The organism is Citrobacter sp. Igbk 16 (assembly GCF_028069755.1).
In the GTDB taxonomy this organism is placed as follows: domain Bacteria; phylum Pseudomonadota; class Gammaproteobacteria; order Enterobacterales; family Enterobacteriaceae; genus Citrobacter.
Genome location: NZ_JANEWJ010000004.1, coordinates 1 through 193,861, shown reverse-complemented (window position 1 = coordinate 193,861; position 193,861 = coordinate 1). Strand labels below are relative to the sequence as shown.

Genomic DNA, 193,861 nt, shown 5'->3' with positions numbered 1-193,861 from the left:
AAATAATTCAATTAATATCGGATTGATCGGTGTTTTGATATTTTTCTGTGTGAGTGGTTATGTCATACCATGGTCGATGAATACGCGAGATGGCTTAACCTCGATATTTGGTTTTTGGATTCGAAGAGTTTTTCGTCTTTACCCTATTTATATCGTAATGACAATTCTTGGGTGGTTTTTTTTATCAGATAGTTGGTATGTATCAAAAATTTATTCGGAAATGATGTCAGACCCCATTATTTATTGGGGGGGGACACTGAGCATGATGAGTCATTTCTTGGGGCAAAATACCGTATTTCAGGGGCTAGAGTGGACTTTAGCCTATGAGATGTTGTTTTATTTGGCATGTACGGTTTTTTTGTTACTTCGACGCTGGCTAGCAAATATTATTTCTTTGTTTGTTTTGGTTTTAACTGTTTCATTGATAAGCATTGGGTTTGATCTTTATGATGTGAATGGCAATATCCAGAAAATATTATATTTTTACTTATTCTTTCTTTCTGGTTTAATTTGCTTTTTATTTAAAAGGAATGTATTGTCTCACAGGTTTTTTGCGCTATTAAGCTTTGTTCTTATAGCGACAATGTTCTGTAGAGTTCTTATTTGGTACAAATACTGGGGGGTTAGTTATCTTACTTTTTCATTCATACCTGCCATCTTTATTTTCTATTCCTTTATTTTAGAGCGGATTATAGTTAGCTCAAAGCTAATGCCGTTAATTGGGGTTGTAAGTTATTCTATATATTTGATGCATATTTTTGTTCCGCACAGCATCCCATTAACTGACTTCCCGCCAGTTATAAGGTTTTTAGTATGGACCATTATAACTGTTGCTATTGCATCTATTTCATATAAATTGATAGAGCTCCCTGCTATCAAAATGAGCCGTAGGATAGTTTACAAAAAATATTGAACATAACTAATGTACATTATTTTCGCATAGTTCTTCAGTATGGTTACAAATTGTTGTTCGATCATCACCTGACAGGAGTACATAATGTCTAAGCAACAAATCGGCGTCGTTGGTATGGCTGTGATGGGGCGCAACCTGGCGCTCAACATCGAAAGCCGTGGTTACACCGTGTCCGTTTTCAACCGCTCACGTGAAAAAACGGAAGAGGTTATCGCCGAGAATCCGGGGAAAAAACTGGTTCCTTACTATACGGTAAAAGAGTTTGTTGAATCCCTTGAAACACCTCGTCGTATCCTGTTAATGGTGAAAGCGGGTGCTGGCACGGATGCTGCTATTGATTCCCTGAAACCTTACCTGGATAAAGGTGACATCATCATTGATGGTGGTAATACGTTCTTCCAGGACACTATCCGTCGTAACCGTGAACTCTCCGCTGAAGGTTTTAACTTTATCGGAACCGGCGTCTCCGGTGGTGAAGAAGGTGCGTTGAAAGGCCCATCAATCATGCCGGGCGGTCAGAAAGAAGCTTATGAGCTGGTCGCGCCAATCCTGGCCAAAATCGCAGCGGTTGCTGAAGATGGTGAGCCGTGTGTGACGTATATTGGTGCTGACGGTGCAGGTCATTACGTGAAGATGGTGCACAACGGCATTGAATACGGTGATATGCAGCTGATTGCTGAAGCCTATTCATTGTTGAAAGGGGGGCTGAACCTGAGCAACGAAGAACTGGCCAGCACCTTTACCGAGTGGAATAACGGTGAGCTGAGCAGCTACCTGATCGACATCACCAAAGATATCTTCACCAAAAAAGATGAAGATGGTAAATATTTGGTGGATTTCATTCTGGATGAAGCGGCAAACAAAGGTACCGGTAAATGGACTAGCCAAAGCTCTCTGGATCTTGGTGAACCGCTGTCTCTGATCACTGAATCTGTGTTTGCACGTTACATCTCTTCGCTGAAAGATCAGCGTGTCGCTGCCTCTAAAGTCCTGTCTGGGCCTAAAGCTCAGCTTGCGGGTGATAAGGCAGAATTTATTGAGAAAGTACGTCGTGCACTGTACCTCGGTAAGATCGTTTCTTATGCTCAGGGCTTCTCACAACTGCGTGCCGCGTCCGACGAGCATAACTGGGATCTGAATTACGGCGAGATTGCAAAAATCTTCCGTGCGGGCTGTATTATTCGCGCGCAGTTCCTGCAGAAAATCACCGATGCCTACGCTAAAAATCCTGGCATCGCGAACCTGCTGCTCGACCCGTACTTCAAGAACATTGCCGATGAATACCAACAGGCACTGCGTGATGTCGTAGCGTATGCCGTGCAGAATGGTATCCCGGTTCCGACATTCTCTGCTGCTGTCGCTTATTACGACAGCTATCGTGCAGAGGTACTGCCCGCTAACCTGATTCAGGCACAGCGTGATTACTTCGGTGCGCATACCTACAAACGTACTGACAAAGAAGGTGTTTTCCATACCGAATGGATGGAATAAGTCTTCTGATAGTCACTGGCCCGGTTCTCTAACCGGGCTTTTTTTATCTTTAATCTGATTGATTTACGTTGATTGCTTAATCTTTACTTAATATTTCTGGCGTACCCTGATCAAGAAAATCTGAATTGTTTTAACCTTCGTTGACACAATATTCGACAAAACGTTAAAACATTATTCTCTTATCAGGATGTACGACATCATGATTAAATATTAAGTTAATACTGAGAGCATGAAATGAAAATTACCATTTCTGGTACCGGATATGTTGGCCTGTCAAATGGTCTTCTTATCGCCCAACATCATCAGGTCATTGCTCTGGACATTGTCCCTTCACGTGTCGAGATGCTAAATAATCGGATATCTCCGATAGTCGATAAAGAAATTGAACAGTATCTACAATCAAACGATATAAATTTCAAAGCCACGCTGGACAAGTACGACGCCTACCAGAATGCAGATTTTGTTATTATTGCAACGCCTACAGATTACGACCCGAAAACAAACTATTTTGATACCTCCAGCGTTGAATCAGTTATCAGGGATGTGATTGCAATAAATCCTGATGCGCTCATGGTGATTAAATCAACAGTGCCTGTTGGTTTTACTCAGACTATGCGACAGAAGTTTAACTCGGATAATATTATCTTTTCTCCTGAGTTCCTGCGCGAAGGGAAGGCACTGTATGATAACTTATACCCATCACGAATTGTTATCGGCGAACGGTCTGCTCGTGCTGAACGTTTTGCTGCCTTGTTACAGGAAGGAGCAATAAAGCAGGATATCTCGGTGCTGTTCACCGATTCTACTGAAGCTGAAGCCATTAAGCTTTTTGCAAATACCTATCTGGCAATGCGTGTTGCCTATTTTAATGAACTTGATAGCTATGCAGAAAGCCTGGGGCTTAATGCACGACAGATCATCGAAGGGGTTTGTCTGGATCCGCGCATTGGGAACCATTACAACAACCCTTCATTCGGTTATGGTGGATACTGTCTGCCAAAAGACACGAAGCAATTACTCGCCAACTATCAATCTGTACCTAATAATATTATTTCAGCCATCGTTGATGCTAACCGTACACGAAAAGATTTTATTGCTGATGCTATTCTTTCGCGTAAACCCAAAGTTGTCGGTATCTATCGCCTGATTATGAAAAGCGGCTCGGATAATTTTAGAGCCTCGTCTATTCAGGGCATCATGAAACGCATTAAAGCGAAAGGTATCCCGGTCATAATTTATGAGCCGGTAATGGCAGAAGAGAGTTTTTTCCATTCACGGGTTGAACGTGATTTGGCTAAATTCAAAAGTGAGGCCGATGTTATTATCTCAAATCGGATGGCTGAAGAACTGTTGGATGTCGCTGATAAAGTGTATACCCGCGATTTATTCGGTAACGATTAAAGGTCCTGCAAAATAAAGATACCGGCATGATGCCGGTATCAGTCTATTATTGATGGCGTTTGCGTAAATTCTCAATCACCGTCGTTAGATCGAGATCCTGGTCCTGCAGCAGAACCAGCAGGTGATACATCAGGTCCGATGCCTCATTGGTCAACTCGAAACGATCATGCACGGTCGCGGCCAGTGCTGTCTCAACACCTTCTTCTCCAACTTTCTGGGCAATTCGCTTCGTACCGCTGGCGTACAATTTTGCGGTATAGGAGCTGGCGGGATCTGCCGTTTTGCGCTCAGCCAGGAGTTGCTCCAGTTGATACAGGAACAACCATTGGTGGCTGGACTCACCAAAACAGCTGCTGGTGCCTTTGTGACAGGTTGGGCCAATCGGGTTAACCAGCGCCAGCAGGGTGTCGTTGTCGCAATCAGCGGAAATGCTGACGACATTAAGAAAATTGCCAGAGGTTTCACCTTTGGTCCACAGGCGCTGTTTAGTACGCGAGAAAAAGGTTACTTTCCCGCTTTCGATCGTTTTATCCAGCGCTTCCGGGTTCATATACCCGAGCATCAACACTTCACCGGAAACCGCATGCTGTACGACGACCGGCATCATCCCATCGGTTTTTTCCCAGTCCAGCTCGCGGCATTGTTGCTTCGTTAACATATCCTGATCTCCACGCCCTGTGTTGCCAGGTACGCTTTTAATTCGCCAATATTGATAATTTGCTTATGGAAAACGGAGGCGGCAAGCGCACCATCGACATCTGCATCCCTGAAGGCATCAAGGAAGTGCTCCATCGTTCCTGCGCCGCCAGAAGCGATCAGTGGAACATGGCAAACTTCGCGCACTTTTTTCAATTGCTCAAGATCGTAGCCGTTACGCACGCCGTCCTGGTTCATCATATTAAGAACGATTTCACCGGCGCCCAGTTTTTGCACTTCTGTTACCCAGTCGATCGTTTCCCACTGTGTAACGCGCGTACGGTTTTCATCTCCGGTGTACTGATTGACGTGATACTTCCCGGTTTGTGCATCATGCCAGGTGTCGATACCTACCACGATGCACTGCACACCAAAGCGATCCGCCAGGCGGGTGATCAACGTTGGGTCAGCCAGAGCAGGGGAGTTGATAGAAATTTTATCTGCGCCGAAAGACAGTATCTTTGCGGCATCCTCGGGTGATTTAATTCCACCGGCGACACAGAACGGAATGTCGATCACTTCTGCCACGCGTGATACCCAGCTTTTGTCCACCACGCGACCATCGCTCGATGCGGTGATATCGTAAAAAACCAGCTCATCTGCGCCTTCATCGGCATAGCGTTTTGCCAGTGGAACGATATCGCCAATAATCTCGTGATTGCGGAACTGAACACCTTTGACAACCTGCCCGTCACGAACATCAAGGCAAGGGATTATGCGTTTTGCCAGCATTGGATGGCCTCCTCAACGGTGAATTTACCTTCCAGCAAAGCACGTCCCACAATGACGCCGCCAACGCCGGTTCCGCGCAGGGCGGCGACATCTTCAATCCCACCAATCCCGCCGGATGACTGAAATGCCACCTGGGGGTATTTCGCACACACTTCTTCGTACAGTGCAACGTTTGAGCCAGCCAGCGTGCCGTCACGGGAGATATCGGTGCACAGCACGTGCTTCAGACCGACGGGTAAATAGGCCTCAACCAGTTCTTCCAGTGAAACGCCGGAGTCTTCCTGCCAGCCGCTGACCGCAACCTGTTTATTCCCGTGCTCGTCAATCCGCACATCCAGCGCCAGCACCAGCGCGTCAGCGCCGAAACGCGTGAACCAGGTTTTAACACGTTCGGGCGATTTTACCGCCGTCGAGCCGACAACCACACGTGCAACGCCCGCATCCAGCAGCGCGGCGACGTCTTCTTCAGTACGTACGCCGCCCCCTACCTGCATCGGTACGTTTACGCCAGCCACCAATGTTTTAATCAGCGGTATTTGCCGTTTCTGCGGATCTTTTGCACCGGTCAGGTCCACCAGGTGCAGCACCTTTGCGCCTTGTGCGGCATAGCTTTGTAAACGGGGCAGGGGATCGTTACCGTAATCACGCTGCGTTGCGTAATCGCCCTGATGAAGACGCACAACCGTGCCGTCGATTAAATCTAATGCCGGAATTATCATTACATCTCCAGAAAGTTTTTCAGCAACTTCGCGCCAGCGGCACCTGAACGCTCCGGGTGGAACTGCACGCCAAAGAAATTATCCTTTTGTACCGCTGCGGTGAAGGGCTCACCGTAGTTGCATTGCGCAATAGTCCATGGGTTCACCGGCATGGCGTAGCTGTGTACAAAATAGAAATACGCCCCATCCTCAATGCCCTGGAAAAGGCGGTTTCCGGCCTGTGGATAGACACGGTTCCAGCCCATATGCGGCAACGGCAGCCCAAAATCGGTCATTTTGGGTACGTCTTGATCAATAATCCCCAGCAGGGAGACACCGTTGCTTTCTTCACTGCGCCGACCAAGCAGCTGCATACCTAAGCAAATCCCCAGTACAGGTTGTGTGCAGGCTTTAATCAGTTCAATCAGCTCACGCTCGTGTAGCTGATCCATTGCCGCCTGTGCGGTACCCACACCAGGCAGAAACAGTTTATCGGCACGCAGCACAACATCCGCATCGCGGCTAACCACCGGATCATAGCCGTGGCGTGCGACGGCAGATTTCACCGAGTTCAGGTTGGCGCAGCCGGTGTCGAGGATCACCACGTTCATCACAGCACCCCTTTTGAAGAAGGAAGCGTGTCGCCTTCTACGCGAATAGCCTGGCGCAGCGTGCGGCCAAAGGCTTTGAACAGACTTTCCACGCGGTGGTGGTCATTTTTACCTTTGGTTTTAAGGTGTAACGTGACCCCCATGGTGTAAGAGAGCGAACGGAAGAAGTGTTCGATCATCTCCGTACTCAGATCGCCGACGCGCTGATAGGTAAACTCAGCCCGGTACTCCAGGTGTGGACGCCCGGAGATATCCAGGGCGCAGCGTGCGAGGCACTCGTCCATCGGCAGCACAAAACCAAAACGGTTGATGCCTCGTTTATCGCCCAACGCCAGTTTTAAGGCTTCGCCCAGAGCCAGCCCGGTATCCTCAACGGTGTGGTGATCGTCAATATACAGATCGCCTTTGACGGCTATCTCCATGCGAAAACCACCGTGGGTCGAGATTTGATCCAGCATGTGGTCAAAGAAGCCGACGCCGGTATTAATTTTGCTGCGGCCTTCGCGGTCCAGCCAGACTTTAACGTCAATCTGCGTTTCTTTTGTATTACGCTCAACGTGGGCGTAACGATCCCGTTTGGTTAGCTGCTCACCGATCATTGCCCAGTTCAGCGTGTCGCGGTGATAGCGTAACCCGGTGATGCCCATGTTTTCCGCAAGTTGAATGTCGGTTGCGCGATCGCCGATCACGTAGCTGTTCGCGGTATCCAGCACCTGTTCAATCAGGTATTGCTCGACCAGCTTCACTTTGGGTTTACGACAATCACACGCGTCTGCCGGCAGGTGCGGGCAGATCAGTACTTCATCAAATATAACGCCCTGTGAGGTGAAAATTTGCATCATCAGGTTGTGCGGACCGTCAAAATCCGCCTGTGGGAAGCTCTGTGTTCCCAGTCCATCCTGGTTGGTGATCATCACCAGCTTAAAACCTGCTTTTTGCAGTTTTAGCAAGACCGGGACAACCTCCGGCTCAAAGGCAAGCTTGTCGAAGCGATCAACCTGAAAGTCACTGGGCGGCTCGGAAATCAGGGTTCCATCACGGTCAATAAAAAGGTACTTCTGGCTCATACTTGCTCCGCACGTAAGGCGTCAATGACGCGCTGGCTCTCTTCACGGGTTCCGACAGTAATACGCAGGCAGCCGCTCAATGAAGGTTGTTTGTTCTGGTCTCGTAAGATAATGCCCTGATCCCACAAAGATTTAAATACGTTGCTTGATGCTGTGAAGCGCGCCAGAACATAGTTGGTTTCAGAGTCGAAAACCTGTTCTACACAGCGGAGGGTTTTCAGGCTATCAACCAGGTACTGACGCTCTTGCAGAATCTGCGCCACGCGCTCGCGCATGGCGGAAATGCCTTGCGGCGTTAGCGCCTGAGCGGCGATATCTGCCACCGGTGTAGAGAGCGGGTAAGGCGCGATCACTTTCAACAACAGGTTGATAACGTCTTCATTAGCTAGCGTAAATCCGCAGCGCAAACCGGCAAGGGCAAACGCCTTAGACAGGGTGCGCAGTACCACCAGGTTTGGGTATTCCGATAGCCAGCCTGCCAGTGTGGCCTGCGGGCAAAACTCGATATACGCTTCATCGGCGACCACGATGGCTTTGCCCTGCGTCATGTCGAGCAGTGAACGCAGATCCTGCGGGTTAATTAACTGGCCCGTCGGGTTATTGGGACTGCAAACGTAAACCACTTTCACGCCATCAAGCTTGTCAGCGATACCCTGTAAATCCAGTTGCCAGTCGGCAAGAGTCGGGACGGTGCGACATTCAACGCCAATGGTTTCAGCACTGACGCTATACATGCCATAGGTCGGCGGGCAGTAGAGAATCGCATCTTTACCCGGCTCGCAAAAAGCACGGACCAGCAACTCGATACCTTCATCAGCACCACGGCTGACCAATACCTGCTCTGGCTTAACGCCCGCATACTGCGCGTAGTTCTCGATCACTGCCTTCGGCTGACACTCCGGATAACGGTTCAGTGTTTGCTGAGTCAGCTGGAACTCAACGGCGGTGGGGAACTCATTGGCATTGAGCCAGACGTCGCCATTTCCGCCCAGACGGCGGGCAGATTGATACGGTGTTAGCTCACGGACATTTTTACGGGCTAAATCAGTAACGCTGAGAATGTTGTCAGTGCTCATGCTTGCTCCTTCAGGGCGTTAACGCGCAGGGTAACGGCATTTTTGTGGGCAGTCAGTCGTTCAGCGGCGGCCAGCGTTTCGATGGTTGCGGCCAGGGCAGAGAAACCTTGCGGCGATAATTCCTGTACGGTCATCCGCTTCTGGAAATCGGCCAGTCCAAGACTTGAGCAGGTTGCGGTATAGCCGTAGGTAGGCAGCACGTGGTTAGTCCCGGAGGCATAGTCACCGGCAGATTCCGGTGACCAGTCACCGAGAAAGACAGAGCCCGCACTGGTGATGTCATCGACCAGTTCGCGAGCATTGCGGGTCTGAATGATCAAGTGCTCCGGGCCGTACGCATTAGAAATCGCTACGCATTGCGCGAGAGAGCGGGTGACAATCAGACGACTGGCACTTAACGCCTGCCGCGCGGTTTCAGCGCGTGGCAGCGCGGCAAGCTGGCGTTCTACTGCTTCAGCAACCTGGCTGGCCATACCGGCATCCGGCGTCAGCAGGATCACTTGAGAATCGGGGCCGTGCTCGGCCTGAGAGAGTAAGTCAGAGGCAACGAAATCCGGCGTGGCGCCGCTGTCGGCAATCACCAGTACTTCAGACGGACCTGCTGGCATGTCGATGGCAGCACCGTCCAGACGCTGACTAACCTGACGTTTGGCTTCGGTCACAAACGCATTACCGGGGCCGAAAATTTTGTCCACTTTCGGCACGGATTCGCTGCCAAATGCCAGCGCGGCTATCGCTTGTGCGCCCCCAACGTTAAACACGTCCTGTACGCCGCAGAGCTGCGCGGCATACAGAATTTCATCGGCGATAGGTGGCGGAGAGCACAACACCACTTTTTTACAGCCGGCAATGCGGGCCGGGGTGGCGAGCATTAACACTGTTGAGAAGAGTGGCGCGGAGCCCCCGGGAATGTACAGTCCAACAGAATTTACCGGGCGGGTAACCTGCTGGCAGCGTACACCAGGCTGCGTTTCAATATCGACGACCGGTAGTTGTTGCGCGTTATGAAACGTCTCGATGTTTTTCACGGCGACAGCCATGGCCTGTTTAAGGTCATTGCCAAGACGTGCGCCGGCGGCGGCGATCTCTTCGGCACTGACTTTCAGCGCATTCACGTTAGTTTTATCAAACTTTGCGCTGTATTCACGTAGTGCTGCGTCACCGCGCGACTTTACGTTATACAGAATTTCGCTCACGGTACGGGTGATGCTATCTGACGCCGAGATTGCCGGGCGCATCAGTAATTCACTTTGCTGCTCTTCAGTACAGCTATTCCAGTCGATGATGGTATTAAAGCTCATAATCGTCTTCCTTTTTTTGCCGGATGGCACGTTGTTTATCCGGCCTACGGGTCTTGTAGGCCCGGCAAGCGAAGCGCCACCGGGCAGCATAAGTGGAATTACTCCATCATCTTCTCAATAGGCAGCACCAGGATGGAGCTGGCGCCAAGCGCTTTCAGTTTTTCCATCGTTTCCCAGAACAGGGTTTCGCTGCTAACCATGTGCATTGCCACGCGCTGCTGATCGCCGGCCAGTGGCAAAATCGTTGGGCGTTCAGCGCCTGGCAGCAAGGCGATAACGTCGTCCAGACGTTCACTTGGCGCGTGCATCATGATGTATTTAGATTCGCGAGCCTGAATAACCCCTTGAATACGGGTCAGCAGCTTATCAATCAGTTGTTGTTTAGCTTCCGCCATTTCTCCGTCACGCTGAATCAGACAGGCTTTGGAGCGGTAAATGACTTCCACTTCACGCAGGCCGTTGGCTTCAAGCGTTGCACCGGTGGAGACCAGATCGCAGATTGCATCTGCAAGCCCAGCACGGGGAGCAACTTCGACAGACCCGTTTAACAAGCAGGATTTGAACGAAACACCTTTCTGATCGAGATAGCGTTTGAGCAGGTGTGGATAAGAGGTGGCGATACGTTTGCCGTTCAGTGCAGACGGACCGTCCCAGGCTTCGTCAACCGGAGTCGCCAGCGAAAGACGACAGCCGCCGAAGTCCAGACGACGTAACGTAAAGTAACGAGGATCTTCACCCTGTGCCCGGCGGTTGAGCAGTTCTTCTTCCAGCACGTTTTCACCGATGATGCCGAGATCAACGACGCCATCCATGACCAGACCCGGGATATCGTCATCACGCACGCGGAGAATATCGATAGGCATATTCTCTGCCATCGCAATCAGGCGCTGGGTGTGAAGATTAATTTTAATGCCACAGCGGGCCAGCAATTCGCGTGAGTCATCGCTTAAACGGCCTGATTTCTGCATAGCTATGCGTAAGCGGGTGTTGTCTAACATTCTTTATTCCTCGTTATCCTGTCTGAATCGGTTTGGGTCACGCACAAAAAAAAGCCCCCGGAAGAAATCTTCCGGGGGCTTTCTCATACGCTCATGCACCGCTGGAAGATTTAAATGTCTCCCAGCACACATCGCCTGAAAGACTAGTCAGGATGATGGTGATGATGGTGATTAAATTGAGCGCGTGTCATAAATTTTCTCGATGAATGCTTATTCATTTGATGTCTTTTAACCTAAACCACTTTAGCCACGGAAAGCAAGGGCTTTTTTTGATCATTAATTCATTTCATATTGATACTATGAATTGTCAGCCACCGTGGGCTGGCGTAGCCTTGGGTTATAGGCCAAAAGTCAGGAGAAAAGGCATGAAAAAGGTCGCAATTGTCGGATTAGGTTGGTTAGGCATGCCGTTAGCCATGTCTCTGGCAGCCAGGGGCTGGCAGGTTACCGGCAGCAAAACCACATTGGATGGGGTGGAAGCGGCCCGAATGAGCGGTATTGAAAGCTACTCGCTGCGCCTGGAGCCTGAACTGGTCTGTGAACCTGACGATCTCGATGCGCTAATGGATGCGGATGCGCTGGTCATCACCCTACCTGCACGCCGTAGTGGCCCGGGTGAGACGTTTTATTTACAGGCAATGCAGGAACTGGTCGACAGTGCGCTGGCGTATCGCATTCCACGGATTATTTTTACCAGCTCTACCTCGGTTTATGGTGATGTGCAGGGGACAGTGAAAGAGGGCACACCACGCAATCCGGTCACGGCAAGTGGTCGAGTCCTGAAAGAACTCGAAGACTGGCTGCACAATCTGCCGGGAACGTCGGTGGATATTCTGCGCCTGGCAGGCCTGGTGGGACCGGGCAGACATCCCGGTCGCTTTTTTGCGGGTAAAACTGCACCTGATGGGCAGCATGGCGTCAATCTGGTGCATCTGGATGACGTGGTTTCTGCTATCACGTTGCTGCTACAAGCGCCTAAAGGGGGACACATCTATAATATATGTGCGCCTATGCATCCGGCGCGCAATGTGTTCTACCCTCAGATGGCTCGTCTGTTGGGGATGGAACCACCGGATTTCCGGGACGGAGCGGATAACGGTAAAGGTAAAGTCATTGATGGCAACCGAATTTGTAATGAGCTTGGGTTTGAGTACCAGTATCCCGATCCGCTGGTGATGCCGATGGAGTGACAGATCAGCAGAGTGTCGCTGTATACCGCCAGGGGGCGAGTATGAAACCACTGCTGGATGTTCTGATTATTCTTGATGCGTTAGAGAAAGAGGGGAGTTTCGCTGCGGCGTCAGCAAAATTGTTTAAGACGCCGTCAGCGCTGAGTTATACCGTCCACAAACTGGAAAGCGATCTTAATATTCAGTTGTTGGATCGCAGTGGGCACCGGGCCAAATTTACTCGTACCGGACAAATGCTGCTGGAAAAGGGACGCGAGGTCTTACATACCGTGCGCGAACTTGAAAAGCAGGCCATCAAACTGCATGAAGGCTGGGAGAATGAACTGGTTATCGGCGTAGACGATACCTTTCCCTTTTCGCTTCTTGCCCCGCTCATCGAATCTTTCTATCAACACCACAGCGTAACGCGCCTTAAATTTATCAATGGCGTACTGGGCGGCTCCTGGGATGCCCTGATTCAGGGCCGGGCCGATATCATTGTGGGTGCCATGCGTGACCCACCCACAGCGAGTGACTTTGGTTTTGCGCGCCTGGGTGTGCTTGAACAGGCTTTTGTTGTTGCCCCCCATCATCCATTGGCGCAGGAGCCGGAACCGTTGAGTCGCCGGACGATCAAACGTTTTCGCGCCATTGTGGTCGGCGATAATGCGCATCCCGCGAACGTATCGGCTTCTCAGCTTCTCGACGATCAGGAAGCCATCACCGTTTTTGACTTCAAAACCAAACTGGAACTGCAGATAAGTGGTCTGGGATGTGGTTATATTCCGCGCTATCTGGCACAACGATTTCTGGACAGCGGGGCACTGATTGAGAAGAAAGTTGTCGCGCAAATTCTGTTTGAACCCGTGTGGATTGGCTGGAACGAGCAGACCGCGGGATTAGCCAGTGCATGGTGGCGGGATGAAATTTTAGCAAATAGTGCTATCGCGGGGGTCTATGTAAAAACGGTTGTCGATAAATCAATCGGTTAGGAAAAAATATTTTTTGACAAGGCTCTCATTCTCTTGTCATTTCGCCCTAATTTAGTGCACAATGCGCCGCTTGCAAAAAATGAGATTAACCGACGTTTTAATACGCGTCGGTTATTTTTTTGCATCAAACCAATCATTCATAAAAGAGGCCGGGCTTCGTACCGGATAGATACTTACTTAAAAATCGACAGTTGTTGTCGCTGAGGATTAACAAAAAATGGGGCAATTTTTTGCTTACGCGACGGTTTCCGCCGTAATGGAGGATAACCATGTCGCATAACGCTACTCCAAACACCTCTCGCGTGGAATTACGTAAAACGCTTACGCTGGTTCCGGTTGTCATGATGGGCCTTGCCTATATGCAGCCGATGACGCTGTTCGATACATTCGGTATCGTATCAGGAATGACCGATGGTCACGTCCCGACAGCTTACGCCTTTGCACTGATCGCCATCCTTTTTACCGCACTGAGCTACGGTAAACTGGTGCGTCGCTATCCGTCTGCAGGCTCTGCCTACACTTACGCCCAGAAATCCATTAGCCCGACCGTTGGCTTTATGGTGGGTTGGTCATCACTGCTGGACTACCTGTTCGCACCGATGATCAACATTCTGTTGGCGAAAATCTATTTTGAAGCCCTGGTGCCGTCGATACCGTCATGGATGTTCGTGGTAGCACTGGTGGCCTTTATGACTGCTTTTAACCTGCGCAGCCTCAAATCTGTCGCGAACTTCAACACCGTGATCGTGCTGTTGCAGGTCGTGTTGATTGCGGTGATCCTCGGCATGGTCGTTTATGGCGTGTTCGAAGGGGAAGGTGCGGGTACGCTGGTGAGCAGCCGTCCGTTCTGGTCAGGTGACGCGCACGTGATTCCAATGATCACGGGTGCTACTATCCTGTGCTTCTCGTTCACCGGTTTCGACGGTATCAGCAACCTCTCTGAAGAGACCAAGGATGCTGAGCGTGTGATCCCGCGTGCAATTTTCCTGACCGCACTGATTGGTGGCCTGATCTTTATTGTCTCCACCTATCTGTTGCAGCTGTACTTCCCGGATATCTCTCGCTTCAAGGACCCGGATGCTTCACAGCCTGAAATCATGCTGTACGTAGCCGGTAAGTTCTTCCAGGTCGGTGCGCTGATTTTCTCCACCATTACCGTATTGGCATCCGGGATGGCGGCGCATGCAGGCGTAGCGCGTCTGATGTACGTGATGGGGCGCGATGGTGTATTCCCGAAAAGTTTCTTCGGTTATGTGCACCCGAAATGGCGTACTCCGTCCATGAACATCATCCTGGTTGGCGCGATTGCCCTGCTGGCAATCAACTTCGACCTGGTAATGGCGACGGCGCTGATTAACTTTGGTGCGCTGGTGGCGTTTACCTTCGTTAACCTGTCGGTAATCTCCCAGTTCTGGATCCGTGAGAAGCGTAACAAGACGCTGAAAGACCACTTCCAGTATCTGTTCCTGCCGATGTGCGGTGCGCTGACCGTGGGTGCGCTGTGGGTGAACCTGGAAGAGAGCTCTATGGTTCTGGGACTGATCTGGGCTGGTATTGGCCTGATCTACCTGGCTTGTGTGACCAAGAGTTTCCGTAACCCGGTACCGCAGTACGATGAAGATATCGCGTAATCACCTAATCTGATATCGAAAAAACCGGAGACATGTTCTCCGGTTTTTTTATTCCTGTGCTTTATTTCCAGCCAGTATTAATAACCGTTAGTTCTAAAATAGAGAATTTGGTTATTGGTTCTGAACCAGTTAGTCATGAATAATTTCCTGACTAATATACTTCTGGCTAATTAATTTATGTTTTCAATGATGTTAAGCGGGCTCATCTGTGGCGCGCTGCTTGGCTTTGTCATGCAACGTGGGCGATTCTGTCTGACGGGCGGCTTTCGCGATATGTATATTGCGAAAAACAATCGTATGTTCTATGCGCTACTGATAGCCATTTCTGTGCAAAGCGTGGGTGTCTTTGCGCTGATCCAGGCGGGTGTACTCAGCTATGATGCCGGCACCTTCCCATGGCTGGGAACCGTTGTTGGTGGCTATGTCTTTGGTATCGGAATTGTTTATGCGGGCGGGTGTGCTACTGGAACCTGGTATCGTGCAGGAGAAGGGCTTATCGGTAGCTGGATTGCGCTGTTTACCTATATGGTGATGAGTGCGGTGATGCGCTCTACGCATGCGAGTGGGCTGAATCAGGCGCTGAAAACCTACAGTACTGAGCATAACTCCATTGCCGATACGTTGAACCTGTCCGTATGGCCACTGATCGCTATTCTGCTGGCGGTTACATTGTGGGTGGTGGCGAAAGAGCTGAGAAAACCAAAATTGAAAGTCGCTACGCTACCGCCTCGTCGTACCGGCCTTGCGCATATTTTGTTTGAGAAGCGCTGGCATCCATTTGTTACTGCGGTTCTGATCGGGCTGATTGCGCTGTTGGCATGGCCGTTGAGCGAAGCAACCGGACGAATGTTTGGCCTGGGTATCACGTCACCAACCGCCAATATTTTGCAATTCCTTGTCGCAGGCGACAGTAAGTTTATTAACTGGGGAGTGTTCCTGGTGCTGGGCATTTTTCTCGGCTCATTTATTGCAGCGAAAGCCAGTCGCGAATTTCGCGTTCGTGCAGCCGACGCACCCACCACGCTACGTAGCGGTTTTGGCGGTCTGTTAATGGGCTTTGGTGCCAGCATCGCGGGGGGCTGTTCGATTGGCAACGGTCTGGTTATGACGGCGATGATGACCTGGCAGGGATGGGTTGGCCTGGTCTTTATGATTCTCGGCGTCTGGACTGCGTCATGGATTGTGTATATCAGACCGCAGCGTAAGGCAAAACTAACCGCTGCTGCGGCAAATTAAGCGTAAGGATTTGATGATGGCAATTAAAAAACTGGATGTGGTCACGCAGGTTTGTCCGTTTCCACTGATTGAAGCAAAAGCAGCACTGGCTGAAATGGCAAGTGGTGATGAACTGGTGATTGAGTTTGACTGTACCCAGGCAACTGAGGCAATCCCGCAATGGGCCGCCGAAGAGGGGCTCGTGATTACTGATTATCAACAGGTGGGTGACGCCGCCTGGAGCATTACGGTGCAGAAAGCGTAAACACGATCCCTCCGCCGTCTGGCGGAGGGCATTTCATCTTCAGACTATCTCTTGCGCATACTGCCAGAGCGATTTCAGTAGCATCAGCTTCTCTTTGTTGTCAGCATATTGCTGGCTCAACATCTGCAATTCATTCGCGTAATTTTGCAAAAACTCCGGTGTGAATACCTGACGACGATGATCCAGCCAGCGTTGCTGCTCCCCCTCATCCAGTGTTCCGGGGAAATTGCGTGCGCGATAATTAAACAGCAGTTTTTCAATGCGCTTATCGACGAAAGTGATGTCCAGCGCGGGTAAATTGCGAGGTTCGGTTTCCAGAACGATCTTCATTGCGGCACGGTCAGCATCGCTGAAAAAACCGTTGTATAACTGCGCATCTACGTTGTCCGATGGCGCAAAGGGTTCTGCTTCGGCAAAAATAGCCACCACTTTATCGCGCACCTGCGGGTTTTCACGCAGGACTTTGAGATTATCCAGGCAATGCTGGCGGTTAATTCCGAGACGATTGGCATCTTCCGGACGTAATGTATTAGCCTGTGCCAGAACCGGACATTTGTTGATATGCACCAGTTTAACCGGCACCGCTGCGTTATCTCCCAGATCGGCTTTGGCAGTGTAAAGACGCTCGCGCAGGGTGTCGCTATCCAGTTCAAGCAAGGGAGAGATATCACCGGCTAAGTCGACCATAATAACTGCATTACGATTATCCGGATGCCAGGCGAGCGGGGCAACCCAACTGGTGTTACCTCGCCATGCACCGAACATACCAGATACATGCACTAAGGGCTTCATTTGTGGGACATCAATCAATGCTGCCAGCTTGTGTTTATTGCGGTGGCTGTAGAGATAGTCGAACAGACGAGGTTGACGTGACTTTACGAGTTGCGCCATGGCAATCGTGGCATACACGTCTGCCATCGCATCGTGGGCATTAGCATGCTCAATTCCGTTGGCGCGGGTCAGATGCTCAAGGCGAAAACTGGGTAGCCCGTCGTCGTTTTCTGGCCAGTTGATCCCTTCCGGTCGTAGCGCATAGCAGGCGCGCATTACATCCAGCAAATCCCAGCGAGAATTGTCGTTCTGCCAGCTCCAGGCGTAGGGATCATAAAAATTGCGATACAGGATATTACGTGTCACTTCATCATCGAAGCGCACATTGTTATAGCCGAGGATACACGTTTTCGGCACGGTAAACAGCGCATGGATGCGGGCAGCAAAAGCGGCTTCGTTCTCACCCTTATCACGTGCTTCTTGCGGCGTAATACCGGTTATCAGCACCGCTTCAGGTTGTGGCAGATAGTCGTCGGCGGGCTTGCAGTAAAAGACTTCGGGATCGCCAATGATATTGAAATCGCTATCTGTGCGGATGGCCGCAAACTGCGCGGGTCTGTCCAGTGCCGGATGGGTACCAAAGGTCTCGTAATCGTGGAAGAGAAAACCAGGTTGCTGCTTGCCGTCATTCATTGTTCAGTTATGTCCGGGATCAATTTAGCGCTCATCTAAGAATACCAAAAAATAGCGCGGTAATCAGCAATGGGATTATCAATGCTCGGCGATGGCCGCAATAAAATTGAGATAAACGTGATTAAAATAAAACGAATTAATAGGTTTGGGATTTTAAGGATATTTCATGAAATAAGGTTACGTTATCGTGTGAGTTTATAAATAAGCTAACTGATAACTATTGTTATTATTTTTGCGTTTGTTAGTGTGTTCTGGAAACTTTAAAACTCTTTTATAAACAATGGGTTTTATTCTTGCTGGTTAACGGGGTTATATTGTAATGAAATGTGAGTGAGGTTAAAAATTAATAATTTAAAGGCCATATAATCATTGGATATATCTAATAACAGGAGGTTATATGAGCATTAGTCGGCGTAATTTTTTGCGAGGCGTGGGTATTGGCTGCTCGGCCTGTGCAATAGGAAGTTTCCCACCTGGCGCACTGGCGCGAAATTCGCCAGAGAGTATTAAAGGGAAAACATCCCTGACGCCAAGTCTGTGTGAAATGTGTTCCTTTCGCTGTCCAATTCAGGCTCAGGTGATTAATAATAAAACAGTTTTTATCCAGGGAAACCCTAATGCCCCTCAGCAAGGCACGCGCGTTTGTGCTCGCGGGGGCAGCGGCGTTAGCCTGGTAAACGACCCGCACCGGATTGTGAAACCGATGAAACGCACCGGGCCGCGTGGCAGTGGCGAATGGCAGGTCATTAGCTGGCAACAGGCGTATCAAGAAATTGCCGTAAAGATGACGGCAATAAAAAATCAATACGGACCGCAGGGCGTTGTCTTCTCCTCTAAATCCGGTTCGCTTTCCGGCCATTTATTTCATTTGGCGACGGCTTTTGGCTCACCAAATACCTTCACGCACGCTTCAACTTGTCCGGCAGGTAAAGCCATTGCCGCCAAAGTAATGATGGGTGGGGATTTAGCAATGGATATCGCCAACACCCGCTATATGGTCTCTTTTGGACATAACCTCTATGAAGGAATTGAGGTTGCCGATACTCATGAACTGATGACCGCACAAGAGAAGGGCGCGAAGATGGTCAGCTTCGACCCCCGGCTATCGGTATTTTCCAGTAAGGCGGATGAATGGCATGCGATTAAACCGGGGGGAGACTTACCGGTGCTGATGGCAATGTGCCACGTCATGATTACTGAAAAATTGTATGACGCGGGATTCGTTGAACGCTATACAACAGGTTTTGACCAACTGGCAGAGGCGGTACAAGAGGCCACGCCGGAATGGGCACAAAAGTTGGCCGACGTGCCTGCAGATGTCATTACCCGGGTGACTCGTGAAATGGCGGCCTGCGCACCCCATGCTATTGTCAGCCCTGGTCACCGTGCGACTTTTTCGCAGGAAGAGATTGACATGCGGCGCATGATTTTCACCCTCAACGTGCTGCTGGGAAATATTGAGCGCGAAGGCGGCATGTACCAGAAAAAAGCCGCTGCAACCTACAATAAGCTGGCGGGAGAGAAGGTGGCTCCGGTGCTGGCGAAACCGGATGCCAAACTCCCTAAGCCAACGGCGCAGCGTATTGACCTGGTCGCGCCACAATTCAAATACATCGCTGCGGGTGGTGGGGTGGTGCAGAGCATTATCGATGCTGTGTTAAACCAGACGCCTTATCCGGTGAAAGGATGGATTATGTCCCGGCATAACCCTTTTCAAACTGTGACCTGTCGGCCGGATCTGGTCAAAACCGTTGAGCAGTTGGATCTGGTGGTCAGCTGCGATGTCTATTTAAGCGAAAGCGCGGCCTATGCCGATTACTTGCTGCCTGAATGCACCTACCTCGAACGCGATGAAGAAGTCTCTGATATGTCGGGGCTGAATCCGGCCTATGCGCTGCGCCAGCAGGTTGTCGAGCCTATTGGTGATGCGCGCCCAAGCTGGCAAATCTGGAAAGAGCTGGGCGAGCAATTGGGTCTTGGGCAGTACTATCCGTGGCAAGATATGCAAGTACGCCAGCTGTATCAGCTCAATGGTGACCATGCGTTATCTGCTGAACTGCGCCAGAAGGGGTATCGGGAGTGGGGCGTTCCACTGTTGCTGCGTGAACCTGAATCGGTACGCCAGTTTACTGCGCACTATCCGGGAGCAGTGGCCGTTGACAATGACGGTACGTATGGCGAACAACTGCGCTTCAAATCCCCATCCGGAAAAATCGAACTTTATTCTGAAGAACTGGAAACACTCCTGCCGGGCTATGGTATTCCGCGTGCACGCAATTTTGCGCTCAAGGCCGACAATGAACTCTATTTCATTCAAGGCAAAGTCGCGGTTCACACCAATGGCGCGACGCAATATGTTCCATTACTCAGCGAGCTGATGTGGGATAACGCGGTGTGGATCCACCCGAAAACGGCTGGAGAAAAAGGGATTAAAAGCGGCGATGACATCTGGCTTGAAAATGCGACGGGTAAGGAGAAAGGCAAAGCGCTGGTCACTGCCGGTATTCGACCTGATACGCTGTTCGTCTATATGGGATTCGGCGCCAAGGCTGGCGCGAAAACCGCAGCGACAACGCATGGGATCCACTGTGGCAACTTGCTTCCACATGTGACCAGTCCGGTATCCGGCACGGTGGTCCACACCGCTGGCGTTACGCTTCGTCGGGCATGAGAAAGGAGAACATCATGAATCAGTCAACAAATCCGTATGTCATGCTGCATGACGAGAAACGCTGTATTGGTTGTCAGGCGTGCACGGTTGCCTGCAAAGTCCTGAATGACGTGCCAGAAGGTTTTAGCCGGCTGCAGGTGCAGATCCGCTCAGCGGAAAATGAACCTGAGGTGCTGTCTCACTTCCAGTTTGTCCGCGTCTCCTGCCAGCACTGTGAAGATGCGCCTTGTGTCAGCGTCTGTCCGACTGGCGCTTCGCTTCGGGACGAAAACGGCATTGTGCAGGTGGACAAGTCCCGCTGTATTGGCTGTGATTATTGCGTTGCCGCCTGTCCGTTCCATGTGCGCTATCTGAACCCACAAACAGGAATTGCAGATAAATGTAACTTTTGCGCAGACACCCGTCTGGACGCTGGACAATCGCCTGCCTGTGTTTCCGTATGCCCTACGGATGCGCTGAAGTTTGGTCGCCGTGATGACCCTGAAATTCAGCACTGGATTCATCAAAAAGAGGTTTACCGTCAGCAGGATACGCGTAGCGGTGCGGTGAGTATTTTCCGGCGTAAAGAGATTCATCAGGAGGGAAAAGTATGAATTCTATCTGGGGAGCAGAGCTTAACTATGCGCCAGACTACTGGCCTCTGTGGCTCATTTATGCAGGTGTAGTCATTCTGTTGATGATTGCCGGTTTGGTGATACATGCACTGCTGCGTCGAATGCTGGCACCTAAAACGGCTGCTGGAGAAGAGCACCGTGACTATCTTTACTCATTGGCTGTCCGCCGTTGGCACTGGGGAAATGCGCTGCTTTTTATCCTGCTTCTGCTCAGCGGTTTGTTCGGCCATTTTTCTATCGGACCGGTAGCGCTGATGGTGCAGGTGCACACCTGGTGTGGATTCGCATTACTGGCTTTCTGGATTGGCTTCGTCATGATCAATGCCACCAGCGGCAACGGTTGCCACTATCGTGTGCAATTCAGCGGGCTGATAAAGCGTTGTCTGCTGCAAACGCGTTTTTATCTGTATGGGATAATGAAAGGTGAGGCACATCCGTTTGCGGCAACAGCGGAGAATAAATTTAACCCCCTGCAACAGTTAGCCTATCTGGCCATCATGTATGCGTTGGTTCCGCTGTTAATCATTACCGGGTTGCTCTGTCTTTACCCGCAGATTATCGGCGCCGGGCCGGTGGTACTGGTGCTGCATATGGTGTTGGCGATTGTTGGCATTCTGTTCATTTGTGCACATATTTACCTGTGTACATTGGGTGATACGCCGGGGCAAATCTTTCGCAGCATGATTGACGGCTATCACCGTCATCGCAGCCATCATGCAGAAACAGCATCACATAAAGGCTAATTCTGCGCGTATTTTGCAGGGGAAGCCCGTCTGATATTCTTTCTTTAACAGCAAGAAAATGTGCCTTATGTCACATTTTCTTGCAATTTATCCATGTTTGTTCGGCAGAACTTCCGTAAAAAGAACGGCTATTTCTCCTGGTTATGAGGACATGCTGTTGAAACGCCGTTTGTTTATTGCCGCTTCGCTATTCGCGATTAGTTTTTCGTCCGCTTATGCGACTGATGTCGCCAGTTTTGCACCCCGGCCTCCTGCCATCAATGCTGGCGCGTGGGTGCTTATGGACTACACCACGGGCCAAATCCTGACCGCCGGTAATGAACACCAGCAACGCAACCCCGCCAGCCTGACCAAGTTAATGACCGGCTATGTTGTCGATCGTGCGATTGATAGCCATCGCATTAGCCCAACGGATATCGTCACTGTCGGGCGTGACGCATGGGCGAAAGATAATCCGGTGTTTGTCGGCTCATCATTAATGTTCCTGAAAGAAGGCGATCGCGTTTCGGTACGTGATTTAAGTCGCGGCTTGATTGTTGATTCCGGCAATGACGCATGCGTCGCGCTGGCTGATTACATCGCGGGTGGACAGCCACAGTTTGTCGCGATGATGAACAGTTATGTTGAGAAGCTGAAGCTTAAAGATACACATTTCGAAACGGTGCATGGGCTGGACGCGCCAGGCCAGCATAGCTCGGCCTACGATCTGGCCGTGTTGTCCCGGGCGATTATTCACGGGGAACCTGAGTTCTATCACATGTACAGTGAGAAGAGTCTTACCTGGAACGGTATCACGCAGCAAAACCGTAACGGACTGCTGTGGGATAAAACGATGAACATCGATGGCCTGAAGACCGGGCACACATCCGGGGCAGGATTTAACCTGATTGCCTCCGCAGTTGATGGACAGCGTCGCTTGATTGCCGTGGTCATGGGCGCCGAGAGCGCGAAAGGACGCGAGGATCAGGCACGCAAACTGCTGCAGTGGGGGCAACAAAATTTTGATACGGTGCAGGTGTTGCGTAGCGGTAAGCAAGTCGGCGTCGAACGAATCTGGTATGGCGATAAAGAAAACATTAGCCTCGGCACCGAGCAGGATTTCTGGATGGCGCTACCTAAGGCTGAAGTCCAGAATATCAAAGCAAAATATGTTCTTGATAAGAAAGAACTGGTAGCGCCTATTGCCGCGCATCAACGCGTGGGGGAAATTGAACTCTATGACAGGGATAAGCTGGTAGCGCATTGGCCACTGGTTACCCTGGAATCGGTCAGTAAAGGCGGCGTATTTTCGCGTCTGAGCGATTACTTCCACCATAAGGTGTAATTTTTCACCCATGCTACTGACTGGCAAGAGTGCGAAACTGCTCACATAATAATCACTATTTCCTTGTGGCCGTAATACACAAAAATTACACTGTATATAAATACAGTGTAATGACGGAGGTTATATGGAGTACGAGATAAAGCAGGTCGATAAACGCAGGATTGCCGGTTTTCACATGGTTGGACCGTGGGAGCAAACGGTAAAGCAGGGTTTTGAGCAGTTAGTCATGTGGGTGGATGACAAGCAGATAGTGCCGCTGGAATGGATCGCCGTTTATTACGACAACCCGGATGTTGTGCCTGCTGACAAACTGCGCTGCGATACTGTGGTTTCCGTCGCAGAGAATTTCGAGATCCCAGAGAACAGCGAAGGAGTGATACTGACTGAACTGGCCGGTGGTGAGTATGCTATTGCTGTTGCTCGTGTTGAAAATCATGACTTTGCGACGCCATGGTATCAATTTTTTAATCTTCTGCTGCAGGACGCAACATACCAGATAGCAGCCAAACCCTGTTTTGAGATTTATATGAATAATGGCATGGAAGACGGTTACTGGGACATCGAAATGTATGTGCCAGTACAGCCGAAGTAGCTGTTTTTTGCGTAAATCAGGGTGAAAGTCCTGCTGATAACGGTGATGTTTTCACTAAAAAAGCAGGTACAATTCTGTTCTTTGCTATTCCCTGACGGAGTGGATGAGTGCGTGCCGATAAGTCGCTGAGTCCTTTTGAAATTCGTTTGTATCGTCATTATCGCGTGGTGCACGGTATTCGCATTGCGCTGGCGTTTCTTCTTACTTTTCTGTTGGTTCGCCTGCTGGATATTCCTGAAGGTACATGGCCTCTGATCACGCTGGTGGTGATTATGGGGCCCATTTCATTCTGGGGTAACGTCGTCCCCAGAGCGCTTGAACGCATTGGCGGGACGATTCTGGGCTCAGTACTTGGGCTGGTTGCTCTGCGTCTCGAACTCCTGTCACTTCCGCTTATGCTGATATGGTGCGCAGTGGCGATGTTTCTCTGCGGCTGGCTGGCATTAGGTAAAAAACCCTATCAGGCATTGCTGATTGGCATAACGCTTGCCGTCGTCGTCGGGGCTCCCGCGGGTGACATGAATACAGCGTTGTGGCGCGGTGGCGACGTGATTTTGGGATCGTTACTGGCGATGCTGTTTACCGGTATCTGGCCGCAGCGGGCATTTATTCACTGGCGTATTCAACTGGCGCATTGTGTCACGGGGTATAACCGGGTGTATCAGGCTGCGTTGTCACCTAACTTGCTCGAACAGCCCCGACTGGAGAAGCATTTACAACAACTACTGAGTGACGTTGTCAAAATGCGTGGACTAATTGTTCCTGCCAGTAAAGAGACCCACATCCAAAAATCAATCTTTGAAGCTATTCAGACGGTTAACCGCAATCTGGTGTGCATGCTTGAGCTGCAGATCAACGCGCTGTGGGCGACGCGTACCAGCCACTTTGTGATGCTGAACGCGCATACCCTGCGTGAAACTCAGCTCAGAACGCAACAGGCGCTACTGACGATCACTCATGCACTATATGAAGGTAATCCACAGCCGATACTCGCCAATACGGAAAAACTCAATGACACCGTGGAGGAGTTGCGCCAACTCATCGCTGAGCATAAGGGCGATAATGTTGCTGAAACACCTATTCACGGCTATGTCTGGTTGAATATGGAGATGGCGCGGCAGCTGGAATTGCTCTCACATTTAATTTGTCGCGCGCTGCGCAAATAAAGAGCAGATGAGGGGATTGGTTCTACTGCTGCTTCGATTCAGCAAAGATTAAGGGTATGATATTGAAAAAGGCTAAAACCATTGGTAACTGCAATGGCTTTACCCTCGATAATTCAGGTTTCAGCCATGCATTATCAATGCAGATGCAACTTGAAGTATGGCGGGCATGAAAGTAATGTTGACCCACTTTAGCCGTTGTTTTAACGAATCCGAATCTCACATTATCAGGGGTGTAAAAATGGAAACTACCAAGCCTTCTTTCCAGGACGTGCTGGAATTTGTTCGTCTGTTCCGTCGTAAAAACAAACTGCAACGTGAAATCCAGGACGTTGAGAAAAAGATCCGTGACAACCAGAAACGCGTCCTGCTGCTGGACAACCTGAGCGACTACATCAAGCCGGGCATGAGCGTTGATGCTATCCAGGGCATCATCGCCAGCATGAAAAGCGACTATGAAGATCGTGTAGATGATTACATCATCAAAAATGCAGAGATCTCTAAAGAGCGTCGTGATATCTCTAAAAAGCTGAAAGCCATGGGTGAAGTGAAAAACGGCGAAGCGAAAGCAGAGTAACGTTTTATGGCAGTAGGGGGCACTGCTAAGCAGTGGCCCCTACTGTAGTTTTACCCCACCTGTTACCATCCGCAGTAAATGCTGCTCAGGCCAGTGAGTTGTCAGTTTTTTCTGTGCCAGCATCCATTTGATGTAATCAACATCATGACGTTTTCTGTCCAGCATCAGACCCACCACGCTGCCGCTGTGCGCAACATTCACCCCGTATAAATCACATTCTTCTACCAGCGCCAATAGCGAATCGAAATCTGGTTTTGGCAACAACATTTGGCTGGCGATTGCGCTAAGCGTGGCCGCCTCTCCCATTCGATAGGGATTTTGACTAATACAGGCTTCCTGTACTTTTTCCCATGCGCGTTTAAGCGCGGGAGCACCTGCCTGTAGCCCGGGTTGGCGGGGAATGCGGTGATAATCCGCGGTACGTAGTGTTTCCGGGCTTTCCAGAACCAGCAGGTCAAGCTGGGGCTGTGCTTCACAGGGAATTTGCGTAGAGGCGTCGTTATGATCGAAAAGGGTTAACTGACGGAAAACGGTGCTGTCGGTAGGTTCAAGAGAAACGCAAAGCTGCGCCAGTGTAGGTTCATCTAGCTGATGACCCAGAAAATGAGCGGTGGCGAGCGCGGTGGCGGCAATATCCGCGGTGCTACTGGCCATTCCTTTCGCAATGGGAATCGTTGACTGGATATCTATTCGAATATCCTGACTGATATGCGCCGGGTAGTGCCAATGCTGCAATAACCGGTCAACCATCGCTCGCGACAGTGGGCGTTCATCCACTTGTGGTGAACCAGAGCTGACCTCGACGGTGCTATACCATTCAACCGGGCAGGAGACCAGTTTCTCACTGCCCAGAATCCAGCCCTGGATAAGTTCTCCGCACGATGCGGGACATTGCGCAACAGCCACGTCTTCACCTTTGTGATCAGCAATCCTCGGCGCATAGTGTCATGGCGATCGCGCTATTACCATGATTTGCCGCAATTTGCGGTGCGGCAGGATTAAGCAGGAATGCCCAATGTCACAGTTTCTGATATCGCTATACGCATAACATCCTGCGCGATCATCAACTCTTCATTGGTATTTATAACGGCCACTTTGACCAGCGCAGTTTCAGTTTGAATAAAGGTTGCGTTGCGCTGATTTTTTTCATCATCAACGGCCAGACCTAAGAAATTCAGATTGTGACAAATCGCAGCGCGTGCTCGGGCTGAGTTTTCACCAATTCCACCCGTAAATACCAAAGCATCCAGACCGCCCATCTGCATAATATAACTGCCTATGGTGGCACGAATTCGTTCTGCAAACAGCGTAAGCGCGAGTGCAGCCTGTGAGTTGCCTTCGTCTGCGGCGCGTTCAACATCACGGTAGTCTGATGAGATACCGGAAACGCCAAGTAATCCCGATTCATTGTTGAGGAGTTGGCTAAGTTGCTGCGGTGTTTTGCCTTCACGCAGGGCAATCCACGGCAAAATAGACGGGTCAATATCTCCGCTGCGCGTACCCATCATCACGCCTGATTGTGGTGTAAAGCCCATCGAGGTATTCACCGATTTGCCACCTTTGATGGCACAGATGCTGCTGCCATTACCAAGATGACAGCATACGACGCGCAGTGCGCTGAGCGGGACGCCCAGCTTTTCAGCCAACGCGGTACTGACGTATTTGTGGCTGGTACCATGAAAACCGTAACGCCGAATTCCCAGCTCTGAGTAATAGCGCCAGGGCAGAGGATAAACAAAAGACGGCTCAGTCAGCGTTTGATGAAAAGCAGTGTCAAAAACTGCGACGGCGGGTGCTTCGGGTAATAGCTGACGAAAAACGGCAATCCCCAGTGCATTAACCGGGTTATGCAGTGGTGCCAGTTCTGCAAGACGCTCGATTTCGGCCAGTGTTTCATCGTTGACGAGGGCGGAGTCTTTAAAAGACTCACCACCATGTGCGACGCGATGACCGACGCCATCGATCTCTTCCAGACTCTTGATGATGTTCAGGCTAAGCAGTTTTTCCAGTAACAGCGTTACTGCTTCACGGTGATCGGCAACGGGTAACGTCTCCTGCCATTTCTGTACGGGTGTTTTAAGCGTGACCTGCGCGTCAGACATCCCGATACGTTCAATCAGTCCCTGGCAGATCATTTCACCCTGCGGCATCGCCAGTAACTGAAACTTAAGTGAAGAGCTACCCGCGTTTATGGCCATTATTTTGTGAGACATGACGGTTCCTTTGCATTCAGAAAAATGAACATCTCATCGACCCCGGTATTCTCCAGCGCGCTGGTGATAAACACGTTCTGCGCTCCTGCCTGAACCAACCAGCTTTCTACGAGTGAAATCCTCTGAGGGTTAGCTAAATCGGCTTTGGTAACGAGGCCGATAACAGGTCTGTTCATTGGGCCAGTAAAGCCGGGAGAAAAAGGTGACCATGGGGCGTCGGCATTCAGTACCAGAGCGATAATGTCGGCTTCGCAGGCGCTGGCCAGTAACGCACTGTACAGGCAGCGGTTCTCAAGATATTCACCCGGCGTGTCTATTGTCGTTGGCGACCAGACAATCGCCTGAGTTTTCTGGTAATGAAGTGCTTCTCCACGCAGACATTGTGTGAGTGAGGTTTTACCGCACTGGCTGGGGCCAATTAGCATGATGCGTTTCATGTGGTTACGTCCGGGTAATAGGGCACGCAGTAAAACGCATCATTTCGCCAAGCGTTCTGGTTACCTGTTTCAACGCGTACTCAACGGCTGAAACATCACCCGTCAGTACGACTGCACCGGTAAAACGATCGAGAAAACCAATCTCTACCGCACCAGATTTCGTGGCGATATCACAGGCGATAATCGAGGCTTCACTGGGCGTAATGGTTAAAATACCAATGGCCGAGACTGAATCCTGCAACCCCAGTTTTTTGAATAAATCTTTACCTGGATTAGCAATAAGATGCGCCAGCGTGACCTGCTTGCCGGGTACGTATTCCTGGATCATGCGATCCGTCGGCGGTTGTCTGTCCATTATCCCTCCACTATTTGCCGCCACATGCTTTCATGCGGGCGTGGTATGACGGAGCGATAAACCAGCAGACCTTTTTCCCCGGCGCTTTCGCTGGCGACTGTCACGGCGTTATTGACATCGGAAACATCGCCCGCGACAACCATGTAGCATTTACCACCAATACCGAATGCCATATGTACCCGTACCAGCGTGACATTGGACGCTTTAACTGCACGATCGGCGGCACAGATACAAGCCGCTACGCTCCAGGTTTCAACAATCCCGACGGCCTGATGCTTATCCACACTGTTAAGACCGCTAATTGCCGGGAGAACGCTGGCATGAATGTTTGGGAGCACCAGACTGTCGACGAGCATATCGCCTGCAAGGGACGTCCCCGTTGCAATGGCCTGCTGCACTGCGCCTACGTCACCCCCGAGCATCAGTAAAAACTTTCCAGGGCAGATGGTTTTGCTGACCAGCAAATTCACATTCGCGCTTTTTAGCATCGCATCACCGGCTTCCATCCCTTTGGCGATGCTGGTGAGTTCTAAAATCCCTATAGCCTGAGACATGATTAACCTCTTATTACCTTGATGGATTGCCCGGTTATCTCGCTGACAAGACCGTCAATACTGGCGTGGACAGGTGCGCCTAACGCGCCTTCGGGTACATCAGCAACACATTGGCCACGAACAACACGCTCACCTTTTTGCACGCAGGGGATAGCGCTGGCGCCAATATGCTGGCGTAACAGCAGTGTTGTTTCGTCTGTGGTGTAATCTGCCTCAGACAAGGGCGCGTCGTGGTACCAGTCGCTGAGGCCAAGTTTGGTGATGAGTCGTTTAACCGGAATCAAACGGTACTTCGCCATTTCGTCTTCAGGATTTAGTGGTCCCTCATAACGATGATTAAGCGCCCGTAGTTCACGTTTGAGCATACGGTTGATGCGCATCGGCGAAATGCCTACCGGACAAGCCACACTTTCACAGACATTGCATTCTGAACAGGTCAGGGCAGTGAGCAGCAGCTGCGGGGTGGCTGCCTGTTGGTAGTTCACTGCGCGAACCAGCAGATGCGGTGATAGTTCATGACCGATTAAGTGTCTTGGGCATAAATCAGTGCACAGACGACATTGCTCGCAAACGGTTTTTGCAACCGCAAGCACGGTGCGTTCGTCCTGCATTCGTCGTTGGATCAGCGCATGGGATTTAGGCAATACCAGTAGCCCCCCGGTGGTCTTGCTCACGGGAGTATCCAGCGAAGTAATCAGGCCACCCATCATCGGACCGCCGTTGATAAAACCTGGATCGTCAACGGTGGTGCCACCCGCCAGTGCCAGGACTTCGCGTAAAGACATACCGATGGGAACAGTCAGTGTTAACGGTCTGGCGACCGCACCGTTGACGGTCAGCGTGCGACGGGTAACGGGGTACTGCTGTTCAACCGCTCTGGCGATATTGAGCACGGTCTGGACGTTATTGACCACCACGCCTACGCTAACGGGCAGCGCGGCTGGAGGAACCCGTCGTCCCGTTGCCATCCAGATGGTCAGCACCTCGTCACCGGCCGGATACACATCGGGTAAAATATGTAACCTGATGTTGGTCGGTAAAAGTGGTGTTAACGCATTGATAGCCTTTTGATATTTTTCTTTGAGGGCAATAATGCCTGTATTGGCCCCTGTTGCTGTCATGGCATACTGAACGCCACGTATCAGCCTCGCCGCTTGCACCGCCATTAATTGTTGATCGACTTTCAGCATTGGCTCGCATTCTGCGGCGTTCACCAGAAACGTATCAACCTGCGCCTGGAGTTTAACGTGTGCAGGAAACCCTGCACCACCGGCCCCAACCACGCCTGCTGCACGCACGCGATCGCGTATCGTTTGTGCGTCATAAAGAACATGTTCTGCCGTCATGGCTGTATTCATAATAATTCCTCAAGCAGTTCCTGAATGGCACTGGCATCGGCTACGCGGGGATTGGTTTGCAACGTGACATCAGCCAGCGCGGCCTGAACCATCGCCGGTATACGTTGCGACCAGGTATGCTTCTCGTCTTTCAGTGCATCAATAAATGCCGGTAATGCGCACTGTTTTTTGAGTTGTTCAATATGATGAATAAGTGCATTGAGTGCCGCCGTATCATTCGCACTATCCGGGCATAAATGGCAGGCTTTCGCAAAACGGGCGTAGCGCTTTGCCGCCCGTGGGTCGCGTGCATTAAACTGAATGACACAAGTGAGTAACAGTGCGTTAGCCAGCCCATGGGGTAAGTGAAACTGACCACCGAGCTGATGGGCAATGGCGTGATTGATACCCAGCCCCGCCTGGCTAAATGCCATCCCTGCCAATGTAGATGCATTGTGCATTTTCCCCCGAGTTGCCAGGCAATCGCCTTTGCTAACCGCAACAGGCAGGTACTGGAAGACAATTTGCGCGGCTTTTTCCGCCAGCGCATCCGTGAAGTCACTGGCTTTTATCGATACATAGGCTTCCAGCGCATGTGTCAGGACATCCATACCGGTATTCGCAGTAATGGCAGGAGGGACGCTGACAACCAGCGTAGGATCAAGAATGGCCATGTCAGGGTAAAGGGCGTTATTAAATAGTGGATATTTAATACCTTTCTCCGGATCGCTGATCACGCAGGCGCTGGTTACTTCCGAGCCTGTACCGCTGGTGGTGGGAATGGCCACACAGGTTTCAATTTCAATACCAAACTGACGGCTGAACCAGACGATAGCTTTGGCGGCGTCAAGTGCGGAGCCACCACCAAAGCCAATCACCACATCCGGTTGCAGGGACTGCATTTGTGCAATCCCCTGGACTACCGTACCAATGGTTGGGTCGGGGGTGATATCACTGAAAATGCTGATGCGATTATCCGCGGGCAGCGTATTTTGCAGCTTTTCAATCAGGGGAGAACGTGCGAGAAAACCGTCGCAGATAATCCAGATATGTTTATTGGAGAAACGCTTAAGCACATCCAGACTTCCCTGGCCGCTGAACAATCGTGTTTGCAGTGAAAAGCTATTCATAACGGCCTCATTAGCGAATAGAAAAACCGTTGGTGAGCACGCAACGACGAGAGCGTGCGAAAGTTCGCGCTGACGTCGTGCCTTCACCAGTAGGGGTAGCGATAGTAAAGGTGGTAAAACCTTCACCACCGACACCAATACCGGCGTAAGAGGGGCCATTTTTCACAAAGATAGAGGTCTGAAGGGTGCGGGCAGCAAGATTCAGACGTGACACGTTTTGTGAATGCATGATGGCAGTGTGATGCAGTCCCTCTTCAACTTTCAGTGCCAACGCCAGTGCACTGTCAAAATCCTTTACGCTCACGATGGGCAGCATTGGCATCAACTGTTCGCTGGTGACCCATGGATCGTCAGCATTGACGATGCCAATCAACAGGCGAGGTGTTTTTGCCGGAACCGGTATGTCCGCAGCTTCAAGCAGGGCTGCTGGACTCTTTCCAACCAGTTTTTTATTGGCTATGCCTTCAGGCAGACAGGCGGCGCGCAGTTTGTTGATGTCTTCGTTGTGCAGAAGTAACGCGCCAAAAGACTGCATTTGTTGGACCAGTCGTTCAGCAACAGCATCGACAACAATCAGGCTTTTCTCAGCAATACAGGGCAGGTTGTAATCAAACGATGCACCGTTGATGATATCTTCAGCTGCTTTAACCAGGTCAGCAGTTTCATCAACAATACAGGGCGGGTTTCCTGCGCCAGCCCCAATAACTTTCTTCCCGCTTTTCATACCCATAGCAACAATGCCAGGGCCGCCGGTAATCGCCAGAACTGCGATTTTAGGGTGAGCCATCATCTGCTGGGTAGCTTCAAAAGTAGGTTCTGTGACCGTGACGACAAGATTCCTAATCCCGCAGCAGCGGAAGGCAATATCTTCAATCATGGCAATCAGTTTCAGTGATACCGCTTTTGCACCAGGGTGCGGGCTGAAGTAAACACTGTTTCCCGCGGCCAGCATACTGATGCTGTTATTGATGATGGTTTCCGTGGGGTTCGTACTTGGCGCAACGGAGCCAATCACCCCAAATGGAGAATACTCAAACAACACCATGCCACCGTCACCGGTAAGTGCAGTGGTGGTAAGGTCTTCGATGCCAGGGGTGTTATCCAGCGCAGCTTTATTTTTAAGAAACTTATCCTCTTTGTTACCCATACCCGTTTCTGTTGCGCTTTCAGCGGCCAAAGAAGCCAGATGAGGCGTCAGCTCTTCCCGAAGGGCGCTAATGATGGCGCTGCGGGTTTTTAGCGGACATTGCTGATAGCGCAGAAAAGCCTGATGAGCAGCATCGATGGCTTCACCGACGGACGGAAAGATACCCTTGCCTTTAACGTCTGTTTTTGCCGGGGCGAGTTGCTCAGTCAAAATGTTGCGGATAAGGGTTTCAAGTTCTGAAGTATTCATTGATGTGTTCTCACGTTAATCGCCGCAATGGCCGTTTCTGCAATGTCCATATCCTGCTCAACGCTTCCTCCGCTGATGCCAAGACCCCCAAGGAGTAAACCTTCGCGCCATAATGCGTAGCCGCCTCCAAAGGTGACGATTTTTCCCTGCATATGGCTTTCCAGACCGTAAAGTGCGGCGCCCGGCTGAACCGCGGACGTCAGTTCGTGCGTGGCAGTTTTCATTGCGACGGCGGTCCAGGCTTTTTTCGGTGCCAGCTCACTACTGACGAGCAAGGCATCTGGCATGCGCCAGGTCACTGTAGGCGTACCATTGGTATCCACTATGCTGACAACAACAGGGACCTGGAGCTCTTCAGCGCGCGTTACTGCCGCGCGTGTCAGTTGATGGAGTTCGTGAAAAGACAAAGACATAGTCGACTCCCTGGTGACTGCTGTGCGAGTGGCCGCAAGATAGCGCTCCGCCACTTTCTGGATAATGTCGTTTTGATGGGCGTCATGATCTTCTGCGCGTGCAAGCGCATATAAACAGTCAGACAGGCGGTTGATATAACGCATCAGTACGTGTCTGACGGAGATTTCGGTGGAGAGCTCGACCAGTCGCCTCTCTGCGCGGCGAGCCAGCGTGCGGGCAAAGTGCAGACGACTGGCGGCTTCGCAGCGGCCAGGTAAAATAAAGCTGCGCAGGGGCGGCATTCTTCCCATTGCGGTATCGATGGCGGCTTCCAGAGCCGCAATTTCTTCCGAGCTGATGTATCGCTGATCGGGTGTGGGCTGTTCGCTTTCGCTGGCCAGTTCGGCACTGAACCAAAACAACTGCAGCTGAATATTTTCAAGTAACAGGCGGTGTTGTGGGTTTTTCACCGCACAAACGCACAGGCTCAGCGTCGCATTCAGTTCGTCCAGCGTACCGTAAGCCTCGACGCGTGGGTGCGTTTTGCTCACGCGTTGCCCGGTAAAGAGGGCAGTTGTGCCGGCATCGCCAGTGCGGGTATAAATCGCCATAGTTCCTCCTAACGAGAAAGCGTGTCGACGATGCCGACGATCGCCAAATCGATGGCCTCATTGGGACCGGAAAAAACGTGTCTGGCACTGGAACCACTGCTGAGTAATACCAGTTCGCCCGTTCCTGCACCGACTGAGTCAACCGCGACTTCATCTCCGGTAGCGGGGGAGGCGGGGAGCTCTCCGTCAGTGCTTACCCGGCGTACCAGCAACAGTTTTTTCCCCACCAGCGATGGTGATTTTTGCGTAGAAACCACAACACCTGTAACCCTTGCCAGATACATGGTTCACTCCTGCTTAATTAATTGAACATTTCGCGTACTAACCGCTTCCCGAGCCAGTGCCGTCACGACACAGCGACGACGCAACACCAGGATGCCACCGTTAAGTTGGGCAACATCGGCATAACTTAAGAGCGTTTCAGGATGCAGCATGACGATGTGCCCCAGTTCATTACTGAACTCCAGCGGCAGTCGCGTGAGCTTTTTCACGGGGAGTGCCGGTAGCAGCCGATGCTGTAGAGTGATTTTTACGCGAAGCCCGCATGCCAGCGCCTCGTGGATTGTTACCGCCGCGACACTGGACGGAATGCAATCTGCAATTTTCTCCAGTAAAGGCAGGTCTGCCTGCAGGAGGTGTAGTGACGAGTACTGACAACATAATGTCCGGGAATCGATTTCCCGTAACTGTGCGACGCTCAGCGTGATGGTACTTTCCGCGCGTTTTTTGAGCCGGGAAACAACTTCCTCAATGATGCGTTGCAGCAGTTCGTTGTTCATCGTGGGGTCACCAATGTGGCAAATGCCTGCGGATTATCAGCGCCTGCTGCATTGGCTTCGTCTGTATCGATATGCATCTCAAGGCGCATATCCGGTGAAACGCGTACGGCGACATTATCGAAAATCAGTCGGCGTTCATCGCCATTGATAGCCACGGAGACTTTATCTCCATGAGATACGCGCAGTATCAGCGCATCCAGCGGCGACATATGGATATGTCGCTGAGCAACTATAACCCCGGAGGGTAAGTCCAGTTCAGCAAAGGGGCTGATAAGACGAATGCCAGGCGTTCCCTGAATATTACCGGACATGCGTAGCGGTGCTGCGATGCCTAATGTGCGGGCGTCGGTACGCGATATCTCCACCTGGCTAGTACTCCGCAGTGGACCAAGCAGACGCACATTCTTTAACTGACCTTTCGGTCCGACCAGTGTGACGGTCTGGTCTGCGGCATATTGTCCGGGCTGCAACAGGCCCTTTTTCTCGCTAATCGGCTGATTAGGGAACAGCCGAGTGTAGTCCTCGGCGCAAAGATGGATGTGGCGGTTCGAAATCCCGAGAGGAATAGGGCGTTCACGCATTTCATCCAGTACTTTACTGACCGTTGTTTCCAGTTGCTGTTTATCCATTACGCTTCACCTCGTTTGCCTGAATGCAGGCAGAGAGCGCGTGGCTCGCCTTTCTGGCGAGGGCAGGCAGGGTCAAGACACAGATTGCAGCTAATCAACTCTGCCTGTTGCGCTGCTCCAGGTAATGCAATTTCTGTAGCCATCTCTTCTTGCTCTTGCGATACATCAGGTATCGCTGCTGGCGTTGGCGTTGGCTGCACGGGGACACAGTGGGAAAGAATGCCTTCTCCGGGTCTTGAAATGACCCTGTGCGCGACCAGTCCATTTTGCCGTTCTGCTAAACTGGCACCGGTGGATATAGCCGCCTGAACGGAGGCCACATCCCCGATGATTTTGATCACCGTCCAGCCTGAGCCGTTGGTTTTTTCGAGGCCCACCAGCGTGATGGAAGCGGCTTTCGCCATGACGTCCGCGCAACTGATGGCTAATGCCAGACCACTAACTTCAAGTAATCCCAGTGATTGCTTCACGCTGTGCTCCTTGTTTACGGCGATTTATGCGGATTTAGGTAAAATGGCTTCAACGTCGCTGTGTGGACGTGGGATAACGTGACAGGATTTCACCTCTCCAACAGCGCTCGCTGCTGCGCTTCCTGCATCTACTGCCGCTTTTACGGCACCGACATCCCCGCGGACCATCACGGTGATAAGTCCTGAGCCGATTTTTTCGTAGCCAACCAACTGCACATTTGCGGATTTCACCATGGCATCAGCGGCTTCAATAGCGCCGACGAGCCCTTTTGTTTCAACCAGTCCCAGTGCGTTATTCATACTGCTTTTCTCCTGTGGATTATGAGTGGCAGTCCCGGAAGGGGATGCCTTTTACCAGTCGCGCAGCGTTATTACCGATGCTCCGGCGAGCGTGGCTATTTTGTTGATACGTCAGCGTAAAAAGTGGCGCTGAGGTGGGTAGATTCTTATAGTGCACAACCAGCTTTTCCCGGCTGCATCCAATGCCGACCAGCAACGGTGACTGACAAGCGGCCAGCCATGCGTTGTGGGTAATGTCAGTCGAGTGGGTCTGTTGAATCACGAAGGGGATACCTTCTTCTTCAATGCCCAGCAGAACGTCATTCCAGATGTTTGCGCAGTCACCCATGGCGAAGATCACAATAGCGGGTACAGTGAGGTTACTTTCCATGAGCGAATGCCTTGTACCAGGAGAGAATTAACCCCGTCGCAACTGCGTTGCGCGGACCTTCCGAGCCCCGAATATTGCCGCGACCCGCGACCAGGCGATAATGAGCCAGCGCATCAGTAACCAGTTGCGGAACTTCGAAGTCCAGCGAGGAACCTCCAACCAAAACGACAAAGGGGATGTCCCGAATATTCCCGGTCGGGCTAACCTGTCGCAGCGCCCTCAGCGCGTTGGTAACAAAAACACGCTCTTTAGCGCTGCGACGAATAGCACGCACTTTTTCCAACGCCAGATCGCCGGGCAGTGGCACCAGTTCATCAGGTTTTACAACGCATACGCGAGCGAAAACGGCAGGAGGGAGAGGCGTAGGGAAGAACTGAACGCTGCCATCTTCGTGACGCAGGTGGAACAAGCTCTCTACTTTCGCCAGCGGGTACTTCTTGATCTCTTCCGCCAAATAGCGGTCATCCAGACCCAGTTCACGGGCAATAATCATCGTGACCATATCGCCTGCGCCCGCCAGGTGTGTGGCAATAATGTCGCCCTTAGGATTAATGATAGAGGCGTCAGTAGACCCGGCCCCAAGATCCAGAATAGCCAGTGGACGTGTGGTACCCGGTGTGGTTAAGGCACCCAGAATAGCGGCTTCGGCTTCAGCACCACCAACCTGCACATCAATGTTGAGTTTTTGCGTGATTTCCTGGGCAATCATCGCCATTTGCAGACGATCTGATTTCACCATAGAAGCAATACCAACGGCCTGTTCCAGTGAAAACTCGCCGGCAAGTCCCCCGGTCACGCTGACTGGAACTGAAGTATCAACTGCCAACAGATCCTGAATAAAGATTTCATGGCTGGGTTTGTTGGTTAATTCAGCCATTGTCTGGCGAACGTGCTCCAGCATGCCGCCAATATTGGTTCCCGCCTCTCCGGTGACGTTATCCAGCTTCGGGCATTCACCAACCGCTTTCATAATCGCGTCGGCACCTGCCGCGACGTCGACGCGTACGGTTCGTCCTTGCGATTGCAGTTCCAGGTTCCCGGCAGGGATTGCACGAGCCTTCACATCACCTGATGGCGTTTTCACCACTACCGCAGAGCGGTTGCCAATCAGCGCGCGGGCCATGGGGACAATGTTTTTGGTCTCTTCTGCGCTAAGGCCAAAGACAGTCGCGATTCCGTACGGGTTAGAAAGGGTTTCGATAACCTTGCCTGGAACAGCGACCTCAATAGCGGCCAGCATGCCCAGCGGGATACGATCGATATGGCGGACCTCATCAACGATGGGCAGAGGCGTATTCAGCCGGTTGCTAACCAGCACACCGTCATCCTGTTGCAAAATAACGCCAGTCAACTGGTATCCGGCGCGTGCGGAAGCGTTAATCATCGTGGCGACATCGGCAAAATCGAAAGCCGATGAAACGACCAGGATATAAGGCGTATCCGCCGGACGGCTCAGGAGCTCTTCCGGCGTAATGGTTACACCAACGCCTAACCCGACACCGCCAGGCGTTTTGGGGTTGTGACCGATCATGGTGGATTCTGTGATGATGGTTTCGGTGATGGTTTCCATCGCCACGTCACCGATAACCGGTGTGGCTTCGTTAATACGGATGAGCGAAATATCGCTGACATTAATGCCGGCATTTTTTGCCGCCTGTGCAAGTGCCTCCTGAATACCAAACACATTACGCAATGTGCCTTTAATTCCGGTGGTTTCCGCCAGTGCGCTGCCGGAAATACTTAGTACGCCAGTCTCATCCAGGGTTGCCAGTGCAACTTCCGTTGATGAGTTGCCTATATCAATGCCAGCTATATATCGCATCGTTTCACCCTGATGTTAGTCGTCGCCTTTAAGTTTCTTGCGCTCTACATACAGCGCTGCTGCTTCACGAACGAACGCGGCACAGATCTTCGCCTGATAGCGACTCTCCAGATCGTCGGCGATGGCCATCAACTCGTCTTTCGTTGAGCGATAAGGCCGTAACGCGTTGTAGATCTCAAGAATGCGGTCGTCAGGTACAGCAGTCAGTTCGGCTGCACGTTCGAAGTTCATCGCCAGTCTGTCACGGCCGGCGTCTTTGGCGATGTCCGCCTGAATACGCAGCGTTTCAGGTGTGATACGCATATCCTGCGCGGTCACTTTATTGCTCAGAACATTTTCGAGCGTGAAGTCATCCAACGTTTTGTTGGTTGCGGTTTTGACCCACTCAGGATGTTTATTCGCCAGCGGGTAATCCGTGACTTTTGCGGTATGTGCTGAAGCTGCTGCCGTAACGGGAGAGGTTGTTTCTCCTTGCAGGCTGTTCATCCGGCTCAACACATCCCGAACCATCGATTCAATTGCGTCGGTATTCATGGAGTTATCCTTTATCAAAGCGCCACGCGCAGTTCCTGCGGGTTTTTGCCCGTTACGACGTATTTGGTCTCTTTAATGTGCAAAATGGCTGATTTCGCCTGATACTTCGGACGCGCCATTTGGTCATTTAGCGTCGGGACTGGTTGCGGAGACTCACGCTTGGCGTAACGCGCGGCGTTCTTACCAATCTGGCGGTAGGTTTCCAGCGTCAGCAGCGGTGCCTGTGGGAACAACTCCAGGTTAGAAAGCGGCGGTAACCCTTGCTGGTGGATAACCGTGGTGCCTTTGGACTGGATGCCAATTGAGATCCCGGAACCACTCAGGCGGTTACCTTCCACAGCCACAAACGCAACATCGGAAGATTTAAAGCAACGGATTACGCGTGCTTTAATTCCCTCTTCTTCAATACCGGCTATCACTTCGCGCAAAATATTTTTGTGCGGAATACCGACGATATTGACGGTTTGTGAGAGACCAAACGCCGGACCTACGGCAATAATGACTTCGTCCTGCTGCTGACCTTGTTTGGCTTCGCCAATTTCGGTCAGAAAGCCGTCGCCCTGTACCGTTGCAGCCTGTGGCGCACTGGTCGCGGCCGATGCGCGAAAAGAGACGGGTTTATCGCTGGTCTGCATTTCAGCCAGCACATCCTCAATTATCTGACGCAGCAGTTTTTCATTGATTTCCATTGTTCACCCCTTAGCCAAGCTCGTTGGGATCAAGTGCGCCAGGGATGTTTTTAATTTCTTCCCAGCGTTCGCCTTGCAGGCGATAACCTGTTGCCGGACCGGCATAATCGTTGACGTCATTCACTGCGGAAAGCACTTGTCCGTCGCCGACGATAATGGCGGAGGTATGCAGATAGTCTCCGGTTAACTTGGCTTTTTGGATGTTGAGCATGTCTTGAGCAACATCGGTAAACCCACCCTGAGCAAGGGCTTTCACCACTTCCAGGCCGTTACGGTTTTTATTGATGATCTCTTGCGCAAATTTGATGTCTTCAACGATGTTACGCTCGGGCATATCTTTTGAACCGTGGGCGTAGGTTGCGGCCTCGACTTCTTCGTCGGTGATTGGCGGTAATCCCATCCCGGCGAATACGGCCTGCAGTGCGCGAGCCGCTTTATTGCGAATGGCGATAACGTCTTCTTCACGCACCGGACGCAAACCACCGTCGACTTTCAGATCGCGCTGGATGACGTTGTAATCGTCAAAATCTTCGGCATCCTCGTTGGAACCGGCGAACATGTTGTCGTAGTTCGGAACAGCGGAATAACCAGATGAAATGAAATCTGTACCCGGCAAGAATTGCATCAGCAGACGAGCAGTACGACGCATATCGGAGTGGGTGAAGGTCTGGTCGTTACTGGAGGCGCATTCCAGATCCAGTGACGAGCAGATCAGGTTTTCCGCCAGTACCGCGCGAATGCCTGATGGCACGGCAGACGGTACGCCGATGCAGCTTACGGAACCGTTTTGCAAACCCTGAACGCCAGCCGCCTTGGTGATGTAAATGCAGCGTGCTTCCAGATAAAGCATCGATTTGCCTTCGGCGTAGCCCATCTGAACTTCTGAACCGGAGCCAGAAGTGAAGCGCATTTTCAGGCCACGTGAGGCGTAAGAAGAGGCTAAGAAACCTTTCGACCATGGCGTATCGTCACCATCGGTGAAGACCGGTTCGGTGCCGTAAACGGAAATGGTTTCGGCGTAGCAAGTGTGGCCCAACATACCGAGCTTCAGCTCGGTGGCTTCTTCCAGGGAGCACTGCGTCAGTACGCCCGGACGACCAACCTGAGAGCCGACCAATAGCGCGATGGCGTTGAACGGCGCGTAGCGTGCTACCGCAACCGTGGTTTCTTGTTCGTCAAACCCACGCCATGCGCCTTCGGCGGCATCGGCAGCAATCTGTACCGGGTTGTCTTTAACGTTAGTCACGTGCGCTTGTTGAGAAGGGGTTCGGCGGGCACGCATTTTCTGCATTGCCATCATCATCTCAACGACGTTCATGTGCGAAACCACTTCCACAATTTTCGCTGGCGTCATTGCAGTGGTCAGAGGAACAATGTCCATACGCTTGACGTTAGGGTCGCAAAGCATATTGGCGAGTTTAACCGAGTCCATCGCCATCACCTCTTCAGCGCGGGCCAGGTTAATGCCGTAGCGCGCGATGAAGTGGTCAATCAGATCAAATTCACTGACGGATTTGCCGTCCAGTTCAGTGACGATACCGTTGACGATTTTAATCGACGGCTTAGGGTCGTTCGGGCTTTCCATCGCAATGAAGCCTTCTTCGATCCACTCCTTAACGAAGCCGTCCTGATTCACAGGGCGTTTCGCCAGTGCTTCAAATCTTTTCGATCTCATGAATCAGCCTCACTGATATCAGATATAGGACGGACGGTCGTTTTTGGGTTCTGAGCCCAGGGTCGCCAGCACGGTTTTACCGATCTCACGGGCTGAGATAACGGCCTGACGCACAGCCCCAGAGTCACCGGAAATGACCAGAATGGCTTCGTTGCTGAAACTGGTGCCATGAGCGGGAGAACTGTAGGCCACCACTTCAACATTGGCGGATTTCAGCGCCGTATCGGCCATCAGTACACCAACGGAGGCAGGGGCACCGACGATAACGCCACAGGCACGACCAATTGGTGCTCCGAAGGCTTTTTCCAGCGCGTAACTGGCGCGCGCCGTGTATTGCATTTCGATATGTCCGGCTTCGTTGGCATATACATCGCCAAAGGTGCGATCCAGTTCTTTCAGCGCAACTTCAATCCCGCGTTTCACGTCAGAAACGTCGTTACCGCCTAAGATAATCAGCGAGCCATGACCTGCGCCGCCTTTGGTATCACGAGGAAGTTCAATGCTGACGACTTCAGTATTTGTGGCTTTTACCGCTTCATCGGCGGCCATGATGTGTGGGCCTGCGCCTGTGCGCGCGCCGAGGATACCGATGGAGCGATAGCGCTTTTCAAGTTTCATCGCGTCCAGTAAGGCACTGTCTACGTTGGCGATCACCAGACCGACGGTGTCGCCAATCGCAGTACCGACAAACTCCGTTAAACTGCAGCTCTTCTCTGCCATAGCCGTTTCTCGTGTTGGGTGAGTATTTTCAGGGATAGCCTGTTGTTCTGGCGTTGCCACACGAGCAATCACCTGCGCCATGATCTGTTCAACCAGCTCATTGCTGCTCATTAGCTAATTCCCTTCGGTAAGATTTTTTCGACATCGGTGTGAGGGCGTGGGATCACATGTACGGCTTTCACTTCTCCCACGTTGCGTGCGGCGGCGGCACCGGCATCTGTTGCTGCTTTAACCGCGCCGACATCACCGCGAACAATGACTGTTACCAGCCCTGAACCAATTTTTTCGTAGCCGACCAGCATCACATTGGCTGATTTCACCATTGCGTCTGCGGCCTCTATGGCTGCAGTTAAGCCTTTGGTTTCTACCATTCCTAACGCTTCTTGTTGCATAAAGACCTCGCCTGGGTTGTCCCGATTTTCATGACTATAAAAAGAAGCGAGGAAAAAGAATGGCTGACTTGAAAGTGTGAGTGAAAAAATAGTGAGGATATGGTGATATAAAATTGCTATTATTTATCGTAATATGTTGTTTTTAAAAGCTTTATTTAATGTTGCCAATATGACAAATTAGTTATGTTAATTCCATATTTACACTTTTTGAGGTGACAAGATAAATATCATTTGCTATGCGATGAAAATGAAATTGTGATGATTGTTTGAAAATTAAAATCTGCCATAAGCAATATTTTATTATTTTATAAATATGCATTTAATAAGAATTCGGCCCATTCGGCGGCGTGTTTTTATAAAGATGATGACAAGAATTTGCTATCACAACACGATTTTGACGCACATACAGCCTTCAGGTTGCCAACAATTTGCCGACACCGCTTTTTATAGTAAGTCTCGAAGTATTCTACGAGCCAGCAAGGAGACCGCTGGTAAAGACACGAACTCTGCTTAGAAGGTGTCACAATGAACGATTCACTAAAAGCGCAATGCATTGCCGAGTTTTTGGGTACCGGGCTATTTTTGTTTTTTGGCATTGGATGCCTGAGCGCCCTGAAAGTAGCCGGTGCCAGTTTAGGGTTGTGGGAAATCTGCATTATATGGGGGCTGGGGATCTCACTGGCAGTTTATCTGACTGCAGGGATCTCGGGTGCACATCTCAATCCCGCTATCACCATCGCACTATGGCTGTTTGCCTGTTTTCCTGGCCGTAAAGTGTTGCCATACTCCATTGCTCAGGTGGCTGGTGCCTTTGGTGGCGCTCTGCTCGCCTATTTGTTGTATGGCAGTTTGTTTATCGAGTACGAAACCGCCCACCACATGGTGCGGGGCAGCCTCGAAAGTTTGCAGCTTGCCAGCATATTTAGTACTTATCCTGCCGCTGCACTCAGCGTCTGGCAGGCTGCACTGGTGGAAGTTGTGATTACCTCCATTCTGATGGGAATGATCATGGCGCTCACCGATGATGGCAATGGGATTCCCCGGGGGCCGTTAGCACCACTACTGATCGGTATTCTGGTTGCTGTTCTTGGGGCTTCTACCGGGCCGCTTACCGGATTTGCCATGAATCCGGCTCGTGATTTTGGGCCTAAATTGTTCGCATGGATGGCGGGCTGGGGGGATGTCGCGATGACTGGGGGGCGTGATATTCCTTACTTTATTGTCCCGATCGTGGCACCTATCATTGGTGCTTGTGCGGGGGCAGCAATTTATCGTTACTTTATTGGCAAAAACTTACCGTGTAATAGCTGTAAGCTGGAGGAAAATGAGCGTTAGCTTCACGGAAAATGTTTATTTTTGAAATGTAATAACTGTTTTCGTGATCAGGTTTCCTGAACCGCTTAAAAAGTCTCCCAAGAATGGGAGACTTTTGTTATGTTCGAATACGCCTTTTATCATTGCTTTGGATAGTGAGATGAAAAGCGGATGTAAATAACATGTTTTATTTATAACAATAAATTAACTGAGAGGTTTTATCATGATTTCTGCGAGTGCCCTGAACTCAGAACTCATTAATAAAATCGCACAGGATTTTGCGCAGGCCACCAGTCTGGCTGTTGTGGTTGTCAATATTCACGGTGATGAAATTTCTGAGCTTTTTAATTTCACCCCTTTTTGCCAGTTGATGCGCCAGCATCCTCAACATAGTACGCGATGTCGTATGAGCGATCGCTGTGGGGGACTGGAAGCTTCAAAATCCGATCAACCTTGCATTTATCGCTGCCATGCCGGACTTACCGACTTCTCCATTCCGCTGGTCATTGCGGGACATCTGGTAGGGTTTGTCTTATGTGGTCAGGTGCGCTTAAGTAATGACGTGGGGCTGGTGGATATTCTGAACGTGGACGACCGTTGGCAAGCCGATCCTGAACTGGTGAGTGAATTTCGTAATGTACCGGAAATGGACTATTCGCGGGTTATTGCCTCTGCTGATTTGCTAAAGCTCATTGTAGAAAATTGTCTTAAAAAACAACTGAATTTCGTCGTAATTAAAGACAATCCGCAACAGTCAGAGCCGGTGCGGGCTAATCGTAGTCCGAACCCTCATGACAGTAAAATGAAGAAAGCCTTGCGTTATATTGATGCGCATTTATCGGACGAGCTTCGCCTGGAAGATGTTGCCTCTCATGTTTATCTCAGCCCTTACTATTTCAGCAAATTGTTCAAAAAATATCAGGGGATAGGATTTAACGCATGGGTAAATCAACAGCGAATGGCGAGTGCCAAAGAGTTACTTTGTCATAGCGACTGGAGCATTGCCAGTATCGCGCGAAATTTAGGCTTCTCACAAACCAGTTATTTTTGCAAAGTTTTCCGTCAAACGTACCAGGTTACGCCGCAGGCTTTCCGTCAGCAAATAAATGTCATCTCATCTGAAGAGACAGCTTAAATAGCAATAATTTGCTATTGCCGATTTTTGATATCGTATGCTATGTCAGTCATTATAAAATGAAAAATAACTACAGCAGTCAATAAATTGTCATAGCGCAACAAAATAATAGTATTTGAGGGATAAACTGCACCAGTTTTTATTTTTGTGATGAGATACAGTGTCTGTGTGAAAGACTTTCTTTATTCTTTAATGACGCTTTCATTCAAAAAATGAACATATGAATAAACGGGTTGAGGCCATAACATTGGTTGAATGTACCCGGCAAGATATTAAATTGAATTATTGTCATGAGGTCGTGAATTTGCCTCAAGACACAGAGCCAAATTAAATCGGCTCTTGAACTGACAGGTTTGCCACATTTGTGGTAGGGAAGGGGGTGAGAATCCCCCGCAGCCCCCGCTGCTGTGATGCTGACGACCCCGTATAGACCACTGATCGCAAGATTGGGAAGGACGGGCGAGGACGACGCTAAGCCAGAAGACCTGCCTGTCGGTGACTACCAACAACTTCGGTGGGAAGTGGGTTGCGCAGATGCATACAGTCGAGAGACTGGGTATCTATACACCCCTACCACCCTGAACAGGATCAGGGTATGGCGGCCAGTTTTCACGCATTTGTTCTTGCAGGTACCGGTAGCGGCTGTGGCAAAACCACGGTGACGCTGGGCTTGTTGAGCCTGATGAAAAAGCGCGGTTTACGCGTCCAGCCATGCAAAGTCGGTCCTGATTACCTTGATACTGGCTGGCACACCGCGGTATGCGGCACGGCTTCCCGCAATCTTGATAGCTTCATGCTACCCACCTCTACACTGAATGCCTTATTTTGCGAGCAGATGCAGCACGCGGATATTGCCGTTATCGAAGGCGTTATGGGGTTATATGACGGCTATGGCACAGACCCTGATTACTGCAGTACTGCGGCGATGGCGAAACAGTTGGGCTGCCCGGTCATCTTGCTGGTTGACGGTAAGGCGGTTTCCACTTCGATAGCCGCCACGGTGATGGGATTCCAGCATTTTGATCCCAGTCTGAACATTGCAGGCGTGATTGTTAATCGGGTCAACAGCGAAACACATTACCAGCTACTCAAAGTTGCGGTTGAGCGTTATTGCTCCGTGCCTGTATTGGGCTATGTTCCTCGCATGGAGGGCGTCGCGCTCCCTGAGCGTCATCTGGGTCTGGTTACCGCTCGTGAGTCAGTTATCAACCAGCAACCGTGGCAGGATTTTGCCGCGATGCTGGAACAGACGCTGGATATCGACGCGCTGCTGGCCTTAAGTGCGTCAGACAACCTTCCTGTTGGTGAATGGCCCGCCCTGCCTGCTGCAGACGCAGGCGCAGGGTTAACGCTGGCCATTGCTGATGACGAGGCGTTCAACTTTTATTATCCGGATAACATTACGTTACTGGCGCGTACGGGCCTCAACATTGTTCGTTTTAGCCCGCTGCACGATACCTGTTTACCGGACTGCCAGATGATCTGGTTAGGCGGTGGGTATCCGGAACTGCATGCTGCGGCCCTGGCCCGTAATGTCACCATGCTGGAGCAATTGCGAGCGGCACATCAGCGTGGCGTCGCTATTTATGCTGAGTGCGGAGGGTTGATGTATCTCGGTAGCTCGCTGGAGGACAGCAACGGCGATCGCTGGCTAATGGCGGATATCATTCCTGGGCACAGCAAAATGGGCAAACGACTGACCCGGTTTGGCTACTGCGAGGCACAAGCCACACAGCAAACATTGCTGGCAACGACCGGTGAAGTTCTGCGCGGGCATGAATTCCACTATTCCGATTTTACCCCTGAAACTCCGGCGGTGATGAGTTGCCGCAAGGTGCGTGATGGCAAAACGCTGCAGGCCTGGTCAGGCGGATGGCAGGTCGGAAATACCTTCGCCAGCTACCTGCACGTTCATTTTGCCCAGCGCCCCGAAATGCTCAATCACTGGCTGGCCGCTGCGAGGAACGCGCTATGACGATACTTGCATGGTGCGTTGCCTGGCTGCTGGATTTTATCATTGGCGATCCGCAGAACTGGCCTCACCCGGTGCGCTGGATTGGCAACCTTATCTCCGCAGTCCAGCGAGTCATTCGGCGTTATTGCCATCGTGATAGCACGCTGAGAATCGGCGGTGCCGTGATGTGGATCGTGGTGGTCGGTGTGACATGGGGCGTTTCCTGGGGAGTGCTGAGGCTGGCGAATTCCATTCATCCGTGGCTGGGATGGGGCGTAGAGGTGTGGATGATCTTTACCGTGCTGGCGGGGCGTTGTCTGGCGAATGCTGCGCTGGATGTTGAGCGTCCATTGCGTGCCAATAATCTCGCCGAAAGTCGGGAAAAACTTTCCTGGATTGTGGGACGTGATACCTCACAGCTGCAACCAAAACAGATCAACCGCGCCGTGGTGGAAACCGTGGCGGAAAACACCGTTGACGGCATCATCGCGCCGCTGTTCTTTCTCTTACTGGGCGGTGCGCCGCTGGCGATGGCCTACAAAGCGGTGAATACCCTCGATTCAATGGTGGGGTACAAACATGAAAAGTACCGTGCTATCGGCATGGTCAGCGCCCGTCTGGACGATGTCGCTAACTTTATTCCGGCAAGACTGAGCTGGTTGTTGCTGGGTGTGGCGGCGTTTTTATGCCGCCAGGACGGCGCACGGGCTTTGCAGATTGGCTGGCGTGATCGCTACAACCATAGCAGCCCAAACTGCGCGTGGTCGGAAGCTGCTGTGGCCGGCGCATTAGGTATTCGCCTCGGGGGACCCAATGACTACTTTGGCGAACGCGTTGAGAAACCGTGGATTGGCGATCAACAACGAGACATTTCTGTAGACGACATTTCCCAAACGATTCGATTGATGTGGGTAGCATCGACCCTGGCACTGGCGCTTTTTATTGCGCTGCGCTGGCTGTGGGTCGGTGTCGCCTGAGGACAACAAAATGCACTATATCCAGCAACCTCAAGCGATTGAGGCCAAAAGTTTCGACATCATTGGTGAGATTATCAGTGAAACCCGCCCGGATTATCAGTTTGCCAGTCCGTTGCATGAAGCCATCATCAAGCGGGTGATCCACACAACCGCGGATTTCGACTGGCTGGACATTCTGTGGTTTTCCAGCGGTGTACTGGAACAGTTTTGCGCAGCATTGAGTCGCCCGAGCGTGATTTATACCGATACCACGATGGCGCTTTCCGGGATCAACAAAACCCTGCTGGCAAAATTCGGTGGCGAATGCCGCTGTTACATCAGCGACCCACGTGTGGTGCGGGCAGCAAAAGAACAGGGGATCACGCGTTCAATGGCTGCAGTCGACATTGCCGTGAAGGAAGAAGGCGAAAAACTGTTTGTCTTTGGCAACGCGCCAACCGCGTTGTTCCGACTGCTGGAACATGATGCACCTGTCAGCGGTGTGGTTGGCGTACCGGTAGGATTTGTTGGCGCGGCGGAGTCGAAGGACGCACTGACACAAAGTCATCTGCCCGCCATTGCCGCATTAGGTCGCAAAGGTGGCAGTAACGTCGCTGCCGCTATCGTCAACGCCATGCTTTATCACATGCAGGGGGCGCGATGAGCGACCAGTCCTTCGATACGCCAGTGTGGCACAACGGTAAAGCGCTGCGTAAAGGGTACACCACGGGATCGTGTGCGACGGCGGCGGCAAAAGTCGCTGCGTTGATGGTGCTGCGCCAGCATCTGATCCATCAGGTTTCCATTGTGACGCCTTCCGGGGTGACGTTATGCCTGAACGTGGAATCACCGCATATCGAAGGGCAACAGGCGATTGCCGCCATCCGCAAAGATGGTGGTGATGATGTGGACGCCACGCATGGGATGCTGATCTTTGCCCGCGTGACGTTAGACGATAGCAAAGAAATTGTCTTACAGGGCGGTGAAGGTGTCGGGACGGTGACCCGTAAAGGGATTGGTTTGCCGGTAGGCAGTTCGGCGATTAACCGGACACCACGTCAGACCATTGAGTCCGCAGTACGTGAAGCGATTGGACCAAATCGCGGGGCAAACATTGAGATTTTTGCGCCTGAAGGTGAAGAACGGGCGCAAAAAACCTACAACTCACGCCTGGGGATTCTGGGCGGTATTTCGATCATTGGAACCACGGGCATTGTTACGCCGATGTCGGAAGAGAGCTGGAAACGTTCGCTATCGCTGGAGCTGGAGATCAAACGCGCGGCAGGACTGGATCGCGTCGTACTGGTACCGGGTAACCACGGTGAACGTTTTGTGCGTGAACAAATGGGGATCGACACACAGGTTGTAGTCACTATGAGCAACTTTGTCGGTTACATGATTGAAGAAGCGGTGCGCCTGGGATTCCGCCAGATCGTGCTGGTTGGCCACCCTGGCAAACTTATCAAAATCGCGGCAGGGATCTTCCATACCCACAGTCATATCGCTGATGCCCGCATGGAAACGCTGGTGGCTCACCTCGCATTACTTGGCGCGCCGTTGGAACTGCTGACGCTGGTCAGCGACTGTGACACGACCGAAGCTGCGATGGAACATATCGAAGCATACGGTTTTCAACACATTTACAACCATTTGGCGAAGCGTATTTGTATGCGCGTCTTGCAAACCCTGCGTTTTACGAAAAATCCCCCGACCTGCGACGCCATCATGTTCTCTTTTGATAATCAGGTCCTCGGCAGCAATCGTCCGGTCGCGGAGATCGCAGAGGAGATGGAATGTTAACTGTTGTTGGGATGGGACCCGCTGGGTTGCATTTGATGACGCCGGTGGCGCGCGACGCGGTTGCAAAGGCCGATGTGCTGGTCGGTGGTAAGCGGCATCTGCAGCAGTTCCCGGATTTTGCCGGTGAACGGTTTGCTCTTGGCGCCAATATTCCGGATCTATTGAACTGGATAAGCGAACATCAGGCGCGAAACGTGGTGGTACTGGCCTCAGGCGACCCGCTGTTCTACGGCATTGGCACGCGGATGGTGGCGCATTTTGGTATTGAAAATGTGCGCATTATTCCCGGTATTAGCGCCGTTCAGTATCTGTGCGCACAAGCTGGTATTGATATGAACGACATGTGGCTCACCAGTAGTCACGGTCGCAGTGTCTGTTTTGATGAACTGGCGCGACACAACAAGGTTGCGATGGTGACTGATGCGCTGTGTGGCCCGCGTGAAATTGCACAGCAGTTGGTGGCCAGAGGCAAAGGACATCGCTGGATGGTGATTGGTGAAAACCTGGCGATGGACAATGAGCGTATCCACTGCCTGCCTGTGAGCAAAATTACAGCCGACTATGACATGAATGCAGTGGTGATCCTCGATGAAAGATGAGCTTTTTCTACGTGGAGAGAAAGTGCCGATGACCAAAGAAGCGGTACGTGCACTCGCCCTCTCAAAACTTGAATTACACCGCGCCAGCCATCTGATTGATATCGGCGCGGGAACCGGCAGCGTGTCGATTGAGGCGGCGTTGCAATATCCGGGGCTGCGTATCACGGCGATCGAGCGTAATCCGGATGCACTCAGGCTGCTGGACGAAAACCGTCAGCATTTTGCCTGTGCAAACATCGATATTTTTCCCGGTATCGCGCCGATGACGATTGCGGAAAAAGCCGATGCCATTTTCATGGGCGGTAGCGGCGGCCATCTGACCGATCTGATCGACTGGTCAATGCGTCAGTTACATCCCGCAGGGCGACTGGTGATGACATTTATCCTTCAGGAAAACCTGAACACCGCTCTGGCTCATCTGGACCACCTTGGCATTCAGGGTGTGGATTGCCTGCAACTGCAGGTTTCCTCACTTGCCACGCTGGGTAGTGGTCACTATTTCAAACCGAATAACCCCGTATTTGTTATCGCCTGTCAGAAGGAAGGAACCCATGTCTGAGATTTTTGATCCCCGTAGTGTGTGGTTTGTTGGCGCAGGTCCTGGCGATCGCGAGCTGATTACCCTCAAAGGTTACCGGTTGCTCCAGCAGGCACAGGTGGTTATCTATGCCGGATCGCTGATTAACACTGAATTACTGGAATATTGCCCGGCCGGAGCGGAATGTCATGACAGCGCCGAACTGCATCTGGAGCAGATCCTTGATCTGATGGAAGCGGGTGTGAAAGCCGGTAAAACCGTCGTGCGTCTGCAAACCGGTGATGTTTCCTTGTATGGCTCTGTGCGTGAGCAAGGCGAAGAGCTGACCAAACGCGGGATCGACTGGCAGGTGGTGCCTGGCGTTAGCGCATTCCTGGGTGCGGCTGCGGAGTTGGGCGTCGAGTATACCGTACCGGAAGTGTCGCAGAGTCTCATCATTACCCGTCTGGAAGGTCGCACGCCGGTACCGGAACGTGAACAACTGGAGTCGTTTGCCAGCCACCAGACATCGATGGCGATTTATCTTTCCGTCCAACGTATCCACCGGGTTGCTGAGCGTCTGATTGAAGGCGGTTACCCGGCGGCCACGCCAGTGGCGGTGATCTACAAGGCAACCTGGCCGGAAAGTCAGACCGTGCGCGGTACCCTGGCAGATATTGGCGACAAAGTTCGCGACGCAGGGATCCGTAAAACGGCGCTCATTCTGGTCGGTAACTTCCTGGGCTCGGAGTATCACTACTCCAAACTCTATGCGGCGGATTTTAGCCATGAATACCGTAAAGCCTGAATCACTCGCGCTATTTTGCCTGACCCCCGGCGGCGTTGTGCTTGCTAAACGTCTGGCGGCGATGCTGCCGGTAACCTGTTTCACCAGTGAAAAACTGCTGGAGGAGGGATTTATTCCTTTCGACAACGGTTTTGCTAACACCGCGCGCGATGCGTTTGCGAATTACTCAGCGCTGATTTTTATCGGTGCAACCGGCATTGCCGTGCGTGTGCTGGCCCCGCTGGTCAACGACAAATTTTGCGATCCGGCGGTGGTGGTCATTGATGAACGTGCCCAGCATGTCATTAGCCTGCTCTCCGGCCATGCGGGGGGCGCTAATGCACTGGCGCGTTATCTGGCGGGAATGCTGGGGGCCGACCCGGTCATTACCACCGCGACGGATGTTAACGATATGGCGGCGCTGGACACACTGGCGTTCCAGTTAAATGCCCGCATGAATGATTTCCGCTCGGCGGTCAAAATCGTTAACCAGATGCTGGTCAGCAACAAACGGGTTGGTCTGTGGTGGGACGACGAACTGGCACAGGACGTCAGCCATTGCGACCGCCGTGGATTTATCACGGTGACCGATCTCAATCAGCTGCCTGAACTGGATGCGCTGATTTGTATTACCTTGCGCAACAATCTGCCTGAACTGCCCGTTGTGCACTGGAAGCTGGTACCGCAGCGAGTGGTTGCCGGAATTGGCTGTCGTCGGGATACGCCGTTCCCACTGTTAGCTGCGCTGCTGGCACGCCAACTCGAAGCCCAACGCTTCGACCCACTGGCGTTAAAAGCAATTGGCAGCATCACGCTGAAAAAAGACGAACAGGGGCTTATCCAACTGGCCTCCTGTTGCCGCGTGCCTTTCGAAACCTTTACCGCTGACGCGCTGCGTGAGCATGAACACCGTTTTCCGGCCTCATCGTTTGTTCGCAAAACGGTGGGGACAGGAAGCGTTTCCGGTCCTGCAGCCTGGCTGCTGAGCCACGGACAACTGTTAGGCGAAACCCTGCGCGAACAGGGCGTCACGATCACTTTGGGAGTTTCACACTGATGTTAAGCGTAATTGGAATTGGACCAGGCTCGCAGGCAATGATGACCATGGAAGCCGTTGAAGCTCTCCAGGCGGCGGAAATCATTGTTGGCTATAAAACCTACACCCATCTGGTAAAGGCGTTCACCGGCGATAAGCAGGTGATCAAAACCGGGATGTGCAAAGAGATTGAACGTTGCCAGGCCGCAATCGAACTGGCACAGGCTGGCCACAACGTGGCGCTGATTAGCAGCGGCGACGCCGGGATTTACGGTATGGCCGGGTTGGTGCTTGAGCTGGTCAGCAAGCAAAAACTGGATGTTGAGGTTCGGCTGATCCCTGGGATGACGGCAAGTATTGCCGCCGCCTCATTGCTTGGCGCACCGCTGATGCACGATTTTTGCCATATCAGCCTGAGTGACCTGTTAACGCCGTGGCCGGTAATTGAAAAACGTATTATTGCTGCCGGTGAAGCTGACTTCGTTATCTGTTTCTACAACCCGCGCAGTCGCGGTCGTGAAGGTCATTTGGCGCGTGCATTTGAACTGCTTTCCGCCAGCAAGAGCGCACAAACACCCGTAGGTATCGTGAAGTCGGCCGGTCGTAAAAAACAGGAAAAATGGCTGACTACGCTCGGTGATATGGATTTTGAACCGGTGGATATGACCAGTCTGGTGATTGTCGGCAACAAAACCACCTATGTACAGGATGGGCTGATGATTACACCACGGGGTTATGTGCTGTGAATTACGGTGATGTGCTGGTTATGGGCGGCACCAGCGATGCGCGCATGCTATGCCAGCAACTGGATGCGGCAAATGTCGCTTACACCCTGTCGGTGGCGACGCCGACAGGTAAGCAACTGGCAGGTGACATCAAAGGTCAGGTTCGCTGCGGGCGTCTGGAACGCGAACAAATGATTGCCTGGTTGCAGGAAAACCGGACGCGCTGGGTGATTGATGCGTCACATCCTTATGCCGAGGTGGTGAGCCGCAACATCATGAACGCCTGTGAAGCGGCCGGCGTGTTGTTGAGCCGCTATCAGCGACCTGAACAGTTGAGTGATTTAACTCACCCGCATCTGCACATCGTACAGAGCATCCAGCAAGCATGTGAAACAGCACGTCGTTTTGGCGAACGCGTGTTGCTGACAACCGGCAGTAAAGATTTGGCTATCTGGCGTGCAGGCTTGCCTGAAAAAACGCTGCTGGCACGCGTACTGCCTGTGCCAGAGGTGATTCAACAGTGCGCGGATCTGGGGTTTGGTGTGGGCGAAATCTTCGCACTGTGTGGGCCGTTTAGCGCCGAGTTCAATGCCGCGTTTTATCGCCAGTGTCGGGCGGATGTGATGATCACCAAAGCGTCAGGCGCGGAAGGGGGTTATCAGGAAAAAGTTCAGCCCTGTCTGGATGCAGGTATTCCCTGCATCGTGATTACACGCCCGGCACCGTTGGTGACGGGAGAAGAATTACTGGAAAGTCAGGCCGCATTTGGGGCGCGTTTAACGCGCTGGCTGGCCGCTGCTTAAGGAGTAAGAGATGAAAAAGGCGCTTCTGGTGGTCAGCTTTGGCACCAGCTATCACGACACCTGCGAGAAGAATATTGTGGCCTGCGAGCGCGATCTTGCGGCCAGTTGTCCCGACCGTGATCTGTTCAGGGCATTTACCTCCGGGATGATCATCCGCAAGCTCAAACAGCGGGACGGCATTGAGATCGACACGCCACTGCAGGCGCTGCAAAAGCTGGCGGAGCAGGGATATCAGGATGTGGCTATTCAGTCGCTGCACATCATTAATGGTGACGAATACGAGAAAATTGTTCGTGAAGTCCAAAGTATGCGCCCGCTGTTTTCACGTCTGACTCTAGGGGTGCCATTGTTGAGCAGTCACGATGATTACGCACAACTGATGCTGGCGCTGCAACAGCAGATGCCGAAGTTAAGTGAGCGCGAAAAAGTCGTGTTTATGGGCCACGGTGCCAGTCATCACGCCTTTGCTGCTTATGCCTGTCTCGATCACATGATGACAGCGCAGCGCTTCCCGGCTCGCGTAGGTGCAGTAGAAAGCTACCCGGAAGTTGAGGTGCTGATCGAAAGCTTAGGTCAGGAAGGCGTGACGGCGGTTCATCTTATGCCGCTAATGCTGGTTGCAGGCGACCACGCTATCAATGATATGGCCTCTGATGAAGAGGACTCGTGGAAAACGTTGTTTAACGCAGCAGGCATTCCGGCTACGCCATGGCTCAGCGGTCTGGGTGAGAATCCGGCGGTTCGTGCCATGTTTGTCGCGCATTTACAGCAAGCGCTGAGCGTAGCGCTGGAGGAAGCAGCATGAGTGGCAAATTGTATGCACTGAGCACCGGGCCCGGTGCTGCCGATCTGGTCACCGTGCGTGCAGCACGCACCCTTGGGACGCTGGATATTCTCTATGCGCCGGCCGGGCGTAAAGGTGGCGATAGTCTGGCGTTGTCGATCGTACGTGAGTATATCGGTCAGCAAACTGAAGTTCGCTGCTGCCATTTCCCGATGAGTGCCGATAGTGCTGAAAAAGAGGCTGTCTGGGATGAAGTCGCCGCTGCGTTGGTACAGGAAGTGGAAGCGGGCAAGCAGGTTGGTTTTATTACCCTCGGCGATGCCATGTTATTCAGTACCTGGATCTTTTTACTCCAGCGTATTGGTCATCCAGACTGGTTAGAAATTGTCCCCGGCGTCACCTCGTTTGCCGCGATTGCAGCACGTTCAAAAACGCCGCTTGCCATGGAGCAACAGTCCCTGGCGGTGGTCTCCTGTACCGCGCCGGAAAGTGAAATCCAGCACGCATTAACACAGCATGACAGCCTGGTGTTGATGAAGGTGTACGGTCGTTTTGCTCGCATCAAAGCGCTGTTGCAACAAGAAGGTTTGCTGGACTGCGCATTGATGATGTCTGAAGCCACGCTGCCAGGTGAGCAGTGCTGGCGCCATCTGAATGAAGTGAGCGACGATCAGCCGCTACCTTATTTCTCAACCATTCTGGTTAATAAACAGTGGGAGTATGCACAATGAAGCTTGAACAACAGCTCAAACAGCTGTCTTTCAGCGGGTTAGCTGCGGCACTATTACTGATGATTGTTCCTGAGCAGGCGTTTGCGATGCACATTATGGAAGGCTTTTTGCCACCGATGTGGGCGCTGGCCTGGTGGCTGCTGTTTCTGCCTTGTCTGTGGTACGGGTTAGTGCGTCTGCGCCAGATCGTGCAGGAAGATAACCACCAGAAAGTCCTGTTGGCCCTGTGCGGCGCCTTCATTTTTGTCCTGTCGGCGCTAAAAATACCTTCCGTTACCGGGAGCTGCTCACATCCGACAGGGGTGGGGCTGGCGGTTATCCTGTTCGGACCGGGTGTGGTGGCGATTCTGGGGGCAATCGTCTTGCTGTTCCAGGCGCTGTTACTGGCCCACGGCGGTTTGACAACGCTTGGCGCGAACGGGATGTCGATGGCGGTAATCGGCCCGGTTGTTGGATATATGGTGTGGAAGTTGGCCTGTCGCGCGGGGTTGCGTCGTGATGTTTGCGTCTTCCTGTGCGCCATGCTGGCAGACCTCGTGACCTATTTCGTCACCTCTGTGCAGTTGGGTGTCGCCTTCCCGGATCCCTCTGCGGGGGCGATGGGATCAATTATCAAATTCATGGGTATTTTCTGTCTGACGCAGGTTCCAATTGCGATCGCAGAGGGGCTGCTAACCGTGATGATTTATGACCAGTTAACCAAACGCCAGTTGATTACCGCACAAGGACATTAACGATGAAAAAGACGCTGATTTTATTAGGGATGGTCGTTGCGCTGGTGGTCCTGCCGTTTTTCATCAACCATGGTGGAGAATACGGTGGTTCGGACGGTGAAGCGGAAAGCCAGATTCAGGCTATCGCGCCACATTATGAGCCGTGGTTCCAGCCATTGTATGAACCTGCAAGTGGCGAAATTGAAAGCCTGCTGTTTACGCTACAGGGTTCGCTGGGGGCTGCCGTGATTTTCTATATCCTGGGTTATACCAAGGGCAGGCAGCGCCGTGATGACCGGGCTTGACAGACTCAGCTACCAGAGCCGCTGGTTTCATGTTTCACCGCAGCGAAAATTCTTGCTCTGGCTGGTGATGATGGTTCTGGCCTTTACTCTGCCCCCATTGGGGCAGGGTATCGAGATGTTGCTGATAGCGGCGCTCAGTTGCTGGCTGCTGCGGGTTTCTTTCTGGCGCTGGTGTCGTTGGATGGCGTTACCGTTTGGCTTTTTGCTGGTGGGCGTCGTGACGATTTTGTTTAGCGTCAGCCGCGACCCGCATACCTTACTGGCCAGCATGCCCGTGGGCAGTTTCTGGCTGGGGATCACCGCATCGGGCATACACACGGCCAATGAGACGTTCTGGCGAAGCCTTGCGGCGCTGGCTGCAACGTTCTGGCTGGTGCTGAATTTACCGTTTCCGCAGTTAATTATCCTGCTCAAACGTGCACATGTCCCACGGCTGATGACCGAGCTTATTCTGCTGACCTGGCGATTTATTTTTATCCTGTTAGACGAGGCACTCGCCATTCATCGCGCACAAACGCTGCGTTTTGGTTATCGTAGCTTGCCGTTGGGCTATCGCTCTTTGGCGATGCTGGTGGGATTATTGTTTACCCGCGTGTTGATCCGTTATCAGCAAATGACCACCACACTGGATATCAAACTGTATCAGGGTGATTTTCACCTGTAAGGAAAAGTATGCTTGCCACCTCAGCGCTTTGGTTTCGCTACCAGGATGACCCGATTCTCAAAGGGCTAACGCTGGACTTTTCTCAACATGCCGTCACCGGACTGGTGGGGGCCAATGGCTGCGGGAAGTCCACGCTGTTTATGAACCTGAGCGGTTTACTGCGCCCACAACAGGGGGCGGTGATGTGGCAAGGAAAACCACTGGATTACAGCAAGCGCGGCCTGCTGGCGCTACGTCAGCAGGTGGCAACGGTATTTCAGGACCCCGATCAGCAAATCTTTTATACCGATATCGACAGTGACATCGCGTTTAGCCTGCGTAATCTGGGCGTGGACGAGGCTGAAATTACCCGTCGGGTGGACGATGCCTTAACGCTGGTCGATGCTCAACATTTTCGCCATCAGCCCATTCAGTGTCTCAGCCACGGACAAAAAAAGCGCGTGGCGATTGCGGGGGCGCTGGTGCTGCAAGCGCAGTATTTGTTACTGGATGAACCCACCGCCGGTCTCGACCCATCAGGGCGTACGCAGATGATCGAGATTATCAAACGCATCGTGGCGCAAGGAAATCATGTGGTTATTTCCAGCCATGATATCGATCTCATCTATGAAGTCAGCGATGCGGTGTACGTTTTACGTCGCGGAGAAGTGCTGACGCACGGTACGCCGGGTGACGTGTTCGCCCGTACCGATCTTATTGAACAAGCTGGGTTAACTCCGCCATGGTTGGTGAAATTGCACACCGAGCTGGGTTTCCCGCTGTGTAAAACAGAGGCTGAATTTTTTAGCTGTATGCGAAAGAACGCGCTGAAGGAGGCGTCATGACGCAGGCAATAATGTTGCAGGGAACGGCATCTGATGTTGGCAAAAGCGTACTCGTCGCCGGGCTGTGTCGTATTTTTTATCAGGATGGACTGCGTACCGCGCCGTTCAAATCGCAGAACATGGCGTTGAACTCTGGCATTACGCCGGAGGGAAAGGAGATGGGGCGTGCGCAAATATTTCAGGCGGAGGCGGCAGGGATAACGCCGGATGTGCGTATGAACCCTGTGCTACTTAAACCGACCAGCGATCGTAAAGCACAGGTCGTGTTGATGGGCAAAGTGGCAACCGATATGGATGCGGTCAGTTACCACGAGTACAAACCGCGGCTGCGTGAACAGATTATTTCAGTTTATAACAGTCTGGCGCAGGAGTTTGACGTTGTCGTGCTGGAAGGGGCGGGCAGCCCGGCAGAAATCAACCTGCGCGATCGCGATATCGTCAATATGGGGATGGCGGAGATGGCGCGCTGCCCGGTCGTTCTGGTGGCGGATATCGATCGCGGAGGGGTATTTGCCTCCATTTACGGCACACTGGCGCTGCTGCACGACCATGAACGCGCCAGAGTCAAAGGGGTCATCATCAACAAGTTTCGCGGTGATGTGGCGTTGTTGCACTCCGGCATTGAACAAATTGAGGCGCTGACCGGCGTTCCGGTGTTGGGCGTGATGCCATGGCTGGATGTAGACCTCGAAGACGAGGATGGCGTCGCACTGCAAAAAGGGAAGTACGTACGCACAGATAAGCGAGATATTGAGATAGCCGTAGTCCAACTGCCACATATCTCAAACTTTACTGACTTCAACGCGCTTGCCGCTCAACCGGATGTTCGTGTGCGCTATGTGCGCCACCCGGAGGAGTTGGCGGGAGCCGATCTGGTGATTCTGCCGGGCAGTAAAAATACGCTGGGCGATCTGGTCTGGTTACGTGAGAGCGGTATAGCCCACGGCGTGTTGCAATTACACCGTCAGCGTGTACCGGTAATCGGAATTTGCGGTGGCTATCAGATGCTCGGGGACACCATCATTGATGATGTTGAGTCAGGGCTCGGCACGCTGCCGGGGCTCGGGCTGCTGAATATCGTGACCCATTTTGCCCAGCATAAAACGACGACCCAGGTGGCAGGGGTGATGTCTTCCACGCTGCCGGACTGGCTGGCGGGTGTTGCGGAGCTATCCGTACGCGGCTATGAAATTCATATGGGTGAAACGCAATTAACAGATGACTGCCAGCCCGTCATGACGCTGCATAAAAACGGTGGTGCTATGGCTGACGGTGCGGTGAGCTCAGATGGACTGGTATTGGGTACCTATCTGCACGGTCTGTTTGACAGTGATGAATTCACCCGTGCGCTGGTCAACGGCCTGCGTGAACGCAAAGGGCTAACCGCGCTGGATTCCACTTTCCAATACGCGCAATATAAATCGCAGCAGTTTGATCTGCTGGCGGATGCGATGCGACAACACATCGATATTGAGAAAATTTATACCATCATGCAGCAGCACCGGGAGCCCGTATGATGATTCTGGTGACGGGCGGTGCCCGCAGCGGAAAAAGTCGACATGCGGAAGCGTTAATTGCCGATTCCCCGCAGGTGCTGTATATCGCCACATCGCAGATTTTTGATGAGGAGATGGCAGCACGTATTCAGCACCATCGCGATGGGCGTCCCGCACACTGGCGTACTGCTGAGCGTTGGCAACATCTTGATGAGCTGATCACGGCGGCGAACGATCCGCAGGAAGCCATTCTGCTGGAGTGCATCACCACGATGGTGACCAACCAGTTGTTTGCGCTGGGCGGTGACAGCGATCCTGACGGCTGGGATTACGCAGCGATGGAACGCGCCATTGAGACGGAGATCCGTACGCTGATTGAGGCCTGTCAACGCTGTCCGGCTACAGTTGTTTTGGTGACAAACGAAGTGGGGATGGGGATCGTTCCGGAGAACCGTCTGGCGCGGCATTTCCGCGATATTGCCGGACGTGTTAACCAACGCCTGGCGGCGGCAGCGGATGAGGTCTGGCTGGTGGTATCAGGAATTGGAGTCAAAATTAAATGAGTAAGTTGTTCTGGGCAATGCTCTCTTTTATCAGTCGGTTGCCCGTTCCAACGCGCTGGTCGCAAGGGCTGGATTTTGAGCATTATTCACGCGGTATCGTCATGTTCCCCCTTATAGGTGTTGTGCTGGGGGGACTGACGGGGCTGGTCTTTATGGTGCTGCAACCCTGGTGTGGTATTCCTCTGGCCGCCCTGTTTGCCGTGCTGGCGCTGGCGCTGCTGACCGGCGGTTTTCACCTTGATGGACTGGCGGATACCTGTGACGGCATTTTTTCTGCACGTCGACGCGAGCGGATGCTGGAAATCATGCGCGACAGTCGGCTCGGGACTCATGGCGGACTGGCACTGATCTTCGTGCTACTGGCCAAAGTGCTGGTGGTGAGCGAACTGGCGCTGCGCGGGACGCCGATGCTGGCGGCGCTGGCTGCAGCCTGCGTCGCTGGGCGGGGTAGCGCTGTTTTGCTGATGTATCGACACCGTTATGCCCGCGAAGAGGGGCTGGGAAATGTCTTTATTGGCAAAGTGAGTGGGCGACAAACCTGTGTCACGTTGGGGTTCACGGCGATCCTTGCGGCTGTCCTGCTTCCTGGCATGCGCGGTGTGGCAGCACTGGTCGTTACGTTGGTGGCGATCTTCATTCTTGGGCAGTTATTAAAACGCACGTTAGGTGGGCAAACCGGCGATACGCTGGGTGCGGCCATTGAACTTGGCGAGTTGGTTTTCCTGCTGGCTCTGCTTTGAGTCAGTCAACATACTGGAACCCTTATGCAGACTTTATCCTCTTTACTTCACGCGATCCCTTCACCCGATAGCGCTGCAATGTTGCGCGCGCAGCAACATATTGATGGCCTGCTTAAGCCGCCGGGAAGCCTTGGGCGACTCGAATCTCTCGCTGTGCAACTGGCCGGTATGCCAGGCCTGAAAGGCGTGCCGCATGTCGGGGGGAAAGCGATGCTGGTGATGTGCGCCGACCACGGCGTGTGGGATGAAGGTGTTGCTGTTTCGCCTAAGATCGTGACGGCGATTCAGGCGGCTAATATGACGCATGGAACGACCGGCGTCTGCGTGCTGGCCGCTCAGGCTGGTGCAAAGGTGCATGTGATTGATGTGGGAATTGACGCTGAACTCATTCCTGGCGTAGTGAACATGCGCGTAGCGCGCGGTTGCGGCAATATTGCACAAGGGCCGGCAATGCGCCGCTCACAGGCAGAAGAGTTGCTGCTGGAAGTGATTCGGTATACCCGAGAGCTGGCGGATGATGGTGTGACGTTGTTTGGCGTCGGTGAGCTTGGCATGGCAAACACCACGCCTGCGGCTGCGATTGTCAGTGTGTTAACCGGTAGCGATGCAGAGGATGTGGTGGGTATTGGTGCTAACCTTCCGCTCTCAAGGGTAGGAAATAAGGTCGATGTTGTTCGCCGGGCCATTGCCGTCAACCAGCCGGACAGCCGTGATGGTATTGATGTGCTGGCAAAAGTAGGTGGTTTTGATCTTGTCGGTATGGCGGGGGTGATGTTAGGTGCGGCGTCTTGCGGTCTGCCGGTCATCCTGGATGGTTTCCTGTCTTATTCGGCGGCACTGGCTGCTTGTCAGATAGCGCCGGAGATTAAACCTTATCTGATCCCGTCGCATTTCTCCGCCGAAAAGGGCGCTCGTACTGCACTGGCGCACCTGGAACTGGAGCCGTATCTCAACATGGGAATGCGTTTAGGCGAAGGCAGTGGTGCCGCGCTGGCGATGCCCATTGTTGAAGCTGCCTGCGCGATGTATAGCAATATGGGGCAGTTAGCTGCCAGTAATATTGTATTACCGGATGGCAAAGAAGCGTAGCCGCTCACGACCCCCGCTTTATGGCGGGGCTTTTTATGTGCATTCTCGTCGTAACCCCCTAAAACAGACAAAAAAGCTATACTTAACGGATATATGTTGCGACGAAGGAAAGGAAAAAGATGCGTCGTGTAAAACTGCTGTGTGCTTTTGTTATGCTGCTCGCGAGTCAGGGATCGCAGGCGGTGAGCTACCCATTGCCTCCTGAGGGCAGCCGTCTGGTGGGAAGCCCTCTGACGATAACAATTCCCGCTGGTAACACTCAGCCCCTGGAGGCTTTTGCCGCACAGTATGGACAGGGATTGAGCAACATGCTCGAAGCCAATCCTGGTGTGGATGTATTTCTGCCGAAGCCGGGTTCCACACTGGTGGTGCCACAACAATTAATATTGCCTGATACCGTACGTGAAGGCATCGTCATCAACGTCGCAGAAATGCGGCTCTACTATTACCCTGAGGGTGCTAATACGGTAGAGGTGTTACCTATTGGTATTGGGCAGGCCGGAAGAGAAACTCCGCGCAACTGGGTCACGGCGGTCGAACGTAAACAGGAAGCACCAAGCTGGACGCCCACGGCAAATACCCGGCGGGAGTATGCTGCTCGTGGGGAAAGCTTACCGGCGTTTGTGCCTGCCGGGCCAGACAATCCGATGGGATTGTACGCTATCTATATCGGCAGGTTGTACGCCATTCATGGTACTAATGCCAACTTCGGTATTGGGCTACGCGTGAGCCAGGGCTGTATCCGTCTGCGTAATGACGACATCAAATACCTGTTTGATACTGTGCCGGTTGGCACGCGTGTTCAGATTATTGACCGACCGATAAAATTCAGCACCGAGCCAGACGGTAGCCATTGGGTTGAAGTTCATGAACCGCTGTCCCGCAATCGCTCCGAATATGAATCTGACAGAAAGGTTCCGCTGCCCGTCACCCCCGTTTTGCGTACTTTTATCAGCGGGAATGACGTGGATGTAAATCGTGGGAATCAGGCACTGGAACGCCGTTCCGGGATGCCGGTGAATATCAGTCTGATGCAGACACATTAGCGATGTCACCACGCGGCTCTTTCTTAGCCCTGGCTATGGTGGGCCGCCTTTTTAAGCTGATACTGACCCATTTTCACAAAACCGATATGGTCCGCCATCAACTGAGCTTCATGCTCGCTGTGGGTAACCAGCAGTGCGGTCTGGCCGGCAGCCCGTAAAATATCCCGAACCTCATTACCAAGGCGTTCGCGTGTGCGCTTATCCAGGCTGGAGAAGGGCTCATCCAGCAGTAAAATTTCTGGGTGTGGCGCCAGCGCGCGGGCTAACGCGATGCGCTGCTGCTGCCCACCAGAAAGCTCATGAGGGTAATGGTTAGCATGACTGTGCAATTCCACCATTTTCAACAGCTCCGTCACTCTGGCCTGTTGCACTTCACGTGGCATACGCCGTAAACCGAAGGCCACGTTTTGTTGTGCGGTCAGATGGGGAAATAAGGCGTATTCCTGAAAGACCATGCCGACATGACGTTTTTCCGGCGGCAAATGAACGCCGGGGCCAGCGATACGGCGCTCTGAGACATAGATCTCTCCACACTGCAGTCGTTCAAAACCGGCAACTGCACGCAATACCGTTGTTTTCCCACAGCCTGAAGCGCCAAGCAGACAAGCAATTTCCCCTTTGCGTACCGACATTGAGAATCCGGTCAGGACCGGTTGCTGGCTGTTGCCGTAGGCAACGTGCACGTCCTGGAGTCGTAATGCGATTTCTGACATTGTTGCTCTCTTAACCACGGCGAGTCATCTGGTGACGCACCAACAATATAACGGGCAGTGTACCTGCTAAAACAATCAGCAGCGCGGCAATCGCGCCTTCTTCATAGGTTCCGCGGGCGGCTTCTGCATACAGCAGAGTGGCCAGTGTTTCGAAATTTACCGGGCGCAACAGCAGCGTTGTTGGCAGTTCTTTCATCGCATCGGCAAAAACCAGCAATGCACTGCTCACTAATGCCGGACGCAGTAACGGAAAATGAACGCGGGCAAATGTTCCGGCACCGTTTTCGCCGAGCAAGCGTGAAGCCTGTTCGAGTGACGGCGGAATGCGGCCCAGACCGGAGTCCAGTGCACCGATGGCAATTGCCTGGAAGCGCATCGCGCAGCAAATGACCAACAAAATACCGGCAGACATCAGCGGTAACCCGCGAATATCCAGTAAGTCGGCCAGCCAACGATCGACAGCCATCGCTGGGGGCAAAAAACCAATCGCCAGAATCGTTCCGGGCACCGCATAACCGAGGGAGGCCAGACGCATCACGCCACGACGAAAGCCTGGCATCGCGTTGTCTGCCGCGCTATGGCGTGCGCTCCAGGCTACCAGCAAGCTGACGCAAATCACCACCAGCGTGGTGCCTGCTGCCAGCAAGAGCGTATTTTGTAATGCTGAAAGCAACGAGGCGGACAGTGGGCTCGTGTCCCCTAAGCGTTTGGCACTTTCCCACATCAAAAAGAGAACCGGGGCCACAAAGCCCAATATAACGGGTAGCGAAATGACAGCGCCAAGTAGCCAGCCACGCCAGCCGTGCACGCGAGTAGGTTGGATTTCCCGCAGGCTGCGGCTGCTGAATCCTTGCTTTCTGCGTCCGTAAAATTCCAGCGTCAGAATGAAGAAGATAAACATCAGCATCATGCAGGCGATTTGTGCAGCGGCGGATAAATCAGAGCGAGAGATCCACGTAGTGTAGACGGTAACGGTTAGCGTTTGTACGCCGAGGAACTCCGATGCACCAATATCGTTGAGCGTTTCCAGAAGTGCCAGGCTGATGCCGACAGCCAGTGCCGGGCGCGCCATTGGCAGGGCGACACGGAAGAACGTCCCGGTAGCGCTACATCCCAGCGTGCGGGCAGCCTCCAGTAAATGGGCCGGCTGACTGATAAAGGTGGCGCGGGTCGTCAGATAGACGTAAGGGTAGAGCACTAAACCGAGCAAAATAATCGCGCCGGCAAGCGAGCGCAAATCCGGTAGCCGGAACTGTCGTGGACTGTCAAAGCCCAGCAGGAAGCGGATAAAGGTTTGCAGAGGGCCGATCGGATGCAGCAGATCGAGCCAGGCAAAGGCGACGATGTAGGTTGGCATCGCCAGCGGCAGCAGCAACGCCCAACTGAGGATCTTACGTCCAGGAAAGTCCCATGCTGTGACGGCCCAGGCGCTGCCTACGCCAATCACGCCAACCAACACGGCAACACCGGCTAACAGCAGCACGGTATTTTTTAATGCTGCAGGTAGCACAAACGTAATGAGATTGTCCCAGTGCGATAAATCCGACTGGGTAGCTTGCCAGATAAGCGCAATGATGGGAGTCAGGACGCCAAGCGCAATGCAAAGCGCCCCAAGGTGCAACGGCGTTAATAATGACTGCGGCCCGGAAACCAGGCCGCGTAACGTCGGAAACTGCAGAAGTTTATTGATCGAATCCAACTTTATCTACCAGCAGACTTGCTTGTTTACGGTATTTCACGATTTCGGTTAGCGGAATTTTATCGACGTCGATCTCACCAATTGTCGCGTTGATCACTGGGTCGAGAGTGACACCTTTCAGTACCGGGTATTCGAAGTTCGCTTTCGCGTACTGTTGCTGGGCAGGTGCGGAAACCAGATATTCCATCAGCTTAACGGCATCGGCTTTATTGGGGGCATAGCGTGCTACTGCAGCGCCGCTGATATTGACGTGCGTGCCACCATTTTCAAAGGTTGGTTTAACGACTTTAATTGCATCGCCCCACTGACGTGCATCGCTGCCTTCTTTGGCATTTTTCATATGGCCGACGTAATAGGAGTTCGCCAGGCCAATATCGCAAATACCCCCGAGGATATCGCGGGCAACGTCACGGTCGCCGCCAGTCGCTTTACGTGCCAGATTCGCTTTCACGCCACGCAGCCATTCTTCCGTTTTTGCTTCACCGTGATGCGCGATCATGGCGGCAATCAATGCAGTGTTATACGGGTGTTGTCCGGAACGGATACAGACTTTACCTTTGTACTCAGGGTTGGCGAGTTGCTCGTAATGCCAGTTATCGATTGGCATTGACTTCTCGGCGTACAACACACGCGCACGCATTGACAGCGCAAACCACTGGTTATCTGCACCGCGGAGATTGGCCGGAATCGCCGCTTTCAGTGCTTCTGACTCCACGGGTTGTGTCACACCCGCCTCGACTAAATCGATAAGGTTCCCGGCGTCAACGGTCATCAGCAGATCGGCAGGGGAGTTTTTACCTTCCGCTTTAACACGCTCAAGCATGCCATCCTTGATATAGACCGTACTGACTTTTATACCGCTGGTTTTCGTCCAGCTATCAAGCAGGGGCTGAATCAGGCCCGGTTCACGGGTGGTATACAGCGTTAACGCATCCTGGGCGAAAGCCGGCAGGCTGACAGAGAGGATCAGAGCAGAAGCAAGCGTGATACGGCGCAGTCCAGTGCGAGGCAGAGCATTCATCGTTTATATCCCAGCGTAATTGGAACGTACAGTGACCCGAGCAGGGGCTCATTTTTTTGCCTGCGTACAATAAATGATAATCACTAGCAATTACAATCATTGCAAAGTGTAAATAATTTACATTTACATAACTTTAATCAACGGTGTGAAGTGCCTGTCCCTGTTATGGATAAGATATTTAGCATCCATGAATACACAGGTTTGCCGTCTGCCTGGCGTTACCAGATGCAATCACTTAAGCCTGTGTAATAAACGAGACAAAGCGATTAAGTACCCGGCTGACTTCGCGGCTTTTTAGCCATATCATCATGGTGTTCACTTTACCTATCTGTGGCGTAATCGTATGGCTGCGGATAGGGAAGTTATTCTCATACTGTCTGACAACACTCTCCGGCAACAGCGCAATCCCCATCCCGGCACTCACACAGCCAAGGATCGCCTGAAAAGAGCCAAATTCCAGAGGATCGGCGTAATCGACCCCCTGTAGGTGCAGCCATTCTCCCAGGCGGGAGCGATAGTTACATCCTTTAACAAAGACCAGCGGTCTTGTCACCTGGAGGTCAGCACCAGTAATGACATTCTGGTGCTCTGCCGCCGTTACCAGTACCAGCGTTTCCTGACATAACACGTGTGATTGCAGGGGCGAATTTTCCATATGCAGCCCCTGATGATCGGCAACGAATGCGATTTCCAGTTCATTGTTCAGAATGTGTTGCACCAACGCCTCAGTAGGGGAGGTTTTCAGGTTTAACTCAATGGAAGGGATTTCGCGGTGGAAATTCGCCAGGATCGAAGGGAGACGTACTGCTGCGGTCGTTTCCATTGCACCAATACGCAATGGCCCTGCCACTTTTGTTCCCAGCATCGACAATTCCGCTTCCTCTAGCAACGCCAGAATTTTGTTGGCGTAGCGCAGAAGCAGCTCGCCCTCAGGGGTAATGTAGAGTCGATTTTTCTCGCGCACAAACAGAGAGACATCAAGGCTGGCTTCCAGCTGTTTAAGGCGGGTTGTAACATTCGAAGAAACGCAGTGCAGACTGCGTGCAGCAGCGGATATGGAGCCCGTTTCCGCCACCGTTTTAAACAAATTCAGAGAGGTACTGTTCATAGAAGCATCACTCAAAGTGAATGTTTTCGTCATTTTTATTAACTTTTTATTATCATTTCCTTGTGTAAGATAACAATCAAACTTAATTCGTCTTTTGAGGCCAAAATATGGATCTCGATCACAGTGCTATTGGCCTCCGTCAGTTGCGTACTGCTGTATTTGGTATGATCGTCTTGACCTTAGGCATGGGCATTGGGCGCTTTTTATATACGCCTATGCTCCCGGTTATGCTTCATGAAGGACTGCTCACTTTTTCACAATTATCGATAATTGCCAGCGCCAACTACGCAGGTTACCTTGTTGGCAGCCTCCTTTTTTCTTTTGGTATTTTTAGCGCGGTCAATAAATTAAGAGTGTCGTTACTGGCCTCAGCACTACTTACCGTCATGCTGATTTTTTTGATGGCAAAAGTGACCCAGCCAGAAATTGTTTTGTTAATCAGGTTCCTCGCCGGTGTGGCAAGCGCGGGAATGATGATATTTGGTTCAATGCTGGTCCTGCAGCATACCCATAACCCTTTTGTTATCGCCTCTTTGTTTTCGGGCGTAGGAATGGGCATATTTATCGGCAATGAATATGTCATTGCTGGCGTATCCTACGCCTTAAATTCACATGTGTTGTGGATTGGCGCAGCCATCGTTTCAGCGATACTTTTCGTCATACTGACGATGCTTTTGCCGAAAGATAAACATATGATCCCCCCAGTAAAAGCTGCCGCAGGCGCGGAGTCGGATATCCAGTGGTGGAATTTAGCCTTACTGTATGGCCTGGCGGGGTTCGGTTATATCATTGTCGCCACGTATTTGCCGTTAATGGCCCGGAGTGTTGGCAACACTTTTTTAGCCGACCATATCTGGTCTATTGTCGGTCTTGCCGTTATTCCTGGCTGCTATGGCTGGCTATGGGCTGCTCGCAAATGGAATATATTATCCTGCCTGAGCGTTAACTTAAGTGTGCAAGCGATCTGCGTAGTCATGGCCATATTTATTAACTCGCCACTGCTGTTAACCATTAGCTGTATTGGATTTGGTGGCACATTTATGGGTACAAGCTCGTTAGTCATGCCGATGGCTAGAAAAATAAGCGCACCCCAAAAGATTAATCTCCTCGGTCTTGTTACGCTGACATATGGGGTGGGGCAGATCCTTGGCCCATTAGTCGTCAGTGTCTTTCAGAATAATAAAAATGGAATGACTTACTCCATATTGCTGGGGGCCGCCTCGTTATTTATCGCCGCAGCGATGAGTTATTTACAATACAACAAAGTTAAATATTCTGGTTATTTTAGAAAATAATGACAATAGTTATACTTCAGCTAGTGTCCTTAATAGTTCTTCCGGCAGAACTCGTTTTCAAAAGCATTATGACTCTGTTCTGCCGTTTAACGTGTGTGCTGTTCTATCTGTGCGCATTTCCCATAATTATCTGGTTTACAGGAGTTTCTATGCCCTACGTAAATATTAAGATCACCAAAGAAGGTGCTACCGATAAACAAAAGAAACAGCTGATGGAAGGTGTAACTCAGTTACTGGTGGATGTGCTTAACAAAAATCCCAATACAACTATTGTGGTTATTGACGAAGTCGAAACCGATAACTGGGGGATTGGAGGCGTACCGGTGACTGAATTGCGTAAAAAAGCCAGTAAAGGGTGAATCTGATGGCGGGGAACGTGGGTTCCACGCCCGATATCAGTTTGTGATTGAGCAATCGGCCTGGAGAGGGCGTCGATGAGAGTATTGGCAGGTATTATCCTCTGTTTTCTTGTCGGGCAGGGATTCACGTTCTGTAATGTTCCACTGGGTATGATGTTTGGTGCCCTCTTTACCGTAATTACACTTAAGCGGGTTGGGATCTCCGTAGCCTCAATGCCGGGGAGTATAACGGTTATCCAGCTTTCTCTCGGTATCTCAATCGGGATGATGTTTAGGGATTTTTCATATGGTGAACATCATCAGCTCCGTCTTTTTTTTGCTCTGTTATTACTCTGCTTATCTTTACAATTTACCTTGAGCTACTTCTGGTGTGTGCGGCGGTTGGGTTGGAGTAAAGAAGAGGCGCTTTTGGGTGCGGTGCCCGGAGCGATGGCGGCGGTACTGGCGCTGGCCTCCCATATTAAGACTCCGCCACAAAAGATTGTTATCTCGCATTCTCTGCGTCTCATTACCCTGACGTTTCTGGCCGGCTATTTCACCCGTGGCGCATCCACAGATGTTCTGGCATCGACTCCAGCCGTTTTTTTCTCCGGCCACAATCTGCTGTGGTTAGCGGGAATGGTAGTAGCAGGATATATAACGGGGAAATTCCTGGCGCGCTTACATTTTCCGGCGCCCTATATGATCACCTCGCTGATCTGCGCGGCGGCGTTGCACACGTTATCCTCGCAACCGCTCACTTTTCCCGATCTTTTTAACCAGCTTAGCATGGTGTTAATGGGGATCGTGCTGGGGCACCATTTTACGACGTTTTCGATGGCTGAATTTGGTCGTCATCTCTGGTCATCGGTTCAGCTTGTCTTGATAGGGGTAGGGGTGACGGTATTCATGGCATCTATCACCGCGCGTTTGCTGGACTATCCTTTCCCGGTGTTAATGCTCTCCTGGGTGCCTGGCAGCGTGGAATCGATGTCATTTGCAGCGCTGGCGTTAAAAGCAGACGCGAGTTTTGTTATGGCTAACCATATTATTCGTATGCTGCTGATTCATACCGTACCTGCAATGGTTCTATTTCGAAAAAGACAGATGAGAGTAGATTAACAATCTGCAGACGAAAGCCAGCCTGGCCTGATGCTTTAATATGCGTAAACCTAATCCATGCTTAATTCTTGACGTGTTGAGTTCAAGTGATAATTTCTCAAAAATAGCTTTGAGAGCAAACGCTTTCTCGCTGCGAATCAATAGTGGCATCAGAGATTCAAGCGAAATCATGCCCGCTTTATCGCACAGTGCCAGACGCCAGGGTTTGTGCCCTTTGAGTTCATCAAGTTTACGATAACCCGCCACTTCCCATGCGGAGATCAGTTTGGTTGCCATTACCGGATACACCAGTGACAGTGCGCGATAGAATTCATCCAGCTTATCCAGCCATCGATAGTAGTCCGCACTGCGGCGATGACTCATCAGAGCCCGCCAGTGAGTCAGTACCTCTTCCGTCTCAATTTTTCGCTTCAGTTGTTCCTGCCAGAGATAGCCGATAGCAGGTTCAAACATTTCCCGATGTTTCCTGATGAAGCGTTTACGCAAAATGTCACATCAGTTACCTTCGGGGTAATGTTGTTGATACTGCGTTGTAACCTGTTGTGCCCGGATGACCCGTTGCCATTGTTTCCGGAGTGTTGCGATATCAGCTCAAAGGTTAATCAGGTTCTCTTCCTGCTGCACATCGGGTTCGTCATGCATGTGCAGTTCCAGCTGGGCCAGATTGTCTGGCTGATGTGACAGCATTTCTCCTGCATCAGCCAGAGCGGCTAACTGGCGATGGGGCAGGGAAGAAAGACTGAAATGCTGAAAGTCCTCCGGTGCAGCAGGATTCATTTGTTTCAGCCATGCCGGGTATTTTCCCTCGAACAGGCGGGCCAGATGACGCTTTATCCCTCAGTACATCCGGGATGTGAGGTAACAGCAGTTCGACGGCTGACTCCATTTTACTGATACCCCACTGCGTAACCGGAAAACCATCGTCACGTAATCGCTATACCAGTTGGGTTTGTGACAGCACAACAGCAGAAGTGCGCTGATAGAACTCTCTGGCGCGACAGACTCCAGGCGTACGTTCGATGAATGTCAGTGAACCACGCATTTCATTTTCAAGCCATGCCACCCTGGCAGGGTCTATCTTAATTGACTGCGGAAAATGGCCTTCGTTCATCCATGCGTAGATTTGTGAGCGGTGGAGTCCGGTTCTGGCCTCAACCTGTTTTATGCGCAGTAAATGTTACGGTGCCATCAGTCTCTCCGGTTCAGTCGGATGGGGAGAGCTTTATTACTCGGCAGTCAGCGCTGAAAAAAAGAATTAAATGAATTTCCAGTATGGGAATTAAAGTAAGGTGTTGCATATTTGATTTTGTATTCGCTGGGTGAATGTTTTTTTGCTGCTGAAAAGCAGTAACGAGAGACATGGCAATGTAAGGTGTGATTTGCATACATCATGTAAATGTAAAAGGCATTTTTATCGTGATTCCAGAATTATTTATTTTTCAGGAAAGAGTTTTGTTGCTGAAGAAAAAGTGTATGCAAATAATTAATTACTATTGTGAATATTTCAGGGTCTTATTCTTAAAAATTAATTGGTCTTATTTTGGACTGTGCTGCTTTTATTCAGATATGGCGCGGCTTTGCGTCACATTTGTTCAGGTATGAACACTCTTTTTATTTTTTTCAACATTGAAATATTTCCTGTGAGGAATATTCTTTTCCGGAAGTTCAGCTTCCATTCTGTGCACAGGCAGCCTTTTTAGCTGAAATCGCATGTTGTTTGCCTCCCTGGTCTCGTTCTGTTTGTTGTGCCTGCCATCGTCCTTTTCTTTGGGGTAAAATTCTGAATAATTGCTTAGTTTAAGGTTATTGATCTTAATCATCAGTATTTTGCAGTGACTTAATCCATAATGCGATTTATAAAAGCGTGTCAGTGATGACAGCTGAACATCTGATAGGAAGAAGGTGGATATGGCAAGTTCGTTTCAGAATGAGATACCGAAAGCACGCGTTAACATCAAACTGGACCTGCATGCAGATAATGGGCAGAAGAAGGTGGAACTGCCGCTGAAATTACTGGTTACGGGGGATTTCAGTAATGGTCTGGAGCAGCGTCCGTTGTCTGAACGGGAAGAAGTGGATATTAATAAGAATAATTTCAACAGTGTGTTAGCGAAATTTAATCCGTCGGTAAATATTGCTGTCAAGAATACTCTGGCCGGAGATAAAAGCGAAGAAAATATCCGGCTTACTTTTAAAAATATAAAAGATTTTGAACCGGAGCAGGTAGCCAGACAGATCCCACAAATGAAGGCACTTCTCGCCATGCGCAGCCTGTTGCGCGATCTCAAATCTAACCTTTTCGATAACTTCACGTTCCGCAAAGAGCTGCAGACGATTCTACGTGACCCGGCGTTGAGTAATGAACTGCGTGGCGAAATCGCCGCGCTTGCGCCAAAAGGCTGACGGATAAAATAAGGAAGATGCTGATGTCTGTACAGAATGAAAATGCCTCGTCTGCAGGCGAAACCGTTGTGCTGGAACGTCCGGAAGCAGGGGGCGTTTACGCTTCTTTATTTGAAAAAATCAACCTGAAACCGGCTTCACACCTGAGTGATATCAAGACCTGGCTGGATGAGGCAGCGATGGCGGAAGCAGATGCGAACGAGCGTATCACCGCTGGGGTGCAGGTCTTTATGGACTGCATCCGCAAATCGAGCCCGCAGGCCGGTGGTGCCGTGAAGGATCTGCCGATCCATCTTTACGATTTGGACACCGGCAACCAGGTGAAAATTCCCTCTGAGGTGATGATCCCGGAAACCCGCGAGTTTGAATTCGCTAATCTTGGCTTTATTCCGCTCTCTTACTACAAAAACCGCGATTACGCGTGCTTCTTCTCGGCGAACTCCACCCAGAAACCGGTGCTCTATGACACTGCGGATGCGACCGCCAACAGTCGTATTAACGCGCGTCTGCCGTATATCTTCCTGCTGTCGCGTATCGCCCATTACCTGAAACTTATTCAGCGCGAAAACATCGGCACCATCAAGGACCGTCGTCTGCTGGAACTGGAACTCAACACTTGGGTGCGCAGTCTGGTGACCGAGATGACCGATCCGGGCGACGAACTGCAGGCATCTCATCCGCTGCGCGATGCGAAAGTGGTGGTTGAGGATATCGAGGACAACCCGGGTTTCTTCCGCGTGAAACTGTACGCAGTGCCGCACTTCCAGGTGGAAGGGATGGACGTGAATCTGTCACTGGTGTCGCAGATGCCGAAGGCGAAAGCGTAAGGCGGAGGCGCGATGAAGACAGTACGACCACTGTGGGGGCGGGGCCAGATGGTCTCGCCGCAGCATTTTCAGCAACAGGCGGCGCTTGCCACCTTGTCTGCAGAGAGCATTGCGCGGATGGGGGCGATGAATCCCTGGGGAATACAGAATGCGGAATTTGATACTGCGCTGCTGAAACAGGGGAAACTGAAGGCCAGTCATCTGTGCGTGCGTTTTGCCGATGGCACGCTTATCGATACCGACAATTCCGATCCTCTGCCATCCGTCCTTACGTTGACCGATCGCAGCGAACTGACGGTGGTGTTGGCATTGCCCCATGAACATGAAAATGGCGGCAACTGCCTGCAACCGGAGGAAAAAGCGGAACGTCCGGTGCGCTGGCGTCTCGGTTGGCGGGAGGTGCGTAACCGTTATGGTGACGACAGCCGCCAGATGGCGGTGATGCAGCCGGAACTGACTCTGCGCCCGGCGGATGAGAATAACGGTAATTACCAGACCGTCCCGGTAGCCCGCCTGTTTCGTGACAGCCAGGGGAACTGGTCGCAGGACAGTGCCTTTATCCCGCCACTGCTTGGCGTGCAGGCGAGCCCCTGGCTGACGGAACAACTGGAACAACTGACAGAGCAGCTACGCAACCGGCTGAAACGCCTGATGGCGATGCGTCGCGAGAGTAACGAGCGGATGGCCGACTTTGCGGTGGCGGATGTGTCACTGTTCTGGCTGCTGAATGCGCTCAACAGCGCGGAGCCGGTGCTGGGCCATTTCATGCTTCATCCACAGGTGCATCCCGAACGTCTGTACCAGGCGCTGGCGGGACTGGCGGGCAGTCTGCTGACCTTTTCCCTTGAGCATACCACTGCCGATATACCGGTATACCGCCATGAGCATCTGACGGAGGTCTTTCCGCCGCTGTTTGCCCTGCTGGAGGTGCTGCTGGAAGCCAGCCTGCCGTCCAGGGTGGTGGCGATTGCGCTTGAGCGTGACGACCGGCGCAAGCGCTGGCACGCCCGACTGCACGACCCGAGATTACGGGAAGAGGCCGATTTTTATCTCTCGGTACGTTCTGCATTGCCGGTGGCACAACTGCTGGAGCAGTTTCCGGCGCAGTGCCGGACCGGCAGCCCGGACGAGGTTGACCGTATCGTCAACAGCTCTGAGCGGGGCGTACCGCTGAAGGCCATGACGCATGTTCCGGCGGCCATTCCGCTGCGGCTGGAGAATCAGTATTTTACCCTGGATATGACCCACCCGGCGGCGCAGGCGATGCTGGCGGAAGGGCATTGCGTGTTTTATGTGCCCGGTCTGCTGGGCGAGCCGGAGCTTGAGCTGTGGGCGGTGCTGCGTTCATGAAAACGGATATTGATACTGACACCCTGCTGGCAGATGCCTGGCTGACGGTCACCGAGCTGAGTTATGGGGCAAAGCTCGCTGAAGGCGAAGGGGACGTGCTGTGGCAACGCTGCGTGGACGACATTGAACGGGTGATGAAACAGCTCGAACAGGCGGATGTCAGCGAGGCCAGCCGTCAGCACATTCTCTATGCCTGGTGTGCGCTGCTGGATGAAACCGCCAAGGGGCGTGAAGGTGAGGATGATGCCTGTATCGTCTGGTATGACCGCCCGCTACAGGTGAAATACTTTGGCTCTATGGATGCGGGCGACGAACTGTACGAGCGGATGCGTCAGGTTTTGCGCGAGCCCACGCCGGATATGGCGGTACTCACCTGTTTTCACCGGGTGCTGATGCTGGGTTTTAAAGGCAGTTGTTCGCTGAAAGACCCGACTCGCGAGCAGCTTGTCCGGGCGCTTGCAGAACGCGTGCCGCCGTTTGATTTTGTGCAGGACAGGCCGTTGCTGGCTCCAGTTTCAGGAAGTCACGGGCTGCGTGAATGGCTACGCCACTGGCCGGTGTGCATCGGGCTGTCCGCCATTTTGGTGGCGGTGCTGTGGCTGGGGTTGAATCACTGGCTTGACGGGCTGGTGACCTCGTTGCTGCTGGGAGCCGGAAAATGAGTCTGCGCGGGTCGCGTCTGTTATGGCTGTGGGGCGGGCTGCTCGCCGCCCTGCTGTGTCTGCTTTTCCTGCCGCTGACTGCCGGTGAACGCGGTTTTGCCATTCTGCTGATAATGACAGTTGTGATTGCCGGTCTGGTTTCTGCCGGGCGTCGTCCGGGTGGATTACCGGAGGGTGAGCTCGGGCTGAACGACCTGCCGGAAGCGCCGTACCGTCTGCCTGTGGTGCTGGTCTGTGGCGACACGCCTGACTGGCCGGGGGAGGGTGCGGTTTACCGTACCGCGCAGGGCTGCTGGCTGAGAGTTTCCACTGCGCAGCTGCAACAGACGGTACGCCATCTGCTCCAGGAGCGTCCGGAACTGGCTGCGCAACTGGCTGTGATGGTCTGTGTCTGCCCGCAGCAGCATGACGACGAGGCGGTGCTGACGGCACGGCTGCACGAGCTGCGCTGGCAGCTTGCGCAGGTACGACGCGATACCGGGATAAATATCCCTCTGCTGCTGACCGCGTTGGTCGCTGGTGCGTCGGTTACGGAGACGCTGTGGCAGTTGCTGCGGGCGGAGGAAGCGCCACAGGTCTGGCAGGCAGATGAGGCTCCGTGCAGCGTCAGTCGCTGGATATCGCAGGATGATACCGCCTCCCGCACAAGTGCTCAGGTACGGATAAACGCTCAAGCCCGTTTTATCGCGGAGGTGGTATTACCGGCGCTGACTGCAGAATCGCCGGATATGCCGTCAGCTGTGCCTGCGATGGTGCTGTACCACCAGACACCGTCAGTTGCCGTACCAGTAATGCCGGACTCTCTGTGGTCGCGCTGGCTGGCCCGCCATACCACCCTGACGTCGCTTCCGGGGTGGCTGCCCGGTTCATCATCACCGGACGATACGCCATTCCCGGATTTTATTCTGCCACTCCTGCCGCAGGGTGGCGGCATCACGCCGCGCAGCCGTTTCCTGCACCGGGCGTTCTGCCTGTTCACCTTCGCCGTGCTGGGTGCCCTGTGCAGCAGCGCGTGGAACAACCGCCAGTTGCTACACCGGCTCTCCTTTGATGTTGCGCAGTATTACCGGATTGCGATGACGGACGCCGCCCCTAAGGCAAACGCGGTGGCAGTGCTGCGTAATGACGCGGCATTGCTCAATGACTGGTCGCGTAACGGCGAGCCGCTGCGTTACGGGCTGGGTCTGTACCGGGGAGAACGGCTGCGTCCGGCGGTGCTCGCAGCGATTAAGACTTATGTGCTACCGCCACCACCTCCTCCGGTGATTAAGCAGGTAGTACAGAGGCCGCAGACGGTGCGCCTCGACAGCATGTCGCTGTTCGATACCGGAAAATGGCAACTGAAACCCGGCTCCACCAGAGTGCTGGTGAATGCGCTGGTCGGCATTAAGGCGAAGCCCGGCTGGCTGATTGTAGTGAGCGGACACACCGACAACACCGGCGATGACAAATTCAACCAGCAACTTTCCCTGAAACGCGCCGAATCGGTGCGTGACTGGATGCGCGACACCGGTGATGTGCCGGAGAGTTGTTTTGCGGTACAGGGCTATGGAGAAAGTCGTCCTGCCGCCACCAATGACACTGTGGAAGGCCGGGCTCTGAACCGCCGTGTCGAAATCAGTCTGGTGCCGCAGGCGGACGCCTGTATGGCCCCGGCTCCACATAGCGTCGCCGTCAACGGCGACATCAATAAAAAGTAACCGAGGACTTAAGTATGGCAATTCCTATTTATCTATGGCTGAAAGACGATGGTGGTGCGGACATTAAAGGGTCTGTGGACGTCAAGGATCGTGAAGGCAGCATTGAAGTCGTTGAGCAGGAACATGATCTGTACATCCCGACCGACAACAACACCGGCAAGCTGACCGGTACGCGTATCCACACGCCGTTCCTGTTCACCAAAGAGATCGACTCCTCCAGCCCGTATCTCTACAAGGCGGTGACCACCGGTCAGACCCTGAAGTCCGCCGAATTCAAGTGGTACAAAATCAACGATGCCGGGCAGGAAGCTGAGTATTTCAACGTCAAACTGGAAAACGTCAAGGTGGTGAGGGTGAATGCGGTGATGCACGACATCAAGGACCCGTCGAAAGAGAAGCACAACCATCTGGAACAGATTGATCTGCGCTACGAAAAAATCACCTGGACTTACAAAGACGGCAACATCATTCATTCCGATAGCTGGAACGAACGCGCCACGGCGTAAGCGGACAGCGGGCAGGGTTTTCTTTGCCCGCTTTCTTTATCTGCTCTTTGCATAACGCCTGTACAGCGGACGTTACGCAAAGCCATTACAGCATTTTTGTTATTCACCTTATGGGCATCGGTTAACGGCCACGGGCGGTAGCGTGCCTGAACACGACCAGACAAGAGAAATCAACATGGAACACCATTCAGCCGTTCTGTTACGACGTCTTAACCCTTACTGCGCGAAGGCGCTGGAGGCGGCGGCATCGTTGTGCCAGACCCGGGCCCATGCTTCAATCCTGCCGGAACACTGGTTGCTTAAACTGCTGGAACTGGGGGAAGGCGACGTGACGGTTATCGCCCGCCGTTACGAGTGGGATATGGAGCCAATATGGCAGGATTTGCTGACCTTTCTGGAGCGGCTGCCGCGTTCTGTGCGCAGTCGTCCTGAACTGTCGGACAGGCTGGAAAAACTGCTCCGGCAGGCGTGGCTGTATGCTTCCGTGGAGGCGCATCCCCAAATCCGGGGTATTCATCTGTTGATGGCTGTCGTGGAGAGTCCGGTATTGTTGCAGTGCGACGGATTATGGCCGTTGACCAGCACGGGGATAGCGCAACTGGAGCGTCTGCGTGGACTGCTGGATGCTCAGTCGGATGAAAATGAACTAGGGAACTTGACCGGCGATGTGGCTTTTGTCGGTCGTGCCGCTGAACCGCCGTCCGACAATGCTGAACCGGAAAGCCCGGAACTGGCGGTGCTCAACCGTTTTACGCAGGATATTACCGCCCGTGCCCGCGAGGGGAAAATCGACCCGGTGTTTGGCCGCGATAACGAAATCCGCCAGATGGTGGATATTCTTTCCCGCCGAAGAAAGAACAACCCGATTCTGGTGGGCGAACCCGGCGTCGGCAAGACCGCCCTTGTCGAAGGGCTGGCAATCAGAATTGCAGAAGGCAACGTTCCGGACGCGTTAAAAACGGTGAGTGTGCGTACCCTCGACCTTGGCCTGCTGCAGGCAGGTGCGGGTGTCAAAGGTGAATTCGAGCAGCGGCTGAAAAACATTATTGAGGCGGTGCAGCAGTCGCCCACGCCAGTGCTGCTGTTCATTGACGAAGCCCACACCATCATCGGCGCGGGCAACCAGGCAGGCGGCGCGGATGCGGCCAACCTGCTGAAACCGGCGCTGGCGCGCGGTGAACTGCGCACCATCGCCGCGACCACCTGGAGTGAGTACAAACAGTACTTCGAGCGCGACGCCGCGCTGGAACGCCGCTTCCAGATGGTGAAAGTGGATGAGCCGGATGATGACACCGCCTGCCTGATGCTTCGTGGGCTGAAGTCCCGTTATGCAGAGCATCACGGCGTGCATATCAGCGATGAGGCGGTTAGGGCTGCGGTCACTCTCTCCAGACGTTACCTCACCGGACGCCAGTTGCCGGACAAATCAGTGGACCTGCTGGACACCGCATCGGCCCGCGTGCGGATGAGCCTTGATACCGTGCCGGAGCCGCTGACCCGCCAGAAAGCGCAGATGACTGCCCTGGAGATGGAAAAACAGGCACTGCTGGAAGATATTGCGGTGGGCAACGCTGCCCACGGTGAGCGTCTGGCGGCCATCGAGCAGGAGGAAAACCGCATTGTACTGCAACTCGATGCGCTGGAAACACAGTACGGCGAAGAGCGGAAACTGACAGAATCCCTGCTCGCCTGCCGCGCGGATATCTCCCGCCAGGTGGAAATCGCAGACCTGCAAAATCAGCTGACTGCCATTCAGCAGAATAACCCGCTGCTGGGCCTCGACGTTGATGCGCGCACCGTCGCCACCGTTATCGCCGACTGGACCGGCGTGCCGCTCTCCTCACTGATGAAGGATGAACAGACGGAACTGCTGAGCCTCGAACAGAACCTCGGCAAACGGGTGGTGGGGCAGGATACTGCCCTGAACGCCATCGCACAGCGTCTGCGAGCCAGTAAAACCGGCCTTGCGCCGGAGAATGGCCCGCAGGGCGTGTTTCTGCTGACCGGCCCGAGCGGCACCGGTAAAACTGAAACCGCGCTGGCGCTGGCCGACGAACTGTTCGGCGGCGAAAAAGCCCTGATTACCATTAACCTTTCCGAGTACCAGGAGCCGCACACCGTCAGCCAGCTAAAGGGCTCCCCTCCGGGGTACGTCGGTTACGGACAGGGCGGCATTCTCACCGAAGCGGTGCGCAAACGCCCGTACAGCGTGGTGCTACTGGATGAAGTGGAAAAGGCGCACCGTGACGTGATGAATCTGTTTTATCAGGTCTTTGACCGGGGCTTTATGCGCGACGGCGAAGGGCGGGAAATCGACTTCCGTAATACCGTGATTCTGATGACCTCCAATCTTGGCAGTGACCACCTGATGCAACTCACCGGTGAGCAGTCAGAAGCGACAGAAGCGGACCTGCATGAACTGCTGCGCCCGGTCCTGCGCGACCATTTCCAGCCCGCGTTGCTGGCGCGCTTCCAGACGGTGATTTATCGCCCGCTGGGACAGGCGGCGATGCGCACTATCGTACAGATGAAGCTGAATCAGGTCAGTCAACGTCTGGCGCGCCACTACGGTATGAAGACCGATATCCGTGAGAGCCTGTACGATGCACTGACCGCTGCCTGCCTGCTGCCGGATACCGGGGCGCGCAACATCGACAGCCTGCTGAACCAGCAGATTTTGCCTGTTTTAAGTCAGCAACTGTTAAGCCATATGGCGGCCGGGCAGAAACCGCAGCACCTGACTCTCGGCTGGGACGACAACGAGGGCATTGTGCTGGCCCTGGACGAAGGAGAAATAATCCATGAGTGACGCAAAATCCCTGATGTTCAGTCACAGCCATAATCTGCTGAAAGTACGCGGCTGCGAATCATTACTGGATGTACTGTGCTTTGAAGGCCACGAAGCGTTAAGCAAACCGTTTAAGTACACCATTGAATTCACCAGTACGGACAAGGCAGTCACCCCGCAGCAGATGCTGATGCAGGATGCGTCGCTGACTCTGGTGGCCCCCGTTGACCAGGGTTACGGCATAAAGGTACAGCAGCCGGTACGCACGCTTCAGGGTGTGGTCACCGGCTTTGAGCGGCTGTCCACCTCGAAGGATGAAACTCATTATTCACTGACCCTGCAGCCGCGTCTGGCGCTGCTCTCCCGCAGCCATCAGAACCGGATTTACCAGGATATGTCGGTGCCGGATATTGTCGAGCACATCCTCCGAACCCGTCACGATATGCGCGGCGAGGATTTTGTCTTCACCCTGGCAAACGAGTATCCGCGCCGCGAGCAGGTGATGCAGTACGGCGAGGACGACCTGACCTTTATCTCCCGCCTGCTGGCGGAGGTGGGTATCTGGTACAAAATCACCGCCGACACCCGGCTGAATATCGATGTGGTGGAATTTTACGACGACCAGCGTTATTTCGAACAAGGGACGTCTCTGCCGTCAGTGCCGCCCTCCGGTCAGCATGACAGCGGCAGGGAATCGGTGTGGGCGCTGGAGAGCCATCATAACGTGGTGGAGCAGTCGGTGTTTACCCGCGACTATAACTACCGTAATGCGCCGGAAGACATGAACCTCAGCGTCGATGTCAGCCGGGGCGACAGCACCGCCTATGGCGAGGCATATCACTGGGCGGACAACTACCTGACGCCGGGGAACAGCGACCAGCGCGACCCGGAGCCGGAGAGCGGGGCGTTTTACGCCCGTATTCGTCATGAGCGCTATCTGAACCGCCAGACGCAGCTGAATGGCGAAACCAACTGTGCAACGCTGGCGCCTGGCCAGGAGCTGAAGGTGACGGGCGGCGAGGAGGTCACTGACACCTTCCGTCAGGGCGTGGTCATCACGAAAATCCACAGCCGCGCCCGCCGTGACCGCAGCTTTGAAGTGACTTTTCACGCGATTCCGTATTCGGAAGATTACTGCTTCCGCCCGGAACCGGGCGACAAACCGAAAATGGCCGGTACGCTTCCGGCCAGAGTGACCAGTACTAAAACCAACGATATCTACGGCCATATCGACCGCGACGGGCGCTATAAAGTCAATTTGCTGTTTGACCGCGACCACTGGCAGCCGGGCGAGGAGAGCCTGTGGGTGCGCCAGTCCCGTCCCTACGCCGGGGACACCTACGGCCTGCACCTGCCGCTGCTGGCGGGCACCGAGGTGGCGATAGCCTTTGAGCAGGGTGACCCGGACCGTCCGTATATCGCGGGTGTGCTGCACGATTCGGCGCACGGCGACCACGTTACGATTTACAACTACAAACGTAACGTGCTGAGAACTCCGGCGAACAACAAAATCCGCCTCGATGACACGCGCGGGAAGGAGCATATCAAGGTCAGTACGGAGTACGGCGGCAAGAGCCAGCTGAACCTCGGCCATCTGGTGGACAGCGAGAAGAAACAGCGCGGTGAGGGGGCGGAGTTGCGCACCGATGACTGGGTGGCTGTTCGTGGTGGAAAAGGGCTCCTGGTGACAGCGCAAGCCCAGCCTAAAGTGGCTGGTCAGCAACTGAGTATGGATGAGATTAAGCAACAACTCTCCGATGCGTTGTCACTTGCAGAGTCGCTGTCGGGGTTGTTACAAACGGCGCAGCTTGACCCACTGGATAACAGTACCCAGCAGAATTTTCTGCAACAAAATATCGATACCCTTAAGCAACCTGTAATCGTTGCAGGAGCGCCTGGCGGAATTGCGCTTTCCACTCCTCAGCATATTCAGTTCAGTGCTAATGGTAGCCAGATAATGACGGCGGGAGGCAATACAGAAGTATCCTCCTTGCGACGAATGGTGCTTGCAGCAAAACGCGGCCTGGTGGCATTTGTTCATGAAATGGGTATGAAACTGGTCGCTGCGGCAGGAAGAGTGACCATTCAGGCGCAGACCGACGCGATGGAAATGACGGCGATGAAGGGTATCACCATCACCAGCACGCAGGATGAAATCATTATCTCCGCACAGAAAAAGATCACTCTTCAGTGTGGTGGCTCCTACGTGACGATTTCGCCAGACAAAATTGAAAATGGAACTGGTGGGCATTTTTATGTCAAGAGTGCTGACTTTGATTATGCAGGGCCAGCGACCCAACAGGCACCATTCCCTGAGTTTACGGCATGTGAAAATGCCGTAACGGAGGCCTCAAACCATGGTGATGCGACAGTACCGTTAAGCTAAAAGGGATTGGTATGAAAAATGACTTTTTAAGAGACGCACTGCCATTAAGTCAGCATGATTTTGCGATTATTGACAGAGTTCAGCATCCAGATATTGATAAATCATGGCCGGTGCTGAAAATGGTTTCACCCATGCTGAAACCTCAGGCACATCTTTATCCCTGGTTACTGGCATTGAAAGAATTGAATGCTGGTGACTGGAATATGCTTATGACAGAACTGAGGCAGGAACAATCCCCTGAAATACCTCCGTTATGCACTTTACTAATCAAAAGCGATCGCACGGTCTCTGAAATACGTAGTTTGCTTATCAAAGCAATGCATTTTACTGATGAGCATCACCGGCGTCATATTCTTCGATATTACGACCCTCGTGTGTTGTTCCATCTTTCCTGGATGTTTACATGCAGACAATTAATGGAGCTTATTCCTGTCCGACAGGTATCACACTGGACGCTTTGGATTGAAGGTCAATGGCATACTCTGGTATGTCATCCTTCAGAAGTAACTCACACATCCATTGAATATGAAGCAGTTTTTTCTGCTGAACGCTTAAAAAATATAGGGTTAATAAATCGAGTATTGATGGAGATTCCATTTATTACTGATATTGCAGAGCGTCGAAATTGTAGTCAGCGTATTGAAAAATTGGTGAGTCAGGGGCTGAGTCTGGGTCTTACACATGACAATGACCTTATTGCCTTTGCCTGTAGTAGTTTAACCCGCAAGCCCGATTTTTTGCACATTCCGATAATCCAGGAATGGTTAAGATATGCAGAAAAAACGCCTGGCTTTTTTTTCCGGAAGATTAAAAGTCTGAGTGATGCTGAATGGCAGAAACTTCTGTTTCAGCAGGAAAGATAAAAGGAAAATAATTATGAGTGAAAATAATCAGGGGTGTGGTTTTTGTAGTCGTTATGGGTTACCAATTCTACCTGTACGGCCAGGTATTGCAGATAGTCATGATAATATTCCACATTTACCTGAAAATATCTCACCTTCCATCGCTCCTCGTGGTCGTTCTGCATATACAGGGCGTTTATTGAGAGAAGGTTACCTTCATGTCTATGATGAAATGATTAATCGGTGGCAAGATTATTATGTGACGGATGAAGGTTATTATTATCCTTTGCCTGGATGTGGTGATGTGCCACCAAGATTGTTAAGTGGTGAAATGAAGCCATGTATTACTAAGCCAGAGGAGCTGGCAAGAGCTTCATTAATTACGTTACCTGTAATGCCGCCGCCAATGAAAAATGGCGTATTTTGGTTTGGCTGGTCGCAAAACAAGTGGACGCCTGCGGTAAGGACAAAATATGAAGATCCTGCTGTCCGTCAAAAAATGATGCAAAGATTTGATATGGATGGATGGCTAAATAGTGGTTCAGGGGAAAAGCTATTAGCTCTTTCCCAGTTAACTGATGTTGTTGCCGAGTATAGCACAATGTCAGCTTATGCCGAAATTAAGGACTACTCGGCGTCATATTTTCAACCCTTCCCACTTGGCGCGACTAATTTGATTCAGTCCGCTGAGAAATTAATGCCGGGTAAAGGGGCAATTTTAGTGCTTCAGGATCCAGTTGCAATAATGCAGGAGATTTCATCACTACTGTCATATCAAACTACCCGGGACCTTTATGGCAATGAGAAATATGTCTGGAAATATTCTTTAGCTTCCACACTGATTGGCTTAAAGGAGTCGATGACCCGTCAAATGGCACGGGACATGATTGCAGACACAGAGTTCACCTCCATGAGTGAGAAACTCGGAACAAAAACACGTGAAGGTCTGGATATATTGCCTTCCCCGGAACTTGCAAAACAGCGCAATGATGACTTAGATGCCACCCTGAACAGTAAGGTTGAGAAAGAATGGCAGACCTATGCGGCGCATTATGATGAAAAACAGCTTAAACAATTTATTAAGCAATTTAATGAAGAGGTAAATTCCTACGATAAATTAGTCGTCGTTCCGACAACCGAGATGTACCTGGATTGGTTCAAAAGTGAAGTGGCGACTGGCTACTTTAAGTGCAATTTTGACGTGGCCGATATTCAGAGCGGATTCGATTATATACAGACAGTAGGTTATTGTATTGTTGGTATGCAAGATAAAGCATTGACACTGCGCTATTTCACCGAGCAGTTGAAAATGAAGTCTAATGATTACAATAATATTTTGATGCGCGCGCTGGTGTTTAATCAGGATAAACTGTCAGAGCATCTGGGGGCGTTGGTTCAGGATAATAGTAGTTTGTGGGCCCAGCCCTGGAATGGGTTTGCGGATGCTTTTAAAGATACATTTGGCAAGATGCAGGAGGCCGCCGCAGGTTATCTTGGTACCTTTTTGGGGAGCATCATTGGCTGCCTCTCACAAATTTTGCAGACAGCGGCAAAAAGTCAGTTATGTTATCAATTATTTGGCATGATGGCGGTCACTGATCGACGCGCATTTATTCCTGTATCCCGTATAGGGAGTGAAGCTGATTTTATTGAAGACGTTGTCAGAGTGCTGGGCCGAAATGCCGGGATTGCCGGAGACAGTACAGAAGATGTTCTGCGTATGTACGTCAGATGGGAAGTCCGTCGGCTTGGCATTGATGGAATGCCTCTTTCTGGGAACGGTGAGCGTCATTATATCGCCTCCGTTGATATGGATACGTTTAATGAACTGGCTGCACTACCTGAAAGTCAACGTGTGTATCACCTGAATGAATCCTTACGCACTGAAGCTGACGTTGACAGGCTATTATTTGCTCGCTGGCAGAACCATATCAACGCGGGATTCAGTTCAATCAAACAAAGCGTTCCTTTGGCGCTTGGGGTGGTCTCAATGGCATTGCAAACAGCATCGCTATGGGTAAATATGGATTTTAGCCATAAGCCTGTAACCGCAAGTCAGCAGGAAGCCAGAAATCGCTTCTGGGCAGGAACACTGTCATTAACGGGAACAACAGCCGGAACGATAGAGTCGGCAATAATTCGTTTTAATAAACTGGGGGCCGCGTTTCCCGGCTCAGCGGCGGAAAAAATTGCAAAATGGTTTGCTGCATCTGGGCGTTTCCTGGGGGCTGCAGGGGGGCTGGTGGCGGCTTATTATGATGCTGTTCATTTTCAAGAAGAATGGAATAGTAAGCGTAAAGGGTTGGCTTTTTCCTATGGGGCGTCGGCGGTGTCTGGAACTTATTTGGCTTTTGCACCGTTTATTAACTGGAAGTGGTTGGGAAGAGTTCTGGGAAGAATAGGCTGGCGTGTAGGAAGTCGGACATTGATTACTGTTGGAGCAAGTGCTGAAGTTATTGGTCTTACTCTGGGATGGATAATGGTGGCGGTGCTTCTGATTGCAGCATTTTATATTTCCTGGAAACAGACCAATGAATTGCAGCAGTGGCTGGAGAAAACAATGTGGGGAGTAACACCGGAGGGACTTCCCCCTGAGCCTCATCAGACCCTTCAGATTGAAATGCAGAGTCTAAAAGACATTATGCAGGTGGGATAAGATATGGATTATGATGGTCTGATGTTCAAATATGACAAAAACAGATTTCCTGATATAGAGTTAACAGATGATGAAATAAGTAATCAATTACGTCAGAATGAAAAAGTAGACTTGGGTGACAAGAACGTCATGGATGATGCGGCGGTGATTCATCTTAGCTCGGATTATATGGAGGTGGTGGATAAGTGGTATGCGATAAAAGGTTTTTTAACCGTACCATCACTGGCATTACTTGTGCTTTTTGCCATGGGTGTAATTTATATACCCTATAATATGTTTGTTCATTTCTTTTTGCAGCAGGATTATGATGGATGGTTTTATACCATCGGTTTTATTGCTCTTTTTGTGTCAATTCTGGCCTCTTTGCTCTGTTATTTTATGCTCAGAGTTGAATGTTTTCGCTGGACGCATTATCCGGTCAGGTTTGACCGGAAAAACAGGCTGGTGCATGTATTCAGCGTGGACGGGGAGGTTTACAGTGCCCCCTGGGACGACATCTTTTTCACTACCGGTGATTGCGTGACCCATAAATTAACGAAGCGGAAGTATTACGATATTCGCGGACACGTGCTGGCGGAAGATCGCAAAACGGTGCTGAAAACGTTCACGCTGTCGGTTTCCGCTTCGCGGCGTGAAGACCTGTACCGCAACTGGGAATTTGTGCGTCGTTATATGGAAGAGGGACCGGAAGCGGTCGCCAGCGTGCTGAAACTGATGCCGCCAGTGGAGGGGCGTCGGGAAGGAATATTCTTTGGCTACTGGTATCTGATGTTCAGCGCCACCTACGGCGCGCCGTTTTTCGTGGTGCCCTTTCTGATGGCACTGTACCTGACGGCCTGGCCGTTCCGGGTCTTTGCGATGTACACCTGCCGGATCCCGCGCTGGAGTGAGGAGGTGCAGGCCAGATGTGTGATTGCGCCGGACGATCCCTGGGATATCAGCGCCGCACAGAACCCCCGCTCGCTCTGGCGCTGGATGCTGGGAATGGACAAGTCACACAGCATGGTGGATAAAAAACGGGCCATAATGTCTGTGACAAAAGTCTCAGACGCTTCAGATTGAAATGCAGAGTCTGAAAGACATTATGCAGGTGGGATAATAAATGGATTATGATGGGTTAATGATCAAATACAAGTACAGGGCTACACCTGTACTGACTGAAGATGAACTGGCTAATCAATTACATCAGAATGAAAAATTAGACCTGGGTGGCAGGAAGGTCATGGATGATGCGGCGGTGATTCATCTTAGCTCGGGTTATATGGAGGTGGTGGATAAGTGGTATGCGATAAAAGGTTTTTTAACTGTTCCCTCCCTGGCTCTGTTTCTTCTTTTTACCTGGGGTGTATATGATTTTATATCAACAATGATACATGAGTACTTATCCGGGCATCAGAGAGATTTTTTCTTCTGGGGATTTGGCATTGGCGCAGTAATTATTTCGTTTCTTCTGGCATGGTTCTGTTCATTTATGATGAGGGTTGAATGTTTTCGCTGGACGCATTATCCGGTCAGGTTTGACCGGAAAAACAGGCTGGTGCATGTATTCAGCGTAGATAGAGAGGTTTACAGCGCCCCCTGGGACGACATCTTTTTCACCACCGGCGATTGTGTAACCTATAAAGTAATGAAGCGGAAGAATTATGATATTCGCGGACACGTGCTGGCTGAAGATCGCAAAACGGTGCTGAAAACGTTCACGCTGTCGGTTTCCGCGCCGCGGCGTGAAGACCTGTACCGCAACTGGGAATTTGTGCGCCGTTATATGGAAGAAGGGCCGGAAGCGGTCGCCAGCGTGCTGAAACTGATGCCGCCGGTGGAAGGGCGTCGGGAAGGAATATTCTTTGGCTACTGGTATCTGATGTTCAGCGCCACCTACGGCGCACCGTTTTTCGTGGTGCCCTTTCTGATGGCGCTGTACCTGACGGCCTGGCCGTTCCGGGTCTTTGCGATGTACACCTGCCGGCTCCCGCGCTGGAGTGAGGAGGTGCAGGCCAGATGTGTGATTGCGCCGGACGATCCCTGGGATATCAGCGCCGTGCACAACCCCCGCTCGCTCTGGCGCTGGATGCTGGGAATGGACAAGTCGCACAGCATGGTGGATAAAAAACGCGCCATGATGGAGGTGAAGAAATGAAAGGCATCGTTCGTATTGGCGATAAAACAACGCACGGTGGGCAGGTTCTGTCCGGTTCCGGGACTATGAAATTTCAGGGGGTGGGTGTGGCGCGTTTAGGTGACTCGGTCAGTTGTCCCATAGAAGGGCATAGTCCATCATATATTGCGGAAGGCCACCCTACGATGAAAGATAATGGTGTACCCGTTGCGTTTCATAATTATAAATGTACTTGTGGTTGCACATTAATTTCCTCACTAAGCTGTGCTACAACGAGTAAATAATGCCTGTCGATCTTTCTGTGATTCCTCCCGCAACTAAGCGGAGATTACCTCCATCCGTAAAACGATGGTCGGTTATTTTGCTCGTTTTTATTGTTTGTGGTGGGCTTTTTACCTCATTGATGTGGCCTTCACATAGCACAGTGCGAGGCGTATTATTCTGGAATTGTTTTATTAGCTTACCATTTATAATATGGTTGTTTATATTTGGTATTCGCTGGTTAAGCTATTTGACATCCGTATGGCTCACTGATGGCTGGAATCATGAACGTGAAAAAGATATTGAGAATGAAATTCAGCGCGGGCAGCGTTATCTGACATTGGAAGCTGTATGTACGCATTTGCCGCATGTTGTAACGTCTGGTGTCATGACGGATCAGTTTATAATACCCAGGGGAGTTGAGTTACCCACAGTGGTGGATGAAGTCACGCAAATAGTGAGCTATCAATCCAGATTTGGCGATGCCAGGTTGCCTCTATTAATCAGAATAGTCAGGGAGCTAACGTTACTTCTTGAGGACGTAACGTTACAGACAGCGTTAATGAAATGTAAGGCTTCAAAGCGGTTGACTGTGGTTTTACAGATCGATAGTGATATTACATTGGCGCCAGTTACTATTTCAGATATTAAGAAGGAAGTTAAATTACTTGTGCCTGGGTATGCACAAATTTTGTTTTCATCTCAATTTGGGTTGGCCGATATTGATAATTGGCTGGACAATCCTCGAACCATGGATTATCTATTGGTTTTATCAATAAATTTAAGAACAAAATTACATAATGGGGAAGGGGAAGCCGCAGTAGCATTACTTTTACACTCTACACAAGACGATTCACAACTGAAAAATTATATAGCTCATATTCACAGGCCGGAAAAAACAACTTATGCAGGACTAAATGCATCAGTGATGCAGTCATTGTTATGGGGAAAGAGCAATCTCGAAACTATCGAGTATCTATGGTTGTCAGGGATGGGGGCGAAAAATGAAGAGAAAACGCAGGTTGCTAATAATATCGGTTTACCATTGAACGATACAAAGGCGAAATTGATCGATATTGATATGAAGAGCGGTTTTACGGGGAGTGTATCTCCGTGGCTTGCTATTGCTCTGGCTTCTGGAAATCATAGATATCCCTCACCGCAACTGATTGCCAGTATGTCTGAGCACGATGATTTATTGTGGTCGTTGGTCGTTAGGCCTCAAATACAGCTGTAGCTACGAAATTATTTCCTCATGCCATTTAAGTTGTAAGTCATTGCTGATATTTCTCTATCCAGTTATTTTATGTCGGGAGAAAAGGTGAAACGTATTTTACAGGGAATAAAAAACACAACATTTCAGTTGTGGTTTATCTTGTTTATTCTTTTATGCTTGGGGATTGCAGCATGTCTGATACTCAGGAGTGAACCTACTATACTGGGGATTCCTTCAGACTCTATCTGGTTGGAAAGGCTATTTATATTGGCTCTGGCACTGACTGGTGGATTGCTACTTTTTATTATAGTTTTTTTTATTACGACATATTTGTTTGGTAAAAAATCTTACCGCCAGGCTAAATTTCTCATATCTGGGAATAGAACCAATTCAATACAGAATCAGGCTGAGGCAGAATCCTCTACTGTTGCCAGCATTCGGTATTTGAAAGCCCATCTCCGCCGTCGCTATAACCGCTTCTGGCGCAGTAAAGTCCGCCTCCTACTGGTTTGTGGTGAACCTGCGCAAATCGCCGCCATCGCTGCCGGTCTTGCGGAGAAACAGTGGCTGGAGGGCAGCAGTACCGTGCTGATTTACGGCGGAAATTTGTCATCTGTGGTGGATACCGAACGCCTGACCGCCCTGCGTAAACTGCGCCGCAGTCGTCCTCTGGACGGCATCGTGCTGGCGCTGGGCGAGACGCAGGTAACCTCCGGTATGCTGGATAATCACCTGCGTACTCTGGAGCAGGTCGGGGAGGTGCTGCACTGGCAGCCTCCTGTGTACCTGTGGCAGGTGCATGACAGTGACTGGTCGCAGGATACGCGTATTACGCAGACCGTGGGGGCGCTGTTCCCGGCGCGGGCCACGCCGGATGCAGTGGAGCGACAACTCCGCGCTATTCTGCCGTCCCTGCGTGAGCAGGGCATGCAGCAGATGTACGCTGACCCGGCCCATGATTATCTGCTGCGTTTCGGGCGCTCTCTTGAGGAGAAAGGCATTGCCCGCTGGCGCACGCTGCTGACGCCGTGGCTGACGGAGCACCTGAAGCGTGTTCCGCTGCGCGGCCTGATGTTCAGCCCGCCGCTGACAGCAGAACCGGTGACGGATGAAAATCTTCATCCCCATCGCTGGCCCGCCCCGGCGGTGTGGCAGGGCGTGACGGCAGACTGTATTCGTGCGCGCGGTGTGCGGGTGGGGATGCCGTGGCAGCGCACTCTCGGCGTCATCCTGCTGGCGCTGATTGCCCTGTGGGGCACCGGCAGTCTGCTCTCCTTTATGGTCAACCGCCAGCATATTGTGAGCGCCACGGAGCGGGCGCGGCAACTGGTGCAGCACCCGGCTGTTAATGATGAACAACTGATGGCGTTACAGTTACTGCGTAACGATATCGGACGTTTACAGATTCAGAGTGAACACGGTGCGCCCTGGTACCAGAGTTTCGGTCTCGACCACAATGTGCAGCTTGCTGCCGCACTGATGCCCTGGTACACACAGGCGAACAACCGCCTGATACGTGATGCGACAGTGCAGGTGCTGACGCAAAAGCTTAGCGTGCTGGCAAATCTGCCGCCGCGCAGCCCGCAACGGACGACGCTGGCAAAAGCGGGTTACGACCAGTTGAAGGCGTACCTGATGATGGTGCGGCCGGACAAAGCCGACCCGGTGTTTTACGCTCAGGTGATGAAAACAACCGAACCCTCCCGTCCGGGGATGTCCACGGCACTGTGGCAGAGTATTGCGCCGGATTTATGGGGTTTTTACATGCAGAATCTGCCGTCGCAGCCAGCCTGGAAAATCACGCCCGATACCGCGCTGGTAAACCAGGTACGTCAGGTGTTACTCGAACAAATCGGCCAGCGTAATGCCGAAAGTACCCTGTACGAGAACATGCTGACGTCTGTCCGGCGCAACTATGCTGACATGACCCTTGAGGATATGACCCCGCAGACCGACGCCAGCCGTCTGTTCAGCACGCAGGAGTCGGTACCGGGCATGTTCACCCGCCAGGCGTGGGAGGGCGGTATCCAGGACGCGATTGATAAAGCCGTGGCCTCACGGCGCGATGAAATCGACTGGGTGCTGAGCGACAACCGTAAAACCCTCTCCGGCGATGTGTCCCCGGAAGCGCTTAAACAGCGGCTGACGGACCGCTACTTTACTGATTTCGCCGGGGCGTGGCTGGGCTTTCTCAACAGTATCCGGCTGAATCCGGCGCACAATATCGCCGATGTCACCGACCAGTTGACCCTGGCTGGCGATGTCCGCCAGTCGCCGCTGATTGCCCTGATGAACACCCTTGCGTACCAGGGGCAGACCGGACAGCAGAAAGAAGCGATATCTGATTCGCTGGTGAAATCAGCGAAAAATCTGCTGGGTCAGGACGAGAAGCCGGTGATTGACCAGCAGGCCGCCGGGCCGGTCAGCCCGCTGGACGGTACTTTCGGCCCCCTGCTGGCGCTGATGGGGAAAAACAGCGCGCAGAACGTGATGGCAGCAGACAGTACGCTCAGTCTGCAGACATACCTGACACGGCTGACCCGCGTGCGCCTCAGACTCCAGCAGGTGGCGAGTGCCCCTGACCCGCAGGCGATGATGCAGCAGCTGGCGCAGACGGTCTTCCAGGGTAAAAGCGTGGACCTGACCGACACCCGTGAATACGGCAGCCTGGTGGCGGCAAGCCTCGGCGAAGAGTGGAGCGGTTTCGGGCAGACGATGTTTGTTCAGCCGCTGACCCAGGCATGGGAGACGGTGTTACAGCCGTCGGCGGCCAGCCTCAACGACGCGTGGCAGCGCTCGGTTGTCGCTAACTGGCACTCGGCCTTTGACGGGCGTTACCCGTTTGCAGCCGGAAAGAGTGATGCCTCGCTGCCGATGCTGGCGGCGTTTATTCGTCGTGACAGCGGGCGTATCGACCGTTTCCTGACCAGTCAGTTGGGTGGCGTGCTGCATCGGGAGGGCAGTACCTGGGTGGCGGACAGTACGAACAGCCAGGGACTGGCATTCAGCCCGGCATTTCTGAAAGCGATTAATCATCTGAGCGAACTCTCCGATATTCTGTTTACCGACGGCAGCCAGGGTATCAGTTTTGAGATACAGGGGGTGGCAATGCCGGAGATTGTTGAAACGCAACTGACCATAGACGGCCAGACGCTGCATTATTTCAACCAACTTGCCGACTGGCAGAGCTTCCGCTGGCCGGGGGTGATGAACAAGCCCGGCGCGATGCTGACCTGGACCTCAACAGCGGCAGGCGCGCGATTGTTTGCCAACGACAGTGGCTCGTGGGGCGCTATCCGGCTGCTGGAGACGATGAAGCGACAGAAGGAAAACGACGGCCTGTACCGGCTGACCGTGACCGCGCCGGACAACCGGCAACTCCAGTGGCTGCTGCGTACAGAGCTGGGTGATGGCCCGCTCTCACTGCTGAAGCTGCGTAACTTCAGCCTTCCGGCACAAATATTCAGTGTGAATGCGTCCGCAGCAGACAGCGTTGCCGGGGCGTTCAGCGCAACTGACGGGGATGATGACAATGGCGACATTCCATCCGGCACAGTGGGTTCTGGCTGAATACAGCCGCCAGTGTCCCGATGTGTTCAGAAGTGCGGATACGTTCAGAAAGACGGACCCGGACTCACCGTGGCTGACCCGGCAGGTCGCAGAACAAACGAAAACAGAAGAGTGCCCGCAACTTGGCATCCTGTACGCTGCGCTGGAAAGTCGGTTGCCGAAATCCGGGCGTGATGCAGATGCTGCCATTATTCAGGCTGACCTGAAAGGGCTGCTCTCGCGTCTGACGGGACTGGAGACGCCGGCCTTTAACGACTGCACGCCGTTCGCTGACGAGGTGACGCCGAACTGGATACAGCAGCAGGTACTGGATAATCCTGCGGGCTGGCAGGACAACCACACCACCAACTCCACCACAACATCAGGTGACGACGATATCTTGCAACTGGAGCCGGAAGCGCTTGCGCTTGCCGACAGTGAAGGTCCTGACGCGGCGTTGGCCTGGCTGCAGAGCCGTCCCGGCATCACCACGTCGCGAAGCCGCTGGTTACTGCGATTACTGATGGTGCGTATTGCCGAACAGACTGGCAAAAACGAACTGGCCCTGTATCTGCCGGGCGAACTGGATACGTATTTGGCAACCCTGACCCTGACGCAATGGGAGCCGGGACTGCTGTTTGAGGTGAAGGCGAGACGCCTGAAACTGTTGCGGATGAAGGCCGAACGCAGTGAGGAAATGGAATCACTACTGGCCGGACTTATCACTATCGCCCCCTCAAGAGCAGCCGTACTGTGCAACTGATACTTTTTTTCATGCTCTGATATCTGAGATATTCAATGGACGACTTAACCCTGCGTTATTTTGACGCTGAAATGCGCTACCTGCGCGAAGCCGGCGAGGAATTTGCCCGTGCCCATCCTGACCGGGCGGCAAGTTTAAACCTCGACAAAGCTGGCGCCCGCGACCCGTATGTGGAGCGCCTGTTCGAAGGCTTTGCCTTCCTGATGGGCCGCCTGCGGGAAAAACTTGACGATGACCTGCCGGAACTGACCGGCGGGCTGGTGAGTATGCTCTGGCCGCACTACCTGCGCACCATTCCGTCGCTATCCATCGTCGAGTTTTCCGCCGACTGGCGGGAGATGAAAGAGCCGGTGGCGGTGGCGAAGGGCTTTGAGGTGCGTTCGCGCCCTGTTGGTGAAAAACAGACCCGCTGCCGTTATACCACCACGCAGCCGCTGACCCTGCTGCCATTATCGCTCTCCCGCGCGGGTATCGGTACTGAACCGGACGGGCGTTCTGTTATCACACTGCGTTTTGAGTGTGGGCAACTGGCGGACTGGAGCAACATCGATTTAAGCCGCATCCCGCTGTACCTCAATGCCGATGCGCCGCTGGCCTGCGCGCTGCACGAGGCACTAACCCTGAATGTGGCAAAAACGGGTATTCGCTTCCCCGGTGATACTGACCGCAGGGCGCTGGACGCCCGTTTTACCGTCTGCGGTTTCAGTCGGGAGGAAGCGCTGTTGCCGGAAAGCGGCAGCTTCAGCGGCTATCAGCTGTTGCTGGAGTACTTCACCTTCCGCGAGAAATTTATGTCGGTGGCGCTGCGCGGTCTGGAAAGCGTGAACTTTCCGGAAGAGATGCTCTGGTTTGAAATTGATGTGGTGCTGGATACGCAGTGGCAGCATGAGTTTACCTTCTCGGAGAAACATCTGCGACTGCACTGCGCGCCGGTGATTAATCTGTTTTCACTCGAATCTGACCCGCTGCATCTGGACTCGTTACAGACCGAGTACCTGTTACGCCCGATGCGTGTTCAGGACGGGCATACCGAAATTTATTCTGTCGATTCGGTCACCTCGTCGCGCCATTCCGGTCATCAGGTGTATGTGCCGTTCACCAGCTTCCGCCATAAGGGCGGGATGATGCGCGTTGACGCACCGGAATATTACTACCACACCCGCGTAAAACGCGGCCCGTCCGGGCTGCACGACACCTGGCTGATTCTTGGTGGTGAGGCGTTCGATAACCATACCGTGCCGGACGATGAAAAGCTGTCGCTCAGCCTGACCGGCACCAACGGCCAGCTCCCGCGCCGGGCGCTGCAGAGTACACTGCTGGATACGGTGGTGAAGTCCACGGCCTCACGTATTCAGGTGCGTAATCTCTGCGCGCCGACGCTGCCCTGCTATCCGCCGGACCAGGACCGCTTTCACTGGCGGGTGCTGAGCCACCTTGGCAGCAGCTTTCTGTGGATGATGGATAACGCCGAGGTGCTGCGCGGGGCGCTGTCTTTGTATAACTGGACGGGCAGTGAGATGAACATCCGTCGTCTGGCGGCGATTGTCGATGTGAAACACAGCGAAACAGAACGTTTTGTGCAGGGACACTTTCTGCGCGGCGTGCAGATAGAGGTGACTCTCGATGACAACGGCTTTGCCGGTCACGGCGATATCAGTATGTTTGGCGAAATGCTCAACCGCTTCTTTGCGCTGTATACCGATATCCACCTGTTTAACCGCCTGATTGTCATTATTCAGTCTACCGGAGAGCGTCTCGAATGGCAGGAGAACCACAACCGCCGTATTCCCGGCTGAGCCCACGGCTTGAGCGGGATATCCACCGCATCAATTTTTACCGTTTCTGTCAGCTACTGGAAAAAGACCGCCCGGATGCACCGCCGCTCGGCAGCACGATTAATCTGGCGGATGACCCGGTACGCTTTCGTCCACATCCGGGCATGGGCTTTCCGGTCAGTGAACTGAAGGCGGTGGAGTACAACGAAGAGAACCCGGATGCGCCGCCGACGGTGCGCACCACCTTCAATGGACTGTACGGCGTTGATTCGCCACTGCCGACTGCCTGGCTGGATGATATCGCCCAGCAGCGCGAGGGGCATGAAGCGCAGGAAGGGTTTCTCGATATCTTTAACCACCGCATCCTGACGCAGTTTTACCGCATCTGGCGCAAATATTCGTACCCGGCGACGTTTGAACCTGGCGGCAGGGACAACACCTCGCAGAGTCTGCTGGGACTTATCGGACTGGGCATTCCCGGTACTGAGCGGCATATTACCGCGCCGCTGTCGCGCTTTCTTGCTCTGCTCAGCGTGATGCGCCTGCCCGCCCGTACTGAAGAAGGGATTCAGGCGCTGGTGCGGCTGCTGGCACCCCATACACAGACGACGGTGACGCCGCACTGTCCGCGCACGGTTTACATCGATAAGCCGCTGGGTTTTTACGGCGACGAGGATTTTCTGCTCGACGGCTACCAGGTGCTGGGCGATGAAACCACCGAGGTCAGCAGCCAGTTGCTGATTGGCCTGTATACCGAAGACCACGCTGAGGCGCAGGGCTGGCTGCCGGAAGGGCTGATTTATGCAGACTTTCTGGTGCTGCTGCGAGTGTATCTCGGCTGGCGCTATAAAGCGCGTATTCAGCTTACCGTGCCGACGCCGTTGTTACCGGCCCCGGTACTGGGCGAAACCCCCTTTATCCTCGGTATGACCGGGGTGCTGGGCATGGAGGGCGATGAGGTGCCGCCGGACCTGCCTGCGACATTCACCATTGAGGCCGGGGGCTACTGCGGTATGTCGCCTGCCGTCACACCACAAGGAAACCGACGTGTTGCGTACTCTGTTGATTAAACGACTTCCTTTGCTGCTCCTGCCAGCGCTGCTGACCGGCTGTGGCCTGACGCAGAGCGTCAGCGACGGCACATCATCGGCCATGAAATCCATTTTTTACAAACAGGTGAAGACCCTGCATCTGGACGTTACCGCCCGCCAGGCGCTGAACACCGACGGGCAGGAAAATACCTCACTGTCGGAGCCGCTGATGGTGCGCGTCTACCAGCTTGAGGACCGTAAGAGCTTTGATAAAACGGTCTATCAGCAACTGCTGACGCAGGACGATGATACGCCGGGAACGGAAATCCTTGCCAGCCGAAGTCTGGTTGTTAAACCGGGGGATGATGCCAGTCTGGATATGCCGCTGGATGAAAAGGCGCAGTTTGTCGCGGTGGTAGGGCTGTTCCGTCAGCCGGATATGACGAAGAACGACTGGAAGCTGGTACTCGCCCGCGATGACCTCGACCCGGACAACCCGCGCGTCATCGAAGCCGGGCATAACCGCCTGACCCTGCACCCCCTGAAGGACGACTGAGTATGCCTGGACGCCATAACGCCCCCTCACTGTATGAAACCTTCTTTGGCAACTTTGCCGGTGGTCTCGATTTGCATCAGGTCAGTGAGGAAAACCAGGTCATCCTGTCGGTGCTGGACAATATGCAGCGCATCCTTAACTGCCGCGCAGGTACGCTGGCGCACCTGCCGGACTACGGTCTGCCGGATATGACAAAAATCCTCCAGGGGATGCCGGGAACAGCCCATGAACTGATGGAGAAGCTCTCCACTGTGCTGCTGAAATACGAGCCGCGCCTGCAACGCCTGACGGTGGTATTGCTGGAACAAACGCAGCCGGGCGAACTGCGCTACGCCATTGACGCGGAGCTGAAAGGCGTCGGGCTGGTGCGCTACGGCACGGAGTTTATGCCGGAGGGTAAAATCTTAATCCGGCACATGAAACAGCAGCATTACCTGGACGCCCGCGCGGCAATCTAGCTTCTCTCCCTCTGACCGAATCCACCATCATGACAACATTCTCTGAACGCTACCCAGACTTGCCCGCCTTCCGCCGGACTGGAATATTGATTATGGCAATCAGGTTATTCAGCAGGTGATTATATTATGGCCGGAGCAGGCTGGATCACTGGCTGAACGGTGGCAACGGAGAGTCGGTGCCACCGTGCTTCCTCCGGAAAACCTCACTGGCTGGCATTAGGGGGTGACGCAGCTACAACACCTTGCGAACCAACTGAATGTGCTGGGCGAAAAGCGCGGCAAGTATATGACAGTGAGTGAACTTAAATCGGCGGTCTTTTCCATGATGCAGACGTTCAGCAGCGTGGTTCCGGTGGAGTAGCAGCTACGCCTGATGGCACAACCGGATCAAACGTCGCTGGATCTGCAACGTCTGACCGAAAGGCATCTGGAACAACTCACGGCTCGTTATGCGTAGCTTAAACAGAAAGCTCTGGAGTGATTTCGCCCATCGGGATAAAAGTTAATACCATCAATTCGTACAGGGAAATATTGTGTCAGTCAGAGAGCGTTTTTTTAAGAAGATGCAGCAGAATAACAATCGTGCACCGGACAGTAATACATCGGCTGAGGCTGAAATTCAGGCGTTCTGCCAAAGGATGGATGACCTGGCGCAGCAGATAAATGTGTGGTTTGAGGACTCCGGGATTGAGGTCATCATAGCGAAAAAATATCTCCATGACCTGAGTACCGTCGGACTTAGCCTTAACAGTGGCGTATGTCGCTATGAAATTAATACTATCAGATTACGGAACGGGAACCGCAGCGTCAGTATTATTCCAGAGCAGCTCTGCCGGGCGGGGGACAGAGGTTGTGTCACCATGAACGTTGACGCGCCTGGCACTGCCTCTGGAAGACAGTCGTTTTATTTGTGTATGGCACCAGATAGTGGCTGGTTTATTCGCGGGGCCTATCAGGTGTCACACCATAATATTATGATGACGGAAGATGCCTTTTTTTCGGGCTATCGATAGTATTGCCTGAAAAAATAAAGATCAGTAATACATCAGGATTAACGCAGGCAGGATTCGACCCACACGGATTTTATCGCAAAACGTTTCAATCGATTCCTGTTGCTGGCTGACTGAATTACCCAGCAAAGAGTTCTTTTTCAGCCCACATTTATCTTCAATACGACAGCTGACACGCCAGCCCGTTCAAGCATTTTGATATAAACTGCAAAGTACTCCGGTTTGCCGCCGGTATCCGCGTCGTAGATCAATGGTATGGAACACACGTCATAAATTTCGCGAATACCCTGTAATCTGTTACCGGGCGTGAGTATTTCAATGTCCGGCAGGCCGCGCAGCGTGGAGTCTGTCAACGAACTCGACCAGATTGCATCATAGGAAACATCGCCCGGATGTTAATTTCAGTCCGACCCAGTCTGAGAATTCTTTCCTGCGGGGATCAAGGAAACGATCCTGAAGATGCCAGTCATCGGAGCCTAATGCAATGCGGGATTCTTTACTGTTAAAGTGGTATTTGAGATACCAGAGACGTGAACTACCCGGATTGATAAGTAAGTACAATCCATGAGCATCAGTAAGCTTAAAGGGGGATGTGGACGGTTTTGTGTTGCGTATTTTGCTGTCAGTAAGGGGCATGTGGTGGTCACTCCATTATCGAACTGAAATGACCCCAAATTAGACCACCAATTTGTCCCGATGCGGAGAGATAAATCAATACGAAATGAGACAGTTTTCTACGCTAACTCTCTGAACCAAAACGTTATTGAGACATGCTGAGGCGCATAGAAACAAGAATTTGGCTCCTCTGACTGGGATCGCCTTTGCCAGTAACGGGCTAATAAGTAAGCTAAACCTGAATTCCCTGTTTGTCAAGACCACCAGAATGACCACCTTTTTACTACTGACTTTTCCTTCCGTCATGCAAGCCAAGTACAACGAACCAGCATATCATCTATACCATATTTGCCCGCATATCCAGACGTAGCTTAGCGGTGAGATATGAACCAATTCGAAGCAAATCAATCAGCAGCAGACATGAATTTTTAACCATATAAAAATATGGGATTAAGTTTCTGATGTTTGCATAATGTCAGGTAAAATACGCACTTAACTACCATAACGGTTGCGATTGGGCGTAGCATAATAAGTGCTCGTACCACCTTTCGAATACAAGCCGTCTCAGCGAGTATTTCACATAGCCCTCTAACGCTGTGTTTGGTGCGTTAATACGTCCATACCCGATTTTCAAAATGCAGTTGCGCCAGAAGGAATTGAAGACATGCAATCCGAACTAAATCACAACATTCGACATCTTCCATTACCACAAAGTGTCAAAGAAGCCATTACTGCAGCAAGAAAACAGGCCGGTACGTTTTATGCTTTTACCGAAGCAGATACACCACTACTTATTCAATCCCAGGATGGTACGGCGAGCGGTAAAAGCTATAACGTTTTCGCTCAATACATCGAAAGCGTAAATCCAGCAATCAACCCTGGCAATAGTCATCGTAATCTGGTGTTTATCACACCCTTGAAATCACAAATTGACATCCCGGAACAACTCATCGCTCGCGCCCGAGATAAGAAGATTGAATTGTTACCTTATCTTTCGCAAGGGGATATCGCAGATCTTGGTTTTACGTCATGGGTCAAATCTCCTGAAGGGAAAACACCTACAAACCGGGAACGTTATCGTCGCTGGATCAAGCAAGCCAACGAATTGATGTCGGGTGAAATTCAGCTTATTTTTCAACGCCTGAAAGCAGAAGTTGATGCGCGTAATAGTTTGGAAGTACGTCTGGAAACAGAGATTAAAGTAGGGGCAATGTTTGAACAAAAACGTCTGGAGGATGAGTTACGTCTCAATAGTTTTCATTTAGCAGGTCGCTTACAGGAAGCGACTGTGGCGATGCTTAATGTCTTGAATCAGGATCTGACGGTTTTACTTGATGGGGAAGCAACTAATCCTCGATATGCACTGGCTACGGAAATGGTTAAACATCTTTTCCCATTTCAGATTGCACTGTATCGCCGATGTATCCTGCTGGCTACAACGAAAAAGTTCGATGGCAGTGTGCTGTTACTGAAACGCGGTAAAGAAGACGACTATCACCTGAGTTCACAACAACTGGACCACGTTCTGGGCCAAAAAAAAAGCCTCAAAGTAAATCCATTAGGCGAGATTGCTAACCAGACTAATCCACAGCGAATTGAGAGCTTAAAAGAGCAATATTGGATAACCGACGAAGACTCACCTTTTGCACAACGTGATATTCGTTTCACATTAGTTCTAGATGAAGAGCACGAAGCCTACCGTATCTTCCAGCAGAATGTTTGCCAGACATTAATGAACGACGATCAGCAACTTCCTTCGTTACTGGCAATTTTACATCGTGTACTGGAATATGTAGATGAATGTTCTTCAGATGAAAGAGCACCAGGGTATACCCCTCTGAAAAATTATGTCGATGAGATCAACAAAGCCTTATTACAATGTGATTTACGACCTGATTTCGATCTTAAGAAGCTGACCAGACTCTTTAGAAATAGTTTGCTTGATATCGTCGTCGATAGTCGTAATGCTGAGCAGGTTATCGCGTTAATTGGTAATATTTTCAGTTATCAGATTCAGCGATTTTACCGTGAGTCAGATCTTCGTCGTATTCATTTACGTAGTCACGGGCGTCATTCATACACTGAAGTCTATGTTTCTGAAGATGACAAAAAAATTCCAGATGAATTTAACTTATATGAACTGTATCAGACACTGACTGCTCTATTATTAGCCTCTGCCCGGTTGGAAACACCCAAACATGTCTGCGATTTGCTGGCACAGCAGGAGATGGCAAATCAGAATAACCCATTATCAGTTTTCATTCGTAAAGCCCAAAGTATTAAAGGAGATATAGATCATTTATCTTCCAGTGAGCCTCAGAAAGAACAGTTGATAGATGAATTTTTTACCTATTTTCAACCCAAAACATTGTTTTCCCTTTCGCCACGTGAACAGGTAAGAATTGAGGCTGAACAACTGAGGGGGTGGGTATTACTCAAATTTCGGATGGAGTTAATTAAGGAGTTACCCGAAATAGCATTATTACGTGTACTTTATAATACACGTAATACTATTATTTTACTGTCTGCTACAGCAGGATTTCCTGCAACGTATAATGGGCAATACAGCCGCCCGTTTCTGGATAAATACGCCCGTGACTTGAACTATCTCATCAGGCAGCGGGATGTTGATTCTGCCTCGCCCCTGTCGGCGATCCGTGACAACAGAAACCTTCATCGTCCTGTAGCACTGGAGGTATTTGACGATCAGGAACTAGAGTTTTTACCACAAAACGAGGAGTCTGAGTTCAGGAATGCATATCGTTTCTGGCTCAAAATGCTTGAACCATTCTCTACAGCAGTTCAGTTTAATCGCTATCATAAACGAGAATTTCATCGCCAGTTACAGTGTATGTTACTTGCAGCTTATACTGGTCGGCACATTTTATGTATCGGGATCAGTAGCCGTTTTTTTGCGATTATAGGGAATTTTCTTCGTGCCAATAAGTTAAGTGCAAATCCCTATCGTGGGGTTGCCATTCTTGACAATGAAACACGTCGGGGGAATGATTTACCTCGTGTATTTGAAATCACCCCTTTTGCTGAGCGGCATAGATTGCGTGTCGTCATGTTTGATTCAAAACTCAACCGGGAAGATCCGGTAAGAGACTATCTGCAAATTGATCACCAAAATTTAGCAATATGCATGGTTTCCCATTTCCAGGGGGCCGGGACAGGGCTTAATTATTATGTCACTTATCCGGCACCGCCAGAACCCGCAGGAGCAGATTCAGAGCAAATTGACTTTGATGAATTAGCAATGGTCTGCGGTAGCTACTGGAGTCAGATTAATGCAACTCCATCGCGAAACACGCTGGAAAATTATATTACCTTACTCAAGCATTATGCTCATGGAAGTGTGCCTCGTCAGGTTGGTGATTTCGATACGGATCTAGTTGATTCTGATGCGGCCCAATTGCTGAATACTGAACATACCGTCGAGCTTCATAAAATAGCAATGCAAACTATTGGCCGTACGGAACGGCGCGATGCCCAAATGAATGGGATTATTCGTTTACCTTCTGGTGTTCATCATAATGCATTGTGTGTTTTTCGGGATTTGGATCGTCACCCAAATGCACAATCGTTACTTGCTTCCCTGAGTCTGCATAACCACCTATGGTTCAAACGTTCAAAAAAGGATTTATTAAAAGCCAGTTTTTCTTCCGATAGTCAACGTAGCGAATTTGAAAATAAAGTTGCTAAAGCAATAGATATGTATAGCGACTTTGAAGCTGAACTGAAAAATAAAATTCTGCCGCTGGCAAGACAAGGTGATCGAGATGCAATTGAGTTAAATGAAGCATTACGTCACCGGGACAGTTTTACCGATCCTCAGTCATATATAAAGCGTCTTAAACGCAACGCAATTATTAAGAAAAATGCTTACCTTAGCGACTGTGTTAGCCATTTTTATCTGGAGCGTACTGCCGATTTGAAAAATGTAATACTGGCTAAAACCTTAGATGGTTATGGATTAACAGATATTTCAGCTGGAGCAAATCCATACAAACCAGAATATTTTTTACCCCAATATCATGAAGCCATGGCTGAAGAGTCATCCGGAACTGAACAGCGTATTTTTGCGAAGATTCTTGGATTAGATGCCACGGCTTTACAACAACACATCCCCATTCCTTCATTGATGCCACTTCTAGTTGGCAATATTGGTGAATGGCAATTACACCTTGTGCTCCAGGAAATGAAGATTACGCCCATTCCACCACAAGAGCTATCGCACTATCTGGATAATCATTGTTATGAGTTATTTGATGTGTATTGCATTAACAAGAACCGGATTGTTGCAATCGATGTAAAAAACTGGCGAATGCAAGGAAATAACCGACAATTAGCGAAAAAAATGCATAATAACTCATTGGGGAAAGTCAGTGAGTTGCAGAAAATCATTACAGAAAAAACTCAGTTTGATGGTGTTGACGTTGTTTATCTTAATACTCGATATGCTTTAAACAGCCTCAATATTCGTGCCGAACATTCTAACCATAAGGGGATCTGTTATTATAACCTTTTTAAAAATATTTCATCTTATGAAAAAGATAATGGCAAAAATCCTTATGATGCAAAAATAAAATCAGAATTAAGAATAAATCAATACTTACTTAATCTTTTAGGAGTAAATTATGACTGATGTAACTGATAATCAACAGCATAATGAAACGGATGTTGTGATGTCTGTCGAATGGGAGCTTCAGTCTCCAGATTATGCACCTAATGCACGAACACAGCTCTTTGATATCCATGATACTGCAGATATAATGTTGGAAAAACTTCTGCAATTATCCTCGACAAATGATTGGGGAATTGATGTAATCTGCATCAACAAGGTAAAAGAATACTCCATGAAATGGGATGATTTTTTTATTGAATTGCACAGAGAAATTCAAAATTTATTATCCTTAAAACTAGGCGTGAAGAATAACAGGGAGTTTCAGTATCAAACGTTAAAAAAAGCAAACAACTATCTAGTGATGTTTCTTTCACCAGATGCCCGTCCGTATCATCAATGGATTAATGAGTTAAAAATAAAGGGCTTTGATCAATATAAAATTGCTCAAACTGTGCTCGGACTGCGTCTGAAACTACATTTTTTAGATAATGCCGGAAAGTATTTTGATGTGAGTCATGGGGCTTATAACAGCGAAATTTTTCTGGGTGCCGTCGTACAAAAAGAAGAGCCAGATAAGAGAGGAAACTATTACGTCGATGCATTGCAAAGTGACCTCTTTTACAGCCCGGATTATGGCGACCTCACTTTTACCCTGAAAGGGATCTGCTTCAGAGCTAAAGCGGAAGAGCTTGGTCTACTCAGCGATTATGGTCGGATTCTGATTAAGGGTAAAAAATCATTGCAGTTGCTTGAGAAAGTAGATGGTAGAAAATACCGGAAAATGCCCTATATGCGTTTTGCCAGTAAAGCTTATTCTGGCTGCAAAAATCATGCAGAAAATCTGGTTCAGAGCGTGCTCGGTGATATACTGTCTCAGGCTGACATCGCTTTTTCACCACGTGTTTTTTGTGCAACCCACAGTCAGTTAGACTTTTTAACGACCAATATCAAAACACTTCAGCGCCCGTTAGTTATTATAGACAATCTTGATAATGGCGAAGAACCAGAAGCGCACCAACGATTTATTCACTATCTGAAAAAAGAATTAGGTGCAGTAGATATAATTTCACCTCAGGAACTTATTGATCTTGATAAAAATATTAACTATCTGGTGCTGAATCAGTCTAAAAAAATAAATGGGTCCAGCATTTCTCTTGGTGAAGACACCTTTTTAAACTCTACCTGGCAGGCACTGAATGAGGCAAAAGCGGGTAAAAAAAATCTGTTAGATTATTATTCAAGGCTAAAAGTGGATTTCATCCTTGATTTTGAGAAAAATTATCAGCGAGTCTTTCAGGGATGTAATATTGAAGCCATAGAACAGAATAAAAAAGATCCTGTTACCCAAGTGGTTAAAAAAGTTCTTAATCCTGTATCTGTCGCTAAGTTGGAAATGATCCGCAGCGAACTCTGGCTAAAAGAAGCTGTGCTGGTGAGAAAGAAACTTACCGGTTTTAGCATTAACGATGGTGAGTATATTCTTGTCTCAATTCGGTGTTCTTCTTCCGGAAACAGAAGAGGGAATGATTTTTATGGCGTTGCTACGCCCGTAGTATTCAGCCATGGCATAATGAATATCGCAGAGCCGAAAATATATACCGATGAGATCGATTTCCGTAATAATGTTCCAGGGATGAATATCAATTGTATTGATAAATTGCGTGATGATGATTTCTATCTTGTTGATGCAATAAATCAGGTTGTGATTAAGCGATACAATACTGTTCGTATTCCGAGATTATTAGGTTCTGCGGAGCGTTGTTCTCTTCAGGTAGCAGAAGAGAATCATGATAAAATTAATAAATTTGGTGCAGCGGATAAAACATGTTTGCCTTACTACTTAACGCCAAAACCTAAAAGTCATGCTGTCAGTCAGTATCAACAACTCTTTATTGAAAAACGAGGTAACGAAGCATTACTTTTTTGTACTAAAAGCAACCAGCCCAACCAGACTATGGATAGGGCAACATTAGTTTATAATCTGGTGGCGACAACATTTGACGGTAAAGAGGCTGATGTGATGACGCAACCAGCAACTGAATTATTGTTGCGAACTTTAACTTACGATACCACCCGTTATAATGAAGTCAGTCAGACATCTCTTCTGGAAAAAATATCGCGTCTGATGCTGCATAACTAATTTTATCAGCGTTTAATGTGGGTTATTATTGATCGGGCCATGTGTTATGGCCTGAATATTTTTAAACCGGATAATATCGAACCTGTTCGTTCACTGAATCAACTCCGGCAACCTATAAAGCAAACGCCTGGCAGATGGCCAGCCTGCATCCATAAAAATATCCAGACTTTCTATCAAACAGGTACGTCGGTGTTCTTCTTCAAAAATGATTTTATAGTCGGCAAGAAACATCCCCATCATTTTTACCAGCTGTTTCATTCCCATATGATCGTTCTGGAAACCAAACCTTGTTCCGTGACGTAATGCATGGGCCATCAGATCAAAACATTTTGCAGGATCGACAGGAACAAGCGTTTCCAGCAGTTCCAGAAGGTAGTAAATAGTGTGTGGCGTGCTGAAATCACCAATGCGCCGCATGTGCAGTTCAGTTTCGTTTAGAAATCTCTTAAGTTCTTCTTCTGCTAATGGTTTCTCAGGATTATGTTTCCCTTCACAAACAAAGCGAAGTTGCAGACATGCTCCGTCTATAATGGCAAAACAGCGTCTTACGTCTTCCAGTTCGATCTCTGTCAGATCAGTGCGGGGTGAATACTCTTCCAGTTTTTTTCCGGCAGCATCAATAATGCTATAGGCTATATCTAACGCCCGACGTCTGATTCCAATGTCCTTCGGTGTACTCTGTTCGGCATAGCCAAGAACGAATCCATCCCTTAATGTAAATAAAATTTGTTTAAGTTCATGGCTATAAATAGCGGGATCGACCATCCAGCATTGAAGAATATCATATGCTTCCCTGATTTCATGGACTCCCCAAAGAATTGCCAGATCGATGCTAACTATCTTGCGAATGCGGTGCTGACGTTCAGGATCGTTACTAAAACGTCCCAGCAGTTTCTGGATAAGACAGAAAGAACGCGTCGGATCGGTATATAGCAGACGTCTGATTCCATCCCCAGCCATATGCTCTATTATGCCGGTATTGATTTCCTGCTCCACGCGTTCATTCAGGTAATGCCATACGCTCTCCGGAGCAATATCCCACAACCTTAACAGGCGTGTTGATGCCTGAAGACGAACTGCCGGGTGAGGGTCAATCAGCATCCTTTCGATATCAGGTTTCAGTCGGTCATATAGGTCAGGACGTAAAGGAATTATATCCAGGAAAATTCGTGCAGCATCAATCCTCGGTGAAGGAGAGCCCCAGCTAACGCTGTTGGCAAAGTTATCCTCGGTATCTTCATTGACAGTTGGAGATATTGCGCGAGAAGTCATATGCAATAAGTCCAAAAAATGAGGGGTCAGTTCATCTACCTGGTTGTCATTAGCAGGTGGTAATAATTTCTGTTCAACAGCCGCAGCGCAGGCCCGAACAATAACATCCTCCGCAGTTGTGCGCACATAGGTATGAATATTTACAGCATTGAGTTGTTCACGAAGCGGCTCGAGAATGCCAAAAACATCTTCCAGTGATAATTCAGAGGAGAGTGTATTATTTGTCGTTAACCCCAGTGCAGTTTTCGCGGTTTTAACAGCACTGATAAGCATGGCATTGGCTGGCTCATTTCGATCCAGACCTTCGATAAAATCATAAGGTGTACCCGTACTAATGTTGACCGGAGAAATATCGAAAAGCCTTTTATTACCTGATATTTCATCATCCTCCTGCGTGTTTTTCAGAAAGTCCCGAGCGGCTTCATTAGAAAGATTCTCTGATCCAATCGCGTTGAAAAGGCGATATAACAGTCGTTTCTTTGCTTCTTCCGGATAAATATAGTCAGAGAAATTATACTGGAATGCTGCATTCTCCAGCATTTGCCGTTCCTCCAGTGGACGCCGGGCAATTCCTTTGCTGACCAAATCGATAGCATCTTTACGAGTATCTTCGTTCCGGATAAACGCTTCCTGCGCTGCAATGGGCCAGAGAAAATCAACCAGGCTATCATTACGTTCATTTGCCGCCAGAAAGAGCCTGGCCCAGAAGATTGCCAGTGAGGCTTTTTGACGAATAAGTTCTGCGAGAACTAACACGTCTGGTTCAGCCGCGCTTTTCAAATGCTGAAATAGTTTCTTAACCAGTACTTCTCCGTCATGCGCGTGTTCGCCTGTAGGATTGTACGCCCAGATGTGGCTGTGATCGGCTTTAAGAGAGATATCATTCCCGGAAATGGATAAATGCATCACAGGGGAATCGACAGGATGGTTCCGGGCAACGTATCCATTTAAAGCGTTGACGGCAGCATCAACAGCCTGTTCGGGATGTTGTTCGAGAAAATGGGAGAAAAACTCACCGAGGGAATAACGAGCCGATTCATAGTCCTGTCGGGCGTTTGATCTCAGAGGCAGAATTCGGCTGTTCCCCAGCGTTGTTTCCCGTTCTTCGGTGACATCGTAGCGATAGACAAACTCGAATACTTTGGCAACAAACTCAGGTGCACGATCTGCGATTTTCTTGATGTTGTAACAGAGTATGGGTATTTCCTCTGAACCAAAACGCTGGAGACGTTCGACGGAAATAATTTGCTCCAGTAAACGGCAAGATGAATCAACATCGGTATTGATCGTTTCTGCAACGAGAGGTATAGCACTTCTGACAAAATAGCCCGGCTCACTCTGCTTAAGGCCATAAGAAAGCACGGCGCGGCAGGCTGTACCCAGAATATTGCGTAGATCAGGATCAGTCACCTGCTTAGTAAGCGGATGCAGCAAAAATCGCAACGTCTCCGCGACTTTATTGATGTCAGGCGTTAAAGCAGAGACCAGATATACCCACGGAAGCAGAGCCACTTCTTTTTCATCTTCAAACCGAATTGCCAGCGCCCCACAGAGATGACTGAGCGTGGAAATAACGTTCTGATCGTCCATTCCCACACGTTTAGCGAGCCAGAGCAGGTCGTGTTGTGCAACAGGATATTCAGCCGCAATTCGGCCTGTTGAACTACGGATAATGGGATCGCCATCGCTATCATTAACCAGATGACTGACCGCTTGCCAGAAACCGTGATGATCTTCGTTATAATCCCAGATTTCCTGGAGCACAAAACCCAGTGCGGGAGAAAGCAACAACCCCTGAGCCTGCTGCTTAGGGAAACGCAAGGTTCCCGCAATGAGTGCGTCCGGATCGAATGATATTTTTGCCGCAGCATAGTCAAAGAGCAGATGATGACGAAACTGTACCCAGCGATCGTTAGCCTCCCTGACGACAACGCCTTCACGAGAGAGTATATCAATCATATCGGCATCTGCGCCCGTCAACAGGGATGGAGCCCTGAGTGAACGTGTGGCAATCATATGATCAACCAGAGCCTTAAGACACTGCCGGGCGTTCAGCCCATGTTTCTCAACGCGGTACTGCCAGTAGAGTTTTAATAATTCGCTCTGGGATGAAATACGACTCAGATTAATATCCGCATATTGCGAAACCAGGTCGGCCAGCAATCGTGTATTAAACGGTACTTTTGCTAAATCGCGAAGCCTGTCAGAAAGCTGCTTAAGTGCTGCTGTCAGCGCCGAAGATTGTTCCAGTAACTGACTGAATTCGTTATCTGACCAGCGTGGAATAACAATATGGCGAACCGTAGAAAACTGCGTATCGGCACGTTCCGTCACTGGAGGATGACCCTTAAACAGATCGCGAAGCTTCACCCCCATACGTAAATCGAAACTGCGAATGGAGGCAATAACGCGCCATCGCCCCTTTTGATTCAGTACCTGTTCAATTAGGGGACGAAAAACAGCCTCACCTTTCCCCCCACGGGTCGCATCCAGTGCATCAATAATCAGCCAGCCGTGAGACGTACCATCCCATGCTTCAAGCACTTCAGTCAGACAATGATCTAGCCGGAGTTCACGACTTAGTCCTTCTAGTGACTCAACCGAATAGTGATCAACCGCCAGTTCAAGAACATCGTCCCCACGATTGCGCAGGCTACGGGCCAGCGCATTCAGTACGCCACTTTTACCGGCTCCGGGTTCACCAATAATTAATAGCGAGCCGGACTGTATAGCCTGCTCAACTGCATCCTGGCATTCCCTGCGCAAAGTAAGCGGTTGGCCGGAGGGATTATCGATGGTTTCATACTGCTGCAAGACATTAGCAACGTGCTGAGAATGGCGGATAAGTTGATGGATATCCGCCTGATATTGTGGCGGTGCGGTCAGTTTAATTCCTTTTCCTGCCAGCATGTTACGTAATAATAATGCATCACAGCCACCACGTCGGGACATCATCTCCCCACAGGTGGTGACGAGAATACTCAGGGCTGCTGCTGAGTCAGTTTCTCTGGCAAGGCTGCGGCTAAGTCGCATCTGAAGTGTTGATGCGATATTTTCAACATCAACAACGTGAACGACAATCAGACGGGCAAGTTCGGCTAACAGATCTGATGGCCGGGGCTCCGTGGTACTTCGGCCCCATGCGGTCAACACACAGCGTTCGAAAATATCAGACGCTGATTTCTGTTTCCTGTTCATAGCTCCGCGGCTTTGCTGGGAAAGATGGCGTAACGCGGCGGAAAGAACGGTCCGAACAGTCGCTGATGCTTTGGTGCTTACGGCTAAAATTAGCCGATCTTTCTCTGGCGACAGAGGGCGGTTCCACGCCAGAGAACCATCACCATCCCGACAGGTTAACCAGTGTCGGACGAACTGTTCAATTGTCCGGTAAAAAGGACTCTTTTCATTGTCTGAAAGTGGGACGGTTGTTTTTGCCTGAATTGCGAGAAATCCGCCCACAGACGTTGTCACAAGAATATCATCAACTGGCGCTTCAGTTTCGAAACGAAGCCGAACAGGTGTTGCATCTCCTAACGCGAATGATGTATCTAGTCTGTCATTACTCAGGATCTGAGCGGAAAAAAATGCTCCTAATTGTTGTTGAAATACAATACCGCTACTGGTCGCTGCGCCGCCACCGTTTGAGGGGCTATTAAGATTCGTATCAGACAAAATCCACCTTCATATAATGAATGTCGTACTGGTGATCATTTTACGGACTAGCGGTTGGTAAAACAAAGAGATAAAAATATCAACCTGTGTAAAATGGTCATTGCCACACACTGGTATCTCAAATGAGATCTCTTGCCGCCCATTACCAATCGCGATATCCAATCCCGAAATGTTAAAGACGACATACGATGCTCCCTGTGCTCGGCTATACCGAAATGGTGAACTGTAAACCTGTCACAGGGCGCTGTCCCTATGGTTACGATCTCCATTCAAGCACACCCGTTATTTGCTGTTCCCTTCAATCGCTCGAGTGCTGATATTTCCCCGGTGCTAGCCGGATACGGAAGCTGCGCCGCATTTTGTTTATCCGCTCTGTCATAATCCTTTGAACCGCAAAAGCAGTTTTCTATTATCGACCTTCTTACTACCAACTAAGCTCCCGCCTGCACGAAATGCATCATGACCTGAAAGAAGCGCCTCATTTATCAGGATGGTCGCCGTTTTACCAGCAATATCACCTATGAAAACTGGCGGATCTGACTTAGGACGCATTAAGGCCTCCTTCACGCTTAGCCACACTAGGGAAATTATCATGAATTTGACTAAAAATTGTGCGTCCACTGCCATTGATGTTATATTAAAATATAATATTTGGAGGTGCTCTATGTATACAACTCGCCTTAAAAAGGTCGGCGGATCCATCATGCTGGCGGTTCCTCCTGCCGTGCTGAAAACGCTGGAGCTGTCGACGGACAGTGAAGTGGGCATGACCATTGATAATGGCTGCCTGATTATTGAACCCCAGAAACGGCCCCGTTATTCGCTTGAAGAACTGCTGGCGCAGTGCGTTCAGCATGCCGAAATGAGCGAAGAAGATAGGGAATGGATTGATGCGCCTGCGGTGGGCAAGGAGATCCTGTAAATGGACAGAGGGGAAATCTGGCTCGTTTCACTAGACCCGATTGCCGGGCATGAACAAAGCGGAAGGCGTCCAGTGTTGATTGTTTCTCCGGCGTCCTTTAATCAGTTTACCCGGCTACCAGTGGTTGTTCCCGTGACCAACGGCGGAAACTTTGCTCGTGCAGCAGGGTTTGCTGTTTCACTGGATGGCGCAGGAACAAAAACAACGGGGGTCATTCGTTGTGACCAGCCGAGGACCATTGATATGGAAGCCCGGAACGGCAAGCGTCTGGAACGAATACCTGACGTTATCGTGAATGAAGTGCTGGCCAGACTGGAGGCTATTCTGAGCTGAGGCTTTAGGTTTAGAAGGCAAACGCAGAAAAGCAAAAAGCCCGCTCGAAAGCAGGCTTCTTAAATATGGCTCCTCTGACTGGACTCGAACCAGTGACATACGGATTAACAGTCCGCCGTTCTACCGACTGAACTACAGAGGAATCGTTGTGGAGGCTTATCTTAGCGGCGAAAAAACTTTTGTCAAACCCCAATTCCTACATTGGGGATCAATTGATGCTTCTCTCGACAGTTTGTTGCATTTACAGACATTTTAAATGGAAAAAACTTTGCAGCTTTTTTGATTCTCCCTCATCATTTGAAATGAGGTTTCAACTTTCTTCATTAAGGTCCACTTTGAACGTCTCCGCAGCCTTACGCCAGGTCGCATCCCGCACGCCCTGGTATGCCAAACGCAAGCGTTATAAAGTTCTCTTTTGGCGCGAAATTACCCCGCTTGCTGTCCCCATTTTTCTGGAAAACACCTGTGTACTCTTGATGGGAGTACTGAGCACCTTCCTGGTGAGTTGGTTGGGTAAAGAAGCGATGGCAGGCGTCGGGCTTGCCGATAGTTTCAACATGGTCATCATGGCATTTTTCGCCGCCATCGACCTTGGCACGACGGTGGTGGTTGCTTTTAGTCTCGGAAAGCGCGATCGCCGACGCGCCAGAGCCGCAGCCAGACAATCACTGGTGATCATGACGATATTTGCTGTCGTACTGGCGGCGGTGATTCACTATTTCGGTAAGCAGATTATTGATGTCGTTGCAGGAGAAGCCACCCCTGATGTAAAAGCGCTGGCGCTAACCTATCTGGAATTAACAGTGCTCAGCTACCCTGCTGCTGCAATTGCGTTAATTGGCAGCGGCGCACTGCGCGGTGCCGGAAATACCAAAATACCGTTATTGATTAACGGTGGTATGAATATCCTGAACATTATCATCAGTAGCATCCTGATTTACGGCATTTTTTCCTGGCAAGGGCTGGGATTCGTCGGCGCAGGTCTGGGGTTGACGATTTCACGTTACATTGGTGCCATCGCCATTATATGGGTGCTGATGATTGGATTTAACCCAGCACTGCGCATTCCCCTGAAGAGCTATTTTAAGCCGCTGAATCTTGCCATCATCTGGGAAGTCATGGGGATTGGTATTCCTGCCAGTATAGAGTCAGTCCTGTTTAACGGTGGCAAGTTACTTACGCAGATGTTTGTTTCAGGTATGGGTACCAGCGTAATTGCCGGTAACTTCATTGCCTTTTCGATAGCGGCACTGATCAACCTGCCGGGAAACGCTTTAGGTTCCGCGTCTACCATCATTACTGGCAGACGTCTGGGAAATGGACAGATTGCTCAGGCGGAAATCCAGTTGCGGCATGTATTCTGGCTCTCCACAATCGGATTAACCGCCATCGCCTGGTTAACCGCCCCGTTTGCTGGCGTGATGGCTTCGTTTTATACCCACGATCAGGATGTAAAAGAGGTCATTGTCATCCTGATTTGGCTGAACGCGGCATTTATGCCGATATGGGCAGCATCATGGGTTCTTCCTGCTGGATTTAAAGGTGCACGTGACGCCCGTTTCGCTATGTGGGTCTCCATGTTGGGGATGTGGGGCTGTCGTGTTGTCGCCGGCTACACCCTCGGGATCGTATTAGGATGGGGTGTCGTAGGCGTCTGGATGGGGATGTTCTTCGACTGGGCAGTACGGGCCGCGTTATTTTACTGGCGCATGGTCACAGGCCGTTGGCTGTGGAAATACCCACGTCCTGAACGTGAAAAGTGTATAAAACAACCGTCTGCGTCTGAATAAGCGACGAAATGAAGAATATTTCAGCAAACGATCGCAAATATCCATTCAGGCTTTGACAACGCAGACAGGCATCGCTAATATTCGCCCCGTTCACACGATTCCTCTGTAGTTCAGTCGGTAGAACGGCGGACTGTTAATCCGTATGTCACTGGTTCGAGTCCAGTCAGAGGAGCCATATTTAAGAAGCCCGCTTAAGGAAACTTGAGCGGGCTTTTTGCTTTTTAGCTTTTCGGTAAATCCACCTGACATGCAGGTGGATACTTTACAGACTGGGTATTATCAGAACTGGTAGCTGGCGGTGAGGCTGACGTTACGCGGCTCACCATAGACGATAGAGCCTTCGACATTGGTATCGTAGGTTTTATCGAACAGGTTGTTGATGTTGCCCTGGATGGCGAAGTTCTTCGTTACCTGGTAGCGAGTGAATAAATCCACCAGCGCGTAGCTTCCCTGTTCTGCACGGAACGTGCCGTATGGCGTCACGGTATCGCTATACACGCGATTCTGCCAGTTAACTCCGCCCCCCACGGTCAGTGCCGGCAGGGCAGGCAGGTTATAACGGGTGAACAATTTTACCGTAGTACGCGGCAGGTTCGGATTGACGGCATTGCCTTCGTTGTCATCCGCAACGTACCGCGTTGCGCCGAAAGTCATCTGCCAGTTATCCGTGATCGCACCGTTTACTTCGAATTCAACGCCTTTGCTGACCGTTCCATCCATCGCTTTATAGGCGGTGTCGCCATTGCTACCGGCGATTGGTACGCCGGTTGATTGCGCTACGTTATCCTGCTCAATGCGGAATACAGCGAGGGTGGTGGTTAAACGGCTGTTCATCCAGTCTGATTTCAGACCAACCTCGTAGTTGTTGCCGGTAATCGGGGCGAGATATTTACCGGAACTGTCGCGTTTGTTTTGCGGCTGGAAGATAGAGGTATAGCTGGCGTAAGTGGACCAGTTATCATCGATGTCATAAACCAGACCCGCATAGGGCGTAGTGTGGTTTTGTTCCATGCTGTAGGTCAGGGTATCGATACGCCAGTTGGTATAACGCGCGCCGACGATCAAATGCAATGGGTCGGCCAGCGAAATGCGTGTCGCGGCATACAGCGATTTCATGTGCGTGGTATCGTCCTGGGCCAGCGATTGTGGATTCCAGTTGGTTTCCGGGAAGTTACCGTCGTAGGTATAGAAGCTACCTATTTCGTTAGGGAATACATTTGCCCACGAGCTTTCATAACGGTTATTTTGCTTGCTGTAACTGCCGCCCAGCATCAGGTTATGCTGACGACCAAACAGGTCGTAGCCACCATCGGCAAAGAGATCGACGGCATCGACTTTACGTTTCCCGCTGTTCCAGCCTGTTCCACCAACGTAATCATAGCCCGGTCCATAGTTGCCATAGGGACCAATCAGTGTGCCGTCAGCTTTATTAACGTAAGCGTCGACGTACATCATCTTGCTGTCGAACTTGACCTCGGAGTGTGTGGCATTCAGGGTTGTTTGCCAGGTATCCGCGAAACGCTGTTTGAGTGTCACGAAGACTTTGTTGATGTCCTTGTCATTGTAGGTCCAGTCCGGCGAGGTACTGCGCGAGCGGTCGTAGTTGTTTTTGCTGCCATCGGTATTCCAGCGCGGCAAGCCGCCCCAGGTTGGACTGTTGATATCAATACGCTGGTATTCGTAACCTGCCGACAGGCTGGTGGTGTCGCCCAGATCGGCATCGACAATCCCCGAGAAAAACATTTTTTCATTGTTGTAGCGGTCAAGCCAGGAATCGTTATTTTGATAACCTGCCACGATGCGAGCGCGCACGTTGCCGTCTGCCGTCAATGGGCTTTGCAAATCCGTCACATAGCGTTGCTTATTCCAACTGCCGTATTCCGCGGAGACATTCCCCGTGAACTCGCGGCTGGTTGCATGTTTACGGATCATGTTAATCGATGCCGAAGGATTCCCCGTGCCGGTCATTAAGCCGTTTGCACCACGAACTACTTCTACACGTTCAAACAAGGCCGTGTCAGAAAGGGCATCGCCGAGGTTCCAACGGGATTCAAAATAGGTCGGGATCCCATCGACCATGTAGTTATCGATCTGGAATCCGCGAGAGAAATAGCTGCTGCGGTCAGAGTCCGCCTGGCTTTTGCTGATCCCCAGTGTGTTGTCCATCACATCGCCCAGTGTCTGGAGCTGCTGATCTTCCATACGCTGTTGGCTGACGATGCTGACGGATTGTGGGATATCGCGCTGTGTCATCTGCATTTTTGTGCCTGCGGATGTCGATTTAACGCTGTAATCTTGCTCATCACTGGATGTAGCGGAGGCTGAACCATCAACGATCACCGTCTCTTCTGCCGAGGCGGCGAGGCTGGTGCAAGGTAATAACGCCGCCGTAATACAGGCTGCCAGGAGGGATGGGACCATGGCAGAACGATGCTGTTCGTCCCTGTGGTGTGTTGTGAAAGACATCGGAAAGTCCTTGAATATTATTAATATTAAGTTCGAGTCACGTGACTGCGTAATGAACCCTTTGGTTGTTAATTATTTGTCTTGCATGAGAATGCAAATGCGAAATATACGCATTCACATTCATTGTGTAAACAAATGCAACGTATAAATGAAATATTGTTTCAGTACTATGTCTGAGCGATAGCGCCGGGAAATGGTTATAAGAACAGCACTGGCAGGGCTTTTTGCTTAAAAAATCGAGGGTTAAAGTTGAAAGAGCGTGAGTAACTCGCTCATACTCTATACTCGCAGAGTCACCCGGCGTAGCATGACACAACGCATGGGCTCTTAATGAAAAAGGAAAACGTCGTGGCAGAAGAAACTATATTCAGCAAAATTATTCGTCGTGAAATTCCGTCGGACATCGTATACCAGGATGAGCTGGTCACTGCGTTTCGCGATATTTCACCTCAGGCACCAACGCATATTCTGATCATCCCGAACGTTTTAATCCCAACCGTCAACGATGTGACGGCAGAGCATGAGCAGGCGCTGGGACGAATGATCACAGTGGCGGCGAAAATCGCTGAGCAGGAAGGCATTGCCGAAGATGGATACCGTTTGATTATGAATACCAACCGTCACGGCGGTCAGGAGGTGTATCACATTCATATGCATCTGCTGGGTGGACGTGCGCTTGGTCCAATGCTCGCGCATAAAGGTCTTTAATAATGACCAGAGGATGCATTGCGCTTACGTTGGGTCTGCTGTTGCTGGCTGGCTGCCGTTCACACCCGGAAATTCCGGTCAGTGATGAACAGTCTCTGGTGATGGAATCAACAATACTGGCGGCGGGTATCACCGCAGAGCCGCCTGAGTTAACAACGTCTGATATTCAGGCCTCTGCATCCTCACGACTCTATAACGAAAGACAAGAACCTGTCACCGTTCATTATCGGTTTTACTGGTATGACGCCAGAGGGCTGGAGATGCACCCTCTGGAAGCGCCACGCAGCATCACTATTCCGGCTCGTTCGTCGGTAACGCTGTACGGCAGCGCCAATTATCTGGGGGCGCACAAGGTTAGGCTTTATCTTTATTTGTAAGGGGTGAATCTTGAAGATCAAAATGAATCGCTACGCATTGATTGCCGCGCTGGCGATGTTTCTCTCTGGTTGTGTGGCTCAACGTGAGCCAGCGCCAGTAGAGGAAGTGAAGCCGGTGCCGGAACAACCCGTACAACCGCAACAGCCAGTTCCGGTGGTACCAACGGTGCCAACCATACCGCAGCAGCCGGGTCCGATTGAACACGAGGACCAAACGGCGCAGCCAACCCCACGTCAGCGTCATTATGACTGGAACGGGGCAATGCAGCCGATGGTGGGTAAAATGCTGCAGGCCGATGGCGTCAAAGCGGGGGGGGTTCTGTTGGTTGATAGCGTGAATAACCGTACCAACGGTTCGTTGAACGCTGGCGAAGCGACTGAAACCTTACGTAACGCGCTGGCGAATAACGGAAAATTTACCCTGGTTTCCGCCCAGCAACTGGCTGTCGCCAAGCAGCAGTTAGGTCTGTCGCCGAACGACAGCCTGGGAACGCGTAGCAAAGCGATTGGTATTGCCCGTAACGTTGGTGCTCAGTATGTGCTCTATTCCAGCGCTTCCGGTAACGTCAATTCACCTGCGCTGCAAATGCAATTAATGCTGGTACAAACTGGCGAGATAATCTGGTCAGGTAAAGGTGCCGTTCAGCAACAATAACAAACTGACGCGCGATGAAGTTTTGTCGCGCTATTTCCCGCAGTATCATCCCGTCGTCTCCAGCCAAAGCGGTTTGAGCGGCGGGAGCTGCATCATCGAACATCAAACCCACCGTTTAGTGCTGCGCTGTCATCACGATCCTTACGCGCCAGAATCGCATTTTCTACGCCAGTATCACGCGTTAAAACAACTACCTGAGAATCTTGCCCCCAGACCCCGTTTTTATACGCGGGGGTGGATGGCAGTCGATTTTTTTCACGGTAAGGTAGAATCCAGATTACCGGAAGCCGACGAACTCGCAGGCTTACTGTATTATTTGCATCAGCAACCCCGTCTGGGCTGGCGAATCAACCTGTTGCCACTGCTCGAACAGTACTGGCAGTGTAGCGATCCGGCGCGCCGAACGCCGCGCTGGTTGCAACTGCTAAAGCGACTAAGAACCAAAGGTGAGCCGCATCCCTTACGTTTGGGACCATTGCATATGGATGTTCACGGCGACAATATTGTACGCACGGCGTCGGGACTGCGGTTAATCGACTGGGAATACGCCGGAGACGGTGATATTGCTCTGGAACTCGCGGCAGTGTGGGCCGCGGATGAATCCCAGCGCCGACAGTTGGTCGATGCCTATGCCAAACATGCGCATATTGAACCAGATGCCCTGTGGCGGCAGGTCAGGCGTTGGCAGTTGTGGGTGATGATGCTGAAGGTGGGATGGTTTGAGTATCGCTGGCAACAAACCGGCGATCGACAATTTATCAGGCTGGCCGATGAAACCTGGCGGCAGCTAACAATAAAAGGATAAGGAGAGCAGTGTGGGCCCAGTAATGTTGGATGTCGAAGGGTATGAGCTGGACGCTGAAGAGCGTGAGATTCTGGCGCATCCACTGGTAGGCGGGTTAATCCTCTTTACCCGAAATTATCATGACCCGGAGCAGCTACGTGAGTTGGTTCGCCAGATTCGTGCCGCGTCGCGCAATCATCTGGTGGTGGCAGTGGATCAGGAAGGGGGGCGCGTCCAGCGCTTTCGTGAAGGTTTCACCCGTCTGCCTGCGGCGCAATCTTTTGCTGCACTGCATGGGCTGGAAGAGGGGGGCAAACTGGCTCAGGAAGCGGGATGGCTGATGGCCAGTGAAATGATCGCGATGGATATTGATATTAGCTTCGCCCCCGTTCTGGATGTGGGGCATATCAGTGCTGCGATTGGTGAACGTTCTTATCATGCCGAACCCGCGAAAGCGTTGGCGATGGCAACCCGCTTTATTGATGGCATGCATGCGGCTGGAATGAAAACGACCGGTAAACACTTCCCCGGACATGGTGCAGTGACGGCGGATTCGCATAAAGAAACGCCAACCGATCCGCGTCCGGAAGCTGAGATCCGCGCGAAAGATATGTCGGTATTCCAGACGTTAATCACTGAAAACAAACTGGATGCAATTATGCCGGCGCACGTCATTTACAGTGATGTCGACCCGCGACCCGCGAGCGGTTCACCCCACTGGCTGAAAACCGTGCTGCGCCAGGAGCTCGGTTTCGATGGCGTGATTTTCTCCGACGATTTGTCGATGGAAGGCGCAGCAATTATGGGGAGCTACGCAGAGCGCGGGCAGGCATCGCTGGATGCAGGTTGCGATATGATCCTGGTCTGCAATAATCGTAAGGGTGCGGTCAGTGTTTTAGATAATCTGTCGCCGATCAATGCAGAACGTGTTACACGTTTGTATCATAAAGGTTCATTTTCACGTCAGGAACTGATGGACTCGGCTCGCTGGAAGACAGTAAGCGCCCAGCTCAACCAGCTTCATGAGCGTTGGCAGGAAGAGAAAGCAGGTCATTAACGCAAGTTTGGCGAGGATGCGATGATTATCTATTTACACGGTTTTGACTCTAACAGTCCGGGCAACCACGAGAAAGTATTGCAACTGCAATTTATTGACCCGGATGTCAGGCTGATTAGCTACAGTACGCGGCATCCTAAACATGATATGCAGCATCTGCTGAAAGAAGTGGACAAAATGTTGCAGCTTAATGTGGATGATCGACCGTTGATTTGCGGCGTTGGGCTGGGGGGGTATTGGGCTGAACGGATTGGTTTCCTGTGTGATATTCGTCAGGTGGTGTTTAACCCTAACCTGTTCCCGTATGAGAATATGGAAGGGAAAATCGACAGGCCGGAAGAGTATGCTGATATCGCCACAAAATGTGTGACCAACTTCCGTGAGAAAAATCGCGATCGCTGCCTGGTTATTTTGTCGCGCCATGATGAAGCCTTGAACAGCCAGCGTTCGTCGCAGGAGCTGCATCATTACTATGAAATTGTATGGGATGAAGAACAAACCCATAAATTCAAAAACATCTCCCCGCATTTGCAGCGCATCAAAGCGTTCAAGACGTTAGGTTAATCTTTACCGGGCGTTTAGAAAACCAGCCTTCGGGCTGGTTTTTTTGTCCTAAAAGTCTGGGTTGTCTATCTTTTCAGCATCAAAACTTGATACATATCAATTTTGGTATGACCAATGCACCGTTCGTGTTATTCTCAGCCTCGAAGAACATTTTCATTATCGTAACTTGTTGTTAATTAAAGGCTGTGCGCATAACTTTTAATTAACAATTGGTTAATAAATTTGAGGGGGTCACGTTGACTACACCATTGAAAAGGATCGTGATTGTCGGCGGCGGTGCTGGCGGACTGGAAATGGCGACGCAGTTGGGTAAAAAACTGGGTCGTAAGAAAAAGGCAAAAATCACGCTGGTAGACAGAAACCACAGCCACCTGTGGAAACCGTTGCTGCACGAAGTGGCAACAGGATCGCTGGATGAAGGTGTTGATGCGCTGAGCTATTTGGCGCATGCCCGTAACCACGGGTTCCAGTTCCAGTTGGGGTCGGTGATGGATATCGATCGTGAAGCGAAGACTATCACGATTGCTGAGCTGCGAGATGAGAAGGGCGATCTGCTGGTCCCCGAGCGTAAAGTGCCGTATGACACGCTGGTGATGGCGCTGGGCAGTACGTCCAACGATTTCAACACGCCAGGCGTCAAAGAAAACTGTATTTTCCTCGATAACCCGCACCAGGCGCGTCGCTTCCACCAGGAAATGCTGAATCTGTTCCTGAAGTATTCCGCAAATCTGGGCGCGAACGGCAAAGTGAATATCGCTATCGTCGGTGGTGGTGCAACGGGAGTAGAACTCTCCGCTGAGCTGCACAATGCGGTAAAACAGTTGCATAGCTATGGTTATAAAGGGCTGACCAACGAAGCGCTGAACGTCACACTGGTGGAAGCCGGTGAACGTATTCTGCCAGCGTTGCCGCCCAGGATCTCCAGTGCTGCGCATAACGAGTTAACCAAACTGGGCGTACGTGTACTGACTCAGACGATGGTAACCAGCGCTGACGAAGGTGGGTTGCATACCAAAGAGGGTGAGTACATCAAAGCCGATCTGATGGTGTGGGCAGCAGGTATCAAAGCGCCAGACTTTATGAAAGAAATTGGTGGTCTTGAAACCAACCGTATCAACCAGTTGGTGGTTGAACCGACTCTGCAGACGTCGCGCGATCCGGACATCTATGCGATTGGTGACTGTGCTTCCTGTGCGCGTCCGGAAGGGGGTTTTGTGCCGCCGCGTGCTCAGGCTGCGCACCAGATGGCATCCTGCGCGATGAACAACATTCTGGCACAGATGAACGGTAAACCGCTGAAAGCGTATCAGTATAAAGATCACGGTTCTCTGGTTTCTCTCTCCAACTTCTCTACTGTGGGTAGCCTTATGGGGAACCTGACGCGTGGCTCAATGATGGTGGAAGGGCGTATTGCGCGCTTTGTCTACATTTCACTGTACCGTATGCACCAGATTGCGCTGCATGGTTACTTCAAAACCGGCCTGATGATGTTGGTTGGCAGCATTAACCGTGTGATTCGTCCGCGTCTTAAACTGCACTAATACTGGCTTGTAATGCCGGATGGAAAGGTTCATCCGGCACTTTCTTTCAGAGTTCTCTGAATCATGCTGCTTTACCCCCTCTCTCTGCGATTTTCATCCGTAATCTGATTGGCATTATTTACCTTCTGTTGCAAAGTTGTTGCTAATAGCAAAAAAGGAGGAAGTCCCGTGAATAAATCAATGTTGGCGGGTATAGGGATTGGCGTAGCTGCTGCGCTGGGTGTGGCAGCGGTGGCCAGTCTAAATGTTTTTGAGCGTGGCCCACAGTTTGCACAAGTCGTCTCTGCAACACCGATTAAAGAAACGGTAAAAACACCGCGCCAGGAGTGTCGTAACGTGACGGTTACTCACCGTAAACCTGTACAGGATGAAAACCGTATTGCCGGTTCCGTGCTGGGTGCGGTTGCCGGGGGCGTAATTGGTCATCAGTTTGGTGGTGGACGCGGAAAAGACATTGCGACCGTTGCTGGTGCGTTAGGTGGCGGTTATGCAGGTAACCAGATTCAGGGTTCAATGCAGGAAAACGATACGTACACGACAACACAACAACGTTGTAAAACAGTGTATGACAAATCAGAAAAAATGCTGGGCTACGACGTCACGTATAAAATTGGCGATCAGCAGGGCAAAATCCGTATGGATAAAGATCCCGGTACGCAAATTCCGCTGGATAACAACGGCCAGTTGGTTCTGAATAACAAGGCGTAAAATAGCGTTATCCTGAACATTAGCCCCCCATCGCTCAGGCTGGGGGGCTTTTTTTATTAGAAGGTTAAGGCATAGTTCAAACCAAAGGTACGACCCCGGCCTTTGTATTCATATAAGGATGGACTGCCATAAGTCGGGCTGTAGAGTAACGGTGCACGCTGTCCCCAGAGGGTGGTGTACTCTTCATTCAGCAGGTTCTCAACGCTAAAGGTCAATTTACCCAGTGGGAGCTGATAGCTGCCGATAAAGTCCATCGTATTGTACCCATCCAGCTTGTTGCCACTGGCGTCGCTCAGGTCAAATGTCTGCTGACTCTGTACTCGCAGCGACCACGGTTCCGGTGCCCAGCCAACCCATGCGGTGGCTTTAGATGGCGAAGCCAGAGTGACATCCCATTTTTGCCATTTACCGTTTTTCTTCACTTCCGATTTAATGATGTTGAAGTTACTTCCCAGACTCCAGTCCGTATCAGCAATGAAATAATCCACCGCACCTTCAAGGCCATAAATACGGCGATCGTCGGGCTTTACGTTAATGGTCATATCGTCGCGGTTAACGACGATCGATTTATCAGACGTGGAATAGTAAGCGGCGAGCTGTGTACGCAGATTATCGCCGGTGTAGCGCCACCCCAGTTCGTAAGAGTTAACTTTAATGCCTTCCAGGCGTGAATCCGCTACGTTAACGCTGCGCTGGAGCTGATAATGATCGCCAACCAGCGAGTAGGTACCGTTGCCGTAGTATTTTCCGGGGTCGGGAAGTTCCACACCTTGAGAGAAGTTGAACCAGGTCTGCTGGCGGTCGGTCAGGTGTGCGAGGATGCCCGCGTTAAACAGGAAGTTATCATAATCTGCTTTGCCACCCGGAATACTATCTGCAGAGTTCGCCAGGCCCGTTGCGATGCCTTGTTGCTGCGTATAGCCGACAAAATCATCAACGCGGTTTTCAGTCCACTGGTAGCGGATACCGCCGCTGAGCGTAAAGATGTCATTAATGTCGTAGCTGTTTTGCAGGAAAGGCGCAAAGTTGGTGATGCTGTAACCGGGATAGCGCCCGGTGGTGTAGGCCGTTCGGTTATCCATACCGCCGGAGGGGAGGGAATAAGCCAGATCGAAGAATTCTTGATTGGAATCGAATGTTTCGTGATCGGCGTCGATCCCCCATGTCAGTTCCCAGTTTTCCATCAGCTGGCTGTTGAGGGTGATTTTGGCACCAAACTGGTCAGTATCCTGTTGTGATGCGGAGAAACTGGTGACCTTACCTTTGCTCAGCGTAGGGAAAGGATAGAATTTGAGTGATTCGTCACGGTAATAGATCTGGCTGACCAGATTCTGACCGAAGAAATTAGCATCGGAATATTGCAGACTGATCAGATGCCGTTCCGTGCCGGGGATTCGGTCGGAATTGAGGCCACTGCTGGTATTCGCGTTACCGGTTCCCGTCACGGCGGACATGTTCTTGCCGAGATCCAGTCCGTAGTCGTCATCGCCCTGACTTTTGTAGTACTGCGTAACCAGCTGCAGCTGGCGGTCGTCATCAAGCTCAATCGTCCCGGTACCCATCAGGTCCAGGCGATCGGAATGCTGCAGCCCGGTTTGGGTATTATCGAGCATTAAGGCATCGTGGTTGGCATCATACCAACCACCAAATCGTTGATAAGCGACAGACATGCGTCCGGATGCGCGGTCGGTTCCTCCGCTAACTGCGGCGGCAACCCGTTCGTCATGATCGTTACTGTTGTTGAATCCGCTTTTGCTGCCCAGCTCGAGTTCAACTTCACGCTCAGGCTGACCTTTTTTGGTGACGATGTTGATCAAACCACCGGTACTTCCGCCGCCGTACAGCGATGTTGCCCCGGAGATGACTTCAATGTGTGCAATATTAAACGGATCAATGGAGTCGAGCTGACGGCTGTCAGTGCGGGAAGAGTTGAGACGAACACCGTCAATAAGCACAACGATGGCGCGACCACGCATGTTCATCCCGTAGTTGGTCCGTCCCTGGCTGCTGACGTCGATTCCGGGGATCAACTGAGCAAGAACATCCTTAAACTCTTTCCCCCCCTGAACCTGCTGTTCAATCTCTCTACCTTCGATAACCCATGTAGTTTGTGCCATTTGAGACACGGTACGTTGACTACGGTTGGCGCTGACGATGAGATCTTCTTCTTCTGCTGCCATTGCCGGTAGGGTTAAAGACAGTAACAGAGGATTGAGCACCCAGAGATGCTTATTCATTTGTATTCCTTATAAAATTTGTTGGTCTGTTTTTATTTTTACGGCGATAGAAACCGATCGTTACATTATGAAATGGGCATTAAAACAAATGCGAATATTGCTGATAATGATTGACATTATCAATGTATTTTACAAAAGAAATGCATTAACCCAATGAAAACAATAAAGAATGTAGGGGTTAAGAAGTGCCGTTATCACCGGGAACGGCGTAAGATCCCGGTGATGACAGTAAGACGTGGGGAGTGTGGAGAAGGTTAATCTTTAATCAGTTCAGGCCACAATCGTAACGTGGTGTGCGCGATCTGCATCAGTTTTTCGAATGTGGCTCCTTCGCGGGCGCTGATCGACATACCCTGCAAAATACAGTTCAGATACTCAGCCAACTTTTGTACATCGCAGTGTGCCGGTATTTCACCATGTTCCTGTCGTTGATGCAGAAACTGAGCCAGCGTCTGCTCCTGCATGGCGTGACGAGATTTAACCGTGTGCGCAATGTCCCGGGAGGAGGCGGCCAGCGTAGCGGATGTGTTAATCATAAAACATCCCGCGGGCGTGTCTTTGCTGGTGAAGCAGGTCGCTATTGCGGTGAAATAGTCCTCAAGTGCGGATTCGAGGCTTTTTTCTTCACAAAACAGTTGGGCTTCGTGTTTTGCCGCGAAGCGACTGATATAGCGGTCCAGCACGGCACGAAACAGTCCTTCCTTATTGGTAAATTCTGCATACAGCGTAGGCGCTTTTGCCCCGGTTGCTTCTACGAGATCGGCGAGCGATGTCGCTTCATATCCGTGCTGCCAGAAGAGTGTCATGGCCTTATCAAGCGCGGCTTCCCTGTCGAACACTTTTGGTCGGCCACGGCTTTTTTTTGCACAACTTGTCGTTTCAGTTGTCATGGTGCCGTTGTACCTGGTTGGGTTTATTGAATAACCATTATAAAAATAATCGTGCAGACACTCCAGTGCATTCACGATAAAAATAATTCAATGCTATTGATATGAAAAATAAGGCCTTTATGTTTTAAATAACAATCGTTATAAAAAAATGTTGACGTGTGACCTGGATCACATCTATGATTTACCTATCGATCGTTAAGTTAATCGCTTACGGCATACATTCATCTGCTAAAGGTCACTATCATGAAAAACGTAATAACTCTTTTTGTCGCTGCTGTCCTGAGCTCACTTTCATTTGCAAGCTTTGCCGCTGTTGAAGTTCAGGCTACACCTGCAGGCCAACAGAAAGTCGGTATTATCTCTGCCAACGCCGGGACTAACTTAGGTTCTCTGGAAGATCAACTGGCACAGAAAGCCGATGAAATGGGTGCGAAGTCATTCCGTATTACTTCTGTTACCGGTCCTAACACCCTTCACGGGACTGCAGTTATCTACAAATAAGTTGTAAACCCTCGCATGCCACTGCGAATTCAATAAAAAACCCCCGCGGGAACAAACCGGCGGGGGTTTTTTTATAACCTGAATTTACAGCGTTTGTGCGGGAACATCGTGGTGGCGTGTCACGTCTACCGGCATGCCTGAGCGTAGCTCCATTGCATGCTCCATTACAGCGGCGTCTGTCTGTGCCGCATTTTTAAAGCTCTGCATTGATGAATTCAACACGATTGGCAGTAACTGCGGGTCGTCATTAATCTTTTCTGACAGCGGTTGGTGTACTTCAACCAGGCGCATACCGTTAGGTTCAACGGAGGCTTTAATCGGCGTGTTGATGATGTTCACTTTGGTTCCCGGCGTAACCTGACGGAATAAGGTTTCAATATCACCGTCACGCAGGCGAATACACCCAGAACTGACACGCATACCGATGCCAAAATCCGCGTTGGTCCCATGCAGCAAATACACACCGCCGTAAGCCGCTAAGCGGATAGCATGATGCCCCATCGGGTTATCTGGCCCGGCAGGTACTACAGCAGGGAGGTCGATACCATTGGCTTTATACCGTGCGCGGATATTCGCCGTTGGTGTCCAGGTCGGGTTGGCACGCTTATCAGAGATGGTGGTGACCATTGTTGGGGTCAGGGTGTCGCCGCCTAACTGGCCAATGCCAATGGGATACACGGTCACCGATTTTGTCCCTGGCTGGTAATAGTAAAGACGCAGTTCGGCGAGGTTAATGACAATCCCTTCGCGTGGGGCATCCGGCAGCAGAGTTTGCAATGGGATGGTTAAAACACTGCCCGGGCGAGGTACGTATGGATCGACGCCGGGGTTAGCCTGCAGCAGCGCTAAAAAGCCGACGTTGTATTTTTTCGCAATGGCTTCCAGCGATCCGCCGTTGTTTTCGACAACGTGAGTGGCATTTTCACCCACCAGTTTACTGCCTGGCGGCGGGAGCGGCCAGGTATTCGCTTTAGCCGGAAGCGCTAACGCGACGGTCGCCGCGAGCGTAAAAAGCGTTAGCCAGCGAGAGAGTTGTTTATTGTTTAACATCACCATAAATCCATTGTTTTTACGTGGTTTTTATAATGTAAAAGTAAACAGGAATTATGGCGGTTTGCTGTGTCGGGAAGTGCAGGGAAGTGCAAAGAGTTTGTAAATTCATCGGCCGGGTAAGCACCGCGCTCACCCGGCCGGAACGCTACGCTATGGCGTTTTCTTCAAGTTGACGCATAAATTGACGTACCCAGTCGATACGGGTTTTACGCTCGCTCAAATCTTGCATGAACTTCAGCCGGGTTGGGCCATCCAGACGGAAGTGTTGGGGTTGCTTTTGTAGTAAGCCAATCAGCCACACCGGGTTGACGTGGTTCTTCTCGGCAAACTCAATCGTCCCGCCTTTTTCATTGCCTTCTAGCTTTCTGATACCCAGTTTTTGCGCTTGCTGGCGCAAACGGGCAATATCCAGCAGCGTACGGGCCGGGTCAGGCAACAAACCAAAACGGTCAATCAGTTCAACTTTAATCTCTTCCAGCTCGTTTTCGCCTTTCGCACTGGCAATACGCTTGTAGAACGACAGTCGCGTATTCACATCGGGAATGTAGTCATCTGGCAGTAACGAAGGCATCCGCAGCTCGACTTCAGTTTGCTGGTTGGTGAGATCTTCGAGCGACGGTTCGCGTCCCTCTTTTAGCGCATCAACCGCATTTTCCAGCAGTTCCATGTACAGTGAGAAGCCGATGGTTTCCATCGAACCGCTCTGATCTTCACCCAAAAGTTCTCCCGCGCCGCGGATCTCGAGGTCGTGAGTGGCCAGCGCAAAACCTGCACCCAAATCTTCCAGTGAGGCAATTGCCTCAAGGCGTTTTTGTGCATCGGTGGTCATCGCTTTCGGATGCGGCGTCAACAGCCAGGCATAGGCCTGATGATGTGAACGTCCCACGCGGCCGCGTAGCTGGTGCAATTGTGCCAACCCGAAATGGTCAGCGCGCTCGATAATAATGGTGTTAGCGGTTGGAATGTCGATCCCGGTTTCGATGATGGTGGTACACACCAGCACGTTGAAGCGCTGATGGTGGAAATCGTTCATCACACGTTCCAGCTCGCGTTCGCGCATTTGCCCGTGTCCAATCCCGATACGTGCTTCCGGTACCAGCTCTGCCAGCCTGTCAGCGGTTTTCTGGATGTTTTCAACATCGTTGAACAGGTAGTAGACCTGCCCGCCGCGTAGCACTTCACGCAGGATAGCTTCGCGCACCACCAGATTGTCATACTCGCGCACAAAGGTTTTGACGGCCAAACGACGCGCTGGCGGTGTGGCGATAATTGACAGATCGCGCATGCCGCTCATCGCCATATTGAGCGTACGCGGGATAGGGGTTGCGGTCAGCGTCAGAATATCGACATCGGCGCGCATCGCTTTAATACGCTCTTTGTGACGGACACCGAAGCGGTGCTCTTCATCGACAATCAGCAGACCCAAATCTTTGAGTTTCACATCGCTTTGCAGCAGTTTGTGCGTGCCGATGAGAATATCGATTTTACCTTCGGCAACCTGCTCCAGAATCTGCGCTTGCTCTTTGGCGCTACGAAAACGGGACAGCATCTCAATGCGCACGGGCCAGTTGGCAAAGCGGTCACGGAAGTTGTCGAAATGCTGCTGAGCGAGCAGGGTAGTCGGCACTAAAACGGCCACCTGTTTGTGGTTCTCGACGGCGAGGAATGCGGCGCGCATCGCCACTTCGGTTTTACCGAAGCCGACGTCACCACACACCAGACGGTCCATTGCCAGCGGTTGGCACATATCGCTGAGTACCGCGTTGATGGCCTGCGCCTGATCGGGCGTGGTTTCAAACGGGAAGCTGTCACAAAACAGCTGATACTGCTCGCGGTCGTGCTTAAAGGCAAAACCTTCTTTTGCCGCACGCTGGGCGTAAATATCCAGTAACTCCGCCGCGACGTCACGCACCTTCTCGGCGGCTTTCTGCCGGGCGCGCGACCAGGCATCTCCGCCAAGTTTATGCAGCGGGGCATTCTCTTCCGCGCCTCCGGCATAGCGGCTTATCAAATGCAACGATGACACCGGTACATACAATTTGGCGTCGTTGGCGTAGGTGAGCATCAGGTATTCGCCCGTAATGCCGCCTGCTTCCAGCGTGGTCATCCCGGCATAGCGACCCACGCCGTGCTCAAGATGCACGACGGGCTGCCCCGGATGCAGCTCAGCGAGGTTTCGGATCAATGTATCCGGGTTAATCGTGCGGCGGGAATCCTGGCGGCGGCGTGCCACGCGCTCACCAAGGAGATCGCTTTCGCAAATCAGTGCCAGGTTGCGTTTGGTATCAATGAAACCATGTTCTGCCGCACCAATCATCAGATAACGACCGCTGTCGGCGGCTTCATCAAGGCGTAAAATACGTTTTGGCGCAACTTTGATGCGAGCCAGAAGTTCGCCGAGTGCTTCACGGCGGCCTTCACTCTCTACCGAGAAAATGACCGGACCGTTAAAGGTTTCCAGAAATTTACGCAGCGCATCCAGCGGCGATTTCTGTTGCGCTTGTACGGCGATGTCCGGCAGCTTCTGGAATCCCAGATTAGTGTTTGCCGCTTTGTTTGCCAGACTTTCGGTTTTGAGCTGGACGCGAGGCCAGCGTTTAAGTTCAGAAAAAAGCTCATCAACCCGTAGCCACAGCGATTCTGGCGGCAGCAGTGGGCGCATTGGATCGACACTCCGATTCTCAAAGCGTGACAGTGTATCTGCCTGGAAACGTTCTGCGCTGGTTTCAATATCACCGGTATTCACTAACAGCGTATTGGCAGGGAAGTAGCTGAACAGCGGTGGTAGCGGTTCACTGAAAAACAGCGGTTGCCAGTATTCAATCCCGGCAGGTAACGTGCCTTTACTGACCTGCTGGTAAATATGTTCGGCGTCACGTTTAACTTCAAAGGTATCGCGCCACTGGCTGCGGAACAGCTCAATGGCTGTTTTATCGGTAGGAAATTCGTGGGCAGGCAGCAAATTAATGGCGTCGACTTCTTCCAGCGTGCGTTGTGTATCGGTGTCAAACAGACGCAGGCTGTCGATTTCGTCATCAAAGAAATCAAGGCGATAAGGCAGTTCACTGCCCATTGGGAACAAGTCCAACAACGCACCGCGTGTGGCGTATTCACCGTGCTCCATAACCTGATCAACATGGCGATAACCGGCGCTGTCCAGTTGCTCACGCAGGGTATCACGCGACAGGCGCTGACCCTTTTTCATCACCAGCGCATGACCGTGTAGATAGCTGTGCGGGCAGACGCGCTGCATCAACGTGTTGACCGGTACGATCAGCACACCGCGTTGCATCGCAGGCAGTTGATACAACGTGGAGAGTCGCGAGGAGATAATTTCCTGATGCGGGGAAAAACTGTCATAGGGCAGTGTTTCCCAGTCAGCCAGATTCATCACCATCTGGTCGGTAAACTGACGAATTTCATCATGCAGACGCAAGGCATTTTGCATGTCTGGCGCGATAAGCACCACGGGGCCCGGATGGTGTTCGGCGATTTCTGCGACCAGCGTCGCGCAGGCGGCACCGGTAAGTTCACCCAACTGGCGCTGATCGGAAGCGCCGGCTGGAAGCGTGTAACGATGTTGTTCAGGCATTCGGTTGTCAGGATCTCGTTTGGATATACGTCTGATAAGCAATGTTTCTTTATTATCCGTGATCGTTTCTCATAAGCAAATTGATTCGCCCCCGAATGGGGGCAAAAAGCGCGTAAGGTTTAGCGGAAAACGATGGAGAAAGACGGCGGTGAGAAGAGCAGATCGGCAACGGTTTTTTGTGAAATCTTTCGAACCATTAGTCCGACCAGCGTACACAACAGTAAGCAGACGAACGGGTACATCAGTAGCAGGGCCAGCTCTACGTTTGCGGACCAGACGGTATGATTGAGTTTGGGAAGTAGCGTTAAGCTAATCAGTTCCACCAGAATTCGGTGGGTGGTGTAGATGGCGATAGTATTGGAACCTATCACGCTCAATGGACTGGATGCACTCATGCCAAAACGTTGTTCAAATTGATAAAACAACTTCATGATGAGTACGATGGAAACCAGTGAGAGTAATAGCGAAATATTTGCCCGCCAGGCGATGACAGCCACCAGTGTACTCACCGTTACGATGACTGCGTGACGGCGAAGGGGAACGTCTTTGATCCACGTCATCAGCGTTGCGCCAAACCAGGCGCCGAGACTGTACCAGGGCAAATTACGTATTACGCTGTTTAGCCCCCACCATGGGGTCGGGAAAAAGTTGATTGCCACACTCAGCAATGCAAACAGTCCCAGTAGCGGTAATGCCCAGCGGCTGAAGATCTTACACAAGACAAAATAGACAATCAGCGCATACAGATACCACAGACTGGTGCTGGCTGTGAGCATTCCCCATGTAAAGTCTCCCAGTGAACCGGCATAGGCTGCATTGGCCGCATGGCCCAGCTCACGTTGCGGAGCCAGCCAGTTATTGAGCGTGGTCAACGCCAGCCATTGCACGATTCCCCACAGTATCAGCACCCAGGCAATACTCCAGATGCGTTTGTCTACACAGGTTGTCCACGGGATGTTTGCAATGTAGCGGCGGATCAGATAGCCCGAAATAAAGAAAAAGACTGGCATGCGAAACGGTGCCAGATACAGATTGAGGTAGATCCAGCATTTGGTTAGCACCTGTGAGAGTGGATGCTGAAAGGCGGTGAGATGGGGATAAAAGGTAATGACCGAGTGGTAAATAACTACCAGGCAGATACATAACCCTTTGATTTGATTAATCCATAACTCTTTTTTATTCATTGCAGTGGCGTATCCATAGTGTGTGAGATAGCCTGCCATCCTGCAAAAACCTTCCTTCGCTGTAATGCGTAACCGTCTGCTTTTTATTTTTTTAAGATAAAGATCAGGAACAAAGGATGAGGGAAAAGTGGAAACTTTAGCGAATTGATTTGGTTATACTTTTCAGAACAATGCTGACGAACACTTACGGTTCAGTCATTTACCCATCCCGCTTTCGCTTATATACTCGTGACTTTGCTAACAGCAACCAGACGGATTTCATGTACCAACCTGTCGCTCTATTCATTGGCCTGCGTTATATGCGTGGGCGTGCAGCAGATCGCTTCGGTCGTTTCGTTTCCTGGCTCTCTACCATTGGCATTACTCTTGGGGTAATGGCGCTGGTCACGGTATTGTCGGTGATGAACGGTTTCGAGCGCGAGCTGCAAAATAACATCCTTGGTCTGATGCCTCAGGCTATTCTCTCGGCTGAGCAAGGCTCTCTTAACCCGCAGCAGTTGCCGGAAAAAGCCGTGGTATTGAACGGCGTCAACCGTGTTGCGCCGCTAACAACGGGCGATGTGGTCCTGCAGAGTGCGCGTAGCGTGGCAGTCGGGGTGATGCTGGGCATCGACCCGGCGCAAAAAGATCCGTTAACGCCGTATCTGGTCAATGTGAAGCAAACAGATCTCGAACCGGGTAAGTATAATGTCATCCTCGGTGAGCAGCTTGCCGGACAGTTAGGTGTGAATCGCGGCGATCAAATTCGCGTGATGGTGCCTTCTGCCAGTCAGTTTACGCCAATGGGACGCTTGCCGAGCCAGCGTTTGTTTACGGTGATTGGTACCTTTGCCGCCAATAGTGAAGTCGATGGTTATCAGATGTTGACCAACATCCAGGATGCGTCACGTCTGATGCGTTATCCGGCAGGCAATATCACCGGCTGGCGTCTGTGGCTAAATGAACCGCTCAAGGTTGATACGCTGAGTCAACAAACGTTACCGCAAGGCACCAAATGGCAGGACTGGCGCGAGCGTAAAGGTGAGCTGTTCCAGGCGGTGCGAATGGAAAAAAACATGATGGGGCTGTTGCTGAGCCTGATCGTGGCGGTAGCGGCGTTTAATATTATTACCTCGCTGGGTCTGATGGTAATGGAGAAGCAAGGGGAAGTGGCGATTTTACAAACGCAGGGGCTCACGCCGCGGCAAATAATGATGGTGTTTATGGTTCAGGGGGCCAGTGCCGGGATTATCGGCGCGCTGCTGGGGGCCGTGCTGGGCGCGTTGCTTGCCAGCCAACTGAACAACCTGATGCCGATTATCGGCGTGCTGCTGGACGGTGCCGCGTTGCCTGTCGCTATTGAGCCGTTGCAGGTGATCGTTATTGCACTGGTGGCAATGGCCATCGCACTGCTGTCTACGCTTTATCCTTCCTGGCGCGCTGCCGCCACTCAACCCGCTGAGGCTTTACGTTATGAATAAGATCCTGTTGCAATGCGACAACCTGTGCAAACGCTATCAGGAAGGCACGGTGCAGACTGATGTTCTGCACGATGTCAGTTTTTGCGTCGGCGAGGGTGAGATGATGGCGATTGTCGGCAGCTCAGGCTCCGGCAAAAGTACATTGCTTCATCTGCTCGGCGGGCTGGATACGCCGACTTCCGGCGACGTTATTTTTAGCGGTCAACCGATGAGCAAACTCTCGTCAGCGGCGAAAGCGGAACTGCGTAATCAGAAGCTCGGATTTATTTACCAGTTCCACCATTTGTTGCCAGACTTTACCGCGCTGGAAAACGTGGCGATGCCGCTACTGATTGGCAAGAAGAAGCCGGCTGAAATTACCGAGCGCGCACGTGACATGCTGAAAGCGGTTGGGCTGGATCACCGTGCCAGCCACCGTCCGTCCGAACTCTCAGGCGGCGAGCGTCAACGTGTTGCGATTGCCCGTGCGCTGGTGAATAACCCGCGTCTGGTGTTGGCAGATGAGCCAACAGGTAACCTTGATGCGCGTAACGCGGACAGTATTTTTGAGCTTCTGGGTGAGTTGAACCGTTCTCAGGGCACAGCATTTCTGGTTGTGACGCACGATCTGCAACTGGCGAAGCGCATGAGCCGCCAGCTTGAAATGCGTGATGGTCGCCTGACGGCCGAACTGAGCCTGATGGGAGCAGAGTAATGGCTTCGCCTTTATCGTTATTGATTGGGTTACGTTTTAGCCGTGGTCGGCGGCGCGGCGGTATGGTTTCGCTGATTTCCGTCATCTCCACCATCGGTATTGCATTAGGTGTGGCGGTATTGATTGTCGGTTTGAGCGCCATGAACGGTTTTGAGCGCGAGTTGAACAACCGTATTCTGGCGGTTGTGCCGCACGGTGAGATAGAAGCGGTGAACCAGCCGTGGAATAACTGGCAGGACGCGCTGGCCAACGTGCAGAAGGTACCGGGTATTGTCGCTGCAGCGCCGTATATCAATTTCACCGGGCTGGTGGAGAGTGGGGCGAACTTGCGTGCCGTACAGGTAAAAGGCGTGGATCCGAAGCAGGAGCAACGTTTAAGTGCGCTACCGTCATTTGTGCAAAACCATGCCTGGGATAATTTCAAAGCGGGTGAGCAGCAGGTCATTATTGGCAAGGGGATTGCTGACGCGCTGAAGGTGAAGCAGGGGGATTGGGTGTCGATTATGATCCCCAATGCCAGCGCCGATCACAAGCTACAGCAGCCTAAACGTGTGCGTTTGCACGTTACCGGTATTCTGCAACTGAGCGGTCAGCTCGATCACAGCTTCGCCATGATCCCAATGGAAGACGCGCAGCAGTATCTGGATATGGGCTCCAGCGTTTCCGGGATTGCCCTGAAGGTCAACGATGTCTTTAACGCCAATAAGTTGGTCAGAGACGCCGGTGAAGTGACCAACAACTATGTCTACATTAAGAGCTGGATCGGTACTTACGGCTATATGTATCGCGATATCCAGATGATTCGCGCCATTATGTATCTGGCCATGGTGTTGGTGATTGGCGTTGCCTGTTTCAATATCGTTTCAACGTTAGTGATGGCGGTAAAAGACAAGAGCGGTGATATTGCGGTATTAAGAACGCTGGGGGCGAAAGACGGGCTGATCCGCGCTATCTTCGTCTGGTATGGACTGCTGGCGGGTCTGTTCGGTAGTCTGATAGGTGTGGTTATTGGTGTTGTTGTTTCTCTGCAGCTCACACCGATCATCAATGGTATTGAGGCGCTTATCGGCCATCAGTTCCTTTCGGGCGATATTTATTTTATTGACTTCCTGCCATCTGAATTGCACTGGCTGGATGTGATTTATGTGTTGGTGACAGCATTGTTGCTGAGTCTTTTGGCAAGTTGGTATCCGGCGCGTCGCGCCAGCAATATTGACCCTGCGAGAGTACTTAGCGGCCAATAACAACAAGATATACACTAAGGCATTCATGCTGTCTCAAGGCGGCAAGCCCGAAAATCACCAGACGCATAAACAACGATGTGACGGGGTGTGAGGGTGCAGCCAACGCAGAGGCAGCCTGAAGGAAGACGTGTATCAAGGAGCGGTGATGTATTACGGGTTTGACATTGGCGGAACAAAAATTGCGTTAGGCGTCTTCGATAATCACCGTCGGTTGCAGTGGGAGAAACGTGTCCCTACGCCACGCGACAGCTATGACGCTTTCCTTGATGCGGTGTGCGCTCTGGTGACAGAGGCGGACCAGCGCTTTGGCGTTAAGGGGTCAGTAGGGATTGGTATTCCGGGCATGCCCGAGACCGAAGACGGCACGCTGTATGCGGCTAACGTTCCTGCCGCCAGTGGCAAACCGCTGCGGGCCGATCTCAGCGCACGACTGGATCGCGATGTGCGTCTGGATAATGATGCCAACTGTTTTGCACTCTCCGAAGCCTGGGACGATGAGTTCACCCAGTATCCGTTAGTCATGGGCTTAATCCTCGGCACTGGTGTCGGTGGTGGCCTGGTGCTTAACGGAAAGTCTATCACTGGACGTAGCTATATTACCGGCGAGTTCGGCCATATCCGTTTGCCTGTTGATGCGTTGACGTTGATGGGATTTGATTTCCCACTGCGTCGATGCGGATGTGGTCAACTGGGGTGCATCGAAAGCTATCTTTCCGGTGGCGGATTTGCATGGTTGTACCAGCATTACTACCATCAACCTCTGGATGCCCGTGAAATTATCGCCCTCTGGGAGCAAGGCGATGAGCATGCGCGTGCGCATGTAGAGCGTTATCTGGATTTGCTGGCCGTTTGCCTGGGGAATATCCTGACTATCGTCGATCCAGATTTAGTGGTGATTGGCGGTGGCTTGTCGAACTTTACCGCTATTACGACGCAACTGGCGGATCGACTGCCACGTCATTTGCTGCCCGTTGCCCGTGTGCCGCGTATTGAGCAGGCACGACACGGTGATGCGGGTGGGATGCGCGGAGCCGCTTTCCTACATCTTACCGATTAATACAAAGAGGTTGTTATGCTGTCGCGTCGGGGTCATCGATTAAGCCGTTTTCGTAAAAATAAACGCCATTTGCGCGATCGCCTGCGTCAACGGATCTTTTTCAGAGACAGAGTGGTGCCTGAGCTGGTGGAAAAACCAAGGGTATTAGTCCTGACTGGTGCGGGGATTTCTGCTGAATCAGGGATTCGTACTTTCCGTGCTGCAGATGGTCTTTGGGAAGAACATCGGGTTGAGGATGTGGCAACGCCGGAAGGATTTAGCCGTAATCCTGGATTGGTTCAGTCATTTTATAACGCCCGTCGTCACCAGTTGCAGCAGCCCGAAATTCAGCCAAACGCGGCGCATATCGCGTTGGCAAAACTCGAAGCCGAGCTGGGTGATCGCTTTCTACTGGTAACGCAAAATATCGATAATCTGCACGAACGTGCGGGTAGCCAGAACGTTATCCATATGCACGGCGAGCTCCTTAAGGTTCGCTGTTCGCAAAGCGGGCAGATTTTAGACTGGACAGGGGACGTCACGCCGGAAGACAAATGCCATTGCTGCCAGTTCCCAGCGCCACTGCGACCGCACGTTGTCTGGTTTGGTGAAATGCCTCTGGGGATGGATGAAATTTATATGGCACTGGCGATGGCAGATGTTTTCATTGCCATTGGCACGTCAGGACATGTTTATCCGGCCGCGGGGTTTGTCCACGAAGCGCGTTTGCATGGGGCGCATACGGTGGAGTTAAATCTTGAGCCAAGCCAGGTGGGTAGCGAGTTTGAAGAGAAGTATTACGGCCCGGCAAGCCAGGTGGTGCCTGAGTTTGTTGAGAAGTTATTAAAAGGGCTGTGAGCACGGATGGCGTAGGCCCGATAAGCGTCGCGCCATCGGGCAGTGACGATACGCCGGATGTGACGCTGGTGCGTCTTATCCGGCCTACGAGGAGGGCAATTAGCGTCCTGCTTTCAGCTTCTGATAATACTCTTCATAGATAGCGCTGGCGGAACCGACATCGTTCTGCCATTCCCCTTTGTTGATGGTCTCCGCATCCGGGTAGAGCGTTTTATCGTTCGCCACTTCCGGGCTTAACAGCTTACGTGCCGCCAGGTTTGGCGTCGGGTAACCAATGGTTTCCGCGACTTCTTTCGCCACATCCGGGCGCAACAGGAAGTTAATTAGCTTCAGCGCACCTTCTTTGTTTTTAGCATTTGCCGGAATAGACAGGCTGTCCATCCAGAAAATACCCCCTTCTTTCGGCCAGACGACTTCCAGCGGTGTACCCGCCTGACGGGCCACGAACGCAGAACCGTTCCACACCATCCCCAGATTAACTTCGCCTTCCATATACGGATTAGCCGGGTTATCGGAGTTGAAGGCTGCAACGTTAGGCATTAGCTTCTTGAGCTCGTTATACGCGGCTTCAATCTCTTTCGGGTCGGTGGTATTCCCGGAGTATCCCAGCTTGCGCAGCGCCATCTGGAATACTTCGCGGGCATCATCCGTTAACAGCAGGCTGCCTTTGTATTCCGGTTTCCACAGGTCAGCCCAGCTGGTCACGGTTTTGGGATCAATGGCATCACTGTTAATACCAATGGCTGTCGCACCCCAGATATACGGGATTGAGTAGTCGTTGTTCGGGTCAAACGGCTTATTGAGCATTTCCGGATCGAGGTTGTGGAAGTTGGTTAACGTCGACTTATCGATCTTTTGGATCATGCCTTCCTTGCGCATTTTGTCGACGTAATAGGTGGAAGGCACCACCAGATCGTACGCACCGTCTTTGTAGGTTTTGAGCTTGGCGTACATGGTCTCATTCGACTCGTAGGTCGAATAGATGACCTTGATCCCGGTCTCTTTAGTGAACTGTTCCAGTAGCCCAGGCGGAACGTACTCGGTCCAGTTATAGAAATACAGCGTGTTGTTATCATCAGCGTGAGCGGCGCTCATGCCCAGTGCCAGAGCACCCGCCGCGAGCAGGTGGCGTGACCATTTTTTCATTTAACGTCCCCTGAATGAAGGGCCTCAACGGCCCTTGGTTTTATCACGTGCAATAAGCTGGCTGGCGATCACCATAACCAGCGACAGAACCAACAAAATGGTTGCCAGTGCGTTCACTTCTGGTGATACGCCGACTTTAACCATTGAGTAGATTTTTAATGGCAAAATTTCATAGCCGGGTCCGGTGACGAAGGACGAAACCACGACATCATCCATCGACAGCGTAAAGCTCAGCAACCAACCCGCAGCTACCGCAGGCATGGCCAGTGGCAGAATGATTTTGCGCAGAATAGTCACTTCGCTGGCACCCAGGTCTTTTGCTGCCTCAAGCATACGTACGTCGAAGCCTTTCAAACGTGAGTAGACTGTCACCACCACAAAAGGCAGGCAGAAGGTAATATGCGAAAACAGCAACGACCAGAAGCCCAACTGAATACCAATCAGCATGAACAGCACCAGCAGCGAAATCGCCATCACGATATCCGGCGACATCATCACCACAAACAACATGCCGCTGACAAATGGCTTTCCACGAAAACGGTAACGATACAGAGCGACCGCAGTCAGTGAACCGATCAGTGTGGCAAAGGTCGCGGAGAGCACGGCCATCGTCAGTGAGTGCTGTGCCGCCTGCAGCAAACTGTCGTTGTTCATCAGCAGGCCGTACCATTTGGTGGTAAAGCCTTGCCAGTTAATGCCAAAGCGCGAGCTGTTAAAGGAGTTCACAATCAAAATGATGATTGGAATGTACAGGTACGCGTAGATAGCGGTCATAAAACCGCCGCGAAGCAGTCGACCGATCATTCGAGTTCTACCTTCTTGTTCAGCAAGCGGGAAGCGCGCCAGTAGATCAGCAGCATCAGCCCCATGACGATGGTCAGGGTAATACTGGTGGCGGCGCCAAACGGCCAGTCGCGGATGTTCAGGAACTGCACTTTAATCACATTACCAATCAGCAGGTTTTTCGCGCCGCCCATCAGGTCGGATACGTAAAACAGCCCCATGGCTGGCAGCATAACCAGCAAACATCCGGCAATAATTCCCGGCATTGTCAGCGGGATAATAATGCGGGTGAAGGTCTGAAGTTTGCTGGCACCCAGATCGCGCGCAGCTTCGAGTAACGGTTTATCCAGTTTCTCAATGCTGGAGTAGAGCGGCATCACCATAAATGGCAGCAGGATATACACCAGGCCAATAATGACCGCGCTGGGGGTAAACATAATGCGAATGGGCGTATCAATCACGCCGAGCCAGAGTAGAAACTCGTTGAGATAGCCTTTGGTACTGAGGAAAATTTTGAGTCCGTAGATGCGAATAAGCGAGTTGGTCCAGAACGGAACAATCAGGAGGAAGAGCAGCAGTGGACGCACTTTCTCCGGCAGCTTTACCAAAAACCAGGCAAACGGATAGCCGAGTACCAGACAGGCGAGTGTGGCAATCAGCGCCATATTGAGGGAGTGAACCAGCACCTCAAAATAGAGCGGATCGAGCAGGCGAGCATAGTTTTCCAGCGTAAAGACCATTTTGACGAAATTAGCGTCGTCACGGGTCAAAAAGCTGGTGCCGATGATCATCAGGTTGGGCAGAAAGACAAACAACACAAGCCAACCGACAATGGTGACGATCACCACACTCTGGAATTTACTTGTGTTCTTCATCAGCCAGTACGACCTCCCAGCTTTCTACCCAGTTAATCGCCATTTTCTGGTCGAGCGAGTGGTCGAAGTCAGGATCGTCTTCGTTGAAGAATTCGCTGACCATTACCATCTTGCCATTTTCCAGTTCAACAACTGACTCCAGCGTCATGCCTTTATAGTTACGTTCACGCACGTAACCGATAAGTCCTTCAATATGATTATCGTCGTTGATCTCGTCAACACGCAGATCTTCCGGACGCAACAGTACGTGTAGCTTCTGTCCGGGGACTACCGCGAAGTTCACGTAAATATTACACTCGCGACCTTCAACGTTAGCACGGACACGCTGTTCGTCCAGACGTTCAATGACCGTCGCGTTAAACATATTGATTTCACCGATGAACCCGGCGACGAACAGATTCTTCGGTTCTTCGTAGATTTCTCGCGGTGTGCCATCTTGCTCAATTTTGCCATCACGCATGACCACAATACGATCTGACATTGTCAGTGCTTCTTCCTGATCGTGGGTGACAAAAACAAAAGTGATACCGAGTTTACGCTGTAACGCTTTCAGTTCGTTCTGCATCTGCTTACGCAGTTTATAGTCCAGCGCAGAGAGAGACTCATCCAGCAGAAGCAAACGCGGTTTATTGACCACTGCACGGGCAATCGCCACGCGTTGCTGTTGGCCACCGGAGAGTTGATGCGGTTTTCGCTGAGCGAACTCTTCCAGTTGCACCATGCGCAGAGCTTCGGTGACGCGCGGAGGAATATCGGCTGCGGGGGTTTTTTGCATGCGTAAACCAAAGGCCACATTTTCAAAAACGGTCATGTGGGGGAATAGGGCATAACTTTGGAATACGGTATTCACGTAGCGGTTTTCCGCAGGAACGTGAGTGATGTCCTGGTTGTCCAGCATAATATGACCGGAATCAACCGTTTCCAGACCGGCAATCAGGCGAAGAACGGTTGTTTTACCGCAGCCAGAGGGGCCAAGTAGCGTGAGAAATTCGCCATTATTGATGGTCAAATCCAGGTTGGAAATCACCTCTTTGCCATCGAAACTCTTGCGAATTCCCGCTAATTGCACCAGTGGAGAAAGCGAACGCGGTTGTTTATTCAATTTTTTACTCTGTCCCATGTAAACGCAACGGATGGCTGACCGATGCGGGGTTTGTGGTTAACCACCTTGATGACTCTTAATGAGGGCCGTTATTCTACGGCAAAGCGTTGTAATCGCCAATCCTTGTTGCGAATTACTGACTTAGCTTTATATTCAGAAGGATGTCATGGCGAAATATTCTCACTTGCGGGGATAAAAGTGACCTGACGCAATATTTGTCTTTTGTTGCTTATTGATAATGTTGTCACAAAAAGTGAGGGTGACTGCATGGATAAACTACTTGAGCGTTTTTTACACTACGTGTCGCTGGACACCCAATCAAAATCGGGCGTGCGGCAGGTACCCAGCACTGAAGGACAGTGGAAGTTATTGCAGTTGCTTAAGCAGCAACTCGAAGAGATGGGGCTGGTCAATATTTCCTTGAGCGACAAGGGGACGTTGATGGCAACGTTGCCCGCAAACGTTGCAGGCAATATTCCCGCTATTGGTTTTATTTCCCATGTGGATACCTCACCGGATTTCAGTGGCAAAAACGTCAATCCGCAAATCGTTGAAAATTACCGTGGCGGCGATATTGCGCTCGGTATTGGCGATGAGGTTCTGTCGCCGGTAATGTTCCCGGTGCTGCATCAACTTCTGGGTCAGACGTTGATCACCACAGACGGCAAAACGCTGCTGGGTGCGGATGATAAAGCCGGTATTGCGGAAATTATGACCGCACTGGCCGTGTTGATACAAAAAGATATTCCACACGGTGATATCCGCGTGGCCTTTACGCCAGATGAAGAGGTCGGTAAAGGCGCGAAACATTTCGACGTTGCAGCATTTGACGCGAAGTGGGCCTATACCGTCGACGGTGGCGGTGTGGGCGAACTGGAGTTTGAAAACTTCAACGCAGCGTCGGTCAATATCAAGATCGTCGGTAACAATGTGCATCCGGGTACGGCAAAAGGGGTGATGGTGAACGCACTGTCGCTGGCGGCTCGCATCCATGCCGAAGTTCCTGCCGATGAAAGCCCGGAAGCGACGGAAGGCTATGAAGGTTTTTACCATCTGGCAAGCATGAAAGGGACGGTTGATCGGGCTGATATGCACTACATTATCCGCGATTTTGACCGTAAGCAGTTTGAAGCGCGTAAACGCAAAATCATGGATATCGCCAAAAAGGTCGGTAAAGGGTTACATCCGGACTGCTATATCGAGCTGGTGATTGAAGACAGTTACTACAATATGCGAGAGAAAGTGATCGAGCATCCGCATGTGCTGGATATCGCCCAGCAGGCAATGCGTGATTGTGACATCGAGCCGGATCTTAAACCCATTCGTGGTGGCACCGACGGCGCGCAACTGTCGTTCATGGGATTACCTTGCCCGAATCTGTTCACCGGTGGCTATAACTATCATGGTAAGCATGAGTTTGTGACACTGGAAGGCATGGAAAAAGCCGTACAGGTGATTGTGCGTATTGCGGAATTGACGGCGAAACAGTAGCCACTTTTGTCGGTAGAGGCCGGATGGCGCTTCGCTTATCCGGCCTACAAATATCGTATCCCGTAGGCCGGATAAGCGAAGCGCCATCCGGCGCACTCTCAATAGTTTATCCTTCGAAGAACCAGTATCCGCTATTCACCAGTGCGGCAAGCATGGCGAGGAAAGACGGATCTTCCAGCGCATCCTCAAAGTTTTCCGCTGTCAGCACAATATGGCTGGCGAGCGCGTCCAGCGCCGGACGGTGCGGTGAGTCAATTTTCTCACCATTTACATAAACGTCATCGCCAATGCGCAGTACGCGCAACCCACCCAGACGGACCAGGACATCGCCTTGTTTCAGGGCATCATAGATTTCGTCAGGCTGATAAGGCGGCTCAGGCGGAGCAACGTCCAGTTCATGACGCGACTGAGAGATAAACTCGCCAAACCACTGTTTAAAATGCTCCGGCTGGTTAATGAGCCCCAGCATCATTTCGCGCAGCTTGTCCATTTCCTGCGGCAGCACGTCTGCCGGGTGGTCGCGCGGCGGCAGATCGGGATCGCTGTAGTACGTGCTACCCAGTTCGCGTTGCAGAACGTAATCAGCAAATCCGCTAATCAGCTCCCGGGTATTCGGTGCGCGGAAACCTACCGAGTAATTCATCGCGTTTTCCAATGCGTAGCCTTCGTGCGGGAATCCAGGTGGAATATACAGAATATCGCCCGGCTCCAGTTCTTCATCAATGATGGCTTCAAACGGATTGACCTGGAGCAGGTCAGGGTGCGGACAATGCTGCTTCAACTGCAGTTTTTCACCCACACGCCAGCGACGGCGACCGGTTCCCTGGATGATGAACACATCATATTGATCCAGATGCGGGCCAACGCCGCCGCCGGGTACAGAAAATGAGATCATCAAATCGTCAATGCGCCAGTCCGGCAATTCACGGAATGGCCGCATCAGCGCCGCGGTAGGTTCGTGCCAGTGGTTTACGGCCTGGACCAGCAGTGACCAGTTGTTTTCACCAAGATGGTCATAGCTCTCGAAAGGACCGTGACTAACCTGCCATTTGCCATCCTGGTGGCTGACCAACCGGCTGTCGACTTCGCTTTCCATTGCCAGCCCAGCCAGTTCGTCAGGGGAGAGTGGATCAATAAAGTTGTTAAAGCCGCGTTTTAAGACCACCGGGCGTTTTTGCCAGTGGCGTTCAAGAAAATCGGGCCAGTTAAGAGTGAGTTGGTATTCCATAATGAGCATCCCGCAGGCTGGTATCTGCAACCGATTATAACGGATACTTAACCGCAAGCGTGAAGTCAGTACATATTTATTACATGTAAAGATTACTCGTCTTTTTGTCCCGGATGTTGGCGGCCGAAAATAACTTCCATGCGCGCTCCGCCCAGCAGACTGTCGCCAGCGATAATCTGCCCGTCATATTGCTCGGTGATCTCACGTGCGACGGCCAGACCCACACCTTGCCCGGGGCGTAAGGTATCCACGCGCTGACCACGGTCGAAGACCACTTCACGTTTACTGCGTGGAATACCGGGACCGTCATCTTCTACCACAATATGCAGATGATCTTCCGTTAATTGCGCTGAGATCTCGACAAATTCCAGGCAATATTTACAGGCGTTATCCAGGACGTTGCCCAGTACTTCGACGAAATCGTTCTGTTCACCCACAAAGCTTGTCTCAGGCGAAATATCGAGATTAATGTTAACCCCTTTACGCTGATACACCTTGTTTAATGCAGAGGTCAGTTTATCCAGCAACGGTGCAACCGGATGCAATTCCCGGCTGAGAAGGGCGCTACTACCGCGCATGCTGGCACGATGCAGATAATAGCCAATTTGCTGAGAAATACGGCTGATTTGCTCCAGCATGACGGGTTCAGCATCGCTCACGCTCATTTTCTCATTACGCATCGAACGTAGTGTGCTTTGCAACACGGCCAACGGTGTTTTCAGGCTGTGGGTGAGATCCGTTAACGTGGTGCGGTATTTATCGTAGCGCTCACGTTCGCTCTTTAATAAGCGGTTGAGGTTGCGCACCAGACTAGTGAGTTCACGCGTGGTGGCAGGATTAAGCATCTCGCGATGATGCTCTTCAAGCTCACGGACTTCGCGCGCCAGTGATTCGATTGGTCTCAGACTCCACCAGGCTGCGACCCACAGCAGCGGGATAACCAACAGCAAATTGGCAACCAGCACATAAATAAACCAGCTCCAGACCATATATGAGCGTTTGAGCTCAATAGGAATGGTATCAACAACCACAATGGTCAGTTGTGGCATTCTGGCGGTGGCAGGGTAGATGTTCACTGCCACGGAGTGGGTCATTTCTGCGTTATCGTCATCTTCTCTGACTTCTCTTAGCTTCTGTTGCGCCGAATGATCTTCGCGTAGCAATGTGCTGGTGGCATCGACATTGGCTTCAATCTCATGAAAACCATTTGTCTGTAGCCAGTCTGGTTGAATACGTTGTACCAGCCAGGGAACGTCGCGTTGGGCCCAGAGCAGTTTGCCGTTTTCATTATAAATCAGCGACATTGTGGGGCTTTGCATATCGAGATTTTCAGGTAGCTCGACATTGATTTTGCCGTTTTCCCATTTGGCCAGTGTATAGAACAGATTACTTTCGCCACGCAGCAGACGAAATGTTGTTTTATCAAAGCTGACGCTGTAGCCAACCAAAGCCACCATGCCGTAAGCCAGCGAGAGGACCAGTACAACGCCTGCGGTTGCCAGCAAAAAGCGCACCCGCAGTGATAACGGGAAAAAATGACGCAGTAATTTATTCATCAGCGCAGTTCAAAAAGATAACCCTGTCCACGTACCGTGGTGATCACATCGTCCGGATATTGCGCCTGAATTTTTTTGCGCAGACGCCCCATTAAGACATCAATGGTGTGACTTTCTCGCAGTTCAGCATCCGGGTAGAGTTGTAACATAAGCGAATCTTTACTAACGACTTTGCCGCTATTACGGATCAGCGTTTCCATAATGGTGTATTCGAACGCCGTGAGTTTAATCACTTCATCGTTCACGGACAGTTCGCGGCGAGAAAGATCCACCTGAAATGGCGGCAGCGAGATAATCTGCGAGGCCAGACCACTATTGCGACGCATCAGTGCCTGCATTCTTGCAGCAACTTCTTCAATGTGAAACGGTTTTGTGACGTAATCGTCTGCACCGGCGCTGAGCACTTCCACTTTGTCCTGCCAGCCTTCACGGGCGGTTAATACCAGAATGGGCAATGAAACATCATTGCTGCGCCAGCGGCGGATCAGCGACAGTCCGTCTTCATCGGGGAGTCCTAAATCGACGATCGCAATATCCGGCAGGTGTTCATTAAGAAAATAGTCTGCTTCCTTTGCATCTTCTGCATCATCCACCTGGTGGCCTAAATCCTGTAGCTGAACCTTAAGGTGGTGGCGTAATAATGCATTATCCTCAACAACCAGCACGCGCATCATTGTTTCTCCCTAAATTCATGGTACGAATAGTTTAACGCTGATTATGTATATTGTAAGCAGCGCTATGAAATTAAATAACTTTTTTCATGCTCCCTCGCCCGTGGGGGCGTCCTGGGGGCAGTGCTGTTGGCATCTGATTGTTCAGCATGTTGACCTGATCCTGGTTCATGTCGCCAATCCACTTGGAGTAAACCTCGTACACCATTCGCGCATCTTCATGTCCCATCTGACTCGCTATGAATGACGGGTTCGCTCCGGCCATCAACGTCCAGCAGGCATAGGTATGCCGTGACTGATAAGGATTCCTTTCGCGGATATTGGCAAGTTTAGTACCTCGCTTCCAGCCATAGGCAATCGAGTTCTTGGAGAAGTAACTGCCTTTTTTTGACGAATATGCTGTCGGTGAAAAAACGAAGCGAAGAGATTGCTGCTCATTTTTTCCGATCTCCCGATGGTGAAATCGAATTTCTTGCTTCGGATTAGCGCCGGTGACTTCGTTTTGTTCCTTCAGTGCATCCAGAGCAGGTTTAAGCAACGTTATCGTCCTTATTCCGGCATCTGTCTTAGGGGGTACAAATACTCGCTTATTCGTCAAACTTCTGGATACGTGGATTTCACCTTTTACCAAATCAATGTCTTCCCATGCCAGGGCGCATATCTCGCCCGGCCTCATCCCCGTATGTACGGCAACAATGATGATTAATGCCTGGCTACGGGGAAGGGCGGCTATCAGTGCATGGTACTCATGAAGTAAAAGTGGGTCGGGATCATTTTTAGATAACTTGAGTCGCGACACTCCTTCATAAGGAGCATGCAATATAAACTGGCTTCGGTTTGCGAGCTTAAGCATTTCTGATAAAACTGCCATCTGTTTATTGACTGTTGAGGGCGCGCGGCCCTGCCTGGCCAGATTCGGCATTGCCGGGTTAATAATTGTCCCGGTCAATAACTCCTTTCGGTAATGCAAAATATCGGCATGCTCAATATCTACCAGACGGGTATTTTCTCCGATTACACGCAGTAACGTATTTACGACCGAAGTAAGCGATAGCAGTGTTGCACCAGATACCTCTAAGGCTTTGGTGTCTGTAAAAAAATCACTCAGTTCTTTAAACGTGGTGATTTTTTTGGTTGTGATGAACTTCTTAAGCGCTTTGGATTCCGGGAAGCGTTCCGCATAGTCGAACTTACCGAGCTGTATTTCACTTGTGATGAGCGCGCGAAGATTTCCAGCTTTTTTGATGTTGCTGCTGTTCACCGTCCAGCCCCGAAGGACTTCGCGGCAACGTTTGCCGCGATAGGTAAATGTGATCCGTATTTTTCCATTATGCAGCTCGACGCCGGTTGGAAAGTCCATCATGCTTCCTGTACTAATTGGTTAATCTTTGGATAGTTGTACCAAAGCAGACCTTTAGAATTGTCAGTTTCCCCGAGAGCTGTCAGATGTTTGAAATGCACGCCTTCGATCCACAAATTCAACCGATAACTTTTAATTTGTCTCTCGGTTAGCCCCGTTCTTTCACTAAGACGAGTTTCAACTATCCACTCTTCATTAAAAATTAGCTGCGCCATGCTTACCTCACAGGCAGCAAGCCGAGTATAAACAGGCCTGCCGCCTTACACTGATAATTCAATATCAACTCACCTGTCCAGGCAGCGCGCGCAATCTGCGCATACCTGTCATTGCTGTGGCCACGTAGCTGGCCTTGCGGTTCACCACCTCAACCCAGACCTTCACGCCTTCAACTCTCACCGTGTATGTCTCCTTCATCTTGCTGCGCCCGTAGTCACCGTAACGTTCGTGATGAGTGGCCAGCGCGATATCGCATGCCTGACGTGCTAACGGGGATTGCTGATTGCCTCGGTTAATCAGTCGCATGGTCGTCTCCTTCGATACGCTCAAACTCAATAACCCAGACCCATGGGTTAGCTTTCCAGGACTCTTCGCCATAGATTGAGTCCCACAGCTCACGGAATGCTAAACCGGCCTCCATTGGGCCAGATGCTGCAATAACGCCTTCGGCCCGGGCATCGTCCTGGCTCATGCTCCGTATACGCTCCACTCGAACGCTGGTAATCTCCAGAAGAAGGCGGGATGCCCAGCGTGGCATGTGGATTGATGGCCGCCAGCAGCAATGCAGATTATCGTCAGCATCGAAAAACTCTGGTGCAGGCTTGCCATCAGCCTTGTAAACGCAGAACCGTGCCTTCTCAAATGGTGCAGAGTCTTTGCAATAGGCATCCATCTGATCGAAGTCGAATAACGGGCCCTGAAAAGTCTCGCGTACCCAGATGCGATCACCCGGTTTACCAAACGGACTGTTCAAATAGTTCCCAGAAGACAGTTCCCCGGCGAGTTCGTTGCCGGATAATTCACAGCCAAGATTACGATCCTTGAATGGGAACTTAACCGGGCGGCGCGTTTGCGTCTTCCTGCTGTCGAGAATGGCGCGAACCATTTCACTGTTAAAAATCATTCCGCGTTCAGTCATTCCAGGCCTCCAGTTCGTTCAGAATTTCCTCGTCGATTTCCTCATTGGTGGCATCTTCGTTCAGGTAATCCAGCGCCTCTTTGAGATACTTTTCAGAACGACCTCTATACCAGGCTGCAAAGTCTGGAGACCAACCACTGTCATCACCAACTTCAGTAAAGTAATCAAGCATCGCATTGTTGTAAGCCAGACTGTCCACCATGCTATCAGCGGTAGTCAGGGCACATTCCCGGATGTAACTGCGAAGGTGATACTTGCGCCAGTACGGGCTATCTTTCGAGTCGCAACGACCTTTAAATTCGACGGTCCAGCGACGGATGCAACGTGCATTTAATGATTTGCTCATCTCGTTACCGGGAGGGCGAACCCTCCCGCCTCCCTTAGCCCACGTATTCCGGTTTCATATCAGCCAGGGTGATGCTGAACTGATCGTGCAGTTCGTCGCCCATGTGACGCTTATTGGCTACCAGCACTCGCTCAACTTCGGCGAATCGTTCTGCTGCGTCCGGTTCATCCGGAGATGGCAGGGAGTTGATCGCTGCTTCAACCTTGTTACGGGAATCAACCAGGTAGTAGCGCCTCACGGCCTTGTTCTTCAGTTCGGTGAACAGGGCAGACCCGAGCGTGGCCTTCGCGCTTTCGATATCAGCACGCAGTACTTTGGCGCTATCAACATCCTGAGCAGCATCGATGCGTTCGCGAAAATCATCGGCAAGAGACCCAATATTTACCGACGATTCCTGTGCGCTTTGCGTGGTTGTGACGGTGTCACATGCGATTTCAGACAGGCTAACGTGTTGCACTGGAGCAGGATTAACTTCTCGCTCTTCACGGCGATCATCCAGTTCATCAGGGGTATAAACGCCGAGAATTACATCCGGGCAGAACAGTCTCGCCCAACGTTTCACGGCGAGATAAGCGAGCTGCTGGCGAGGATCGTCAGCCCAAAGCGTTGAATTTCGAGTCCTTGCTTGTGCCAGTAACAGGTCAAGTTCCCTCGGTTGTTCTTCACCTTTCAGCGTTGCGCGGATAATGATGCCAATGCCCGTTTCGTCAGCAAGAGTCCAGCCAGGAATACGGTATTCCCCTTTGTCGCCTTTACGAATCTGGAATTTCCCGACTACTTTTTCCCATGGTCCGTACCACTCATATTCAAAGCGGTTTGCCAGCACGCCGCTGCGTGAAATAACGGCATTTACCAGTTGCGCTTCGTATCCGAGAACGCCGTTAATCAGGTGTGTTTTCTGAGCTACGGCAAAAGGATTCATCTGCCATTGTGCAGCCTGCATCGCTACTGCCATGCAGTCAGCCTGATTTCCCTGCAGGTGTCTGGGGACTGTCGCCGCACCCTGCGCCATAATTTGAGCAAACGCGCTTATGGCGTTCAGATACTGGGAATCAAACAGGGCCACGTTGGAGTTAATTACCGCGTTCTGGTCAGCTACAGTTACGTTAGTGTTTTGCATCTTCATTCCCCTTATGCCTGAGTACGCAGCGCTTCAAGGCGGCGCAGGTCGAAGTCGTTCAGTTCGTCGGTGTAATCAGCGGTGATCGGTGCTGGCCATTCGCCAGTGTCAAAGCCGGTAGCGATAGCGCGCATCGCCTTGCGGTACTCAAGCATGCCCAGCTCCAGCAGTTCGGCGGATGCCTCGATGATGGCGATCCAGTGGTAGTTCTCGTCTTTGTTGACAAAAATCCAGAAGAACTGGTCCAGTGCTGCGGTCTCGCAATACATGGCGGCACTCAGGTGGTAGTCACGGTCGATGATTTCCCGGTGTAGTTTGGCGCGCAAACCTTCCTGTTTAATGTTCCACATGCTGATGGTTTTCAGGTCGGCACCGATGCGCACGCCGTCCAGGTCGATTTCCAGATCCGGGCGAACTCGTACTTCGAGTCCGGTTTCATCGTCAAAGCCAAAGTAGCTCACCTCAACGGCGCGGCTCGGATGCTGAAGCAACATGCCTGCAGTTGTGTGCTGGAGCAGGGCTTTCTGAATGGCCAGTGCGGTGCTCAGTTGCTGGCGGGTGACCAGCACTTTTCCTTGCGGATTCTCGCGCCAGGCATCCAGCAGTTCGTCGGCGAAGACGGCTTCCGGATTAACAGACTTCACGGCCTGAATCAGATCTGCTTTAGTACCGGACACTTTTAGCGGCTGTGGCTTCTGCGCTTCCTGCGCCACCAGGTCGGGATTGATGATTGCCAGCTGCTCGAGTAACGCATCACGGCTACCGCTGGTTTTCACCTGAGCAGGCAGAGTGGCGTTGTATTCCTTGATGCAGGCTTTCATCGCCGCAGCGGTCTGCTTCTGGTTCGCTTCGATACGCTGGTACTCAGCAGGCAGCGCCATGTAGCTTTGCCCTGTTTCTTCCAGTGACGCGCCGAGCGGCAGCTGTGCCGGTAGTGTGGCGTTGTATTCTTCAAGCAGCGCTTTGATGTCGTCGGCTGACAGTTGCGCCGGCAGGCTGGCGTTATACTCATCGATAAACGTGCGGATCGTTGCCGTTGTGGTGAATGCGCCTTCCGGGATTACCGGTTCAACGCTGAATTCGGCATCCAGCAGTTCGGGCTGCAGCGCCAGAGCATGTACCAGGTTTCCCATGTCCAGAACAGGAGAGCGTTCTTTGATAATGGTTTTCTCTACGTGGCGCGCATTGAAGTACATCAGCGACACACGCGCATCTTTAACCTGGGTAGAGCTGATACCGTTCGCTGCGTGATAAACCTCGTTCGGCAGACCTTCATAGCGGCCTGGCTCGAAGTAAGCGGGATACACAACAGCCGGTTCGTCAGATTGCGCTTCTGGCTCGGTTTGTGCCGCAACCGGTTCGGTTTGGTTTACAGAATCGCTGTTTTGGCTAACAGAATCCGCATTCTGGTTTACATCGGCTTGCTGGCCGGTATGTGACTCTTGACCAGTTTCCAGACTGCTTTCGCCTGACTGCACTTCATTACCAGCCTGTTCTTCATCACTGACAGTTTCTTCCATCTGCACATTACTGGTGGTGTCCTCATTAACTGGTGAACGGTCATCTGTATGTGTTTGTTGATCACCAATCAGGCCATCAATGGAGAATGCGCCGTTGCCCATGTTGGCGATTTGTGGCTGTTTAGCAGCTGTTTTCTGCTCCGCAGCGACCTGCTCATTAACCTCATTTTCCCAGTTGACGTCCGGCGCATGACCAGCATCAGCCAGCGTTTCGTCTGAGGGGTTTGAGTGGTCATTTTCGGTTAGATTGGCATTGATATATGCCCGCAACCGCCCAGGAAAGTTAACCAATTCGGATGATGTGCCACGGATGAGTGCAAAGATGGCGGCGCGTGAATAGTCCAGGATGCCAGCGGTTTTGCGCAGCGCCTCAGACCATTCGCTGAACGGACTTTCTTTCTTGCTGACAATCTCTTTAGCGCGACGGTAGACCCCACCAGGTATGTCGTAGATATTGAAATCCATTGGCAAGGTGGCCAGCGCAATTTCAACATCCAGAGTGTCCAGTGTGTGGACGTAGTCGGTATTGCGATCGGTCTTATTTCCACCGCCAGCATTAGTTTTGACGTCAGCGCGTTGAATCTGTGCAACGCGGTTGCCTTTCTGCCACTCTTTAACCAACAGCCCACGGTCAATATGTTCTGTGTTGAACCAGATCCTGATGAACCGCATAACAAGAGACAGTTCAGTCCGTTTCCCTTCGACCGGGAAGACGGTTTTCAGAGCGGCTACAACCCGGGAGATGTCAATCTCAGCAGCATTCTTGAAAAACTCCACGTTTTCAGCAGCAAGCAGCAGGTTCTGGACGTAGCTGTTATCCACGTCCAGCTCGAGTCCCTGAATAATTTTCTTTTGCTCAGCATCGATGTGATAAGCGTATTCATCAGAGATGAACTGAGCCAGTACGCGCTGACGGAATGGCAGGGTGGCTACGACGATGAGGTTCGGCTTTTCTGTCTGCTGAGATTCTTCTGCATGGCCGGTTTCACCATCAACGACATTGTCATCAGTCTGGTGGTTTTCTTCCTGTGCCGCATCATCAGTTTTCAATTTCAAATTCCAGGTGCGCTGGTCTTCGGCCAGTTCGTAACGATCACACCAGGTGAAATCAACTTCACCTTCATCTGGCAGGTCATCAACAACAGGAAAATCAGTGCGAATTGGTTTGGCGTAATCCTTACCGCGCCCAGTTTCGATACCTGCATCTTCCAGCGCAACGTCCAGCATCAGGTTGGCGCGAGCCTCAGTTTTTGCAGTGAACCAGACAAAAGCATCAGGCTTTCCCGACTTTTGTGTGGCTTTAACTACATATGGAAATTCCATGTGAGATCCTCATTTTTGGGTGTTAGAATCCCCGGACCATTGATAGCGCCCATTGGGTTAACTTTGGTTTTAATGTTGTTTCCGGTGTAACTTTGGTCGGTGGCACCGGACGTAGATCCCGCCTTGTGCGGGTTTTACGTTAGCCTTCGTGAGCCATCTGGTCGTGCGAAGCGCAACGTCTGGAACAATATTCCTTCTCTTTACGCGCCAGCTGTGAGCCGTTGCGATAGAGAAGGGTACTTTTGATTACTTCTTCCGGTTTAACCGGCTTACTGCAGTAACCGCATTTTGTTGAGTTACACATCAGGATTTCCCTTCTGCGCAAGCAGGTAACAAAAACGACGAATAATCACTTCTACCCAGTTCAGTGTTACGGCCTGCTGCCGGACTGATTTGCGTGCAAAGTCTTTCATCTCACCCTCGATACCTTGTCGCTGGAACTAAGTGAACTTCGCTGGTGGCGCCGTGATGCTGATCTTCACAGTTGAGCGTTTTAACTCTGCAGTTCACCACCGCGAAGCTCACTTCTGTTTTGCCTTATAGCCGGCCAGCTGAGCGTTAAACCTTATGCGCTTAGTGTTTCGCGATGAGGTGATAATGTACCATGAGTTCACTGAAGTAAAGTACCTAAAGTACATTTTAATAAATAAGTTAGTTCAGTTGGTCATAATTCTATGAACTTTAAGGTAATTTATTTTTTATTTGATTCCTGTTATGCTCAAAAAAACATCAGAGGAGCAAAGAAATGGAACGTGACGAGCTTGAAGAAGACCGCGCAGCATTCATCGCCGGCGAGATTGGAGGTGCAGTTGTCAGTCTGATAGCTAACGGGATAGTGATAAGCCGCGATGCGATAGTGAATAGCCTAGAGGCTAAGCGCAGGGCGGTGGGGAATGTGATTCACAAAGGTGTATTGCGGGATGCGGCTGCGATGGTGAGAAGAGGGCAGTAAAAACCCGGCGCGGTGGCCGGGTTGTAATTTCTAACTCATAGATTTTATTTTTTCGAAGGTCAGAGGGAATCTTATCTTTGATAATCCAACACTTGAGAAAGCTGCTGTGAGTTTACTTCTAAAATCCAAATACACTAGGTTAGATAATAATGTGGCTTTAAGTTCATCATCAGCTTGATGAAATACATCAGGCTCTAAGACATTGAATTTATAAGCGATTGTAATTTCTACTTTTAGTGGATTTACTTCACCTTCTGGTATGTCATTAACTTGGCTTTTGCATCCCAAAATTAAATAGCAACATTTATCCTCTTCATTATCATTAAGCCCTAACTCAATGATAAAACTTAGATTTATTCCATCATCTTTGGGTATCGCATCACGTGTAAAATCAATGAATTGCTTTCTAGTAGAGATTGCTTGCAATTCTACACTGCTTAAAAGTCTTAACATGCTGAAACTGAGCTCCATCCTTGTTCATTGATATCGTCAAAAGGAGATATGGAACTAATCGCCCGAGACTCGTAGTTGTCGTCGCCGTTGATATGGTCTAGTGCGATCTTAAATTGACCCCTACGCGAATATGCAAATTCAGATTGGTCAAATAAAGCTCCATGACTTCTCAAATTAGTAATAGATATCAAGCTATTCCTGAAATCTTCAAATAATGATGTTCTAATTACTGTTTCCTGAACAGATCTGTAAGACGTAATGCAAGTCAAAATGTAGGAGTTGAGACTTACGCCTTCTTCTTCAGCAAGTTTTATACAGTTGGCATGAACAGATTTAGGAAGACGAAGTGTCACCCGTCCTGAAACATTAGTATCTGCAAAATTTTTAGGTGATGGGAAATGGGTTCCTTCTGCAAAACACATTTCCTGCCCAGTATTGATAGTGTCTATGGCAAGTTCATATGCTTCATCACGAGTTTCACCAAACTCCAATATGTCTGGGAGTTCTTCCACTCTTGCAACCCAGTAGACGTCCTCATCCATACGCTCTTTGCGTACTGAAATGGTATATTCTTCTGCGTTATACATGATTATTCGCCTTATAGATTATTTCTAACTCTTCTTTGTACTTCTTTAGCGTGGATAGAACTGTTCTTCCATAACATGGTTTCACGGATTTTGCTGTACCATGTCCGCAGTCTATGCCTATTGTGCGAAATTCACTTAATCTTGAAAGTTCTGGGTGCGTAAGAACCTTATGGTTATCACTTTTTCCTGATTTCGCATTAAAACCCAGTTCTTCTAGATATAAAAGTAAACCCGACCTCCCCCCACATCCAATGGTTTTGACTCTTCTCTCTAAATCTTCAATGATAAGTTCTATTCGGGTCATTTTATGTTCTTATCTTAGTTGACACTACAGGTGGTGTCATCATGAAAATTGTAATTTCGGATTACTATGTATTCAACTGTTCATCTGCTAACCATGCTTACGGTAGGTCTGCGGCATGCTACCGATCACCTTTCCGAATACGAATATTTTGTTCATCTCTGCCTTCTCAATCGGCTCCCACGGTCGATAGGTCTGGTTGTCTGAGATGACCAAGAGTTTATCTTTCATCTTCTGAAGTCGCTTCACATGGGATGTGTCGTCATAAATGAAAGCGTAAATCCCATCACCATCAAAGTGTTGAACGCTTATATCGACAAACAGCAAATCACCAGGCTCAATCGTTCCAGACATGCTGTCACCGCGAACGTTGATGATGCGGATCTGTTCCTGTTTACGACCATTAAACATCTGACGCGCATCTTCTACTGAGTACTCCACGGAGCGTAATACTTCTACGAACTCACTATTGATCACGCCCGGCCCAGCGCTAACAGCTACATCGAGTACGTCTATACGAAATGTTTCGGTCGATTTCTGTAAGTGCCCCTCCGCAATACCATCAGCCACGCTGTCACCTAGCAGGTAAGCTGAAGTTGTACCTATGCTCGCAGCAAGCTCTTGCAGCTTCCCACGCCTTGGAATTGATTCCCCGTTAAACCATTTGCTTACAGCTTTTGGTGTCAGCTTCATATTTTTGGCTATTTCAGCCTGACGACCATGTACCGGCAAACCAGCTTTATCGCAGGCCAGCGCTAGCCTATGGGAAAAGTCTTTTCGCGCTTTTTCTTCCTGAACCATAGGTTCAATCATAATATCACTTGCGTGAACTATCAGTTCCAACATAATATGTACTTACAGTTCAATTTGAGGGTCAAAGAATGCAACCTATTAGTCTTGGCGAAATCATCAAAATGATTCGCGTACCTGTAGTAGCAAAAGCTTGTGAGCGCAGTCCGCGCGCAATTTACAAATGGATCAATAGCGGCTGTTTACCACGCACTGATTACACCGGTGAGACGGATTATGCGTCGAAGATTGCTGAAGCTTCAGAGGGGCGATTTACCACCACCCAAATTCTTGAGATCAGCAAACCAAAAGCAGCCTGACAGCAAATTAACCACGAAAGGGAAAGCACTATGCAATCACTTACGTACCAACAAAATACCGGATTCCATTCGTCCGCGATGATAAATCGCACTCAACAAGAGCATGGCGATAAACATGATGCCATTCGTGACGCGGTCCGCTCCTGGGCTGGTGCCGATGGTCAGGACGTAGTTACGGCTCTGATTATCGAAGAGTACCAGGCTCAAGGGGGAGACGACATCGCTTTCCCTGACGATCTCTGCCGAAAGCGCCAGAAGCTTTTCCGCTTCCTGGACAACCATTTCAACAGCGAACGTTACCGCGAGAACGTCCGCCAGCTGACTCCGGCAATCCTCGCAGTTCTGCCGATTGAGTTCCGCAACCGCCTGCTGCCAGAAGACAACATCATGGCTCGCCTGGCGCGTATGGAGAAGGAAACCAGTGAAGCGAAGATAGCTGTCGCAATGGATGCGCCACGGCATCAGAAGCTGAAAGAGCTGAGTGAGGGGATCGTGGAGATGTACCGCGTTGACCCTGGCTTAACCGGTCCGCTGATGGAGATGGTGCAGCTGATGTTGGGGGTTGTATGACGGGTTCAAAAATGGCGAAAGCCGCGGTGCTAGAACACCAACGGCTTTCAGGTGCAAAAACTGAGCGTAATTGCGGAGAGCAGTATGTCAAATACCGCTGAAATATTCAAATTCCCCACACAGCAGGGGAAACAGGAGAGCAGCATGGCTGATCTGGAGAAAGGCTATTTGCGCCTGGCCAACCAGATTCAGGATGCCCTGTGTATCGTCGAGCTATCCGGGCGCGAGTTTAGGGTGCTGAATGCTATCGTTCGTCTGACCTATGGCTGGTCTAAGAGTTCTGACCGCATCGCCAATAGCCTCATTGCAGATAAAACGACGCTGAAGGTGAAGCACGTCTCTGAGGCCGTGTTGAGCCTTGCCTATCGGAACATCATCATCCTGCGCCGCATTGGGCAAACCAGATACATAGGGATTAATACCAGCCTGGATAAATGGGCGTATACCAAGCCAAATTGCATGAAGTGTCCAGCGGTGTTTCCTGCTGCTGAAGTTGTTACATGGGTTATTACCATCCCCGAATTCAGGGATAGCAATTTTACCCATTCAACCATCCCTGAAAACGGGGATAACCATCCCCAAAAACAGGGAGAGGTATCCCTGAAAACAGGGAACACCAAAGACATTCTTCCAAATACAAATATAAATACAGATCTAACCCCCTCTAATCCCCCAAAGGGGAAGGGTAAGTTTGACCCGCTGACGATTCCCGTTCCTGAGTGGCTTGATTCTGTGTCCTGGAATGAGTGGGTTGCCTACCGCCAACAGTCTGGAAAAGCCATCAAGACCGAAATGACGGTCACCAAAGCTTTCAAGTTGCTCAAGGCTTGCCTGGATGAAGGGCATGACCCGGTTGATGTGATCAACACCAGTATCGCTAACGGATATCAGGGACTGTTCAAACCGAAATTTGCTCTCAACGACCGCAAAACGGGCAGGGATGTGAATCGCATTTCTGAGCCAGATAAAACCATCCCAACGGGGTTCAGGGGGTAAGCATGCCAAGACCAAATACACCAGAAGAGCAGGCGGCACTTATCAGAGTGATCATCGAAGAGGTGAAAATCCGCGGTCGTTTAACCGTTAGTGAGGCATCACAGATGTTGTCGCTGCATCGTCAGACTGCTGAGAAGTATTTCCGCGTAGCAGCCGAACGCGGCGAACTCATTCGTTACGGTCGTCTTGGTTTGTTCAGGGACCAGAAGGCTGTGATTGATTTCGATCTCCAGCGTTTTTCATACGGTTCGAGTAAGCCTGTGACTGAGTTGCCAGCAGATTTTCGGGGAAGTGCAGTTATGCGCCGGGTTATAGATATCGTAGGGAGAATGCCAGCATGAAACCATCATACGAAGAATTAGAGAAAAAATGCGCATTGCAGCAATCAAAACTGGCTGCGATTAACGAGTTGATGAATGTCGTGGAAAAGGCCAGTGATATTGCAAAAGCAGGTATCGAAGAGCTGCAATCACAAAACGCAGACATGGCAGTACAGCTCGCTAACGCCGAGAGCAAGCGCAGGGAGCTGGGGACGGAAAATGCTCATGCGCGTGAGCGCCATGTATTCATCCGTGCGTTGGCAGTTTCGATTCTTGAGCATAGCGGCGGCCGCATGGACTGGCGTGGCGCGATGGAGGACGCAACCGAACTGCTGCAAACGGTGGATTCCGTATATGCAATAACCCCAGCCACCGACGCTTTCTTGGCTGAAGTGCGGGCGCAGGGTGTGGAGAGGTTGGCGAATGCCTGGTACGCGATTGCAAACGAAACGGACACAGGGATTAACATCAGCGATTCATCTCGCCTGAAATATCGCCAACGCGCAGATGACGCTGCTGATTTCGCGAATGAAATCCGTAAGGAGGCAGCCCAATGACAGCACTCAACAAACAGGCGCCGATCAAACATCCCGCAATCCGTTATCACGGTGGCAAGTTCCGTCTGGCGCCATGGATTATCGATCAGATGCCAGAGCATGTTTGCTATGTAGAGCCATTCGGTGGAGCGGCTGGGGTGCTACTTCAAAAACCGCGCAGCTACGCAGAAGTCTATAACGATCTCGATAGCGAGGTAGTGAACCTGTTTACTGTCCTGCGAGATCCAGACATGAATCAGAGTCTGCGTGATGCCTGCGCATTAACACCTTACTCACGTGATGAGTTCTGCGCAGCCAGGGAGATCGTCACGGAACCTGTAGAGCGCGCCCGCCGCATGGTTGTCCGCGCATGTATGGGTTTTGGCTCTGCATCCGGTATCGGTGGTAACTCGGGATTTCGCAGTGACAGCAAGCGTAAATACGCAACTGCTGCGCATCTGTGGGAGCGCTATCCAGAGAACCTGGCTGCGATATGCCAGCGCCTGCAGGGTGTCATTATCGAGAACAAAGACGCCCTGGCAGTGATGCGCGCCCACGACGCCGATACCACTCTGCATTACATAGATCCGCCTTATGTGCCGGAAACGCGCGTACAGGGTAACCGCTATTACAACCATGAAATGACCGTTGAAGGGCATGAGCAACTGTTAGCTGTGGCCAGAACGATGACCGGCATGGTGATAATCAGCGGCTATGACTGCGAGTTGTACAACGACATGTTGCTGGGTTGGACCAAAACCAAAAAGGCATCACGTATCAGTGCAGGGCGCGGTACGAAAGTGCGCACTGAATGCCTCTGGTTTAATCCGGCAACACAGCGTGAAGCGGCGGCCGCTGGCATTGGCGTGAAGGGGGAGTGATGGAACCTCAACTGGAATACGCTACAAAGCGCATCGCCGAACTGGAAATCTTGCTACTGGTGGATAGCAAAGACGTTGCTAGCATGCTTCAATAGACGAGATGTGGGGTGATGGTTATTAAAATGACTTATTTTGGCTGGTTAGTGGGTGAAAATGAATATTAAGACGCTCTTAATTAAGGCTTTATGTGGCACGTTAATCACATTGCTGGTACTTGCGGGTATCTTGAGTGTCTACATTTACGGTAAGGGTGCTGATGCTATTATCATCTGCATTGCGTTTTATGCCGTATTGATTGATTGGGCAAAAACAAGAGGGTGCTGGGAAAGAACTCGACTATTAAAATATTACGTGGTTCTTCTCTCACTGGCTGCAATAAATGCCTGGCAAGTTTTGAGCCACTTAGATGTGACTGGGGCGTATAACATAAAACTGGCTCTTCTCATCACGTTAGGTGTGGTTATAAAAATGACGTTTTTTTCTTTACTTCTTCTGCCGTGGAGAAATGAAAAGGCTGTGGTTCGGGTGATATAGAAGAGTTTCATAGAACTTTAGGGTTACATCATAGTAATCAATTTCTCTATTTAAACCCGCTACGGCGGGTTTTTCACTCTCTATTGAATATGCTATTTTTTATGCAATAAGAGCGATTAGTCGGACGCAACTGGGGAATGCATGGATTCAACGAACGACGAAGAAAAACGTATAGAATTTGAAAAATTCATCATTGAAAGGTTTGGTGATGCAGTTGATCTCCGCAGAGCGAAAAATGGCGGTAATGGATATATATCATGGGAGGCGGCTGTAGCATGGATTGTCTGGCTGGAGCGTCCATTGCATCATAAAACCAATTCGACAGGGACTGAACCAGCCTGATACTGCGGTTTTTTCTTGCATTGATTTTCCATTATCAACTGTACATAATGTCAGTGTCAGCCTGAGCAACTGACAACCTTATGCGCCACGGAGAGCATCATGGCGCAGTTACAACTAATCAAGCAGTCATCAGGAATCCTGATCCCCGCTACGCCGGAGACCAGCGATTTACTGCAATCGAAAATCAAACTCGGTGCCGTGCTGGTGGCTGAGTTCCGGCAGGTACGCAACCCGGCTTTTCACCGTCGCTTCTTCGCATTACTCAATCTCGGATTTGAATACTGGGAACCTACTGGCGGGGCGATCTCTTCCAACGAACGTAAATTGGTGACCGGGTACGCTAAATTCCTTGCCTCTTTCGCGGGAAGTGAAGCTGCACTCCTGGATGCGGCTGAACAGTATCTGGACCGCATCGCCGATAAGCGCGCAGGTAGCATCAGTATCTGCAAATCCTATGACGCATACCGTGCATGGGTGATCGTCGAGTCTGGCCACTACGACGCTATTCAGCTACCTGACGGTACCCTTCGCAAACATCCACGCAGCATTGCCTTTGCCAACATGGACGAAACCGAGTTCCAGCAGCTGTACAAAGCTGCGTTCGATGTTCTGTGGCGCTGGGTATTGTCCCGGGCTTTCAAGGACCAGCGTGAAGCCGAGAACGCCGCCGCTCAGCTCATGAGTTTTGCGGGGTGATGGCGATGAAATATTCCTGGTTCCACCATCACGAATGCACAACCGAACAGGCAGACGAGCTGGTGGCTAATTACCGCCGCCGTGGCGTAAAGGTTGAGCGCAGTCTTAACCACGACAACATCACCTGGACTATCAGCGCGCAGCTGCCGGAAAGCGAGAGGGCGCCGCGCCCAAGCCGTGTCTGGCAAAGCAAGGTGTGGGGGTGATCATGGCTAAATTGCCGCGCCGTAAGTGCGCGAACAAAGAATGCCGGCAGTGGTTTCACCCTGCGCGTAACGGGCAGTTGGTGTGCTCCTTCGGGTGTGCCAGCGTCGTCGGCAAAGAACAGACCAGAAAAGCTCGGGAAGCCTTACAGCGTAAAGAGCTTGCCCGGCAGCGCAATGCTGAGAAAAAAGAACGCGCCACTTGGCGGAAACGGAAAGCAGCTGCTAAGCCGCTGAAGCACTGGGAGGATTTAACCCAGCGCGTCGTCAATGACTATATTCGCGAGCGTGACCATGATTTGCCATGCATCAGTTGTGGGACGTTCGACACCGTCCAGTGGGAAGCAGGTCACTACCGCTCACGCGGTAAGGCATCACATCTCCGCTATCACGAAGACAATATTAATAAACAGTGTCACCACTGTAACGTTCAGCTGTCGGGAAATCAGCAGCAGTACCGTCTTGGGCTTATCGAGAAAATCGGCTCTGTTCGCGTCGAGGCGCTCGAAAACAACAACTTTCCGCACCGATACACAATCGAAGAACTCGAAGCCATCAGGAAGCGCTACAGCGCACTTCGTCGTGGATTAATTAAGAGCAGGGAGGCCGCATGACATTTGAATCCTATTTTGCTGATCACCTCCGCGTTCGTTGGCAACGATTGCGCTTATATCACTTTCCCGGCTCTGTGCTGACGGACTACCGAATACTGAAGAATTATATCAAAACCATAGGCGGTGCTGTATGAACACTCAATTTCTCGAATACGTGCGCCAGCAGCTGATGGTGGCCACCGCTGATTTAAGTGGTGCTACGAAAGGGCAGTTAATGGCCTGGTTGGAGAACGCGCAGTTCGATACTGGAACGTTTAAACGTAAAAAGCCTCGAGTGCTGGATGAAGTGACCGGGGAAATGATAACACTGGATAACCCACCAATCCCCGGCAAGCAATCGCATGCCAAGGGTTCGCATATTCCGCTGGTGCAGCCGGTTGAATACTCCACCGCATCGTGGCGCCGTGCGCTGATGGCGCTCGAAGAGCACCAGAAGGCCTGGCTTCTATGGAACTACAGCGAGAATGTGCAGTGGGAGAATCAGGTGCTGATTACTCAGTGGGCATGGGGCGAGTTCAGGGCTCAAATGGGCACCAAGAAAGTGGCCGGAAAAACGATGGACAGGTTGAAAGCCTTAATCTGGCTGGCTGCGCAGGATGTTAAAGCAGATCTGGCCGGGAGTGAGGTGTATGAATACCAAAAGTTGGCGGAGCTGGTTGGCGTGGCTAAGTCGACCTGGACAGAAACCTATCTCCCACACTGGCTGGCAATGCGTAGCATCTTTACGCGGCTCGATAGCGGCGCTCTGATATCAGTAACGCGATCACGTTCACAACAAAAGGCGACAAATTTGGATGTAAGTCTTGCAAAACCGAACTGAAATGGATATATTTCGTGTAAATCTGATATTGTGCCATTGTTGTATGCACTGGCAGTAAATGAGTTTTCGAGCCTGAGGTTAACGCCTTGGGCTTTTTGCTTTATAGCGATTTAAGAATTTCTAAAACCACTCTGAGACCAGCCCCGTATAATTCCCCCATACATATAGGAGGGGATATGGATAACGGGTTTTACTGGATCCAGTTTAACGGGACTGCTCAGGTGGCATATTTTACCAATGAGATTTTTGAAGACCTGGAGACAGGTAAAATGATCACTGGAGTCTGGCATCTAACCAGAGGCGACGACATCTGCCATAACGGGGAAGCTGAGGTTCTCGAAGGACCATTGCAGCCACCGCAATAAAAAATACCAAACATCCAATCCCTGGCTTCCCGCCGGGGATTTTTCATTTCAGGCTCACGGGAATCATCCGCTACGTGCTTTGTTGATAAATTCAGCCCGTGAAGCCTGACCCTTTTCATACACACACAGCGCCATCCGAAAAATCGGAGGTGAGGCTATGACCAGAATGAGCACCATTTACAGCAGACTTTCATATGGAACAGGAACCACGCTGACCGGCTGCGGTGTATCAGCGAAGGCATATGCCGAAACAGCTAAAACAGCAAAAGAGGTGTCCTGGATGTTGGCCGACAGAATTGCAGGGTTAAGCCTGAGCGACTGGGCAATTATTGTCGGTATCGCATGCACTGTTATCACCTGTGCAGTGAACTGGTATTTCCGCTGGAAAGAACGGGAGGATCGGCGCAATGGCTATGCCACCAAAGCTGAAGAATAAACTGAGCGCAGCGGTCGTTGGTTTGATTCTTGCCGGGGCTTCCGCACCCGTTATTCTCGATCAGTTTCTGGATGAGAAAGAGGGTAATAGTCTGACGGCGTATCGCGACGGCGGAGGAATCTGGACAATTTGCCGTGGCGCCACGATGGTTGATGGCAAGCCGGTAGTGCAGGGCATGAAGCTGTCAGCTGAGAAATGCGCCCAGGTAAACGCCATTGAACGCGATAAAGCGCTGGCCTGGGTGGACCGCAATATCAAGGTACCACTGACAGAACCACAGAAAGCCGGGATCGCGTCTTTTTGTCCCTACAACATCGGCCCCGGTAAATGTTTCCCGTCTACGTTTTATAAGCGAATAAATGCTGGCGACCGTGAAGGCGCCTGTGAAGCGATCCGCTGGTGGATTAAAGACGGTGGCCGCGACTGTCGTCTGACCAAAGGCCAGAAAAATGGCTGCTATGGGCAGGTAGAAAGACGGGACCAGGAAAGCGCGCTGACGTGCTGGGAGATAGATAAATGACTCTCAAAGCATGGTTGATTATCGGCCTTGAGTTACTCCTATCAATCCTGATTATTTACATCCTGTTTGGTCAGATTAGTAAAGAGACCCGGCGAGCAGATGCTGCCGAATCACTGGCTAAGCAGCGGCAGGAAACAATCACTGATATGACAACCCGGCAGCGCGATGTTGCTGCACTGGATGCCAAATACACGAAGGAACTGGCAGATGCTAAAGCTGAAAATGATGCTCTGCAGCGCAAGCTTGATAATGGTGGTCGGGTGCTCGTCAAAGGAAAGAGTTCAGTGCCAGTCGCAACCCAAACCACCGGCGCCGCCAGCATGGGCGATGATGCCACCGTCGAACTCTCTTCAGTTGCTGGACGAAACGTTCTCGGTATCAGATCCGGAATCATCAGCGACCAAAAGTCCCTGAGTGTCCTGCAGGATTACATCCGCACGCAATGTATTAAATAATTAATGAAAGGTCAGTAAAGGCTTAGCTCTTTTCTTAATAGTCGAATTAATGATAGTTGTGCAACGTCATTCCCTGTTAGTGGCTTAGTTAAACCAATTACATATGCTGGCTTTGTTTCTGTTTTCATTTTGGAGGATAGTGGATGCGGAGAGGTTGATACAAACACAGGAGGAATGTTGATGCAGTGATCATTGAATTGATCTCCGGTTAAATCAATGTTAATCCCGTTAAGTTCAATCCAGAGATGACTATTCGCAGCTAGTTTATTGTAGTTAGAATGGCTTGTATTGCATTCAGCACTTACCTGATTAGGAACCTCGCCAGTCAATTTGTATAAAATAACGGCTAAGCATTCCGTTACAAATCCGCAACACCCGCTTGGAAAGTTGCTCATTTCACTACCGTCTAAATTATTGAGTGTTCCATCAGCATACCATTCATCAAGGCAGCCTCTGATTTTAACGCACAAGCTTTCCAGTTCATCTTTGTTCATTACGGACTCCATATTATGGCACTCACCGACAAGCAAGATATGTTCTGTCGCGAGTACCTCATCGATTTAAACGCTACACAGGCGGCTATTCGGGCGGGGTACAGCGTCAAAACTGCGAACCGCATAGCTGCCCAGAACTTGTCAAAACTTGACATCCAAAACAGAATCGCCGAACTCAAAGCTAAGCGCAACGAAGATGTGGGTGTTGATGCTGATTATGTGCTGCGGCGCTTGGTTGAAATCGACCAGATGGACGTTCTGGACATTCTAAACGACGACGGTAGCCTGAGGCCGATCAGTTCGTGGCCAAAAGCCTGGCGAACGTCGCTAACCGGTCTGGACATCAGCACCACGATTCAGAACTTCGACGAGGAAACGGCGGAGACCATCCTCAAAAAGGTTAAGTGGCCGGATAAGGGCAAGAACCTTGAACTGCTCGGCAAGCATGTGCGCGTGCAGGCCTTCAAAGAGCAGGTCGAGCAGAAAGTCGTGGCGACCCACAACGTTATGCTGGTACCGACCAGTGACAATGTTGATAGCTGGGAAGAAGCAGCGAAGAAACAGCAGAGCGAGGTCCTGGGTGGATGAATTACAAAGCCGTCTGGAAACCTCTGCCGGGATCGCAATCGCTCTCCCTGAGCTGCCCGTGTAACGAAATCCTCTACGAGGGAACGCGCGGCCCGGGTAAAACCGCTGCGCAACTGGCGCGCTTCCGTCGCTTGGTTGGTCTTGGTTATGGCTCGTTCTGGCGTGGCGTCATTTTCGATACCGAGTATAAGAACCTCACCGACATCATTACCCAGTCAAAGCGTATGTATCGCCTGTTTAACGACGGTGCGCGCTATCTGGCGTCAGCATCTGAGCTGCGCTGGGTATGGCCTACTGGCGAAGAGCTGCTGTTCCGCTTTGGGAAAGAAGAGGGCGACTACTGGGACTATCACGGTCAGGAGTTCCCGTTTATCGGCTTCAACGAACTGACCAAGCAGCAGTCGGCTGAGTTCTACGAGATGATGTTCTCCTGCAGACGCTCATCGTTCCGGCCGGAGAACTATCCGCTGGATGATGGCTCGTTGCTTAAGCCGATCCCCCTGGAGACGTTCAGCACGACCAACCCGTTTGGCATCGGCCATACCTGGGTGAAGAAGCGCTTCATTGAGCCAGCACCACGCGGCACTATCATTCGAGAAACGCAAAAGGTCTTTAACCCGCAGACCGAACGAGAAGAGGACGTGACGCTTACCCGCGTTGCGATTCACGGCTCGTTCAAAGAGAACCCGTATCTCGATCCCCAGTACATCGCAACGCTGATGGCCATCAAAGACCCTAATCGCCGCAAAGCGTGGGTAGAGGGCTCGTGGGACGTCACCAGCGGCGGACGCTTTGACCACCTGTGGAATGCCTCGCTGCACGTTATTAAGCCGTTCCGCATCCCGGATAGCTGGACGGTTGACCGCTCCCATGACTGGGGCGAGTCGAAGCCGTTCTCCAATCTCTGGTGGGCGCGCACCGACGGCACCGCTGCCGAGCTTTCTGATGGTCGCCAGTTCTGCCCGCCTGCCGGGTCGCTGATCCTGATTGGCGAATGGTATGGCTGCCCACCTGATGAGCTCAACAAAGGCCTGAATATGTCGTCCACAAACGTCGCTAAAGGCGTGGCGTGGGTGGATAAGCGGCTGGTGGGCGAGGAAGTGGATGAGCCGGAGGAAGTGCAGGGCAAAGGCCAGATGCACATCGTACCTGGAATATGCAGTAGCGTCATCCCCGGCCCGGCTGATGGTGCGATTTTCAATACGGGCGATAACGAGCTGTCCATCGCCCAAAAAATGGAGGCCCAGGGCGTGAAATGGTTACCAGCGGATAAGAAGCCGGGATCGCGCATCAACGGCGCATCGCTCTTTGCTGACATGCTTGAGGCCGTTGTTGAAACTAAAAAGATGGAGTCAGGAATACCCGAGAAGCCAGCTTTCTATGTAATGGAGCACTGCCGGGGCTGGATAAGCCGCATCCCGGTTTTAGTTCGTGACGACAAAAAACCTGACGACGTTGACACCACCCAGGAAGACCACGACTGGGATGCCACTCGTTACCGCGTACTGCACTCACCGGCGAAGGTGGGAGCCATCTTCTTCTAAGGAGTTCATCAGTGAGTGAACAACAAGGCGAGGTCTCATTCCTCGTTAACGCCCTTGCTGATGCAATAGGGCGCCAGCGCATGCAATACGCTGGGCGTAATGGCAACGTGAAGCGCACGAAGTTGTGGGATGAGTTCGGTTATCCGGAAACGCTCACCTTCTATAATTTCTATCGTCAATACCGCCGTGGTTCCACCGGTTTTGCTGCGGTGCATAAGCTGCTTGATGGCTGCTGGGTCGACCGGCCGACCATTATCGACGGCGACGAAGACAAAGAGTCGACGACCACGACGCCGTGGGAAAAGGCCGTCACCAAACTGATGAAGAAACACTGGGCGAAAATTAAGGGTGCTGATCGTCGCAATATGGTGGGGCGCTACTCCGCGTTGTTGATCCAGGTTCGTGACAGCCGTGACTGGAGCGAGCCGATTGATGTCGATGTGGTGAAAAAACTCGGTAGCGCTGCGCTGGTGAAACTTATTCCGGCGTGGGAGCCGCAGATCACCCCGGGCAATCTTGATATCGATACCTGGTCTGAGACCTACGGGCAGCCGGTGAGCTACCAGTTTAACGAGCAACCCATTGGCGACGAGGGAACCTACAGCAGCCCTCGTTCCGTTCAGGTGCACCCAGATCGTATCATCCTGTTGTGCGAGGGATCTGAAGACGAGAACATTCTGTCAGGTATCCCGCTGCTGGAAGCCGGCTATAACGATCTCCTGGATATCGAGAAAACGAAGGGCGGCAGCGCCGAGGGCTTCCTGAAGAACGCCAGCCGACAACTGGGCATTGCGTTTGAAAAAGAAACCAATATGGATGCCCTGAAAAAGGCGGCGACTGATGCTGGTTACAAAGACCTGGGCGAAGCACTGAACGACAAAGTGACGAAAATGAACCGAGGTACTGACGCAGCGCTGGTAATGCAGGCAGGTACACCTTCTGTTCTTTCGGTCGCTCCCGCTGATCCCACACCAAGCTGGACAGTATCGGCTAACTCATTCTCTTCAACGATTCAGTGCCCGTTCAACATAATGTTCGGCAAGCAGACGGGCAACCTCGCGTCAGAGGAAGATAAAACAGCCTGGGCTAACCGCTGCAACGAGAGGCGCTGGGGGTTCCTTTCCGACGTCATTACCCGCGTGATTGAGCGATTCTGGACCGTCGGCATTATCGAACCGCCGACATCCGGCGAGGTGACCCTAGCCTGGTCCGACTTATTGGCGCCGAGCGAAAAAGAAAAACTCGCGAACATGGCGGCAATGGCCGACGTGGCGGCGAAAACGCAACAGGCCTTTGGTACTCCGGCGGTCGATGAGAACGAGGTTCGCGCGGTCGGAGAACTTGAGCCACGGAAAGAGCCCGTGACACCAGACCCAAACGCTAAACCAACCGATAAGGATCCGCTGACAGATGATGATGACAGTGCAGACCAGAATCGGAACGCCAGTCGTACCACGTAATAAAGCCGACCCTACGCAGTCAGCACGGCAGGTAGGGCGGATGTTTCGTGACATCGATGAACGCTATCTGACGATAAAGCGCCGACTGAGAACGCTGTTTGACCAGCGGCTTACCGGGCAGCAACGCGAAACCAATGGCAAATGGTCGTGGATGATATGCAATAACGAGGGATCTGAGACTTCGTTGTACCAAGTAAACGCCGGAACGTACATCTATGACATGTCGGCTGCGCAACTGGCAGACCTGTTGCAGGTTGTGCAAACCATCCTTGACGATGCTCTGCTGGACGGTGGCGGTCAGAATCTCTGGGCGCTGGATTATGTTTCGACAGAGTATGAGCGCGGTACGCTTAACGCCTTCACCAACCTTTCGGTGCAATCTCAGACCTACGCCAGCCAGACGACACTTCAGCAATTGCTGTCCAGTCCTGCGTATCAAAACCAGATCGCTAGTGCTTACATCAGCACATACAGCGACTGGAAGGGGATAAGCGATGCAGCACGGGCTGATCTCGCCAACGTAATTGCTGACGCTATAGGCCGCGGCATTAGCCCCCGAGATACAGCCAGCATCGTCAGCAAACGCCTTGATGTCTCGATGTCACGGGCGAAAAACATTGCCCAGACTGAGCAGGTCGGTGCGCTTCGCCAGGCGCAATGGAACGAAACGGATTGGGCTGCTGATAGGCTGGGTCTAAAAACCGGGCTGCTGTGGCTGTCAGCGCTCAAAGCGACGACACGCAGTTGGCACGCCGGCCGTCACGGGAAGGTGTTCACTACCGAAGAGGTTCGCGGCTTCTACGCCGAGAGCGGCAACCGATATAACTGCTACTGTAGCCAGATCCCGGTGCTGCTCAACGACGACGGCAGCATTTTCAACTTTGGATTAAAAGACAAATTGGCAAATGAGCGTAAAGCCTGGAAGCAGGCTGCGTGATCATTTTCTACATGGATACGCTTTTGATAATGCTTCATACGCTAATGTAGAGGCATTCTCAGTTCGTTTCTCCGGGTGATTGGCCACATATACTGTCACGGTGTCCACTATTTGCCCGTTTGTTGCCTGCTGAGGTGAGCAAATAGTTGAACCTTCGAAAGCATCATGAACACCGATAGCAAGACCTCGTAGGATTCCAGCATTGACAAAATCTGTATTATCAGCGGTTCCAGCTTTAGCCTTCAGTCTGGAATCGCTCCACTTGGCTATATCATTACCGCCGTAATAATCTGCCATTGAGTGAAAAGAAATAACTGACAGCGCAATTGCTATTGCAACTTTTTTCATCTGCTAACTCCATTTTTACAATTTCAATAATATTAACACCTTGAGGACCCAGCATGAAACGCAACCGCGTTAACGTGCTGACCGTCGTCAACTCCGATTCAAAAATCACCACTGAAACTATCGACGGCAAGCCACATATAGTGGTTCGCGGTGTCACGCCCGTTGTCGACGATATCGTGATGAACCGGAAGTTGTACCCGGCAGCAGAAATCGAAAAGGCCTACAACACGCTCGAGCGTAACCCTATGCCGCTGGGCCACCCGAAGGTGGACGGCAAGCACGTATCAGCGCGTGATGTCAGGGCGGTCAACAACTACCACGTCGGGGCATGGTTCCAGAATGTTACCCACTCAGACGGCAAAGTCAGCGGTGACATGTACGTCGACCGCCAGTACGCCGAGTCGAGCGAGAAGGGTAAGCGACTCGTAAACCGCCTGGATGAGATGGCAGCCGGTACCAACGTTGACCCGATCCACATTTCCACTGGCTTACTGTATTCCGGCATCGCCGCCAACGGCGAATCGAAGGGCAAGAAGTACAACGAGATCGCCACCAACATGATGTTTGACCACGTGGCGGTGCTGCTTGACGAGCAGGGCGCAGGAACGCCGTCTGAAGGGGTCGGCATCTTCGTTAACTCGGAAGGTGAAGAGCAGGAAATCGAAGTGGCGAGCATTGCTGATGCCGCTGATTGCACACGTGAGGGGCTGCTGAATAAAACGCGATTCTTCTTCACCAACGCTTCCAACTTTTCCTTTGACGATATTCAACGCGCCATCAGCGACAAGCTTCGCGAAGGGCGCGGAACTGATTCATACCTCTGGCCCGAATCGGTCTGGCCGGACACCTTCATCTATCGAGATGACGCGAAATATTTCAAACAGAAGTACCTCATCGATGAAGCCGGCAAGGCCGTTTTCGTCGGCGAACCTGTAGAAGTCGTGCGCAAACCAACTGAGTACGAGATTAAAACCAACGGAGAGAACGATCCGATGAAAGAACTGATTATCAATGCGCTACAAGCCGCTGGTAAGCCGACTGAAGGCAAGTCCGATGCCGAGCTGATGGATGCTTACAACCAGTTGGCAGCAGAGAAGGCAGCCACCAAAACCGAAACGCCTGAAGAAAAGGCCGCCCGCGAAAAGGCTGAAAAAGAAGAGCGTGAGCGCGCCAACAACCAGGCAGAAGCCCCGGCATGGTTTAAGCCATTTGCTGACGATCTCGCCGCGGTTAAATCTGGTCTGACCGTTAATGCCGACAAAGAGAAGTCAGAGCAGCGCGCTGCGGTGAAAGCCAAGTTTGGCATGACCGATGTCGCCGTGAACGCGCTGGACGGCGAGCCGCTGAAAGAGCTGTTTGCTCAGTGCCAGACCTCAACCGGCCTCAGTGGCGTTTTCCGCCAGGCTACCAATAACCAATCTTTCAGCGAAATGCCGGAGTAAGAAATGGCTAAAGACGGGAAACACGTAATTCACGCGGGCGGCATCTTTGCAAACCCGCAACTCCATCGCGAGGGTGCCGCTGCCGCAGCAACCCCGCCGGGTACGATCGGCTTCTTCGATAATGCAGCAGGAAAATTCACCGCCTCTGTGGACGGCAAAGAAGGCGCGATCCTCTACGTCGCCAACTACGACTATCTGCGCTGCAAAACCGTCGACGACATCATTGCGGCCGGTGACTGGGTTGTGGCAATGCATCCAACTCCGGGCGTGTTCTTTAACGTGCCAGCAGTGGCCGGAAGCTACACCAAAGGTCAGGCGCTATCCGTTGTAAATGGCCGCGTGAAAGCCGCCGCTGCCGATGAGCCGGTCTTCGCGTTCGTGGAAGAGGACCGTTCATACACCATTGCTACCGCCGGCGATCTGCTGCGCGTAGTCATTAAGTAAGGAGCAACGAATGTTTGCATTCTCTACCCAACAGGCAACTGCCACCCGAAACCTTGAGGCGAACACCGCTCAGTTTCAGGAACTGCAGTTTGCCCGTAATGCCAGCGCTCAGGCTGTTGCTGATTTCATCGCCCGCACCCGCGTGCGCGGTGATGCTGCTAACGCGCCTGTGCTGGATGCAGTTAATGCGGTCGACGACATTCGTCGCCTGTACCGTGCATACGACCAGACGGTGCTCGCTGAGTTCCAGCCGACTACCGAATTCACGCTGCTGAACGACCTTATGCCGTTGTCACGCTCAGTTCGCCTGGAAGAGTCCGTGTATGAGTATGCTCGCACCGGCGGTCGCGGCTGGGCACACACTTCCATGTCTGGACAGATTGGTGCTGCGCTGGATGCGAAGTCCTACACCTTCGACGGTACGATGGTCCCGATCCACGATTCCGGCTTTAAGTTTAACTGGCGTGACCCAGTATTCAACAAAGGCTCGGCGCTGGCTTCCCTAGCTGATGCCCAGTCAGGATCTGTCGATGATGTTCGTCGTCAGTACGTGGACTACATCTGGAGCGGTTTCCGCGACAAAGCGGGCAACTTTATCAAGTTCGACGATAAAACCTGGAAAGGCCTGCGTGCTGATGAGCGTGTCGCTCAGATCACGCTGACCTTCAACTTCGCGACCAGCACCGACCCGAAGGCCATTCGTGCGCAGGCAATCTTGCTGCGCGACGTGCTGAAGCTGCAGAACTATCAGTACGGTGAGCAGACCTGGTATGTATCCAGTGAAATCATGTCGAACTGGGAACAGTATTTCGACGTGAACTCCTTGCGCACGGTGCTGGAAGAGATCAAGAAGCTCTCCGGCATTAAAGACATCAAAGAAGATGCCAAGCTGACCGGGAATCAGATCATGATTGTGCCACTGGGCGCTGGCGTCATCGCTCCGATTGTCGGCCAGGCGTTCGGTACCGTTGCTGATCCGCGTCAGTTCTACAACAGCGATTATATCTGGCGCACCTGGGGGGCTGCTGGACTGATGGTTAAGCAGGACATTAGCGGTCATTTCTCTGTCGTTTACGCTTCGAGCTAAGGATAAAACATGGCACTCGTAAAGATTCTGGCTGCAAACCTCTTTGCCGGTGCCAACTTCCAGAAATTGGAGGTTGGTAAAACCTATGATGTTGACGATGCGATCGCTGAGAAATGGATCACCGATGGAAAAGCGGAGGAGTCGAAGGAGAAGGGCGTCAAACTTCATTTTGAAGTATCGCCCCCGTCTGCGCCACTCACCACCGAAACCGGCACGCTTCAGGCCCAACTGGATGACGCTCTGTTGCAGATTCAGCAGTTGCAGCAGGCAGCAGCCGAGAAAGATGTGGCGCATGCTGATGCTCTCACCGCCGAAACTAAACGCGCTGACGACGCTGTTGCCGCGCTGGCTGAAGCAACCAAGAAGGCGAAATAACCATGGCTGACCCAATCACGGCGGCAGACGTGCAGGCGTTCCTCGGTGAATTGGGTTATTCCATTCCGGGTGCGCTGCTGGATCCGATTCTCTGCGTGGTGAACAAGATTACCCCGTGTCTTGATGGCGCTGGGTATGACGACTGCACAGCAAAGCTGATTCTGATGTACGCAGCCGCGTTGATGGCGACATCGTCCGGCGCGCGCCGCCTGAAATCACAGGGCGCACCGTCTGGCGCGTCCCGTTCTTTCGATTACGGTACCGATAGCATTACCTGGTTGCGGGAGTCGCTGACTCAGCTCGATACCAGCGGTTGCACCAGTGAACTGCCAATCAGCGCTGGTAACAGTGTCGGGTTCTTCGATGTCGTTGGGGGCTGTTGATGACGTGGACATCCGTTAAGCAAACTTTACCCCGCTCATTCGTACGTGTGTGGGTTCTGACTGACACTGGGCGGGAGACAACCGGCTTTGTTAAGTCTAATGGCGAGTGGCATATCACCTGTCCGCGCATCCGGGCCACAGGAGTGATTGTACTGCGATGGAGGGAATAGGGTATGTCTTCGGTTGCTAACTGGTCCTATACCGCCACAGCGACAATCTGGCGCAAGATGGCAGGTAATGATGAATATGGCGACCCGCGAGGCTATAAACCGCCTGAGCAGATTCTCTGTGACTACGAGGGTGGACTGTCAAAGCGCATCGGCAGCCTGGGCGCTGAAATCGTCGTGAAGAACACTGTCTGGACTGAGTATGCGCTGGCAGCGGCAGGTGATTACCTGCTGATTGGCGTATCGATCGAAGCGGATCCTGTTGTGGCCGGCGCTGACGAGGTTAGGCAGGTTATACAGTATGCCGATACATTCGAGCGCATCGCGGACGATTACGCCATTCTAACAGGAGCAGGCTATGGGCGCTAAAGTTCGTGGTATCCGTGAGGCTAAGGCCAACCTAAACCGAATTATTCAGGATGTTCGAGGCCGTAAGGTGGTTAGGGCTCTGCAGTCTGCAATGATTATCGGTAGCTCTCAGGCTGCGTTATACACCCCAATCGATACATCTACGTTGCTTAATAGTCAGTACCGTGAAATTAACACCAGTGGCACTCTGGTCACCGGGAGGGTTGGGTACTCGGCTAATTATGCTGTTTATGTTCATGATCCTGATGTACCCCAAGTCTTCCGGCGCTCGACAGCACAGAAAGAGTTTCTGACGGAAGGCTTTGAAGATACCCGGAGTCAGATTGATGCGGTGATTCTCAAGGAGCTTTCGTTATGACACCCATGATGCATGAGCGGGTGCGCAATATGTTCGGTGATGCCGGGCTTACTGACGGGTTCATGGTGCAGCAGTTGATGTATGACGACCCGGGCGACCTGTCGAAAGCGGTGATGGTATTCAGGCCAAACGGTGGTTCTAATATCAGAACGGACCTTGGCTCTGAGTATCACGTCCTGGTCGATGTCGTCGGTGCGAAAGACAAGCGCAAAGATGCGCTTAATGCCGTTCAGCGCATCGTCGATTACGTCCAGGCCAATCCCATGGCTGATGAATGTGTCGGCTACATCCAGAACATGGGCGCAATCCCCGTGCCGGTGCTCACAGAAGAAGGACGAATAGTCTTTCGACTCCAGTTCGCCTGCACCTTCGGCGAATAGCTCCCTCAACCAGACAGACCCGCTTCGGCGAGTTTTCTTTTATGCAAATTAAGGAGTTTCAAATGGCTGATTGCCAGAACTCAAATGAACGCCTGTTTGGCGGCGCTATCGTGCTGGAGGTTGCCGATGGCTGTCCGGACGTTAAACCACTCGAATCTGAGTGGCTGGCGCTGGCCGCTGGCACGTCTAAGGGCTTCGACTTCAACCCGAACTCTGTAACTTCTGACGCGGATGACGGCGGCGGCTACGTTGAAACCATCATCACGAACAGTGACTTCACTATCAGTTTTGATGGTGAAGTGCGTAAGAAAGACAAGCTGGACCAGTACGGGATTGGCAAGTTCATCACGTATTTTGCTGCGCAACTGAAGGCTAAGAAGCAGCCTGGTATTTGGGTTCGCATGGACTATGGACCGGTTGAATTCATCGGCTACATGAACATCACGGCGCTGAGCTCTGACGGTGGAACCAATGACATCGTCACGTTCTCCACCGAGTTCAAGGTCGGTGATGCGAGCACGATTGAAGTTAACGAACTGACCGCTATAGCAGTGACAGGTGTGACGGTAACTCCGGCTACCAGCACTGGCGCTGCGGGCGGAACCAGTACGTTTACAGTGAACGTCGCGCCAACCGGCGCAACCAACAAAGGTTTCACCGTTGCATCAACCGATCCAACCAAAGCCACTGCTACGGCCTCCGGTACCGCCGTCACGGTGAACCGCGTCGGCACCGGCAGCGCGCAGATCATCATCAACACCGAAGACGGCAACTTTGTGGCCGTGCATACGGTGACCGTTACATAACGGATATTCCAAAGGGCGGCGCGCTGCCCTTGATAATATCCATTGCATGGAAGATCAAATGACACCCCTGAAAGAAATTGGCGAATGCCTGATTGTTGATCACGAAGCCGACTATTTCTTCCGACCATCTTTTGAAGCCATGGCTCGTATTGGTTCGCCGCAGGAAATAGTTAGCGCGTTCTACCATCTTCACAACGATAACGTAACGCCAATGGTTAAAAGAGCTATCGAGGCATACGGATACATTCCATCCTGGCTAAGTGAGCACATATCCAGTATTCAATTCGCAAAACCGGCATTCGTAGCTGCTCATACAGTTCTCACCGCATGTTGTGATAATGATATTTCCCCACTTATTGGCTGGTTGGAACTGGGTAAATCAGGGCGGTGGGGATTCGTTTGGCACAAAGGCTCAATGCCGGCGTCGAGCATGCTAATTGTTGCGCAGAGCTTAATTACTCATGGTATCGTCGGCAAAGCCAAAGTTCGCCAGTTGCAGCGCCATGGGACAGGAGAGCGAACCTCGGAGTTTAAGGCCTTCGACTACATCAGCGCGGCACGCAGCCATTTCGGCATGAACCGTGCTGAGGCCACTCAGTTAACGATGACTGAATTTCAGATGCTGCTGGCGGCAAAATACCCAGACCAGAAAGGATTCACGAGAGAAGAGTATGACGCCGTGGCTGATGACTATATGGCGAAGAAAGCGCGGCGGCTGGCTAAAATGTAGGTGTGTTGTATTTTATCAATAGGCGGAACCTTATTGCATATGGCATGGCGGCATTGTACTGTATATGTATACAGTTAATGGTGCTGATCAAATAATCAGGTAACCTTAAAATCTGTTTAGTATTAAATTAAACCTTTTCCTATTACTCAAGGTTGAGGTTTATGGTTAATGAGCAAGCGACTTTTACGTTTTATCGTGTGAGAAATGCTGGTTTCTATCGTTCTGGTGCAGGATTACCTGATTTTGGATCGTTGGCTGAAATTTTGGTCGATCTTAAAGATTGGGCCGAACCTAAGACACTTAAGGAAACTAAGACCTTTGAGGCTGATGAAGAACGTTATCCATCCTACTTAGTTGATTCCAAAAGTGTTGGTGAGGATTGGGTCCTGCTTTTATGGAACGAAGTTCCAAGTAACGGTCAACGCATGCCTTCGCTTAGTGAAGATGCTAGATTTGGCGCTGAGCCGGAAGTGATAATGAATCCGATTCAGGAGGGAAGTATTCCTGGGTTTGCTACTTATTTTTGGTTTATCGCCGATCAGAATTTGATGGCAACAATTCGACTTCATAACAAAGTGACAGCTCAGGGTTCGTTGCAGAAGTATATGCAGTGTTTTTTAAAGCAATCTTCGAAGCATGCCAAAGCTGAAGTTGTAGAGCTAGATGACGGTTCGCATGAAGTAAGGGTTAGCCGATACATGCTTGATGTGTCTGATGAGCATGAAGAAAAAAGGGTTTATTACCCTAGGTTTAATACTGCATTAATTAAAAACCCCGGAAAACATGAAGAAATTAAACAAAAAGTTAATTTCATAAAGAAAATTGAACGAATTATTGAGCTTGATTTAAGTATTGGCCCAGATCTTGATTTGTGGCAAAAAATGCTTGCTAAAATCAGTTTGGGTGCTCAGCACGCAGCTCAACCTTCAACCAAGGTAAGATATACAATATCCCCAGATGTTGATTTGGACGACGTGAACCAAATGATACAGGAATGGGATGCTGATCCGTCAGAGGTGAATGACTATGGCTTTGTTTTTCAGGGGGAAGCGAACAAAACCTACTGGTTGAGTAACTCTCTTTCTAGGACGCAGTTCGACCTTCGAATCGAAAGGGAAAATGATGAGATTGTAAATCTTCAATCGCTACTGACCGACCTTAGAAGTAAAAAAGCATTGATTTTGCGGGGTTCAGGACTTTAATGAAAAAAAAAGCGGCTCTATTTGTACTTGCATTGATATTTGCTTTAGCAATTTTCGCTGCCGGGTATTTTGGCCGCACAATTGCCTTTGCATTGCAGTGGCCGCTTTTTGAAGCTCTGAGAACTACAGCATCAATAATTTTTGCGGTTGTTGGCGCTTGGTTCGCAATTATTTATCCAGAAAGGCTTAAAAAATCTTTCCGCGGAGGTGATTCAGGCGGAGGGAACGAAGGGATACATCGCCTATTCACACCGATCGTACACTCTACAGCAATACTGGCCATAGTTTTGCTGGTAGGCATAATCGCCCCATTACTTAAGCAATCCGATTGGATTATTTCCCATAAGAGTATTTTCCGTGGGATATCATATGGCTTGCTTGTTTTTCTTACATTGTGGCAGTTACTTACGGTGATTTTAAGTTTAACAGGTCCAGATATATTGAAGCGCTTTACTGCAAAGCAGGATTCTTCCAGGAGAGCTGCTGATTCAGTTATTAACCGAAGTAATGGTAAATCAAAATGAATTGTTCCTAATTTTGTTACAACAAGTTCAGTCAATAAGACCCGCCGCCCGGCGGGTTTTTGCTATCTACAGCACAGCCATCTATCCCGATCTTAACCACGGGTTTTGTCGTCGTCAGATCCCTGCTACTCTCTTGGCAAATTAACCAAAGGGGATAGGGATATGAGGAACGTTCTTGCGCTCTGCCTTTTAGTGGTGTCTGGAATGTCTGTAGCTAGTGAAAAACTCGCATGTGAGTATTCGGTTGGTGATTTGTCTGCATCTCCAAAACTTTTCATTAAAGGTAATGCAAATGTGGTTTTTGACGGAGAATCCTTTACCGCTTACAGACCGGATGGATCTTATGTGATAACTCCTCCGTTAAAAGAAAAGAAAGAGGGAATTATTTTTATTGATGATAATACGAAAGTTTTTGTTGCCAGTCTGGATAAAGCTAACTTTGCTGTCTCTGACAGAATAAAAAAAACTACAGAGCAATGGGCAAAGTGCTCGGTAAATAACATTGTAATAGAACAAGATAGAACAAAATCAGACGTCAAAGAGCAAATGAAAAGAATTGCATCCATTCCATGGGGGGGCAAAGAGGCAAATAAATTTTTCCTTAAAGAGACTCATCTTTTCATGCTAATAGAGTGCGGATGGGCTGGTAGCGTAGGTTTTTCAACAGGATCTAAGCCGCTTGTTATGCTTGGTAGTTCGTACTATCAAGGTGATAAATCATCATTTAAAAATGGTGAATATTCCATAACTTTCAATGGTGGAGCGATGCGAGTCGCATACAACCCTCAGAAGGTTAGTGGTTATATATCAGATGCGCATAGTTTTACTCCCTGTGCAGCAGTGCGCTTAGGAGAGGACTGATTAAACGGTGAATTGAATTAACTAGCCTCGCTCCGGCGGGTTTTTTTTATTGCCAGGAGAAAGGTAATGCCAGCAAATGCAGGTGGGATTTACTACGACATCGAAATGGATGTGCAGGGGTTGATTACAGCGCAAGCGCGAGTAAATCAACGCCTCGATACACTTGAGCGCGGTTTTGATGGCACGACTAAAGCTGTTGGCAACACTGAGCGTTCAATGCTGCGCCTTTCCGGTGTCGCAACCTCCCTCGCTGCGGCATTATCTGTGCAACAGGTCTCTGAGTACGCTGATGTATGGGCGACCGTTAATAACAAACTCGCAAACTCCCTGCGCCCTAGCGAGCAATTAGTTGATGTCACGCAGCGCGTATTCGACATTACTCAACAGACTCGCGGCAGCCTGGATGCAACTGCATCGCTTTATGCCCGCCTTGAACGGGCTACCAGAGAATACGGCACAAGCGCACAGGATCTGACGAAGCTTACGACGATAATCAACCAAGGTTTTGTTGTTTCTGGTGCCACCGCTCAGGAAGCAGAAAATGCCATTATTCAGCTCTCGCAAGGTCTGGCATCTGGAGCCCTTCGTGGCGAGGAATTTAACTCAGTAAATGAGCAGGGTAACCGTCTGATTGTCGCGTTAGCCGATTCTATGGGCGTAAGCATCGGGCAAATGCGTAGCATGGCTGCTGCCGGTAAGTTGACTACAGACGTAGTGGTTAACGGGCTACTGTCGCAGGGAGCAACGATTGGTGCTGAATTTGCCAACACAACAACCACCATCAGTCAGGCTTTGCAGGTTGCAGGCAATAACATCACCAAATTCTTTGGTGAAAACTCCACGGTAAAAACCGGCGTTGCGATTTTCAATGATGCCATTGTCAGTGTCAGCGAAAACATTGGTGTACTTAGCGGGATATTGACAGCCGTTGCTGCGGTAATCGGGAGTCGTTATGTTGGTGCGCTAACGCTGGCGACGGCTGAAAAAATCAAAACTGCCATTGCTGCAAAGAACCAAGCCGCTGCGGAAATACAGGCGGCGCAAGCCGTTGCAAATAAAGCCGCCGCAGATCTCCGCGCAGCCGCTGTCGCAAAAGAACGGGCGCTGGACGAGATCCGACTTGCCGAGATGATGAAGCTAACTGCGATTAGTGCAGCAAATGCTACTGCGGCCGAACAACGATTATCAGCAGCTCGTGTAGCCGCTTCTAGTGCCGTTGATAATTACAACCGTGCTTTGGCGGCGAATAAAACAGCACAGTCTGGTTTATCGATGGGTGTAGGAATGATTAGCCGCGGGCTGGCTCTGATTGGCGGTCCTGCGGGCGCGGCCATGCTAGCGGCCAGTGCGATTCTATATTTCTCCCAGCGAGCTAAAGAGGCCAGAGACGATGCCAATAACTTAGCAGATAGCGTCAATGAACTTAGCGCTAAGTTCCAGACCATGTCGCATACCGAGTTGGCAGCCACCATTGGCAAGTTAAGCCAGAATCTGCCAGAGCTAAGCGATGCGGTAGCAGACGCACAGAAAGAATTTAACGACGCTACAGCTGCTGTTCAGAGGCAAGAAAGAGAGATCGCTAACTGGGGAACGAACACCACTCGAGGACGTCAGGCTGCTGAAGCATTAGGTGGTGCCCAGGATAAATTAGCGATTGCAACTCTCGATCTTGAGCGTGCTCAGAATCGCCTCAGCCAGACCCAGAACGCTATTAACATCGGACGCGCCACGCTTAATGGCACGATGAGGCAAGGTATTGACCTGCTTCGCCGGGATGGTGAGGAAGCTGTTATCACCGCTGGCATGATGGGCAAGCTTGGCGACATGATTAACTTTGCCGCAAACGCGAAGGAGAAATTCAACTCCAGCAGTTTGATGGTAGAGCGCTCGAAAGATGTTCAGGACTACCTTGATAAACTGCAAGACCAGGTGACACTCCAGAGCGAGCTTAACGATCGTAAGCGTGCGCAGTTGAAGGTTGAGCAGGACATCAGAAAACTTGGTGGAACTGAAGCTGATGTCAGACTGGCGAGGGAAAGGGCCGCTGCTGAATACGACGCCCAGCAAGCTCAGCAGAAAGGCAAAAAGGAAACTAAAGATGCCACGTCTGAAGCGACCAAATACGCAAATCAGCAAGAAACAATCGCCCAAAAACTTGCGAATTTGAAGCAACAGTCTGAGCTTGCTGCCGGTTCTACTTCTGAGCTGAGCAGAGAGCAAGCCATTCTCGCAGCACAGCAATCACTTGGTAAAGGTGCTACCCAGGAACAAATAGCGCTGGCTGGCAAATATCGAGGCGAAATTTGGGACACAGCCAATGCACTTAAAGCGCAGGCCGCTGCTGAGAAGTTATTACCGGAAGCGCGCGAGAACGCCAGTTATAAGCAGGATGTTCAGGATCTGAAAACTGCGCTGGATGCGAAAAAAATCAGCCAGCAACAATACAATCAAACCAGTGAGGTGTTAGAGCAACAACATCAGGCTAATCTGGCAAAGATCCGTTCTCAGCAAGCAGTTAGCCCAATGCAATCAGCTGTGGCAGAAGTTGATCCAGTTCAGCAGCTTGCCAATCAGCACGCGCGGCAATTAGCTCTCATTCAGCAATTCGAGCAGCAAGGCGTCATCACGCACGATAATGCTCTTGCGCTGAAGAATGCCGCTGATACCGAGTATGAACAGGCACGCATCGCCGCGCAGTGGAAAATTTTCCGCAACCAGAGTCAGGCCAATGAGTTACTGGCATCCTCTTTGGAAGGACTGCAAAGCGGAGCGACTAATGCTCTGACCGGTCTCATTAGCGGAACCCAAAGTCTTCAGGAGGCATTTGCCAACATCGGCACGACAATACTCAACAGCGTTGTTGGTAGTCTGGTGCAGATGGGGATCGAGTGGGTCAAGAGCCAGTTAATGGGTCAGGCCGCAGCCGCCGCATCACTGGCATCGACAATGGCTCAGGCCACGGCAGCGGCTTCAGCGTGGGCCCCGGCGGCAATGAGCGCCTCGATCGCCACCTACGGCAGCGCCGCTGCAGTAGGTCAGGCGGCTTACGCTGGTTCCCTTCTGTCAGCAAAGGGGATGGCTTTGGCCGGCGCTCGCGAGCACGGTGGCCCGGTAAGCGCCAACAGTATGTATCGCGTTGGTGAGGGTGGGAAGCCCGAAATCTTCAAGGCATCGAACGGCAATCAGTACATGATACCTGGCGACAACGGGAAGGTGATCAGCAACCGGGATATGCAGGGCGGCGGAAGTGACGGTGGCGGTATCGTACAGCACATCAACTTCGAAATTAATACTACCGGCGGCATCGATCAGGCCACGATAAAACAGATGGAATCCATGATGAAGCGGGTTGCTTTGTTCCAGATAAATGATCAGGCAAATCGCCCTAACGGCATGATCCAGCCGAGGAGAAAATAATGCCGGAAACATTCACCTGGTCTCCTCAGAAAGCCTACACCATCGAGAGCACGCCTAACGTAGCGGTCGTTAAACTCGGTGATGGCTACGAACAGCGCCAGACGAAAGGTATCAACCCACTGATGACCAAGTACTCACTGACGTTCAAGGGGGTAGAGGACAGCGCCTGCAGCAGGCCGAATGCAGCAAAGGAAGCCGACGCTTTCCTCACAGCAAGAATGGCTGTTGAGGCGTTCTACTGGACGCCATCAGATACCGGAGTGCAGGCGCTGTTTGTCTGCCGCTCCTGGAATATGACAAAAACCGGGCCGCTGTTTGAACTGACGGCCACGTTTGAACAAGTGCCACGATAAGGGGATTATTATGAAATTCACCGAACTACCTGATCATGTAATTGAAGCCGCAGCAAAAACGCTTTCTCGCGAACTTGAAGGGGTATCGATGTGGGAAGATGATAAACGAACGGAAAAGGCCAAAGCTGTAGCCGAATCCGTTCGCGATAGTTTTATCAGGCTTTGCGAGGGGAATTAACTGCTTTCATTATCCTTACTTTTAAAATGCTTCACAGCCTGGTCATACATATCCAGAAGACTAGAAATATTCCCGCTGGAGTAAACGGGTACTCTTTGGGCTCTGATCATTTCAATCAATAATGCATACGCTGATTCTTCCGGTGAGTCTTTTGGGTTTATCAGTCCAGACATAAAACCTCCTTTTATGTTGAAGCTTCAGCCTAACCCCTCTTTATTTTGTTTCACATCCTGACAAATGATCAGTAGCCGCCGTCGAGCGGCTTTTTTATGGGAGTTTGCCGTGCGCGACATACCAGCAAATTTAATTATCGACAGCGTAGACGCCGGAGTAGGCGCATTCATCGATTTGTTCGAAGCTGACCTGCAACCCTTTGGTGGTGACCTTATCCGTTTCCATTCCGGAACAAACGGCTATTACGGTAATGTTATATGGAAAGGTAACCAGTATCAGGCGTACCCAATAGCTGTGGAAGGATTCGAGTCAAAGAACGAAGGCACTTATGCCCGACCGTCAATGGCGGTGGCGAACGTTACCGGCTTACTAACGGGTATCAACTATGACTTTGATGACATGCTGGGAGTCGTTATCACCCGGCGACAGGTTCCTGTTAAATACCTGGACGCGGTGAATTTTCCGAACGGCAACCCTGATGCCGATCCAACACAGGAAGCAGTTTCCCGCTATGTTGTTGAAGAGATGACGGAAGAGACATTCGAGCAGGTGACCTACACGCTGGCGACACCTATCGACTGTGATAACGCCATTATCCCGGCTCGCACTATTCTGGCCGACGTGTGTCAGTGGCAGTATCGAGGCGTCGGGTGTGGATATGACGGGCCTCCCGTTGCAGATGAGCGCGACAATCCAACCACTGACCCGGCGAAAGACAAGTGTTCTCACCGACGTAGCGGCTGCCGCTTCCGTTATCCGCGACCGGAACCAATGCCAATCAGCAGTTTCCCCGGTTCTCAGAAGGTTTCCTGATGCAAGAGTTACTCGAATATGCAGCATTGTCGCAGGATGAGGTATGCGGTTTAATCCTTGATGGCGATCGACTGTTCCGTTGTCGGAATACGCATTCCGATCCGGGCAAGCATTTCCGCGTCAGCGATGATGACTGGCTGGCAGCTGAGGAGGCAGGAGAGGTGACGGCGGTTTTTCACTCGCACCCGCAAAACGTACCGTACCTGTCTGGCGCTGATCGCCAGATGCAAGAGGTTACAGGGCTTCCGTGGTGGCTGGCATGTAGTGGAAGAATTCGCAAATACAGACCAGTGCCTTTCTTGCTGGGGCGTAAGTTCGAGCATGGTGTCATGGACTGCTACACCCTGTTCAGAGATGCATATCATCTGTGCGGCATTGACCTGCCGAACTTTGAACGTGCGAATGGTTGGTGGTTACGTGGTGAAAACCTCTACCTGAAAAACATGCCGCTCAATGGCTTTTACCAGGTATCGCCAGGGGAGGCGCAACCAGGCGACGTCATTATCAGACAACCATTCCCCGGCGCCAACCCCTGCCACGCAATGATTCTTCTCGAAGACAATATGGTGCTTCACCATGACCACACCGGACACCTGAGCCGGAGAGAGACTATGCGTCCGGCATACGTTAAGCAGATGCATTCCATATGGAGACATGAACAGTGCTCATCTTTAAATTTGCGGGCAATTTACGCCGATTTTACCGCCAGGTCTCTCTGAACGTTGATACGCCAGCGCAGGGATTGCGGTTGCTCCTTTCCCAGAATCACGAATTTAAAAAAGCATTTCTTGGTTCCCGGATCAGGATGCGTGTTGCAGGTGATGAGGTGACAGAAGATTCCGTGCAGTGGCATATGGACAGAAACCTTAAAGACGGTTCTACAGTGTTGTTTGTGCCGGTAATTGAGGGGGCTATTTCGGGAACTGTCGCTCTTGTTGCCACTCTGGTCATCGCCGCTGCATCTGTTGCGTACTCTATTTATATGGCCCGCAACATGAAAACTAAAACATCAGCAGAATCGGCAGAGAATAACACGCTGACCAACAACTCATTTACCAGCGCAGAAAACCGCGTCGGGCAAGGGCGTCCGGTGCCAATTCTTCTCGGAGAAATGGAGGTCGGCTCGAACGTCATTTCTCTCGGCATTGACACAAGTAACAATCAGGACTGGACAGAATCAATCAGCTAAGGTGGCGCTATGTCTTCAGGTGGCGGTAAAGCATCAACCCCCAAACTCCTCGATGATAACCTCAAATCCAAACAATTTTACCGGGTGCTTGACCTTATTTCGGAAGGACCAATCTATGGCCCGATTGATCAGTCACATCTGTCTTCATTCAGGCTGAATAAAACGCCGGTTACTGACGCCAACGGAAACGTCAGCGTCAACGGCGTAAGCGTAGCATGGAGGCCGGGATCTGAAACGCAGTCGCCAATTAATGGCTTCTCTGCAATCGAAGCAACAACCATCGTTAATACGGAAGTCAACTACGATACACCGCTGGTACGCACCATTACAGACCAGGATGTAACCCGCGTTCGTTTTAACGTCGGGACAACCGGGCTGGTCGAGCAGGACACCAAAGGAAACCAAAAAAACACCTCAGTAACTATGGTCATCGAGTCCAGAACCGGTTCAACCGGATGGGTTATCGAAAAAAACGTTACTATAGGTCCTGGGAAAATTTCCGGCGAGTATCTTGAGGCGCACCTGATTGATGCGCCAGAAATCAAACCGTTCGATATTCGTGTCAGACGCATTACACCGGACAGCACCAGTGATTTGCTGTCAAACGGCACAATCTGGAACAGCTACAGCGAGATCACCGACGATAACCTGAACTATCCGTTCTCTGCTATTGCGGGCGCGGTTATCGATCGTGACCAGTACACCGACACCCCAAGCAGGACATATCATCTTCGCGGCCTGATTGTGGACGTACCTGACAACTACGATCCGATCGCCAGAACCTATTCCGGCCTGTGGACTGGCGGATTCAAAAAAGCATGGACTAACAATCCGGCCTGGTTGTTTCGTGAACTGGCGAAGAATACCCGTTTTGGTCTGGCGAAGCGTGCCGGTTATATCGATGTAGATGACGGCGCACTCTATGTTCTTTCACGGTATTGCGATCAACTTGTTAATGACGGCTACGGCGGTCAGGAACCAAGAATGACGCTGAATGCTTATATTACCGAACAGGCGAGTGCGCGTGACATTCTTGACAAGATAGCGAGCATGTTTCGCGGTATTGCGCTGTGGGACGGGATGCGCCTGTCTGTCATGCTTGACGCGCCACAGGATCCGATAGCGACAATTACAAATGCTAACGTGGTTGATGGCGAGTTCAAACGTAGCTCCGTGAAGCGATCAGAGAAATACAATGCAGTTGTTGTATCCTGGACTGACCCGGATAACGGCTGGGAGCAGGTAAAAGAGTATGTTTCCGACGATGAGATGATCGCCCGCGGCAACTACAACGAAACCACTCTGGAAGCATTCGGCTGTACCTCACGCGGTCAGGCATGGCGAGCAGGAAAATGGCTGCTGGAAACCGCAAAGCGCGAGAGCAGCAGGTTGTCGTTCCAGATGGCGCGCGATGCTATCCACTTCACACCGGGTGACATCGTTGAAATCATGGATAACAACTATGCTGGTGCGCGTCTTGGTGGCCGCATTATGTCGCATGCGGGTAACAACATCACTGTTGATGCGGTTGATTCGTCTCTGATATCAGAAGGCGACACCATGTCGATCATGGGCGGTGACGGCAAGTTCATTAGGTATGAGATTGTCAGCATTGCGGACAATATAGTGACGTTGAAAACAACTCCAGTATGGGTTCGTGACGGCACTGTATTTGCCATTTCTACCCGCAACGTTTCTACCAGACTCTTCCGCATCCTGAGCGTTGCAGAGACGGATAACAATTCAGTCTACAGCATTACTGCATCACAGCATGATCGGAACAAACAGGTCATTGTTGATGAAGGAGCCGTGTTTGAAGTTCCCAACGATACGCTGAACGGTTACCGCGTGCCGAACGTGGAGAACCTGCGCATCATCAACACAAACTCTGAGACAGTCCAGGTCACTTCCACCTGGGAGACGGCAACCACCACTAAAAAGCTGGTGTTTGAGTTATACGTGTATACCGACGACGGCAAAGTGGTTACTCAGTACGAAACAGACCAGTTCCGCTATGAGTTTTTCGGTCTGAATGCTGGTAGCTACACGCTTGGTGTTCGCGGTCGCAATGAAAACGGAATGAAAGGCGCTGAAACACAAATCAGCATGGTCATCGGTGCGCCACCTGCGCCATCTAGTGTTATCTGGACGCCAGGCTTGTTCTCAGCTGACCTGGTTCCTGTTATGCGCATTACTGCAACGACAGACACTTCGTTTGAATTCTGGTTCTCTGGGCAAAATCAGATTGTCAATCCGGCAGACATTGAAGACCAGACTCAGTTCCTCGGGCGTTCTAACCAGTGGACGCTTCATGGTCTGCAGGCAGATAAAACGTATTACGTTTATGTCCGTACCAGGAATGCTTTCGGGGTATCTGAATTTGTTGAAGCATCCGGGCAGGCGTCATCTGATATTCCAGGAATGATAGAGCTTATTGATGAGCAAATACGAGGGTCAGAAGCGTTTAAAAATGTTCAGGAGGGTGTTGATACTAATCTGGAATGTGTCATGTCAAATGCGCTGGCAAACCACGGAACCGTGGAACACCAGTGGGCTCAGTATGGGGAGGTCCGGGCTGATATATTGGTTGTAAAAACTACGGTAGCTACTGCTGAAAAGGGATTAGCTGATTTATCTACCTATGTGCAGGCGCAAATTGGCCCGAACGGAGAGTTAACGGCGGCGGTAAATGAAAAGCTTACTGCCCAGGTTGAAGATAATGGTAATGCTAAAGCGTCATATACTCTTAATCTTGGCATTAAAAGAAATGATGTTTTGTATAACGCTGGTTTCGGTATTTCCATTGAGCCATCAGGAAGCACCTATAAATCGACTGTGGTTTTTGCTGCTGATCAGTTTGGTATTTATTCAGGAAGTGACCCTGGTAATTATAAGGCTGCATTCCTGACCTCTAATGGTCAGGTATTTATTAACGAAGCATTTATTGACTATGCGTCATTCACTTTGGCGAAAGTTGGCTCATGGTATTCAGCTAATTACGTAGCGGGTCAGACAGGCACCATCATGAAATCGGACGGAACGTTTGAAATGAATGGAGCAGTTGCCGGTGAGGGGGCAATGAAAATCACCAACACAACCCAGAGCGTTAAGGACGGGAATGGCGTTCTCCGTGTACAAATTGGAAAAATAACGGGAGTGTTCTGATGGTATGGGGCGTACAAACATGGAACGCGAGCGGCGTCCCTAATAACTATGGCATAAAGCCTGTTTCGGTATACGGGACGCAAGTATTAGCCAATGGGCAGAAGTCAGGTTCATGGACTGTCCCTTTGCCGCCAGGCTTAAAGTTAAATTATTACCACGTCGCAAACGCATCGGAGACGAGCTCCGGAGGGATGGGTAGTGGCAGACGCAGAGTTAGCGTGTCAGGTAATACGATAACAGTGTCCGCTGCCGGCGATACGGAGTACGCCGCCGATACATTCCAGGCAGCCCGCGCATTCCTGGTCATTACCATAGAGAAGGGGTGATATGTCATACGGGGTTTTATTAGCAACATCATCCGGTGAAGTATGGGTTAGCCCGGAAAGCATTCCTCTGGCGCTGTTTGTGAAGAAAAGCGTTACCGTTGCAACGGCGTCCACAATCACGTCAGTAACACAAAGTTATGATGTCAGTCAGCCTATAATCCCGTTTGTCTATACCACTGGCCAGGGGGCGCTATGGTCAGATATTGCCAACGGAACCTGCACGATATCATTGCGCAATGCCGCAGTCGGTACGCGGATGGACGTTTATTTCTTCTCTATATTCCCGCAGTCGTTGCCTGATTATGGTCTCGCCATCTGGGATGCATCCAGAACCTGCATTTTAACCAACGAGACCCGAACCTTATCCGACCTGGAAAAAGTAGGGGGCGTCGGAACGGCGTCAGATAACGGGATTAATACTAATATCTTAAAATCAGGCAAGTGGGGTGTTGTACCTGAGTATCTGGGGATTGCTGTCGGGGTTATTAATGACCCGTTACCGCGCCCCTGGCAGTCGAATATACGCGTCATAGCGTGCGGTGAGGGGGCGGGCACACGGATAGTTGCTTACAGTGATGGTGGCTCCTCGACAGGAGTGTCAGGGCTTGGATTTACCAACGGGCATGGGAATGTCATTATCACCAGAGTTGATATTTATGATTAATTGATCGTTTCTGACGATCAATATCATTAAAACGATCTGTTAAATCAATTATCTATTATTACATGCTGTTGTTATTTTCATTATAAATAACTCACGTTGAGTGAAAATATGAAAACTTTATTAATTATCCCTGCGGTTTTAGCCTTGTCTGCATGCTCTGGTATTCTCGAACGACAATCGCCAGTATGCACTGCAACCGCAATAGTTGGTGGTCAGAAAACGGCTGTTTCTATTTATGGTGTCCGCAAGGTTGCAAACCAGACACAATATCAGGCTGGCTACCCGTTTAACTGGAAATGGGTCAGTAAGACTAATTTCACACGTACCACATGTCAGTAATCAAATTATGAATATCGAACCCTGCTCCGGCAGGGTTTTTTATTATCTAAATTCAGGAAAAATCTATGTCAGCAGGAACACTCACCCTGACGAATAACTCTGCCCAGGTATCAGGGGCAGGGACTTCATTTACTACCGAACTCGCGGTAGGCGATTTTGTTGTTGCTACTGTAGGCGGCATCTCGTATACGCTCCCGGTCAAAACAATCGAAAGCAATACGGGGCTGACGCTGGCCAGTAACTTTACCGGTCCCACGCAATCGGGTGCAGCATGGTCAGCAGTTCCACGTGTGGCACAGAATATGGTTACTGCCGCGCTGGTGACCCAGAGCGCGGAGGCGCTTCGCGGCCTGAACTACGACAAACAGAACTGGCAGCAATTTTTCACTGCAGATGGTGATGTAACCATTACGCTCCCTGATACCAGCCAGACAACAGGACCATCAGCGAAAAAGTTAATAAACAGCGTCAGTGACAAGGCTAAAAAAGGGAACAACTCAGATATTACCAGCCTTACAGGGCTGACGACGCCGTTAAGTGTTACTCAAGGAGGCACGGGAGGGAACAATCCAGCGACTGCACGCACCGGTTTGGAATTAACCAGTGCAGCCACTACCAGTATCGGAACCAGTGGTAATTCGATCCCGCTACTGAGCGGAGCTAACGCCTGGTCTGCACCTCAGGTGTTTACTGGTGGTTTATTCACAAGCTCAGCTACTGGTAATGCCAATATTGGCATGATTAAAAATGTTCCCGATGGGTCATTAGCTAATACACAAGGGCCATTATTAGTATCAAGAATTGCTACTAACGACACCAGCAGGTGTGAAGCCCAGTTCTTTGCCAATTTCGATGGTGGTTCTATCCGCCGCGCCCTAATCCAGATAACCAGCGATGCTTCTGTAGCTGCCAACTTTGCTTTTGTTGAGGATGGAAACATCAATGGAAGAAACGGATCTGTACAGTGGAATGGATCAGATGTACGTATTAAGTATGGCTTTGAACCTGCTTCTGACGGAGCGGGCGAACGTATAGACCAAATTGGTGTTATGGAATATTGCTATAAAGGGAGCAATATACGGCGTCGCGGTTTCCTGGCGCAGCAAATGACAAACATAGATGATCGCTACACATTTTTCGGCGGTACGGCGACAGATGAAAACGGTGATGACTTTGCAGTGATGAATGTTGATGACCGCGCAGTCATTGCAGATCTGGTCGTGGTTGTTCAGGAGTTGAGGCGAGAAATTAGCATTCTAAAGAATATGGGTAGCTCACAGTGAACCTGATTGAATGCGAAGCTCTGACAGGAGTAGTTGCGGCGATTGGCAACAAATAGCCACCAGTCGTCGCAGATTATATTTATCCAGGACAGCAGCGCCATTTCTTAGTCTGAAACCAGCCAGAACTCAGCCTCTTCAAACATTTCCTGAACAGTACGGCTTATCTGTTCTTTCTCATGCTTACTGGCGTCAGTGTTGATCGCCGGCAGTGTCATCATCGGTTTTACCCGGACATCAGCATCCGGGAAAATCCGGTGAACCCTCTTAGTCAATTCGCCCAGAATGATGTCTTTTGCACCGGGCAGACCATCAAAATTCCTTTTGTCATAAACGAGTTCCACGAACATGCTTTAGCTCCTCTTTACTGTATATAATGACAGTATATACTGTATGTATAAACAGTATCAATGTGAGTGAGTTTATTATGAAGTTTTATTCACCAGTCGAGTTACGTCAGCTCGTTGCGCTTCCCTTATTTGGCGATTTGGTTCCGTGCGGATTTCCTTCGCCAGCGCAGGATTATGTTGAGAAACGTATTGATCTCAACGAGCTGTTAGTGCAACACCCAAGTGCGACCTATTTCGTAAAATCATCTGGCGATTCTATGATCGGTGCAGGTATCGGTAATGGCGATTTGCTGGTCGTCGATCGATCAAGAAAGCCTGTGCATGGAGATATTGTGATTGCCGCCATTGATGGCGAGTTTACTGTCAAACGTCTGCAGTTAAACCCGGTCGTTATGCTTGTTCCTGAAAACAGTGCTTATGCACCCATCAGGATCAGCAGCGAAGATACGCTGGATATCTTTGGCGTTGTGACGTTTATCGTGAAAGCGGCAAGCTGAACATGTTTGCTCTGGTTGATGTGAACTCGTTTTATGCCAGTTGTGAGACTGCATTCCGGCCAGACCTGAAGGGAAGGCCGGTTGTGGTTCTCTCAAACAACGATGGCTGTGTTATTGCCCGTAACGCTGAAGCCAAAATGATTGGTGTGAAAATGGGAGACCCGTATTTCAGGCAAAAGGACTTATTCCGCCGATGTGGTGTTGTTTGCTTCAGCAGCAATTATGAACTGTATGCGGATATGTCCAGCAGGGTAATGGCCACGCTGGAGGCATTATCACCACGATGCGAAATTTATTCGATAGACGAGGCTTTCTGTGATGTTTCCGGCGTGAGGAATTGCCGCGTTCTGGAGGATTTTGGGCGTGAGTTAAAAGATGCGGTTTATCAAAATACGGGCCTGGCGGTTGGCGTTGGTATTGCTCAGACAAAAACGCTGGCCAAGCTGGCAAATCACGCCGCTAAAAAATGGCAGAAACAGACGGGAGGCGTGGTGGATTTATCAAACCTCGAACGCCAGCGTAAGCTTTTGGCTGCACTTCCGGTTGATGAGGTCTGGGGTATCGGGCGACGCATTGGCAAGAAGCTGGAGGCAATGGGGATCAAAAAGGTTCTTGATCTGGCAGATACTGACATCCGTTTTATCCGTAAGCACTTCAATGTTGTCCTGGAGAGAACAGTGCGCGAGCTTCGTGGAGAACCCTGTCTTGAACTGGAGGAGTTTGCGCCAGTAAAGCAGGAAATTGTTTGTTCCCGGTCATTCGGGGAGCGCATTACCGATTATGCCTCTATGCGGCAGGCCATCTGCAGTTATGCGTCGCGCGCCGCAGAAAAGTTGCGCGCCGAGCATCAGTTTTGCCGCTTCATATCGACCTTTGTCAAAACGTCACCCTTTGCGCTGAACGAACCGTACTACGGTAACAGTGCATCAGTGAAACTGCTCACCCCGACACAGGACAGTCGGGACATTATTGCAGCAGCGACGCGAAGCCTGGATGCAATATGGAAAGACGGACATCGATATCAGAAAGCGGGGGTCATGCTGGGAGACTTCTTCAGTCAGGGCATAGCCCAGTTGAATCTGTTTGATGATAATGCGCCACGTCGTGGCAGCGAGAAGCTGATGGAAGTTCTTGACCATCTGAATGCAAAGGAAGGCAAGGGGGCGCTTTATTTCGCCGGACAGGGTCTCCAGCAGCAATGGGCGATGAAGAGAGAAATGTTGTCACCACGTTATACCACCAGGTATTCTGATATTCTTAGTGTCAGATGAGTTTCATCAGGTCGATGCAGCGACCAGAATTAAATTATTATGGTTCAAAAAATAAGCGTATTATTATCTATAAAGGCT

General features: G+C 51.1%; 197 protein-coding genes, 2 tRNA genes, 7 pseudogenes, 1 riboswitch and 1 other annotated feature. Of the genes and pseudogenes, 133 read left to right on the top strand and 73 right to left on the bottom strand.

Features of this window, described 5'->3' with window-relative positions:
* The 3 genes from NNO03_RS05055 to ugd all read left to right on the top strand — a co-directional run.
* On the top strand, window positions 1–913 hold a 913-nt coding region (locus NNO03_RS05055), incomplete at its 5' end, for an acyltransferase (protein WP_271448991.1).
* 84 nt (window positions 914–997) lie between these two features.
* Window positions 998–2,404 carry an NADP-dependent phosphogluconate dehydrogenase gene (gene gndA, locus NNO03_RS05050; protein WP_271448990.1) on the top strand — a complete coding sequence of 469 codons (1,407 nt, stop codon included), beginning with the start codon at window positions 998–1,000 and terminating at the stop codon, window positions 2,402–2,404.
* Between the two features lie 234 nt (window positions 2,405–2,638).
* Window positions 2,639–3,805, top strand: a complete 1,167-nt coding sequence (gene ugd, locus NNO03_RS05045) for a UDP-glucose 6-dehydrogenase (RefSeq protein WP_271448989.1) — start codon at window positions 2,639–2,641, stop codon at window positions 3,803–3,805.
* 46 nt (window positions 3,806–3,851) lie between these two features.
* Here the strand turns inward: ugd and hisIE are convergent, their stop codons facing one another.
* The 9 genes from hisIE to hisL form a co-directional block, all read right to left on the bottom strand.
* On the bottom strand, window positions 3,852–4,463 hold the full coding sequence (gene hisIE / locus NNO03_RS05040; RefSeq protein ID WP_048212023.1) for a bifunctional phosphoribosyl-AMP cyclohydrolase/phosphoribosyl-ATP diphosphatase HisIE: 612 nt from the start codon (window positions 4,461–4,463) through the stop codon (window positions 3,852–3,854).
* Window positions 4,457–5,233 (bottom strand): imidazole glycerol phosphate synthase subunit HisF, encoded by a 777-nt coding sequence (gene hisF, locus NNO03_RS05035; protein WP_271448988.1) that lies wholly within the window; start codon window positions 5,231–5,233, stop codon window positions 4,457–4,459. Before hisF ends, hisIE begins: the two co-directional genes overlap by 7 nt.
* The gene (gene hisA, locus NNO03_RS05030) at window positions 5,215–5,952 is read right to left on the bottom strand and encodes a 1-(5-phosphoribosyl)-5-[(5-phosphoribosylamino)methylideneamino]imidazole-4-carboxamide isomerase (RefSeq protein ID WP_271448987.1); all 738 of its coding nucleotides are present in this window, start codon (window positions 5,950–5,952) and stop codon (window positions 5,215–5,217) included. Before hisA ends, hisF begins: the two co-directional genes overlap by 19 nt.
* A complete protein-coding gene (gene hisH, locus NNO03_RS05025) occupies window positions 5,952–6,542 on the bottom strand; it encodes an imidazole glycerol phosphate synthase subunit HisH (RefSeq protein ID WP_005128083.1) in 591 nt (196 codons plus the stop codon). The genes hisA and hisH overlap by 1 nt, the downstream gene beginning before the upstream one ends.
* A complete protein-coding gene (gene hisB / locus NNO03_RS05020; protein WP_271442597.1) occupies window positions 6,542–7,609 on the bottom strand; it encodes a bifunctional histidinol-phosphatase/imidazoleglycerol-phosphate dehydratase HisB in 1,068 nt (355 codons plus the stop codon). Before hisB ends, hisH begins: the two co-directional genes overlap by 1 nt.
* On the bottom strand, window positions 7,606–8,685 hold the full coding sequence (hisC, locus tag NNO03_RS05015) for a histidinol-phosphate transaminase (protein ID WP_271448986.1): 1,080 nt from the start codon (window positions 8,683–8,685) through the stop codon (window positions 7,606–7,608). Before hisC ends, hisB begins: the two co-directional genes overlap by 4 nt.
* Window positions 8,682–9,986 carry a histidinol dehydrogenase gene (hisD, locus tag NNO03_RS05010; protein WP_271448985.1) on the bottom strand — a complete coding sequence of 435 codons (1,305 nt, stop codon included), beginning with the start codon at window positions 9,984–9,986 and terminating at the stop codon, window positions 8,682–8,684. Before hisD ends, hisC begins: the two co-directional genes overlap by 4 nt.
* A 98-nt stretch (window positions 9,987–10,084) precedes the next feature.
* The gene (hisG, locus tag NNO03_RS05005; protein ID WP_271442594.1) at window positions 10,085–10,984 is read right to left on the bottom strand and encodes an ATP phosphoribosyltransferase; all 900 of its coding nucleotides are present in this window, start codon (window positions 10,982–10,984) and stop codon (window positions 10,085–10,087) included.
* Between the two features lie 45 nt (window positions 10,985–11,029).
* Window positions 11,030–11,152 (bottom strand) — a sequence feature (His leader region).
* Window positions 11,128–11,175 carry a his operon leader peptide gene (gene hisL / locus NNO03_RS05000; RefSeq protein WP_101741515.1) on the bottom strand — a complete coding sequence of 16 codons (48 nt, stop codon included), beginning with the start codon at window positions 11,173–11,175 and terminating at the stop codon, window positions 11,128–11,130. Its footprint overlaps the feature before it by 25 nt.
* 174 nt (window positions 11,176–11,349) lie before the next feature.
* On the opposite strand from hisL, the gene NNO03_RS04995 reads away from it, so the two are divergent.
* The 6 genes and pseudogenes from NNO03_RS04995 (at window position 11,350) to tsuB (ending at window position 16,256) form a co-directional block, all read left to right on the top strand.
* Entirely contained in the window at window positions 11,350–12,174 is an 825-nt protein-coding gene (locus tag NNO03_RS04995) for an SDR family oxidoreductase (protein WP_271448984.1), read from the top strand.
* A 41-nt stretch (window positions 12,175–12,215) separates the two neighbouring features.
* A pseudogene (locus tag NNO03_RS04990) lies at window positions 12,216–13,200 on the top strand (LysR substrate-binding domain-containing protein).
* Between the two features lie 162 nt (window positions 13,201–13,362).
* Window positions 13,363–13,425: a membrane protein YoeI gene (gene yoeI, locus NNO03_RS22785; RefSeq protein ID WP_101741514.1), complete on the top strand. Its 63-nt coding sequence runs from the start codon at window positions 13,363–13,365 to the stop codon at window positions 13,423–13,425.
* On the top strand, window positions 13,415–14,776 hold the full coding sequence (gene plaP, locus NNO03_RS04985; protein ID WP_048218046.1) for a putrescine/proton symporter PlaP: 1,362 nt from the start codon (window positions 13,415–13,417) through the stop codon (window positions 14,774–14,776). Before yoeI ends, plaP begins: the two co-directional genes overlap by 11 nt.
* Window positions 14,777–14,953: 177 nt before the next feature.
* Window positions 14,954–16,012 (top strand): thiosulfate utilization transporter TsuA/YeeE, encoded by a 1,059-nt coding sequence (tsuA, locus tag NNO03_RS04980; RefSeq protein ID WP_271448983.1) that lies wholly within the window; start codon window positions 14,954–14,956, stop codon window positions 16,010–16,012.
* A gap of 16 nt (window positions 16,013–16,028) precedes the next feature.
* Window positions 16,029–16,256 (top strand): thiosulfate utilization sulfurtransferase TsuB/YeeD, encoded by a 228-nt coding sequence (gene tsuB / locus NNO03_RS04975; RefSeq protein WP_271448998.1) that lies wholly within the window; start codon window positions 16,029–16,031, stop codon window positions 16,254–16,256.
* A 39-nt stretch (window positions 16,257–16,295) separates the two neighbouring features.
* Here tsuB and sbcB read toward each other — a convergent pair whose 3' ends face one another.
* On the bottom strand, window positions 16,296–17,720 hold the full coding sequence (gene sbcB / locus NNO03_RS04970; protein WP_271448982.1) for an exodeoxyribonuclease I: 1,425 nt from the start codon (window positions 17,718–17,720) through the stop codon (window positions 16,296–16,298).
* Window positions 17,721–18,117: 397 nt separating this feature from the next.
* Between sbcB and phsA the strand changes: the two genes are divergently transcribed.
* From phsA to NNO03_RS04935, 7 genes are all read left to right on the top strand, one after another.
* On the top strand, window positions 18,118–20,391 hold the full coding sequence (gene phsA / locus NNO03_RS04965; RefSeq protein ID WP_271448981.1) for a thiosulfate reductase PhsA: 2,274 nt from the start codon (window positions 18,118–18,120) through the stop codon (window positions 20,389–20,391).
* A 14-nt stretch (window positions 20,392–20,405) separates the two neighbouring features.
* Window positions 20,406–20,984: a thiosulfate reductase electron transport protein PhsB gene (gene phsB / locus NNO03_RS04960; RefSeq protein WP_271448980.1), complete on the top strand. Its 579-nt coding sequence runs from the start codon at window positions 20,406–20,408 to the stop codon at window positions 20,982–20,984.
* Window positions 20,981–21,748 carry a thiosulfate reductase cytochrome B subunit gene (gene phsC, locus NNO03_RS04955; protein ID WP_271448979.1) on the top strand — a complete coding sequence of 256 codons (768 nt, stop codon included), beginning with the start codon at window positions 20,981–20,983 and terminating at the stop codon, window positions 21,746–21,748. The genes phsB and phsC overlap by 4 nt, the downstream gene beginning before the upstream one ends.
* 151 nt (window positions 21,749–21,899) lie before the next feature.
* Complete coding sequence (dacD, locus tag NNO03_RS04950; protein WP_137382383.1) at window positions 21,900–23,072, top strand: serine-type D-Ala-D-Ala carboxypeptidase DacD; 1,173 nt, start codon at window positions 21,900–21,902, stop codon at window positions 23,070–23,072.
* A 124-nt stretch (window positions 23,073–23,196) separates the two neighbouring features.
* Window positions 23,197–23,664 (top strand): DNA gyrase inhibitor SbmC, encoded by a 468-nt coding sequence (gene sbmC, locus NNO03_RS04945; RefSeq protein ID WP_005128054.1) that lies wholly within the window; start codon window positions 23,197–23,199, stop codon window positions 23,662–23,664.
* 107 nt (window positions 23,665–23,771) lie between these two features.
* Entirely contained in the window at window positions 23,772–24,830 is a 1,059-nt protein-coding gene (locus NNO03_RS04940) for an FUSC family protein (protein ID WP_137382382.1), read from the top strand.
* A 238-nt stretch (window positions 24,831–25,068) separates the two neighbouring features.
* Window positions 25,069–25,404, top strand: coding sequence for a DUF496 family protein (locus NNO03_RS04935; RefSeq protein ID WP_005128046.1), 336 nt, complete (start codon window positions 25,069–25,071; stop codon window positions 25,402–25,404).
* A 39-nt stretch (window positions 25,405–25,443) separates the two neighbouring features.
* Here NNO03_RS04935 and NNO03_RS04930 read toward each other — a convergent pair whose 3' ends face one another.
* The 21 genes from NNO03_RS04930 to pduA form a co-directional block, all read right to left on the bottom strand.
* Complete coding sequence (locus NNO03_RS04930) at window positions 25,444–26,310, bottom strand: L-threonine kinase (protein ID WP_271448978.1); 867 nt, start codon at window positions 26,308–26,310, stop codon at window positions 25,444–25,446.
* A gap of 92 nt (window positions 26,311–26,402) precedes the next feature.
* Window positions 26,403–27,617: an acetate/propionate family kinase gene (locus NNO03_RS04925; RefSeq protein WP_271448977.1), complete on the bottom strand. Its 1,215-nt coding sequence runs from the start codon at window positions 27,615–27,617 to the stop codon at window positions 26,403–26,405.
* Entirely contained in the window at window positions 27,602–28,054 is a 453-nt protein-coding gene (pduV, locus tag NNO03_RS04920; protein ID WP_005128040.1) for a propanediol utilization protein PduV, read from the bottom strand. Before pduV ends, NNO03_RS04925 begins: the two co-directional genes overlap by 16 nt.
* A 4-nt stretch (window positions 28,055–28,058) precedes the next feature.
* A complete protein-coding gene (gene pduU, locus NNO03_RS04915; RefSeq protein WP_048212006.1) occupies window positions 28,059–28,409 on the bottom strand; it encodes a propanediol utilization microcompartment protein PduU in 351 nt (116 codons plus the stop codon).
* Window positions 28,409–28,963, bottom strand: coding sequence for a propanediol utilization microcompartment protein PduT (pduT, locus tag NNO03_RS04910; protein ID WP_040231922.1), 555 nt, complete (start codon window positions 28,961–28,963; stop codon window positions 28,409–28,411). The genes pduU and pduT overlap by 1 nt, the downstream gene beginning before the upstream one ends.
* Window positions 28,964–28,965: 2 nt before the next feature.
* Window positions 28,966–30,321, bottom strand: coding sequence for a cobalamin reductase PduS (gene pduS / locus NNO03_RS04905; protein WP_271448976.1), 1,356 nt, complete (start codon window positions 30,319–30,321; stop codon window positions 28,966–28,968).
* Window positions 30,318–31,430 carry a 1-propanol dehydrogenase PduQ gene (locus NNO03_RS04900; RefSeq protein ID WP_271448975.1) on the bottom strand — a complete coding sequence of 371 codons (1,113 nt, stop codon included), beginning with the start codon at window positions 31,428–31,430 and terminating at the stop codon, window positions 30,318–30,320. The genes pduS and NNO03_RS04900 overlap by 4 nt, the downstream gene beginning before the upstream one ends.
* A 10-nt stretch (window positions 31,431–31,440) precedes the next feature.
* Window positions 31,441–32,826: a CoA-acylating propionaldehyde dehydrogenase PduP gene (gene pduP / locus NNO03_RS04895; protein WP_271448974.1), complete on the bottom strand. Its 1,386-nt coding sequence runs from the start codon at window positions 32,824–32,826 to the stop codon at window positions 31,441–31,443.
* Window positions 32,823–33,830, bottom strand: coding sequence for a two-domain cob(I)yrinic acid a,c-diamide adenosyltransferase PduO (gene pduO, locus NNO03_RS04890; RefSeq protein WP_271448973.1), 1,008 nt, complete (start codon window positions 33,828–33,830; stop codon window positions 32,823–32,825). The genes pduP and pduO overlap by 4 nt, the downstream gene beginning before the upstream one ends.
* Window positions 33,831–33,838: 8 nt before the next feature.
* Window positions 33,839–34,114: a EutN/CcmL family microcompartment protein gene (locus NNO03_RS04885; protein WP_271442441.1), complete on the bottom strand. Its 276-nt coding sequence runs from the start codon at window positions 34,112–34,114 to the stop codon at window positions 33,839–33,841.
* A 3-nt stretch (window positions 34,115–34,117) separates the two neighbouring features.
* Window positions 34,118–34,609, bottom strand: coding sequence for a microcompartment protein PduM (pduM, locus tag NNO03_RS04880; RefSeq protein ID WP_271448972.1), 492 nt, complete (start codon window positions 34,607–34,609; stop codon window positions 34,118–34,120).
* Entirely contained in the window at window positions 34,606–35,238 is a 633-nt protein-coding gene (locus NNO03_RS04875) for a phosphate propanoyltransferase (RefSeq protein ID WP_271448971.1), read from the bottom strand. Before NNO03_RS04875 ends, pduM begins: the two co-directional genes overlap by 4 nt.
* Window positions 35,238–35,708 (bottom strand): BMC domain-containing protein, encoded by a 471-nt coding sequence (locus tag NNO03_RS04870; protein ID WP_271448970.1) that lies wholly within the window; start codon window positions 35,706–35,708, stop codon window positions 35,238–35,240. The genes NNO03_RS04875 and NNO03_RS04870 overlap by 1 nt, the downstream gene beginning before the upstream one ends.
* 24 nt (window positions 35,709–35,732) lie before the next feature.
* Window positions 35,733–36,008: a propanediol utilization microcompartment protein PduJ gene (pduJ, locus tag NNO03_RS04865; RefSeq protein ID WP_001057752.1), complete on the bottom strand. Its 276-nt coding sequence runs from the start codon at window positions 36,006–36,008 to the stop codon at window positions 35,733–35,735.
* Window positions 36,009–36,027: 19 nt separating this feature from the next.
* Window positions 36,028–36,378, bottom strand: a complete 351-nt coding sequence (locus NNO03_RS04860) for a glycerol dehydratase reactivase beta/small subunit family protein (RefSeq protein ID WP_271448969.1) — start codon at window positions 36,376–36,378, stop codon at window positions 36,028–36,030.
* Window positions 36,368–38,200, bottom strand: a complete 1,833-nt coding sequence (locus NNO03_RS04855; RefSeq protein WP_271448968.1) for a diol dehydratase reactivase subunit alpha — start codon at window positions 38,198–38,200, stop codon at window positions 36,368–36,370. Before NNO03_RS04855 ends, NNO03_RS04860 begins: the two co-directional genes overlap by 11 nt.
* Before the next feature lie 15 nt (window positions 38,201–38,215).
* Complete coding sequence (pduE, locus tag NNO03_RS04850; RefSeq protein WP_271448967.1) at window positions 38,216–38,734, bottom strand: propanediol dehydratase small subunit PduE; 519 nt, start codon at window positions 38,732–38,734, stop codon at window positions 38,216–38,218.
* 14 nt (window positions 38,735–38,748) lie between these two features.
* Entirely contained in the window at window positions 38,749–39,423 is a 675-nt protein-coding gene (pduD, locus tag NNO03_RS04845) for a propanediol dehydratase medium subunit PduD (RefSeq protein WP_271442448.1), read from the bottom strand.
* A 10-nt stretch (window positions 39,424–39,433) separates the two neighbouring features.
* Window positions 39,434–41,098: a propanediol dehydratase large subunit PduC gene (pduC, locus tag NNO03_RS04840; RefSeq protein WP_271442449.1), complete on the bottom strand. Its 1,665-nt coding sequence runs from the start codon at window positions 41,096–41,098 to the stop codon at window positions 39,434–39,436.
* A gap of 18 nt (window positions 41,099–41,116) precedes the next feature.
* Complete coding sequence (gene pduB / locus NNO03_RS04835) at window positions 41,117–41,929, bottom strand: propanediol utilization microcompartment protein PduB (RefSeq protein ID WP_137382366.1); 813 nt, start codon at window positions 41,927–41,929, stop codon at window positions 41,117–41,119.
* Window positions 41,929–42,210, bottom strand: coding sequence for a propanediol utilization microcompartment protein PduA (gene pduA, locus NNO03_RS04830; protein WP_003030255.1), 282 nt, complete (start codon window positions 42,208–42,210; stop codon window positions 41,929–41,931). The genes pduB and pduA overlap by 1 nt, the downstream gene beginning before the upstream one ends.
* A gap of 525 nt (window positions 42,211–42,735) precedes the next feature.
* Between pduA and pduF the strand changes: the two genes are divergently transcribed.
* The 23 genes from pduF (at window position 42,736) to ldtA (ending at window position 62,791) form a co-directional block, all read left to right on the top strand.
* Entirely contained in the window at window positions 42,736–43,545 is an 810-nt protein-coding gene (pduF, locus tag NNO03_RS04825; protein ID WP_048211992.1) for a propanediol diffusion facilitator PduF, read from the top strand.
* 202 nt (window positions 43,546–43,747) lie between these two features.
* Entirely contained in the window at window positions 43,748–44,659 is a 912-nt protein-coding gene (gene pocR, locus NNO03_RS04820; protein ID WP_005123057.1) for a regulatory protein PocR, read from the top strand.
* A 332-nt stretch (window positions 44,660–44,991) separates the two neighbouring features.
* A riboswitch (cobalamin riboswitch) is annotated at window positions 44,992–45,167 on the top strand.
* A gap of 87 nt (window positions 45,168–45,254) precedes the next feature.
* Complete coding sequence (locus NNO03_RS04815) at window positions 45,255–46,634, top strand: cobyrinate a,c-diamide synthase (protein WP_271448966.1); 1,380 nt, start codon at window positions 45,255–45,257, stop codon at window positions 46,632–46,634.
* The gene (cbiB, locus tag NNO03_RS04810; protein WP_271441827.1) at window positions 46,631–47,590 is read left to right on the top strand and encodes an adenosylcobinamide-phosphate synthase CbiB; all 960 of its coding nucleotides are present in this window, start codon (window positions 46,631–46,633) and stop codon (window positions 47,588–47,590) included. Before NNO03_RS04815 ends, cbiB begins: the two co-directional genes overlap by 4 nt.
* A 10-nt stretch (window positions 47,591–47,600) precedes the next feature.
* The gene (locus tag NNO03_RS04805; protein WP_271448965.1) at window positions 47,601–48,233 is read left to right on the top strand and encodes a cobalt-precorrin-8 methylmutase; all 633 of its coding nucleotides are present in this window, start codon (window positions 47,601–47,603) and stop codon (window positions 48,231–48,233) included.
* Window positions 48,230–49,369 carry a cobalt-precorrin-5B (C(1))-methyltransferase CbiD gene (gene cbiD / locus NNO03_RS04800; RefSeq protein ID WP_137382362.1) on the top strand — a complete coding sequence of 380 codons (1,140 nt, stop codon included), beginning with the start codon at window positions 48,230–48,232 and terminating at the stop codon, window positions 49,367–49,369. The genes NNO03_RS04805 and cbiD overlap by 4 nt, the downstream gene beginning before the upstream one ends.
* Complete coding sequence (locus tag NNO03_RS04795; protein WP_271448964.1) at window positions 49,363–49,968, top strand: cobalt-precorrin-7 (C(5))-methyltransferase; 606 nt, start codon at window positions 49,363–49,365, stop codon at window positions 49,966–49,968. Before cbiD ends, NNO03_RS04795 begins: the two co-directional genes overlap by 7 nt.
* Entirely contained in the window at window positions 49,958–50,527 is a 570-nt protein-coding gene (locus NNO03_RS04790) for a decarboxylating cobalt-precorrin-6B (C(15))-methyltransferase (RefSeq protein ID WP_137382360.1), read from the top strand. The genes NNO03_RS04795 and NNO03_RS04790 overlap by 11 nt, the downstream gene beginning before the upstream one ends.
* On the top strand, window positions 50,520–51,293 hold the full coding sequence (locus tag NNO03_RS04785) for a cobalt-precorrin-4 methyltransferase (protein ID WP_005123046.1): 774 nt from the start codon (window positions 50,520–50,522) through the stop codon (window positions 51,291–51,293). Before NNO03_RS04790 ends, NNO03_RS04785 begins: the two co-directional genes overlap by 8 nt.
* Window positions 51,274–52,329 (top strand): cobalt-precorrin 5A hydrolase, encoded by a 1,056-nt coding sequence (gene cbiG, locus NNO03_RS04780; protein ID WP_271448963.1) that lies wholly within the window; start codon window positions 51,274–51,276, stop codon window positions 52,327–52,329. The genes NNO03_RS04785 and cbiG overlap by 20 nt, the downstream gene beginning before the upstream one ends.
* Window positions 52,329–53,054: a precorrin-3B C(17)-methyltransferase gene (locus NNO03_RS04775; RefSeq protein WP_048211983.1), complete on the top strand. Its 726-nt coding sequence runs from the start codon at window positions 52,329–52,331 to the stop codon at window positions 53,052–53,054. The genes cbiG and NNO03_RS04775 overlap by 1 nt, the downstream gene beginning before the upstream one ends.
* Window positions 53,051–53,836, top strand: a complete 786-nt coding sequence (locus NNO03_RS04770) for a cobalt-precorrin-6A reductase (RefSeq protein ID WP_271448962.1) — start codon at window positions 53,051–53,053, stop codon at window positions 53,834–53,836. The genes NNO03_RS04775 and NNO03_RS04770 overlap by 4 nt, the downstream gene beginning before the upstream one ends.
* Window positions 53,837–53,846: 10 nt before the next feature.
* A complete protein-coding gene (locus tag NNO03_RS04765; RefSeq protein ID WP_271448961.1) occupies window positions 53,847–54,641 on the top strand; it encodes a sirohydrochlorin cobaltochelatase in 795 nt (264 codons plus the stop codon).
* Complete coding sequence (locus NNO03_RS04760) at window positions 54,638–55,351, top strand: cobalt-factor II C(20)-methyltransferase (RefSeq protein WP_271441832.1); 714 nt, start codon at window positions 54,638–54,640, stop codon at window positions 55,349–55,351. Before NNO03_RS04765 ends, NNO03_RS04760 begins: the two co-directional genes overlap by 4 nt.
* Window positions 55,348–56,085, top strand: a complete 738-nt coding sequence (gene cbiM / locus NNO03_RS04755; protein ID WP_202038915.1) for a cobalt ECF transporter S component CbiM — start codon at window positions 55,348–55,350, stop codon at window positions 56,083–56,085. Before NNO03_RS04760 ends, cbiM begins: the two co-directional genes overlap by 4 nt.
* A gap of 2 nt (window positions 56,086–56,087) precedes the next feature.
* Window positions 56,088–56,369 carry an energy-coupling factor ABC transporter substrate-binding protein gene (locus NNO03_RS04750; protein WP_137382353.1) on the top strand — a complete coding sequence of 94 codons (282 nt, stop codon included), beginning with the start codon at window positions 56,088–56,090 and terminating at the stop codon, window positions 56,367–56,369.
* A complete protein-coding gene (locus NNO03_RS04745; RefSeq protein WP_271448997.1) occupies window positions 56,356–57,033 on the top strand; it encodes an energy-coupling factor ABC transporter transmembrane protein in 678 nt (225 codons plus the stop codon). Before NNO03_RS04750 ends, NNO03_RS04745 begins: the two co-directional genes overlap by 14 nt.
* 8 nt (window positions 57,034–57,041) lie before the next feature.
* The gene (locus tag NNO03_RS04740) at window positions 57,042–57,857 is read left to right on the top strand and encodes an energy-coupling factor ABC transporter ATP-binding protein (RefSeq protein ID WP_271448960.1); all 816 of its coding nucleotides are present in this window, start codon (window positions 57,042–57,044) and stop codon (window positions 57,855–57,857) included.
* Complete coding sequence (locus NNO03_RS04735; protein WP_271448959.1) at window positions 57,854–59,374, top strand: cobyric acid synthase; 1,521 nt, start codon at window positions 57,854–57,856, stop codon at window positions 59,372–59,374. Before NNO03_RS04740 ends, NNO03_RS04735 begins: the two co-directional genes overlap by 4 nt.
* Window positions 59,371–59,916, top strand: a complete 546-nt coding sequence (cobU, locus tag NNO03_RS04730; RefSeq protein WP_271448958.1) for a bifunctional adenosylcobinamide kinase/adenosylcobinamide-phosphate guanylyltransferase — start codon at window positions 59,371–59,373, stop codon at window positions 59,914–59,916. The genes NNO03_RS04735 and cobU overlap by 4 nt, the downstream gene beginning before the upstream one ends.
* Entirely contained in the window at window positions 59,913–60,656 is a 744-nt protein-coding gene (cobS, locus tag NNO03_RS04725; RefSeq protein ID WP_137382349.1) for an adenosylcobinamide-GDP ribazoletransferase, read from the top strand. The genes cobU and cobS overlap by 4 nt, the downstream gene beginning before the upstream one ends.
* A gap of 24 nt (window positions 60,657–60,680) precedes the next feature.
* Window positions 60,681–61,745, top strand: a complete 1,065-nt coding sequence (gene cobT, locus NNO03_RS04720) for a nicotinate-nucleotide--dimethylbenzimidazole phosphoribosyltransferase (protein WP_271448957.1) — start codon at window positions 60,681–60,683, stop codon at window positions 61,743–61,745.
* 119 nt (window positions 61,746–61,864) lie between these two features.
* Entirely contained in the window at window positions 61,865–62,791 is a 927-nt protein-coding gene (ldtA, locus tag NNO03_RS04715; protein ID WP_271448956.1) for a L,D-transpeptidase, read from the top strand.
* A 23-nt stretch (window positions 62,792–62,814) separates the two neighbouring features.
* Here ldtA and NNO03_RS04710 read toward each other — a convergent pair whose 3' ends face one another.
* The 4 genes from NNO03_RS04710 to NNO03_RS04695 form a co-directional block, all read right to left on the bottom strand.
* On the bottom strand, window positions 62,815–63,504 hold the full coding sequence (locus tag NNO03_RS04710) for an ABC transporter ATP-binding protein (protein WP_271448955.1): 690 nt from the start codon (window positions 63,502–63,504) through the stop codon (window positions 62,815–62,817).
* 10 nt (window positions 63,505–63,514) lie between these two features.
* The gene (locus NNO03_RS04705) at window positions 63,515–65,203 is read right to left on the bottom strand and encodes an iron ABC transporter permease (protein ID WP_271441839.1); all 1,689 of its coding nucleotides are present in this window, start codon (window positions 65,201–65,203) and stop codon (window positions 63,515–63,517) included.
* Window positions 65,187–66,224, bottom strand: a complete 1,038-nt coding sequence (locus NNO03_RS04700) for an extracellular solute-binding protein (protein WP_271441840.1) — start codon at window positions 66,222–66,224, stop codon at window positions 65,187–65,189. The genes NNO03_RS04705 and NNO03_RS04700 overlap by 17 nt, the downstream gene beginning before the upstream one ends.
* A gap of 235 nt (window positions 66,225–66,459) precedes the next feature.
* Window positions 66,460–67,332, bottom strand: coding sequence for a LysR family transcriptional regulator (locus NNO03_RS04695; RefSeq protein ID WP_271448954.1), 873 nt, complete (start codon window positions 67,330–67,332; stop codon window positions 66,460–66,462).
* 107 nt (window positions 67,333–67,439) lie between these two features.
* Between NNO03_RS04695 and NNO03_RS04690 the strand changes: the two genes are divergently transcribed.
* From NNO03_RS04690 to NNO03_RS04680, 3 genes are all read left to right on the top strand, one after another.
* Window positions 67,440–68,627, top strand: coding sequence for an MFS transporter (locus tag NNO03_RS04690; protein ID WP_271448953.1), 1,188 nt, complete (start codon window positions 67,440–67,442; stop codon window positions 68,625–68,627).
* Between the two features lie 149 nt (window positions 68,628–68,776).
* On the top strand, window positions 68,777–68,986 hold the full coding sequence (locus NNO03_RS04685; protein ID WP_271441843.1) for a 4-oxalocrotonate tautomerase family protein: 210 nt from the start codon (window positions 68,777–68,779) through the stop codon (window positions 68,984–68,986).
* 75 nt (window positions 68,987–69,061) lie between these two features.
* Window positions 69,062–70,087, top strand: coding sequence for an AbrB family transcriptional regulator (locus NNO03_RS04680; protein WP_271448952.1), 1,026 nt, complete (start codon window positions 69,062–69,064; stop codon window positions 70,085–70,087).
* 120 nt (window positions 70,088–70,207) lie between these two features.
* Here the strand turns inward: NNO03_RS04680 and NNO03_RS04675 are convergent.
* A pseudogene (locus NNO03_RS04675) lies at window positions 70,208–71,138 on the bottom strand (hypothetical protein); the annotation flags it as partial.
* Window positions 71,127–71,258, bottom strand: a pseudogene (locus NNO03_RS04670) (AlpA family phage regulatory protein); the annotation flags it as partial. The pseudogenes NNO03_RS04670 and NNO03_RS04675, both read right to left, overlap by 12 nt.
* Window positions 71,259–71,995: 737 nt before the next feature.
* Between NNO03_RS04670 and tssB the strand changes: the two are divergent.
* The 22 genes and pseudogenes from tssB to NNO03_RS04560 all read left to right on the top strand — a co-directional run bounded on the left by tssB (window position 71,996) and on the right by NNO03_RS04560 (window position 98,945).
* Complete coding sequence (gene tssB, locus NNO03_RS04665; protein WP_271448951.1) at window positions 71,996–72,490, top strand: type VI secretion system contractile sheath small subunit; 495 nt, start codon at window positions 71,996–71,998, stop codon at window positions 72,488–72,490.
* Between the two features lie 17 nt (window positions 72,491–72,507).
* Window positions 72,508–73,317, top strand: coding sequence for a type VI secretion system contractile sheath large subunit (tssC, locus tag NNO03_RS04660; protein ID WP_271448950.1), 810 nt, complete (start codon window positions 72,508–72,510; stop codon window positions 73,315–73,317).
* Window positions 73,318–73,329: 12 nt separating this feature from the next.
* Window positions 73,330–74,667, top strand: a complete 1,338-nt coding sequence (tssK, locus tag NNO03_RS04655; RefSeq protein WP_271448949.1) for a type VI secretion system baseplate subunit TssK — start codon at window positions 73,330–73,332, stop codon at window positions 74,665–74,667.
* Window positions 74,664–75,329: a type VI secretion system protein TssL, short form gene (gene tssL / locus NNO03_RS04650; RefSeq protein ID WP_271448948.1), complete on the top strand. Its 666-nt coding sequence runs from the start codon at window positions 74,664–74,666 to the stop codon at window positions 75,327–75,329. The genes tssK and tssL overlap by 4 nt, the downstream gene beginning before the upstream one ends.
* The gene (locus tag NNO03_RS04645) at window positions 75,326–77,029 is read left to right on the top strand and encodes an OmpA family protein (protein WP_271448947.1); all 1,704 of its coding nucleotides are present in this window, start codon (window positions 75,326–75,328) and stop codon (window positions 77,027–77,029) included. Before tssL ends, NNO03_RS04645 begins: the two co-directional genes overlap by 4 nt.
* Window positions 77,030–77,043: 14 nt before the next feature.
* Entirely contained in the window at window positions 77,044–77,535 is a 492-nt protein-coding gene (locus NNO03_RS04640) for an Hcp family type VI secretion system effector (RefSeq protein ID WP_271448946.1), read from the top strand.
* Window positions 77,536–77,710: 175 nt separating this feature from the next.
* On the top strand, window positions 77,711–80,344 hold the full coding sequence (gene tssH / locus NNO03_RS04635; protein WP_271448945.1) for a type VI secretion system ATPase TssH: 2,634 nt from the start codon (window positions 77,711–77,713) through the stop codon (window positions 80,342–80,344).
* Window positions 80,337–82,709, top strand: coding sequence for a type VI secretion system Vgr family protein (vgrG, locus tag NNO03_RS04630; protein WP_271448944.1), 2,373 nt, complete (start codon window positions 80,337–80,339; stop codon window positions 82,707–82,709). Before tssH ends, vgrG begins: the two co-directional genes overlap by 8 nt.
* A gap of 11 nt (window positions 82,710–82,720) precedes the next feature.
* Window positions 82,721–83,572 carry a DUF4123 domain-containing protein gene (locus NNO03_RS04625; RefSeq protein WP_271448943.1) on the top strand — a complete coding sequence of 284 codons (852 nt, stop codon included), beginning with the start codon at window positions 82,721–82,723 and terminating at the stop codon, window positions 83,570–83,572.
* 13 nt (window positions 83,573–83,585) lie between these two features.
* Window positions 83,586–86,207 carry a T6SS effector BTH_I2691 family protein gene (locus NNO03_RS04620; RefSeq protein WP_271448942.1) on the top strand — a complete coding sequence of 874 codons (2,622 nt, stop codon included), beginning with the start codon at window positions 83,586–83,588 and terminating at the stop codon, window positions 86,205–86,207.
* Window positions 86,208–86,210: 3 nt separating this feature from the next.
* Complete coding sequence (locus NNO03_RS04615) at window positions 86,211–87,269, top strand: DUF6708 domain-containing protein (protein ID WP_271448941.1); 1,059 nt, start codon at window positions 86,211–86,213, stop codon at window positions 87,267–87,269.
* Window positions 87,270–87,309: 40 nt separating this feature from the next.
* On the top strand, window positions 87,310–88,344 hold the full coding sequence (locus tag NNO03_RS04610) for a DUF6708 domain-containing protein (RefSeq protein ID WP_271448940.1): 1,035 nt from the start codon (window positions 87,310–87,312) through the stop codon (window positions 88,342–88,344).
* On the top strand, window positions 88,341–88,607 hold the full coding sequence (locus NNO03_RS04605) for a PAAR domain-containing protein (protein WP_271448939.1): 267 nt from the start codon (window positions 88,341–88,343) through the stop codon (window positions 88,605–88,607). Before NNO03_RS04610 ends, NNO03_RS04605 begins: the two co-directional genes overlap by 4 nt.
* A complete protein-coding gene (locus tag NNO03_RS04600) occupies window positions 88,607–89,821 on the top strand; it encodes a hypothetical protein (protein ID WP_271448938.1) in 1,215 nt (404 codons plus the stop codon). Before NNO03_RS04605 ends, NNO03_RS04600 begins: the two co-directional genes overlap by 1 nt.
* A 348-nt stretch (window positions 89,822–90,169) precedes the next feature.
* The gene (locus tag NNO03_RS04595) at window positions 90,170–93,370 is read left to right on the top strand and encodes an ImcF-related family protein (RefSeq protein WP_271448996.1); all 3,201 of its coding nucleotides are present in this window, start codon (window positions 90,170–90,172) and stop codon (window positions 93,368–93,370) included.
* Between the two features lie 154 nt (window positions 93,371–93,524).
* Window positions 93,525–94,112, top strand: a pseudogene (locus tag NNO03_RS04590) (type VI secretion system domain-containing protein); the annotation flags it as partial.
* 35 nt (window positions 94,113–94,147) lie between these two features.
* A complete protein-coding gene (gene tssF, locus NNO03_RS04585) occupies window positions 94,148–95,908 on the top strand; it encodes a type VI secretion system baseplate subunit TssF (protein WP_271448937.1) in 1,761 nt (586 codons plus the stop codon).
* Window positions 95,872–96,957 carry a type VI secretion system baseplate subunit TssG gene (gene tssG / locus NNO03_RS04580; protein WP_271448936.1) on the top strand — a complete coding sequence of 362 codons (1,086 nt, stop codon included), beginning with the start codon at window positions 95,872–95,874 and terminating at the stop codon, window positions 96,955–96,957. Before tssF ends, tssG begins: the two co-directional genes overlap by 37 nt.
* Window positions 96,935–97,474, top strand: coding sequence for a type VI secretion system lipoprotein TssJ (tssJ, locus tag NNO03_RS04575; protein WP_271448935.1), 540 nt, complete (start codon window positions 96,935–96,937; stop codon window positions 97,472–97,474). The genes tssG and tssJ overlap by 23 nt, the downstream gene beginning before the upstream one ends.
* 2 nt (window positions 97,475–97,476) lie before the next feature.
* Window positions 97,477–97,932: a type VI secretion system baseplate subunit TssE gene (tssE, locus tag NNO03_RS04570; protein ID WP_271448934.1), complete on the top strand. Its 456-nt coding sequence runs from the start codon at window positions 97,477–97,479 to the stop codon at window positions 97,930–97,932.
* 61 nt (window positions 97,933–97,993) lie between these two features.
* Window positions 97,994–98,293, top strand: a pseudogene (locus NNO03_RS04565) (VasL domain-containing protein); the annotation flags it as partial.
* A gap of 172 nt (window positions 98,294–98,465) precedes the next feature.
* Window positions 98,466–98,945: a hypothetical protein gene (locus NNO03_RS04560; protein ID WP_271448933.1), complete on the top strand. Its 480-nt coding sequence runs from the start codon at window positions 98,466–98,468 to the stop codon at window positions 98,943–98,945.
* A gap of 137 nt (window positions 98,946–99,082) precedes the next feature.
* Here the strand turns inward: NNO03_RS04560 and NNO03_RS22780 are convergent, their stop codons facing one another.
* The 3 genes and pseudogenes from NNO03_RS22780 to NNO03_RS22725 all read right to left on the bottom strand — a co-directional run bounded on the left by NNO03_RS22780 (window position 99,083) and on the right by NNO03_RS22725 (window position 99,863).
* A complete protein-coding gene (locus NNO03_RS22780; RefSeq protein ID WP_369124576.1) occupies window positions 99,083–99,295 on the bottom strand; it encodes an isocitrate lyase/phosphoenolpyruvate mutase family protein in 213 nt (70 codons plus the stop codon).
* 118 nt (window positions 99,296–99,413) lie between these two features.
* Window positions 99,414–99,578, bottom strand: a pseudogene (locus NNO03_RS04555) (Arm DNA-binding domain-containing protein); the annotation flags it as partial.
* A 75-nt stretch (window positions 99,579–99,653) separates the two neighbouring features.
* Window positions 99,654–99,863, bottom strand: a complete 210-nt coding sequence (locus NNO03_RS22725; protein ID WP_333908916.1) for a hypothetical protein — start codon at window positions 99,861–99,863, stop codon at window positions 99,654–99,656.
* A gap of 358 nt (window positions 99,864–100,221) precedes the next feature.
* Here NNO03_RS22725 and NNO03_RS04550 point away from each other — a divergent pair, with 358 nt between their 5' ends.
* Entirely contained in the window at window positions 100,222–104,205 is a 3,984-nt protein-coding gene (locus NNO03_RS04550) for a hypothetical protein (protein ID WP_271448932.1), read from the top strand.
* The gene (locus NNO03_RS04545; RefSeq protein WP_271448931.1) at window positions 104,198–106,324 is read left to right on the top strand and encodes a hypothetical protein; all 2,127 of its coding nucleotides are present in this window, start codon (window positions 104,198–104,200) and stop codon (window positions 106,322–106,324) included. The genes NNO03_RS04550 and NNO03_RS04545 overlap by 8 nt, the downstream gene beginning before the upstream one ends.
* A 90-nt stretch (window positions 106,325–106,414) precedes the next feature.
* Here NNO03_RS04545 and NNO03_RS04540 read toward each other — a convergent pair whose 3' ends face one another.
* Together NNO03_RS04540 and NNO03_RS04535 are read right to left on the bottom strand one after the other, a co-directional pair.
* Window positions 106,415–111,268 (bottom strand): ATP-binding protein, encoded by a 4,854-nt coding sequence (locus tag NNO03_RS04540; protein ID WP_271448930.1) that lies wholly within the window; start codon window positions 111,266–111,268, stop codon window positions 106,415–106,417.
* A 375-nt stretch (window positions 111,269–111,643) separates the two neighbouring features.
* Window positions 111,644–111,820, bottom strand: a complete 177-nt coding sequence (locus NNO03_RS04535; RefSeq protein ID WP_226791914.1) for a hypothetical protein — start codon at window positions 111,818–111,820, stop codon at window positions 111,644–111,646.
* Between the two features lie 112 nt (window positions 111,821–111,932).
* Between NNO03_RS04535 and NNO03_RS04530 the strand changes: the two genes are divergently transcribed.
* Together NNO03_RS04530 and NNO03_RS04525 are read left to right on the top strand one after the other, a co-directional pair.
* On the top strand, window positions 111,933–112,190 hold the full coding sequence (locus tag NNO03_RS04530) for an antitoxin (protein WP_271448929.1): 258 nt from the start codon (window positions 111,933–111,935) through the stop codon (window positions 112,188–112,190).
* Window positions 112,191–112,523, top strand: coding sequence for a type II toxin-antitoxin system PemK/MazF family toxin (locus tag NNO03_RS04525; RefSeq protein WP_267456801.1), 333 nt, complete (start codon window positions 112,191–112,193; stop codon window positions 112,521–112,523).
* Window positions 112,524–112,589: 66 nt separating this feature from the next.
* Here NNO03_RS04525 and NNO03_RS04520 read toward each other — a convergent pair.
* Window positions 112,590–112,665, bottom strand: a tRNA-Asn gene (locus NNO03_RS04520).
* A gap of 6 nt (window positions 112,666–112,671) precedes the next feature.
* On the opposite strand from NNO03_RS04520, the gene NNO03_RS22775 reads away from it, so the two are divergent.
* The 3 genes from NNO03_RS22775 to NNO03_RS04510 all read left to right on the top strand — a co-directional run bounded on the left by NNO03_RS22775 (window position 112,672) and on the right by NNO03_RS04510 (window position 114,488).
* On the top strand, window positions 112,672–112,779 hold the full coding sequence (locus tag NNO03_RS22775; protein ID WP_353655416.1) for a DUF5951 family protein: 108 nt from the start codon (window positions 112,672–112,674) through the stop codon (window positions 112,777–112,779).
* A gap of 46 nt (window positions 112,780–112,825) precedes the next feature.
* Entirely contained in the window at window positions 112,826–114,313 is a 1,488-nt protein-coding gene (locus tag NNO03_RS04515; RefSeq protein WP_333908915.1) for an EmmdR/YeeO family multidrug/toxin efflux MATE transporter, read from the top strand.
* Between the two features lie 99 nt (window positions 114,314–114,412).
* Window positions 114,413–114,488, top strand: a tRNA-Asn gene (locus NNO03_RS04510).
* A gap of 104 nt (window positions 114,489–114,592) precedes the next feature.
* Here NNO03_RS04510 and fhuE read toward each other — a convergent pair.
* Window positions 114,593–116,779, bottom strand: coding sequence for a ferric-rhodotorulic acid/ferric-coprogen receptor FhuE (fhuE, locus tag NNO03_RS04505; RefSeq protein ID WP_271448927.1), 2,187 nt, complete (start codon window positions 116,777–116,779; stop codon window positions 114,593–114,595).
* A 348-nt stretch (window positions 116,780–117,127) separates the two neighbouring features.
* Here fhuE and hinT point away from each other — a divergent pair, with 348 nt between their 5' ends.
* The 8 genes from hinT (at window position 117,128) to NNO03_RS04465 (ending at window position 123,173) form a co-directional block, all read left to right on the top strand.
* Window positions 117,128–117,487, top strand: coding sequence for a purine nucleoside phosphoramidase (gene hinT / locus NNO03_RS04500; RefSeq protein ID WP_005121105.1), 360 nt, complete (start codon window positions 117,128–117,130; stop codon window positions 117,485–117,487).
* A gap of 2 nt (window positions 117,488–117,489) precedes the next feature.
* The gene (locus NNO03_RS04495; RefSeq protein WP_137382959.1) at window positions 117,490–117,864 is read left to right on the top strand and encodes a YcfL family protein; all 375 of its coding nucleotides are present in this window, start codon (window positions 117,490–117,492) and stop codon (window positions 117,862–117,864) included.
* 22 nt (window positions 117,865–117,886) lie between these two features.
* Window positions 117,887–118,519, top strand: coding sequence for a penicillin-binding protein activator LpoB (lpoB, locus tag NNO03_RS04490; RefSeq protein ID WP_271448995.1), 633 nt, complete (start codon window positions 117,887–117,889; stop codon window positions 118,517–118,519).
* The gene (thiK, locus tag NNO03_RS04485) at window positions 118,500–119,324 is read left to right on the top strand and encodes a thiamine kinase (RefSeq protein ID WP_271448926.1); all 825 of its coding nucleotides are present in this window, start codon (window positions 118,500–118,502) and stop codon (window positions 119,322–119,324) included. Before lpoB ends, thiK begins: the two co-directional genes overlap by 20 nt.
* A gap of 10 nt (window positions 119,325–119,334) precedes the next feature.
* Window positions 119,335–120,360: a beta-N-acetylhexosaminidase gene (nagZ, locus tag NNO03_RS04480; protein ID WP_137382957.1), complete on the top strand. Its 1,026-nt coding sequence runs from the start codon at window positions 119,335–119,337 to the stop codon at window positions 120,358–120,360.
* A gap of 21 nt (window positions 120,361–120,381) precedes the next feature.
* Complete coding sequence (gene ycfP, locus NNO03_RS04475; RefSeq protein ID WP_137382956.1) at window positions 120,382–120,924, top strand: alpha/beta hydrolase YcfP; 543 nt, start codon at window positions 120,382–120,384, stop codon at window positions 120,922–120,924.
* Window positions 120,925–121,160: 236 nt separating this feature from the next.
* Entirely contained in the window at window positions 121,161–122,465 is a 1,305-nt protein-coding gene (gene ndh / locus NNO03_RS04470; protein WP_271440880.1) for an NADH-quinone dehydrogenase, read from the top strand.
* Between the two features lie 168 nt (window positions 122,466–122,633).
* Window positions 122,634–123,173, top strand: a complete 540-nt coding sequence (locus NNO03_RS04465; RefSeq protein ID WP_048211960.1) for a glycine zipper 2TM domain-containing protein — start codon at window positions 122,634–122,636, stop codon at window positions 123,171–123,173.
* A gap of 56 nt (window positions 123,174–123,229) precedes the next feature.
* On the opposite strand, the gene NNO03_RS04460 is transcribed toward NNO03_RS04465, so the two are convergent.
* Both NNO03_RS04460 and comR read right to left on the bottom strand, forming a co-directional pair.
* A complete protein-coding gene (locus NNO03_RS04460; protein WP_271448925.1) occupies window positions 123,230–125,410 on the bottom strand; it encodes a TonB-dependent siderophore receptor in 2,181 nt (726 codons plus the stop codon).
* A gap of 254 nt (window positions 125,411–125,664) precedes the next feature.
* A complete protein-coding gene (gene comR / locus NNO03_RS04455; protein ID WP_271448924.1) occupies window positions 125,665–126,300 on the bottom strand; it encodes a TetR family copper-responsive transcriptional repressor ComR in 636 nt (211 codons plus the stop codon).
* Window positions 126,301–126,543: 243 nt separating this feature from the next.
* On the opposite strand from comR, the gene bhsA reads away from it, so the two are divergent.
* Window positions 126,544–126,801 (top strand): multiple stress resistance protein BhsA, encoded by a 258-nt coding sequence (gene bhsA, locus NNO03_RS04450; RefSeq protein WP_271448923.1) that lies wholly within the window; start codon window positions 126,544–126,546, stop codon window positions 126,799–126,801.
* Window positions 126,802–126,885: 84 nt separating this feature from the next.
* On the opposite strand, the gene NNO03_RS04445 is transcribed toward bhsA, so the two are convergent.
* From NNO03_RS04445 to NNO03_RS04435, 3 genes are all read right to left on the bottom strand, one after another.
* Window positions 126,886–127,851, bottom strand: coding sequence for a L,D-transpeptidase family protein (locus tag NNO03_RS04445; RefSeq protein ID WP_271440877.1), 966 nt, complete (start codon window positions 127,849–127,851; stop codon window positions 126,886–126,888).
* A gap of 148 nt (window positions 127,852–127,999) precedes the next feature.
* Window positions 128,000–131,446 (bottom strand): transcription-repair coupling factor, encoded by a 3,447-nt coding sequence (mfd, locus tag NNO03_RS04440; RefSeq protein ID WP_271448922.1) that lies wholly within the window; start codon window positions 131,444–131,446, stop codon window positions 128,000–128,002.
* Between the two features lie 119 nt (window positions 131,447–131,565).
* On the bottom strand, window positions 131,566–132,630 hold the full coding sequence (locus NNO03_RS04435; protein WP_271448994.1) for an acyltransferase family protein: 1,065 nt from the start codon (window positions 132,628–132,630) through the stop codon (window positions 131,566–131,568).
* Window positions 132,631–132,890: 260 nt separating this feature from the next.
* Here NNO03_RS04435 and lolC point away from each other — a divergent pair, with 260 nt between their 5' ends.
* The 5 genes from lolC (at window position 132,891) to cobB (ending at window position 137,922) form a co-directional block, all read left to right on the top strand.
* Window positions 132,891–134,090, top strand: a complete 1,200-nt coding sequence (lolC, locus tag NNO03_RS04430) for a lipoprotein-releasing ABC transporter permease subunit LolC (protein ID WP_137382949.1) — start codon at window positions 132,891–132,893, stop codon at window positions 134,088–134,090.
* Window positions 134,083–134,784, top strand: a complete 702-nt coding sequence (gene lolD, locus NNO03_RS04425) for a lipoprotein-releasing ABC transporter ATP-binding protein LolD (RefSeq protein WP_003832278.1) — start codon at window positions 134,083–134,085, stop codon at window positions 134,782–134,784. The genes lolC and lolD overlap by 8 nt, the downstream gene beginning before the upstream one ends.
* Window positions 134,784–136,028: a lipoprotein-releasing ABC transporter permease subunit LolE gene (gene lolE / locus NNO03_RS04420; protein ID WP_271448921.1), complete on the top strand. Its 1,245-nt coding sequence runs from the start codon at window positions 134,784–134,786 to the stop codon at window positions 136,026–136,028. The genes lolD and lolE overlap by 1 nt, the downstream gene beginning before the upstream one ends.
* A gap of 145 nt (window positions 136,029–136,173) precedes the next feature.
* A complete protein-coding gene (gene nagK / locus NNO03_RS04415; protein WP_137382946.1) occupies window positions 136,174–137,085 on the top strand; it encodes an N-acetylglucosamine kinase in 912 nt (303 codons plus the stop codon).
* Between the two features lie 15 nt (window positions 137,086–137,100).
* The gene (gene cobB / locus NNO03_RS04410; protein ID WP_040231971.1) at window positions 137,101–137,922 is read left to right on the top strand and encodes a Sir2 family NAD+-dependent deacetylase; all 822 of its coding nucleotides are present in this window, start codon (window positions 137,101–137,103) and stop codon (window positions 137,920–137,922) included.
* A gap of 99 nt (window positions 137,923–138,021) precedes the next feature.
* On the opposite strand, the gene potD is transcribed toward cobB, so the two are convergent.
* Genes potD through potA form a run of 4 tightly spaced genes read right to left on the bottom strand, consistent with a single transcriptional unit; the run spans window position 138,022 to window position 141,846 of the window.
* Entirely contained in the window at window positions 138,022–139,068 is a 1,047-nt protein-coding gene (gene potD / locus NNO03_RS04405) for a spermidine/putrescine ABC transporter substrate-binding protein PotD (protein WP_137382945.1), read from the bottom strand.
* A 24-nt stretch (window positions 139,069–139,092) separates the two neighbouring features.
* Window positions 139,093–139,872 carry a spermidine/putrescine ABC transporter permease PotC gene (potC, locus tag NNO03_RS04400; RefSeq protein ID WP_003030794.1) on the bottom strand — a complete coding sequence of 260 codons (780 nt, stop codon included), beginning with the start codon at window positions 139,870–139,872 and terminating at the stop codon, window positions 139,093–139,095.
* Window positions 139,869–140,726 (bottom strand): spermidine/putrescine ABC transporter permease PotB, encoded by an 858-nt coding sequence (gene potB / locus NNO03_RS04395; RefSeq protein WP_137382944.1) that lies wholly within the window; start codon window positions 140,724–140,726, stop codon window positions 139,869–139,871. Before potB ends, potC begins: the two co-directional genes overlap by 4 nt.
* Window positions 140,710–141,846: a spermidine/putrescine ABC transporter ATP-binding protein PotA gene (gene potA / locus NNO03_RS04390; RefSeq protein ID WP_202038886.1), complete on the bottom strand. Its 1,137-nt coding sequence runs from the start codon at window positions 141,844–141,846 to the stop codon at window positions 140,710–140,712. Before potA ends, potB begins: the two co-directional genes overlap by 17 nt.
* Window positions 141,847–142,095: 249 nt before the next feature.
* Between potA and pepT the strand changes: the two genes are divergently transcribed.
* A complete protein-coding gene (gene pepT, locus NNO03_RS04385) occupies window positions 142,096–143,319 on the top strand; it encodes a peptidase T (RefSeq protein ID WP_271448920.1) in 1,224 nt (407 codons plus the stop codon).
* A gap of 106 nt (window positions 143,320–143,425) precedes the next feature.
* On the opposite strand, the gene roxA is transcribed toward pepT, so the two are convergent.
* The 12 genes and pseudogenes from roxA to NNO03_RS04325 all read right to left on the bottom strand — a co-directional run.
* Window positions 143,426–144,547, bottom strand: coding sequence for a [50S ribosomal protein L16]-arginine 3-hydroxylase (roxA, locus tag NNO03_RS04380; protein ID WP_271448919.1), 1,122 nt, complete (start codon window positions 144,545–144,547; stop codon window positions 143,426–143,428).
* Between the two features lie 92 nt (window positions 144,548–144,639).
* Window positions 144,640–146,103 (bottom strand): two-component system sensor histidine kinase PhoQ, encoded by a 1,464-nt coding sequence (gene phoQ, locus NNO03_RS04375; protein ID WP_271448918.1) that lies wholly within the window; start codon window positions 146,101–146,103, stop codon window positions 144,640–144,642.
* Window positions 146,103–146,774, bottom strand: a complete 672-nt coding sequence (gene phoP, locus NNO03_RS04370) for a two-component system response regulator PhoP (protein ID WP_137382962.1) — start codon at window positions 146,772–146,774, stop codon at window positions 146,103–146,105. Before phoP ends, phoQ begins: the two co-directional genes overlap by 1 nt.
* 73 nt (window positions 146,775–146,847) lie before the next feature.
* Window positions 146,848–148,134, bottom strand: coding sequence for a site-specific integrase (locus NNO03_RS04365; protein WP_271448993.1), 1,287 nt, complete (start codon window positions 148,132–148,134; stop codon window positions 146,848–146,850).
* Window positions 148,134–148,349 (bottom strand): excisionase family protein, encoded by a 216-nt coding sequence (gene xisR, locus NNO03_RS04360; RefSeq protein WP_040231984.1) that lies wholly within the window; start codon window positions 148,347–148,349, stop codon window positions 148,134–148,136. Before xisR ends, NNO03_RS04365 begins: the two co-directional genes overlap by 1 nt.
* Before the next feature lie 64 nt (window positions 148,350–148,413).
* Window positions 148,414–148,656: a DUF4060 family protein gene (locus tag NNO03_RS04355; protein ID WP_005121071.1), complete on the bottom strand. Its 243-nt coding sequence runs from the start codon at window positions 148,654–148,656 to the stop codon at window positions 148,414–148,416.
* Complete coding sequence (locus NNO03_RS04350) at window positions 148,643–149,269, bottom strand: morphogenetic protein (RefSeq protein ID WP_271440870.1); 627 nt, start codon at window positions 149,267–149,269, stop codon at window positions 148,643–148,645. Before NNO03_RS04350 ends, NNO03_RS04355 begins: the two co-directional genes overlap by 14 nt.
* A complete protein-coding gene (locus NNO03_RS04345; RefSeq protein WP_271440869.1) occupies window positions 149,262–149,615 on the bottom strand; it encodes a hypothetical protein in 354 nt (117 codons plus the stop codon). Before NNO03_RS04345 ends, NNO03_RS04350 begins: the two co-directional genes overlap by 8 nt.
* A 34-nt stretch (window positions 149,616–149,649) precedes the next feature.
* Complete coding sequence (locus NNO03_RS04340; protein ID WP_271448917.1) at window positions 149,650–150,735, bottom strand: RecT family recombinase; 1,086 nt, start codon at window positions 150,733–150,735, stop codon at window positions 149,650–149,652.
* Between the two features lie 11 nt (window positions 150,736–150,746).
* A complete protein-coding gene (locus NNO03_RS04335; RefSeq protein WP_271448916.1) occupies window positions 150,747–153,578 on the bottom strand; it encodes a RecE family exodeoxyribonuclease in 2,832 nt (943 codons plus the stop codon).
* A gap of 139 nt (window positions 153,579–153,717) precedes the next feature.
* The gene (locus NNO03_RS04330; RefSeq protein WP_271448915.1) at window positions 153,718–153,882 is read right to left on the bottom strand and encodes a YdaE family protein; all 165 of its coding nucleotides are present in this window, start codon (window positions 153,880–153,882) and stop codon (window positions 153,718–153,720) included.
* Window positions 153,875–153,991 (bottom strand): annotated as a pseudogene (locus NNO03_RS04325) (hypothetical protein); the annotation flags it as partial. The pseudogene NNO03_RS04325 and the gene NNO03_RS04330, both read right to left, overlap by 8 nt.
* A gap of 332 nt (window positions 153,992–154,323) precedes the next feature.
* Here NNO03_RS04325 and NNO03_RS04320 point away from each other — a divergent pair.
* Window positions 154,324–154,530, top strand: a complete 207-nt coding sequence (locus NNO03_RS04320) for a hypothetical protein (RefSeq protein WP_271440865.1) — start codon at window positions 154,324–154,326, stop codon at window positions 154,528–154,530.
* 30 nt (window positions 154,531–154,560) lie between these two features.
* Here the strand turns inward: NNO03_RS04320 and NNO03_RS04315 are convergent, their stop codons facing one another.
* The 4 genes from NNO03_RS04315 to NNO03_RS04300 form a co-directional block, all read right to left on the bottom strand.
* Window positions 154,561–154,983, bottom strand: coding sequence for a hypothetical protein (locus NNO03_RS04315; protein WP_271440864.1), 423 nt, complete (start codon window positions 154,981–154,983; stop codon window positions 154,561–154,563).
* Entirely contained in the window at window positions 154,977–155,570 is a 594-nt protein-coding gene (locus tag NNO03_RS04310; RefSeq protein ID WP_271440863.1) for a type II toxin-antitoxin system HicB family antitoxin, read from the bottom strand. The genes NNO03_RS04315 and NNO03_RS04310 overlap by 7 nt, the downstream gene beginning before the upstream one ends.
* Window positions 155,563–155,874, bottom strand: coding sequence for a hypothetical protein (locus tag NNO03_RS04305; RefSeq protein WP_271440862.1), 312 nt, complete (start codon window positions 155,872–155,874; stop codon window positions 155,563–155,565). The genes NNO03_RS04310 and NNO03_RS04305 overlap by 8 nt, the downstream gene beginning before the upstream one ends.
* Before the next feature lie 87 nt (window positions 155,875–155,961).
* Window positions 155,962–156,717 carry an XRE family transcriptional regulator gene (locus tag NNO03_RS04300; protein ID WP_271448914.1) on the bottom strand — a complete coding sequence of 252 codons (756 nt, stop codon included), beginning with the start codon at window positions 156,715–156,717 and terminating at the stop codon, window positions 155,962–155,964.
* Between the two features lie 35 nt (window positions 156,718–156,752).
* Here NNO03_RS04300 and NNO03_RS04295 point away from each other — a divergent pair, with 35 nt between their 5' ends.
* The 17 genes from NNO03_RS04295 (at window position 156,753) to NNO03_RS04215 (ending at window position 165,268) form a co-directional block, all read left to right on the top strand.
* Window positions 156,753–156,980: a hypothetical protein gene (locus tag NNO03_RS04295; protein ID WP_016156713.1), complete on the top strand. Its 228-nt coding sequence runs from the start codon at window positions 156,753–156,755 to the stop codon at window positions 156,978–156,980.
* Window positions 156,981–157,010: 30 nt separating this feature from the next.
* A complete protein-coding gene (locus tag NNO03_RS04290; protein ID WP_271440860.1) occupies window positions 157,011–157,550 on the top strand; it encodes a toxin YdaT domain-containing protein in 540 nt (179 codons plus the stop codon).
* A gap of 84 nt (window positions 157,551–157,634) precedes the next feature.
* Entirely contained in the window at window positions 157,635–158,546 is a 912-nt protein-coding gene (locus NNO03_RS04285) for a replication protein (protein ID WP_271440859.1), read from the top strand.
* 2 nt (window positions 158,547–158,548) lie between these two features.
* Window positions 158,549–158,887: a DUF977 family protein gene (locus NNO03_RS04280; protein WP_048235134.1), complete on the top strand. Its 339-nt coding sequence runs from the start codon at window positions 158,549–158,551 to the stop codon at window positions 158,885–158,887.
* Window positions 158,884–159,423 (top strand): hypothetical protein, encoded by a 540-nt coding sequence (locus NNO03_RS04275; RefSeq protein WP_271440858.1) that lies wholly within the window; start codon window positions 158,884–158,886, stop codon window positions 159,421–159,423. Before NNO03_RS04280 ends, NNO03_RS04275 begins: the two co-directional genes overlap by 4 nt.
* Window positions 159,420–160,283, top strand: a complete 864-nt coding sequence (locus NNO03_RS04270) for a DNA adenine methylase (protein WP_271440857.1) — start codon at window positions 159,420–159,422, stop codon at window positions 160,281–160,283. Before NNO03_RS04275 ends, NNO03_RS04270 begins: the two co-directional genes overlap by 4 nt.
* A 147-nt stretch (window positions 160,284–160,430) precedes the next feature.
* Window positions 160,431–160,817 (top strand): hypothetical protein, encoded by a 387-nt coding sequence (locus NNO03_RS04265; protein ID WP_271440856.1) that lies wholly within the window; start codon window positions 160,431–160,433, stop codon window positions 160,815–160,817.
* Window positions 160,818–160,958: 141 nt separating this feature from the next.
* A complete protein-coding gene (locus NNO03_RS04260) occupies window positions 160,959–161,159 on the top strand; it encodes a hypothetical protein (protein WP_075847211.1) in 201 nt (66 codons plus the stop codon).
* A gap of 96 nt (window positions 161,160–161,255) precedes the next feature.
* Window positions 161,256–161,855 carry a DUF1367 family protein gene (locus NNO03_RS04255; protein WP_271440895.1) on the top strand — a complete coding sequence of 200 codons (600 nt, stop codon included), beginning with the start codon at window positions 161,256–161,258 and terminating at the stop codon, window positions 161,853–161,855.
* Entirely contained in the window at window positions 161,855–162,061 is a 207-nt protein-coding gene (locus NNO03_RS04250; RefSeq protein ID WP_271440855.1) for a hypothetical protein, read from the top strand. Before NNO03_RS04255 ends, NNO03_RS04250 begins: the two co-directional genes overlap by 1 nt.
* A 2-nt stretch (window positions 162,062–162,063) precedes the next feature.
* Window positions 162,064–162,672, top strand: coding sequence for a recombination protein NinG (locus NNO03_RS04245; protein WP_271440854.1), 609 nt, complete (start codon window positions 162,064–162,066; stop codon window positions 162,670–162,672).
* Entirely contained in the window at window positions 162,669–162,806 is a 138-nt protein-coding gene (locus tag NNO03_RS04240) for a YlcG family protein (protein ID WP_016156248.1), read from the top strand. The genes NNO03_RS04245 and NNO03_RS04240 overlap by 4 nt, the downstream gene beginning before the upstream one ends.
* Window positions 162,803–163,492 carry a bacteriophage antitermination protein Q gene (locus NNO03_RS04235; protein WP_271440853.1) on the top strand — a complete coding sequence of 230 codons (690 nt, stop codon included), beginning with the start codon at window positions 162,803–162,805 and terminating at the stop codon, window positions 163,490–163,492. Before NNO03_RS04240 ends, NNO03_RS04235 begins: the two co-directional genes overlap by 4 nt.
* 176 nt (window positions 163,493–163,668) lie before the next feature.
* A complete protein-coding gene (locus tag NNO03_RS04230) occupies window positions 163,669–163,857 on the top strand; it encodes a hypothetical protein (RefSeq protein ID WP_271440852.1) in 189 nt (62 codons plus the stop codon).
* 157 nt (window positions 163,858–164,014) lie between these two features.
* Window positions 164,015–164,293, top strand: a complete 279-nt coding sequence (locus NNO03_RS04225) for a phage holin (protein ID WP_001568784.1) — start codon at window positions 164,015–164,017, stop codon at window positions 164,291–164,293.
* Window positions 164,265–164,813: a lysozyme gene (locus NNO03_RS04220; protein ID WP_271448913.1), complete on the top strand. Its 549-nt coding sequence runs from the start codon at window positions 164,265–164,267 to the stop codon at window positions 164,811–164,813. The genes NNO03_RS04225 and NNO03_RS04220 overlap by 29 nt, the downstream gene beginning before the upstream one ends.
* Window positions 164,810–165,268 (top strand): lysis protein, encoded by a 459-nt coding sequence (locus NNO03_RS04215; RefSeq protein ID WP_271448912.1) that lies wholly within the window; start codon window positions 164,810–164,812, stop codon window positions 165,266–165,268. The genes NNO03_RS04220 and NNO03_RS04215 overlap by 4 nt, the downstream gene beginning before the upstream one ends.
* Before the next feature lie 11 nt (window positions 165,269–165,279).
* Here the strand turns inward: NNO03_RS04215 and NNO03_RS04210 are convergent, their stop codons facing one another.
* Window positions 165,280–165,762 carry a hypothetical protein gene (locus NNO03_RS04210; protein ID WP_271448911.1) on the bottom strand — a complete coding sequence of 161 codons (483 nt, stop codon included), beginning with the start codon at window positions 165,760–165,762 and terminating at the stop codon, window positions 165,280–165,282.
* Between the two features lie 15 nt (window positions 165,763–165,777).
* On the opposite strand from NNO03_RS04210, the gene NNO03_RS04205 reads away from it, so the two are divergent.
* Genes NNO03_RS04205 through NNO03_RS04190 form a run of 4 tightly spaced genes read left to right on the top strand, consistent with a single transcriptional unit; the run spans window position 165,778 to window position 170,291 of the window.
* Window positions 165,778–166,350 (top strand): terminase small subunit, encoded by a 573-nt coding sequence (locus NNO03_RS04205; RefSeq protein WP_271448910.1) that lies wholly within the window; start codon window positions 165,778–165,780, stop codon window positions 166,348–166,350.
* Entirely contained in the window at window positions 166,347–167,894 is a 1,548-nt protein-coding gene (locus tag NNO03_RS04200) for a terminase (protein ID WP_271448909.1), read from the top strand. Before NNO03_RS04205 ends, NNO03_RS04200 begins: the two co-directional genes overlap by 4 nt.
* A gap of 11 nt (window positions 167,895–167,905) precedes the next feature.
* Window positions 167,906–169,354 (top strand): DUF1073 domain-containing protein, encoded by a 1,449-nt coding sequence (locus NNO03_RS04195; protein WP_271448908.1) that lies wholly within the window; start codon window positions 167,906–167,908, stop codon window positions 169,352–169,354.
* Window positions 169,311–170,291, top strand: coding sequence for a phage minor head protein (locus tag NNO03_RS04190; RefSeq protein WP_271448992.1), 981 nt, complete (start codon window positions 169,311–169,313; stop codon window positions 170,289–170,291). Before NNO03_RS04195 ends, NNO03_RS04190 begins: the two co-directional genes overlap by 44 nt.
* Here NNO03_RS04190 and NNO03_RS04185 read toward each other — a convergent pair whose 3' ends face one another.
* Window positions 170,292–170,639 (bottom strand): Rap1a/Tai family immunity protein, encoded by a 348-nt coding sequence (locus NNO03_RS04185; protein ID WP_271448907.1) that lies wholly within the window; start codon window positions 170,637–170,639, stop codon window positions 170,292–170,294.
* 53 nt (window positions 170,640–170,692) lie between these two features.
* On the opposite strand from NNO03_RS04185, the gene NNO03_RS04180 reads away from it, so the two are divergent.
* The 16 genes from NNO03_RS04180 to NNO03_RS04105 all read left to right on the top strand — a co-directional run bounded on the left by NNO03_RS04180 (window position 170,693) and on the right by NNO03_RS04105 (window position 183,715).
* Window positions 170,693–172,081: a DUF2213 domain-containing protein gene (locus NNO03_RS04180; protein WP_271448906.1), complete on the top strand. Its 1,389-nt coding sequence runs from the start codon at window positions 170,693–170,695 to the stop codon at window positions 172,079–172,081.
* Window positions 172,082–172,084: 3 nt separating this feature from the next.
* On the top strand, window positions 172,085–172,525 hold the full coding sequence (locus tag NNO03_RS04175; protein WP_271448905.1) for a hypothetical protein: 441 nt from the start codon (window positions 172,085–172,087) through the stop codon (window positions 172,523–172,525).
* Between the two features lie 10 nt (window positions 172,526–172,535).
* Complete coding sequence (locus NNO03_RS04170; protein ID WP_271448904.1) at window positions 172,536–173,612, top strand: major capsid protein; 1,077 nt, start codon at window positions 172,536–172,538, stop codon at window positions 173,610–173,612.
* A 9-nt stretch (window positions 173,613–173,621) separates the two neighbouring features.
* On the top strand, window positions 173,622–173,987 hold the full coding sequence (locus tag NNO03_RS04165) for a hypothetical protein (protein ID WP_271448903.1): 366 nt from the start codon (window positions 173,622–173,624) through the stop codon (window positions 173,985–173,987).
* Window positions 173,988–173,989: 2 nt separating this feature from the next.
* Window positions 173,990–174,370: a hypothetical protein gene (locus NNO03_RS04160; RefSeq protein ID WP_100272359.1), complete on the top strand. Its 381-nt coding sequence runs from the start codon at window positions 173,990–173,992 to the stop codon at window positions 174,368–174,370.
* A gap of 173 nt (window positions 174,371–174,543) precedes the next feature.
* Window positions 174,544–174,906, top strand: coding sequence for a hypothetical protein (locus NNO03_RS04155; protein ID WP_271448902.1), 363 nt, complete (start codon window positions 174,544–174,546; stop codon window positions 174,904–174,906).
* Entirely contained in the window at window positions 174,896–175,264 is a 369-nt protein-coding gene (locus NNO03_RS04150) for a hypothetical protein (RefSeq protein WP_040230865.1), read from the top strand. The genes NNO03_RS04155 and NNO03_RS04150 overlap by 11 nt, the downstream gene beginning before the upstream one ends.
* The gene (locus NNO03_RS04145) at window positions 175,261–175,644 is read left to right on the top strand and encodes a hypothetical protein (RefSeq protein WP_271448901.1); all 384 of its coding nucleotides are present in this window, start codon (window positions 175,261–175,263) and stop codon (window positions 175,642–175,644) included. Before NNO03_RS04150 ends, NNO03_RS04145 begins: the two co-directional genes overlap by 4 nt.
* A gap of 62 nt (window positions 175,645–175,706) precedes the next feature.
* Window positions 175,707–176,450: an Ig-like domain-containing protein gene (locus NNO03_RS04140; protein WP_271448900.1), complete on the top strand. Its 744-nt coding sequence runs from the start codon at window positions 175,707–175,709 to the stop codon at window positions 176,448–176,450.
* Window positions 176,451–176,508: 58 nt separating this feature from the next.
* Entirely contained in the window at window positions 176,509–177,180 is a 672-nt protein-coding gene (locus NNO03_RS04135) for a DUF6246 family protein (protein WP_271448899.1), read from the top strand.
* A 161-nt stretch (window positions 177,181–177,341) separates the two neighbouring features.
* The gene (locus NNO03_RS04130) at window positions 177,342–178,382 is read left to right on the top strand and encodes a hypothetical protein (protein WP_182294151.1); all 1,041 of its coding nucleotides are present in this window, start codon (window positions 177,342–177,344) and stop codon (window positions 178,380–178,382) included.
* Window positions 178,382–178,906, top strand: coding sequence for a hypothetical protein (locus NNO03_RS04125; RefSeq protein ID WP_182294152.1), 525 nt, complete (start codon window positions 178,382–178,384; stop codon window positions 178,904–178,906). The genes NNO03_RS04130 and NNO03_RS04125 overlap by 1 nt, the downstream gene beginning before the upstream one ends.
* Before the next feature lie 204 nt (window positions 178,907–179,110).
* On the top strand, window positions 179,111–179,767 hold the full coding sequence (locus NNO03_RS04120; RefSeq protein WP_271448898.1) for a hypothetical protein: 657 nt from the start codon (window positions 179,111–179,113) through the stop codon (window positions 179,765–179,767).
* A gap of 66 nt (window positions 179,768–179,833) precedes the next feature.
* Complete coding sequence (locus NNO03_RS04115; RefSeq protein ID WP_271448897.1) at window positions 179,834–183,184, top strand: tape measure protein; 3,351 nt, start codon at window positions 179,834–179,836, stop codon at window positions 183,182–183,184.
* On the top strand, window positions 183,184–183,537 hold the full coding sequence (locus NNO03_RS04110; protein WP_271448896.1) for a phage tail protein: 354 nt from the start codon (window positions 183,184–183,186) through the stop codon (window positions 183,535–183,537). The genes NNO03_RS04115 and NNO03_RS04110 overlap by 1 nt, the downstream gene beginning before the upstream one ends.
* 10 nt (window positions 183,538–183,547) lie before the next feature.
* A complete protein-coding gene (locus tag NNO03_RS04105) occupies window positions 183,548–183,715 on the top strand; it encodes a hypothetical protein (protein ID WP_271448895.1) in 168 nt (55 codons plus the stop codon).
* On the opposite strand, the gene NNO03_RS04100 is transcribed toward NNO03_RS04105, so the two are convergent.
* Window positions 183,712–183,888 carry a hypothetical protein gene (locus NNO03_RS04100; RefSeq protein WP_040230880.1) on the bottom strand — a complete coding sequence of 59 codons (177 nt, stop codon included), beginning with the start codon at window positions 183,886–183,888 and terminating at the stop codon, window positions 183,712–183,714. The two genes, NNO03_RS04105 and NNO03_RS04100, sit on opposite strands and share 4 nt — an antisense overlap.
* A gap of 109 nt (window positions 183,889–183,997) precedes the next feature.
* On the opposite strand from NNO03_RS04100, the gene NNO03_RS04095 reads away from it, so the two are divergent.
* The 7 genes from NNO03_RS04095 (at window position 183,998) to NNO03_RS04065 (ending at window position 191,668) form a co-directional block, all read left to right on the top strand.
* Window positions 183,998–184,702: a phage minor tail protein L gene (locus NNO03_RS04095; protein ID WP_271448894.1), complete on the top strand. Its 705-nt coding sequence runs from the start codon at window positions 183,998–184,000 to the stop codon at window positions 184,700–184,702.
* Window positions 184,702–185,421, top strand: a complete 720-nt coding sequence (locus tag NNO03_RS04090; protein WP_271448893.1) for a C40 family peptidase — start codon at window positions 184,702–184,704, stop codon at window positions 185,419–185,421. Before NNO03_RS04095 ends, NNO03_RS04090 begins: the two co-directional genes overlap by 1 nt.
* Window positions 185,364–185,891 (top strand): tail assembly protein, encoded by a 528-nt coding sequence (locus NNO03_RS04085; RefSeq protein ID WP_271448892.1) that lies wholly within the window; start codon window positions 185,364–185,366, stop codon window positions 185,889–185,891. Before NNO03_RS04090 ends, NNO03_RS04085 begins: the two co-directional genes overlap by 58 nt.
* Before the next feature lie 9 nt (window positions 185,892–185,900).
* The gene (locus tag NNO03_RS04080) at window positions 185,901–189,056 is read left to right on the top strand and encodes a host specificity protein J (RefSeq protein WP_271448891.1); all 3,156 of its coding nucleotides are present in this window, start codon (window positions 185,901–185,903) and stop codon (window positions 189,054–189,056) included.
* Between the two features lie 327 nt (window positions 189,057–189,383).
* Window positions 189,384–190,046 carry a hypothetical protein gene (locus NNO03_RS04075; protein ID WP_271440823.1) on the top strand — a complete coding sequence of 221 codons (663 nt, stop codon included), beginning with the start codon at window positions 189,384–189,386 and terminating at the stop codon, window positions 190,044–190,046.
* A gap of 108 nt (window positions 190,047–190,154) precedes the next feature.
* The gene (locus NNO03_RS04070; protein WP_271440822.1) at window positions 190,155–190,385 is read left to right on the top strand and encodes a cor protein; all 231 of its coding nucleotides are present in this window, start codon (window positions 190,155–190,157) and stop codon (window positions 190,383–190,385) included.
* Between the two features lie 65 nt (window positions 190,386–190,450).
* Window positions 190,451–191,668, top strand: coding sequence for a tail fiber domain-containing protein (locus NNO03_RS04065; protein ID WP_271440821.1), 1,218 nt, complete (start codon window positions 190,451–190,453; stop codon window positions 191,666–191,668).
* A 104-nt stretch (window positions 191,669–191,772) separates the two neighbouring features.
* Here NNO03_RS04065 and NNO03_RS04060 read toward each other — a convergent pair whose 3' ends face one another.
* Window positions 191,773–192,015, bottom strand: a complete 243-nt coding sequence (locus NNO03_RS04060) for a DinI family protein (protein WP_181695516.1) — start codon at window positions 192,013–192,015, stop codon at window positions 191,773–191,775.
* A gap of 77 nt (window positions 192,016–192,092) precedes the next feature.
* On the opposite strand from NNO03_RS04060, the gene NNO03_RS04055 reads away from it, so the two are divergent.
* Window positions 192,093–192,512 carry a translesion error-prone DNA polymerase V autoproteolytic subunit gene (locus NNO03_RS04055; protein WP_271448890.1) on the top strand — a complete coding sequence of 140 codons (420 nt, stop codon included), beginning with the start codon at window positions 192,093–192,095 and terminating at the stop codon, window positions 192,510–192,512.
* A 2-nt stretch (window positions 192,513–192,514) separates the two neighbouring features.
* Window positions 192,515–193,783, top strand: coding sequence for a Y-family DNA polymerase (locus NNO03_RS04050; RefSeq protein ID WP_271448889.1), 1,269 nt, complete (start codon window positions 192,515–192,517; stop codon window positions 193,781–193,783).
* Window positions 193,784–193,861: the final 78 nt, after the last annotated feature.

Coding starts and splice junctions, on each gene's coding strand:
- potA (WP_202038886.1), bottom strand. CDS start 141,846: ATGGGACAGAGTAAAAAATTGAATAAACAACCGCGTTCGCTTTCTCCA.
- NNO03_RS04530 (WP_271448929.1), top strand. CDS start 111,933: ATGTATACAACTCGCCTTAAAAAGGTCGGCGGATCCATCATGCTGGCG.
- NNO03_RS04185 (WP_271448907.1), bottom strand. CDS start 170,639: ATGAAAAAAGTTGCAATAGCAATTGCGCTGTCAGTTATTTCTTTTCAC.
- lolD (WP_003832278.1), top strand. CDS start 134,083: ATGAATAAGATCCTGTTGCAATGCGACAACCTGTGCAAACGCTATCAG.
- potC (WP_003030794.1), bottom strand. CDS start 139,872: ATGATCGGTCGACTGCTTCGCGGCGGTTTTATGACCGCTATCTACGCG.
- NNO03_RS04305 (WP_271440862.1), bottom strand. CDS start 155,874: ATGACCCGAATAGAACTTATCATTGAAGATTTAGAGAGAAGAGTCAAA.
- NNO03_RS04610 (WP_271448940.1), top strand. CDS start 87,310: ATGGATTATGATGGGTTAATGATCAAATACAAGTACAGGGCTACACCT.
- hisB (WP_271442597.1), bottom strand. CDS start 7,609: ATGAGCCAGAAGTACCTTTTTATTGACCGTGATGGAACCCTGATTTCC.
- NNO03_RS04300 (WP_271448914.1), bottom strand. CDS start 156,717: ATGTTGGAACTGATAGTTCACGCAAGTGATATTATGATTGAACCTATG.
- NNO03_RS04345 (WP_271440869.1), bottom strand. CDS start 149,615: ATGAGCAAATCATTAAATGCACGTTGCATCCGTCGCTGGACCGTCGAA.
- potD (WP_137382945.1), bottom strand. CDS start 139,068: ATGAAAAAATGGTCACGCCACCTGCTCGCGGCGGGTGCTCTGGCACTG.
- NNO03_RS04925 (WP_271448977.1), bottom strand. CDS start 27,617: ATGTCTCACAAAATAATGGCCATAAACGCGGGTAGCTCTTCACTTAAG.
- NNO03_RS04875 (WP_271448971.1), bottom strand. CDS start 35,238: ATGGATAAACAGCAACTGGAAACAACGGTCAGTAAAGTACTGGATGAA.
- NNO03_RS04055 (WP_271448890.1), top strand. CDS start 192,093: ATGAAGTTTTATTCACCAGTCGAGTTACGTCAGCTCGTTGCGCTTCCC.
- cobB (WP_040231971.1), top strand. CDS start 137,101: ATGCTGTCGCGTCGGGGTCATCGATTAAGCCGTTTTCGTAAAAATAAA.
- NNO03_RS04855 (WP_271448968.1), bottom strand. CDS start 38,200: ATGCGATATATAGCTGGCATTGATATAGGCAACTCATCAACGGAAGTT.
- cbiM (WP_202038915.1), top strand. CDS start 55,348: ATGAAGCTTGAACAACAGCTCAAACAGCTGTCTTTCAGCGGGTTAGCT.
- tssF (WP_271448937.1), top strand. CDS start 94,148: ATGGACGACTTAACCCTGCGTTATTTTGACGCTGAAATGCGCTACCTG.
- NNO03_RS04515 (WP_333908915.1), top strand. CDS start 112,826: ATGAGGTTTCAACTTTCTTCATTAAGGTCCACTTTGAACGTCTCCGCA.
- NNO03_RS04225 (WP_001568784.1), top strand. CDS start 164,015: ATGACCAGAATGAGCACCATTTACAGCAGACTTTCATATGGAACAGGA.
- NNO03_RS04365 (WP_271448993.1), bottom strand. CDS start 148,134: ATGGACTTTCCAACCGGCGTCGAGCTGCATAATGGAAAAATACGGATC.
- NNO03_RS04315 (WP_271440864.1), bottom strand. CDS start 154,983: ATGTTAAGACTTTTAAGCAGTGTAGAATTGCAAGCAATCTCTACTAGA.
- nagK (WP_137382946.1), top strand. CDS start 136,174: ATGTATTACGGGTTTGACATTGGCGGAACAAAAATTGCGTTAGGCGTC.
- phoQ (WP_271448918.1), bottom strand. CDS start 146,103: ATGAATAAATTACTGCGTCATTTTTTCCCGTTATCACTGCGGGTGCGC.
- mfd (WP_271448922.1), bottom strand. CDS start 131,446: ATGCCTGAACAACATCGTTACACGCTTCCAGCCGGCGCTTCCGATCAG.
- NNO03_RS04270 (WP_271440857.1), top strand. CDS start 159,420: ATGACAGCACTCAACAAACAGGCGCCGATCAAACATCCCGCAATCCGT.
- ldtA (WP_271448956.1), top strand. CDS start 61,865: ATGCGTCGTGTAAAACTGCTGTGTGCTTTTGTTATGCTGCTCGCGAGT.
- phsA (WP_271448981.1), top strand. CDS start 18,118: ATGAGCATTAGTCGGCGTAATTTTTTGCGAGGCGTGGGTATTGGCTGC.
- NNO03_RS04260 (WP_075847211.1), top strand. CDS start 160,959: ATGGATTCAACGAACGACGAAGAAAAACGTATAGAATTTGAAAAATTC.
- phsC (WP_271448979.1), top strand. CDS start 20,981: ATGAATTCTATCTGGGGAGCAGAGCTTAACTATGCGCCAGACTACTGG.
- cbiG (WP_271448963.1), top strand. CDS start 51,274: ATGAATACCGTAAAGCCTGAATCACTCGCGCTATTTTGCCTGACCCCC.
- NNO03_RS04550 (WP_271448932.1), top strand. CDS start 100,222: ATGCAATCCGAACTAAATCACAACATTCGACATCTTCCATTACCACAA.
- lolC (WP_137382949.1), top strand. CDS start 132,891: ATGTACCAACCTGTCGCTCTATTCATTGGCCTGCGTTATATGCGTGGG.
- NNO03_RS04230 (WP_271440852.1), top strand. CDS start 163,669: ATGGATAACGGGTTTTACTGGATCCAGTTTAACGGGACTGCTCAGGTG.
- phsB (WP_271448980.1), top strand. CDS start 20,406: ATGAATCAGTCAACAAATCCGTATGTCATGCTGCATGACGAGAAACGC.
- NNO03_RS04765 (WP_271448961.1), top strand. CDS start 53,847: ATGAAAAAGGCGCTTCTGGTGGTCAGCTTTGGCACCAGCTATCACGAC.
- NNO03_RS04060 (WP_181695516.1), bottom strand. CDS start 192,015: ATGTTCGTGGAACTCGTTTATGACAAAAGGAATTTTGATGGTCTGCCC.
- pduF (WP_048211992.1), top strand. CDS start 42,736: ATGAACGATTCACTAAAAGCGCAATGCATTGCCGAGTTTTTGGGTACC.
- NNO03_RS04155 (WP_271448902.1), top strand. CDS start 174,544: ATGTCTTCGGTTGCTAACTGGTCCTATACCGCCACAGCGACAATCTGG.
- NNO03_RS04075 (WP_271440823.1), top strand. CDS start 189,384: ATGTCATACGGGGTTTTATTAGCAACATCATCCGGTGAAGTATGGGTT.
- NNO03_RS04250 (WP_271440855.1), top strand. CDS start 161,855: ATGGCGATGAAATATTCCTGGTTCCACCATCACGAATGCACAACCGAA.
- NNO03_RS04200 (WP_271448909.1), top strand. CDS start 166,347: ATGAATTACAAAGCCGTCTGGAAACCTCTGCCGGGATCGCAATCGCTC.
- pduV (WP_005128040.1), bottom strand. CDS start 28,054: ATGAAACGCATCATGCTAATTGGCCCCAGCCAGTGCGGTAAAACCTCA.
- NNO03_RS04240 (WP_016156248.1), top strand. CDS start 162,669: ATGACATTTGAATCCTATTTTGCTGATCACCTCCGCGTTCGTTGGCAA.
- tssL (WP_271448948.1), top strand. CDS start 74,664: ATGAAAACGGATATTGATACTGACACCCTGCTGGCAGATGCCTGGCTG.
- ugd (WP_271448989.1), top strand. CDS start 2,639: ATGAAAATTACCATTTCTGGTACCGGATATGTTGGCCTGTCAAATGGT.
- NNO03_RS04280 (WP_048235134.1), top strand. CDS start 158,549: ATGCCAAGACCAAATACACCAGAAGAGCAGGCGGCACTTATCAGAGTG.
- NNO03_RS04935 (WP_005128046.1), top strand. CDS start 25,069: ATGGAAACTACCAAGCCTTCTTTCCAGGACGTGCTGGAATTTGTTCGT.
- NNO03_RS04525 (WP_267456801.1), top strand. CDS start 112,191: ATGGACAGAGGGGAAATCTGGCTCGTTTCACTAGACCCGATTGCCGGG.
- NNO03_RS04105 (WP_271448895.1), top strand. CDS start 183,548: ATGAAATTCACCGAACTACCTGATCATGTAATTGAAGCCGCAGCAAAA.
- NNO03_RS04320 (WP_271440865.1), top strand. CDS start 154,324: ATGGAACGTGACGAGCTTGAAGAAGACCGCGCAGCATTCATCGCCGGC.
- NNO03_RS04545 (WP_271448931.1), top strand. CDS start 104,198: ATGACTGATGTAACTGATAATCAACAGCATAATGAAACGGATGTTGTG.
- NNO03_RS04340 (WP_271448917.1), bottom strand. CDS start 150,735: ATGCAAAACACTAACGTAACTGTAGCTGACCAGAACGCGGTAATTAAC.
- NNO03_RS04065 (WP_271440821.1), top strand. CDS start 190,451: ATGTCAGCAGGAACACTCACCCTGACGAATAACTCTGCCCAGGTATCA.
- pduT (WP_040231922.1), bottom strand. CDS start 28,963: ATGTCTCAGGCTATAGGGATTTTAGAACTCACCAGCATCGCCAAAGGG.
- NNO03_RS04310 (WP_271440863.1), bottom strand. CDS start 155,570: ATGTATAACGCAGAAGAATATACCATTTCAGTACGCAAAGAGCGTATG.
- hisD (WP_271448985.1), bottom strand. CDS start 9,986: ATGAGCTTTAATACCATCATCGACTGGAATAGCTGTACTGAAGAGCAG.
- NNO03_RS04625 (WP_271448943.1), top strand. CDS start 82,721: ATGAAAAATGACTTTTTAAGAGACGCACTGCCATTAAGTCAGCATGAT.
- gndA (WP_271448990.1), top strand. CDS start 998: ATGTCTAAGCAACAAATCGGCGTCGTTGGTATGGCTGTGATGGGGCGC.
- hisF (WP_271448988.1), bottom strand. CDS start 5,233: ATGCTGGCAAAACGCATAATCCCTTGCCTTGATGTTCGTGACGGGCAG.
- NNO03_RS04115 (WP_271448897.1), top strand. CDS start 179,834: ATGCCAGCAAATGCAGGTGGGATTTACTACGACATCGAAATGGATGTG.
- cobS (WP_137382349.1), top strand. CDS start 59,913: ATGAGTAAGTTGTTCTGGGCAATGCTCTCTTTTATCAGTCGGTTGCCC.
- pocR (WP_005123057.1), top strand. CDS start 43,748: ATGATTTCTGCGAGTGCCCTGAACTCAGAACTCATTAATAAAATCGCA.
- NNO03_RS22725 (WP_333908916.1), bottom strand. CDS start 99,863: ATGACGGAAGGAAAAGTCAGTAGTAAAAAGGTGGTCATTCTGGTGGTC.
- NNO03_RS04535 (WP_226791914.1), bottom strand. CDS start 111,820: ATGCGTCCTAAGTCAGATCCGCCAGTTTTCATAGGTGATATTGCTGGT.
- hisC (WP_271448986.1), bottom strand. CDS start 8,685: ATGAGCACTGACAACATTCTCAGCGTTACTGATTTAGCCCGTAAAAAT.
- NNO03_RS04815 (WP_271448966.1), top strand. CDS start 45,255: ATGGCGGCCAGTTTTCACGCATTTGTTCTTGCAGGTACCGGTAGCGGC.
- NNO03_RS04750 (WP_137382353.1), top strand. CDS start 56,088: ATGAAAAAGACGCTGATTTTATTAGGGATGGTCGTTGCGCTGGTGGTC.
- pduA (WP_003030255.1), bottom strand. CDS start 42,210: ATGCAACAAGAAGCGTTAGGAATGGTAGAAACCAAAGGCTTAACTGCA.
- hisA (WP_271448987.1), bottom strand. CDS start 5,952: ATGATAATTCCGGCATTAGATTTAATCGACGGCACGGTTGTGCGTCTT.
- NNO03_RS04445 (WP_271440877.1), bottom strand. CDS start 127,851: ATGTTAAACAATAAACAACTCTCTCGCTGGCTAACGCTTTTTACGCTC.
- NNO03_RS04685 (WP_271441843.1), top strand. CDS start 68,777: ATGCCCTACGTAAATATTAAGATCACCAAAGAAGGTGCTACCGATAAA.
- cbiB (WP_271441827.1), top strand. CDS start 46,631: ATGACGATACTTGCATGGTGCGTTGCCTGGCTGCTGGATTTTATCATT.
- NNO03_RS04735 (WP_271448959.1), top strand. CDS start 57,854: ATGACGCAGGCAATAATGTTGCAGGGAACGGCATCTGATGTTGGCAAA.
- NNO03_RS04710 (WP_271448955.1), bottom strand. CDS start 63,504: ATGTCAGAAATCGCATTACGACTCCAGGACGTGCACGTTGCCTACGGC.
- sbcB (WP_271448982.1), bottom strand. CDS start 17,720: ATGAATGACGGCAAGCAGCAACCTGGTTTTCTCTTCCACGATTACGAG.
- NNO03_RS04205 (WP_271448910.1), top strand. CDS start 165,778: ATGGCACTCACCGACAAGCAAGATATGTTCTGTCGCGAGTACCTCATC.
- pduS (WP_271448976.1), bottom strand. CDS start 30,321: ATGAATACAGCCATGACGGCAGAACATGTTCTTTATGACGCACAAACG.
- NNO03_RS04295 (WP_016156713.1), top strand. CDS start 156,753: ATGCAACCTATTAGTCTTGGCGAAATCATCAAAATGATTCGCGTACCT.
- NNO03_RS04350 (WP_271440870.1), bottom strand. CDS start 149,269: ATGACTGAACGCGGAATGATTTTTAACAGTGAAATGGTTCGCGCCATT.
- NNO03_RS04355 (WP_005121071.1), bottom strand. CDS start 148,656: ATGCGACTGATTAACCGAGGCAATCAGCAATCCCCGTTAGCACGTCAG.
- bhsA (WP_271448923.1), top strand. CDS start 126,544: ATGAAAAACGTAATAACTCTTTTTGTCGCTGCTGTCCTGAGCTCACTT.
- NNO03_RS04885 (WP_271442441.1), bottom strand. CDS start 34,114: ATGTATCTGGCAAGGGTTACAGGTGTTGTGGTTTCTACGCAAAAATCA.
- hisG (WP_271442594.1), bottom strand. CDS start 10,984: ATGTTAGACAACACCCGCTTACGCATAGCTATGCAGAAATCAGGCCGT.
- NNO03_RS04125 (WP_182294152.1), top strand. CDS start 178,382: ATGAAAAAAAAAGCGGCTCTATTTGTACTTGCATTGATATTTGCTTTA.
- NNO03_RS04160 (WP_100272359.1), top strand. CDS start 173,990: ATGGCTGACCCAATCACGGCGGCAGACGTGCAGGCGTTCCTCGGTGAA.
- potB (WP_137382944.1), bottom strand. CDS start 140,726: ATGAAGAACACAAGTAAATTCCAGAGTGTGGTGATCGTCACCATTGTC.
- NNO03_RS04805 (WP_271448965.1), top strand. CDS start 47,601: ATGCACTATATCCAGCAACCTCAAGCGATTGAGGCCAAAAGTTTCGAC.
- NNO03_RS04760 (WP_271441832.1), top strand. CDS start 54,638: ATGAGTGGCAAATTGTATGCACTGAGCACCGGGCCCGGTGCTGCCGAT.
- NNO03_RS04120 (WP_271448898.1), top strand. CDS start 179,111: ATGTCTGTAGCTAGTGAAAAACTCGCATGTGAGTATTCGGTTGGTGAT.
- NNO03_RS04245 (WP_271440854.1), top strand. CDS start 162,064: ATGGCTAAATTGCCGCGCCGTAAGTGCGCGAACAAAGAATGCCGGCAG.
- pepT (WP_271448920.1), top strand. CDS start 142,096: ATGGATAAACTACTTGAGCGTTTTTTACACTACGTGTCGCTGGACACC.
- tssH (WP_271448945.1), top strand. CDS start 77,711: ATGGAACACCATTCAGCCGTTCTGTTACGACGTCTTAACCCTTACTGC.
- tssK (WP_271448949.1), top strand. CDS start 73,330: ATGAAGACAGTACGACCACTGTGGGGGCGGGGCCAGATGGTCTCGCCG.
- pduU (WP_048212006.1), bottom strand. CDS start 28,409: ATGGACAGACAACCGCCGACGGATCGCATGATCCAGGAATACGTACCC.
- NNO03_RS04495 (WP_137382959.1), top strand. CDS start 117,490: ATGACCAGAGGATGCATTGCGCTTACGTTGGGTCTGCTGTTGCTGGCT.
- NNO03_RS04165 (WP_271448903.1), top strand. CDS start 173,622: ATGGCACTCGTAAAGATTCTGGCTGCAAACCTCTTTGCCGGTGCCAAC.
- pduP (WP_271448974.1), bottom strand. CDS start 32,826: ATGAATACTTCAGAACTTGAAACCCTTATCCGCAACATTTTGACTGAG.
- pduE (WP_271448967.1), bottom strand. CDS start 38,734: ATGAATACCGACGCAATTGAATCGATGGTTCGGGATGTGTTGAGCCGG.
- cbiD (WP_137382362.1), top strand. CDS start 48,230: ATGAGCGACCAGTCCTTCGATACGCCAGTGTGGCACAACGGTAAAGCG.
- dacD (WP_137382383.1), top strand. CDS start 21,900: ATGCTGTTGAAACGCCGTTTGTTTATTGCCGCTTCGCTATTCGCGATT.
- cobU (WP_271448958.1), top strand. CDS start 59,371: ATGATGATTCTGGTGACGGGCGGTGCCCGCAGCGGAAAAAGTCGACAT.
- NNO03_RS04645 (WP_271448947.1), top strand. CDS start 75,326: ATGAGTCTGCGCGGGTCGCGTCTGTTATGGCTGTGGGGCGGGCTGCTC.
- NNO03_RS04110 (WP_271448896.1), top strand. CDS start 183,184: ATGCCGGAAACATTCACCTGGTCTCCTCAGAAAGCCTACACCATCGAG.
- NNO03_RS04080 (WP_271448891.1), top strand. CDS start 185,901: ATGTCTTCAGGTGGCGGTAAAGCATCAACCCCCAAACTCCTCGATGAT.
- tssE (WP_271448934.1), top strand. CDS start 97,477: ATGCCTGGACGCCATAACGCCCCCTCACTGTATGAAACCTTCTTTGGC.
- NNO03_RS04130 (WP_182294151.1), top strand. CDS start 177,342: ATGGTTAATGAGCAAGCGACTTTTACGTTTTATCGTGTGAGAAATGCT.
- NNO03_RS04460 (WP_271448925.1), bottom strand. CDS start 125,410: ATGAATAAGCATCTCTGGGTGCTCAATCCTCTGTTACTGTCTTTAACC.
- NNO03_RS04690 (WP_271448953.1), top strand. CDS start 67,440: ATGGATCTCGATCACAGTGCTATTGGCCTCCGTCAGTTGCGTACTGCT.
- hisIE (WP_048212023.1), bottom strand. CDS start 4,463: ATGTTAACGAAGCAACAATGCCGCGAGCTGGACTGGGAAAAAACCGAT.
- NNO03_RS04220 (WP_271448913.1), top strand. CDS start 164,265: ATGGCTATGCCACCAAAGCTGAAGAATAAACTGAGCGCAGCGGTCGTT.
- hisH (WP_005128083.1), bottom strand. CDS start 6,542: ATGAACGTGGTGATCCTCGACACCGGCTGCGCCAACCTGAACTCGGTG.
- comR (WP_271448924.1), bottom strand. CDS start 126,300: ATGACAACTGAAACGACAAGTTGTGCAAAAAAAAGCCGTGGCCGACCA.
- NNO03_RS04170 (WP_271448904.1), top strand. CDS start 172,536: ATGTTTGCATTCTCTACCCAACAGGCAACTGCCACCCGAAACCTTGAG.
- NNO03_RS04335 (WP_271448916.1), bottom strand. CDS start 153,578: ATGGAATTTCCATATGTAGTTAAAGCCACACAAAAGTCGGGAAAGCCT.
- pduB (WP_137382366.1), bottom strand. CDS start 41,929: ATGAGCAGCAATGAGCTGGTTGAACAGATCATGGCGCAGGTGATTGCT.
- plaP (WP_048218046.1), top strand. CDS start 13,415: ATGTCGCATAACGCTACTCCAAACACCTCTCGCGTGGAATTACGTAAA.
- NNO03_RS04700 (WP_271441840.1), bottom strand. CDS start 66,224: ATGAATGCTCTGCCTCGCACTGGACTGCGCCGTATCACGCTTGCTTCT.
- NNO03_RS04695 (WP_271448954.1), bottom strand. CDS start 67,332: ATGAACAGTACCTCTCTGAATTTGTTTAAAACGGTGGCGGAAACGGGC.
- tsuA (WP_271448983.1), top strand. CDS start 14,954: ATGTTTTCAATGATGTTAAGCGGGCTCATCTGTGGCGCGCTGCTTGGC.
- sbmC (WP_005128054.1), top strand. CDS start 23,197: ATGGAGTACGAGATAAAGCAGGTCGATAAACGCAGGATTGCCGGTTTT.
- roxA (WP_271448919.1), bottom strand. CDS start 144,547: ATGGAATACCAACTCACTCTTAACTGGCCCGATTTTCTTGAACGCCAC.
- lpoB (WP_271448995.1), top strand. CDS start 117,887: ATGAATCGCTACGCATTGATTGCCGCGCTGGCGATGTTTCTCTCTGGT.
- NNO03_RS04620 (WP_271448942.1), top strand. CDS start 83,586: ATGAGTGAAAATAATCAGGGGTGTGGTTTTTGTAGTCGTTATGGGTTA.
- NNO03_RS04860 (WP_271448969.1), bottom strand. CDS start 36,378: ATGGAAAGTAACCTCACTGTACCCGCTATTGTGATCTTCGCCATGGGT.
- NNO03_RS04145 (WP_271448901.1), top strand. CDS start 175,261: ATGACACCCATGATGCATGAGCGGGTGCGCAATATGTTCGGTGATGCC.
- tssB (WP_271448951.1), top strand. CDS start 71,996: ATGGCAAGTTCGTTTCAGAATGAGATACCGAAAGCACGCGTTAACATC.
- NNO03_RS04100 (WP_040230880.1), bottom strand. CDS start 183,888: ATGTCTGGACTGATAAACCCAAAAGACTCACCGGAAGAATCAGCGTAT.
- pduC (WP_271442449.1), bottom strand. CDS start 41,098: ATGAGATCGAAAAGATTTGAAGCACTGGCGAAACGCCCTGTGAATCAG.
- NNO03_RS04275 (WP_271440858.1), top strand. CDS start 158,884: ATGAAACCATCATACGAAGAATTAGAGAAAAAATGCGCATTGCAGCAA.
- xisR (WP_040231984.1), bottom strand. CDS start 148,349: ATGGCGCAGCTAATTTTTAATGAAGAGTGGATAGTTGAAACTCGTCTT.
- NNO03_RS04235 (WP_271440853.1), top strand. CDS start 162,803: ATGAACACTCAATTTCTCGAATACGTGCGCCAGCAGCTGATGGTGGCC.
- NNO03_RS04050 (WP_271448889.1), top strand. CDS start 192,515: ATGTTTGCTCTGGTTGATGTGAACTCGTTTTATGCCAGTTGTGAGACT.
- NNO03_RS04290 (WP_271440860.1), top strand. CDS start 157,011: ATGCAATCACTTACGTACCAACAAAATACCGGATTCCATTCGTCCGCG.
- pduD (WP_271442448.1), bottom strand. CDS start 39,423: ATGGAAATCAATGAAAAACTGCTGCGTCAGATAATTGAGGATGTGCTG.
- NNO03_RS04600 (WP_271448938.1), top strand. CDS start 88,607: ATGCCTGTCGATCTTTCTGTGATTCCTCCCGCAACTAAGCGGAGATTA.
- tsuB (WP_271448998.1), top strand. CDS start 16,029: ATGGCAATTAAAAAACTGGATGTGGTCACGCAGGTTTGTCCGTTTCCA.
- NNO03_RS04775 (WP_048211983.1), top strand. CDS start 52,329: ATGTTAAGCGTAATTGGAATTGGACCAGGCTCGCAGGCAATGATGACC.
- NNO03_RS04330 (WP_271448915.1), bottom strand. CDS start 153,882: ATGTGTAACTCAACAAAATGCGGTTACTGCAGTAAGCCGGTTAAACCG.
- NNO03_RS04745 (WP_271448997.1), top strand. CDS start 56,356: ATGACCGGGCTTGACAGACTCAGCTACCAGAGCCGCTGGTTTCATGTT.
- NNO03_RS04210 (WP_271448911.1), bottom strand. CDS start 165,762: ATGAACAAAGATGAACTGGAAAGCTTGTGCGTTAAAATCAGAGGCTGC.
- phoP (WP_137382962.1), bottom strand. CDS start 146,774: ATGCGCGTGCTGGTTGTTGAGGATAATGCATTATTACGCCACCACCTT.
- tssG (WP_271448936.1), top strand. CDS start 95,872: ATGGCAGGAGAACCACAACCGCCGTATTCCCGGCTGAGCCCACGGCTT.
- NNO03_RS04150 (WP_040230865.1), top strand. CDS start 174,896: ATGGGCGCTAAAGTTCGTGGTATCCGTGAGGCTAAGGCCAACCTAAAC.
- NNO03_RS04995 (WP_271448984.1), top strand. CDS start 11,350: ATGAAAAAGGTCGCAATTGTCGGATTAGGTTGGTTAGGCATGCCGTTA.
- NNO03_RS04900 (WP_271448975.1), bottom strand. CDS start 31,430: ATGAATAGCTTTTCACTGCAAACACGATTGTTCAGCGGCCAGGGAAGT.
- ycfP (WP_137382956.1), top strand. CDS start 120,382: ATGATTATCTATTTACACGGTTTTGACTCTAACAGTCCGGGCAACCAC.
- NNO03_RS04790 (WP_137382360.1), top strand. CDS start 49,958: ATGAAAGATGAGCTTTTTCTACGTGGAGAGAAAGTGCCGATGACCAAA.
- vgrG (WP_271448944.1), top strand. CDS start 80,337: ATGAGTGACGCAAAATCCCTGATGTTCAGTCACAGCCATAATCTGCTG.
- NNO03_RS04680 (WP_271448952.1), top strand. CDS start 69,062: ATGAGAGTATTGGCAGGTATTATCCTCTGTTTTCTTGTCGGGCAGGGA.
- NNO03_RS04615 (WP_271448941.1), top strand. CDS start 86,211: ATGGATTATGATGGTCTGATGTTCAAATATGACAAAAACAGATTTCCT.
- fhuE (WP_271448927.1), bottom strand. CDS start 116,779: ATGTCTTTCACAACACACCACAGGGACGAACAGCATCGTTCTGCCATG.
- NNO03_RS04215 (WP_271448912.1), top strand. CDS start 164,810: ATGACTCTCAAAGCATGGTTGATTATCGGCCTTGAGTTACTCCTATCA.
- NNO03_RS04090 (WP_271448893.1), top strand. CDS start 184,702: ATGCAAGAGTTACTCGAATATGCAGCATTGTCGCAGGATGAGGTATGC.
- pduM (WP_271448972.1), bottom strand. CDS start 34,609: ATGAACAACGAACTGCTGCAACGCATCATTGAGGAAGTTGTTTCCCGG.
- NNO03_RS04740 (WP_271448960.1), top strand. CDS start 57,042: ATGCTTGCCACCTCAGCGCTTTGGTTTCGCTACCAGGATGACCCGATT.
- NNO03_RS04175 (WP_271448905.1), top strand. CDS start 172,085: ATGGCTAAAGACGGGAAACACGTAATTCACGCGGGCGGCATCTTTGCA.
- NNO03_RS04135 (WP_271448899.1), top strand. CDS start 176,509: ATGACACCCCTGAAAGAAATTGGCGAATGCCTGATTGTTGATCACGAA.
- NNO03_RS04180 (WP_271448906.1), top strand. CDS start 170,693: ATGAAACGCAACCGCGTTAACGTGCTGACCGTCGTCAACTCCGATTCA.
- cobT (WP_271448957.1), top strand. CDS start 60,681: ATGCAGACTTTATCCTCTTTACTTCACGCGATCCCTTCACCCGATAGC.
- pduO (WP_271448973.1), bottom strand. CDS start 33,830: ATGGCGATTTATACCCGCACTGGCGATGCCGGCACAACTGCCCTCTTT.
- NNO03_RS04435 (WP_271448994.1), bottom strand. CDS start 132,630: ATGAATAAAAAAGAGTTATGGATTAATCAAATCAAAGGGTTATGTATC.
- NNO03_RS04640 (WP_271448946.1), top strand. CDS start 77,044: ATGGCAATTCCTATTTATCTATGGCTGAAAGACGATGGTGGTGCGGAC.
- NNO03_RS04140 (WP_271448900.1), top strand. CDS start 175,707: ATGGCTGATTGCCAGAACTCAAATGAACGCCTGTTTGGCGGCGCTATC.
- tssC (WP_271448950.1), top strand. CDS start 72,508: ATGCTGATGTCTGTACAGAATGAAAATGCCTCGTCTGCAGGCGAAACC.
- NNO03_RS04190 (WP_271448992.1), top strand. CDS start 169,311: ATGACAGTGCAGACCAGAATCGGAACGCCAGTCGTACCACGTAATAAA.
- NNO03_RS04605 (WP_271448939.1), top strand. CDS start 88,341: ATGAAAGGCATCGTTCGTATTGGCGATAAAACAACGCACGGTGGGCAG.
- NNO03_RS04285 (WP_271440859.1), top strand. CDS start 157,635: ATGTCAAATACCGCTGAAATATTCAAATTCCCCACACAGCAGGGGAAA.
- lolE (WP_271448921.1), top strand. CDS start 134,784: ATGGCTTCGCCTTTATCGTTATTGATTGGGTTACGTTTTAGCCGTGGT.
- NNO03_RS04070 (WP_271440822.1), top strand. CDS start 190,155: ATGAAAACTTTATTAATTATCCCTGCGGTTTTAGCCTTGTCTGCATGC.
- pduJ (WP_001057752.1), bottom strand. CDS start 36,008: ATGAATAACGCACTGGGACTGGTTGAAACAAAAGGGCTCGTCGGCGCT.
- NNO03_RS04795 (WP_271448964.1), top strand. CDS start 49,363: ATGTTAACTGTTGTTGGGATGGGACCCGCTGGGTTGCATTTGATGACG.
- NNO03_RS04785 (WP_005123046.1), top strand. CDS start 50,520: ATGTCTGAGATTTTTGATCCCCGTAGTGTGTGGTTTGTTGGCGCAGGT.